We start from the raw sequence: 220,743 nt of genomic DNA, 5'->3' as shown, positions 1-220,743 counted from the left end.
CCGGCGAAGGGGTGCCCGCCGTCCCGGTGCCCGGCGCCGGGGCGCCGCTCGGCGCCGTGCCGGGCGCGGTCTCCGGCTCGCAGGTGACTTCGTTGCGCGGGGTGTAGTGCGTGGTGTGCTCCTCGCGCTTGACCTCCTGGCCGTTCTTCACGAACACCCGTCCGACGGTCACGTCGAAGCCCTCCAGGGGCGTCTGCACCTCGCACGCCGGCCCGCTGCCCTTGATCTTGGCGGGCGGCTCGACGTTGGTGCGGGGGCCCTTGGTCGCGCGGATCTCGTCGTACTTCTTCGTGCCGAGCAGGGTGATCGTCAGCGAGGTGTCCGTCGAGGTGGCCTTCACGTAGACCGGGTGGCCGGAGTCGTTGAGCCAGCGCAGGTCGAGGCTGCCCCAGGCGACGGTGGCCTCCCGGCCCTCGGGGTAGCGCTCGATGTAGAAGGAGTGCGCACCGTGTTCGAGGGGCTTGAGGCCGGCGAAGAACATGGCGTTGTACATCGTGGTGGCGACCGCGGACACGCCGCCGCCGGGCGACTTCACGTACCGGCCGTCGTTGATCATGATCCCGTCGACGAAGCCGTTCTCCTCGGTGCGCTCGCCGACCGTGCGGTTGAAGCTCCACTCCTTGCCGGGCATGACCACGGAGCCGTTGATCAGCTCCACGGCGCGCCCGATGTTCGTGGTCCGGTACGGGGCGGCCGGGAACTCGACCGTGAAGGAGGACATCCTCTCCTTGATGCCGAGGCGCTGCACCTCGCCATCGGTGAGCTCCGGCTCCACGGCGCTGGTGGCCACCTCGGCGCTCCGGCCGGCGCCCGAGCGGGTCAGCGCGGGCAGCACGGCCCGGCCGAGGGCCTCCCCGGTGACCTGCTGCCCGGCGCGGCTGCGCTCCGTGACCACCACGCGCCCGTCCGCGTCCACGTCGAGGGCGGCGTCGCGCGGCGTTCCGGCGGCCTCCGCGACGGGGCGGGCCACGGCGGGGTCGGCGAGCAGGCCCTCGGAGTCCAGGGCGGGCACCAGGCGGCCGCCGGCGTCGGGGTTCATCTTCAGGTGCTCGCCCAGGACCGCGGGGCTCACGGGTATCCGGGTGCCCGCCACGCTGAGGGTGACCGGCCCGGACACGGCGGGTCCGGCGAACTCGCGCAGGGCCCGGCCGGTCTCGTCCGCGTCCACGCGCGGCTCGGTGCGGGTGACGGGCAGGACGACGGGGGCGCCCGCCGGGCGCGGCCGCAGGTAGGCGTCCCGGAGGGTGTCGAGGGTCTGGTCCCGGACCAGGGTGACGCCGGTCTGCGCGGGGACGACCCGGGGCTTCCCGGCGTCGAAGGCTATGGACCCGTCGCGGACCGCCCGCGCGGTGCTCGTCGCGAGCCGGTCGACGCCGGCGCGGGCCGCCTGCTCGTCGGTGCGGATCACGGGCTCGACGTCGGGGTCGCCGGAGGCGAAGAGCCTGCCGATGACACCGACCGGCCCGTAGCCCGCACGGGAGGCGCGCTCGACGGTCGCGGCGGCGTCGAGGGACAGGCCGACGGAGGTGGGGGCGACCTGCTCGACGCGGTCCCCGATGCCCGCCGGGATCGGGGCGCCGGCCCGCGGGCCGAGCTCCCGGACCAGCGTGCTCTGCGCCGCCGCACGGCTCATGCCGCCGATCTCGACGCCCCGGACCCGGGTGCCGTCGGCGATGTCGTCGCCCACGGCGAGCCCGGCCGCGTAGAGGCCGCCGAGGCCCAGCACGAGGGCGCCTCCCGCCACCGGCAGCGCGATCCGCCAGTTCTTGCCCGTCCAGCTGCCCGCAGGTCGCACGGTTCTCCCTAGTCGCGCCGACCGGTCGCCGACGGCTCTGGGCCGTGGCAGGGGGCGCGTAGACGACAGTTCCGGTCAACCATGATGAACCCGGGAGTGCGCTATTCGGGTGAGAAGGTAACCGTTCTCACAAAACGGGCAAAGGCCTCGCGGTGCTGCGGGAGCGGCGCGCCCGCAGGGCGGCGAGGACGAGCCCGCCCGCCGCCGCGCCCACGGCGTACCAGAACAGATCGGGCGCGTTGAAGGTGGACCCCAGGACCAGCCGGGCCACCGTGCTGCGCCGGGAGAGCTCCGCCGGCACGGCGCTGAGCTGGAGGAACTCGACCGCCCAGCTGACGGCCAGCGCGGCGGCCGCCGCCCGCGGCGCCGTCAGCCGGGGCGCGGCCAGCACGACCAGGGCCAGCACCAGGACGGTGTACAGCGCGTCACCGCCGTACTTCGCCGCGCTCCCGCCGGCCACCGCCCGCAGTCCCAGCCCGGCCCCGACCACCACCACCGCGGCGGCCGCCGCGGTCAGCCGGGTTTGGATCAGCACGCGTCCCCGCCCGCGTCGGCGAAGAGGCCGGCGGGCGTCCCGTCCAGGACGAACCCGTTGTCGAAGCGGACGCGGACCGTCACGCTGGGCCCCAGCTCCTGGTGGGCCCTCCACTCCGGCTCCAGGGCCGCGATCTGCTCCTCCAGCTGCCGCCTGCTCCCCGCCGGCATGTCATGCCCGAAGGAATCGAAGAGCGATGTGAGGCGCAGGTACTCGCGGACCCCGTGGCTCTCCCGGGGCTCCTCCCGGTCCACCCGCTCGACCGTCCCCGCCGCGCCCGCCGCCAGAGCGAGGAACCCGGCCACGGGCACCGGCGGGGCGCCGGAGCCGTCCGTCACGGCCAGCGGATCGGCGAGCCCGATGTCGGCCGTCAGCGTCACCCGTCGGCCTTCCTTCAGCGTCATGGATCCTTCGTCTCCCGGTTCGGTGCGCATCGGCGCGGGTCAGCGCGCGGCGGTGTCATTATCCGATGCGGACCGGGCGGCACCGGCCCCGGGCCCGCCCGGTCGCGCGGGTACGCACGGGACGCGCCCACCCCCTCGCGCAAGGCGCCCAGGTCCACGTCCAGGACCTGGCCGTTCCACTCGCGCGGCTCGCCACCCACGAGCACCGCACGAGGGTCCCTGCCGGGTCGTTCAGCGGCATGTTGGCGAGGCCCTCGGCCCGGACGGCCATCGGGCCGGCATGTCGCCGGCCAGGGCGACTGCGACGTCCACGCTCAGACCGGGCCGGGCCCCGGCGGCCTGCGCCTCGTCCACCGCGGGAACCCGCCGGCCGGCTCAGCCCGCGGCGGGCCGGCCCAGGGGGAGCAGGTACTGGAGGGGGCGGTCCAGATCGTCCAGCCCGAACAGCTCGTGGGCCAGATCGTCGTGGAAGCCGCCCAGCGGCATCGCGCACAGCCCCAGCGCCGACGCCGTCAGCAGCAGGGACTGCGCCAGGTGCCCGGCCTCCAGCAGGCCCAGCCGCAGCGCCCGCAGGCCGTAGCGCTGCCGCATCCGGCCGAGGTCCACGTACAGGCCGAGCACCACCGGGACCTCGTCCACGACCACCGCCCGCGGATCCCCGGGCGGCGCCGTCAGGTACGCGGACACCGCCTTGAACTCGCCGAGCGCGGGCGCTTCACCGACCCGCAGCAGCGCGCGCCTGCCCGGCAGGCACTGGTACGCCCCCGGCGCCAGCCCCTCCACCCCGAACGCGAGCAGCCGGATCCCCGCCGCGTAGAGTCCGCCCGGACTCGGATAGGGGCGGTGCGCGAAGGGTGCGCCGGAGCCGGTCGTGTGGCTGACGGCGTGGGCGCCCCACAGCAGCGTGCCCAGCTCCCCGGCGTCCAGCGGACCGCCGAGCCCCGTGCGCACGCTGGTCCGGCCCGTGACGGCGGCCCACAGCGGGACCTCGGGCACCGGCCCGCCCGGCAGCGCCACCTCCTCCCCGTCCGCCTCCGTCTCGGCGGGAGCCGGCCGCAGCGCGCCCCCGGAGTCCCAGCCGGGCCGGACCTTGCTCCGCTCCAGGTACCGCCAGTCCGGGGCCAGGTGCCCCTCGGGGAAGTACGCGGCCGGTTCGCCGGTGTCGAGCAGCGCGTGCGCGGCCAGCCGGTACACGGCCCGCTCCTCGTCCGGGTCGACCCCGAGCCGGTTGCACAGCAGGCGCAGCTCGGAGCCCCACTCCACGGCCCCCTCCGCCACGGCCTCCGCCGCCCGCACCCCCGCCGCCCAGTCCGCCACCGGGCCCGTGGCCGTGCCCCGCGCCAGGGCCCCGCGCAAGGCCTCCGCCCGGCCGGCCAGGCCCGCCCGCTGCGCCGCGTACACGGCGGTCACGTGTGCGTGCAGCATGCTCGCGGGCAGCGCCCGCCCCGCGCCCGGCCCGAGCCGTCCGGCCACCGCCAGCCCGCGCAGCCAGCGCGCCGCCGCGAAGCGGTCCATCCCCAGGGCCCAGGCCGTGGCGTGCGCCAGGTCGGCGGCGACGGCCAGGCGCCGGCTGCCGCGCGCGGTCCCGGCGACGCAGTCCACCGCGGTCCGGGTGGACAGGGCCGCGAACCCCGCGCCGGCGGACGGCTCGCCCGGCACCTCACGGACCTCGGCCGCCCCGGACAGGGCCCCGGCCACGGCGGCGGGTCCGCCCCCGCCGGACGGGCGGCCGCCGTGCACCCGCACCCGCAGGTGCGCTCCGCCCTCCTCGTGCCGTACGAAGTCCCAGGCGGCGGCCCGGCCCGCGGCGACGAGACCGTCCAGCAGCGGCGCGAGCTCCTCCACGAGGAACCCGTCGACGGCCCCGGGCCCGGTCCGCGGGAAGCAGTGCAGGACCGGCCAGGAGCCTCGCGGAGCGGTGGTCACGTGCGGCTCCTCAGGGGAAGGGGTGCGGATGCAGCGGCAGTTCGTCGTGGATCAGCGGCCCGGCGGCCCGGCCCAGCCGGTGCGGGACCTCCAGCAGCCGGGGCAGTCCCCGGGTGCGCCGGTTGACGTGCCCGAAGGTCATCGGCAGGGCGCCCGGAACCACCGCCTTGGCCGTGTGGAGGCCGAGCCGCTCACGTATCCCCGCCTCGTCCTGCCCGACCACGAGCACCTCCAGCCCGGCCCCCGCCAGCCGCCGCACCGTCGCGTCCAGCAGCCCGGCCAGGTCCGCGACCGGCTCGGGCGTACCCGGCCAGACCTCCCGCCAGGGCGCCGGCCGGTCGTCGCCCCCGTACAGGAAGTCCAGCCTCGGCCGGGCCTCCGGCAGGCCGTACAAGGCGGTGTGGTCGGACAGGGTGACGACCAGCTCGGGCCGCTCCAGCATGGGCCGCAGCCTGCGCGGATCACAGCTGTCGGGCTCCGCCCTCAGCCGCTGGGCGGCGTTGAACACGTTCGTCACCGCCTCCACCACGGCGGAGCGGATCGCGGCACGCGGGTCGTGGTGGGCCCCGGCCGCCAGGAACACCTGGGGCGCCGCCGACCGCGGATCGGTGTGCCGCGCGACGGCGATGACGGACGGGACGCCGAAGTCGTTGGTCGCGTCGAACAGCGCGAGCCCGTAGCCCGCCGTCTCCGCCCGGTCGGCGAGGTGCAGCACCTCCGGGTCGTCCTGCGGCAGCGCGATCCGGCGCAGCGGGGTCCTCGCGTACCAGGCCATCAGGAACGCGTCCCGCTCCGCCACCTCGAACAGCCCGTACAGGGCGGCCTCCTCGGGGCTGTTGCCGAGACCGCATCCGCTGGAGCACTCGTAGACGACGCGCGGGCGGCCCGGAGCGGGATCCCAGTACGCCACGTGCTCGGGCACGGCGACCGGGCGCGCGCGGGTCAGCGACCAGCCGTGCACCCAGTCCAGCTCCAGGTCCGGCGCGTAGGGGACGGTCGGCGACGCGGGATGGCCGTGGTGGGCGGGATCGGGCAGTCCCAGCCGCTCCGGGTCCAGGGCCCGCTCCGGCCCCAACTCGGCGTAAGCGGCCCGCAGTACGGTCCGCCTGCCGTGCGGGCGCATCCCGGTGAGCCGCTCGACGCCCTCGAAGAGGGCCACCCGCTCGCTGCTGCCGTAGTCGCCGGACCGGCCGTACCCGCCGTCGGGCACGTCCCGGCCGAGGGTGACGTAGGCGCTGGTCAGGCTGTGTACGGAGTCTTCGGTACGGACCACCCGGTGGACCGGCCCGAACCGTTCGTCGTACAGCTCCGCACGCAGACCGGCCCGGTCCGTACGGTCGTTGGGCCCGCGCAGCACCCCCGGATCCGGCAGCGGGATCCCGCTCCGGCGGGGCCGCGCCGCGGACGCGTCGTCATCGGGCAGGGGCAGGCACACCGCACAGCCGCCGACCGGCCGGAAGGAGTGGCTCGACCAGCCGGCCCGGCCGCCGTGCACGACCCGCACCGGGGTGCCGGCGCCCGGCTCCGGGGCGGGTTCCGCCAGCAGGTCGGCGGCCAGTGCGGCGACGGCGTCCGCCAGGGCGGGGGAGGGGCGGCCGCCCAGCCGCAGCCCCGGGCTGCGCCACGGCACGCGGCCGCCGATGGTGGCGAGCCGGCGGTACTCCGTGCAGGAGAGGCAGCCCACCGCGCCGGGCCGCAGTACCGGGCCGACCACGGTCAGTGCGCCGTCGCCGCGTACCGGGACCAGCGTCACCGGATGGCGGAGCGCGTGCCGCGACAGTCCGGCGGCGGTGTCGAGGGTCCAGTCGTCCAGGACCACCACGGCCCGCCCCGCCGTGGTGGTGAGGGCGCTCCGCGCATCGAGGACGGTCAGCCCGAGTGCGGCGAGGGCCGCCCCGAGCGCAGTGCCGCCGGCGGGCGGCGCCGAGGCGTTCACCGCGGTTCCCCTTCCTGGACGGTGCCCTCGCGGTCCTGGCCGCCGAGCACGGTGAACCCGCAGCCGCGCAGCGCCGCGAGGACGGTGTGTGCCCCGGGGCCGACGGGCTCCCAGGGGCGGGTGCGCAGGCCGGTCAGCTCCCGCAGGGCGGCGTGCAGGCCGGCTTCGCGGCGGGCGACCCCGGCCCACCAGCCCGCGGCCCAGCTCTCGTCCTCCCACGGTGCCGGGACCGTCCCGGCGACCGCGAGCGGGCACGACTCCCCGCCCGGCGAGCTGATGTGACGAGCGGTCGGGTCCGCCGAGCGGGCCTGTACGCGGACCAGCGCGGCCAGCACCGCGAAGGCCGCCGCGTCCCCGGCCGTGGCCTCCACCGCCCGTCCGAGCAGCCGCCCGGGACGGCCGCCGGCGCGTACGGCGGCCCGGTAGGCGGTGCCGCCCGCGTCCAGCGGGGTCACGCGCAGCTCGGCCCGCACCCCCAGCCGCCGGGTCAGCACGCCCCACCAGTGGCGGGCCTGCGGATGTCCGCCCCCGTACGGGTCCCAGGGCGCGGCGGCCGCCCCCGGCGCGGCCAGCCGCAGCGCGGCACGCCGCAGCGCCCGCCCCAGCGCGTGCCCGGGCCCCGCCCCGACCACCACGCCCGCGCCGCCGCACCGCAGTTCGGCCGCACGGCACACCGCGTCGAGGCGGGCGAGGTCGGCCCGGGCGGCACCGGCCACCAGCCGCCCGCCGCCCGGCGCCGGGCAGCCGGCCAGCGCCACCGGCAGCTGCGGCAGGTCCCCGGTCAGCGGCGGCGCCACCACCCCGAGGCGCTCGTCGCCCAGCGCGGCCACCCCGGCCAGCGCCTCGGCGAGGGTGCCGGGCGGCGCGGCCGGCTCCGGGGAACCCTGGGGCCAGGGCCGGTACTCCGACCACGGCGGGCGCTCCCCGGCGACCAGCACCAGGGGGACCCGCGGCTGCCCCGGCCCGTCCCCGCCGCCGTCCTCGGAGCCCGGGTCCGGCAGCCCCGCCACCGCGCACAGCAGCCGCTGCACGGCCCCGCCCGCCACCAGGGCGGTGAGCGCCCGCCCCGGCAGCGGCGGGTGTCCGGCCTCCCGGCCGAGCCCGAGGCGGCCGGCCAGCGCCGCCGTGTCCGCCAGGGTCCGCGCCGGACCGCCGGCCGGGGTGACGAACGCCCCGCCGGGGTGGACGACCGCGCCGACCGCCCACTCGGCGCCGTCGGCACGCGTGGCGCGGAGCAGCACCCGTCCCCGGCCGCCGCCGGCGGCCCGGGCCCGGACCGCCGGGACCCCGGCGCGCGCCAGGGCCCGTACGGCCGCCGAGGCCAGGGGGCCGCCCGGATCGGCGGCCCGTACCTCCACCCGGGCCCCGGCGAGGGCGGCGGCCGCCTCGGCGGGCCGCTCGGCGACCGTGAGCAGCCACTCGCCCGCCGGGGCGCCGTCCGGCGGCGCCGGGTCCTCCACCAGCATCCCGTGCGCGTGGAGCCGCCCGATCAGGGCGCACAGCGCGGCACGCAGCGGCGTACCGGCCCCGGCGCGGGCGGCGAGTTCCGGGGCGGCGCCCGTCCGCAGCGCCTCCTCCAGCATCCGCCACAGCGCGGGCAGCGCCGGACTGCCCTCCAGGGTGACGCTGCCGTTCCAGCCGCGCAGGTGGAGCCCTCCGGCGAGGGTGCTCGCGATGACACCGGGCCGCAGCCGCCAACGCCCCAGGGAATCCAGCCCGTCGGGCTCCCGGGCCCCGGCGGGCACGGCGGACAGGTCGGGCGGCGCGGCGGTCATGACGCACCCCCGGGGCTTCCCGCACGGTAGGTCTCCACCACGACCTCGACGGCGCGCGCGGCGACGTCACGTGCGCCGGGCGCCGGCAGGGCCTCCTCCAGCACCAGCCCGTCGGGATGCCGGGCGAGCCACTTGCCGAGGCAGCGCAGGTGCAGCGCGTTGCCGAGGTCGACGAACTGCGGCTTGGGCAGCGCCTGCCGGTAGCGGGGATCCTCCGGCGTCGCGGCGGCCTCCGCGGCCGTCACCAGGGGCGGGTGCAGGAACAGCTGGTCGGGTACGCCCAGCAGGGCCCGCCAGTGCGCGGCGGCGGCGAAGGGCACCTCCCCGCCGGCCGTGTCGGCGGCCAGCGCGGCTCGCAGCGCGTCGACCGTGCCGGGCGCGAGCCTCCACCGCCGCCGCCGCAGCACGACGTGCCGGTGGCGCAGCCGGGGGGTGCGCACCAGCGGCCCGCCGGGGACCTCGGTGACCACCCGGGGCACCAGGGAGGCGAAGGAGACGACGCCTTCCGGATGGTCGTGGACCAGCGGGGCGTCCCGCGTGGGCAGCAGGCCGCTCACCAGCAGGCCCGGGTAGAAGACGTCCAGCGGCTCGCCGGTGTCCCGCAGCCGCAGGCGCACCTGGTCGGTGGCCTCGTCGTGGACCAGCTCCACGTCCGAGTCGCGCAGCGGAGCCCGGTCCCCGCCGCCGTCCTCCGCCCGTGGGGCGAACTCCTGCGAGACGATCTCCTCCGGCATGAACCGGGGCTGCAGGTTGGCGTTGAAGCCCTGGACGGGGCGGAACTGCACCGGCCGCGCGCCGGGTCCCGCCGCGTGCGCGACCTCCCGGGTGACCGCCTCGACGGCGTCCGGGCCGAGCAGGCCGAAGAAGCGGCTCCCGGTCCGCCCCCAGCCGCCGTAGAGGTGGTTGAGGGCCAGCAGCCCGCGCCGGGCGTCCCGTTGGAGGAAGTGCGCGTACGACAGCGGGCGCGCCGACGCCCAGGCGGGCAGCCGCGCCGCGTAGGACCCGACCAGCTCCGCGGGCAGCACCACATCGGCGTCCGGGTCCTCCCGGAGGGCGGCGTGCTCCCGCACCTCTTCCTCGAACGAGGCCCGCAGGCGGACGAGTTCGGCCGCGCGGCTCGGCAGGGGGCCCAGGCCGTCCCGGGGGCTCAGGAGCGCGTCCCGGACGGTGTCCTCCCAGGCCGCGACCGTCGAGGGCCCGAAGTCCCAGACGGGGTGGCAGACACCGCCCCGGCCGTGGCGGGCCACGAACCGGTCGCGCAGGGCCCGGCGCACCAGGTGCCCGAGGTCGTACAGCTCGGCGAGGGCCGCGACCTCGCGCAGCGCCTCGTGGTCCTCGGCGGTGAGGAGGCCGTCGGCGTCCACCGGCTGCCGGGCCACGACGTCCTCGGCCAGCACGGGCGGCACCGGGTCCTCCGCGGGCAGCGGTCGTCCCGCCGAGGCCAGCAGGTCCGTCCAGCGTTCGCGCAGCAGCGCGAGCAGTACGGTGCGCTCGCGCGGTCCGGCCGCGCCGAACTTCTCCGTGGCATCGGCCACTTCGTCGATCCTGGTGGCCAGGCCGGTCTCGCCGCCGGCCCGCAGCCAGCCGGCGAGCCGCCCGAGCGGGTCGGCCTCCTGCGGTCCGACGGGCGGTACGGGGACCAGCAGTCCGGCGTCCACGAGCTGGTCCAGGTACGCCACGGCGGCCGCCCGGTCTTCCGGAGCGGCCAGCGCCGCCGCCAGCCGCGCGGGCGTCGCGGGAGTGCGGCACAGCTCGGCCAGCCGCTCCAGGGGCGCGCTCGCCGCGACCTCGACCTCGTCCTGCCCGGGCACGGCGAAGCGGCCGACGGCGGCGAGGCCGCGGGCCCGGGCGAAGGTGGCGCGCCCCTCGGCCGTACGGGCCGCGCTCGTCATCCGGTGCGGGAGCCGGGCCCGCCGGGCGGGGTCGGTGAGGAGCGCCTCGCACAGGGCGGCGACCAGGCCCCGGCCGGCGCGCACGCGGTTGCCGACCGCGCCCGGCAGCCCGTCCTCGCCCCGGTCGGGGCCGCCCGGTTCCCGGGAGCCGGGCCGGGCGGGAAGCGGACCCCAGCCGACGGCGGTGTACCAGGACACGGGACTGGTGCGGGTGGCGGCGCGCACGGCGTGCCGCAGCACCCCGGGCTCCTCCTTGCGGGCGCGGCGTCCGGCCGCCCCGGCCCCGGTCCGTTCGACGGCGGCCAGCAGTTCGGCACTGGTCGCCGAGGCCGCGAGGGCGAGGGCCGGCTCGCGGCACTGCGCGGCGAGGGCGCGGCGCTCCGCCGCCAGTGCGGCCGTCGCCGGCCCGCGGAGCCGGGCCCGAAGGAGGGCGAGCCGGCCGCGCAGCTCCAGCCACTCCCGCAGCGCCGGTACCCGCTCGGGCAGGTCGCCGAGCGCGTCGAGGAGCGCGGGCCGGGGCTCCCGGCCGTTGTGCAGGGCCCGGCGCAACGGCAGCACCACGTCCCGGTGGAAGGTGTCGGGATGGCCGCCCCGGCTCGCGTACAGGGCGTCGGTCAGTGCGGGCGTGAGCCGGGCCAGCACGCCCTCCAGCCGCGTCAGTTCCCCGAACGCGGCACGGAAGGCGGCCGCGTCCGGCGACTGCGCGGGATGGGTGAGCGTCGTCGCGCGCACCAGCGCGTACGAGGAGGTGCGCACGGCGGGGGCTGGGGAGGTCATGGCGTCCCGGGTCCTTCCGGCTCGGCCTGGTCGGGGGCAGGAAGCGGATCGCCCGCTCCGGGCCCGGATGAGGGCTCCGGAACGGGCGTCCGTCCGGGCACTCTCAGATGACGCCGGGAACCGTCTGCGGCTGCTGGGTGACGCACTGGCAGGCGGTGGCGGTGGGGATGCCGCACGTGGAGGTGGACGAGCCGGCGGCGAAGGCCGAAACGCCCGCGGTGTCGCGCATCGCGGTGACGGTGATCCCGCCGAGGTCCAGGTCGTGGGCCTCGAAGGACGTGGCCGCGTCGAAATCTGCCATGAGAACTCCCAAGGGTGCGGGGCGACTTGTGATGGCTGGATCCATGGTGCGGACGAGCGGTCGCAACGCTAGCTCCCAGGGCGATCCGGGCGCAGCGGTCCCTTTTCGACATCACGGGGTAACTCCACGTGAAACCGGGGAGGTTGACCGAAAGGCAGCGCAAGGGGCCCCAGAACGGCCCCGGCCGGCCGGCGGCACACCCGCCACCGCCGAATTCGGGCCGTTCTGGCCGGATACCGCCGCCGACGGTGCCGGGCGCCCGGCGGCCCAGGGCAGGGCAGGTGCGGGGCAGCGGTTGCCGGCGTGCTGAAAGCCGTGCTGTGAAAAAGGGGGGCGCGCCTACGCGCGTACGAAGGCTGCGGCCGTGCCGTGGAGGCGGATCGTCCACGCGGACCGGCGGAAACAGCAAAGGCAAGGAGGTGAAACCACTCCTTGCCACTCTCAAGTTATAACGCACCGGGGGGCTTGCGGCAAGGCCCCGGTCGTACCGCAGAATCACCGGCCTGAGCCGAAAACACACCGCAACACACGGGTCGCGAACGACCTCGGAACGGAGCCGCATCAGTGAACCCGCTGACCACCAGCGTGTTTGACCTTCCCGACCACCTCTCCGCCAAGGCCGCCCCGAAGCTGGTAGCCGGGGACGAGCGGCACTTCGCCGCCATCGAGGAAAGCCTGGAGCAGACGATCGCAGACGTGTCCGAGCGGCTCGACGCCGCGCGCAGGGCACCCGGCGGTATCGGCCGGGAGGCCATGGACCGGGACGCGGAGATCCACCGGCTGACCGCCCGCCTGCGCCTGCTGCGCCGTTTCGGGCTGGACCTGTGCCTCGGCCGCATCGTCCTCGCCGACGACCCCGAGCCCCTGTACGTCGGCCGGTTCGGCCTCACGGACAGCACGGGCCGCCGGCTGCTCGTCGACTGGCGCTCCCCGGCCGCCGAACCCTTCTTCGCGGCCACCCACGCCAACCCGATGGGCCTGGCGAGCCGCCGCAGGTACCGCTGGAACCGCGGCCGGATCGGCGACTACTGGGACGAGGTGTTCACCGTCGACGGGCTGGAGGGGCACGCCGCGCTCGACGACCAGTCGGCCTTCATCGCGAGCCTCGCGGGCAACCGGTCCTCCCGGATGCGGGACGTCCTCGGCACCATCCAGGCCGACCAGGACGCCATCATCCGGGCGGGATCCCGCGGCGCGCTCGTCGTCGACGGCGGGCCGGGCACCGGGAAGACCGTGGTCGCCCTGCACCGCACCGCCCACCTCCTCTACTCGGACCCCCGCCTGGGCCACCGCCGGGGCGGCGTGCTCTTCGTCGGCCCGCACCGCCCCTACCTGTCCTACGTCGCCGACGTCCTCCCCAGCCTCGGCGAGGAGGGCGTACAGACCTGCACCGTCCGGGACCTCGTCGCCGAGGGCGCCACGGCGGTGCCCGAGAGCGACCCGGAGGTGGCCCGGCTGAAGTCCTCCGCGGCCCTGGTGAAGGCGATCGAGTCGGCCGTCAGGTTCTACGAGGAGCCGCCCGCCGAGGCGATGACGGTCAGCACCCACTGGGCCGACGTCCGGCTGACCGCCGACGACTGGGCCACGGCGTTCGAGGCGGTCGAACCCGGCACCCCGCACAACGAGGCGCGCGAGCAGATCTGGGACGAACTGGTCACGATCCTGCTGGACAAGCACCACGACGAAGGCGACGGGGACGAGGACGACCTCTCGCCCGAGCTGCTGAACAGGTCGCTGCGGCAGAACCGGGAGCTGGTCACCGCCCTCGACCGCGCGTGGCCGATGCTCGAAGCGGCCGACCTCGTCGCCGACCTGTGGACGGTCCCCGCCTACCTGCGCAAGTGCGCTCCCTGGCTCGGCCGCGAGGAGGTCCGCAGGCTCCAGCGCGAGGACGCCGAGCGCTGGACGGTCAGCGACCTGCCCCTGCTGGACGCGGCCCGCCAGCGGCTCGGCGACTCCGGGGCGTCCCTGCGCAAGCGCCGGCACGAGGCCTCGGTCGCCGCCGAACGCGAGCGGATGGCCGGCGTCATCGACAGCGTGCTCGCGGCCGACGCCGACGGCGAGGGCGCGGTGACGATGCTGCGCGGCAAGGACCTGCAGGACAGCCTGATCGACGGGGCGGCGCTGCCCTCCGTCGACCGGGACCTGCTCGCGGGCCCGTTCGCGCACATCGTCGTGGACGAGGCCCAGGAACTGACCGACGCCGAATGGCAGATGCTCCTGCTGCGCTGCCCCTCCCGCAGCTTCACCATCGTCGGGGACCGGGCCCAGGCCAGGGACGGGTTCACGGAGTCCTGGCGGGAACGGCTGGAGCGGATCGGGCTGGAGCGGATCACCATGGCCTCCCTGGGCGTCAACTACCGCACCCCGCAGGAGGTCATGGCCGAAGCCGAGCCGGTCATCCGGGCCGCCCTCCCGGACGCCAACGTGCCGGCCTCCGTGCGCAGCAGCGGCATCCCCGTCGTCCACGGGGCCTCCGCCGAACGGGACGCGGTGCTCGACGCCTGGCTCTCCGCGCACGCGGAAGGGGTCGCCTGCGTCATCGGCGATCCCACGTTCCGTGCGACGCCCCGTGTCCGGTCGTTGACGCCGGCGCTGTCGAAGGGGCTGGAGTTCGACCTGGTCGTCCTCGTCGACCCGCAGGAGTTCGGTACGGGCGTGGCGGGCGCGGTCGACCGCTACGTCGCGATGACCCGGGCGACCCAGCGCCTCGTGGTCCTCACCGGAGCCGGCGGGCGGTAGTGGACTTCCGGCGGTGTCGCGGGAGCGGCCCGGTTCCGTGGGGTCGCGTCCGTGAGAAGAACGGTCATCAAGTGGCGGACGGCGGCGGCGCGGGGACGGATACGGATGCCCGTCCCGGTGCTGTCCGCCGGCCTGTCCGCCGGGGCGGTCGCCGGTGTCGGCACGGGCGTCTCCACGAGCGGGCCGCCGCCGCGGGCCTGGACGTGGGGCTGCGCGTGGAGGGCGTACCGGACGGCACCGGAACGGCCGGCGGCGGCACGCCCCCCCGCCGTCGGGCGGGCCGTCCACCGGGTCGTCCAGGAGGCCCTGACGGACGCCGCCAAGCACGCGCCCGGGCACCGCGCGACCGTCCTCGTCCGCCACACCGGGGACCGGACCGAGGCCGGCGTGACCGACGAGCCGGTGCCCGGGGTCCCGGGCCCCGGGACCACACCGTCCGGCCCCCCCGGCTCACGTGCACCGGCGCGTTCGTACCCACTGGTCCGCCGGGGGCCGGCCACACCACGGCCGCCGCTCCCGCACCGGCCGCGGCGACCGCGAGGAGCAGGCGGCGCCCCAACCCCATTGCCTGATCGAATCCATGCCCCGACCGTAGGAAGGGCGCGGCCCGCGCACCCCTGCCGAACGGCCGGCCGCACCCCCGACGGTCGTCGGGGTCGACGGGACCGCGGAAGCCGGGTCGGGAGCACCGCCGGACGGGCCGGCCGCCGGTCAGGCCGTCCCGGTCAACGCCCGCACCAGGCGCTCGACCCGGGCCCGGACCAACGACTCCGGCCCGGCCTGGCCGGTCATCAGCAGGTGGTGCAGCGTCGCCACCAGCGCCAGCGCGGCCGACTCCACGTCCACGCCGGCCCCCACCCGCCCGAGCGCCTGCTCCGCGCGCAGGTAGCCGCCGACCGCCCGCTCGATGGCGTCGAACCCCGGGGCGCCGCCCGCCCAGGCCTCCCGGACCCGCCGCGCCGCGACCGGCCGGGTCACGGCCAGTCCCACGAGGCCCGGGTCCAGGGACAGCACAGCCGACGCCACGTCCGCGAGGTTGTCCGCCACCGCGCCCGTTCCGGCCCGGGCGGGGAGCCCTTCCGAGAGGGCGGCGGCGGTCCCGAAGCGGAAGAGGACCAGCTCGGCGACGAACTCGTCCAGCCCGGCGAAGTGCGTGTGCAGCACGCCCTTGGCGCAGCCCGCCTCCTCGGTGACCGCCCGGCTCGTCAGGGCGGCGGCCCCGTCCCGGGCCAGGACCCGGTCCGCCGCCTCGAACAGCCGCTCCCGCAGGCCTTCGATGGCCACTCCTCGCGGTGACATCAACATCCTCCCGGTGTAAGGGGATTGCCAGTATGGGCGGACGCCCATACTGTTTGGGCACTCGCCCATCCTAGGCGGGCAACGCTCCCGCAGGAGGTTTTCGCGCATGCACACCACCGACAGCGCCAACACGGCCCAGGCCGAGGCGTGGAACGGCTACGAAGGCGCCCACTGGGCCGCCCACCACGACCGCTGGAACGCCGTGAACGCGGGCTTCGACCGGCCCCTGCTCGCCGCCGCCTCGATCCGGCCCGACGGGCGCGTCCTCGACATCGGCTGCGGGGCCGGCGCCACCACCCGGCTGGCGGCCCGGACGGCCCACCGCGGTCACGCCCACGGCCTCGACCTCTCCGGCCCCATGCTCGACCGGGCGCGGACGGCGGCCGCGCGGGAGGGCATCGCCAACGTCTCCTTCACCCACGGCGACGCCCAGACCCACCCGCTGCCCGAAGCCGCCTACGACGTCGCGATCAGCCGGTTCGGCATCATGTTCTTCTCCGACCCCGCAGCCGCGTTCGCCAACATCGCCTCGGCCCTCAGGCCGGGCGGCCGCGTCGCCCTCCTGTGCGCGGCCGAGCCCGAGGGCAACGAATGGCTGACCGGGCTCACCGCACTCGCGGACCTCCTGCCCGTCGGAGGCTTCGGATCGCCCGGAGGGCCGGGCATGTTCTCCCTCTCCGACCCGAACACCGCGACCGGCCTGCTGCGTACGGCGGGCCTGCGCGACGTCCGTGCCGAACACGTCCGGGCGCCGGGCACCTGGGGCCGTACCGCCCGCGAGGCCGCGGACTTCCTCCTCGACTCCGGCCCCGGCCGCCACCTGCTGAGCGCGGTCGGCCCCGACGCGCGCACCCGGGCCCGGGACCGCCTGACCGACACGTTCCGGGCGTACGAGGCCGAAGGCGCGGTCAGGCTGCGCAGCACCGGCTGGCTCCTGACCGCGACCCGCGCCGCCTGACCCGTACCGGCCACGGCGGCGGCCCCGGGCGCACGTGGATCAGTAGCCCCAGACACTGAGGTCGACGATGGCCGCGAACAGGTGCTCCCACACCTCCCCGCCGGGCGTGGCGGGGTCCACGGCGAGCGGGTCCAGGGCGGCCGCCTCCCGCAGGAAGTCCCGCTTGCCGTTCTCGCCGGGGTACGGGCTCCAGCACGCGCCCATGAACCGGTACACGGCCTCCAGCAGCCGTACGAAGGTCTCCACGTCCCGGGCGAAGGGGAACGGCCCCTCCCCGTTGCGGACCATCCACACCGCGCCCGTCTCCGGGTGGACGCACACCCGGCCGGTGTCGCCGTACCTCAGGTCGAAGGTGCCGAGCGGCAGCAGCCCGTTCTCCTCGGGCTCCACCAGGTGCGCGCCCGCCTCGGTCCACCCCAGGGTGAACGAGGCCACCCCCGCCGCCCACCACCGCGGCAGCCCCGCCGCCGCGATCACCTGGCGGCTGGGGGAGTGGAGCAGCGCCGCGGGCTGCCGCTCCGGCGCCAGGCGCAGGATCCAGTCCGCCCCGAAGGCCTCCGCCAGCCGGCCGGCGTCGAGCGGGGTCCCGGCGGGCGCGGGACCGGCGAACCAGGGCCCGCCCGTCCCCCACCCGACGGCGTCGGCGGACGGGCCGGCCACCCGGTCACCGTTGCGCTCGACGACCGCGATCCCGCGCTCCTCGGCGAACGCGAACCGGCCCCCGCCGAGCGGTACGGGCTCCTCCCAGGTCCCCGGCCGGTGGAGGACCGGCTCCTCCTCGTCGAAGAAGACGTCCTCCTCTTCGGCCACGGCGTCGTACGGCCGCTCGGTGAACTCCCCCTCGGCCGGGGCGGGGACCTGCTCCCCGGTGGCCGGGTCGAACCAGCGCTCACCCGTCCACTGCGCGTCGACCTTCAACAGGACCCGGCCGTCCGGCGCTTCGTGGACCTCGACGTCCGCGCCGCCGCTCAGGTTCGGCTGGGGCCGGTAGGCGCCGACCGGACGCCACCAGGCCCAGACGGTCCGCCACGGCATGTCCGGCGCGGCCCCGGCGACCAGGCCGGCGTACGCCTCGTGGCCCAGCACCCGCGCGCCGAAGTGCAGCCACGAAGCGAACTCGGCCCGGGACACCTCGGCCCCGTCGAGCACCGCGACCGCCTGCCCGAAGGCCTCGCGCCCCACACCACCGCCCGTGGCGGGCAGTTCCCGGAGGGCGCCGGGTCCGGCCGCCAGCAGGGCGGCGGGGGAGGCGAACAGCTTGTCAAGATCGTCAGGAGCCATGGGCCCATGCTGCCATCCCCCACCGACAACCCCACCGCCCCGTACGGATGACCCCCGACCGGACGGAAGTACGAGTTCACCCCCGCTCCGCTGCCACCCCGCGGCCACCGCCGGCACCGGATCCGCGGCAGTGGCGTCAACACCCGGACAGGCCCCGCCCCGCCCCCGCATCATGTGGCTTTCACACCGGCCGCGAACGGCCGCGGGGGGAAGGAACACGCATGAGGACCGTCCGTGGGGAGCAGGCAGGCGACGTGATGGTGTGGGTGCGCCGGGGCGGGTTCCCCGGCGAGCTCCGGGAAGGCGACGCCGACATCGCACGCCGGCTCCTCGGCACCGCCCCCGCCGGCGTACGGGCCGTGGTCATCGCGCTCGGAGGCGAGGCGTTCCGCTGGGTGGACGCCGACGGGGACGAGGACGTGCTGCTGGAGGCCGGCGGCGGGGAGGACGACGAGGACTACGAGGACTACGGGGACTACGGGGAGGAGGACGGCGCGGCCGGCCCGGCCCCGGAGGACTCGGCGGGCGGGTTCGCGCTGGGCACCGGCGACGGTGCCACCCTCCCCGGACTGCCCGTGTCCTGGGCGCTGCTGGAGTTCCGCTGCCCGCACGGGGACGCGACCGTGCTGGTCGCGCGCCACCCGGGCGTCCCGCCGGCCTGCCCCGCGCACCACGTGCCGCTGGAACTGCACGAGACCGCCGGGCGGTGAGCACCCCCGCCCAGCTCGCGACGGGTGTGACCCGGCTGACCGCCTCACGGTTCACGCTCGTCGGCTATCTGCCCACGTACGCGGCCCTGTTGTACCTCGGGGCCCTTCTCGCCGCCCGCGCGCCCGGGGGCGGCATCGAGGTGTCCCGGGTGCTGTCCCGCCCGCCGGGCCTGTCCGGCGCCGCACTCGCCGGCCTGGCCCTGGGGGCACTCCTCGTCGCCGTCCTCCTGCACCCCCTCCAGGCCCCGCTCGTGCAACTGCTGGAGGGGTACTGGCCGCGCCCGGCCCGCGCCGCCGCCCGGAGCGCGGTCAAGCTGCAGGAACGCGCCCGGAACCGCCTGGCCCGGGCGGCCGAGGTCGCCACCGCCCACCCCACCGACGCCGAACGGCAGCGGATCCTCGCGGCCGCCTGGCAGCTGGCGCGGAGCTTCCCGCCGCCCTCGGTTCCCCTCCTGCCGACCGCACTCGGCAACACCCTGCGCGCCGGAGAAGTGGCGGCGGGCGCCGCGTACGGGGCGGACGCGGTGGTGTGGTGGCCCCGGCTCTACCCCCTGCTCGGTGAGCAGCTCCGGGCCGTCGTCGACGACCGGCGCGATCAGCTGGACCTGGCGTGCCGCCTGAGCGTGACGGCGGGCGCCACCGGGCTGCTGAGCGTCCCGCTCGTCCTCGGCGGCGACGGCTGGTGGCGGGCGAGCCCGGCCGCCTTCCTCCTGGCGGCCTGGGTGGCCTACCGCGCGGCCGTGGCGGCGGCCCGCGGCTACGCCGAGGCCCTGTCGGCCGCCTTCGACCTGCACCGCTTCGACCTCCTGACCGCCCTGCACCTGCCGCTGCCCGCGGACCCCGACGCCGAGCGGGTCCTGAGCCGCCGGCTCACCCGGTTCTGGGCGCAGGGGGTACCGCTCACCGCCCTTCCGTACGAGCACGAGCGCGAGCCCGCCCCGCCGCCCGCCGTACCGGACGAGGACGGCTCACGCTGAAAGGCCCGCCATGTCCCGCTCACGCGCCCACTCCCGCCCCGACTCCGCCGCGCGCGTCCTCGCCTTCAGCCGGGACTGGGCGGGGCTCTGCCGCAGCGGCCGCATCCTCGTCAGCATCGACCGGATCATCAACGGCGATCCGCTCCCGGAGATCCTCGCGCACGAATCCGCGCACGACGTCCTGCTCAGAACCACCCAACTGGGCTGGGCCCAGCTCGCCCTGAGCCCCTCCGCCATGGACCCCTGGGAACCCGGACCGCTGCGCGACCGGTGCGCGCGGCTGCTCGCGGCCACCGTCCAGGCGTCCCGCTTCACCCACGAGGCGGTGGCGACGTTCGTGCCCGGCCTCGGCGTCGAGCCCGCCGCCATGGAGGCCTACCGGGCCCGGCACCCCCAGCCCTACCTCGACGCCGCCGAGGCCCTGGAATGGCTGCGCACCCGCGACCTGCCCCCGGAAATCAGGCAGAAACTCGCCTTCGACCTGGGCGAACTCGCCCTCGCCGTCCCCGTCCTGGAGGCGTGGCAGCCGCAGCGGCTCCACCGGCCGAAGCGCGCCGAGCAGTGGTTCCGCATCCCGCGCAACCGGCCGGACCGCCGTTTCCCCGCCCTGTGCCGCGCGCTGGAGGAGCAGCCCGACGAGGCCCTGCGCCGCGCGGCGCACGGCGGACCCGACGAGACCGCCCGCCTGCTCGCACACGTACGCCTCGACGGAGAACCCCTCGCGTACGGTCGGCTCCCCGCCGACCTCCCGACCACCGAGTGGGTGGACGGACTCGTGGAGAACGTGATCGGACCGCTCATCTCCGACACCTCGCTGCCGGAGGACGACCGGGACCGGCTCGCCGGCGTGTGGGCCGTTCCGGCGCTCAACATGCCCGGTCTGCACCCGGCCCTGCTGTCGGTCCTCCTCACCCAGACCACCTCCACGAACGGCCGGATCGACCTCGACCCCCCGACCGACGAACTCCACGGCTACCCCCTGGTCGAGGTGCTGCACAACGCGATGCCCATCCGGGTGCCCGGCGTGGAGCCCGTCGGCCGGGAACCGATGTGGCTGGACGAGGGCGACACGGCCCTGTGGTTCATCTCGCCCTGGCAGGACCAGCGGGCCTGCCACCTGTCACCGACCTGGCTCCACGAGTGGCTCGGCGAACTCGACGAGGACACGACCCTGTGCGTGCGCGACGGCGGCGACCTCGCCGGAGTGCTGCTGGGCGACCGCGGGCTCGCCGCGCGGCGGCGCGTCATCCTCCTCCAGCACCGGACCCCGCACCGCGCCCTGCTCGTCGAACTGCCGGTCCTCGGCCTCGACGAGGAACGCGGACCGGTCACGATGACCCTGGCGACCTCCGAACTCGACGGCGTGGCCTACCTGATGCTGCGGCCCGAGGGCTCCTCGCCCGTGCTCATCGTCCCGACCGCCCTCGTCACCGCCGAACGCGCCGCGCGCGCACTGCTGGAGCTGAGCGGCAAGGTCCGCTTCCGCCTGGTGACCGCCGCCGAGGACTTCTACACCTCTCCCGAAATGCTCCGGGACGTCATGCGGGTGCTGCACAACTTCGAAGCCAGGCCGTGGCCCGACAACCTGAGGCCCGATCCGCCCGCCACCCCGCGCGAGCCCGCCCGCCGCCGCGCAGAAGCGGACCTGGACCCTTTCGTGGCACGGATGGAGAAGGCGCAACGGGCGTTCGTACAGCGCCCCACGGCGGAGCGGTTCGCCGAGCTGTCGGCAGCGGCCGAGGGCGTACTGGCCGCCCCGTCGTTCCCCCGCATCTCGCTGGGATGGCGGATCAGGCTGCGCCAGGACGTGGCCGGCGCGCTCTACGGCGGCGTCGAGGAACTCCACGACAACGCCGTCCTGCGGCGGGTGGTCGAGATCCAGACGGAACTCGTCGCCCTGCTCCCCGAGGACTCGCCCGAACGGCCCGCACAGCTGCGGACCCTGACCATCCTCTCGCTGTGCCTGCGCCGCGCGACCGGCGGGGCATCGCCGGAGGAGAGGCTGCTGGAGGCGCTGCTGGTGTCCTCGGCGACGCAGGCCCGGACACGGAAGCCCTTCGGCCTGGCCGACCTCCGCCATCTCCGCCAGGCCCCCCGGTTCCGCCCGCGGACCCGTCGGACACCCCCTAGGGCCTAGGCCGTCTCTTTCGGATCTTGCCGGGGCCCGCGGCGCCTGGCACCGCACCTGGCCGCGTTGTCGGAGCGCCCGAGTACGTCCAGTACACGGGCGCCCCTCCGCCTTGCCATGCACGGCACCAGCCACCGCGGGCAAGGCCGACAAGATCAGAAAGAGACGGCCTAGGGCACCGACCGGGAGCCGAGGACGCCGGGCTCCTTCGGGATCCACGACGGCACGGCCGCGGCCGCCGCGGGATCCGCCTCGTCCATGTACACGTACCAGTCGCGGTCCTCGCCGCCCATGCCCGTGCGGACGTCGAGCTGCTTGATCTGGCCGGTCGCGTGGAAGTACAGGACGACGCTCTGCCGCTTGGAGCCCTCGTCGTAGAACTCCGCGGTGACCTTCCCCCGGGCGCCCTTGCCGAAGGCGGAGATCCAGTTCCGCGCCGTCGCCGCGGGGGCGCCGTGCGCGGCGCCCGGCGCCGCGAGGGCGGCCAGTTCCTCCGTGTCCCCGTCGGCCGTACGCCAGACGACCTCCTGCGCGGTCCGCAGCGTGCCCGCCGACGGGTACCCGACCACGGCCAGCGGCTCGTGGCTGCCGTAGTCCCCGGCGTAGCGGACGTCCTCCTCGCCCGGCAGGGCCGAACAGCCCGCCAGTACGCCGATCAGCGCCGCGGTGGCGGCGGCCCCCCGTGCGGCCGTCGCCGAAACCGTCCATCCGGCCCGACGATACGGCTCCCACCTGCTGCGTCTGTGCATCCGGCCAAAGTAGCGGAGGGCCGGCGCCGGTCCGCGGGGCAGGTACCCGAGCCGGTTCGGCCGCCGGCGGACTCCCCGGCCCCCGGCGGCACCCGGCCCCAGGGAGCGCCTTTCGGGTCCGGCCTGCCCGGCCCAGCGCGCCCCGCCCCGGTCGGCCCGGCGGGACGTGTTTCCATGGCGGACGTGCCCGGCCCGGCACTCCCCGCCCCGCCCCGCCGACGGAAGGCGCCACCATGGCCGCGATCCTTTCCCCCGGGACACGCCACCCCGCGACGATCACGTCCTCCGACGTCGGCCTGCCCGTGCTGCGCGTGGTGCTCGGCGTGATCATGGCCGTCCACGGGACCCAGAAGCTGTTCGGCTGGTTCGACGGCCCCGGCCTCAAGGGCACCGGCGTGTTCTTCGCCAAGGCCGGCTACCCGGCGGGCGAGGCCATGGCGGCGGTCGCCGGCCTGACCGAGACCCTCGGCGGTCTCGGCCTGATCCTCGGCCTGTTCACCCCGCTGGCCGCCGCGGCCGTCGTCGGCATCATGATCAACGCCATCGCCGTCAAGTGGACCCGCTCCGTGTTCGGCCCGGAGGGCGTCGAGTTCGAGTCCCTGATCGTCGCCGCGGCCGTCACCCTGGCCCTGACCGGCCCGGGCCGCCTCGCCCTGGACCGCTTCCTGCCGGTCCTGCGCGCCCCCCGTCCGGGCCACGGCCTCGCCGCCCTCGCCCTGGCCGTCGTACTCGCGGCCGTGCCGCTCCTGCTGCGGGACTGAGCCGCCGGGCATCATGGCCGGGTGACGACACGATCCGGCGCCGACCCCGGCGACGGCCCCGGCCCCGGCCCGGGCGAGCGCCCCGTCCTGCTGCCCTACGCCGATCCGGCCTTCGTCGCCGACCCGTTCCCGCTCTACCGGCACCTGCGCGAAGAGGCCCCCGTCCACCGCGCGGTCATCGCGGGCGGCCTGGACGCCTGGCTCGTCACCCGCTACGAGGACGGCCTGGAGGCCCTGTCGGACCCCCGCCTCAGCAGCGACGTACGCGACGCCACCGACGCCCGCCTGCTGCGCCAGCTGCCCGACACCGAGCGCGAGGCGATGCTCGGCAACATGCTCCGCAGCGACCCGCCCGACCACACCCGGCTGCGCCGCCTGGTCTCCAAGGCGTTCACCGCCCACCGGGTGGCGGGGATGCGGCCCCGGATCCAGGCCGTCACCGACCGGCTGCTCGACGCGGTCACCCCCGCCGGCCGCGCCGACCTCGTCGCCGACTTCGCGCTGCCGCTCCCCGTCACCGTGATCAGCGAACTGCTCGGCGTCCCGGTGGACGACCGCCACGACTTCCAGCGCTGGACCGACCGCCTGATCACCCGCGGCGCGGAGCCGCCGGACCCCGCCGTCGTCAACGAGGCGTGGCAGCACATGCGCGGCTACGTCACCGGCCTCATCCGGGACAAGCGGACGCGCCCCGGAGACGACCTGCTCAGCGACCTGGTCGCCGCCCGCGACGAGGAGCGGCGGCTGAGCGAGGACGAGCTGATCGCCATGGTCTTCCTGCTGCTGGCCGCCGGTTACATCACCACGGTCAACCTGATCGGCGGCGGCCTCGCGATGCTGCTCGCCCACCCCGCCCAGCTCGACCTGCTGCGCTCCGACCCCGGGCTGCTGCCGGGGGCGATCGAGGAGTTCCTGCGCTACGACGGCCCGGTCAGCCCCGGCATCGCCCGGTTCGCCCGCGAGGACGTCGAGATCGCCGGAGTGCGGATCCCGCGCGGATCGACCGTACTGATCGCCTCCGCCATCGCCGACCGCGACCCGGTGCGCTTCCCGGACCCCGACCGCCTGGACATCACCCGGCGGGACAACGCCCACCTGGCCTTCGGGCACGGCATCCACTACTGCCTGGGCGCACCCCTGGCCCGGCTCGAAGGAGAGATCGCCATCGGCACGGCCCTGCGCAGGCTCCCCGGCCTCGCCCTCGCCGTCCGGCCGGACGAGATCCCCTGGCGCCCCGGCGGCCTGCGCGGCCCCCTGACCCTCCCGGTGGCCTTCACCCCGGCCCGCTAGTGCGGGCACGGCACTAGAAGCGCCCGGCCCGAGAATCGCCCACCACGGGCCCCCGTACGGGCGGGCCGGCCTCAGCCGAACCAGACGACGAGGCGGACGTTCCGGTCCCCGTGGACGGCCGCCAGCGCGCGCATCGCCGCCCACACCGGTCCCCAGCCGCCGTCCGGCGGTACGAACATCCGGGGCGTGAGGACCACCGGGCGGTACTCGGCGCCGTCCAGGCGGACAACCGCGCCCGGCGGCCACTCCGGCGGCATCAGGTCCTCGCCGAGAACCTCCTCCGCCGCGTCGAGGACCTCGTCCCGCGCCCAGACCACATCGCGCAGCACGGGCCGGCCATCCGGGCCCGGCCGCCACTCGCCGAGCCAGGACCAGGCGGGAGCGTCGCACATCGGTACGTCCCAGTCGACCGCCGAGACCTCCGCCCAGGTGGCGTACGAGTGGCTGTGGTGCAGTTCCCCGCACGTCCGCGGAACCGGGTCCGACACGTCGTCGGGTACTCCCCGACGGTCGAACAGCGGGCGGTCCACACCGAGGCCCCCGCCGAAGCCGAAGAGGCACTCCCACACGTAACGCTCGCGCCCGAGCCCGAAGTCCAGCAGATCGGCCGCCATCTCCCAGCGCCCGCCGGCCCCGCGCGCCTCGATCACCCCGTCGATGTCCGCCCCCATGCCCGGAGACTCTAGTGGCTCAACCTTCCTCCGCCCGCAGGGGTCGTCCCGTGCGAACGGACCCGGCAGCACAACGGCAAGGAGACGGGACGACATGACGTCACGGAAGACCGCACGGGCCGACGCGTCGGGCCTCGCGGCGGCCGCCGTCGCCGCCACCGCCCTGGCGGCCCCCGCCCACGCCGCACCGGACCCCGCCCCCGCGAAGGCCCGGCACGCGGCGACCCAGCGCGCGACGGACGCGGACGTGGAGGCCGGCACCCCCGGTCCGGCCCACCACCCCGGCCCCGGCCCGCTGAAAAAAATCCCGGGCGGGGATGTCGAGAAGCCGCAACCGGCTCCGTCTCCTGTATGAACGCGACCGGAAGGGGTCGCACCAGCACCATGGAGGAGAACCATCATGGCCAAGTACCTGCTGCTCAAGCACTACCGCGGAGCCCCGGCAGCGGTCAACGACGTGCCCATGGACCGGTGGACGCCCGAGGAGATCTCGGCCCACATCCAGTACATGAACGACTTCGCGGCCCGCCTGGAGAAGACCGGCGAGTTCGTCGACGGCCAGGCGCTCGCCCCCGAGGGGACCTTCGTCCGCTACGACGGCGAGGGGCGCCCGCCGGTCACCGACGGCCCGTTCGCCGAGACCAAGGACCTCATCGCCGGCTGGATGGTGATCGACGTCGACAGCTACGAACGCGCCGTCGAGCTGGCCGGTGAACTGTCCGCCGCCCCCGGGGCGGGCGGCGAGCCGATCCACGAGTGGCTCGAACTGCGCCCCTTCCTGACCGAGCCGCCCACCATCACGGAGTGACCTCCCGGATGCGCGACGTGCCCGAGGTGCCCGAGGTGCCAGGAATGGACGAGGCCCTGCTCAGGAGCCTCACACCGGGCGTGCTCGCCGTCCTCGTCCGCCGCGGAGCCGACTTCGCGGCGGCCGAGGACGCCGTGCAGGACGCCCTGGTCGAGGCGGTCCGCGTCTGGCCGTCCGAACCCCCGCGCGACCCGAAGGGCTGGCTGGTCACCGTGGCCTGGCGGCGGTTCCTCGACGCGACCCGCGCCGACACCGCCCGCCGCCGGCGCGAGGACCTCGTCGACCGGCAGCCGGCACCCGGCCCGGCCCCCACCTCGGACGACACGCTCCGGCTCTACTTCCTGTGCGCCCATCCGTCGCTGACGCCGTCGTCCGCCGTCGCGCTCACGCTGCGCGCCGTCGGCGGACTCACCACCCGTCAGATCGCCCGGGCCTACCTGGTGCCCGAGGCGACGATGGCGCAGCGCATCAGCCGGGCCAAGCGCACCGTCTCGGGCGTACGGCTGGACCGGCCCGGCGACGTCGCCACCGTGCTGCGCGTCCTGTACCTGGTCTTCAACGAGGGCTACTCCGGGGACGTCGACCTGGCCGCCGAGGCCATCCGGCTCACCCGGCAGCTCGCGGCGGCGATCGACCACCCGGAGGTGGCGGGGCTGCTCGCCCTCATACTGCTCCACCACGCCCGGCGCGCCGCCCGGACCGCGCCCGACGGCAGCCTGGTGCCGCTCGCCGAACAGGACCGCGGACTCTGGGACACGGGGGCGATCGCCGAGGGCGTCGGCATCCTGCAGGCGGCCCTCGCCCGGGACCGCCTCGGCGAGTTCCAGGCGCAGGCCGCCATCGCCGCCCTCCACGCGGACGCGCGCACCGCGCCGGAGACCGACTGGCCGCAGATCGTCGAGTGGTACGACGAGCTGGTACGTCTGACCGGCAGCCCGGTCGTCCGGCTCAACCGCGCGGTGGCCGTCGGCGAGGCCGACGGACCGCGCGCGGGCCTGGCGGCGCTCGCGGCGCTGGACGACACGCTGCCCCGCCACACGGCGGTGGCGGCGTACCTCCACGAACGCGACGGCGACCTCGCGACGGCGGCCCGCCTGTACGCCGAGGCCGCCCGGAAGGCCTCCAACCTCGCCGAACGGGACCACCTGACGCGCCAGGCCGCCCGGCTCAACGCCCGGCTCGGCGCCCGGGGACGCCGCTGACCGGACCCCGGCGTCCCGCGCACGGGTGCTTTCCCGGCCCGGACCGGGAGGGACGGCGCCCGCCGGGGAACCCTCCCCGGACGGCGGCGCACCCCCGAGCGCCCGCCGCCCGGCGTCAGGAGGCTCACCGGAATCCAAGCCGGTCGGCGCCCCGCACACGGCCACGGGCGCCGAGGGCTGACGGGCCCGACCGGGCGACGGCGAAGGAGCGCACAGCTCCGGATGTGTAAGCACCACCGACCGGCTGTCCAGGCGGCCCCGGGGGTGCGAACCTGGCCACGCCGCTCGAACCGAGCGGGAACGCCCACGAGCCCCCGATCGTGTGCGCCGCCTTTCGAGGACCCGTCCCGACGACCCGTCACAGAGGGAGCCCGCCGTATGCAGCCCCGTTCACCCGATGAGCCGCGCAAACGAGTGGTGTGGGGGATAACCCTCGTACTGACCGCGGTCACCGCCCTCCTCGGGGCCGCGCCCGGGGCCGCCACGGCGGCGTCCCCCGCCGCCCCGCCCGTCCCCGTCCTGTCCTGGGGTCCCTGCGACGGCGCCGCCCCCGGGGACGCCTTCGAGTGCGCCACCGCCCGCGTACCGCTGGACTACCGCGACCCGGCCGGGCGTACGATCCCGCTCGCCGTCACCCGGCGGCTCGCGTCCGACCGTGCCCACCGCACCGGCGTCCTGCTGCTCCACCCCGGCGGACCCGGCAACTCCGGTGTGGACTTCGCCCGCAACAGCTACGAGAACCTGCCCGCCTCCCTCCGCGACGCCTTCGACGTCGTCGGCTACGACATGCGCGGCGTGGGGCGCAGCGGCCAGGTGGAGTGCTGGAACGACAAGGAGTACTCCGCCGCCGTCGACGCCGCACGCGGCGTACCCGGCCCCGGAGCCCTGCGGGAAGCGGTCCGGCAGGGCCTCGACTTCGCCACCGCCTGCCGGCAGCGCGCCGCGGACCTCGCCCCGTACATCGGCACCGGTTCCAACGCCAAGGACATCGACCTGCTCCGCCAGGCCCTCGGCGAGGAGCAGCTCACCTTCTACGGCCGCTCCTTCGGCAGCTACGTCGGCACCGTCTACGCCGCGCAGTTCCCCCGCCGCGTCCGCGCCATGGTCCTGGACGGCGCCTACGACCCCCGCACCTACGCCGACCTGCCCTACGCCTACGACGCCGCGCAGTTCACCGCCCTGGACGGGGCCGTGGGCCGGTTCCTCGACTGGTGCGCGCAGGACCCCGCCGCGTGCGGCTTCGGCGACGGCCGGCCCCGCGAGGCCTTCGAGGAGCTCAAGCGGGCACTGGACGCCGACCCGGTCGTCACCGCGAGCGGACGCCCGGCGACCGGCTACACCCTCGCCTACCGCCTGATGTTCAACATCAACTCGGGCAAGGAGATCTGGCCCTACCTGGGACAGGCCCTGCGGGCGGCCCAGGCGCGCCAGAGCTCCTTCCTGCTCAACCCGCCCTCACCCGGGTCCTTCGACTTCCTCAACGTCAACCTGGCCGTGGAGTGCGCCGACCGCGTCTACCCGAAGAGCCCCCTGCTCCTGGGCGCCCTGGTCAGCGCCGAAGCGGCCTCCGCGCCGCTGCTGGGCCCCCCGATCGGCCTCGGTCCGCCCACCTACGACCACAACCACGCGACCACCTGCGCCCAGTGGCAGACGGAGCGCCCGAGCCGTCACCAGGGCTCCTACCGGGCGGCCGGCTCCGCCCCGATCCTGGTCCTCGGCACGACGGGGGACCCCGACACCCCGTACCAGGACGCCGTGGCCCTCGCCCGGACGCTCGACAACGGCCGCCTGCTGACGTTCGACGCCGAAGGGCACACCGCGTACAACCGCAGCGCGTGCGTCAGCGCCCTGGCCACGCAGTACCTCGCCACCCTGGCGCTGCCCGCCCGGGGCACCGTCTGCGCGGACGAGGCACCCCCGGAGGCGCCGGGCCGCCGTACCGCGGGCATCGAGGTCGACGAGACGCGCGATGTGATCCCCGCCCTGCGCTGAGCACCGTCCGCCGCGCGGGCCGCGGCCGGTCACCGGCCACGGTCCCGCGCGGTTAGGCTCACCCCATGACTGTGCTCGTTTACGAAGACTTCGGCACCGGCCGCCACCGCGAGGCCTCGCTGATCAGGCACGCCCTGGGCAGTGTCCACGACGAGGAGCTCGTGGCCGGCCTCGCCGGGGGCATCGGCTTCATGTACTTCGTCTTCGAGTACGAGGGACGCCTGCCCATCCTCACCATCGTGGCCCAGGCCCACCCCGAGCCCTGGGTGCAGGTCGCGCTCGGCCGCCTCGGGGTCCCGTACGAGGCCACCCGCGCGATGAACCCCCGCTGGGGCCGGGTGCGCGCCGCGCTCGACGGGGGGCAGCCCGCGTTCTGCGTGGTCGACCGCTCCTCCCTGCCCTGGCACGCGCCCGACCCGGACGCCGAGATGACCGGCACCGACCCGTACACCGTCGTCATCGCCGGGTACGACGGCGACGACCTGCTGATCGAGGACGGCGCGCAGACCCCGTACCGGATCGGCCGCGAGGAGTTCGGCGCCGCCTGGACCGCCCACCGCAAGGGCCGCCACCAGCTGATCGTCCCCACCGGGCCGGCCGAGGGGGAACCGGACGTGGCCGGGGCGATCGCCTCCACCGTCACGCACCTCACCGGGGCGGTCCTCGGCAACGCCTTCGACGTGAACTTCGGCTTCACCGGCATGGAGAAGCTCGCCGCCGAGCTGCGCGACGCCACCACCAAGACGGGCTGGGAGCGGCGGTTCGGCAGCTCGCCCGAGGCGCTCCGGGCCGGCACCGGGCGGCTCTACGCCTCCCTGGAGGAGGAGTGGACCGCCCCGGGCGCGACCCGGCCGCTGTACGCCGACTTCCTCGACCTCGTCGGCCGCCCGGAGGCCGCCGGACTCTTCCGGGAGTCCGCCGGCCACTGGGCGGAGCTGGCCCTGCTCGCCCGGGACGCCGACCCGGAGGCGGGCGCGCCGGAGCGGCGGGCGCTGTTCGACGCGTGCGCGGAGCGCGTGGACCGCTGCGTGGAACTGGAGCGCGAAGCGGTACGGGCGCTGGAGAAGTAGGGGCCCCGCACACCCTTGACGGACGGATGGTCTGGACCAACCCTACGTGGTGGCGCGCCACTTCCGGCGCGAACGGACGAAGGGAGCACCCCCATGATCCGTCGCACCATCCGCCTGCTCGGCCTCGGCCTCGGACTCGCCGCGTGCCTCACGCAGTTACCCGCGGCGGCCGCGGCCGAGCCCCCCGGGCCGCGCGCGCCCGACACCTGCGCGGTGCGGCCGAAGCCGGCCGGCAAGGTCCTCCAGGGGTACTGGGAGAACTGGGACGGCGCCGCGAACGGCGTCCACCCGCCCCTCGGCTGGATCCCCGTCACCGACGGCCGCATCCGAGCCCACGGCTACAACGTGGTCAACGCGGCCTTCCCCGTCATCCGCTCCGACGGCACCGTCCTGTGGGAGGACGGCATGGACAGCACCGTGAAGGTGCCCACCCCCGCCGAGATGTGCCAGGCCAAACAGGACGGCCTGACCGTCCTGATGTCCATCGGCGGCGCGGCGGCCGGCATCGACCTCAACTCGGCCGCCGTCGCCGACCGCTTCGTGGCGACGATCGTCCCCATCCTCGAGAAGTACAACTTCGACGGGATCGACATCGACATCGAGACCGGCCTCGTCGGTTCAGGCAGCATCACCCGGCTCTCCCCGTCCCAGGCCAATCTGATCCGCATCATCGACGGCGTGCTCGACCGGATGCCGGCCGGATTCGGCCTGACGATGGCCCCCGAGACCGCCTACGTCACCGGCGGCAGCGTGGCGTACGGCTCGATCTGGGGCGCGTACCTGCCCGTCGTCAAGAAGTACGCCGACAACGGCCGGCTGTGGTGGCTGAACATGCAGTACTACAACGGCAGCATGTACGGCTGCTCGGGAGACTCCTACTCCGCCGGGACCGTCGCCGGGTTCACGGCGCAGACCGACTGCCTCGACCGCGGTCTCGTGGTCCAGGGCACCACGGTCAGGGTGCCCTACGACAAGCAGGTCCCCGGGCTTCCGGCCCAGCCGGGCGCCGGCGGCGGATACATGGCGCCCGGGCCGGTCGCCCAGGCCTGGAACCCCTACGGCGGCCGGCTCAAGGGGCTGATGACCTGGTCCCTCAACTGGGACGGATCCCGGAACTGGACCTTCGGAGACAACGTCAGGGCGCTCCAGGGCCGTTGACGGCGCGGCCCCTCAGGCGCCCAGCTGCTTGCGGACCAGCTCGTACGAGCGGACCCGGTCGCGGAAGTCGTAGACGGGCGTGGTCAGCATCAGCTCGTCCGCACCGGTCTCGCCGGCCAGCTCGGCGAGCCGGCGTACGACGGTCTCGGGGGTGCCGACGGCCTGCCGGCCGCGGAAGCCGGCCAGCGCCTGCCGCTCCTGTTCCGTGAAGGGGTGGGCGGCGGCCTCCTCGGGCGTGGGGAAGGGCATGTCGCTGATCCCCTTGAGCAGCCCCGCCTTGACGACGTTCATCGGGCCGCCCAGCCGCTGGGCCTCCTCCTCCGTCTCCGCGCACACCGTTTCCACGCACAGCAGCACCCGGGGCCGCGCGCACCAGCGGGAAGGGGTGAACGCGGCCCGGTAGTGCTCCAGGACCGCGCCGGTGTTCTCCGGCCGGATGTGGTGGGCGACGGCGACCGGCAGTCCCAGTTCCGCGGCGAGCGCGGCCCCGGCGGGGCTGGAGGCGAGCAGCCATGGCTCCGGCAGGGGGCCGAGCGCGACCTCCTCCACGAGGAAGGACAGGACCGCGGCCACGTCCTCCCGGTACTCGGCGTCCGTCGTGGGTCCCGCTCCGCGGCGCAGGGCGCGGGCGATGCCCTCGTCGAAGGTGCCGGGGCCGCGGCCGACGCCCAGGTCGATGCGGTCCTCGTGCAGTGCGGCCAGCGTCCCGAACTGCTCGGCCAGGGTGATGGGCGCGTGGTTGGGGGCCAGCACGCCGCCCGAACCCAGCCGGATCACCGAGGTGGACGCCGCGGCGTGCGCGGTCAGCACGACCGGCGGGAACGCCCCGATCGCGGGGGAGTGGTGGTGCTCGGCGTACCAGACCCGGTGGTAGCCCAGCCGTTCCAGCTCCTGCGCGAAGGCCGCGGTGTCCCGCAGGGTGTCCACGGCCCGGGTGCCGGTCTGGACCATCGCGACTTCGAGTGCGGAGAGGGGTATGTCGATCATGCCGCCAGCATAGGGACCGGCCGCCCCGGCGAGGTCCGCGGCAATCCCTTTTGCGCCACCGGCGGAGGTTGACGGCGGTGGTACTCCCGCAGAGCGAACAGGCCCTGCGCCCGGGTCTGCTGGTACCCGGCGACAAGATGCCGGCCGCTCGGGTGATCGAGACCGCCCTCCTGCTCGTCCTGACCGCCGCCCCTGCGCGGCGTTCCGGGCGCTGCGCGCCCGGCGCGGCTGAGGCCCTACAGCCCGGCCCCACCGGTCGCGTCGACGACGCGGCCGGTGACCCAGCGCCCGGCGTCCGAGGCGAGGAAGGCCACGACGTCCGCGATGTCCCGCGGCTGTCCGACCCGGCCGAGCGCGGCGAGGGAGGCCGCGTGCGCCTCGGCCTCCGGGTTGCCGCGCAGCCAGCCGGCGTTGACGTCGGTGTCGACGATGCCGGGGGCGACCGAGTTCACGGTGACGCCCCGGGAGCCGAGGGCCTTGGCGAGGTTCAGGGTCAGCGTGTCGAGGGCGCCCTTCGTCGCCCCGTAGGCCAGGATCTCGGGCATCGCGAGCCGGGCGGCGCCGCTGGAGACGTTGATGACCCGGCCGCCGTCGCGCAGCCGGCCCAGGGCCTCCTGCACGACGAAGAACGGGGCCCGTACGTTGACCGCGAAGACCCGGTCGAAGCCCTCCTCGGTGACCTCGCCCAGCGGGGAGGGCAGTCCGATGCCCGCGTTGTTCACGATGATGTCGACGCCGTCCAGGCCGAGTCCGTCGTACGCGGCCCAGAGCGCGGCCGCGTCCCCGTGCCGGCCGAGCTCGGCCCGCAGCGCGAAGGCCCGGCCGCCCTCCTCGGCTATCCGCTCGACGGTCTCCCGCGCGGCGGCCTCGTCGTTGGCGTAGGTCAGCACGACGGTGACCCCGTCCGCCGCCAGCCGCTCGGCGATGGCCCGGCCGATTCCCCGACTGCCGCCGGTGACGAGCGCGTTCTTGCCCATGAGGAGCCCCTTTCTGTAGTGGTCGTTACATAAAAAACGTAACACAAGATCCAGAACACCCGCAACGCCCGCGGCGAACGCCGGGATCCGGCCATGCCGATCGCGCCGGTACGCGTCCTGCGGGCGGACGGAGCCACTGTGCGGACACCCCCCAGGGCCGGCCCGGCCCCCCGCGCCGTATTTGACGTGCGCGTCCCCGGCGGAGCTGCGACAGTCAGCGTCGTGACCTTGACGACCGTGCTCCTCGACTTCGCCGTGACCGGCAGGGTCGGCCCGCTCCACTGCGGAATGCCCCTCGCCGGAGCCGAGGAGATCCTCGGCCCGGGCCGCCCGCACCCCCAGATCCGGATGAAGGGCCCGGACTTCGACGGGTACCCGTACATCTGGGGCGGGCTGGAACTCGTCGTCACCCGGCGCCACGTCAGCGGCATCTCGATACGGCTCGACCCCGGTTCGACGGTCAGGCTGCCGCCCCGCGTACTGCCGGACGCGGGCGCGTACGCGGCGACCGTCCTGCGCGAGGACTTCATCGCCGCCCTCGACACCGCCGGCTGCCGGCACCGGACCAACCCGGTCCTGACCTTCGACGAACAGTCGGCCGTCACCACCCGGCCCGCCGGGGTCCACGCGGTCTTCGGCGTCCCGCCCGCGCGCGCGGAGGTTCCGGACCGCAGCCGCTTCTACCTCGAATTCCTCGACAAGCAGACCGCGTGACCCCCGTGGAGCACACGCGGATCCTGTCCTTCGCCGCCTGGCGGGAGGGCCCCCTCCACCCGGACGGCCCGGCCGGCCGGCGCTACGTCACCCTGGCCGAGCTCCTGGTCCGGCTGGGCAGCCGAGGACTCGCCCTGACCTGGAAGGCCCGCTTCCCCGACGGCCCGCCACACCCCTCGCTCGCCGGGATGGAGACGGCCGCGGCGACAGCGGGAATCCCCACCCTCGACCTGCTGGCCATGGACGGCGCCCACCTGCAGTCGGTCGACGCGGACTTCGAAGGCCACTCGGGGGGCCAACCGGTTCTGACCCTGCGCGAGTTCGACGGCACGAGCTGGGACGTGCGCACGGCCGAGGCGTGGGTGCTGCGCGAGATCCGACGGCACTACCCCGACGCCAGGGCGCTCACCCCGGAGGAATGGGCTGCGACGGACTGACCCCACGCTACCGCGAGGGCGCGGCCGCGCCGCACCGTCCGGAGGGGCCCCCGCCGCCGCGGCGTCAGTGGCCGACCTCGACGACGATCTTTCCGATCTGCGCGCCCGACTCCATGTAGCGGTGCGCCTCGGCGATCTCGCCCAGGGGGAAGACGCGGTCCACCGCCGGCCGGAAGGCCCCGGCCTCCAGGCCGGAGGTGACGAACGCCTCCGCCCGGCGCAGCCGACCGGGGTCCCTGGTCGTCTCGTGCATCGTGTACGTGCGCATGTTCAGCGCGGGCATGCCGAGTTCGAAACCGGGATACGGAGTCGGCAGCCCGCTCACCGCCCCGTACAGGAAGAGCGTGCCCCCGGGGGCGACCGCCCTGGCCAGGTCCACCACGCCGGGTCCCGCCACGGCGTCGAAGACGAACTCCGCGCCCCGGCCGGCCGTCAGGGCGAGCACCCGGTCGGCGACGCGCTCCTCGTCGGTGACGATCACCTCCGCCGCCCCCGCCGCGAGCAGGGCCTCCCTCTTCGCACGGCTGCGCGTCGTGGCGACCGGCACCGCGCCCACCCGCCGGGCGACCTGGATCGCGGCGAGGCCGACGCTGCTGGAGGCGGCGGTGAGCACCACCGTGTCACCGGCCCGCATCCCGCCGACCTCGACCAGCGCCCCGTACGCCGTGACGAAGGGCATCCACACCGCCGCCCCCTCGACCGCGCCGAGCCCGGCCGGACGGTGCACGACCGCGGCCGCCGGGACGATGGCGCGCTCCGCGTAGACGGCGTAGTCGTTCATGGAGAACGCCGGCACCACGCTGACCGGCTGACCGGCCTCGAACCCGGTCACCCCGGCACCGGCCGCCTCGACCACCCCCGCCGCCTCGGCACCGAGCCGGGCGGGGAACTCCTTGGCCGGCTCGATGTAGTGGCCGCCGCGGAACAGCACCTCGGCCCGGTTGACGCCGATCGCGTCGACCCGGACCAGCAGCTCGCCGGGGCCGGGTTCACCGACCGGCACGTCCTCGATCCGCAGTACCTCCGGGCCGCCGTACTCGTGGAACCGCACCGTCGCGGTCATGGCACCTCCCCCTCCGATCGACGCCGGCACGCGGGCCGCACCGCCGTGGCCCCACCCAATCTGAAAGTTCGACAGCTGTCAAAGTTCGATGACGGTGGTACTTTTGCGGCGGTCGAAGGCGGGACGAGTACGGGAGGTCGGCGGACGGATGGCGGCAGCACGACGGGGCGGCAGCCGGGGGGACCGCGTCCCGGAACACCCGGACATCCACACCATCGGCCTCCAGCAGGTGCTCGAAGCCCTGGTCGACCCGGTGCGGCGAAGGATCGTCGGCGAGCTGTACCACGCCCGGCAGGACCTGGCCTGCGGCACCATCGACCTGCCGGTCGGCAAGTCCACCGCCACCCACCACTTCCACGTGCTGCGCGACGCGGGCCTGATCCGCCAGTACTACGTGGGCACCTCCCGGATGAACGCCCTGCGCCGCGAAGAGGTGGACGAGGCCTTCCCCGGCCTGCTGCGGGCGCTGATCGGCGGCCCGGAGCGGCCCTGACGGCCGAGCTCCGCTTCGTCCGGTCGGGCGCCTGCGGGGCGCGCGCCCGGCGAGCTTCGCCGGCCCGGGCGCCCGACGGGTCCAGGCTCGGACGACGTCCCGTACGGCTCGGTGGGGAGGCAGCGCATGCCCGGTCCTCGGCCCGGCCCGCCCGGGCGCGCCCCGCAGGGGTATCGGGCCTACCTGATCGCGGTGCCGGCCGGCGCCCTGGTGGGGCTGGTCGGCGGCGCGTTCCGCCGGTGCCTGGAACGCGCCGCCGAGCTGCGCGGCAGTCTGCTGGAGGCAGCCGACGGACTCGACGGCCCGGGCTGGCTGATCCCGGTGGCGCTCGCCGCGGCAGGCGCCGCGGTGGCCTGCGCGATCGCCCGGCGGGTCCCGCACGCCGCGGGCAGCGGCATCCAGCACGTGGAGGCCGTATGGCGGGAGGAGGCCGAACCGGGACCCCGCTCGCTGTGGCTGCTGCCCGCGAAGTTCCTCGGCGGCCTCATCGCCATCGGCTCCGGCCTGGTGCTCGGCCGGGAGGGCCCGATCGTGCACATGGGGGCCTCGATCGGGTCCGGCGCGGGCCGCCTCACCCGGCTGGACGCCGACGACGCCCGGCAGCTGCACACCGCGCTCGGCGGCGCCGGCCTGGCCACCGCCTTCACCGCGCCCCTCGGCGGGCTGCTGTTCGTCTGCGAGGAAGTGACCCGCACGGTCCGGCCCCGCCTGGTGCTGCTCACCCTCATCGGCACCGCTTCGGCGCTCGCCTGTTCCCGGTTCCTGGTGGGCGACGCACCCGTGTTCCCGGTCGCGCCGACGCCGGTCCCACCGGTCTGGACGCTGCCCGTCTTCCTGCTGTTCGGCGCGGTGGCCGGGGTGCTGGGCGCGGCCTACAGCGGACTGGTCGTGGGGACGCTGGCGGTGTGCGACCGGCTCACCCGGGTGCCGCTCGTGGTCCGGGCCGCGGTCATCGGGGCCCTCGTCGGCCTGCTCATGGCGTACGATCCGCTGCTGGCCGGGGGCGGCGACCCGCTGAGCGAGGGCCTGCTGGCGGGCGAGGTGCCCGCCGTGGCGGCACTGGCGGGCTGGTTCGCCGTCCGGTTCGTGGCGGGCCCGCTCAGCTACGCGGCCGCGACCCCGGGCGGGCTGTTCGCCCCGCTGCTGGCCCTGGGAGCCTTGTGGGGGGCCATCGCGCACGCGGCCACCGCGCCGCTGCTGCCGGCCGGGGCGGCCGGCCCGGGGGCGTTCGCGGCGGTCGGGATGGCCGCCCTGTTCGCGGGCGTCGTACGGGCGCCCTTCACGGGCGTCGTGCTGGTCCTGGAGATGACCGGTGCCACCTCGCTCGTCCTGCCGCTGCTGGTCGCCTGTTTCGCCGCGACACTGGCCGCGGACATGCTGGAGAGCGACCCCGTCTACGACAGCCTGCGGCGCCGGATGCTGGAGCGGCCCTGAGCCGGCGGAGGGTGACCGTCGCCGGAAACCCCCTCGGGGAGGCGGCACTGTGCATGCGCGCCGCCCCGCGGGCGGGTGGGCGCCCGCCCGCCGAGCCGTCGGCGCGCGCCTGCTCAGCCGGCCGCGGGGGCTCCGAACCACTTCGTGAGCGCGTCCGGCAGCTCCCGCGGGTCCTCACCGGCCCACACGACATGGCCGTCCGGACGCAACAGGACGGCGGGCACCTCCAGTTCGCCGCTGACGTCCACGACGTGGTCGACCCGGTCCGCCCAGCCCGCGGCCGAGAGCCGGCCGGTCTGGTCGAGCAGCAGCCCGCGGCCGCCGTGCGTCAGCTCGTAGAGGCGGCGGCCCCGCTCCAGCCGGACGTCCCGCAGCCGCCTGCCGAGCAGTTCGTGGCCCTCGCCGAGGTCGTAGCGGACCCCGATCGCCGTGATCTTCTCGATCAGGCGGCGGTTCACCTCCTCGAACTCCATGAGTTCCGCCAGCAGCCGGCGCACCGCCCGGGGACCCGGTTCGGTGGACATCAGCTCCATCTGCGCGCGGGTGTTGTCCAGTACTTCGGCCGCCACCGGGTGCCGCTCGGCGTGATAGGTGTCCAGCAGCCCTTCCGGTGCCCAGCCGGCCACCTCGGCGGCGAGCTTCCAGCCGAGGTTGAACGCGTCCTGGAGGCCCAGGTTGAGCCCCTGCCCGCCGGTCGGCGGATGGACGTGCGCGGCGTCGCCGGCCAGCAGCACCCGGCCGGTCCGGTACCGCTCGGCCAACCGTGTCGCGTCGCCGAAGCGGGAGATCCAGCGCGGCGAGTGCACACCGAAGTCGGTGCCGGCGTACGCCGTCAGCTGCCGCCTGAGCTCATCGAGGGTCGGCGGGACCGTACGGTCCTCGGCCACCCCCTCGGCGGGCACGACGATCCGGTACACCCCGTCCCCCTCGGGGATGGCGCCGAACCGCGTCTGGGTCCTGCGGACTTCGGCGACGACGGCGGCCAGCGTCTGCGGTGACGCGGTCAGCTCCACATCGGCGAGCAGCGTCTCGACCCTGCTGGACTCACCGGGGAAGCCGACGCCCAGCAGCCCGCGTACCGTGCTGCGGCCGCCGTCGCAGCCGACGAGGTAGCGCGAGCGCAGCCGCGTACCGTCCGCCAGTCCGACGGTCACCCCCTCCTCGTCCTGGCTCAGCCCGACGAGCTCGCGGCCGCGCCGGATCTCGACGCCGAGTTCGGTGGCGTACCCGGTGAGCAGGCGCTCCGTGACCGCCTGGGGGATGGAGAGCACGTACGAATGCGTGGTGTCGAGCCCGTCCGGCCACGACGTGCCGATCCCGGCGAAGAAGCCGCCCACCGTGAACTTCTCGCCGTGGGCCAGGAACGGCTCCACCAGACCGCGCTGGTCCATCAGCTCGATGCTGCGCGCGTGGAGGCCGCGTGCACGGGACTGCCGGGGCTGCTCCGCCTCCTTCTCCAGCACGAGCACGCGCACTCCGTGCAACCGCAGTTCGCGGGCCAGCATCAGGCCGGTCGGTCCGCAGCCCGCAATGATCACGTCAATCATGAAAAACACCCGTTCAACGAGATTTCTCCGCAGGTTCTGGATTTCGGCCGCCCATTCTGCGACGGGCCCGGGGCCTTGCCGCAAGCCCCCCGGTGCGCTATAAGTTGAGAGTGGCGAGGAGCGGGTGACTCCTTGCCTTTCTTTTTTTGTCTCCGCCCTGCCGGTGCAGTGGCGTTTCGCCAGGTGAACGCGTTAGCCCACACGGGTGAGTTCCCCCTTCGGGCCCTGTCCCCGTACGGCCGCGGGTCGTTACAACCGGACCGTGATCAAGAACGGCCCCCGCGGGCACGACGGTCACCGCCGCCCGCCGGCGTTCCCCGGGCAGCGACAGAGCGACAGAAAGAAAGACGGCTTTTCCATGAACAACCGCCTGCGGTACCTTGCCGCGACCCTGGCAACCGGAGTCACCCTGGCGCTCACCGCCGGTACTCCCGCCGGCGCGCGTCCCAGCGGGGTCGACAGCCAATGCGGGAAGTACATCTGCGTGATGACCGCCCACCACAACCGCTTCGTCCAGGACATCACCGTCCAGACCAAGGACGGCCTGCCGGGCACGCTGCGCTCCTACTGGGGCGGCTTCCACGGCCCGAGGGTCAACGCTGCCTCGCACCGGTGGGAGGTGGGTTACGAGCAGGCGGGCGCGAAGCTCGTCTGCGGCGGCCTGGAGCGCGACGGCCGCACCATCGAGGACGGCATCTGCGTCACCATCTGACCCCGGCCCAGCCGCCCCCGGAGCCGCCGGCGGGCCCCCAGGCCCCCGGCGGCGCCCCCGCGCCACGCCCCGAGTGGCGAACGGCGGCGAGGAGCGCCCCCTGAGGCGTGCCGCGCCCCACGGCGTTCCTTCCGTCCCGCCGCGGGCGGCTTGTTCGCGCTCTGGCCGCCGGCCGGTGCTGCCGTCACCGTCGACAGTGCAGACGTCGACCGAAGGGACGCCCCTTGGCAGCACCGGCAACACCGCTCCCCACCCCTCGCAAGCAGCTCATCACCGCGTGGCAGGGCCGCCTCCTGACCCGGTTCGCCGGAGTCGTGCAGCACCGGTTCGCCCGCCACCGCTTCCGTCCGGACGTGGCCTTGCGGAACGCGGCCATGCGCGCGGCGAGCCGCCGCGGCGTCGGCCGCGACGAGCTGGTACGGGCCACCAGGCTCAGTACGGCGACCGTCGCCAAGGCCCTGGCCCGGAAACCCACCACCGAATAGCCGCCCCGGCACCGGGGTCCGCGCCGTCACTGCGGGCCCCGGACGACAGCCGGGCCTAGCGGGCGGACTCGGGGGCGTCGTCCGGGAGGCGGCGACGGACCTGGTCCTCCTGGGCGAGGCGGCGCAGCAGTTCGAAGACCGGGGCGCAGATCGCGAAGACGATGACGGCCCGCTCCGCGAGGGCCACCGGCTCGTCGAGGCAGGACGCCCGCTCCAGGTCCAGCCGGGCCACCGACTCGGCCAGCCGCGCATAGGCGGCCAGCTCGCCCGGGGCGTACTGGGCGTCCAGCCGGCGCAACTCCTTGAGCGCCGCCGTCAGCCCCTTCACGTGCGGTGACGTGCCGGGCGCCCGCCAGTCCAGGGAGGCGAGCAGCTCCGCTACCTCCGCCCCGGCGGCCTCGTCGGCGTCGGTCTCCTCCTCGTCGCCCTCAGGGCCCTGGGAGGCCACCGGCACCGGGAGCGCGTAGCTGATCGCACCGAGGGCGCCCTCGGTGCTCTGGGCCTGGTCCACGGCCCCGAGCACGTCGCGGGTGGCGGCGATGGACAGGCCGCCGAGCGTGGTCAGGGCCTTGATCAGCCGCAGCCGCTCCGCGTGTTCCTCCCCGTACTCCGCCAGGGTCGCGGCCGTCGCGCGTCCGGCCGGGAGCAGGCCCTGCCGCCGGAAGTACTTGATGCTGGCGACCGGCACGCCGGTGAGGCGGCTGAGCTCCGAGATCTTCATACGGCTTCCCTGCTGGTCATGCGGTCCGGTCCGGTGTCCGGCAGCGGCGATTGGACACCACAACAAGATACTGCCAGTATCCAGTCACTGGATACCAGAAGTATCCAACTCAGGAATCGCAGCCGCACCGGAGAATCGATGCCTCACCCCACGCCACCCTCCGTGCTCCGCCGACCCACGCTGTGGATCGGTACGGGACTCATCGCCGCAGTGGTCTCGATGTTGTTCGCCCTGCTCTACGTGGGCGGCAACGTCAACCCCAGAGGGAACCTGCGCGACCTGCCGGTGGCCCTGGTCAACGCCGACGCGGGCGCGGACTCGGGCGGCCGCCGCGTCAACCTCGGCGAGCAGGTCGTCTCGGGCATCGAGAAGGCCGCCGAGGGCGACAAGAGCATCGACTGGCAGCTCGTCAGCCGCGAGGAGGCCGACAAGCGGCTGGGCAGCGGCAAGGTCTTCGGCGCCCTCGTCATCCCGCGGGAGTTCTCCGCCACGGTGACCGCGCTCGCCGCCCCGCAGCCCCCGGCCCAGGGCAAGCCCGCCCCGCCGACGATCACGGTGCTGACCAACCAGTCCGCCGGCAGCATCGGCTCCTCCATGTCCTCCCAGGCCGCCCAGAAGGCGGCCCACGCGGCCTCCGCCCAGATGGGCCAGGAGCTCCTCAAGCAGGCCGCGGCCCAGAAGGCCCCGCTGCCGACGGCCGCCCAGCTCAAGCTGGCCGACCCGGTGACGGTGACCGTCGCCGACGGCCACCCCGTCGGCTCCCGCAGCGCCATGGGCCTGAGCGCCTTCTACTACGCCCTGGTCCTGGTCGTCTGCGGCATGCTCGGCGCCAACCTGGTCAACTCCCAGGTCGACACCGCGCTCGGCTACCTGCACACCGACTACGGCCCGGTCCGCAAGCGCGAACCCGTCCAGCACACCAGCCGCGTCCGCACCCTGGCCGTCGGCATGGCGCTCATGCTCGGCATATCGGTGATCATGGGGACCCTGGTCGAGGTCGCCACCGTCGGCATCCTCGACATGGACGCCTCCCACCTGGGCCTGCTGTGGCTGTACTCGGTCGCCACCATCGCGGTCGTCGGCATCGGCGGTCTCGCCCTGTTCGCCGCATTCGGCACCCCCGGCATGCTGCTGGCCACCATCGTCTTCATCGCCATGGCCGTCCCCTCCTCCGGCGCCACCGTGCCCCTCCAGGCGCTGCCCGGCTTCTTCCGCGGCCTCGCCGAGTTCGAGCCGCTGCGCCAGATCACCGAGGGACTGCGCTCCCTGCTCTTCTACGGGGCCCAGGCCGACGCGGGCCTGACCCGGGCATGGACCGCGATGGGGATCGCCCTCGTCGCCGCGCTGCTCTTCGGCTTCGCCGTCACCCGCCTCTACGACCGCCGGGGCCTGCACCGCATCCCCCGGCCCGCCGCCGACGAGACCCCGGAGCCGCCCGCGGCCGCCGAGGCCCCGGCGCCCGCCACGGCCTGAGGCGTCCGGCCGGCCGCCGAAGGGGCCCTTCAGGGCAACGGGCGGCCGGCCACAGCCCGGATCCTTGGAAAGGCGGGTTCCGCGCGGTACCCCTGACAGGGCGTACGCGCGGAACCCGCCTTTCCGCATCCTCCGGGCCAGGCCGGGCCAGGCCGGGCCAGGCCCGGCCGGACCGGTCGGCGGGCACGGCCCGCGCGCCCCGACCGACGGCAGGAGCGCCCCATGACCACAGGCTGGACCCCCCGCCCGCCGGACGCCGGCCACCCGCAGGGCGAACACCTGCCGGAGCTCGACGTTCCGCCGCCCGGCCGGCAGCGGCGCTGGACGGTCCTGCTGCGGCTGCTCCTGCTGCTGCCGCAGCTGATCGTCACGGCCCTCCTCGGCATCGCCGCCTTCTTCGTGACCATCGCCGGCTGGTTCGCCGCCCTGGTCCAGGGCCGCCTGCCCGACGGCATCGCCCGCTTCCTCGGCGGGTTCCTGGCGTACGAGACCCGGGTCACGGCCAGCGCGATGCTGCTGGTGGACCGGTACCCGCCGTTCTCCTTCGAGGCGCCCGGCCATCCGGTCCGGATCGAGCTGCGCCCCGGCCCGCTGAACCGGGCCGCCGTCCTGTTCCGCCTCGTCCTGATGATCCCCGCGATGATCGTGACCGGTCTGCTGCAGTACGGCTGGGGCGCCGTCTGCTGGGTGTTCTGGCTGATCACCCTCGTGCTGGGGCGCATGCCCGCCCCCGTCTTCGGCGCTGTCGCGGCGGTCGCGCGCTACCGGATGCGCTACCAGGCGTACACGATGATGCTGACCTCCGCGTACCCCAAGCGCCTGTTCGGCGACGCGGGGGCCGCCGCCGCCCCGGAATCCGGGCCCCGCCCGGGATCCGGCACCCGCCCGCTGCTCCTCGGCACGCCGGCGAAGGCGCTGATCGTGCTCCTCCTCGTACTCGGGATCCTCGTCGCGTGCGCCTCCCCGACGGTCCAGGTCCAGGTCAGGGACGACGACCGGTTCGAGGGCAGGGGAACCGCAGCGATCCGGACAAGCTGAATGGCCTCCAGGTGAACGCGGGCCGCTCGACACCAGGTCAGCGGCGCGCGTTCCACCGGAGAAGCCTCTCCTCACCCCCCGTTCCCGACCGGACACGGAGCGCCGCACCCCGCCTGAGCTGCCCGAACGACCATTCGTTATCCGATATTCGAACGAGCTGTCCGTAAATCGGCCGCCGACATGCAGTGCACCTTCACATCCGACAGACTCGGCCGCATCGGAGCCCGACAACGAAAGTAATTGTCGTGCTCAACCTTCACATCGAAAGTGAGTCTTGTCGTGCGCTACCGCTTCGCTGCCGTCCCCGCCGCCGCCCTCCTCTGCCTGGCAGGCGCCACCGGCATGGCGGAGGCCAAGCCCACCAGCCTGTACGCCCCGTCCGCGATGGTCTTCTCCGTCTCCCAGGGGGACGACGCCTCCGCCACGGTCCTGCGTGCCGCCACCCTCAGCTGCATGCCGACCGCACAGGGCACCCACCCCGACCCCAAGGCCGCCTGTACGGCCCTGAACTCCACCGGCGGCACCTTCGACCGGCTGCTCGCCGCACCCGACACCAACCGCGCCTGCCCGATGCACTACGCGCCCGTCACCGTCACAGCGGAGGGCGTCTGGCAGGGCAGCCGCGTCGCCTGGAAGCACACCTTCTCCAACACCTGCGCCATGAACGCCACCCTCAACGGCAACGCCGTCTTCGCGTTCTGACGCCCGCTCCGCCAGGAGGCGCCCCGGACGGGACCCCCGTCACGGCCTCGGGCCTCCCTGGAGCACCGCCTCGATCTCACCCGCGACATCGCCCCGGCCGAGCCGCGCGCGGCCGAAGTCGGCCGTGCGCGGCAGGTGCAGGACCAGTTCGTACCCCACGTCCACCCGCACCCGCCCGGAGCGCAGCACGAAGTCGTACGCGTGCCCGCCGCGCGTACGGCAGCGGGAGAGGAAGTGCAGGTGGTATCCGCTGGCGGCCACCCCCAGCATGTGCGCCGGGCTGCGGAATCCGACCACGGTTCCCCGCAGGCCGGTGTGGGTGGCGATGACCTGTCCCGCGACCGCGTCGATCAGCCGGGGGTAGGGCCGGTGCTGCTCGGGCAGCATCCGGGTGACCACGTGGTCGAAGTGCCCGTCGACGCGGACGGCGTAGAAGTGGTTGGGGCTCGGCAGCCGGTCGTCGATCAGCGCGCGCAGCCCGGCGGCGTCGAGCGGCTCCCGCGTCCGCCAGTCGTGCTCGCCGTGGAAGTAGGTCACCGCGGCGAGCGGCGTACGCGTGGACGGGTCGGCCTCACCGGCCGACCCGTCGGCGCGCAGACGGTAGCAGCGGCCGTCGAGGACGATCATCTCGCCGTCGAGCCGGTCGAAGGTGCCGATGCCGAAGTCCCCGTGCCGGCGGAGCTCGGCGATGGTGGTCGTGCCCTCGTAGACGCCCTCCAGCATGGCCGTCATGGTCGAGGTCTGGAAGATCCTCCCCCTCGGCCGGGGCGCGCCCGGCGGGATTCCTTCCGGTTCGGTCATGTGCCCCCCTGGTTCCCGTGCGTACGCCGGACCCGCGTCGAGCACGGTAGGGAACCACCACCCCGGTCACAACGGCGCGCACGCGGTCGCGCGTGGCTCCGCGAGGGCGTGCGCGCCCCTGCGGGGAGGCCCCGCGCCCCCCACGGGTGGTGAACCGCGGCCTGGCGGGGTAGACGCGGCCCATGACCGGACAACCCTTGACAAAAGGAAGTACCTCCCGCGCCTGGTCGCGGCCGCTCCTCACCGGTCTGGACCGGCTGGAGCACTGGTCCGCGCCCGACCGTCTCGCGTCCGCCGTCCGCGGGGCCGTGCGCGCCGTGCCGCTGGGCCGGGCCCGCGACGTACTGCACGGCCTTCCGCTCGGGCACCCGCTGCATCCCCTGCTGGTCCAGCTGCCCATCGGAGCCTGGCTCTCGGCCGCCGTACTGGACTGCCTCCCCGGGCGGCGGCGCGAGCAGCAGGTGCTGATCGGAGTGGGCCTGGCCTCGGCCGCACCGGCGGCGGTCGCCGGGTGGACCGACTGGGCGGAACTGCCGCCCGAACAGGCCCGGGTCGGACTCGTCCACGCCGCGGCGAACCTCACCGCCGTGTCGCTCTACGCCGCCTCCCTCACCGCGCGCCTGCGCGGCCGGAGCACCCCGGGCAGGCTCCTCGGAGCCGCCGGCCTCGCCGCGGTCGGCGTCGGCGGCGCACTGGGCGGACACCTCTCGTACCGCCAGGCGGCCGGGGCCAACCACGCGGAGGCTGTCCCGCACATCGTGCCGGAGGGCTGGAGCCGGCTCGGTGCCGTCGCGGACTTCCCCGTGGGGCGGCCCGTGCGGGCCGAGCTGGCCGGAGTGGACGTACTGGTGGTGCGGCAGTCCGGGGGCGAGATCCACGGGCTGGCCGGCCGGTGCTCCCACATGGCCGGCCCCCTCTTCGACGGTGAGATCGCCGACGGCTGCGTCCGCTGCCCCTGGCACGGCAGCGTCTTCCGCCTGTCGGACGGCTGGAACGTCAGCGGCCCCGCGACCGCGCCCCAGCCGGTCTTCGAATGCCGCACGGTCGACGGCCGCGTCGAGGCCCGCCTGCTCCGTCCGCACGCCGGGAGCTGACCGCCGGCGGACCGAAGCTCTGATGTTGCTCAACCCGGGGTTGGGGCCGCCCCCGCGCAGGGCATCGTGCCGGCACCGAACGAAGCGGGAACGAAGAGGGAACGGAGAGCACGATGGAATCGGTGCTGACCATGGCGGTCGTCATCCTCGTGGTGGGCATCCAGGTGCTGTGGGGGCGCAAGCGGCCGCGGCGGCGCAAGTCCCTGTGGGGCGGCGGTGACTCCTGCGGCGGCGGCTCGTCCTGCGGGGGCGGGGGCGGGGGCGGGGGCGGGGGCGGGGGCGAATGACCCGGGGCGAAGCGGCCGGGGCCCGCGGCTCGCCCGTCCGGCCCGCACCCGCGCACGCGACCGGCCGGCGGGCCGTCAGCCCGCCGGCGGGTGCGAGGCCAGCCAGTGGCGCGCGATGCGTTCGCGGGTGGTGATCCACGCCCCGCCGCGCCGCGCGACGTGCCGCAGGAAGCCGTCGAGCGCGCGGATGCGCCCGGGCCGGCCGATGATCCGGCAGTGCAGGCCGACGCTCATCATCCGCGGCCGTTCGGCGCCCTCCGCGTGGAGGGCGTCGAAGGTGTCGACGAGGTAGCCGAGCATGTCGTCGGCGGTCGTGAAGCCGTGGACGATCAGGAACTTGAAGTCGTTCGCGTCCAGGCTGTACGGCACCACGAGGTGCGGGCGCCCGGCCGCCTCGACGTAGAAGGGCAGGTCGTCGGAGTAGTCGTCGGAGTCGTAGAGGAAACCTCCCTCCTCGGCGACGAGGCGCCGTGTGGCGGGACTCGTCCGCCCGGTGTACCAGCCGACCGGACGACGGCCGACGAGCCGCTCGATCGTCGCGGTACAGCGCGCGATCTCGGCGCGCTCGGTGTCCTCGGGCACGTCGCGGTAGTCGGTCCAGCGCCAGCCGTGGCCCGCCACCTCCCAGCCGGCGCCGCCCATCGCCCGCGCCGCGTCCGGATTGCGTGAGAGCGCCTGCCCCACGGCGTGGACGGTCAGCGGCGCGCCGTGCTGCGCGAGCGTGCGGTGGATGCGCCAGAACCCGGCCCGCGCCCCGTAGGCGAACATCGACTCGGCGTTCAGGTCGCGCCCGCCCACCACCGGCGGCGCGCCGACGATCTCGTGGAGGTACCCCTCCGACGCCGGGTCGCCCTCCAGGACGTTGCGCTCGCCGCCCTCCTCGTAGTTGAGCACGAGGCTGACGGCGACGCGCGCCCCGCCGGGCCAGGCGGCGTGCGGCGGCACGGCGCCGTAGCCCACGAGATCGCGCTGGTGCTCCGACACGCGCCGCACCCTACCGCCCCGCCCGGCGGCAGCGCCGGACCGCTCCGGGCCGTGTCCCCGGATCAGGGCGCGGGGGCGGGCCAGGGGACGTCGGTGGCCACGGCGGCGGTGTAGTCGATGCCAGGGACCGAGAACCCGTACAGGCGCCGGACCTCGTCGCGGAACCAGTCGAGGTCGGCGAGGCCCGCGATGGTGCCGGTCGTGGCGGCCTCCCAGCGCTCGGCGACGGCCGTCTGTACCTCGTCGGTGAGCTCCCAGGTGTCCAGCCGGACCCGGCCCTCGTCGTCCTGGGCGAGCGGGGCCGCGCCGGTCAGCTGGTCCCACAGGGCGGCGAGCTGACGGATCGGCGGGACCAGGTCCGCTCCGAGCACCCCGCGCAGCAGGCCGGTGTACAGGGCGATGCCGGGGATGGCGGTGGAGGACTGGGTGACGGCCGCGCCGTTGACGGAGGTCACGGCCCGCCCGCCCACCGTCTTGCCGAGGCGCTCGTCCAGGGTGCGGGCGGTGGCCTCCAGGTGCGCCTTGGCCGCGCCGATCGTGCCCTGCCGGTAGATCGCCGCCGTCAGCGGCGAACCGATGTAGGACAGCGCGGCGGTGGCGAAGCCCTCGGCGAGCAGGCCCCGTCCGGCGAGGTGGTCGATCCAGCGCTCCCAGTCCGCGCCGCCCATCACGGCGACGGTCTGCTCGACGTCGTCGCCCTCGGCCGGCCCGGTCTCGACCTCCCGGACCTCGGGAGCGCCCTGGTCGTCGAAGACGAGGGTCTTGGTGCGGTTCGCCCCGCCGATCGGCTTGAGGACGGATGCGTACGCGGCACCGGTGTCCGGGTCGGTGCGGCGGGGCGCGGCCACCGAGTACACCAGGTAGTCCAGCCGGCCGCCGAAGCGCCGCTCGAGCAGCTCGGCGACCTGGTCCTTCATCGCGTCCGAGAACGCGTCGCCGTTGAGGAAGACCAGGTCCCGTCCGGCCGCGCGGGCGATGTCGGCGGTGGCGGCGGTGCGGTACCAGCCGGCGGTGGCGGTACGCCGATGCGTGGGGGCCTTCTCGAAGGAGACCGCGATCCCGCGGATCCCTGCCCGCTTGAGCCCGGCCAGGGTGGCGGCGAGGCCGTATCCGGCGGAGGAGCCGATGACCAGCGCCACCGGGCCGTCGCCCTCCGGGGCGCCGGCGGGAGCGGGGCACGCCTGCCACATGTCCTCCACCAGCCGCCGGCAGCCCGCCGGGTGGGAGTCGAGGAAGAGGAAACCCCGGTTGCGGGGGGTCAGAACGCGCTCGGTCACGGTGGCAGTCCTTGGGTCGGCCCGGACAAGGACGCGGCGGCCGACCGGCCACCGCGTCCCGCAAGTCTGCGACAGCAGGGCTACGGAACGGAGTCGTGGAGGGGGACAACGATCACGAGTCGATCTTGGAGTGTTCCCACCACCGCCGCGCTCCTCGTCCGGCTCGTCCGGCCCGGGCGCTCCGCCCGTCGCCCCGCGCGGGCCATCCGGGCGGGGCCGCGCCCCCGTACGGCAGGGCAGCCGGGACCACGGCGCGCCGTCCCGGATGCTGACTGCCCCTGTACGGGCTGGTGGTGGCGGTGCCGGTGGGGGCGGCCGTACGGTTCCGCGACCGGGCCCCGGCCCTCGCCCGCCAGGACACCGTACAGTTCTGCCCGGCAACGCTCTTGGAAACGGGGTGGGTTGGCGGAACCGCTGAGCCCCGGTGATCCGCTCGACATCGGGGGTTACCGCCCGCCAGCGCGGCGCGGCTCGGGGAGGGCGGACCCCCGACGGCCGCACCGCTCCCGCCGCCGGCGTCGCCACCCGCGGCCCCCGCCACCCCCGCCGCCCCATCGGGCCGGGAGATCCCCCTAAGGGGTCCGCGCCGGGGCGAGCTGCGTGAGGATCAGCAGGGTGTCGACGAGGTCCTCGGCCGGGGCGCCGGTGGCGAGGCGGCGCAGCTGCCGGCCGAAGACCAGGGCCACTGCGGCGCCCGCCAGCCGCTCGGGATCCGGCACACCGAGCTGGCTCAGTACCCGCGCGGCCAGCAGGTCGTAGGCGGCGAAGCACTCGGCGGCCGAGGCGCGCAGCCGTTCGTCGCGGCCGGCCTGGACGTACAGCTCGAACGGTGCGATGTGCCGGCTGTCGAACGCGTTGCCGCCCGCGACCCGCGCCACCGCCTCCGCCGCCTGTCCGATGTCGAAGGGCTCGTCGGCGCACGTGTCGGCGCACGCGTCGGCGAGCTCCGTGAAGTGCCGGGTCTCCTCCGCCACGAAGTGCAGCAGGCTCTCGCGCAGCAGCTCGTGCTGGGTGGCGAAGTGGTAGGTGACGGAGCCCAGGGAGACCCCTGCCTCCCTGGCGATCCGGCGGTTGGTGACGGCGGCGGTCCCGTCCTGCCCGATGATCCGCAGCACGGCGTCGATGATGCTCTGGCGGGTTTCGGAAGCAGGGGGCATGTCGGCATTCTGCCCCATCGGCCGCATCCGGCCACTGCCCGTACCGGGCAAGGCGGTTGGGCCCGTCCGAGGTGTGGACAAGGCAGGGGGCGGTCCCTACTGTTCGTTCGAACGAACAGTCCGAGGGAACGCGGTACCGCAGTTCGGGAGTCGTCGTGGAGATGTCCGGATCGAACGTCCTGCTCACCGGAGCCACCGGAGGCATCGGAGCCGCCCTGGCGGCGCGCCTGACCGCCCAGGGGGCCCGCCTCACGGTCACCGGGCGCCGGGAGGGAGCCCTCAAGGACACCGCCGATGCCTGCGGCGCCCGTACCGTGGTCGCCGATCTCGCCGTACGCCCGGACGTGGTCCGGCTCGCGCGGACCTGCGCCGGGACGGACGTCCTCGTCGCGAACGCGGCCCTGCCCGCCAGCGGCGACCTGCTGGACTACACCGAGGAGCAGCTCGACCGCGCCCTCGACGTCAACCTGCGCGCGCCCGTCCTGCTGTCCCGGCTGCTCGCGGCGCGCATGGCGGAGCGCGGCCGCGGCCACATCGTGCTGGTCGGCTCCATCTCCGGGAAGGCGGCGACCAAGTCGGCCTCCCTGTACAACGCGACGAAGTTCGGGCTGCGCGGCTTCGCCCTCGCCCTGCGCCAGGAACTCAGGGGCACGGGGGTGGGGGTGTCGCTCGTACAGCCGGGCTTCGTCCGCGACGCGGGCATGTTCGCCGCGACGGGTGCCGCCCCGCCGAGCGGCATCAGGACCGTGACGCCCGGACAGGTCGCCGAGGGCGTCGTACGGGCCGTCCGCCGCGACCTCTGCGAGGTCAACGTGGCTCCGCTGGAGCTGCGGCTGCTCAGTGCCGTGGCCGGCCAGTTCCCCGGCTTCGCCGAGCGGATCCAGGCCCGGGCCGGTCTCGACCGCTCGGTGCGGCAGATCGTCGAGGCGCAGCGCTCGCACCGGTAGGCCGTCGCCCGCGGTGCTGATCCGTTTCGCCCCGCTGCTCGTTCACTTCGTTCAATTGGCCCGACTGTAGCGGGCGGTGCCGGTCCAGATGCGTTCCAGCCGTACGCGGGTGCCGGGTTTGGGCGCGTGCCAGATCTTGTTGTGGCCGGCGTAGATGCCGACGTGGCCCATGGTTCCCCCTTTGGGGAAGAAGACCAGATCGCCGGGTGCGCGCTGCGCGTGCGGAATGTGGAGGGTGCTCTCGTACTGGGCTTCCGCGGTGCGGGGAAGGGCCCGGCCGGCCTTCCGGAAGGCGTAGAGGGTGAGGCCCGAGCAGTCGAACTCATTGGGCCCGGTGGCGCCGTAGACGTAAGGTGCGCCTTTCTTGGAAGCTGCGACGGCCACGGCCTTTATCCCGTAAAGGGAAGCGGCCTGGGCCGGGCGGGCGGGGACGAACAGGGCGGCGACCACGGAGACGGAGAGGAGCAGGGCGGGGCAGGTGTGCCTCTTCGGGCGTTTTTGTGTTTTCGGCAATCGTGATACCTCCGCATTCAGATACAGGAACAAACCGTGATGGTGACTGTTCTCGGTGACTGCGTAACGGCTCCCGACGACCGCCCATTTTGCACGAAGTGTCCGCTATTGCACGCTCGGACACGGCGCGATTTTTTCCGGGCCCGCCAATTCGGCCCGAGATGATATGCCTGGATGTCCTCCGCCCCGCAACGCAGGTGCCCGGCCGGGAGGTTCCGCCGGCGCCCGGCCCGGAACGGCCGGGGGGCGACCACGAGACGTCCGGCCGGGTGCGGGGCGTCGGCCCGGGCGGATTCGGGGTGGAGGGGGTCGGCGGCGGGCACCGGCCCGTGGATCTCCGGATCGGGAACGTCCCGGAGTACCACCGGGAGAGGCGCCTCGGCGACGCCGTCCACCACTGCGAACCGGCCGACTACCGCCGCTCCGGGGCGTTTTGGGGCCGTCCGCTGTGAACCTCCCTGCCGGGCAACGGAGATGACCGGGAACCGGCCCGCGCCACCGGCACGCGGGCCGGCCGGCCGCGCACGTCCGGTCAGCCGAGGAAGGACAGCCGTACGGTACGCCGGGGGTTGTCCTTGTTGGTGTCCACCAGCACGACCGACTGCCAGGTGCCCAGGGCGAGTTCGCCGCCGACGACCGGCAGCGTGGCGTGCGGCGGCACGAACGCCGGAAGCACGTGGTCGCGGCCGTGGCCGGGGGAGCCGTGGCGGTGGCGCCAGCGGTCGTCGGCGGGCAGCAGCTCGGCCAGCGCGTCGAGCAGGTCGTCGTCGCTGCCCGCACCCGTCTCGATGACCGCGAGCCCGGCCGTCGCGTGCGGCGTGAACACGTTGAGGAGCCCGTCGCGCCCCCGGGCCGCCTCGTGGAGGAAGCCGGTGCAGGCCGCGGTCAGGTCGTGGACGGACTCAGCGGAGCCGGTGGTGACGTCGATGGTCCGTGTCGTGAATGTCATCCCGCCATCCTCGGGCAGAAGCCCCGGCGGCCCGTCGGACGGGCCGTGGTCCGGACGGGCTACTTCCCGGCGGCTGATCAGTGCCCTCGATCAGCCGAGGGACGCCCGGAGCGGGGGGAAGGCTCCGTCGAGCTCGCGCTGTACGGGCGAGGGGTCCTCGCCGAGGACGCCCGAGCCGCCCCAGAGGGCGCCGGGTCCCACCGCCTCACGGCCGGCGCGGCCGCGGCCGCCTTCACCGGCCCGGACGGCTTCCCCGGGGAGAGCACCCGGGTGCGGCGGCCCGCCCGCCGCCCGCCCGCCCCGGCCTGCCGACAGGAACTCGCGGAACACCTGCGCGGAACGCGGGTTCTGCCCGCACTGCCACACACCGTGCGGGCAGTAGTCGGTGATGCTGTGGTACAGCGGCTTGTGGTCGGCGATCCACGCCAGCATGTCCCGCATGTACTCGGCGTTGTCGCCGTTGCGGAACAGCCCCCACTCCGGGTACGAGATCCGCTTGCCGTGCGCCCGCGCGAAGTCGACGTGCTGCTGCAGGCCGTACGGCTGGGTGACCTGCTCCTCGAAGCTCTCCCCGGGCGGCTGGTCGTAGGAGTCCATGCCGACGATGTCGACGACGTCGTCCCCGGGATAGCACTTCGTCCAGCCGATCGCGTCCGGCCCCCGGTTGGGGGCGAAGTCGAAACGGAACCGCTGGCCGTGCACCGAGCGCATCGAGGACACGATGTTCCGCCAGTACCGCTTCCAGCTCTCCGGATCGGGCTTGCACCGGTGGGTGTAGTTGAACCCGTTCATCTCCCAGCCCAGCACGATCACCGTGTCCGGCAGCCCGAGGGAGACCAGACGTCCGGCCAGCCGCCGGAAATGGTGGTCGTACTCGCCCTCCGCGCCGGCGCGCAGCAGCTCGGCGACCCGGCCGTCGGGGACGTCGGCCTCGTTCTGGTTCAGCATGGGCACGTTGAGGACGAACAGCCGGTCCGGGCGCTCCTTGCGCCACCGAGCCCAGGTGTGCAGGGAATCGGGTGCTCCCTCGATGTTCGTCCAGGTGTCGCCGGGCAGGTAGGTGTGCCCGGCGCGCAGGTCGGTCCCGCCGAGCCAGTGCGAGAGCCCCTGCATCCGGTCGACGCCGGGCGAGCCGTAGTGGAGGTAGGCCCCCACCGCGACCCCCTTCCCGGAGCCGCCCCCGAAGGCCCCGTGCGGCGCCGGGGCGGGTGCGCCCCCGGTGGCGAGCAGTACGACGGCGGCCGTACTGGCGCAGGCGCCGGCCATCCAGCGGCCTCTACGGGACATGGCGTCTCCACAAGGTCTGCGAAAGGGTCTGCGAAAAGGTCTGCGAACGGTGTGCCTTGTCAGCGACGTTAGGCATCCCACCCGGACAACGGCCTGTCCGGTGTCCCGATCCTGGACCATTCGCCGTAGCGGACCGCCGCCCCTTGGCCCGACCGGGTGACGGCCGGAGCGCCCGCAGATCCGTTCGCCCGGCCGGTCCGATAATCACTGGGGCCGCAGCCGCCGCATCGGGCACAATGCCCGCGATGACCTCCACTGCCGACGAGCTGCTCGCCGCCCTCGACCCCCTCCCGCACGCCGCCCGGCTCCGGTACACCGCGGTCACCGCCCGCCGGCTCGCCGCCCGGGACGCACTGCGGCCCCTGCTCACCGCCCTGGACGCGCGCGGCCCGTACGAGCGGCGGCTCGCCGCGCTGGCCGCCCTCACCGCCGGGGACCTCGGGCACCTGGAGGCCCGGCTGGCCGACGCCGACCCGGTGGTCCGCCGGTACGCCCTGCGCGGTGCCCGGCGGCTGCCCGTCCGGGACCGGGCCGTGGAGGCCGCGTACGACGACGCCCCCGCCGTGGTCCGCGCCGACCTGGCACGCCTCCTGCGCGACGGCCGCCGGCCCGCACTCGCCGAGCGGCTGGTGCTCCGGGTGCGCACCGAGTACGGGCACCGGGACGCGGCCCGCCTGCTGCCCGGCTGCTCGACGGAGTTCACCGCGCGGCTGCTGCCCGAACTCGCCGGGGCGCTCGCGTTCGAGGACTGGAGCACCCTGGCCCTGCGCCATCCCGTCGCCGTCGTCGAACACGCGGAACGGGAACTCCGGGACCTGCCCGAGCGGTTCCGCGACCGCTGGTGGCAGCAGCACGGCGCCGGGATCGCCGCCGCACTGCCCGCCGCGCCGGGCAGGGTGCTGGACCTGCTGGAGCAGTGCGGCCCGTACACCCTGCCCGGGCCGGTGCACGAGCGGCTGGGCGACCTCGTCGCGGTGGACGCGGAGCGCGTCGTGCGCTGGCTCGCCGCCCCCGCGGCGCACGTGCGGTGGGAGCGCACCCCCGGCCCGGCCGTGATGCGCCGCCTGGTCGCGGCGGACCCGCCGTCCCTGCCCCGGCTGGGGGCCAGGTGGCTGCACCGGAACGCCTTCCAGGTCATGCTGCGGTCCATGCCGCCCGCGCGGCGGACCGGCTTCGTGGACGACGTGGCCGCCGTCGCGGGTGAAGCCCGCCGTAACCCCCTGCCACCGCCCCCGAGTGCGCTGGCCCTACTGCCGGCCGCCGAGCGGCACGCCCGGGCCCGCGCCGCGATCGAGGAGCTCCGCGCCGACAGCGCCACGTACTGGGACCTGTGCGGGCAGCTCTCCCTGCTGCCGCCCGCCGAAGCCATGCCCGAGTTCCTCGGTGCCCTCGGCACCGGTGACCCCGACGGCCGCGGGTCGGTCTGGGAGGATCTGGCAGTCAACGTCGGCCGTACCCGCGACCCCCGGGAGGTCGCAGAGGTCCTCGCGCTGGCCGCCCGCCGACTGGCCGACGAGCGCGACCCCGTGCGCGGTGCTGCCCTGGCCGCGTTCGCCGAACTGCCGGTCACGCTCCTCGTGGCCGCCCTCGCGGCCGTCGCGGGCACCGGGTCCGCCGGGGCGCGCACCGGCGCGGAATCACTGGAACGGCTGTGCCAGGACGCCCTGCGCGCCCGCGACTGCTCGTCCCGGACCCGGGCCACGATCCGGACCCTCGCCGTGACCCTGCTCGCCGCCACCCCGGCTCCGGGCACGGGCCCGTCCGCCCTCCGGACCGCCGTACGCGTCGTCGAGGCGCTGGCCGCCCACACCGGCACGGTGGACCTGGGCCACCCGGCCGGCCCCCTGCCCGGCGTCGCGATACCCGCCGTCCTCGAAGCGCTCGGCCCCTGGCTGGACCGCGCCACCGCCCGCGGGGACGTGGCTCCCCTGCTCGCCCTGACCGCCTCCTGCGGCCGCCACGGACACCGGAACCCCGAACTCCAGGACCGCCTCGGGCAGGCCCTGCGCACCTGCCCGGACGCCGAGTTCGGCGAGGTCGCCGCGGCCTGGCTGGCCGACCCGGCGACCCGCGGCGACCGCGTCGCCGAACTGCTGGCGGGGGAGCCCTCCGCGGCCTTCCTGCCCCCGGTGCTCGCCGTACTCGCCACCGAGCGCACCGACCTGCTGGACCGCGCACTGCCCGAGGCGCCGCCCCCGGGCGGCCGCTTCCCGGCGGCCGGCACGCCCAGGCCGCTGCCCCCCTTCCGGTACGCCGACCGGTGGCTGCCCCGGCAGCAGCTGGCCGCGGCCCGCCTGGCGGCCGCCGCCGTCGCCGACCCCGGCCGGGGCCTCGACGAACGCGCCGCCCTGCTGCGCGCGGTGGCCCCGGTGCCGGAGCACGGCCGGGCCCTGCTCCAGCGGTACGCCGCCGGTCCGGCGGCCGGGGCCGAGCCCGTCCTGACGGCGGCGGCACTGGACGCGGCCGCCCACACGGACGACCCGGCCTCGGCCCTCGCCGCCCTCCTCGGCCACGCCGGAGACGACCGGGCCGCGGCCGCCTGGTCCGCGGCCGGCCGCGCCGCCGCCCACGCCCGCCCCAGCCGGGTCGCGGCCCTGGTCCGCGAGGCCCTGACCCGGGAGAGCGGAGTGAAGGTCACGGTCCGCAAGGAGGCAGCCCGGCTCGCCGTACGCCACCTGCCCCCGGCCGCCGCCGTCGATCTCCTGTCCGCCGTGGGCCGCACCCCGGGCCTCCATCCGGACGTGCGCGCCACCCTCGTCGGCGTCGCCCCGAACCTGCTGCCGGCCGAGGAGATGTGGGCCCTGCTGGAGTCGGCGGCCGCCGACGGGCCGGACACCGTGTGGCGTGCGCTCCTGGACGTGGAACCGGCGGACCTTGCCCCGGCCCACCGGTCCCGGTACGGGGAACTCGTGGCCCGGCTGCCCTTCGTGGCGGCGGAACAGGCGGCGGACCAGGCCCTGTTCGCACTCCGTGACTGGGGCCGGTACACGCCGGCGGCCGGTGCGGCACTGGCGGACGTCTACACCGACCTGGCCTCGCCCCTGAGCGCCTGGCGGGCGAGCGGCGGCCTTTCCGAGCTGGCCCAGTCCGGGCTGCCGCACCCGATCGGCGGCGTGGAGCCCGGCAGCCTGCTGCACGGCGTCGTGGAGCGGCTCCTGGCGCTGATCGCGGCTGGCGAACCGGAGGGCGGCGGGCCCGGCGGCGACCTGCCGGCCCGGCGGCGTCTGGAATCCCTCGCCGAGGCCTCCTTCCGTGACCAGCGGATGTGCGCGGCCCTCGCACGCCGGCTCGCGGACGAACCGGCGGTGACCGTCGCCCGCACGACCCTCCTCGTACGGGCGGTCGACCTGGAGGCGGCCGAGCCCGGACTGCTGCTCGCGCTCCGCGAGCTGACCGCGGCGGTGGAGGGCCGCCCCGTCCTCGCGGCCCGGGTGGCCGAGGACCTGGAGGACGCCCACCGGTACGGCGACCCGCTCGCCGACCTCGCGCCCGCCCTCACGGCGGTGGCCGCCCTGGGCAGCGGCGGCGGCCTCGTCGAGGGCCTCCTCGCCGTCGGCCTCGCCACGGCCCTCGGAGCCCGCCAGGGCTGGTCCGGCCCCTGCCGGGCTGCCGTCCTCGCCCTGCGCCGTCACCCGGAGCCGGAGGTCCGCGAGGCGGCGTACGCCACGGACCTGGGCGGGAACTGAGCCCGGACGGCGGGGGCCGCCCCCGCCGCAGGTGTCCGGCTGATCAGTCCCTGCCCGGCTCCGGCCCCGCCAGGCCGTGGAGCAGCAGGGCCGTGAGGGAGTCGACGAGCCCCTCGTCGGGGGCCACACTGATGCACACGCTCGGCACGGTCCCGGTGCGCCACGACGACCGCACCGTGCTGAACGGTGACCCGGCACACCCCGTCGGCGCGGACCGGGGCGCTTCGATGGCCCTGGAGGACGCGCTGGTCCTGGCCCGGTCACTGGCCGCCGAGCCCTCGGTGGCGGAGGGCCCTCGCGGCGTACGACGCCGCCCGGTCCGCGCGCGTCGCCAAGATGGTCAAGGCGGCCGGCGGCAACCGCGACGCCAAGACGGCGGGCCCGGTCGCGCGGCGGATGCGCGATCCGGTCATGCCGATGGGGATCCGCCTCTTCTACGAGAGGGCCACGGCCTGGCTCTACACCCACGACTGCGGTGAACTGCCGGCCGCCCACGTCCTGCGCTGCCGACGCGGGACGGGGACGGCCGTAGGCACCCGGTCAGGCCCGGCGGGAGCCCCGCAGCACGCGGCTGACGACGGACGCGGCAGCCTCCGGGTCCCGCGCGAGCCAGGCGGCCACCTCCTCCCGCACCGCCTCCGCGACGCCGCCGCGCACAGCGGCATCGCCGAGCGCGCCGTGCGACACGCCTTGGAACTCGGGCCGGTCGAGCTTGACCGAGACGACCGCGACCAGCCCCTCGCGGACGCCGTCGGTGCCGGATCCCGGATCCGGCACCGACGGCGCCCCCCGCTCGCGCGTGAACGCGCCGACGGCGACCGTGAGTCCGTCGAGCAGACCTTCGGCGTGCGTACCGCCGTACGGGGTGGGCCAGCTGTTGGCGAAGCCCAGGACCCGCCCGCCGGGGGAGTCGTGCCACCGCAGGGCCACCTCCACCGTCCCGCCCATCGCCGGGACCTCCCGCTCGAAGCCGAAGACCTCCCGATGGACGGGCGCCCCTGCCCCTGCACCGAGGAAGGCGACGAAGTCCCGGGCCCCGCCCGGGAACCGGAACCGCTCGGAGCGCGGCCCGTCCGCGGGCCGCAGGTCGGTCAGTGAGACGTCGAGGGCGCGGTTCAGGAAAGCCAGCTCCCGGAAGCGGTCCGCCAGTACGTCGAACGAGTACTCGGCCGTGCCGAAGATCTCGGTGTCGGGCCGGAACGTGATCACGGTGCCCGTCCCGGCCGCGGGCCCCGCCGGAGTCGGCGGGGCGACCTCCTCGCCGCGCTCGTACTCCCGCAGCAGGCGCACACCGCCGTGCCGCAGCTCCGTGGTCAGGCGGCTCGACAGCGCGTTGGTGACGCAGAGGCCGGTACCGCCCAGGCCCAGGGCCACCACGTGCCGGCCGGCGTGCCGGCGCCCGGCGGGCAAGCGGGTCAGCAGCGCGTCGGCGTCCTCGGCCGGCAGGCCCGGGCCGTCGTCCGCGACCCGTACCGAGCCGTCGGCGGTCAGGGTGATGTGCACGGCCCCGGCGCGGCCGGCCAGGACCTCGTTCACCGCCCGGTCGGCGACCTCGAAGACCAGCTGGTGCACACCGCGTTCGCCGCTCGACCCGATGTACATGCCGGGTCGCATCCGGATTGCTTCCAGCCCCTCCAGCACCTGGATGTGGGAGGCGTCGTACTCGATGCGGTCCTTGCTCATGAAGTCCCCCTCGATGGTGTCCAGCAGACCTCCACAGCCTAGGCTCGAACTCGTAAAACGCCAGGTCAGGGCCGGTTCCCCGGAACGCTGGACGGCCGGGTGGGCGCCCCGCGCGGACCCGGCCGGCGAACCGGTCCCGGCCCCGTGTGACGGGCGCCCGCGGCCCCCTCCGAAGGCCCCCAGGACCCCTTTCCGCGCGGCCCGCGGGTCCCCGGTTCCGGTCCGTCGCGCGGACCTCAGACCATGAGCAGCAGCCGCGTCTGCGGTACCAGCTTCCGGTTGACGCTGGTGCTCTGGATGAAGATCGTGAAGTCGTCGTTGTGGTCGGGCTTGACGCGGACCTCCGCGTCGGGCAGGCCGAGCAGGGCGCGGGCCTCCGGTCCCGTGTAGACCCGGTCCGTCTTCTTCTCCAGTACCGCTATCTGCTTTCGCGCCTGGACCTTTTCCGACTTGCTCAGCTGGTAGAAAGCGCAACCGGTGCGGTAGGAGTGCCCGCTCTCGATGACCCATTCCCGGATGGCCGCGTCACGGGCCACCGGAATGAGCTGGTACTGCGACGGATCCGCGGGAGTGAGCCCCGCCGCTTCGATGGCTTTCTTGTTGACGGCTTCCCCACCCGTGGAGAAGACCGCCCGGGATCCGCGGATTCCCTTGGTGCGGCCCACCATGAATTTCTCGGTGGCCTCCTGGATGACCTGCCCGGCGTCCTCCAGCCCCTGAGTGCTCGTGGCGTCCCAGATGGCGATGTTGTCCTTCGGGAAACCGCACTGCATGGCCTCGCGCTTGCCCATCTGGTCCGGCACCAGGACGGCCAGCGTCCAGTTGTCGTCCTGCGTCTCGATCATCGTGCCCACGGCCCGCACCAGGTCACCGGGGTTGCGGCCGGGGGCGCCCGGGCACCGGTGGCTGGCGTTCTCCTGACCGTCGGTCAGCACGAACGTCAGGAAGCTGTGGTCGCCGTAGAGCTGGGCGGTCTGCGCCAGCTCCCGCTGCGACTGCAGCGTCGCCGCCAGCAGCGCCGTCATCCCGCCGACCCGGTACAGCTGCTTCAGGGACGGCATGCGCAGCACGTCCTTGTCGTAGATGACGCACTCGACCTTGTTCGAGAAGACGTACACCGTGACCCGGGTTTCCTGGTCCAGTTCCTTGGAACGCCGGGCCAGATATTCGATCTGCTGATCGGCGACGTCCACGACCTTCTGGCTCAGGTGCGACATGGACGAACTCGCGTCCAGCACGAGAGCGACGTGATTGATGTAGTTCTGGATTGCGGACATGGCGGTTCCCCCTGATTCCGTTCCCGACTTGATGCTCCGATCCTCGCACCCGCCACTGACAATCGGCCTCGGAGCAGTGCGCCGGCGGCCCTTGAGGAGCGCGCAGGCGAAGTCCCTTTGGACGTCAGCGGGTGAAGCCGGCGACCGCGGTGTGGGCCGTCACGGTGCCGTCGCCGAGGAGGGCGGCCTTGGCGTGGAGGCGGTCCATGACCGAGGGGCCCGGGTCGCCGTACACGTCGATGGAGCGCATCCGGATCAGCGGGACGAAGGCCCGGAACTTGGGACCGCCGAGTTCCAGGTGGAGCTCCAGCGAGGCCGCGTCGGGGTGGACGGCCACCAGGGTCATGGTGGACCCGGCCCGGTCGACGTAGAAGTGGTAGGCCAGCAGCTGCGGTTCCACCGTCTCGACGAAGGCCGCCAGTTCCCGCATGGCGGCCTTCACGTCGTCGAGGCGGCCCGGGAGGATGTCCGAGTGGTCGACGTAGTAGATCGTGTCCGGCGGCGGCATGCCCAGACGCTAGCGGGACGGGCGGCCCGCGCCCCGTCGCGACGCGCTGAAGGGGCACTCCCTAGAGGACGGCGATGCCCAGGGGGCGGACTCCGGCCGGGAGGCGCCGGGTGGTGCCGTCGGTGAGGTCGACGACGGTCAGCCCGTTCCAGTGGCCGTCCCGCGTATATCCGCCGGTGACGTACGCCGTGCGGCCGTCGCGGGACACCGCTACGTCCTCGTGCGGGCCGTCCAGCGGGTACACGCGCTCGTCCCCGCCGGGCGACCGCACGGTCAGCGACGGGCCCTCGCCCTCCTCCACGGCGCCGGTGCCGACGACGAGGAGGCGGCCGTCCGCGGTGAGCGCGGTCCCGTGCTGGTGCGTGTCGGCCGTCATCGGCTCCACCGCGACCGCGCCGCTGCGCGGGTCCACCACGGCCAGCCGCTCCCCCTCGAACGGCAGCAGCAGCCGGCCGTCGCCGGGGCGTACGACCGCGTAGTGCGGCTTGAGCCAGGAGCCGAGCCCGCCCTCCGTGCCGTACGGGGCGACCTCGATGCGGCGCGCGGCGAGGGTGTCCGCCGCGACCACCGTGACGTCGAAGGAGTCGTGGCCGGTCACGTACACCTCGCCGCCGTCACGGGCGACGTCCACGTCGAACGGCCTGCGCCCCACCGGTACCGTCGCCGTGACCTTGCGCGCGGCGGTGTCGATCACCTCCAGGACGCCCCGGCCGCCGGGGACGTTGACCCCCACGTAGGCGCGCGATCCGTCCGGCGAGAGGGCGATGCCCATGCCGCCGCCCCGGTACTCGCCGGTGCCGACCGGACCCGTACCGGTCGTGTACGGGATCCGGGCCGCACGGGTGCGGGTACGGGTGTCGACCACCGCCACGCCTTCGGCGGTGGCCACCCAGGCGAGCCCGTCCGGGCCGACGGCCAGCCCGTACGGCGCCGTACCCACGGCGACGGACCCGACGGGGCCGCGCCGGGGGTCGACGAAGGTGACGGTGCCGGCCCCGAAGTCGGCGACGAGCAGGGTCCCTTCGGGGGTGGGGCGCCCGGCCGGCAGCGGGGCCCCGCCCGGGGCGGGCGGGGCGGCGGAACGGCCCGCGCCCCCGCCCTCCGCCCCGGCCGTGGTGCAGCCGCCCAGCAGCACGAGGACGGCGGGGACGGCCACGAGCAGCGCCCGGGCCCGGCGGCTCACGGCGTGCTCCGGCCGTCGCCGCCCGACCGGTCCTGCGCCGCGCGCAGGAGCCGGGCCAGGCCGTCGAAGCCGCGCCGCACCGCGTGCTCGTACGCGGTGACGCCCTTGGAATCGGCGAGCCACGGGTCCGCTCCGGCGGCGAGCAGCAGCCGGACGACCTCCTCGTGGCGGAAGTCGCCGTCACCGAGGATCACCGCCTCCAGCAGGGCGGTCCAGCCGAGCCGGTTGACGTGGTCGACGCGGATGTCCGTCTCCGCCAGCACGGCCCGTACGTATCCGACGTGCCCGCGCTCGGCGGCCGGGATGAGGGAGATCCCGCCGAACCGGTTGCGCTGCGTCAGATCGGGCCCGGCCGGGAGCAGGGCCCGCATCATGCGGACGCTGCCGGTGACGCCGGTGACCAGCCAGGGACTGTCCTCGCGGGAGTCGGGGGCGTTCGGGTCGGCGCCGGCGGCCACCAGGGCTTCGGCCACCTGGAGGTGGTCGCCGAGCACCGCGAGCAGCAGAGGTGTGCGGAGGTCCTCGTCGCGGGTCTCCGGGGCGGCGCCGGCGGCGAGCGCGGCGCGCACCGCGTCGGTGTCCCCGGCCTTGGCCGCGTCGAGCAGCAGTCGGTCGTGCGGGTTCATGCCCCCATCGTGGCCCCGCCCGCCACGGCGGGCGGTCCGCCCGCCGTCCCTCCCGTGCCGCCCGCCCGGCCGACCGGTCCGTCAGCCGATCGGCTGATCCGTCCCGCCCGGACATCAGCTAGAGGGGCCCGGCGGGCCGGCCGGACCCGACGTTATGGCCGGACCGCTGCGACGGCAGGAGCGGCGGCGGCCGGACCTCGCCTCAGCCGGTGCAGCCCGGGACCGCGCCGGACGGGGCGCAGTTGTTCGGCTCGTTGTCGCGGACGACGTCGCCGCTCAGGGTGAGCAGCCCGGACGCCTTGAAGATCCCGCCGCCGTCACCCGCCCGGTTGTGGGTGATGGTGTTCCGCTCCAGCGTGGTCGTCCCCTGCCCGGTCCCCCCTCCCGCGTGGTAGAGACCGCCGCCCTGCGCGGTGCCGTTCTTCGCGGTGACCGAGTTCCGGCGGATCTCGTTGCGCTTGGCCGTCAGGGTGCCGCCGTCGGGGTTGTCGATGCCGCCGCCCTGCGCGGTGCCGTCCGGTGCCTCGGCGGTGTTGCCGGTGACGTGGCTGTCCGTCAGGTCGAGCGTGCCGAACGGGCCCATGCGGACGCCGCCCCCGCGCGCGGTGCCGCCCTTGGCGACCGCCCGGTTGCCGCTGATCTTCACGCCGCTCACGGTCATCAGGGCGTTGTTCGCGATGCCGCCGCCCTGGGCCACACCCTGCGGGGCGTCCGAGACGTTGTCGCGGACGGCGCCGCCGGTGACGGTCAGCCTCCCGAATTCCTCCGGGATGCCGTTGGCCACGGCGGCCCGTGCGGTCCCCTTCTCGGCGAAGGCACGGTTCCCGCTGATGACGGTGGACTCGATGGTCGTCCCGAAGAAGCTGATGATGGCGGCGCCGAAGGCGGTGCTCCGGGTGTCAGGGGTGACGGTCGCGGTGTTCCCGGTGAGTCTGGAGCCGGTGACGGTCAGCGGGCCGTCGTTGGAGATGCCGCCGCCCGCGGCGGCCCCCTCGGGCTGCCGGCCGTCGTAGACGACGTGGTTCCCGCTCACCTCGGTCTCGCTGATGCTTCCGGCGCGGCCGGGGCTGTCGATGGCACCGCCCTGGGCGAAGACGGCGGACGCGGACGTGTTGCCGGTGAACTTGCTGCGGGTGATCCGCATCGATCCGTTGTTGGAGATGCCGCCGCCGCAGGCCAAGCCCACGGCTCCGGGGAAGGCGGGGCAGTCCGTGGCGTAGCCGCCGCTGATCGTCGTCCGGTTCAGCGTGAGGGTGCCCGTGTTCTCGACGTAGATGATCCGGAACTTCGGCACCTCCTTCCCGTGACCGTGCCCGTGCCCGTGCCCGTGCCCGTCGCGCTCGATCGTGGCCCCGCGTCCGTCGATGGTGATCTCACTGGTGATCACCGGCAGTCCGTTGCCCGGATGTACGGGGTCCGGTGCCCTCAGCTTGTACGTGCACCCGCGCGCGAGCTGGATCGTGTCCGGCCCCGGTGTGACGTTCGCGGCGTTGATCGCCTCGACGAGATCCGGGACCGAGCAGCGGACCTGCACGGTGGCGGCGTGCGCGGCCTGGGCCGGGACGGCCACCAGCGCGCCGGCGACGAGGCTGAGGACGGCGGGGACGTGCCGACGGACCATCGGGGTTCCTCCTTCTGCGACTGAGGGGTACGGCCGGGCCGCCCGGGAGCGTGACCGGCCGAGCCCAGCCGACCACGTACGGGGGCGGTCGGCTCCCCGGCGTGATCCGTACGGGCGCCCGGACAGCCCGTACGGATCAGCGGTCGCGCGAACGGGTGCGGCCCGCCCGCCCTGCTGACCCCCGGTCAGCGGAACCGGTGCAGGTTCTCGCGGAGGAAGGCCTCCAGGGTGCGCGGGGCGCGTCCGGTGAGCCGGAGGAAGGCGTCGTCCGGGGACTCCTCGCGGACCACCGCGAGCTGCTGGATCTCCACCACGTGGGAGGCCAGCCAGGGCGGCAGCCCGGCCCGGCCGACCAGGTGGGCGTGCAGCTCGGACGGGCTGAGGTCGAGGTAGCGGACCGGCCGTCCGAGCAGTTCGCCGAGCAGCGCGGTGAGTTCCGGGTGGCTGTAGGCCCGCCCGCCGGTGAGCGGGTACGCGCCGCCGGCCGGCTCCGGGCGGGTGAGGACCGTGGCCGCGGCGTCCCCGATGTCCCGGACGTCCACGTAGTTGCACCGCGCCGCGCCCATCGCGCCGTGGACCACTCCGGCGCCGGCGATGCCCGGTGCCAGGAGCAGCAGCTTCTGCATGAAGGCGTACGGCCGCAGGACGGTGGCGGTGATGCCGCAGGACCGCAGCCGCTCCTCGACCAGGTGGTGGCCGCGGGAGACGGCGACGGGGGAGTCGGGCTCGGCCGCGGGCGCGGACACCTTGACGATGTGCCGCACGCCGCAGTCCACGGCCGCCTCGATGGCGTTCAGCTCGTACCTGACCTGGTGCGGGCCGTTGGCCATGGTGAGGAGGAGGCCGTGGGCGCCCCGGAAGGCCGCCCGCAGGGATCCCGGGGCGCCCGCGTCGGCCGCGAGGACCGCGGTACGGGCGAGGGTGCGCCCGTCGAGCCCGGCGGCCAGGCGTGCGGGGTCGCGGCTCAGGGCCCGGCTGGGTACGCCGAGGGCGGCGAGGCTGCGCAGGGTGGCGCCGCCGGTGGCGCCGGAGGCGCCCATGATGACGATCACGGCGTCTTCCTTCCGGGTCGGGGTGCGGCGGGGAGCCCGCGCCAGGCGGTGATGGTGGCCGCGATCGCCGCGGAGACCGGCAGATCGACCGGAAGCCGGCGCGGCCAGGGGCTGTCGGAGAGGGCCGGTACCTGCGGCAGCCAGTGGGCGGCGGCGAGGCCGGCGGCCAGGCCGAGCGCCGCTCCGGCCAGACCCAGGCCGCAGGCCGCGAGCGCGCGCGGGGTCCGGGCGGGCCGGGTGCGAACGGGCCGGGTGCGAACGCGCCGGCGCCGCAGGGCCGCGCCGAGGACGGCGGCGACCAGGGCGGAGGTGCCCCCGATGGTGGTGAGTGCCGCGGCCACCAGCAGCGGCTGCCGGGTGACGGCCCCGCCGAGCCCGGCTGTCAGGGCGGGCATGGCGTAGGCGGCCAGGACCTCGGGCCACAGGGCGGGCGGCGGGGGAACGCCGGGAGCCTTCCTGCGCGTCATGGGTCGTCCTCTCATGGGTCGTCCTCTCAGGAGAGATGATCAGGCGGCTAAGGATGTGGATGTGCATGATTAGGTGGCTAACTATATGGGCGAAGGGGAGGCGGGCCGCCTCCTGGCGGCCCGCCCGGGACGGCGTCAGTCCCCGGTGAGGGAGTCGATGCCCGCGACCACTCGGGCCAGCAGGTCGAGGAAGGTGGCGCGCTCCTCGGGGGAGAGGCCGCCGACCAGGCCCTGCATCCGGCTGAAGTGCTCCGGTGCCAGGTCGCGCAGCTTGTCGGCGCCGCGCGCGGTGAGGATCACCACGTTGCCGCGTCCGTCCTCGGTGGACGGCCGGCGGGCCACCAGCCCCTCCCGTTCCAGGCCGTCCACCAGGCCCGTCACCGTCGCCCGGGAGACGCCGAGGCTCGCCGCGAGCTGGGAGGGCGACTTCTCGCCGCCGTGGTCCTCCAGGTCGGCCAGCAGTCGGTAGCGGCCGGTGGAGAGGCCGAAGCGGCCGAAGTGCACCTCGCCGGCCTGGCCGATCCGGGCGCCCGCCGCCATCAGCCGCGCCGCGACCAGGACCGCCTGCGGATCGGCCGTGAGGCCGTAGCGGGCGATCTGACGGCGGGCCTGGTCGAGGGTGGGTGCGACGGGGTCGCTGCCGGAATGCGGGATCACGGGAAAAGTATGGTGCCTAATCAGATTGCCGGTCAAGTGACGGCGCGTCCCCGGCGAAGTGGACGTCGTAGCCGTGCTGTTCGCCGAGCTGCTGTTCGCCGACCGGGATCTCGAAGGGCTGTCGCGGGCCCCGCCCCGACCGCCCGGCTCGCGGTTCCCGGGGCGCCGCCCTCCCCGGCGCCGCGCCGGCTGACGGCGGCTTTGGCGGCCCTGCCGGAGCAGGAGGGGCCCGAGCGGTCACGGTCCCGCCCCGGAACCGCGCCCGAGGCGCCCGGAATCAGCCCTACCGCTTCGGTCCGCCGCCGCGCCCGCCCCCGCCCCGCGGCCGCACCCGCGGAGCGTGACGGGGGTGCGGCCGCCCGCGCGGCCCCCGCCCGGGCGCCGGTCTTCGGCCACGCGCCCTCCTCCGCCGCGCACGCGGACGTTCCTACCCGGTGGTTGCTGGGCACCCGCTTGGTGCCCGTTGATCAGCACCCGAGGAGAGCCCCGATGACCAAGGTCCTCGTCCTGCACAGTGCCGGCATCGTGAGGTCGGCGCTCGCCGCCCTGCTGAGATCCGAGGGCGGGTTCGACGTCACGTGCGCCGGCTGGCGGTCCGCGGCACGCGAGGCGGAGTCCTTACGGCCGGACGTGACCGTCGTCGACCTCGACTGTCCGGGTGCTTCGGCCACCCTGGAGGCCCGGGCGGGCACTTCCCGCGCGCTCGACGGGCCGCCCGCCCCGCTGCTGGTGCTCGCCACGTCGGGGACGCCGGGCTCCCTGCAGCGCGGAGTGCGCGCCGCGGCGCGCGGCTACGTGGACAAGGACGGAACGCCCGGCCGGCTCGTGCGGGCCATCCGCAAGGTCGCCGCCGGCGAGCGGTTCGTCGACCCCTCGCTCGCCTCGGCCTTCCTGGAGGCCGACCCCATGCCGCTCAGCCCGCGCGAACTGACCGTGCTGGCCCGGGCCGCGGAGGGCGACTCCATCGCGGAGATAGCGCACGCCCTGCACCTGGCCAGCGGCACCGTCCGCAACTACATGGCCGCCGCCACCCGCAAGATCGGCGCCCGCAACCGGATAGACGCCATCCGGATCTCCCGGCGGGCCGGCTGGGTCTGATAACGGCCCGTTCACACCCGGGCGTTCCAGACCCCCACCAGCTCCCGGTACAGCGCCGACCTGGCCGGCAGGTCCGCGTGCGTGCCGCAGACCGCACGGCTCCCGTCGAGTACGAGGACCCGGTCGGCCCGCGCCGCGGAGGAGATGCGGTGGGCCACGACGACCAGGGTGCCGGGGCGGTCGGCGAGCGCCCGCTCGGCCCGCTCCTCGGCCGCCGGATCGAGGTGGCACGTGGCCTCGTCGAGCAGCAGCAGCGGAGCGGGTGAGAGGTGGGCGGCCACCAGGGCCAGCAGCTGCCGCTCGCCCTGCGAGAGCCCGGCGGGGTCCAACGGCGCGTCGGGCCCGCCCAGCCGCTCCACGAGGCCGTCCGCCCCGAGGGCCGCCGCGGCCCGTTCCAGCCGTGCCCCGGACACCGGGCCGGGGCACAGGTGCGTCAGGTTCTCGCGGACGGAGCCCGTGAACACGTACGCCTGCTGCGGCAGCAGGGTCCGCCGGGGATCGGGACCCCGCGCGGGCCCGCGCCGGGCCGGGGCGCCGGCCAGCAGTACGGTGCCCCGGCCGGGCGGGAGGAGCCCGGCCAGCAGGGCGGTGAGCGTGGACTTGCCGATGCCGCTCGGCCCGACGACGGCGAGGTGCTCCCCCTCGCGCAGCTCCAGGTCGAGCCCGTCGATCACCGGCAGGGCGTGGACCCCGTACGCGAAGCGCACCTGACGCAGCTCGGCGGCGAGAGCGCCTGCCGGGCGTCGCGCGGCAGGCAGGACTTCGCCGGCACCCCCCGGCCCCCCGCCGCCGCCCGGCCCCCCGCCGCCGCCCGGCACCGGCGCGGGCGCCGGCTCCGCAGCCGGGTCCCGCGCCCCCGCCACCGCCCCCGGCCGCGGGAGGCAGAAGCGGTCCAGGACCACCACGAGCCTGGTCCCCGCGGAGCCCAGGGCGCCCATGAGCGCGTCCAGCGCCGGCAGCAGGGACTGGACCAGGTACGTGAGCGCGGCGGCCAGGGCCCCCGCGCTCAGCCCGCGCCCGAGCAGCCAGGGCGCCCCCAGCAGCAGCGCGACCACCGGGAGCCGGCCCGCGACGCCGAGCGCCACGGTGCGCAGGGCGGCCCACCGGGCGAGCAGGCGCGTCAGCCGCTCCTGTTCGGCGATCAGCAGCCGCAGCCCGGCTCCCGCCTGCGCGCCGCCCCCGCAGGCGACCACGTCGCGCAGGCCCGCCGCCAGCTCGCCGGTCCGCGCGGCCAGGGCCTCGTCGGTGTCGAGCGCCCGCCGCTGCACCCGAGCCATCGGGCGCAGCGTGAGCAGGAACCCGGCCGTGCCCAGGAGCAGCGGCGGCAGCACGAACAGGAGCAGTACCGGCGCCAGCGCCGCCATCCCGGCCAGCGCGCCCGCCGCCGTGAAGACGAAGGACCGGGCGACGAGCACCAGTCCGGCGAACGAGTCCCGGGCCATCTCGGTCTGCTGGGTCAGCCGGGAGACGGAACCGTCGTGCGCGGCCCGCGCGGGATCGGCGACGGCGCGCTCCAGGGCCTGGCGCACGGCCCGGCGCACCAGGCCGTCGCGCAGCGGCTCGACGAGGTCGGCGAGCCCGCCGAAGACCCCCCGCAGGGCCAGCCCGCCGAGGAGGGCGCCGGCCCCGGCGGCGGCCAGCCAGGCGAGGCCGGTGCCGGTCCGGGCGGCGAGGAAGCCGTCGTCGAGGGCGCGGGCCACCGCGTACCCGCCGAGGAAGGTGTGGGCCGATTCCAGCAGGGACCACAGGGCGAGGCCGCGCAGCGTCCGGGTGCGGCCGCGCAGGAAGCGGCGTCCCTCGCCGCCGACCCGACGCCAGGTGCCGTACTCGCTCACCGTTCCGCCCCGCGGCCGGCCGGGTCCGCGCCGGCCCCGAACAGCGAGCGGTAGGCGGGGTCCCGCCACAGCCCGGCGTGCGTCCCGGTGGCCCGTATCCGGCCGTCCTCCAGCCATACGACGAGGTCGGCGCGGGCGGCCGTGGAGGCGCGGTGGGTCACCACCAGGCGGGTCCGGGCCCGTACGTCGTGGGCCAGGGCGCGCTCCACCTCGCGGGCGGTGACGGTGTCCAGGCCGGAGGTGGCGTCGTCGAGGACGAGCACCCGTCCCGCACCGCAGAACGCCCGCGCCAGGCCGAGGCGTTGCAGTTCGCCGCCGGACATCGGGGCGTCGGCGAGCGGGGTGCCGTAGCCCTCGGGCAGGCGGAGCACGAACGGGTCGGCCCCGGCGGCCCGCGCGGCGGAGCGCACGGCCTCCGCCCCGGGCTCCGGCCGGGCTCCGAAGGCGATGGCCCCGCCGACGGTCGCGCCGAACAGGGCCGGCCGCTCGAAGGCGTGGCCGACCTCACGGCGCAGCGCCCCGGCGGTGAGGTCCTCCAGCGGGGTGCCGTCCAGCAGTACCCGGCCCCCGTCGCAGGGGGTGAGGCGTCCGGCGGCGGCGGCCAGCAGGCTCTTGCCGGACCCCGAGCGGCCCACGACCGCGGTGGTGGTGCCGCCCGGGAGGCGCAGGTCGACCCCGCTCAGCACGGTGCTGCCGGCCCGCACCAGGCGGACCCCGCGCAGCTCCAGCGTGCCGGGGCCGCCGGCGGCGTACTCCAGGGCCCCCTGGGGGAGTTCGGGCAGACAGAGCAGGGCGGCCGTGCGGCGGGCCGCGGCGCGGCCGCGCACCACCGCCGCGAGCCGGCCTGTGACGGCCCCGGCGCCGGCCGCGAGCCCCGCGTAGCGGACGGCGGCGAGCAGCCCGCCGACGCCTAGCGCCCCGGCCGCGAGGCGCATGCCGCCCACGCCGAGGACCACGTAGAGCAGGAGCGGCATCAGGGCGCCGGTGCGGGCGGCGGTCCCCCCGTAGATCCGCCACATCTTCCGTCCCTCGCGGCCCAGTTCGGGCAGCGGGGCGAGGATCCGCGCCGCCTCGCTTTCGGCGGTGCCGGCCGCCGCGATGGTGCGGGCGCCCGCGAGGGCCTCGGCGAGGCGTCCGGCCAGGGCGAGCTGCACCTGCTGGTAGCGGCCCACGCTGGCTCCCGACGCGCGGGCGAAGGTCCTCAGCAGCAGCGCGAGGACGGGCACCCCGGCCAGGAAGGCGAGGCCGGTCCAGACGTCGACGAGGAACAGCGCGACGAGTCCCCCGGCCGGCGGCAGCAGGGCCGTGACGGCCGTCGCGACGGCCGCGGGAACGGTGCCGGCACCCGCGGCGTGCGCGGTGAGCCGGGCCGAGGTCTCGCCGGGGGAGTGCCGGGCGGCGTGGTGCGGTGCGGTACGCAGCAGCGCGGTGAGGCCGCGCCGGCGCAGCCAGGCGGTGGAGCGGGCGTCGACGCTGCCGGTGAGCCGTGCGGTCGCGGCGTCCAGCAGGACCTCGGCGGCGATCACCGCCGCGCAGCACAGGGCCCACGGGGTGCCCGAGGGGTCGCGGCGCAGGAGCAGGTCGAGCGTGTGGCCGAGGACGGCCGGTTCGGCGAGTGCCGCGCACGCGGCGGCCAGCGAGCAGCCGGACACGGCCGCCGTGCGGCCGGCGCTGTGCCGTGCGGCCGCCCTGAGCGCCCGGTCGGCGGCACCGGCGGCCGCCGCCTCACCGGCGGCGTCGGGCGGGGTCATCGGCGGCGGCTCCTCGTGTCGCGGGGCCCGGGACGCGGGCGGCCCCGGGATGAGGTGCGGGCCCGGGCGAGGTGCCGCCCGGGCCCGCAGGGACCTGATCAGTTACAGGTCGTGATGCTCAGGCTGCTGTCGCCGCACAGGAGCAGGCTGGCGCGGCTGCCGCCCCCGCCGCCGAGCTGCGCGGCCTCGGTGTTCTCTTCCTTCGGGGTCTCCATGGACTGCAGGTCGAGAAGGGTCATGGCTGGTTCCTTTCCTTCGCTGGTGTGTTCCGATGGGTCACGGCCCCCCGGTGGGGGACCGGCTCTGGGGCCGCCGCGGTGCGCGGCGGCGGGAGGAACGGCAGGTGCACGCGTCCGCCGGTGGCGGCGCTGCCGAGGGCCAGGAGGGCCCCGGCGGTGCCGGTGGACAGGTCCATGGACAGGCGCATCATCTGCTCGCCGGGGAAGGCGAGTCGTCCCTCGTACGGAAGCGCGTGGCGCGCCAGCGCCTCGATCTGCCGGCCGATGTCCCCGGGGCGGGTGCCGGGGCCGGGGGTGGTGGTCCGGGACAGGTGCAGGATCATGCCCGCGGCGCCGCGGAAGAGGCCGGGCTGGGCGTAGAAGGTGGCCTGGGCCGCCTGGACGATCTCGGGGCGGGCCTTCTCGAAGCGGTCGTCCGCCGCGTGCCGCGACCAGTCGTCCAGGACCACGCCGATGCCGACGCTGCCCGCGCCGAGATAGGGCATGGTGCGCCAGCCCTCGTCCACCTGGAGGGTGCCGAAGGCACTGGTCACGCAGTGGTCCAGGTCCCGGTGCAGGAACTGCCCGGCGCGCCGCAGCAGTTCGGGGTCCCCGGTGCGCTCGTACAGGCGCAGGTGCAGCAGGGCGATCCCGCTGTGCCCGTGGAGCAGCCCCGTCCGTTTGAGCCCGGGGGCGGCGGCGTGGGCCAGGTCCGCGCAGCGCAGGGCGGCGCTGTGCAGGGCGCCGTCGCCGGTGGCCGTGCCGAGGGAGTCGAGGGCGAGGCCGATGCCGGCGAGGCCGCCGTGCAGGTCGGGTCCGGCGGACTGCCACGGCTGGTCGAGCAGGCGCTCCACCAGGGCGAGCGCGCGGTCGTGGTGACCGAGCCGGTGGTGGGTCCAGGCCAGTCCGGCGAGGCCGTCGTAGAAGCCGAGCGGGGTGCCGGACGCGGGGTCCCGGGTCCGGGCGAGCAGCCACTCCTCGGCCTCCGGCCAGGGCGCGTCGCCCGTCTCGGCGAGTGCGTACAGGACCCCGGCGGCCCCGTGGCCGAAGGCCGTACCGCCGCCCGCGGTGGCGAACTGGGCCGGGTCCCCGGGGAAGAGGCGGTCCTCGCGGTCCGGGGTGGCGGTGGCGCGCAGGGCCGCCGTCAGGGAGGCGCGGGCGGCCGGCCAGTCCTCGGGGCGGGCCGGCAGGTACGGCCGGGCGGGGGCGGGTGTCCGCCCGCCGGGAGAGCCGTCCGCCGGACCGGCGAGGATCTCCCGTACCGCCTCGTCGAGGAAGGAGCGGGGTACGGGGAACTGCGCGGCGGCGATGTCCGCCAGGTGCGCGGCCTTGCCCCGGTCCATCACCAGCAGGCTGGTCAGCGGCAGGAACAGGGCCAGGCGCAGGCAGGCCAGGGCGTACCGGTCGACGGCGAAGCCGCGCCGGCCGGGGGGTGCGACGAAGGCCGGGTTCGCCACCGTCTGGCGCAGGCCTTCGCCGACGTGGGCGGCGGCCTCGAAGTCGAGGAGGGCGACGGAGGGTTCGCCGGTGTCCGGGTCCTCCGCGACCATGATGTTGAACAGGTGCAGGTCGTTGAAGACGACGCCGCGGGCGTGGACGGCGTCGACGGCCTCCGTCACCCGTGCGTGGATCTTCAGCGCCCAGTCCGTGTAGGCGGCGAGCTCCGAGGGACCGGGGTCGGCCTCGATCAGCGGATGGCGGCGGGCGAAGTAGGTGTTGAGGGGTTTGCCGTCGAGGTACTGGAGCGCCAGGAAGTGGTGGTCCCCGACGGTGAAGGCGCCGCGGACGGCGGGTACGCAGTCCAGTCCGGCCAGCCGCTCCAGCGCCCTGCGTTCTCGGTGCAGCCGGGCCACGGCGTCCGCCCCGTCGGCGGCGAGCCCGGCGAAGGGGCGGGCTTCCTTGAGGACGACCGGCTCTCCCGTGCGGGTGTCGCGGCCCGCGTACACCCCGCCGCCGTTGGAGAAGTGCAGGGCCCGCTCCACGGCGTAGGGCATGCCCTCCAGGGTGACGGCGGAGCGCCGCTCCAGGTGCGGCCGCAGGAAGCCGGGCAGCTCCACCCAGGCGGGCGGCCGGAACACCGGACCGCGCACCTCCGGCACCAGCCGTCCGCCGGGCTCCTCGATGGCGGGGACCAGCTCGCCCTGTTCGTCGTAGCAGTGCCGCAGCGTGAAGCTGCCGTAACGCAGGTGCACCGGGCCGTCGTTCCAGCGCAGGTCGCTGAGGATGTACGGGCCGGGCTCGCCCGCCAGCAGGGCGTCCAGGTCCTCGGCGACGTCCCGGCAGGCGTCCGCGTCCGCGGGGTAGACGGTGAGGAACTTGCCGCTCGCCGCGCGGTCCGCGTACTTGGCGTTGCGCAGGTGCAGCAGGTACCGGCTGGGCACGAACTTGAAGGCGATCCGCCGTTCCACGCAGTAGCCGTGGACCCGGTCGAGCACGGACTCCGCGTTGTCGAGGCAGGCCGACACGTGGATCTTCCAGCCCTGGGAGGGGAGTCGGAGGCCGACGGGCCGCAGGGCGAGCCAGTCGCTGCTGCGGTGCGAGCGCCAGCCTTCGGGTACGGGGGCGACGGCCGCCGGGAAGCTCTCGCCGGCGCGCCGGTACGGGGCGTCGTAGAACCATCGGTCGGCGTCGCAGAAGGCCGCGTGCCCGTTGTTCACTCCTGCTCCCTCGGTCGGTGACGGGAGCAAAGGTGGCACGCGGCGAGGAGCCCGCGACAGTCGCGTTTGTCACCAGCCCGACGTGCAGTACGCACGGGTCACTTGGCCCTCGCACGGCCCCCGCCCACCCCGGCGTCCACCTCGTCGTCCACCCGCCGCCGTACCGATCCGGTCACCCTGGGCGCCCCCGCGACGCACCGGTGGCCGCCGCCACCAGGGATCCGATATCCGAACGGCTCGTCCGTAAATCGATCCTCCGTATGCGGCGGCCCTTCGCATCTGGCAGTGTCACCCCCAACTGGCCGCTGGACAGAAGAGATAGGGCCAGTTTCAACCTTTGAATCGAAAGCGAGTCCTGTCGTGCGTCACCGCTTAGCAGCAGTCTCCGCCGCCACCCTCCTCTGCCTCGCCGGCGCCACGGGCGTGGCGGAGGCCGCGCCCGCGACCCCGCACGGTCCGTCCGCCATGGCCTTCAGCGTCATCCAGGGCCGCGACGCCGCCACGGGCACCGCCCTGCGGGCCGTCACCCTCAGCTGCGCCTACACCGCCGAGGGCACGCACCCCGACCCCAGGGCCGCGTGCGACGCCCTCAACGCCACCGGCGGCAAGCTCGACCGCCTGCTGGCCGCCCCCGCCCCGGACCGCCCCTGCCCCCGGCAGTACGCCCCCGTCACGGTCACGGCGGACGGGGTCTGGCGCGGCAGCCGCATCGCGTGGCAGCACACCTTCCCCAACCCCTGCGAGATGGCGGCGACCCTGAACGGCAATCCGCTCTACGCCTTCTGACGCCGCGGGATCAACGGCCGCCGCCCTCCGGGGCGAGGGCCGCGGCCGCCGCGAAGAGGCGGGCGCGACGCCGGGTCACGGCGTCCGGGGTCTGCTCCGGGTGCTCGACCCACCGGCGGACCAGGGTCGCGACCAGGTCCCGCCACACGTCCATGAGTACGTCGGCCTCCAGCGGGACGGAACCACCGGCCGGGCTACGACCTCCAGCGCCCCGAACCCTTCGCACTGGCCCTGCGGGCCGCGAAGGACTGCGTGACCGTTCGCCCGATCGGCGGATCTGTTCCCCTACGCGGGGCGTCGTCGCCCGGAATGGATACGGATGTTCCCGGCATCCGGCCCCGTCGTCCCAGGGAGACTTCGATGAGCTGCATCAACCGACGCGACCTCGCGCTGCTCGCCCTCCGGGCCGGGACCGGGGCCGTGCTCATGGCACACGGCACCCAGAAGCTGTTCGGCTGGTTCGGCGGCGGCGGTCTGGAGAAGACCGCCGCCGCGATGGAGCACATGGGCTTCACCCCCGGCCGGCAGAGCGCCCTGGCCGCCGGCCTCGGCGAGACCGGGGGCGGGGCCCTGCTGGTCCTGGGACTCGCGACCCCGGCCGCCGGCGCCGCGGCCGCGGGTGCCATGGCGGGCGCGGTGTCCGTCCACGCCCCGGCCGGCTTCTTCGCGCAGGCCGGCGGATACGAGTACCCGGCGTTCCTCGGGTTCACCGCGGCCGCCATCGGCCTCGCCGGCGCGGGCCGCTACTCCCTGGACCACGCCACCGGCCACACCTTCGACCAGCGGTGGATGCTCGCGCTGGCCTTCACCGCGAGCGCGGTCGCGGCGGCCGCGGTCGTCGCCAAACGGGCGCAGGGCCAGCAGGAAGCCGAGGAGAACACCGGCTGACGTGCCCCCTAGAGGGTCTCGAACGAGTCGCGGGCGGTGAAGTGGTACAGGCCGACCTTCGGGCGGGCGACGGTGCCGGGGGTGGCCAGCGGGAAGTGGACACCGTCGGCGTTCGGCATGTGGTCCGGGTCCGCCAGGATGTTGATCTCGTCGGCGACGGGTCCGCCGCCGCCCGACGGGTTGAGGTCCACCGCCGCGTACGCGGTGGCTCCCGGCCGGACCGGGTGGGCCGGAGCACCGCCGAGGCCGTCGGGAGGCGTCGCCTGGATGCCGAGGGCGGCGCCCTTGGCACTGAAGCCGACGGCGGGGTGGAAGGCGAGCCCGCACGTGGTGGAGCCGTTGTTGGTCACCGTGATGACGCGGACCGTGGCGGGGAAGCCCTCCGGCGAGGCCACCTTGACGGTGATGTTCCGTGCGGAGCACGGGTGGGTGTAGGCGTAGCTGTCTTCGGTGCCCGGCCCGCCGCTGCCGCCCGTGCCCTTGCCGTCCGGGCCCGCCCCGGCAGGGCTCGGCGTGGCCGCCGGCGTCTCGGTGCGGGACGGCGACGGCGTAGGCGTAGGCGTCGGAGCGGCCTCGGAGGCCGCCGTACTCGCGCTCGGGCTCGTCGCGGGGGCCTTGTCCGCCCCGCTCGCGGCGCCGCCGCCCTCACAGCCGGTCAGACCCAGGACGATCCCGGCAAGGGTGGCCAGGGCCGCGGAACGGCTTCGGTGGATGCGCATGATGGAACTCCCCGTGTGGTGCGTATGTTCGGGAACCGTAACGGGCTTCGGTTCCGGACCCGGGTCGCCCCGCGGGGCGACCCGCTCGACAACCACGGTGACGCTTGCCACAGTCGTCACCGTGCCCTCCGCAACACACCCCGCGCTGCGCCCCTACGCCACGGCCGACGCCGATGCGGTCCTGTCCCTGGTGAACGCCGACCGCCTCCCCGGACAGCCGGTGGCGACGCCGGAGATGCTCCACGAGGCGCTCGCGGGCCGGTCGCCCGTCGACGGGGGCTGGTGGGCGGAACTCGACCCGCCCGCCACCCACGTGGCGGCCGGCGCCGACGGCACCGTGGTGGGCGTCGCCTCCTGGGCCCTGCGGCCGAAGGACGGCACGGGCCTGATCCTGTGGCTGCACTGCCGGGAGGACCCGCGGGTCGCCGACGCCCTCGTCGGCGGGGCGCTCACCGCGCTCGGCCCGCGCCCCGTCGAGGCCTTCCAGCTGGCGACCGCGCTCACCCGGGGAGTGGAGGCGCTGCCACGGGCGCACCGGGAGGTCACCCACGCGGCCCTGGAACGGGCCGGGTTCCACGGCGAGGCGCAGTGGTGGTACCTCCTGATCGACCTGCCCGCGCCGGACCTGCCCCGCGCCGCACACGTACGCACCGTCCCGGAGCCCGGCGACAGCCACGCACGGCGTCTCGAAGTCCGGCACGGCCAAGCCGCCGCCGAGGCCGAGGCCGTGATCGGCCTGCCCGTCGAGGGCACCGGAGCGCTGTGGTGGATCGGCGTCCGGCCGCCGTCACGCCGTCGGGGTGTCGGCCGGTCGCTGCTGGGTTCGGCACTGGACGCCCTGAGTGCCCACGGCGCCCGCGAGGCCTTCCTCTACGTCGAGACGAACACCGGCCGGGGCGGCGAGGACGACCGGACCGCGGCCATCGCCCTCTACCGGTCGGCCGGGTTCAGGCAGGTCGACACCCTGTACTCCTACGCCCTCCCCGCGCCGCCCCCGACCGGCCGTCAGTTGCCCTTGCCGAGCCGGGCCGCCGCCTCCGTGGCCACCTCGTAGGCGCCCGCGTGGTTCGCGTCGATGTCGCCGTCGAGCGGTGCGTACCGGACCGCGACCACCACGTTGCCCTGGCGGAAGTAGACCTCGCTCGTCACCCGGCGCCCACCGGGATACCGGATGCGGGAGAACGCCTCGTCGCCGAAGTCCGACAGTTCCGCCGTCATCGGACCCGTCTTGCCCTCCGACTCCTCCTTGACGCGCCGGAAGCTCTCCCGAGCCTGCGGTGTCCCCAGCCGGGTCACCCGCACCTCCAGGACCGGCTGCGGGTCACGGCCGGGGCCCGCCCAGGTGCAGGCCGAACCGGCCTCCACCCCTTCCGCCGGCCCCGCCACCAGCCTGGCCGTCTGCGCCGACACGAGCGAGCAGGGACGCGGGTCCGAGGTGAAGTCGCCCTGACGCGCCCGGTCCTGGTACAGCCACACGCCGGCCACCGTGGCGGCCGCGGCGGCGGCCACCGCCGGCATGACGAGGCGGCGCGTACGGCCGGGGCGGGAGGAGGACACCATGTCCGCAGGGTAGCCGTGCCCTCAGGGTTCAGACAGGCGGACGGCGAGGGCGGCCACGTCGTCGTCGAGCCGGCCCCTGCTGTAGTGGAGGAGGTCGCGGTGGAGCGCCGCGAGCAGTTCGCGGGGCGGGGTCGGGGGCTGCCGGCGCATCCAGGCCGTCAGCGGGAAGAACTCGCCGTCGCGGGCGCGGGCCTCGGCGATCCCGTCGGTGTAGAGGAGCAGCAGGTCGCCGGGGGCGAACTCGAAGCTGTCGACGCTGTAGTGATCGCCGATCAGCTCCGCCAGACTGAGCAGCGGTGAGGGGGTGGCGGGGTCGAGGACACGGAGCTCCCCGCGGTTCAGGAGAAGCGGCGGGGGGTGTCCGCAGTTGAGGATGTCGATGTGCCTGCCCCCGTGCGGGATCTCCACGAGCAGGGCGGTGGCGAAGCGCTCCGTCGCTCCGTCGGCGGGGAAGGCCGCGTTGTAGCGGGTGCTGCTGGCGTCCATCCGGCGTGCGACGGCGACCATGTCGGTCTCGTCGTAGGCCGCCTCCCGGAAGGCGTTGACGATCGCCGCGGCCGCCCCCACCGCGGGCAGCCCCTTGCCCCGCACGTCACCGATGAGCAGCCGTACCCCGTACGGCGTGTCGGCCACCTCGTAGAAGTCCCCGCCGATGCGCGCCTCCGCCGCGGCCGCCAGGTACAGCGACTCGATCGCGACGTCGCCGAAGCGGCGGGGCATGGGGCTCAGCACCACCTGCTGCGCCGCGTCGGCGACGAGCCTCACCTGGAAGAGGGTGCGCTCGCGCTGGAGCCGCAGGTGGCTTCCGTACGCGGCGGCGACGGTGACCGCGATGATCCCCGCGGCCGTCCACCACGTCCCCAGATCGGGGAAGACGAGGCTGAGGCCGATCATCAGGATCAGGCAGACCGTACCGAGCAGGACGGTGGGGAGCACCGGCCACATGGCGGCGGCCAGGGCCGGGGCGGCGGGCAGGAGGCGGCTGAAGGCCATCTCCGGGGGAGTGGTGTACGCCAGGCTGGCGATGACGACGGTCAGGATGACCGGCGACAGCCGCACAAGCCTTCCCGGGCCGGGGCGCCGACGCAGCCGCGGCCGTCCGGACTCGATCACAGTTCACAGGATATCTACGTAATGGGGGCATAGCGCTCCGTGCGGCCCGGGATCGTCAGTCCCCGGGGCTCGTGAGTGCGTCGAGTTCGGCGGCGTACAGCAGGGCGGGGTCGACGCCCATCGGGGCGAAGTGACCGGCGAGCTCCAAGGACAGCACGCCGTGCAGGCGGGTCCAGAAGGCCAGGAAACGGTGGAGGACCTCGGGCGGGGCGGGATGGCCGCCGGCCCGGTCGCGGTGCTCCGCCAGGTGGGCGGTGAACGGGGCCGGGGGTGTGTCCGGGGGTGTGCCCGGGTCTGTGGCCGGAGCGGGTGCCGCGCAGGCGTCGAGCAGGGTGGCCATGATCTCGGCGGAGATGGCGGTGGTGTCCTCGGGCGCGTGGTAGCCGGGGACGGGCGTGCCGTAGAGCAGGAAGTACCGCTGGGGGTCCGCCAGGGCCCACTCGCGCAGGGCGTGTGCCAGTCCGCCCAGGTCGGCACCGGCCGCGGCGGCCGCCCGGAGGGTGTCGGCGAGGCTCCGGTGGGCGTCGCGCACGAGTTCGGTGATCAGATCGTCCCGACCGCCGAAGTAGCGGTAGAGGGCCGGTCCGCTCACGCCCATCCGCTTGGCGATCGCGTTGAGGGAGAGCGCGGAAGCCCCCGCCGTGGCGATCTGCTCCCAGGCGCGCTCCTTGATCTCCGCGCGGACCTGGGCCCGGTAGCGCTCCCGCGGGGTCGTCGTGCTCGTTCCCGCCATGGCCGGCCGCCTTTCCCGTCCCCGCCGTGCCGTCCGCTCGGCTGGTTAGTGGGTATCACGCAGCCTATTCCCCCTCACGTGAGTTATACCCTCTAGCGAACATGGGATCCTCTTCCGCTCGCCGTGCGCATCACCGCACGCCGAAGGAGAACGTCATGTCCGGAACCCGCGCGGCCCTGTCAGCCCTCCCGTTGGCCCTCGCCCTCCTCGGCACCACCGCGTCACCCGCCGCGGCAGCGGCCCCCCACGCCCCCCGGCCCGGCGCGTCTCGCCGCCGGCCGTGACGCCCGCCACCGGGCGCGGCCTCAGAAGGGGCGGGCCTCCACATGTACGCACGGCCGGCGGCAGCCGTTCCCCTAGGGGCCGCCCGCCGGCGGTTCGGGCATCCAGTCGCGCGCCGGGTCGTACTCCAGCCAACGGCTGCGCCCCGCTTCGGCGGCACAGGCCGCGGTCAGGCGGCCGAGCCCCGGGTGCCCGTTGCCCGTCCGCCACAGCAGCGACCAGGCGTACAGCGGCGTGGGGTCGACCAGCGGGACCGAGCACAGGCCGGGGACGTCCGGGAGCGGGACGTCGGCCGGCACGAGCGAGAACCGCCGCGGGTCCCCGGCCACCTCCGCGAGGAAGTGGCCGAGCCCGAGGTTGATGCCCGTGGCCCGGTCCGGAATGCCGAACCGCTCGGCGAACTGGTGGAGGAAATCGAGGCGGTCCAGCGTGCCGGGGGCCCACAGCACGCTGCCGCGCAGCTGCCCGGGCCGCAGCGCCGCCGCGGACGCGAGCGGATGGGCGGTGCTCAGTACGGCGTCCACGGGTTCGAGGCGGATGAGCCGGTGCGCCAGGCCGCCGGGCAGCGGAGGGTGGACCCGGCCGAAGGCCGCGTCGATGTCCCCGTCCAGCAGTGCCGCCGCGACCGAGGGCATATCGCGGCCGTGCCCCGGCACCAGCGCCCCGGCCTCCGGGGCGACCCGGGCCAGCGTCCGCATCGGCGCGTACAGGTGCCCCCAGACGTCCACGCGCAGCGGCCGGCCGGTCCCGGCGGCCGCCGCGACCGCGGCGTCGGCGGCGGCCACGGTGTGCCGGGCCGGTGCGAGGAAACGCAGCCCGGCACCGGTCAGGCGGACACCGGTGCCGCCGCGCTCGAACAGCCGGGTGCCGAGCAGGGATTCCAGCCGCGCGATCCGTTTGGACAGCGCCTGCTGGGAGATGGCGAGCATCCCGGCCGCCCGCCCGAAGTGCAGTTCCTCTGCGGCGCACACGAAGGCACGTACCTGCGCCACATCAAGATCCATGGCCCTCACCATAGGCGACAACCATCGGTTGTCGGCCTCGCGCGCCGGTTGTTGGATCAGCGGGCGGTCACCGGTGTTGCATCCTCGGCATGCAGAGACTGATTCCCACCGGGGACGCGACGCGGCCGGTCGCCTTCGCCGAGGCCCCCCAGCCCGTCCCGGAGCCGGACGAGGCACTCGTCAAGGTCGACGCCTTCGCACCGAACCGCGGCGAGACCTTCCTCCTCGAACACCCCGCGCCCGGCTGGCTGCCCGGCAAGGACATCGCGGGCCTGGTCGTCCAGGCCGCGGCCGACGGCTCCGGCCCCGGCATCGGCACCCGCGTGGTCGGGCATCCGGCCCAGGGCGGCTGGGCCGAGTACGCGGCCGTGCCCACCCACTCCCTCGCGGTGCTCCCGGACACCGTCGACAGCGCACGGGCGGCGGCCCTGCCGCTCGCCGGGATCACCGCCCTGCGCCTGCTGCGCACGACGGGTTCCCTGGCCGGGCGGCGGGTCCTGCTGACCGGCGCCTCGGGCGGCGTGGGCCACTACGTCACCGAGCTGGCCGTGGGGGCCGGAGCGGAGCTGACCGCCGTGACGGCCACGCCGCACCGTGGCGAGCGGCTCACCGCACTGGGTGCACGGGTGGTGCACGACGTCACCGAGGCCGAAGGCCCGTTCGATGTCGTACTGGAGTCCACCGGCGGCACCACCCTGCCGGCCGCACTGGCCAAGGTGCGCCCCGGCGGCACCCTCGTCTGGTTCGGCCAGGCCAGCCGCACTCCGGTCACCCTCGACTTCTTCGACCTGCTGAACGGACCCGAGCGCGTCACGATCCGGCACTTCCACTACGCGGGCGCCCCCTACGGCCCCGATCTCGCGACCCTGGTGCGCCTGGTGGAACGGGGCCGGCTGCACCCCGAGACCGGCCGGACCGCCGACTGGACGCGGACCGCCGACACGCTGGTCGACCTGCGAGAACGCCGCATCCGTGGCAAAGCCGTCCTGCTGACCGGAGGAACCGCACGATGAACGCCCACGAGTTCGCCGCCGCCCAGTGGACCCGCGCCACCGGCGCGGGAGTCGACCCCCACGAGTACCGGCGCGTCACCGACGCGTTCACGTCCCTCGACGACTGGGCCCCGGCCCTCGTCCGCACCGCGCACACCCACCTCACGCGCGCCGACCGGGCCGCCTCGTCCGTCTCCGCGGGCGAGCACCTGCTGATGGCGGCCCGGTGGTTCCACCTGGCCACGCTCGCGCCCCACGCGCAGGCGGGCCGTGCCGCCGCCGAAGCGGACGAAGCCCTCGGCCGGGCCCTGAGCCTGCTGGAGCCGGGCGCGCGACGGGTGAGCGGCGACGGCTTCACCGGCTGGCTGCGCGGCCCGGGCGACGCGCCCGCCACCGTGGTCGTCGTCCCCGGACTGGACTCGGCCAAGGAGGAGTTCCTCGACCTGGCGTCCGCGCTGCTGGCCAGGGGCCTGGCCGTGTTCGCGATGGACGGCCCGGGACAGGGCGTCCTCGCGGACGCGACGACCCTCCGGCCGGAGTACGAACGGGTCGTCAGCCGCGTCATCGACGCGCTCGGCGCCACACGGGTCGGCCTCGTCGGACTCAGCCTGGGCGGCTACTTCGCCGCCCGCGCTGCGGCCCTGGAGCCACGGGTGGCGGCGGTCGCCACCGTCAGCGGGCCCTTCCGCCTCGACTGGGCGGAACTGCCCCCGCCGGTACGGGACATCATGGCCCGCCGTACCGGGGGTGCCGACGCCGCCCGCGCCTTCGTACGCCACGTGGACCTGGCCGCCCTGGCACCGCGGATCACGGCCCCCCTGCTGGTCGTGGACGGAGAGGCGGACGTCATCCCCGGGGTCGTGAACGGCGAGCCCCTGGCCCGCCTCGCACCGCACGGCACCTACCTCTCCGTCCCGCACGGCGACCACCTCCTCGGCAACGCCCGCACCGACTGGCTCCCGCACCTCGCCGACCACGTCGCGCGCACCCTGACCACGCCCGGGACCTGAACCGCCCGGCCGGGCGGGGGCATTGGCCGGTGCGGAGCTCGTCGAACCGTTCCTCGAAGGCCTTCGTCCCCGCGATCAACCGCGCCCGTGCCTTCCGCTGTTCCTCGTCCCCTGTGCCTGTCGCGACGGCCGGCGACGGGCCCCGCGCGGCGCCCCGTCCTCGCCGCCGCACCCGGCGAAGGCGCCCCCGGCGAGGAGCAGCGCGCCTGCCAGGGCGGCGCGCCCCCTGTACGACCGACCGGCGGTGTCCGGCATCCCGGTCGGCTCCCGTCGCGTGTCCCCGCACGCATCCTCCGGCCGGCCGGATGCGCAGGCCCGCCGGTCGGCCCGTGCGGGGGACGGGCCGACGGGCCACGGGCCGTCACAGCGCCCGGCGCATGCAGGCCCGCGGCCAGCGGTCCAGGCCGTGGGCCGCTTCGAGCTCGCGGATCCTGCGCAGACCGGGAGTGAGGCCGTCGTCGTCCACGAGCCGGAATCCGCAGCGTGCGTAGTAGGGGGCGTTCCACGGCACCCGGGTGAACGTGGTGAGCGTCAGGGCGGGCGCCCCCTCACCCGCGGCGTGCTCCGCCAGACGGTCCAGCAGCAGCCGGCCGACACCGCGCCGCGAGCTGCGCGGATGCACCGAGACCTGCTCGACGTGCAGGTTGCCGTCGACGCGGTCGGCGATCAGGTAGGCGGCCGGCACGTCCGCGTCGTCGGCCGCGACCCAGGCCAGCCCGGCGCGCTGGTAGCGGGCGAGCTCACCGAGGGGGAGCGGTTCGTCGTCGGCGATCTCCGGCATGCCGATGTCCCGGAAGCACTGCCCGGCGGCCCTCTCGATGTCCTGGAGGAGCGGCAGCTCGTCCAGGCGCACGGCTCTGATGCGCATGTCCGCATTCTCCCCGGCATGCCGGACGGCGCCACCGATCAAGGACCCGGCAGTCAGCGCACTCGACCTTCGGGTTGGACGGGGTGCGGTCCGACGCGCTGACGTCGTGCTTCCACCGGCGGGTCCGGCCCGGTGCCGAAGGCGGGCCGCCCGCTGGTGGCGTAGGCGACGGTCAGCGCCCACGCGAACACGCCGGCCGGAGTTCCGGCCTGCCGGCGGAGCTGTTCCGGCGCCATGTAGCCCACGGTGCCGACCGCGACACCGGCGGGCCCTGCCCGGACAGCGGGACGTTGCCGGGCTTGAGGTCGCGGTGCACGACGCCGGCCCGGTGGATCGCCACGAGCGCCTCGGCCTCGACCGCCAGCACCCTTGCCGTGCACGCGCCCCGGACGCGCAGCAACGTCGCGGCCTCACGCCGGAAGCGCGCCCGGAACCCGGCGTCCGAGGCGAGTTCCTCGCGCAGCCGCTTGAGGGCGACGAGCCGCCCGCCAGGACCCTGGGCCAGGTAGACGACACCCATGCCGCCCGCGCCCAGCCGCCCGACGACCGTCAACTCGCCGATCCGCTGCGGGTCCCCCGCCCGCAGCCCGCTCAAACCCACCTGGTTCCTCCTGGCGCGCAGGGCCGCTGCGGACCGCGCGTGGGGCTGCGGCGGGCCCCCGATCCGCCTCAGGCCCAGGATGCCGCAGACTCGTCCACCACCTCTTCGGCTTCCCAGCGCAGCAGGTCGCCCGGCTGGCACGCGAGCACCTCGCAGAGCGCGGCGAGGGTCGAGAAGCGCACCGCCTTGGCACGGCCGTTCTTGAGCACGGCGAGGTTGGCGGGGGTGATCCCGACGCGGTCCGCGAGCTCGCCCACGGACATCTTCCGCCTGGCCAGCATCACATCGATGTCGACGACGATCGCCATCAGATCACCTCGTCCAGCTCCGCCTGCATGTGCGCTGCCTGGACGTCGCGCGCCACGGCCTGGGCGAGCAGCATCCGGAGCACCAGCACGATGAGCGCGACACCGATGATCCCGATGCCGGTCCCGCCGAGGAACAGGACCCCGGGCGGCTCCATCTGCCCGTGCGCCACCAGGAAGATGGAGAACACCAGCAGGTCGGCCGCCAGGAACGCGCCGATCACGGCGTCCACGTACCGGAACGCGGCATGGGAGAACACCGTGCCGCGCCGGACCATCGTCACCAGCCGCCAGACGCAGACGAGGACGACCTGGACCGTCACCGCTCCCAGGATCACGATCACGCGGAGCGGGGTCAGCGGGAGCGTCCCCTCCTCCGGGTCCGCGGCCAACGCCCACACCATCAACGCCTGCACGAACACCGTGCCGGCGAGCATCACCACGAGGACCGCGCGCAGAGCCTGCACCGTCAGTTGTCCCATGGCCCCTCCTTCTATCGAATCGCGATGTGAATCTATCGAATTTCAATAGGTGGGGCAAGATGGCCCGGAGGCCGTGCGGGTTGGCGTCGAGCCCGCGCAGGCACGGCGAGGGCGGCGAGGGCGGCGAGGGCGACATGAGTACGGCGCCCCCTGGTGGGGGCGCCGCCGTGTACGTGAGGGCCGGCCCGCGGCCGGGAATGCATGGACACCGCCGCGGCCCGGGCGGGCCGCAGGCCGGCGTCACTCCATGTCGAGGTAGTACAGCCCTGCCTTGGCGTCGGCGAAGAGGGTGAACTCGACCTGGGGCGTGCCCGGATCCTCGCCGTCGCCGGGGTCGACCTCCACGGGTTCGGCGCCCACGAGCACGAACTCGTCGTACTCGTCGAAGTCGCCGGGCGTACCTGCTACGCCGATGCTGATCGGGGCGTCGTCGGGAACATCGGCCAGGGCGGAGCGCAGCTGCCTCGCGGTCCAGACCGCGGGAGCGTGATCGAACGTGTCTGCCATGCGCCGAGGGTAGTGACGGCTCCTCCCACGTGGGAACGTGCCACGCCGGATGCCACGACCCCGGTCCCGCGTCCTGCGTACCGGCCCCGGCCGGACCGGTCAGACCCACTCGTAATTGGTGTCGTCCAAGGGGGGAAGCAGGGCCGGTCCCCTGTCGACGCCTTCGGCGAGCCCGACATCGGCGATGGGTACGGGCGGGAAGAGGACGAGGTCCCGCGTCCGGTCGACGGGCAGCCAGACGACTTCCCCGCGGCCGACCGCGTCGTCGTCCTCGAACGCCCGCAAGTGCGGACGGACTCCTGGATTCAGGCGGACGCGGTAGACGAGGTGGAGCTTGCGCGGCGGTGTGGAGCCGGGCCGGCTCACCATGGCGTCCAGCAGCCACATGAAGCACGGCGCCTCCGCGAGGTCCTCCGGAGCCAGGCCGAGCTCCTCCCGGAGCTCACGCCGCAGGGCGTCGGGCAGGGGCTCGGCCGGCTCCACGTTGCCGCCCGGCAGGGAGTAGTGGGTCAACCCCCGGCTGTTCGTCCGCCGGATCAGCGCCACGTCCCGGCCGTCCAGGACCAGTCCTGCGACGCGGATCTTGATCTGGTGGAACGCGGCCGGATCACCGTTCGTCATCTGTCATCCCCTCGTGGGTGCCGGCGTGCCCGGCGTCGGCCCATCCTGCAACGCGACGGGGCCGGGGGCGGCGGGGAGGGCGACGGCGGCCTCAGGGGCGGGCACGGCGACAGGGGCGGCGATCGCGGCGGCGGTGGCCGGGGCCGGGCTGACCGCCGGGCCGCCGGCGCTGTGGCTGCACGGCTGCTGGACGGGCTCGCTGCTGTCCCGCCGCGTCGCGCCGCCGGTGGTGGCCCACGGGGGAGCGGCGGGGCGAACGGAGCGGACCGCCTCGGCCAGTGGCTCTCCCGCTCGTCAGCGGCGCCCTGCCGCTGGCGCGGCTGGTCCACAAGACGCTCGCCGAGCGCCGGGTCGCCCCCGTCACCCTCTTCAGCCTGAGCATCATGGCCGGCGGCCCCCCGCCTCGGCACACCCCGACGCCGAGCCGCCGCAACGGCGTGCGGCAGAATGCGGACGCATGACCCTCTCAGCGCGCGTCGGCATGCCGGGCCAGGTCTGGGCCGTGGCCGCTTCCCGCCCGGTCCGAGGAGACCGAGGCCGGCGCACCTCTCCACCGGAGCCCCGCGTGGCCCGTTACGCCGTCGACGGCGAGTGCCTTCGGTCCACGCCGGTCACCCTCGGCGCGGTGTCGTTTCCGGGCGTGCGGGAGACGGGGGACCACACCAGGCGGGAGGTCCGGCCCCGCAGGCCTCGGCACCGAACCGACCCGGGGGCCGGTGCCGGGGTGGACGGCCTGGAGGAACCGGGGAGCAGGGGTCGGTGACCAGCCGGCCGTACGCGATCCGTCTGTCCCCGCATGCCGCGAAGGTGCTCACCACCCTGCCCGGGCACGCCGAGGAGACGGCCTGGGACATCCTGGACGCCGCGTCCGCCGGACCGTGGGGCTTCCACCAGTGGGACACCGGCGACCCCGAGGGCGAGGACGTACGCATCGCCTCCGCGGGCGCGCTGGCCGTCGTCTACTGGATCAACCGGCCACTGCGCCGCCTGTCGGTCCTGGACATCGTCTGGCTCGGATAGCGGCCGCCGATCGGCGCCCGGCGATCCGCCCGCCGCGGCGGCTCCGCTACGGCCGCTCCGACGGAACCGGCCGGAGCCCGGGCCAGCGAGCCAGCATGCTTCGGCGCATGGCCGTGCTGAGGTCGCCCAGGCCGCTGAGCGAGCTGTGGCCGGCGGCCATCCCGCCGACGACACCGAGCCGGTGAACGAGCCGCTGCCGGGCCGTCGCGGTGCCCCACTTCCAGTCCCGGTACGGAATCCGGGCCAGGTGATCGGTGCTGTCGCGGCGTGCCCGCTCGACCAGCCCGTCGCCCCGCAGCAGCCAGCCGGCGCACGCGTCGGTGAGGTCACCCGGGGCCTCGGAGCCGGTCGCGGCGCGCCATGCGCCGCGGTACGCGCTCTCGGCCCGTTGCAGCAGCGGCTCCGCGGCCGAAGTGACACACCAGCAGGTCGGGAAGCCGATGCGCAGGTAGGCGAGTTCCGTCAGGCCGTTGCCCAGTGACGCCTGCTCGAAGTCGATGAACCTGACCCCCGTGGCGGTGTGGAGGTCGTTGCCGGGACAGGGGTCCCCATGGAGCAGGGCATGCCCGCCCGCCCCGTCGAGCCGTTCCACGAGGTCGTGGAGCCCGCCGGCCACGCGAGGCGTGACGGGAACGTCCAGGGCCGCGGCCAGCCGCAGGAAGGCGTCGGCATCGGCCCGGCTCGGTCCTCTCCACCGGGGGAGCGCCCCGGCGTCCTCGGGGCGCGCGGTCGCGTGCAGCCGCGCCAACGCGCCCGCGTAGCCGACGATCCAGTCCCCGGCCGGACGCCGGTGTTCCAGGTGCTCCAGCACCAGCACCCGCTCGCCGGGATCGGTCGCCAGCAGCGCGGGCACCACGGGATCCTCACCTCGGGCGGCGAGCCGCAGGGCCGTCACCTCGCGGGTGTAGCGCTCATCGGCGTCAGGACCGTCGACGACCTGCTTCACCACCACCGTCGCGTCCGGCAGCACGACGCGCCACACGCGCGAGCGAGGGCTGCTGCCCAGCCTGCGGGAGCGTCCAGGAGCCCCCAGCTCGGCCCGTAGCCGGTTCCCGAACGGCAGTCGGGGCCACATCAGCTCATCCTTCCACCCGTCGGCGGACCGTCGGCCGGGCTCTCCGGCCTGCCCCCGCGAGGCACCGTCGGAGCCCGCGGCGGTGACCACGGCTGCTCCGTGACGGTCCGCCACGAGGGCGCACGATCTCCTCGTGGCGGACCGGCCCCGGAAACGGCGTCGCACCCGGCCGGGCGGGGTTACCGCTGCACCGGGTGCTGTGCGCCGCAGCGCGGGAGGATCATCCCCAGTCGGAGTCCGGCGGCTGGATCAGTGAACCCGCGGACACGACGTCGGCGTCGGCCTGCTGTTCCACCTCTCCCATGGCTGCGATTCCCCAATTGGTGCCGGCCGGCCCACTGGCCGCCGCGACACCACTGAGTCCTGTGACCGCGAGGATCGCGAGCAGCACGGCGGTGATGGTTGACCGGATGTTGATCGATATCAAGGCGTTCCTCCCTTGGCCGGCCCTGCCCCCGCGGACGATGCGGGCAGCGGGGCCTTCTCCGCGCCACGGGCCCTGTGGCACGGGATCAAGCCTCTACCGGGTCAGGGGCGCGATCAACCTTCGCGATACTGCGTCCACCCGCAGTTCAGGAAGAGGAAGAAAGATCTGATGACGGAACGGGAAATATCCGCCGCCCCCGACACCTCCCGGTTGACCGCGGTGGAACTGCGCACCTACCGCAGGGCCTTGCAGGGCGAGGTACTGCCCGACGAGGAGCCGGGACTCGCCTCGCTCCTCGCGCGGGACATCCTCTTCCCCAATACCCACGAACCCGGTACGTACGTCCCCGCCCCGTCCCGCTACCTGGAGACGCAGCTCAACGACGCCGTCCTCAAGGCGCTCACCGACGTCACCGCCGCCCTGGCCGCCGTCCCCGCCCACGTGCGCGAGCTCGAGGCCGAGCAGCAGCGCTACCACTACAGCCCCGGCCCGGTCGGGACCCTCCTGCTCCGCACCGTTCCGGAGGTCAACGCGGAGACGATACGCACCATCCAGTCCGCCGAGTCCGAGATCCTCACCGCACAGCCCGGCCACCGGAAACCGCAGGTCCTCAAGGGCGCGCTGCCACGGGACCTGCAGGCGGCCCGGCGCGGCGTGACCGTACGGACGATCTACCGGACCAACGGGCGGACCAACCCGACGCAGCGGGACTGGGTCGCCACCATGACGCGGGCCGGCGCCCAGGTCCGCACCCTCGGCGAAGACTTCCTGCGGTTAATCATCGTGGACCGCAAGCACGCGTTCTTCGAGGTCTACGGCGATGACGGCACCGTCCAGCCGGCGGCCGCCTGGTACACCCAGGACCGCGGCGTGTGCGCCGTGCTGGCCGCGCACTTCTGGCAGCAGTGGGAGCGGGCCGACCCGTGGCTGCCCGGCGAAGCGGACGCGAGCGCGGGGAAGGGCGACGACGACACCAAGACCTCGAAGATCCAGCGGACGATCGTACGCGGCATCGTGGCCGGCCGGAGCCACCGCCAGATCGGGGAGAACCTCGGGCTCAGCGAGCGCACCGTGACGGCCCAGGTCTCGAAGCTGCGCGAGGCACTGGGCCTGGAGACGGTGCCCCAGCTGACGTTCTGGTGGGCGACGTCCCCGGAGCGACTGCTCCCGTAAGGGGCCCGCCGGCCCGGCGGTGCCGGCGGCGGCGGCGTCAGGGGCGCCGGAACCCCGCGATAGGGCGAGTTCAAGCCAAAACCCTCCGGCGGGCCGGTACGGTCGGACGCGCGGCCCCGGCCCGTCAGCCGCGTACGTGCAGCCCGAAACCCGTGCGGCCCGCGGGCTCCAGACCCTCCTTCAGCTGTAGCGAGGGGATCTCGTAGTCACCGAAGTTCTGCCGCCGGAACGCGATCGGCTCGGTCGACTCCAGGGTCAGCAGGCGCTGCTCCCAGGCCTTGGCGACCTCCGCGTACTCCTCGTCGCCCATCCGGTCGGTGCCGTACAGCACGAACGGCGGCAGGACCTCGATGCCCGGGTAGTAGAGGATGCCGTGGTGGATCGGGAACAGCAGGTCCTCGACGGGGCCGTTGATGCCCCGGGCCGAGTAGTGCGACTCCGGGCCGCCGACGGTGACCGACAGCAGCGCCCTGCGGCCCGCCAGGGTGCCTTCACCGAAACGCTCCCCGTACTTGGTGTCGCTGTGCTCGCCGACCCCGTACGCGAAGCGGTACGTGAACACCCGGTCCACCCAGCCCTTGAGGATCGCGGGCATCGAGTACCACCACAGCGGGAACTGGAAGATGACCGTGTCCGCCCACAGCAGCTTCTCCTGCTCGGCGAGGACGTCCGGGGTGAGCGTCCCGGCCTCGAAGGCCCGGCCCGAGTCCAGGGCCACCCTCAATCGGCCGGAGGCACCGGGGCCGTAGTCGGAGGCGTCCACGACCGCCTTCCAGCCCATCGCGTACAGATCACTCACCCGCACCTCGTGCCCGGCGCCCTCCAACGTGGACACCGCGAGGTCCTTCAACGAGCTGTTGAGCGACTGCGGTTCGGGGTGGGCGTGGACGATCAGCGTCTTCACGGGAACTCCTTCGGATCGGATGCCCCCATCCTGGGCGCCGCGGCGCCCGGTGTTCAGGGACGCCCGTTCCGTCGGACCGGCCATCCTGGGAACGGCAGTACCACCCTCGCGCCCACGACCCGGGCCATACTGGAGGGCATGGACGATCTTGCGGGGTTCCTGCGGACCCGGCGTTCCCGCGTCGCCCCGGCCGCCGTCGGCATACCCACCGACAGCCGCCGCCGGGTCGAAGGGCTGCGCCGCGAAGAGGTGGCGCACCTGTCGGGGGTGAGCGTCGACTACTACGTACGCCTGGAGCAGGGCCGCGCGACCCAGCCCTCCGAGCAGGTCCTCGACGCGCTCGCCCGCGTCCTCGGCCTCGACGAGACCGAACGCGAGCACCTCCACCGGCTCGCCCGGCAGCGCCGGCGCCGCGCCCAGGCGCCGGGCGGGCGGGTCCGGCCGGAACTGCTGCGCGTCCTCGGCCTGGTCGCCGACGCACCCGCGCTGATCATGGACCACCGCCTGGACGCCCTCGCCGGGAACCGCCTCGCCGGGCTCCTCTTCGGCCGGCCCATGCCGGGCCTGAACATCGCCCGGCACCTCTTCCTGGAGGAGGCCGAGCACGGCCTCTACGCGGACTGGGAGCAGTGCACCCTCGACGTGGTCGGGCACCTGCGCCTGGCCGCCGGCCAACACCCCGAGGACCCCCGCCTGGCCTCCCTCATCGGCGAACTGGCCATGGGCAGCGACCGCTTCCGCCGCCTCTGGGCCCGCGCGGACGTACGCGCCCGCACCCACGGGCGCAAGGCCTACCGGCACCCGCTGGTCGGCCTGCTGGAACTGCACCAGGAGAACTTCGCACTGCCGCACGAACCGGGACTGGAGCTGCTGGTGCTCTCCGCGGCCCCGGGCACCCCGGCCGAAGACGGCCTGCGCCTGCTCGCCGGCCTGGACACGGCCGGCTAGCAGGAGCCGGACGCCCGGGAGCGGTACGCCGGGCCGCGTCGCTCGATGCCCTGGAAATGCGCGTGCGGCCGTGACGCGGCCCGGTTATCTTGCCTCGTCCTGATCAGACCCCCAGGAGGTCCCACACCATGAGCAGCACCACGTCGTCGTCCTTGCCCGAGCGGATCGAGCTGTCGGGGGAGGGGCTCGTGCTGCGCGACTGGACGGAGACGGACCTGGCCGCGATGCCGGAGCTGTTCGACCACCCCGACATCGCGTACTGGACGCCGATCGTGTCGCCCTTCGACGAGGCGGCCGCCCACGCACGGCTGGCCCGGGACCGGCAACTGCGGAAGGACGGCACGACCATCCTGCTCGCCATCACCGTCGACGGCGGCGCACCGCTCGGCGAGATCATGCTGCGGCGCGCCCCCGAGGGCATGGAGATCGGCTACGCGGTCGGCCCGGCGCACCGCGGCCGGGGACTGGCGGCACGGGCGGTGCGGGTGATGGCCGCGTACGCGTTCGAACACATGGGTGCGGAGCAGGTGATCCTGGAACTGGAGGCCGAGAACGCCGCCAGTGTCGCGGTGGCGCAGAAGGCGGGCTTCGCACTGCTTGACGTGCCGCTGATCACGGGCGAGGAGAAGGGCCGGCCGTTCGTCCTGCAGACCTGGGGCCTGAACCGCCCCTCGTGACGGGCGCCTCCGCCCCGTGAGCGCGGGCGGCGGGGCCCGGCAGGCCCTCCGCCCGCCCGAGGTGTGCCCCGGCGGGAAGCGCGCCACCATGGCTGAGAGCGGCGGAGCCGGGAGGTGGCGGACGTGGACGAATCGCGCAGGGCCTGGGCCATGATCGGCGGCGTGATCACCGTCGTGCTCCTGAACCTCGTCGCCATCATCCTGATGAACGCCCTCGGCCGCTGACCGGGGGAACGGCGACGGGCGGTACGGACGCGCGGCGTGACCTACTGAACGGCGATCAGACCGGAGCGCCTTCGGCGGGCGTGGGCACGGCGAACGGGCGGAGGACCATGTACGAGTCCTCCGACGCCGCCACCATGGCGAAGGGGAACCGGTCGAGTTCCAGGCAGAGCGCGACGTCATCGGGATGGGACCCCTGGCGTACGCCCTCCGCCAGCTCGGAGGCGGCGCGCGACCCGGCGGCGCGGCGGAGGTAGCCGGCCGCGTCCGCCCCGGACCCGGTGGCCCGCCGGGCGATGTACTGAGCGCACGCCAGATCCTCATCGGCGCGCCCGTCCTCGCCGGTGACCACGAAGGTGACGCTGCCGCACCCGCGCGCCCGCAGGAGCCGCGCCGTCGCCTCCGCCACCACGAAGCCGGCGCACAGCACCAGCGACGCGTCCTTGACCGCGAGGGCGCCGACCGTACCCGCCGTGGTCTTCTGCACGACGGTCCGCCCGCCCAGGTCGGCGGACCGCAGCAGCCCCGGCGAGTTGACGGCGTCGAACCCGGCCGCCGGCGGACCGTCCTTGAGCGCCACCCAGTCCGGGTGGCGGGCCTTGAGCGCCAGGGCCCCGTCCAGCGACTCGGCGAGGACGATCTTCTCCGCGCCCCGGGCGAATGCCCAGGCCGCCACGGTGAAGGCACGCATGACGTCGACCACGACCGCCGCGGACGGGGTTTCGGTCAGGTCGGGGATACCAAGGAAACGAGCTTCCATCCGACCATGATCACGCATGGCCGACCCGAACCCCCGGAACAGTGACGTGCCTCACACGGCGGGATGTCCGAAGGCGCGGCCCCACCGGGAACGGACCGCCGTCGTGGTGAACCTGTACGTCGGATGGCGGCGGAGGCGGGGGCAGGAGTGGCAGTCGGCCCGGGCGCACCGGAGGCTCGTCGCGGGAGACGGGTACGACGGAAGGAGAGCAGCCGATGCCGCGAGCCGAAGAGGAGGAGGAAGGCCTCACCGCGCGTCCCATCGGTACGCCGGATCGGAGCCGGAGCAGCCGGAGCATGGCCGGGCACCTGAAGGCCGCGATCACGCGGACCAACCTGCTTCCCGCGTTCCTGGTTCTCACGGTGATGATGGTGGCCCTGTGGCTCACGGGCATGCCGTTTCTGCAGGCCCTGACGATCGCCACCGGGGTGAAGATCGCGATGGCCCTCCTCGAACTCCGTCGGCTGCCCGATCCTTCCGGGAGCTGAGCACGGCCGCCACCGCCCGCCCGCCGGCAACCCCCTCCGCGTTGGCCGGCAACCGGAACGGCCTTAGATTGGCCCGGAGTTCTAGTGCGCGGGTCGCCGGACGGGAAGGCCGGCCGGCGGAAGAGGGGGAACGAGCACGTGCGACACGTAGTAGTCCTGGGCGGAAGCATCGCGGGGCTCGCAGCGACACGAGCCCTGCGCGGCCAGGGCGTGAGGGTCACCGTCGTCGAGCCCGACGGACTCGCCACGACGGGCGCACGGGGCGGTGTGCCGCAGGGCGGGCAGCTCCACGCGCTGCTCGACATGGGCCGGACACAGGCGGAACGCTGGTTTCCCGGTCTGTCCGAGGACCTGGTGGCAGACGGAGCGGTCCTCGGATCGGGCCATGAGATCCAGCTGTTCGAGAACGGAACCCGCAAGATCAGCGTTCCCGGCAACGAGCTGATCGGTGTGAGCCGCACCCTCCTCGAAGACCACATCCGCCGGCGGACCGTCCTGGACGACGGAGTCTCCGTCATGGCGGGCCGGGCGTGCGGCCTGGACATCCGGAACGGACGGGTGGCCGGCGTCCGCGTACGCCTCCGCGCCGCCGGCCCGGCCGACGTGACCGTGGTGCCCGCCGACGCGGTCGTCGACGCCACGGGCCGGTCGAGCAGACTGACGTCCTGGCTCGGCACGGAGGGGTGGCCGGAGCCCCCGGTCGACCGCATGCGGATCGATCTGGGCTACGCCACAGCCCGTTTCCGCCGGCGTGGGGAACTGCCCGGAGTGAGCGTGGCGCACCAGCTGCCCACCGCCGCCGCCAGCGCCGTGGAACAGCCGGATACGGGAGCCATGGCAGCGGTGGAGGGCGATCAGTGGATGGCGGTCATCGTCGCCTACGCCGAGAAGCGCCCCTCCCGTGAGCCCGCCGAGTTCCTGCGGCGGATGCGGGAGATGGAAGCCGGTCCGTTCGGGGTCGTGGCCGATCGCTGCGCGATGATCGGCGAGGTCGAGACGTACACCATGTCGCACTCGCTGCGCCGCAACTGGTGGGCGCTGGACCGCCTGCCGGGCGGCCTGTTCGTGGCGGGTGACGCCGTGGCCTCCTTCAACCCCGTGTACGGGCAGGGGATGACCAGCGCCTTCCTGCACGCGTCCTGCCTGGCGGCGTACCTGCGCAAGGGAGCTGACCTCCACGCGCCGGCCCATGCCTACTTCCACCACGTCAGGGTCGTCGTGGACGCTGCATGGGAGGTCTCGACCCTCTCCGACCTGGCGCAGCCGCACGTCACGGGCCCCTATCCGCGTGGATACCGGGTGGCCAGGAGGATGGCGGACTGGATGGCCCGGGCCTCCACCACGGACGCGTGGGTGAACGAGAGGTTCCTCGACGTCGTCAACATGCGGCGGCGGCCGGCGGAACTGCGGACCCCGGAGTTCTGGTGGCGCGTCGCGATGGCGCTGCGGGCACGGCGCGCAGCTCCGGGACGGTGAGGGGGGCGGCACCGCCGGGCGCCCCGTCGGGAACCCGACCCCTCTACTCGGGGATCAGCCGCCCGTCCGCGTCCACCCCCGCCGCGGTCAGGACGTCGGGGTGTTCGAGGTGACGGGCCATGCGGACCAGGTGGGCGCGCTGGGCGGCCGGCTCCAGGCCGGAGCCCGGCAGCGGGCGGCCCCTCTCGCTCACCGTGCCGGCTCCGCTCTCGGCGAGCGCCACCGCGCGCAGGAGGACCGCGGCGGCCGCGGCGGCGTGCTCTTCGTCCTGCGACCATCCGGCGCCCGGGGCGGCCTGGCGGATCCGGTCGACGGGGGTGTCGCTGAAGTACGGATACAGGCTGCGGATCCCGCTGAGGATGTCGGCCATGCGCGTCACCAGGTGCCAGTCCCGCACGTACACGAGGCCGAGCTGCGTGACCTGGTTGGGCTCGGTCAGCGCGATCCGGGGGTCGGGGCGGCGGGTCAGCTGCCACAGCGGGGCCAGGGCCAGGTAGTCGCGACGGTCGGTGCGCCAGGTGGCTATCGCGGCGCCCGAGAAGCCCCAGTTGATGATGATTGCTCCGATGGTGCCGGAGACCGGCCCCAGGCTGTGCAGGGGGTCCAGACCGCTCCAGCCGAAGGCGCCGGCCAGGGTGGCCGGTCCGACGCACGCCACGTACCCGGCGATGAACCAGGTGGCGACGGCGATGTGCTGCAGAGCCCGGCGCAGCCGCGGATCGTCCTGGGCGGAGAGGGCGTTGCGGCGGAACCGCAGGGCGGTGGAGACCGACGCGTAGCCGAGGCCCAGCTGGAACGCGGCCAGCATGACCAGGGCGCCGGGATCCCGGCCGTAGGCGATGTTGAAGTCCAGCGGGTGCGGCGCGTCGTCGAGTCCGCCGGCGAGGAACCCGGCGGTCATGGCCACGCCGACGAGGGCGTAGACGCCGAGCGGGAACGCCAGCACGTTCCGCTCGGAGGCGGGCTCGGCGAGGGGCCGCCATACCAGTGACATGACGTGCGTGTGGGCGAAGAAGCCGAGGATGCAGAAGAAGACCAGCAGCTCGGCGAGGTTCTGCGCACCGGTGAGCCCGGCGATGCCGCGGTAGACCACGGGTGTGGCGAACACGAACGCGCCCACCCCGACCGCGGAGCACACGGCGATCAGCCGCAGGGCGGGGGAGCGTTCCCGCTGCCACGCGACGAACTTCGCCAGGGTGGTGCACGAGGCGATCGCGGCGACGACGAGGTAGACGACGTCCGCAGTGTCTTCAGACACCGGTCCCCCTGTGGCGCAGGGCAGAGCTCGCCGATGTCGCCGAGTTGCCGCCGGTATTGGTGATCATGCTGACGATGAGCCGCCCCAGGGTCTCGGCCTCCCGCTCGGGCGGACTCTGGCCGTGGGAATGCGCGGGTCCGCCCTCGTCGAAGTACGTACGGGCCAGCATCATGCGGGCCACCTTGGGGTTGAGCGCGGGTGCCAGACTGGCGAGCAGCTCGTCGTGGAGGTCGTGCCCCGCCGTCTCCGGATCGTGCCCGAGGAAGGCGTGCGCCAGCTCGTGGGCGACCACGAAGTTCTGCAGGATGCTCGGCGAGTCCTTGTCGACCACGACGATCAGTTCGCCGGGGCCCTGCAAGAGGCCTCCCGTGAGGGGGTACTTCAGCGGCAGGTGGAGGATCCGGATCGGCATACCGCGGTGGTCGGACACGGCCGAGACGACTTCGTCGATGGTCGGATGCGCGGGCAGCCCCAGCTGCGAGCAGAAGGTGTTGCGCAACCTGCGAAGGGCGCGGATCTCCCGGACCGTCTCCGCGACGATCCCGACGGTTGCCCTGATTCCCGCCACGGCCGGCCTCTCCTCCTACAAGACCCGCGACAGGACGCGCACTTCGTCCGGTCCACAGGTCTGCCGCATCGCCCGTGGCCGGTCCCGCATCCACGGACCGCCCACTGTGACCTCATGGCAGCGTAAAGGAGCGAGCCCCGGATGGCTGCCGCCGCATCCGGCGTCGGGGGCACCCGGGTCCGGCCGGGCCGGCCGGACCGCCGGGTCAGGCCCCGGAGCGGGGCGTATCCGAGGGCAGGGTGCCGAGGTAGCGGCTGAGTACCGCCGGCGCGCCGACTTCCCGTAGCAGCGCGACCAGTTCCACCTGGCTCTTCGTCTCCTGCACCAGGTCGTCGTCATCGGGGAGTACGAAGAACCGCGCTCCCGCCTCGATGCCGAAATGCCGCGCCAGGGCCTCCAGGGGGCCGTCCGTGAAGAAGGACGGGTCCACCCCGAATATCTTGCAGAGCAGCTTGGTGGACTCCAGGCTCGGCTTGCTCTTGTCGTCCAGCAGGTTGTACAGCCAGGTCCGCGACTTTCCGCACGCCCTCGCCACGTCCGTGATCGTGTGCGGCTTGCCCTCGGAGGTCCTCCGGGTCTTCAGCAGGTGTTCGAGCCTGGCGATGAACGGGTCGTCGTCCACGCCCTCCGTGCAGGGACCGCCCGCCCGAAGACGCCGCAGGAGGGCGAGCGGCACACCTGTGGCGAGGCTGACGGCTTCCTCCGACTGGGGACCGCCGTCCCTGGGGAAGATGTGTGCGAACAGGAAGTCGAGACGTGCCGAGATCAGCGACGCCCGTTCGTCCCCCGTGCCGCTCATCGGTCTCTTTCCTGCTGGCTCGATCGGCTGCCGGCGCCGGCGCGCTGAGCGGCCGGGGCGGCGAGTGCCACGATCATCGCCGCTTTCGCCGTGACAGGGAAGGGTCCAAAGCCCTCCGCGTCGACAGCGGCTCCCCGGCAGTCGATTCCAGCGCGAGGCGATGGGCAAGAGCGCTGAACCGGCCCCGAGTTGAGGTATGTGCAAACTATTGTTGACAGTCGAGGGATGGTGGAGCAGGATCTTGCCCATGCCGCCAATGGGGCGGGCCCCTCGCACTCGCGACGGGCCTTCCGTATGGCTGTATGCGCCGCCCAAAGGCAGCGATCCCCACGGGGGAGGGTCGCAACTTTGGTCATGGGCAGCACGACTGCGGCCCGGCCAACGCCCGCGGGCGGCGCACGGCATGCCTCCCGCAGGACTACGCCCGACGGCCCGCGGTGGAGGCGAAGCCGAGCCAGGTGTGGCGATTGTTCCACCAACACCACCCGACCTTGGGTGCGTTGCGCCGCTCGAGGCCGTCCCGCCCGGTCCCGTTGCTGATCCAGATCGCCGGAGTGCGGGCGTCCGGCGTGCCGTTGGCCTTGAGCAGGCGCGACCCGATGGTCATGAAGCAGTGGTTGCGGTCGAGCGCGGCGGGCTGCTGGAGGACCCAGTGGATGCCTTCGGTGAGCAGGAGCGGGGTGCGGCCCTCCTCGCTGAGGGCGGGAAGCGCCTCGTCCGGGCTCCAGTTGGCCATGCGGTCGCCGCGGTCGAGGCCGCCGACGAGGTAGAGGGGCGAGTCGGGCAGCTCGATCTGGTGGGGCGCGAACCGGTCGACGTCGTGCATGTCGGCGACGACGAAACCGGACTTCCCCTCCCGCCGCAGCAGCGGTGCGAGGGCGGAGGCGGGGGCCCGGTCGGGGTGGACGGCGAGCAGGACTCCGTCGCCGCCCGCGCCCGCGAAGGCCCGCAGCTCGGCGGCGGAGGTCCCGGCGATCTCGGGCACCCCGAGCTCGATCAGGCGCTCGGCCTGGACGGAGAGCGGCGGAAGCGCGGTCGCGGCATCACCGGAAACGGTTTCGGGCAGGGGCACGGTTACTCCCTCGGTGTGTGATCGAAGCAGTGGGCGGTCGTGGCCGGAGGCCGGGCGGCTGGTGGCGCCTCCCCTGAATTGCTCAAACTTGACTACCGCAGAACCGTACGGCGCCCGGTGCAATTAGTCAAACTTGATTACGTGCCTCGCGCGACCGTCGGCCGCCTCGCGGAGCCATAAGCTAGTCAAAGTTGTCTTGAAGGGAGACGCCCATGTCAGCGATCCGCCTGCTGGTCCTCGGTGCGGTCCGCCAGCACGGACGGGCGCACGGCTACCAGGTACGCAACGACCTGGAATTCTGGGGCGCCCACGAATGGTCCAACGCCAAGCCGGGCTCGATCTACCACGCGCTCAAGCAGATGGCGAAGGAAGGCCTCCTGCTGGCCCACGAGGTCGCCCCGAGCACCGCCGGCGGCCCGCCCCGCGTCGAGTACGAGATGACGGACCGGGGCACCGAGGAATACCTCACCCTGCTGCGCCGGGCGCTGACCTCCTACGACCAGAAGACGGACGTACTGTCGGCGGGCATCGGATTCATCGTCGACCTGCCGCGGGACGAGGCCGTCGCGCTCCTCAAGGAGCGGACCGAGAGGCTCCGGCAGTGGCGTGCCTCGGTCACGGAGTACTACACGCCGGAGGGCGGCCCCGAACAGCTCGGGCACATCGGCGAGATCATGAACATGTGGGTGCACTCGGCCGACAGCGAAGAGGCATGGACCCGCGGCCTGATCGAGCGGATCGAGAGCGGCGCCTACACCTTCGCGGGGGAGGGCGAGCCCTTCGTGGGCGTACTCGCGGAAGGCCGGCCCAACCCGTACACCACGGGCCCGCACCCCGAGGACGCCCACTAGGGGGTCTTTCGGATCAGGCCGGTCCGACGCGTCCGGCTCACCGGCGCCCGGCTACAGCCCGGCGAACGCCAGCGCGGTGGCGGTGACGGAGCCGGCGATCGTGGCCGCGAATCCGGAGTCGTGGTCCTGGTCGAGGAGCGTGTCCCCCGGGGTGTGGTACTGCCGGGTGCCGGTGCCCGGCGCGCCCTCGGGAGTGGAGAAGAGGTCCTCGGACACCGCGACGGCCGCCCATCCCCGCTCATGGAAGCTCGCGTGGTCGCTACGGCCCACCGCCGGATCGCCGGGGCCCGTGAGGTGCTGGACCGTCACCGCCGGGTCGAAGGCCGCGATGGTGCGGGCGACGAGGTCGCCGAGCGCGTCGGAAGCCCCCACGACCGGACCCGGTACGGCGGACCCCGCGTGGATCTCGGCCTTCGGCACGCTGCCCCGCTGCAATCCCGCGATCATGTCCATCTGGAAGACCCCGGCGATGCGGTCGCCCTCCGCGGCGGCCGCCCGTGCGTAGAACTTGCTGCCCACGAGGCCCTGCTCCTCGGCGTTGAAGAGCACGAACCGCACACTGCGGGTCGGCCGCCCGCCGTCCGCGAGCAGGGAGGCCAGACATTCGGCCGCCGCCATGACCCCCGCCGTCCCGCTACCGTCGTCATCGGCCCCCGGCGCGGGGTCCACCGCCGGGTCGTAGGGCCGGGGTGCGCCGTCGTCGTCCACGAACTCACCGCCGGCCGCCGTCGAATCCAGGTGGGCCGTGATGAGCACGGCGGCATCCGCCCCGGCGACCCGGTGCTCCGCCTCCAGGTTGAACAGTTGCCGCCCCCGCCACCGGAACGGGTGCTTTCGGACCTGCAGCCCGAGCTCCCGGAACCGCCCGGCCAGTGCCTCGACCACCAGCGCGTTGTCCTCGGCGGCCGCGTCCCTGCTGCGGACCGTCAGCGACTCGCCCTCGACCAGCGGGTCGGCGCCGGAGATGCGCGCCACATGGCCGCGCAGGGCCTCGGAGGTCACCGCCGCCCGCACCGCGGCCATCACCTCGGGGGACGGGAGGCCGTCGCCGGACGACGCGGCCGCCAGGCCCGGGTGCGGGCCCACGGCCGCCTCGCCGGGCCGCGAGAGGAGCGCCGGGTCCGGCAGCAGGCATTCGGTGTCTCCCGGCCTGGCACCCGGCCGGTGCACCTCCTCGACCCGTGCACCGGCGGGCACGGCGAGGTACACACCACCCGGTGCGGGCCCGAGCGGGACGGCCGGCTCGGCGCCGCTCCCGGCCAGGGCGTCGGCGATGAAGCCGTACAGGGCCTCGGCGCGCCGTGCCGCCCCGGTCGCCGACCCCGCCGAGTCGCCGGAGCCCTCGTCGCGGACCAGGAAGGCCGACCTGTCGTCCACCGGTTCCCGCAGTTCCACCGTGAACCCGGCACCTTCGAGCACTTCCGCACCGAGTGCGCTCGCCATGCCGAGCACGAGCCGCTCCGAGGCCACGTGCACGGGGACGACCTCGGTCGTCTCCGCCACCGCGGCCAGCTCCGGCAGGCCCCGGCCCGGAGGCAGGCCGATCCGCGCGAAGAGCACCGGACGATTCTCCATCGCGGCGAGGGCGAACACCGGATGCGGAGCCGTCCGCATCCCCGCCTCCCGCGCGAACGCCCGCTCCTGGGCGTCCTCGCCGACGAACACGCAGTCGTCGGCCGGTACGCCGCCGGCGCCCGCGACCGCCAGATCGAAGATCCCGCGGCTGTCCTTCACGCCCCAGCGCACGAGACCCGCGTCCGTGAAGCGTCCGGGAAACGCCCCTTCGAGGGCCGCCGCCGCCCGTTCGGCCGCGCCGTCGCCCGGTCCGGGGTTGGAAATGATGCCCTTGCGCACGCCGGGGAGGGCATCGAGGACGGCGACCACCCGGGGCCGGGGCCTCAGTGTCAGCGAGCCGTCGGGCTCCATCCGGGCATCCGCCAGCGTGGCCCCGATGTCGAAGAAGAGCACGGACATGTGAAGCGCCTCCCAAGTGTGTGGGTTCCCTCACCGTCCTCTGCCCGCCACCCGCCCGCCCGCTGCGCGCGCCGCGCCGCCCCTACCCGATCGGCGTAAGGAACCGCCGCGGACGCCGGCGCCGGCTCGTTCCCCACGCTGTGGTCCCGCGGGGACGGCGCGGCCGATACCGTTGGGGGAGAACTCAGTTCCACGCGAGGGAGGCCACGATGAGCGACCAGCCGGTTCCCGGCGGCCCGGCGGCCCGGCAGCAGCTGGAGCCCGCGGCCGCCGACGCGGTACGCGCCTACGCGCAGAAGACCCGCGCCCAGGCCGACCAGTTCGCCGCCGCCCTGGAGGACATCGCCGCGAACGGCCTGCCCGACCCGGCGCAATGCCGTCCCTGGGAGGAGCTGCGCGAAGCCCAGCTGGCCCGTCTCGTCGCCCAGCGCCCGGCCGTCGCCTGATGGCGCCGCAGTACGACCGCCGCCGCGCGCGGATCGCCTTCTCCGACGCCGCCGCCAAGCAACTGGAGAACCTCACCAGCGAGGCCGGGCTCCACGCCCTGGACCGTGCCCTGGTCGTCGTCTCCGTCGACCCCGACGTCGGCGAGCCGATTCCCGGAGACACCCTCGGCCCCCGGCTGCGCCAGTACGCCGACGAGGTCGAAGCCGTGCGCGTCCTGTACTTCGTCACCGCCCTGCGCACCGTGGTGGTCGTGGCGTACTTCGAAGTCTGATCGGGACGGGAGGGCCGCCCGCGCTGTGGCGGACGGCCCTCCCCGAGCTCCTGGCGGTGCGTCAGTCGACCTTGTGCCAGTGGGTGACCTGCACGGCGCCGTCCTCCGCGCCGATGTTCGCGTACATGGCGAGGTGTTCGGGAGCGAGGAAGGTGTCCTTCTTCTCCTGGAAGAACTCCTCGTTGTACCAGGCCACATCGAAGATGACCTTGCCGCCGCCCTGGCCGTTGCGCTCAACCCAGGTCCGCTGCCAGTCGTACGGGCCGTCGGACTGCTCGGCGAGGCGCTCGTCGGAGGCCCGTAATGCCTGGACGCACCGCTCCAGCGACTCATCGGAGCCGAGGTCGATCTCGCAGTGGGACTGGGCGACGATGGTGCGCTCACCCCGGCGTCCGGGCGCGGAGTCGCCCAGGAGCACCAGTTCTCGGATGACGGGATTGCCGGGAAGTACCGTGATGGACATGGGTTTCCCCCTCTGGAGGGTGGCAGGGTCTGCCTGGCACCCTCTGAGATCAGAGACACGACGTACTCGACCGTTCCTGGTCGATTTTCGACGCTAGGGACGCCTCGGCGACCCGTCAACGCGCAGGAGCGTAAACCGGCCACCTGCTCCCGCGCCTACTCCTGCACGGGACCGGCCGGCTGATCGGGGATCCGGGACTCCTTCGGAACGTCCGCGTGGGCGCGGTTGCGCAGGAGCACCGGGCTGCCCGCCAGGGTGACGAGCAGCGTTCCCACCCCCGCCAGCTCCAGGGCCCCGGCCCCGCCGAGCAGTGTCGTGGCGGGCCCGCCGAGGGCGGTCCCCACCAGGTTGGCGCCGTTCAGCGTCGCCCCCGAGGTGGCGAAGGCCCGGCCCCGCACCTGCTCGGGGACCCGGGCGTGGATGAGGTTGCGGATCGCCAGCCCCTGGAGGGAGTTGGCGACGCCGGTCAGGACGAACGACACCAGCGAGAGGGCGAAGACCGGCACCGCGGCCCCGACGGCGAGCGAGGTCCCCATCAGCACCCCGGCCCCGACCAGGACCCGCGGCTGCCACTCCAACGGGACCCGCGGGGCGATCAGCGTGGAGGAGGCGAGCATCCCGACGGTGTGCGCGCTGACCAGAAAGCCGTACCCGGTGCCGGACACGTTCAGATCGTCCCGGATGAAGAAGACCCGGGCCACGCTCAGCACGGCGGTGAACACGATCGCCGACGCCAGCGCGAGGATCGCGGTACGCAGCAACCGGTCCCCGCCCAGTACCCGCACCCCCTCCCGGACCTGCGCCGGCCAGCTCCCTCGCGCCCCCTCCACGGGCTCGCGCCGCACCTTCAGGCAGGACAGCACCACGGCCATGCCGACGAAGGTGGCCGTGTTCGCCAGCAGGGCGACCCGTACGTCGAACACGGCGATCAGGACACCGGCCAGCGCCGGCCCGGCCACGTTGCCGGCGGACCGGAAAGCATCGAGCCGGGCGTAGCCGCGGGCGGTGTCGTCGGCACCGACGATCCGCGGGACCAGCAGCAGCAGCGCCGGGGACGCCAGGGCCAGTCCCGCCCCGAGCAGGACGAGCAGGACGAGCGTGACGACCAGGTCGGTCACGAACACGAGCCCCGCGCTGACCAGAGCCTGCAGAACCGTCACCGCGACGACCAGCCGGCTGCTCTCGACCCGGTCGACCAGCGGGGCGGCCAGCGGCCCGACCACGACCAGCGGCAGCACACCGGCGATGACCAGGGCCGAGATGGCGACGCCCGAGTGCCCCTGGTCGTGCAGGCGGAGGGTCAGGGAGAGGATCGCCATCTGGTCCCCCATGGAGGACATGCCGTACGCGGCCGCCACCACCGTCAGGACAACACCACGTTTTCCGAGCATCAGCAGATGCTGCCAGCCCCGCACCGCCCCCGGCAGCCGCAGGCACCGGATCCAGCCAGCCCCGGCCGCCGCGTTCGGGGCGTCCGAGCCGAACAGCGTCCGGTCCGGGATCTCGAGGTCCCGCGCCCGCTCGGGGTGCGTCCACTCGATTCCCGTTCCAGGAGTTCTCCTTTCCGCTCTGACAGCGTCAGGGCTCCACCGGGGACGAAAGGACAAGAGGAATGACCAAGTCAAGGCGCAGGTTCGGCATTGGCGCCGTGGTGGCCGCGGTCGTGGCCACGACGATCACCTTCACGGGACCGCAGGGAGCCAGCGCGCAGGACCAGGCACGCCGCGGCTGGGACCACTTCACCTTCGGCGTTCCGTGGGAGGAGTCCTACGGGTACTCGCAGGGCATCCGAGCCGGGGACGAGATCTACATCTCGGGGCAGGTGTCCCACGACGCGGCCGGGAACTTCGTGGGCGCCGGCGACTTCGAGAAGCAGGTGCGCACGTCGTTCGAGAACCTGGACAAGGTCCTCGCGCACTACAAGGTGCCGCGCAGCCAGATCATCAGCATCAAGATCTTCACCAAGGACCTGCGCCAGAACTTCGACGCGGCCGCCCGGCTGCACAAGGAGTACGTCGGCAAGCACCGCACGACCGACACCATCGTCGGCGTCTCCGAGCTGTCGGTCCCCGAGCAGCTCGTGGAGATCGAGGCCATCGTGAAGGTCTCGCCGCGCTCCTGACCGAGCGGGCCGCGCGGAACCCCCGCGCGGCCCGCCCGGCACCCCTTCGGCTCCTCCGCGGAGCGAGCCGGGAGACCGTCACCACTGACGCTTCACGGCGGCCTTCGTGCCGGTCACCAGGCTTGCCGGTGGAACGTCATCGGCCACGACCGCGCCGGCGGCGATCACGGCGTCACGGCCGATGCTGACGCCGGGCAGGATCGTTGCACCGGCGCCGATCCACACGTTCTCCGCGACGTCGATGGGCGCGCCGGTGAGGTACAGCCGCCGCTCCTCGGGATCGACCGGGTGCCCGCTGGTGATGAACGTGACCTTCGGACCGACCATCACGCGCTCGCCGAGCCGGATGCCGGCGTAGTCCAGGAACGTGCAGTTCTGGTTGATGAACACGCGCTCGGCGAGGTCGAGACGCAGACCGTGGTCCGTGTAGAAGGGCGGATAGATCGTGACCCTCGGCGGCAGCGGCTTGCCGAGGATCTGTTCCAGCAGTCCGGCCTTGCCCTCCTCGTCCTCGAAGGGCAGGACGTTCAGTCGGGAGGTCAGTTCGGTGACCCGCAGGACCCTCTCGGACATGGCCTGGAACTCGGCGCTGTGGATGCGCATGAGTCGGTTGGTGGGCATGCCGCGATTCTTCCGTGCGCGCGGGTGACCGGACAAGATCCGGTCGGTCCGGTCAGGAGAAGCGGCGGACGAAGACGTCCGACTTGCCGTTGGTGTCGCCGGCCACGATGTCGTCGGCCGTGGACTGGAAGACCACGTCGAGCCCTCCGGCGCTGACCGCGTCGGTCCCGGCCGAGGCGGGCTGGTCCGAGACGATCCGGTCGGTGCCGGTCTCCAGGTCGCGCAGGACCAGCGACGGTCCGCCCGTGTCGTGAGGTGCGTACAGCAGATGCCGGCCGGTGGGATCGATGGCCACGCCCCGCACGTTCGGTACCGGTCGGCTGGTGCCCGCTCGCAGGTCGTGGACGTAGGTGTCCGGGCCCGAGAGGTAGACGACCGTGCTGCCGTCGTCGCTGAGCTGGAGGAGCGACGCCGCTGCGGACGGGCCCTCGACCGGGCCGGAGCTGGTGCCGGTGGTCCGGTCCCACACGAAGACGTTCTGCGCCTTGCCGTCCTGGTAGGCGACGTAGCGCCCGTCGCCGCTGATGGACGGCCGGGACGCGTAGGTGTGGTCGAACGCGGCGACGGTCACCCTGGCGCCGGTGTTCCAGTCGTGGACCTCGACGCGCTGGCGGTTGGTGGGCGCCGGCTTCCTGATGAGGAGGGCGAGGGCGGTGTAGCGGCCGTCCGCACCCAGTGACGGCTGGTCGCAGCTGTAGGCCGAGCAGTTCGGGGAGGCCGTGCCTCCCGTGCTCACCTGGTACTGGCGGATGCGTACGTCGTTGAACCACTGCAGGGGATAGGCGACGTACCCCCCGTCGCCGCTGATCACCGGGGGCTGGAGCGGGGTGTAGTCCCCGAACCGCCTGGTCTGGCCCGTCTGCTGGTCGCGGACGAACACCCTGTCGCCGCCCGTCGTGCTGTCGGACGTGAGGTTCCTCGCCGACGACGAGAAGACGACGTGGCGGCCGTCGGGCGTGATCGAGGCGCTGCCGGAGCTGTCGTCGCCCTGGCTGCCGTCGGCCGCGACGCTGATCCGCTCGACGCCCGCCGTGGCCCCGCCCGCCCCGCCCGCGGGCTCGGCCCAGGCGGCTCCGGGCAGCACCGCCGTGACCGCGCAGACCGCGACCGCCGCGCTCAGGGCGGCCCGTACGCGTCTGGCGGTGACCGTGTTCGTGTTTCCCCTCATTTTCCCCCCAGTCAGGACAAACCCTGTCCTCCGATTCCCCGCCGGAGGACCAGAGCATGCAACCGCGACGGTGCTGTGGGGTCAATGAGGCACATGCCCGAGAGGTGCGGTTCCGGCCATGGGGGAGCGGGCCGGGGCCGGCCGGAGCGCGAACGCCCGCGAGGCCGGCGGACCGACGTCGCGGAGCGTTGCCGCGGCTACCGGCTACCGGCTACCGGCTACCGGCTGAGCGACCGGAGCGCCGCCACGTCGTACGCCTTCAGCTCGTCGAACCGGTTGCCGAGGACCTTCGCCGCCCACTGCGGGTCCTGGAGCAGTGCCCGGCCGACGGCGACCATGTCGAACTCGTCGCGCTCCATGCGCTCCAGCAGGTTGTCGATGTCGCCGAGCGCCGCGCCCTCGCCGGCGAAGGAGCGGATGAAGTCCCCGTCGAGGCCCACCGAGCCGACGGTGATGGCGGGCCGGCCGGTGAGCTTCTTGGTCCAGCCCGCGAGGTTCAGGTCCGAACCCTCGAACTCCGGGACCCAGTAGCGCCGGGTGGAGGCGTGGAAGACGTCGACGCCCGCCGCCGCCAGCGGGGCCAGGATCGCCTCCAGCTCCTCCGGGGTCTGCGCGAGCCGGCCGTCGTAGGCCTCCTGCTTCCACTGCGAGTAGCGGAAGATCACCGGGAACTCGGCCGAGACGCGCTCGCGGACGGCGGCCACGACCTCCGCGGCGAACTTCGTACGGGCCACCGCGTCGCCGCCGTAGGCATCGGTGCGGCGGTTGGTGCGCTCCCACAGGAACTGGTCGAGCAGGTAGCCGTGGGCGCCGTGCAGTTCGACGCCGTCGAAGCCGATCCGCTCGGCCTCCGCGGCGGCGTCGGCGAACGCGCCGATGACGTCGTCGAGGTCGGTGCGGGTCATCGCCCTGCCGGTCCCCTCGGTGCCGTCGACGCGGATGCCGGAGGGGCCGACGGCGGGCGCGTCGGGGTACGGAGCCTCGCCCTGCTTGCGCACCATGCCTATGTGCCACAGCTGGGGCACGATCGTGCCGCCCGCCTCGTGCACGGCCGCGGCGACCTTCGCCCACCCCGCCAGCTGCTCCTCGCCGTGGAACCGCGGCACCCGGTCGCTCTGCCCGGCGGACTCGTGGCCGACGTAGGTGCCCTCGGTGATGATCAGGCCCACCCCCGCGGCGGCCCGGCTGGCGTAGTACGCCTGCACGTCCTCGCCGGGCACGCCGCCGGGGGAGAACATCCGCGTCATCGGAGCCATCGCGATGCGGTTGGGGACGGTCAGGCCGTTCAGCGTGACGGGCCGGGAGAGGATCTCGGCCGCGCGGGAGGCGGTGGACGTGGTGACGGTCATGCGGGTCCTCCGGATTGAGGCTGTGGCTCGTCGGACGCCGACGAGAAGTGCATAGTACACACGCTATGTATCATGCATATTGCGGGGTCGGCCCGCCGGCCCGCGCGGGTCGGCGATAATGGAGCGCCGGAGGGAGCGGGAGGCGCAGTGCTGGAGAAACTGGAGCGGGAGCTGATGCTGCTCTCGCGGCACCAGGTGCTCGCCCGGCGCGAGCGCGACCCCGAGCGCCTGGAGCGTTCGGCGTACCTGCTCCTCAGCCGGATCGACACCCAGGGCCCCATGTCCATCGGCCAGCTGGCAGAGGCCTTCGGGCTCGACACCTCGACCGTGAACCGCCAGACGGCCGCGCTGCTGCGGTGCGGACTCGCCGAACGCGTGGCCGACCCGGACGGCGGCATGGCCCGCAAGCTGCGCATCACCGCCGAGGGCGGGCGCCGGCTCAGCGGAGACCGCGAGGTCAACCGGTCCTGCCTGGCCCGGGTCGTCGCGGACTGGTCCCCGGAGGAGGTGCGGGCGCTGGAGGACGTCCTGGTCCGGCTCAACCGCAGCGCGGAGGCCCTCGAAGGACGCTACTGGCCGCGCGCGGAGGACGACGACGCCCGCGCCGCCCGCCGCCCGCCGGCCCCTCGGGAACCGACGCCGCGAACCACGTAGGACCTCACGGGTACAGGCCGTCCTCGTGTACCCGCCGGGCCAGCTCGATCTTCGTGTGGGCGGGGCGGCCGGCCTGCCGGTACTTCTCCTTGACCTGGTCCAGGTAGTACTTCGCGGTGTGGTAGCTGATGCCCGCCCGCCGGGCGGCCGCCTTCAGCGTCAGCCCCGAGGCGTAGTCCCGCAGCACCTGCCGTTCCCGCGGCGCCAGGTGCGGCCGGGCCGGACCGGTGTCGTGCGCCCAGGCGAACGCGAGTTCGGGTGAGTGTGCCGTGCCGCCCGCGGCCACGGTTTCGACGGCGTCGACGAGGGTGTCCAGCGCGTGGTCCTTCGTCAGGTAGCCGTCCGCTCCGGCCGCGACGGCCGCCACGATCCGGGCGCGGTCGGTCACGGTACTGATCAGCAGGACCTTGCTCCCCGCCGCCCGCACCCGCCGTACGTTGGCCTCCGGATCCGACCCGTCGCGCAGGACGAGGTCCAGCAGTACGACCTCGGCCGCCACCGCCGGCCGTGCGAGCAGCTCATCCACCGTGGCCGCGGTACCGACGAGACGCAGCCGCTGCTGACGGGCGAGCCAGGAGCCCAGCCCGTCGAGGAGCATGCGGTCGTCGTCGACCACGGCGATGTCGATCACGCAGGCCACCGCAGTTCGACGACGGTGCCCTCACCGGGCCGGCTGTCCACCTCCGCCACCCCGCCGACGGCGGCCAGCCTGCCGCGTACGGAGCGGCGCAGCCCGGTACCGCCACCGGCACCGCGGCGGCCGGGCCCGGCGACGTCGAAACCGGTGCCGCGGTCGGCCACGGTCACCTCCACACCGCCACGGGCGCCTCCGACGACGGTGACGTAGGCGGTGTCGGTGCCCGAGTGCCTGCTCACGTTGTTCAGGGCCTCGGAAACCGCGGCAGCGAGGGCTGCGGCCACCTCCCGGGGCAGGTCCGGCACGGCATGGAACTGCGCCCTCAAGGTGAGCCCCAGACCCTCCGCCCGCCGCACGGCCTCCTCCAGCGCGGCCCGTGCGTCCGCCGCTCCGCCCGCGGACGGGCCGTCCGGCCGGTCATGCCCGTCCTCGGACTCGACGAGCCGCCGCACGTACGCGGCCTCGCGGGCACAGCGTTCGCGGACGGCCGGGGCATTGGCGTCCACCCGGCCCGCCCCGATCGTGGTGAGGGTGGCGAGCACGGTGTCGTGCAGGGCCGCGTGGTGCGCCGTCCGCTCGGCCTGCCGCGCGCGAGCCGCCTCGGTGGCCACCGCCCGGTCGTGTGCGGCGTCCAGCAGGACTCCCTGGCGCCGGGTGTACCACCAGGCGCCGCTGGTCAGGGCGACACACGTGGCGATCGCGCTGAAATGATCGAAGACATCCGCCGGGTCCGGTTCCGGCACCGCCCCGTGCACGGCCGGCGAGGTGGCCAGCAGCAGCACCACCGCGAGGGCCGCGCCACGCCACCCGAACGCCACCACCGCGGCCGCCGCGGCCGACAGGCTCTGCACCATCAGCCAGCCGTGCGGTGCCACGGCCGGCCCCTCGCCGATGACGGCGACGGCGATCCACGGAAGACCGCACCCGGTCACCAGCACGTCGGCCCAGACCCCCGGGCCCGAGAACCAGCCGCGAACGAGGGCGGGCACGTAGAGGACCACCGAGAGGGCGCAGACACAGGCCAGCAGGGCGATGCTCCGGCCGTCCACCCGGCCCTCGAGCACGACGCCCGCAGCGGCTACCAGGTGCGCCAGACGGAACAGCGCCGTGGCCTTCACCGCGAACCCCCGCGCACGCCGAAGCCCCACCCCTCGCCCCCCCATGCGACGAAACCCCACCGGTACCCGCCCATATCGGCGGGTGTCGTGCCTTCAGTGGATCTCGCTGGTTTCTCGGCGTCAAGACACTCCTCGGACACGCTGCGCCGGTCGCGATCCCGCCCCTGCGGCCGTCATCCCTTGAGCCGGCGGTTGACCTCCTCGCCGATCCGACGGTTGAGCTCGGCCAACTGCTCGGGGGTGTAGGCGGTGAGCCTGCTCGCTGCCGATCGTGGCGGTCCAGGTGGTGCCGCCCGTGGGGCACCTCGAACACCCGGTCGTCGTTGTAGCAACAGACGTCCCGGTACTCGGCCTTGATCAGCGCGATGACCGCCTTCGGGGAGGTCCCTGTCATGGCTGAACGGACGTTCCTCCGCATCACCGAGGTTCCCTGAAGAAAGCTGAGGTCCACATGCCCATGCCTCCCGCCCGTCGTACCGTGCTGGCCGCCCTCGGGGCCGGTACCGGCGCCGCACTCACCACGGGCTTCGCCCCCACCGCGGCGGCCTCGTCCGGCGCCGGTCCCCGGGTTGCCCAGGCCCTCGCCGAGCTCGAACGCGAGCACGGCGCACGGCTCGGCGTGTACGCCCTGGAGACGGATACCGGACGGGTTGTCACCCACCGGGCGGACGAGCTCTTCCCCATGTGTTCGGTGTTCAAGACCCTCGCCGCCGCGGCGGTACTGCGCGATCTCGATCACGACGGCTCGGTCCTCGCCCGCCGTGTCCACTACACCGAGGCGGACATCGCCCGGTCCGGCTACTCCGAGTGGACCAAGCGGCCGGCGAACCTCGCAGGCGGCCTGACGATCGGCGAGCTGTGCGAGGTGAGCATCACCTACAGCGACAACACCGCGGCCAACCTGCTGCTGCGCGAACTCGGCGGCCCCTCCGCCGTCACCCGCTTCGCCCGCTCCCTCGGTGACCCGGTGACGCGCCTGGACCGGTGGGAGCCCGAGCTGAACAGTGCCGAACCGGACCGTGTCACCGACGTCACCACCCCGCGGGCGATCGGTCGCACGTACGCCCGGCTGGTCCTCGGCAACGCGCTCGGCAGTGCGGACCGCGGGCTGCTGACCGACTGGCTGTGCGCGAACACGACGAGCGGCGCGCGCTTCCGGGAGGGGCTGCCCGCCGAGTGGCGGCTGGGCGACAAGACGGGCAGCGGCTCCTACGGCACGAACAACGACGTCGGCATCGCGTGGCGGCCGCACGGGGCGCCGCTGGTCCTGGCGGTTCTGACGACCAAACCCGCGCGGGACGCGGAGCCGGACAACGCGCTGGTGTCCCGTACGGCCAGGATCCTGGCGGCCCGTACGGGACGTTGACGTCGGCCTCCCCGACGCGCGCCGGCCGGAATCCGGTTACACCGGGCGGGCGGCGGCCGGCTCGGGGGCGAGGGCCAGGAAGTCGTCATGGGTGCGGACCCGGACCCCGGGCCGGTCCTCGGCCAGCGCGGCGATCATGGCCGCGGCGAGCCGGCCCGCGGGCACCGGCCGGTAGCGGCGGGCGGGCCCGGCCAGCAGTGGGGCCAGGACGGTCGCGGCGGAGCTGCCGAGCCCCTCGCCCCCGCGGTGAGAGGGGCGGCGGCCGAGGATGAAGGAGGGCCGGAAGAACTCGGTCTGGGCGTAGCCCAGGGCCGCGACCCCCGCCTCCATGTCCCCCTTGACCCGCAGGTAGAACGCCCGGCTACCGGATCCGGCGCCGACCGAGGAGACCACGGCGATCCGCTCGGCGCCCGCGCCCCGGGCCAGCTCGGCCACCCGCACGGTGTGGTGCTGGTCCACCTCGCGGAAGGCCTCCTGCGAGCCGGCATGCCCGATGGTGGTGCCCAGCGCACCGTACACGTCCGTCTCGCCCGCCCCGGGCGGCAGGTCGTCGGCCCCGAGCTTGGCGAAGTCCACCACCCGGGCGTCCAGCCGCGGGTGTTCGAGACCGAGCGGGCGGCGGGCCAGCACGGTGACGCGGTCGTAGCGCGGGTCGCGCAGCAGCCGCGCCAGCAGTTGTCCGCCGACCAGTCCGGTGGCTCCGGTCAGGAGCGCGCTGCGGGTCATCGGGGTCCTCTCCGCCGCCGGCGGCCGGCCCGCCGGAGTCCCCGCAGGATGTCACATCCGGGCGGCTGCCCGGGCGACCGCCAGGACCTCCGGGTCAGGGCCAGGCGCCTGCGAAGTCGATCCGCTCCGCCCACTCCGGGTGGTCTATCAGCGGATTCCGGTTGCCTTGCATCTCGGCTATCGCCGCGTTGCGGTGCTTCTCGTAGAGGCCCGCCGGATTGTCCCTGTGCCAGTTCAGCAGCAGCTCGAGGCCGGCCCGCTGGAGTTCGCGTGCCTCGTCGCCGATCTTCCCGGGGTAGCGGAGCAAGAAGTAGAGGGTCGCCCTGGCGACCGGCCCCTTGCCCTCCGAGGGCTCGAACCTACCCGCCTCCCGGCGTCCGCAGCTGTGCTGAACGGCCTCCTCGAAGTCCGGGAAGTCGAAGTAGGGGATGTTCCCGCGGAAGCTGTTGCACGTCGACTCACAGGCGAAGAGATGGTGCAGGTCACCGCGCATCGGCTCCTTCTTGGCGAACCAGGACTGGGGCACGACGTGTTCGCAGTTGAAGGGCAGCGACGCCTCCAGGAGGTCGAGTTCGGCTTCGAGGGCTTCCGGGCCGGGTGCGCTCTCGTGGAGCAGGAACTCCTGCCAGCGCCCGATCCGAGCCGCCTCCACCGCCGCGTCGGCCTTCATGAGCTCCTCCGGGGCGAAGCCGTTGTCCGAGTAGATTCCGTGGAGCGTCTTGTCGGGGTGCAGGTCCACCCACGGGTAGAGCAGACGTATCGGCTTGTACGCGGGCCGGCGCTCGTGCGTCGACTCCAGACGCTCCGTCAGCGCGAGGCGCAGAGCGACGGGGTCGTCGGCGCTGATGCCCGCGTAGTAGGCGTTGCGCGCCGTCAGGTCCGCGGCCTCGTCGTAGTAGGGGAGCGTGCTGGAGGCCGCGAGGTTGACCAGGGCGGCTGCCAGGTCCCGCTCGGCGGGCGACTGGCCGTCGATGTTTCCGATTCCGGCCGGCGAGCCGACGTACGACGAGGCGGCCGCGGGGGGCGCCGGCGCCGCACCAGGTGACACTGCCGCCTGCTGCAGGGCATCGGAGCCGAGGCCGACACTGATGTGCAGGGGGACGCTCCAGCGGACGGACCCCGTGGCCTGCTGCGTGTTCTGGGGCGCGCCGCCGTTCACCCGGTCGGACAGGACCGGGGGCGGCGGGACTTCCACGGCGTGCAGGGACGAGCCGGCCGCCAACAGTTCCGCCCGGAGCGTCGCGGCGGCGCCGGACAGGGCGAACTGTTGGACCACGGCGAGGATGCGGCTGATCCGCACGCCCTCATTGGCCTTCCAGTCCACCCGGTGCTCTCCCATGCTCGGATGCCAGCGGGTTCCGTCGACGGCCAGCACGTTGCCGTCGCGGTCCTTGCGGGGCACACCTGAGTGGTGCAGCGCCACGACCTCCCATTGGTCGTTGAACACCGGGGCGCCGGAGGAGCCGTGCGCCGTGTCGGCCGAGTAGTGCACGTAGTCGTCCAGCACGTCCACGATCTGGTTGTCCCGGAGGGCGAGCTGCTTCGGCTCGCCGTTCGGGTGCTGGATGATGTTGACGAGTTCACCGATGACGGCCTTGCCCTGAGCTTCCTTGAGTGGAAGTCTTCCGAAGGACGCGAGCGGCCGGCCGTCCCGGGAGCGTGGGGAAACCGCCACCACGGTGAAATCGAGGTCACGGTGGGTGACGAAGAAACTCTGCGGCTCGAGCTGGAACACGACCGGAAGCAGCGGTCGCCCGTCCGCGCTCGCCTGGAAGTTGAACTCGACGACCCCGGCGGCCGCCTCCTCGGCGGAGCCCAGCACGTGATTGTTCGTCATCAGCAGAGAGGGTGACACCAGGAAACCGGTTCCGTGGAGGGACGACCCGGGGCTCCGGACGGTTATTCGACCGACCGAGCGTGAGGCGAGGAAACCGCCTTCGAGGTAGTCGATTCCGATGAGGTCGTTGCGGCCCATGAACCGCTCGAGCGTCAGCAGGTCGGTACTGACGAGCTCGCGGTCCAGATCAAGGCTGGTACCGGTCGTGGCGGTCCCCGGCGTGCGCTCGACCGTTGTGGCCAGGGCCCAGTCGACACCCAGGCGGTTGAGTCTGCTGTTCACCCGCTCCCGGGTGTCGGCATAGAGGATGCCGTGCCGTTCGAGCGCCTCCCTATGGCTGTCGCGTTCAGCGGCACGGGCTGCGTAGCGCCGGCTGGCATCCTCCATTTGCTCCATGAAACCCTTGTCGACCTGTGACAACCGCTCCACTGTCATCTCGGCTCGCCTCCTCGGCCGCAGCCTTCCGCGCTCAGATGCCGGAGTTCCCCTATTTCAGTATGGGCACAGAGCCTGGGTACCCGCTCAGCCGAACACGGGGACGTCCCGCAGTGGTTGTAGCGTCAATCTTTGAACATTCTCTGAACCGGGGAGGCGATGGTGCTGAGCAGGGGCCTGCGGTGGGCCGCGGGCGTGGTGGCCGCGGTGTGCACGGTGCTGATCCTGGGCCCCAGCGCACCGAGCGGTGGTGCCACCCCCGCCGGGCCGCTGCCGCCCGACGCCGCCGCCGAGGTCGTACCGGACCGGGTCGGCACGTGGAACATCTGCAATCCGTGCGGCGGGAGCAGCCAGAACTTCGGCCGGGCGACGGAGATCGCCACGCACGCGCCGCAGGTCATCGGCTTGCAGGAGGCGTGCGTCCGTGACGTCGAGCAGATCCGCACATACCTGCGGGAGGTCTACGGGCTGGTCTACCGGGTCGAGTACGGGACGGTCCTGCGCAACTGGAACCGCTGCGGGGGGCTGCCGTGGCGGCCGGGCGGCTTCGGCCAGGCGATCCTCTCGGCGGCGCCGATGACGGACCGGGTGAGCGTCGAGTACCCCGACGGCGGCTCCGAGGACCGTGGGTACCTGGCCGTCACCACGCTGGTGGGCGGCCGGCCCGTACGCGTCTTCAACACCCACCTCGCCCAGCGCCGGCAGGGTGAGGTACGAGCGGGCCAGGTGGCGGTGCTCGCCGCGGAAGTCGCCCGCCACGACCGTGCGATCGTCCTCGGCGACTTCAACGCCGTGCCCGACGGGCCCGAACTCGGCCCGATGTGGGCGCTGGCCACGGACACGGACCCCGGCTGCCGCCCCTCGACCACCGGCGCCTGCACAGCGACCACCGATTGGAACAGCAAGTTCGACTACGTGTTCCTGCGCGGCATCACCCCGCGCACGCACCGCGTCCACCCCAGCCCCTACTCGGACCACCACGTGCTGCACACCGACCTGAACCTCGGCTAGGCCGCTTCTCGGTCCAGCGGTCCGCGTGGAGGAATCACATGCGAACAGCGGTGAGGTGGTAGGTCGTGTCGACCCAGAACCCGCCGGTCGTGCCGCCCTTGATCTCCAGGACGTACTGGCCCGGCATCAGCGGTGCCGTACCCGTCCAGATGCCCCATGCGAGATGCATGCGGAGACCCACGCGGAAGGGCGGGGCGGTGAACTCGCGCAGGTCGAGGGGGACGCCGTTGAGGAAGGCCTTCGCCTCCGCCACGTCGAGCTTCAGCGGCTTGCGGGAGTGGAGCTTGGTGTGCTGGATGTTGAGCACGGGGAAGAACAGGGGCCGGCCGGAGGGCACTTCGCAACGGCGGACCACGCGACCGCCGTAGGTGCCGGCGAGGAACCACAGGTCGTCGGGCTGTTGCCAGCCGGCGTGCTCGCCGGTCATGTCGGAAACCGGGCTCCGATCGTCGGGGGCGGAGAGGGCCCACTGCCACCACCGTGCGGCCAGGACACCGCCCTCCTGGTCACTGACCTGCCAGGACCCACCGTTCGCTGCCATGCGGTCCACGGCCCTCACCCTCCCCGGGAAAACTGCCTCGCTGTCCGACTGATCGGTCCGGTAAACCCTACGGGGTCATGTCCGGCGCGTAGCAGGCAGGGACGGTAGCGGTGGTCGGGGGCTGGTACCGATGAGGATTCCGGCCGCCATGCGCACCTCGACGCCGGCCGTCGCTCCAGACCGCCGGCCTTCATGCCCAGGAAGCCTTCGCCCCCTGGAACGCGCGGAGTTCGACACCGGGGGGCCGGGCTCGGACACCCATCAGACATCCCACGGGCCGCCTCAGATCGCTGGCATCGCCCGAAGAGCGTGTACACGGTCTCCCATGGCCCATATCTCTCGGGCACGTCCCGCCAGGGCGAACCTGTCCGGGCCCGCCACCAGATCCCGTCGAAAACCTGCCGCCGATCCCGCGGCTTGCGTCCCATCCGCGGCAGTGGCGGCAACACCGCTTCCAGCCGCTTCCACTGTGCATCCGTCAGATCACCACGAGACATTCGAAGATCGTTTCACAATCTTGATCACCCCTCGAACGTGCCTCAGCTCGGAACCTGGGACTCGACTTCTTGTTTTCGCGCCGACGACCTCCGGAAGATCACCTGCTTGCCCTCAACCGCACTTGAGGTCGTACGTTCTCTGCACGACCTGCACGGCGCGCAGGCTTCGCACCGAAACGCCAGGAGGGGACATCCCATGACGACCCAGCAGATCTCCGACGCCGAACTCGCCGGACAGCCCGCCGCGTACTGGACCGGCGTCGCCTACGAGGCGCTCGTCGCGTACACCCGGGCCCAGCAGGCCGAAAAGGGCTACACCCAGCCCCAGTTCTGGCTGCTGCGCCACCTGTCGGCGAACGACATCTCCCCCGACGGCGAGGGGATGACCCTGCCCGAGCTGCGGGAGGCCATGACCTCCTACATCCGCCCCGACGACGATCTCGCAGCGGAGGCCGAGGTGCTCCTGGAGCGCGGCTGGCTGACCCGGGACGCCGACCACCGGCTGTGGCTCACCGAGGAGGGCGAACAGGCCCGCGTCGACCTCGCGCGCAACGCCCCCGCGATCCGCGCCGCCCTGCACGAGGGCATCGACGACACGGACTACGTCACCACACTGAAAGTGCTCCAGCAGCTGATCCGCAACGCTGGCGGGACGGTCGCCTGATAGGCCACCGGTCCCCAACTTCCCCCATGCGGCAAACACTGTGACCACATCTCAAACACGCCCCAGCCGGCTGGATCCGGGCCTGAGAAAACCCGTTGGCCGCCCGCCGTAACGGCTGCGACGATGCTCCCTGATTCTTCCGCGGGGGACATTTGTTCTTTTTCGTGTGCGTTGGGTGCGGCGCAAGGCTGACCAACCCGCTTTCCCAAGTCGAGCTGCCGGTCCATGCCCACCAGAAGTACGGGAACGGGATTCAGCTCCCGGTGCTGATGGAGCCGGGCACATTCGCCGTGGAGCCGGAGCCCTGGGGGCCGCCCTGGCGGCGGTGGGAGGACCTCGATCCTGACGAGGCTGCGGCACGCGGCATTCACGCTCCGGTCTACGCCCTGTCCGACGGCGCACCCGGCAGCATCGCCATCGCACCCGGGGATACCCGCGGCACCGTGCTCGTCCCCGAGAAGGCCGGCGGCTACTGCTGCGGCCTCGACGGGGGCGAAGGCCCCAACATGGCCTGCGAGGCGTGCGGCCTGCCCGTGGCGAGCCGGATCGACGACTGCTCACTCTGGCAGGCGGTCTGGCTCGCGCCGGACGCCGTGCACCGACTCCCCGTCCACAACGCCGACACGGCGATTCTCTCCTGGGCGGAACTACTGGAGGAGGGGAAAGCCACTCCCCCGATCGAGCCGATCGCCAGCTGGGGATCACTGCTCGGGCTGAACCACTGGTGGTCATGGAGCCCGCAGTGGGAGGCGGCAGCCGGCCGGGCCCTGGCCCATCTGCTGGCAGCCTCGGACGGCCGACCGGTGACTGTCCCGCCCGGCCTGATCGCGGAGGTGTTCCAACGCGCCCTCGACGCCCTGCTACCCGCGGTCCGGCCCGCTCGGCGCGCCGTCCTGGCCGGACCGGGACTGTCCGCCCCCGAACCGGACGCCGACATGATCTTCGTGCCGACCCACCCGCAGACGGGGGAGCCCTGGAGCCCGGCCGGCCCGGCCGCATCGGCACACCCGGTACCGCTGCCGTTCGGGATATGGATGTGGATGGCCTTCCCCGAACCACACCTGCACCTCCCCGTGTCAGGGACCATGCCCGAGGGAGTTCTGCGCGACGACCCACCCGCACCGCGCCCCCATTGCCTGTTCCGGGCCGACCCGCGAACGTTCCAGCACATGCTGGTCCGGCTGCCGGCCGTCCGCAGCCCGTGGCTCCGCGAGATCCTCGAGAACCTCATGCAGCACACGCGCGCGGGCCTCTTCTAGCCGACGGAGAAGGGGAGCCGGTAGTCACCAGCACCGGCACCAGCGGCCGTTGGACCACGGAAGGTGAGCCAGAACCAACTCGGGCTCCGGCTCAACTCATGGCGGAGCGGCCGCAGTACACAGGTTCGGCCAGAACCCGTTCTCGTGGTCAACGCCACTACGGATCCTTGCTGCGGCCCGGTACGCCCGGCCCGGTGTCCAGGTGCCCGTGGGCGGAGTCGTCGGTGGGGAGTGGTCGGCGGGGTGGTCGGGTCCTGGGGCACGTCGAGGACGAAGTCGAAGGTGCCCGCCTTACCCGGCCCGGCCTGGCGCAGGTGAATGGACCACCCCACCGGGGCCCGGATGGGAGCGGCCGATCGCGGCCCGGCCGCCATCGGTGGCCGCGTGCGCCAGTGGCGCCGGGCCCGCTCGTATCCCTCGACGAACGCGTCCACCGCCTGCTCGACGGCAGCCAGCAGCACGGACGGCGAAGAAGGCGGCGGCGCGACCTGCTGGGCCGCGGCGGGCACAGGGGGTCAGGCGGGCATGGGCAGGAGCAGCAGCGGGGTGCTGGTGGGCCGGGGGGAGCCTCCGGCGGGTTCGACGGTCAGTCCGACGGCGCTCGCCCGTGCGGGATCACCGGTGAGGACGACGATTCCATCGCGTTGGATGAGTCCGGCGGGCCGCATGGCGCCGTCCTGGGCCAGCCATAGCTGGTAGGTCCTGCCCGCTCCCGGGTCGGGCAGGTCGGCGGCGCTGAAGACGGCCTTGTTGAGCCGGTCGGAGGCGACCACCGTGGCCAGGGCTCCGTGGGCGGTGCGGCCGTGCGCGGTGCGGGCGTCGGGTGCGGCGAGCACCGCGGTCACCTGGTTCAGGCGTTGATCGCTCTGTACGGCGCGGCGGTCCGCCTCCTGACTCTGCTGGTGCTGCCAGGCGGCGATGCCCGCGCTGGACACGGCGGCGAGCAGGCTCGCCGCGATCGCGAGGGGCCCGGCCTTCGTGCGCAGCGCTGTCCACCGCGTCCTGCGGGTCGGGGAGGCGGGGAGGCGCGGGGGGAGTTGCCGGGTGCGGTCGATGCCGGAGAGCACGGCCGGCTTCACCGACTCCGGGGGTGCCTGTGCCGTGGCGGCGGCCATCCGTGCGGCGGTGGCCTGGAACTCGGCGACCTCGGTGCGGCAGGCCGCGCAGTCGGCCAAGTGGGCGGTGAACGCCTGCTGCTCAGTGTCGTCGAGGGCGTTCAGGGCGTAGGCGGCGCTGAGGGCGTGCGGGTCGTCGCGGTGCTTGTTCATGCGGTCACCCCCATGCAGTCGCGAAGCCGGATCAGCCCGTCGCGCATGCGTGTCTTGACCGTCGGAAGGGGTGTTCTCAGCGCGGCGGCGACTTCACGGTAGGTCAGGCCCCCGTAGTAGGCCAGGGTCACCGCCTGCCGCTGCGGTTCGGTCAGCCCGCGCAGGCACCGGCGGACCTGCTCGCTCTCCAGGCGGGTCTCGACCTGCTCGGCCACCTCGTCGAACGGGCGCTGCTGCTCGCGTGCGGCGGTGGTGTGCTCGCGGTCGGCGGCTGCCTGCGCGGAACGTACCCGGTCCACCGCACGACGGTGGGCGATGGTCGCGGCCCAGGTGGTGACGCTTGCGGCGTCGGGGCGGTAGCGGGCGGCCTGCCGCCACAAGTCGATCATCACCTCTTGGGTGACCTCCTCGGACTGGGCCCTGTCCCGTACGACCTTCAGCACGATCCCGAACACCACGGGTGCCAGGGCGTCGTAGAGGGTGGAGAACGCCTGCTTGTCACCGCGGGCCACCTTCTCCATCACCACTGCGAGATCTGCGCCGGGTGTGGCGTGGCGCCCGAAGCGCACGGGCTGGCTCACCGCCCGGCCCGCCGGGCCGACCGACTGCAGCGGCCGGTGGCGTCCGGCCGGGGACGGGATGTCCATCGCATGGAAGTCCTTCGCTGTCGAAAGCGGCCGGACCGCCGTACGGGCCGGCCACGGGTTCGGTCTGCTGGTTCTTCGTAGCGGATGCCCGTATCGGATGGGTTCCTTCTCCGGCGTCTGGGGCCGCACGCCACCGTGGTGGCGGGGGACGCGGCCGGCAGGGCGGGGGTGCGGGTAGCGGCCGTCGGCGCCGCCACCCGCACCGGGTCAACACATCGAAGGGTGTTCATCTGATCGGATGAGGCGCCCATCCTTGCCGCCGGCGGTGCCGAATGGCGGGTGTGACCACACTCCGCGAACGCCTCACCCACCCGGCCGCCGGCATGCTCTGCGGGCTGCTGGCGGCTGTCACCGCGCTGGCGGTCGCGGAACTCGCGGCCGCGCTGACCAGGCCGCGGGCCGGGCCGGTCAACGCGGTCGGTGCGGCAGCGATCGACCTGAGCCCCGCCACGGTGAAGGACTTCGCGATCCGTGCCTTCGGCGAGAAGGACAAGCTGGTTCTGCAGCTCGGCATCCTTACCGTCCTCGTCCTGTTCGCGGCCCTGCTGGGCATGGCCGCCACGCGCCACCGGCACACCGCGGCCGCCGGGGTCGGGCTGTTCGGTGTGGTGGGCTCGCTCGCGGCGCTGAGCCGCCCCGATGCCGGCGGCCCGGTCGACGCGCTGCCGTCCCTGGCCGGCGCCGCGGCAGGCGCGGGAGTGCTCCACTGGCTGGCCGGGAAGGCCGCCCGGCTCGTGCCCGCCGCCGTCAGCGGTGACGGAGCCGGGTCGGGGCTGAGCCGGCGCGGGTTCCTCACCGCCGCGACGGCCACCGCGGCCGCCTCCGTCGCCGCGGGGGTACTCGGCCGGTACCTGACCGGGCGTCGCGGCCGGGGCGCCGCCGCCTCCCGGCAGTCGGTCCGCCTGCCCGCACCCGCGTCACCGGCCCCCGCCCTGCCCGGGGGGACACAGCTGCCGGTCGCGGGAATCAGCCCCTTCACCACCCCCACGGCGGACTTCTACCGTGTCGACACCGCTCTGGTCGTGCCCGAGGTCGACGCCTCCACCTGGCGGCTGAGCGTCCACGGCAAAGGCGTCCGCACCCGCCTCCACACCTTCGACGAGCTGCTCACCCGCCCTCTGATCGAACGCGACATCACTTTGACCTGCGTGTCCAACGAGGTCGGCGGCCCCTACCTCGGCACCGCCCGCTGGCTCGGCGTCCGACTCACCGACCTCCTCGACGAGGCAGGCGTGCGGCCGCCGTCGAGGGGCGGCAGGGCCGACCAGCTGGTCGCACGCTCCGTCGACGGCATGACCCTCGGCTCACCCCTGGAAGACGTCATGGACGGCCGCGACGCGATGCTCGCCCTCGGCATGAACGGCCGGCCGCTGTCGTTCGAACACGGCTTCCCCGTCCGCATGCTCGTCCCCGGCCTCTACGGCTACGTCTCCGCCTGCAAGTGGATCACCGACATCGAGCTGACCACCTTCGACTCCTACGACCCCTACTGGGTCAAACGCAAGTGGGCCCGGAAAGCCCCGGTCAAGACCCAGTCCCGCATCGACACCCCCAAGCCGTTCGCCCGCCCCACCCCCGGCGCCGTTCCCGTCGCCGGAGTCGCCTGGGCCCAGCACCGCGGCATCACCCGCGTCGAGGTCCGCATCGACGACGGCCCCTGGCAGGACGCGGACCTCGCCCCGCAGGCCTCCCTCGACACCTGGCGCCAGTGGTCCTACCCCTGGCAAGCCACCCCCGGCGGACACACGATCACCGTCCGCGCCACCGACGGCACCGGAACCGTACAGACCGAACAGCGCACCCGGACCGTCCCCGACGGCGCGAGCGGCTGGCACAGCGTGTTCACCTCAGTCACCTGACCCCGTCCCCCAAGCCCCCACCCCCCGATCCCCGAAACGCCGGCCCACCGGGGCAAGGCACACCACCAAGGAGAGAAACCCGTCATGAGCACCACCCTGAAGCTCCGCCGCACCGCGATCGCCCTGGCCACCGCGGCCGTCCTGCCGTTCTCCCTGGCCGCCTGCTCCTCCGACGACGGAAAGGACAGCGCGGCGCCGTCCGCCTCCGCGGACAGCGGCAACGGCTCGATGAACCAGGCACCCGCCCAGGGCGCCGACGCCACGCTGACAGGCACCCCGTTCGGCCCGGCCTGCGCCGGCGTTCCGAGGGAAGGCGCGGGTTCCTTCGACGGCATGGCCAAGGCCCCGGTCGCCACCGCGGCCTCCAACAACCCGGCCCTCTCCACCCTGGTCGCCGCCGTCAAGCGGGCCGGCCTGGTCGACACCCTGAACAACGCCAAGGACATCACCGTCTTCGCGCCCACCAACGACGCCTTCGCCAAGATCCCGAAGGCCGACCTCGACAAGGTCCTCGCCGACAAGGAACAGCTGACCAAGATCCTCACGTACCACGTGGTGGGCCAGAAGCTCACCCCCGAGCAGCTGCAGAACGGCAGCTTCGAGACCCTCCAGAAGGGCATGGTCACCACCAAGGGCTCCGGCGAGTCCTACAAGGTCAACGGCACCGCGTCGGTGGTCTGCGGCAACGTCGGCACCGCCAACGCCAACGTCCACATCATCGACACCGTCCTCATGCCGAAGTAACCCCGGCCGGCCAACGCGGGGCCGGACCAACCCCCGGCCCCGCCGCCGCACGTCCCGGCCGGATCGGCCAGTCGTCCTACGGCCCTCACGACAGCGGCCGCCGCCCGGCGAGGTTCTCGACGGTCAGGGAACGGAACGGAACGGGACCGGGGACGGCGCCGCGCCGACGGCGGTCGGTCGGGCCGCCCGGAACGGCTGGTCCGCGGTGACCGGTACGGCGACGGAGGGAACACCGGCGCGCAGTGCCGCGGCGGAGGTTCCCGCTCCGGAGTGGTGCACGACGGCGGCCGGACGCGGGAACAGCGGGGCGTGGGGCACGCCACCGATGGTCAGGACGTCGTCCCCGTCGGCGGCGAGTGCGGCGCTGCCGGACTGGAGCACCACACGCAGCCCGGCCTGACGCGCGGCCCGCACCGCGATGTCGCCGAGCCGTGAACGGCTCCAGCTATCGGCAGGGCTCCGACCCGGCGCTAGGGCCTGTTGCGAAAGAGAACGCTGAGGTAGCGCTAGCTGCGGAGCTGGATGAGCTGTCAGTTGCGCCCCTGCTGCCCGGAGGATCTCAGCAGCTTCGGGGTGAGGTCCGTTGTTCGCCCAGTCCAGCGGGGACTTGCCTGTGCCGTGATCTTCGCGAAGGTTGGGATCGGCGCCATGTGCCAACAACTGCCGGATCGTTTCCGTGTGCCCCCAGCAGGCGGCTGCGCACAGCGGTGTGCCTTCCGCGCCGAGGCCGCGGCTTTCGGCGTCGGGAGAAGCTCCGGCTTCCATGAGCAAACGAGCTATCTCCGCCTCGCCCTGCACCGAAGCCAGGTAGAGCGGAGTGGTGCCGTCACTGTTCCTTCTCTCTGGGCTTGCTCCGTTGCACAACAGGGCCTTCGTGTGCCTGGCGTCGCCTGCCAGGACTGCTTCGAAGAGGTGGCGGGAGAGCTTCTTCTGCTTGTGCTGCTTCATAGCTGGTGAAGCTAGCGATCATGAGTACGCCGGAGCTACTCATATCCACTCGTTGATCGCCGCGACCAGCACAGTGGCTTCGTAGCGGACGGCGAGCTTGTCGTATCGCGTGGCGACAGCGCGATGTCTCTTGAGGCGGTTGATCCCGCACTCGACCGCGTGGCGCTCGCGGTAATCGACCGGGTCGAAATGCGGCGGCCGGCCGCCGCGGGAACCGAGCTTCTGGCGGTTGCGCACCTGGTCGGCCTTGTCCGGGATGGTGCAGCGGATCCCGCGGCGGCGCAGGTAGGCGCGGTTCCTGCGGGAGGCGTACGCCTTGTCAGCCCGCACGCGATCAGGACGGACACGTGGCCGTCCCGGTCCGAGGCGGGGCACGCGTACCTTTTTCAGTACGGGTTCGAACTGCGGCGAGTCCCCGCGCTGTCCTGCCGTCACTACGATCGACAGAGGCTTTTGGCCTTGCTCGACGGCCAGGTGGAGCTTGGTGGTGAACCCGCCGCGCGACCGTCCCAGCCCGTGATCATCAGGCTCGGTGAAGATGCCGCCCGGTGGTTCCTTCTGCAGGTCGCCCTGCTTACGGGCCCCGGCCGCGTGCTGATGGGCGCGGCACACCGTGGAGTCGACGCTCAAGTCCCAAATGATCGCGCTTTTCGCGTCGGCCAGGGACTGAAGCCGGGTGAGGATCCGGTGCCAGGTGCCGTTCCGCTGCCATCGGCGGAACAGGTCGTAGACCCGGTTCCACGGTCCGTATTCAACCGGGATGTCTCGCCACGGAACTCCGGTTCGGACCCGGAACCGTATGCCGTCGATCAGCTGGCGTCGAGACCAGACAGGTGGCCGCCCCACCCTGGCGCCATTCGGCAACAGCGACCCCAGTACTGCCCACTGCTCGTCTGTGAGATCTCCCCGCCCCATGACCAGTGATCATTCACAACCTTAAGATCCACTTTCGATACACGCCCTAGCTGACATTGATGGTGAAGGTGGATACGCTGCCGTCCGCCTTCGTCAGGGTGACCGGCCCGAAGGTGATGATCACATATGAGGAGTTGGCTCCGGGGCCCTTGTAATACCCGGTCGCCCCGGTGACTCGGAATGCCAAGGCTGCGAGCGTCGAAGCCGTCTGCTCGTCGGCGTCGATCTTGGGCTGGGCCAACCCGGGGTGCCCGTTGGCCTCCGCCCAATCGCAGAAGCTGCGGGAGTCGCGGCTCATGTCGGGGAGGAGGCTCTGGTTGGCCCAGGCCCACATCCACGAGCCGGCCCGCGGAGCGAAGCTGCCCAGGACCTGCGCGGACGCAGTCGCGGTCTTGTCGGGGAAGGTCCAGGTGATGACGCCGGTCGTCTGGTCCAGGTCCCAGCGGTCCGCCGAGCCCAAGCCCCAGGACATGTGAGCCCGGCCCGCCTGCTCGATCATGTCTTCGCCCTGCAGCAGCAGCGCGCTCAGGTCGGTTCGCTCCGCAGTCTGACCTGCGCTGTCCGCCTTGTTGGCCCGCTTGAACATTTCCATGCCGCGGAGTCTGCCAGACCCCTCCGACCAGACAACGATGCCCCCGCACGGCTGCCGTCACAGAAGCGACATGGTGCGGGATTCTGCGACCAACCAGGCCGGGGAATCACGTGACCGTCCACAGCCGCATCGTGTGGCTCACATCACAGGACCTTCGGTGGCTGGCGCGCCACTGCTGCTGCCCGGAAGACGCATCACCCGAGGAGCAGGACCGGTGCGGCTGCCTTCGATTCCGAGCGAGCGCCGCCCTGCACAAGCACGGCCAGCCCGACTGATGCTGCGACGGCTTCTCGAACAGCCGCGACGGGACAAAAGACTCTTCAAGCCCTGTCACGAAAAGGGATTCGGCGCGAGGGGATGGCGAAGTGGGAATGAATCAGGAGCCGAAGGCCTGGTACAGCGCCAGAACCTTCTACAGGTGGCCGACCTCGGAAAGCAGGCCCTACGAGGAGCGTGTCGTGCTGTTCCGGGCACGGTCCCTCGACGAGGCCATCGAACTGGCCGAGCGGGAGTCGGCCGAGTACGCCGGGGAGAGCGGCTTCGAAGTCCTCGACATGGTGCAGGCACACCGGATCTCCGACGGAGACGAGGAGGTGGGCGCGGGTACGGAGGTGTTCTCCAAACTGCATGCGCTGGACCTTCCGGCGAACGAGTTCCTCGACCGCTACGACTCGGGACCGGCACACACTCAGATCAGTGAGCGTTTTCAGCTTCGCCACTCCAGGGTGACGCCGCGGCCCTCGCTTGAGCCTGGAAGCCCCTCGGCTGGGCCCGCCGGGCGCGGTGGGTTGTCTGTGAAAAGCCGCGGGCGGTCACTTCGCTGAGGGGCCGGTCCTGCGCTTCGGGGCGGAAGGTGATTGTGGGGGAGGGATGGAACGCATGCTCGAAGTACCATCCCTGCAAGGTTCTCCGGCCGGTACTTCCCAACCTCCGCAGTGGCGTAGTCGGACGGGGACATCCCTGTAGAGAGGACAGAGGGCAGAGGGCGATGAGTGTGACTGAGAGTTGGTCGCGTGTGATGAGCCTTCTTCGAGAGCACGCGCCGGCCGATCACGCGGATCTGCCGGGGCCCGCTACGGAGCAGATGCTCGCGGCAGCCGAGGAACGGATGGGGATCTCCCTTCATGGGGACCTGCGGACGTGGCTGTTGCAGAACAATCTGGATCTGCCGGAGGAAGACGTCGACGACGACGTGATGTGCTGCGGCTTCGACGGGTTCCCCGACGAGGGAAGCTTCTTTCTGGGCATCCGGGCGATGGAGAGGCTCTACGCGAATCACCCCTTGTCCGGTGGGAGCGAATGGCGCGAGGAGTGGATCCCGTTCCAGTCGGACCGGGACGGCTGGATGGGACAGTTCATCGACGCGAGGGACGGACGTATCGGCAGATGGTTCGTGGGTGCGCCCACGGTCACCGGCGAGTACGCGTCACTGGCTCACTACTTCGACTCCGTGGCGGAGATGCTGACGAGGATCGGCGCGGGGGACTATCCGGTCTGTTCCGTTGCCGAAGGGCGACTTGTCTGGTCGTGAGACGGTTCCCAACTGGATGACGGCCATTGCCAATCCGTCCTCACCCTGGAACGGCAATGAGATGCATCAGCGTTGACGTTCCAGGGTGAGGACGGCTGCGGCGATGACGGTCATCCGGTTGGGGCTGCAGCGGGCCCGGCGCAGGGTCTGCCAGGACTTGAGTCGCGCGATGCTTCGTTCGACCGGTGCTCGTGCCGCTGACAGGGCTCGGTTGATCGTCTGCTGGATTGTGGTGAGGTCCTGGCCGGGAAGCCGTCTGATGGGCGTGGTCACCCAGGGGCCGGCCCCGATGTAGGCGCGGTCGGCGAGGACGGGAACGCCCTGGCGTTCGCAGATCCGGATGATGCGGTGGGTGCGGGCGGCGGTCAGGTCGTGGGTGCGGCCGGGCAGCGCGGGCGAGATCCATAGCAGGTTGTCCGCGGGATCGGCCACGACCTGCACGTTCACGCCGTGGCGGCGGTGCTTCTGGGAGAAGTCGGCCCGGCTGTCGCCGACCCGGTCGCACTCGGCGAGCGTCCCGTCGAGCAGGACGTGATCAGGATCCGTCTCGCGCAGGACCCGCAGCAGACCGGGTGCCCGGCGGGACAGGTGGTTGACGACGGCCGTGACGTAGGCGTGGGCGGTCCCGACGGATATGCCGAAGCCGGCGGCGATCTGCGCGAGCGTCTCGTGCCGGCGCAGGTAGACCAGGCCGACGAGGGCGCGCTGGTGGGGCGGGAGCTTGCAGCGTCGGTCACCCTCACGGGTGACGATGAGCATCGATACCCACTCGACCAGAGCGTGCGGCAGGTCGAGTGCGGCAGGACGGGGGACCAACGAGGTTCCTGTGTTGATGAGTTGAGACGTCAAGCACTTATCTCAACGGCACGGGAGCCTCGTGCGTGCGGGACGCTGGCCCGTCACCCGATCAGTGGCCACTCTGAAAGAGCTCAGTGAGTGATGTCGTTCACGGCGCTCGGCCCGGCACCCCGTCGATGGGCCTGCCCGAGCAATTCGGCTCCTGGAGAGGCCCACGCGGCGGGCTACAGGACCCGAGCGGTGATCGCGCAGCCCGCCAGCCGGGCTGCCAACCCAACCGCAAGGCTCTAGTCGCCGGGCGCCATTTCCGCCCTCCAGGCCTCGGGGCTGCGGTAGTGATGGCGATGTCCCGCGGCGAGCACCCGCCGCAGCGGGGCCAGGTGCTCGGTTCCGGCGGGGAGGTCCAGCCGGTCCAGCAGGGCGAGCGCCGGCTCCGGTTCGAGCTGCCCGTACACGTCGTGGTAGCTCGCCAGCAGGGCCCGGAAGACGGCCGGGTGCAGCACGGGTACCCGGCCCGCCGCCTCGTAGGTGGCGGCCTTGGCCTTCCACGGCACTGGGCCGGAAGCCTCCAGGACGCGGCGCGCCCGGCGCAGCAGCGGCTCCGGGGCGCCGGGCAGCAGCCGGTCGCGGTCGTTGCCGAGCACCTCTGCGAAGGCCTCCTCGGCGGTCTGCCAGACCTCGAACCAGTCGAACCAGAGCGAGTCGGTGATCGCCGGGTACTCCCGGACGGCTTCGAGCCTACGGCGGTAGCCTCCCCAGAGCAGCTCCGCAGGCAGCGGTCCCTCGGGCCCGAGGTGCGCCGAATGGACCTGTCCGGTCACCAGGAAGTGACCGCCGAGCAGGTCCATCAGCCCGAGTGCCACCCGCAACCTGCCCGCCAGGCCGAGCCCTTCGTCGGTGAAGGCCATCGAACCGAGCCCGTTGCACAGGTCCTCGCCGGTGAGGTTCTCGGCGGGGGGCTCCGCGTCGTACCAGGCGTCCTGCCCGGTCTGCGTGATGCCGTCCTCGGCGAGCCAGCGCCGGGCGACCTCGCCGTCCGGTACGTCGGCGAGGAACGCGGTGACGGCACCGGTGAACTCCTCCGGGGCGGCGGCGTGCACCAGATGGCCGACCGGGATCGTGGTGAGCCGGGCGTCCGGGACCCGGCGGACGAGCTCGGCGAGGGCCTCCTGCGGGATGTGGCTGTCCGGGCCGCCCGCCACCACCAGGGTCGGGGCCGTGATCAGGGACAGGCCCTCCAGCCAGGACGGGTCGGGGCGGTCCAGCTGAGGCCGGACCGCGAGCACCATCGCCCAGTCGAAGGCCAACTCCCCCTCGGGCCGCACCGGAGCGACCGGCTCGCGGGGGAGTGGCGGCGGGGCGTCCTCCAGGATCAGCCGGACCACCCGCCACGGGCTGTGCTGCGCGACCAGATACGCGACCACGCCGCCCATCGAGTGGCCGACCAGGTCCACGCGGTCCAGGCCGACGGCGTCCAGGAAACCCAGCACGTCGTCGCGCATCAGCTCCAGCGAGTACGCGTCGGTCCGCTCGCTCCGGCCGTGCCCCCGCAGGTCCAGGGCGTACACCCGGCGGTCCTGGGCGAGTGCGTCCCGTACGAGGGCCCACTCGTCCGATGTCTCGCCCAGCGCCGGCAGCAGGAGCAGCGGGTCGCCGCCGGCCGGGCCGGCCACCTGGTACGCCAGTCGGACGCCGTTCACCGTGAGGGTGTGGTGCTCTGTCATCCGGCCGACAGTACGCGCAGCCGCCGCGCAACGGCGTGGACGGGTGGCCGCACGGGCGCCGCACGTTCCTGGAGCCCCCTGATGCGGCGTCCAGGCCCGGGCCGTGCCTCAGCCCGTGCTTCGCCTTGCGGCGGGAGGCTGTCGGTGGCGGTTCGTAGGCTGTCCGGGTGAACGTCGATGATCTTTCCTGGCAGGCGCGCACCCTGGGTGGCGTTCCCCCGCGTCTGGTCCGCAGTCGCTGATCCGGACGGCCCGCGAGCGCGGGGACTGGCACTGCGCGCAGGCCGCCGCGCGGGCGTTGTGCACGGCAGGCGAGTTCGAGCAGGCCCTGGAGCTCATGGACCCGTTCACGGACGTCGGCTGGAGGGCCGCCCGGTGGCTGACCGCCGAGATCATGATCCGGCAAGGCCGGGATGCCGAGGGGCTCGCGATGATGCGGCCACACGGAGCCGAACTGGGCGACGGTCACGTGTGCGCCCGCTACGCCGAGCTGACGGTGAAGGCCGGCCGGGTCGACGAGGCCATCGCTGTGCTCACGCCCCATCTCGGTGAGCCCTGGCTGCTGCAGCTCCTGGTCGATGTGACCGAGGGCCAGGACAAGGACGACCAGGTCCTGACCCTGCTCGCCCAGTCGGAGCAGAGGGCAGGCTACGAGTGGCTGAGCCGGCCGGACCGAGGGATGGTGCTGCTCTCGACCGCCCGGGTGCTGGAACGCGCTGGGCGTGCCGACGAGGCGGTCGAGGTCCTGCGCGCCGAGATGGCGTCAGGCCGCCGCCACTCCGTCGACTTCCCGCAGGAGTACGCGCAGCTCCTGGCCCGGCAAGGCCTGATCGAAGAGCTGGCGGCACTCGTCGCCGACCAGCCCCACCACACCGTCGCGGTGTACGCGAAGGCATGGGAGGACCTGGGACGGGCGGCCGAGGCCGAGACACTGCTCCGCGGACTGATCGAGGCCCACGGCCGGCCTGGCGACCGTGCGGTGCTGATGCATCTGCTGGTCCGCCAGGGACGGATCGACGAAGCCGTCACGACCGGCCGTCCGGCCTATGACTCCTACGACTGCCGGAACTCCATCCACTGGGCGCTGGAACTGCTCGTCGCTGACGGCCGGCCCGAGCGGGCACTGGAACTCCTGAACGGGCTCACCGGTGCGTGGGCCGAGGGCCACCCGGACGACGTCCGCCACCTGCGGCTGTGGCTGCTGGGCGAGGTGCGGCGGGCCCTTGGATCAAGGTTCCGACCAGCGGGCCCGTGCGCCGACTCCCATGCCTGCGCCGGCATGGTTCCCCCCAGGACCCTCAACACCACCTCTGCGCTTCCTTGACCCAACAGTGCTGGTTCAGCAGAAATGGCGGCACTCCGTCGAGGACAGTGCCGCCTCTGTCACGTCAGAACGACACAGCCCCGCCGCTCCAACTCGCTGACGAGCGGTAGTGCGGGATCGACCTCGTTCCAACGCAGATCCAGCTTTTCCAGCGATGGCATCAGGGCGAGCCAGTCGGGCAGCCGGCAGAGGCGGTTGCTCCGCAGGTCGATCTGGCGCAAGCGCGGGAGGCCGGCCAGTGACTCCGGTACTGCGTCCAGACAGTTCTCGCGCAGGTCCACGTGGCGTAGTTCGAGCAGGTCGGCTGCCGACGTCGGCAAGTGCTCGATGGCGTTCCCCCGGAGCCACAGCTCACGCAGGCTGCGGAGCTTGCCGACGGCCTCGGGCAGGGTGGTGAGCCGGTTGTGCTGTGCCCTGAACTCGATGAGGCCGCTCATCCCGCCGATGGTCTCCGGCAACGCGGTGAGGGAGTTCTCGCCGACGTTGAGGTATCGCAACCGGGTCAGGTTTCCCAGAGAGTCCGGAAGCTGCGTCAGCTGGTTGTCGTGCAGGTAGAGACATGCGCAGAGCCCGGTCAGCCTGCCGAGTTCCTCGGGCACTGCCGTGAGCGCGTTGTGACCGAGGTCCAGGGTGCTGAGCTGCTGGAGCTGCCCGATTTCTGGCGGGATGGCCGTAAGCCCATTGTCGGCGAGGATCAGCACGTGGAGATCGGTCTGCTGCCAGACCGAACCGGGCGCTTCTCCGAGCTGTTGACGCCACAAGTTCAGCGTGTTCCTCACGGTCATCCTCCCTCATCAACCCGCCGGGGCTCCAAGACGATCACACATCCACAGCTGAAGAGGCCACGATCCCGCTTCTCGATACGGTGCCGGTACCCCATCCCGTCGCATCGCCGGCTGGGCACTGGCCGCGGCGGACTCCGACAGCGGGGGCGTGAGGGCGATCACGATGAGGAGCCCGAAGGCAAGGGCGGCGGTGACCGTGCGGGCGGCCAGGCGGCGGGACGGCAGGCCCGTGGAGAGGGGTGCGAGACCCAGGAGTGGGCGGGAGCGCACGGCCGTCACCCTCTGGTGAAGCGGCCGGCAGCTTCGCCGCCGAGGCGGCCCGCAGGCAGACGGCGGCCGAAGGCGAGCAGGAGGAGGTCCTGGGCGGCTCCGTACACGGGCGCCGCCCCGGCCCCGTACGACCAGTCGATGTCCTGCGCGCACAGCCGCACACCGGTGAGGTCGACGCCGAAGAACTTCAGGCCGCGCGGCTTGAGGTCGTCGAGCAGGACGCGCAGCCGGTCCTCCGGGACGCGCCGGTCGAGCCCGAGGGCGGCCGTGACGTCCAGGCCGTGGACCACGTCGTGGCCGAGGGCGCCTCGGAGCCCGCCGACCGGCGGGGTCCACGGATGGTGGGCGTTGTCGCGGAGGAAGGCGCTGAGCGTGGTGGTGGAGTGGGCGGCGGCGTCCCGGCGGGCGACACGGTCGGTCATGCGGTGGAGGCCCCCGCGGGCTTTGAGCAGTTCGCTCAGGGTGCTGGGGAGGGAGAGCCGGAAGCCCATCGACATGTGGGCGACGACCTCCCGGACGGTCCAGCCCGCGCACAGGCTGGCGGCGTTCCAGTCCTCGGCCGGGAGGGCGTCGAACAGGTCGGCCAGCTCGCGGCGTTCGTCGGCTATGGCGGCCTTGATGTTCATGTGACCAAGCCTGCGGGTGGCAGATCCATATGGCCAATAGATGGTTCTGCTCTCACCTAGCATCATCGGTTATGGAACTCCGCCAGCTGCGCTACTTCGTCACCATCGTCGAGCAGGGCGGCTTCACGCGTGCGGCCGCGCGGCTGCATCTGGCCCAGCCCGGTCTGAGCGCTCAGATACGGCAGTTGGAGAAGGAACTGGGGCAGCCGCTGTTCGACCGTTCGCACCGGTCGGTGACCCTGACCGAGACCGGCCGGGCGGTCCTGCCGTACGCGCGGGCGGCACTGGCCGCCGCGGACGCGGTGCGGGAGACGGCGGACGCGTACACGGGGCTGCTGCGCGGCCGCGTGTCGCTGGGGCTGGTCTCGGGGGCCACGGGGCGTGCGTTCGACATCGCTTCCTTCCTTGCGGACTTCCACGACGCGCACCCGGCGCTGGAAATCGCCCTCACCGAGGACGCCTCGGAGCGGATGCAGGCCGCGCTGCTGGCCGGCGAGCTCGACATCGCGCTCCTCGGACCGACCGAGGAGGCGGCGCCGCCCGGGCTGACCTTCGAGACGGTGATCGACGTCCCGCTGACGGTCGTCGCGGTGGCGGGGGACCCGCTCTTCGAGCGGGCCGGTGGTGCGGACCGTACGGGGGTGCCTCTGGCGGACCTGCGCGACCGGGCGCTGATCTGCCTGCCGCGCGGCACGGGGGTGCGGGCGGCGCTGGAACGGGCCTGCGGGCGGGCGGGGTTCCGGCCGCGGGTCGCCTTCGAGGCGGCGGCGCCGCACGTGCTGGCCCAGTTGGCGGCCCGGGGACTGGGGGCGGCGGTGCTGCCGGCCGGTGAGGGTGGGGGCGGAAGCGGCCCGACCCTCACCGGGCCCCTGCGGGCCCTGCCCATCGTCCAGCCCGGCATCCGTGCCCGCATCGCCCTCGCCTGGCGCTCCACCGGCCCGGCGAGCCCAGCGGCCCGGGCCCTGCTGGACAGCCTGCGCGGGCGGCTGCGGGCCATGTCGGAGGGGGCCGAGGCGCCAACACCCTAAAGGCACACTAAAGGCAACCAACGCCTCCGCCCACTGCCCGCACTGGAGCGGACCCCGCGGCCGCTCGCAGACACGGACCGGCTGCGGACCGTGGACGGCACCCTCATCCCGGTCCGCGACCGCACCACCGCAACCGCTTCGCGGCGAACGTGCACCTCACCGACGCCGACCCCCGCCGGGAGACGGCCGGATGGGACGCCGTCCGTCAGCGCCACTCCTTCGGCGAGGACCTGTGGTCCCCGCGGGCCATCGGCAGTGAGCCCGGAAAGAGCCCGGCCCCCGGCACTCACCCACCCGCACGGTCCGGTGTGCGGACGTGCGGCGGCCAGGGCAGCACGCCGCCCCGGGTCGGGCACCACCGGTAATGCGCCAGCCGCATGCGCGTCCCGTAGGCCCGCCGTGACTGAAAGACCGTCAGCCGGTGGCCGCCGGCCGCGCGGATCTCGACACAGCGGACCGGCTTTTGGTCAGTGTCCGCCGTCTCCCCTTGCCCGCCGTCCGGGAACCTCAGACTCCGCCGGGCTGTTCAGGACGGCTCGAAGGCCGATTCCGCAGCCGCCACAACGGTACCTAGCATCCGGCACATGACACCGAATCGAGCACTCAAGGCAAAGATCGCCGGCGTGGCCGTCGGGTTCGCCGCGGCCTTCATGGCGATCGCCACCCCGGCTTCCGCAAGCGCGCTCGGCTACGCGGAGGTCTGGCACGGCGACGACTTCGCCGTGGCCAGCGGCAACTACGTCAAGGTGTACGACGGCGAGAGTGACGGCAACGGGGTCTATGCCGACTTCCGGCTGTCGAACGGCAAGCACCTGTCCCAGTGGGACGGCACCGGCCACGACACCTCGTACTCCGAGAACTGGTACGACGCGAACGTGACCTCGATCCGAGTGTGCGAAGACCACAAGGGCTGCTCCGACTGGAAGAACACCTGACCTCCCCGACTGCCTGACCCCGGCCCCGCCCGCCCTCCCGGGGCGGGGCCACCTGCCGGCGGGCCGGTCATTCCATGGGCCTGCCGGTGACGTAGACGGTGCGCGGGAGGATGGCGGCGAAGAGCCGTACGTTGACTCCGAGCCGCCCCCTCCAGCGCCCCGCCGACCCGGTCGAGGCGGCGCGGCAGCCGCCGCAGGACGGGCAGCACCGCGACCAGTTCGTCACGGGCCGTCTCCCGGGCACCCGCGGAAGTCCAGCTCCTCGCGCAGCGCGACGGCGAAACCCTGCGCCGGCTCGTTCGGCCCGAGGCCGCGGCCCCAGGCGGTGCGGTCGCTCAGAGCGGCGGCCAGGCGCCCGACGATGTCCAGCTCGCGCTCCACGAGCCCCGGTGTCCCGGGCCGCAGCACCTCGACGATGACCTCGGTGCCGTCGTGCAGGACGGCCCCGTGCACCTGCGCGATCGAGGCAGCCGCCAGCGGGATCCGTTCGAACGCGGCGAACAGGCACCGCACCGGCGCTCCCAGGCTCTCCTGGAGCTGTGCCTCGACCTCGCTCCAGGGCGCGGGCGGCACCTGGTCCTGCAGCAGACTGAGCTCCTCGACGTACACCTCGGGCAGCAGGTCCCGCCGGGTCGACATCAGCTGCCCCATCTTCACGAAGGTGGTCCCGCCGGCCTGCAAGGGCTGCCGCAGCTCCCGCGCCAGCAATTCGTGCCGCACCCCGGGCGCGCTGCGCCGCCCTCGCAGATACGGCCCGAGCCCGTGCCGGGTCGCGATGCGCACCACCGCGGAGTACAGCCGCCCGCGCGCGACCCGCCCCGGACACCGCGAGCCACGGGCCACCGGGTCAGGTGTGGAGGTGGCTGTTGGTGCCGTCGTGGCCGTCGGCGTGTTCGTCGTTGAACCAGTAGTCGCCGGCGGCGAGGTAGCGGAAGGCGTGGTGGGTGTGCTTCTGGAGGGTGACGGTGACGGCCCGGGTGCCGTCGCCTCGCGTCTGGAGGGGGTGCGCGACGGGGTTCCAGTGATTGAAGTCGCCGACCACGCTGACCGGCCCCTCGGGGGTCGCTTCGGGGAGGATGAAGGTGACCTGGGTACGGCCCTTGAGCTGCTTGCGTTCGAGCACGGCAGGAACTCCAGACACGAGAGGATGGGGCAGACGCCCCGGGCATCCTCGCGCCGGTGGCCCGCGTCGGGTGCTGTACACGCCTGTCGGCCGGGCCCGGTCACTCGGCCGGTGGCAGGACTCCGGCCCCGCCCTCACGGTGTCATGCCGTCCGCACCGTGCGGGGGCCTCTACGGTTGGGGCCGACCAGCGAGAGGAAGACGGGCATGGGCGGGGACCGCCGCGAGGGTGTGGAGATTGAGCACGGCGACGGGGTGACCGTGGTCCGGCCGTACGGCGAGATGGACATCACGCGCGCCGTGGCCTTCCGCCAGGCCCTGCACACTGCCCTGGCCACCGGGGAACGCCCGCACCGCGTGGTGGTCGATCTGCGGCACCTGGCCTTCTGCGACTCCTCCGGACTGAACGCGCTGCTGAGCGCCCGGATGGCCGCAGCCGAGACCGGCCAGGAGCTGTGCCTGGCGGGCCCCACCAGCCAGTTCGTGCGCCTGCTTCAGATGGTTGAGTGCGCGGGACTGTTCACGATCGAACCTGAGCCTCCGGCGCCGGGCTGAGCGGGAGCGCCGCGACGAGGAGCACCGGCCCGCCGTCCGGGTCCTGGACGGCGAACTGCTGGTCCGGGGCCCCGAGGCCGGTGCGCTGTCGTTCGAGACCGGCGATCCTGGCGTCGGCCGAACAGGTCGTTAGCGGAGCGCGTGCAGATCGTTAGCAGGGTTCGTGATCATGGGTCCGCTGCGATCGTCGGCCCATATCGGTGGCCATCGCGGCGGTGGCGTGGTCGCGAGGACGTCGTACGGCATACCCCCTGCGACTCCCCCAGATCCGCGCCGCAGAATGCCATATTCAGAGAGAGAACGATGCGAGCAAGAATCGCCAAAACCGCGGTGGCCGCGCTGCTGGCCGCCGCCCCTGCTGCCGTGATCACCGCCGCCTCTGCCTCTGCCTCGGAGGACACCGGCACGACCATCGCGGCGGCGAGCGCTTCAGACCAGCAGGGAGAGCTCGCCTCCACCGAGACCGAGCTGCCCCTGTCCGTTCGCGCTCCGGAGCCGGGCAGGACGACGGCAGCACCGCCGAAGCCGGAGCCGGGCAGGACGACGGCAGCACCGCCGAAGCCGAAGCCGGGGAAGACGACGGCAGCACCGCCGAAGCCGGAGCCGGGCAGGACGACGGCAGCACCGCCGAAGCCGAAGCCGGGGAAGACCACGGCAGCACCGCCGAAGCCGGAGCCGGGCAAGACCACGGCAGCACCGCCGAAGCCGAAGCCGGGGAAGACCACGGCAGCACCCCCGAAGCCGAAGCCCGGCAAGAGCTACGAGGGAACGGCGGACTTCTTCTCCAGCAATGGTGTGGACGGGGCGTGCGGCCGGAGCATCAACGAGAGCGACTTCGTTGCCGCGCTCGACCCGACCATGTTCGGAACCGGAAACCCGGCCCCTCACTGCGGCAAGAAGGTGATAGTCACGTACAAGGGAAAGTCCATCGTCGCGACGGTCCTTGACGCCAGCCCGACCGCGCAACGGCACGGCCTGGACCTGACGCCCGCCGCATTCAAGGCACTCGCCCCCCTCGACCAGGGGACGATCAACGTCACCTGGCGATTTGCAGAGTAACCGGATCGCCCGTCACAAGGGCGTCGCAGCCGGCCTGCGAATGCTGGGACAGTGAGACCTGCGCAGCGCGAAGTTGATGTCGGTGCGCTCGACGATGACCTCAGCGAGACCAGGCGGCCGCGCCGGCTGATGCCGACCGGAGCAGGGATCCGGGGGCGGCATACGTCGCGCAGTGCAACGCGCGCAACAACCTCGGCATGGCCCCCCGCCGGGCCTCTCACAGCGGGCGCGGCCGCCGGTCCCGGGCCGCGGCCGGTGAGACGCCCAGGGCGAGCGAGGCCATCGCCGCGAGCAGCTGTAAGACGTGTTTCAAAGTGGGGTCCCCTGTTCGGTGGCGTACGGGTCCGTGAGGGATGGAACCGGTCCGGTGCCCGTACGCGCCAGGGGCGGAATGGGCCCCTCTGTGATCATTTTTGGCCCGTTGCGGGCTCACACCCCCACCCCCGTGGCCGCTACGTTCACCCCCTGACCGAACACACACCAGGGGGAAAAAGCAGCGATGCGCCCTATAAAGCCCGTCAGTCACTTAGGCGCCACACTCATGGCCTGCGCCGCCTCGGCCGCGGTAGCTGCCGTCGGCCTTGCGGCCTCACCGGCCTCGGCCGCACCCGCGAAGTCCGCCACGGCCACGCAGGTCAAGCCCGGTGACGCCTGCACGGCGGCCGACCTCGGCACACGCCACCCGTATATCAAGACGACCGAAGTCACCCCGGAGGTCACCCACTTCAAGGGCTGGTCCGTCACCGAGGGCTCGACCGGCTCCCAGACCGTCACCACCAGCACCCAGACCACCATCTCGGTTTCCGTCGGCCTCAACGGCAATGTCCAGGGCAGCTTCGCCGTCGAGACCCTCGGCACCGTCGGCGCGAGCCTGGGCCTGAACGTTCAGGTCAACTACTCCTCCACCAGCAGCGAGCCGAACTCGGTCACCTGGAATTTCAGCCGGCCCGGCTACTACGGCGTCTACAAGGGAACCAAGAAGGTCACCGGTACGTACGCGAGCCTCAACTGCAACCGCTCCCAACAGAGCGACGGCAAATGGGTGTTGAAGTGGAACGAGGGGCCCGGCAGCGGCAGCTTCACCACCTACACCGCACTTGAAGAAGGCGCGGTGCGCTGCCAGGACGAGGTGCCCGCCAACAGCATCATGGCCAAGGCGCAAGTCCTCCTCGACTGCGGCTCGGCCGCCGCGAAGGCCGAACACCCGGCGGGTTCGGTGGCCCCGACCGCGAAGCAGACGCGGGACCGCCTCGTGCAGCGCCCGGCTCCCACCGGCGGCACGTCCGCCGAACAGCCCAAGGTCACCGGGCGTAGCGCGCAGGCCGCGCTCAACTGCGAGCCCGGCGCCTACAAGATCGACGTCCCCGGCAAGCCCCTGAACTGGAGCGCACCGCTCCTGGCCAACGACGGCATCCGCCTGCGTGAATCCACATTCTTCAGCGCCCACCTGGACAACTGGCGCCTGTGCAACGTGACGGAGAACAACGGAGTCCTCGAGGCGTCCCTGTGGAACTGGGGCAACGGCGGATGCGCGGCCATCCCGGCGAGCATCGCCAACCAGGAGCAGGCCTACCTTACGACGGCCACCTGCGGGGAGGACGACCTCCAGCGGTTCTACATCTACCGCGACGTACCCGGCAGCTCGAAGATCGGTGTGCAGAACAAGTACACCGGCTCCATGATGGGCCACGACCGGTACGCTGACGGGGAGTTGATCCGCCAGTACTCCAGCGGCAGGCAGGACGGTACGGGTACGTACACCCTGACCGGAGTCTGACGGCCCACGCCCCGTGATCGCCCCCGCACGTGACCCCCGGACCTCCCGGTTCCGTGCGGGGCCCCGCGTCCCTACTCCGGCCCGGTCGGCTCCTGTTCGCGGAGCCGGGCGAAGCCGACGTTCGGCTGCGGGCAGTGCGACAGCACCACCTGGGTCCGCGACAGCGGTCCTGGCCTGGCCAAGCCACCAGGAATCCTCGCCCTGTACGCCGTACGGTGCTCACGCCGCGTCCGCGCCGAACTCCACGACGAGCAGCCCCCGCACACGAACCCCAAGAACGCAGCAGGTCTGCTGATGGTGCCGGCCCCGACGACATTGGGACGGCGCCGGGCGGCCTTCGCGCTGGAAGCGGTACAGGGCGAGCTGTCCTCCATGGTGGGCCCGCCGATCGTGATCCTCCGCGCGGCACAACTGCCCTCCGGCGTGGTGGCCTGGGCCGCCGTCGCGGTGGCTGTGTACGGCGCGGCCTCCATCGCCGGCGGGCTTCTGTACGGCGCGCTCCCGCGACCGCTGCCCAGCCGGCTACTGCTCGGCCTGCGCGGGCTGGTCACCGTTCCGGCCGGACTGGCCCACGACTGGCGCTGGTTGCGTGTGGCAGGCTGCGGCGCGGGGCTGCTGGCCCATGGGCCGGGTGAGGGGGTTGGGGCCCGGGAGTCGGGGGGCGGCTGCCCGGGCCCCGTTGGGGTGCCGCGTACCGCGGGGGAGCGGTGTGCATGTCGCTGCGACATGTGAGTAAACGATTCGTCTGCCCTCCGGTAACGGCCGGCCTCCATCGGAACGGACGGGCTGCTCATCACGACCACCCTGCACCGTCAGGCGGCCCGGTACCGGCCCGAGGCCGCCGCCGACCTCGTCGGTTCGCCGGCGGACATGCTCGCCATCCTCGGCGAGGACGTCCGCCACCGTGACGTCCTCGACCGGACCGCGGCGATACCCACCGCCGGCTGACCGGCGGCCGCGCCCGGACGCAAGGGGAGCGGTCCTCGTCGGGGGCGGTTTCGAGACCGGGGCCGCGTCGCCTGCGGCGACTCGGTGCTGTTCCTGGACTGGCACGGTGACGGCCGCGGCTACGGACGCAGGCAGCCAGCCCGGGGGCGGCGGCGCGGGGCGCCGCTCGCTCTGGGCGGCGAGCAGCTGCTCCTCGGTGGCTACCCAGCCCCGGGTCCGCCGGAGGTCCCGGACCCGGACGCGTTCGAGGAAGCGCAGCATGTCCAGGCGGGACTGCCGGGAGGTTGTGGCGGGACCATGATCAGTTTCCGGCCCGCCGGTGTCGATCTGTCACGGGCCCCGAGGCGGCAGGCTGGCTCACCGGGCCGCTACTCGCCAGGAGCCCGATATCGGACTTGCCCAGCTCTGCGCAGGGCATCGAGCGTTTCGTCGATGCTCAGGAGAACGGTCGTCTCGAAGGAACTGAGCGCGCCACCGCCACTGATCGCCAACGCGACCGAGGCCATGGACACGTTGTCCGGAGCTTCCCAGAGGTTATAGCCGTCGTGCGTGCCGAAGGCGTACCAGAAGCCGTGGAGCTTCCCGCCGACGGACTCGATGTACGACTGAGCGGCCTTTGCGCGGTCCTCGGGGTGGCCGATCAGCCTCGCCCACGTCTCCGGCGTGTAGCTGAACCTTGATAGATAGAGCGGCATCGTGTCTCTCTTTCTTTTCAGCAATGGATGCCCGCGCTGGACGGGAGGAGGGCCGGGTGGCCCGCAGTTCCCCCGAACAGCCGGGGACGGTGACCGCTACGGCCGCAGTCAACGGGTGAGCGGGCGCCCGGTAGAAAGGTCGTTCACCTGGACCTGTCATACCGGGGCGGCAACCACACGGGGGTGCCTGGGCCTGTTGATCGTCCGCTCAGCGAATGCGCCTGCGCCGCCCCCGCCACCCGGCGCAGTCATCACGGAAGCGCGGTCAGAACCAGGTATCGCCCAGTCACAGGCAGGGGGCCCGTGTCATCGAGCGGGGACTCAGACTGTGCGGCGCCGCCGGGCCAGAGGGTCGGCGCGGCCGAGCACGTCGCGCAACCGCACCTCCCGGACCCGCGACAGGGGCGGCACGGGCGTGAAGGGGTCCTCGACCGGGGCCGGGGTGGCGTACGAGCAGAAGTTCGACGGGCATTGGGAGCTGCTGTTCCCTCCGGCTGGCCCGCGTGGGCGGGTGCTGATCCGGACCCTGCGCGGGGCCCTGGTGCAGGACCGGTGGCCGGACCTGGTGGCGGCCGCCGAGCGGCTGCCCGCCCGTCTGGTCCTGGACGGCGAGCTGCTGGTCTGGGACACGGAGGCGCGGCACCCGTCCCGATCAGTCGTGACGGGCGAGCTTGGCGGCTGAGACGAGCAGGATCACGGCAAGCGTGGGGATGAGCACCAGGTCGGGGAAGGCTCTCAGGAGCAGTCCGCCCAGCACGGCCCCGGCGACCGAGCCGGCGGCCATGACGGCCGTGAAGCGGAGGTTCGCGCCGAGGACGGCGAAGCTGCCGTCACGGCTGTAGCGGGCGAACGCGACCAGCATGGTCGGCAGGGAGACCGCCAGGGAGAGACTTCCGGCGGTCTTGATGTCCTCACCGAAGACCAGCACGATCGTCGGGATCAGCAGCTCGCCGCCGGCCACGCCCATGAGCGCGGCGACGACACCGATGCCGAACCCGGCTACGACTCCGGCGGGGATCCGGGCCCAGAGCGGCAGCCCGAGCGTGTCCAGGCTGGTGGTGTGGGTGACCACGAGCGCGGCGGCCATGAGGACCATCAGGGCCGCCAGCACCTTGTAGAGGGTGGTGCTGCGCATGCGGACCGCCCAGGACGCGCCCGCCCAGGCGCCGAGGAGACTGCCGGCCAGCAGGTTGACCGCCACGGGCCAGCGGGCGGCGACCTCGGCGGCCGGGACCGCGGCCAGCCGGGCGGGCAGCGCGACCAGAACCACGACCAGGCTCATCGCCTTGTTCAGGATGACGGCCGAGAGGGCGGCGAACCCGAAGAGCCCGATCAGCAGCGGCAGACGGAACTCGGCACCGCCCAGCCCGATCATCCCGCCCAGAACGCCGATGGCCGCTCCCGCACCGAACACCGCGGGTGCCGAGTGCATCGGCCGGAGAGGATGAAGGGTCTGGTCCGTGCTCATGACCGGCATCCTCGCTGGTGGCGCGCCTCCGCTGCTACGGCGAGCCCCCACCTTCGGGGCAAGGCACTGGGCGTCCGCTCCCGATTCGCTGGGACCTCCGAGAACCGGCTGCCGCCCCCCTGTTTCCGCGGCGCTCGGCGACACCCGGTGCTGTCGAAAGTCGTAGAGCGGATGTCGGTGATTCCTGGCGTCGCTCCGACTCCAGAGGCTCAGGAATGCTGATGAGAAGTAGCAGCGCCCTTCCCCCGTCCGGGGGAGGGAGTCGGTACGAGCGGAGGAGGTGACCCGGCCGCCGCTCACTGCAGGATGAGCCCATGACCCGATCCCACAAGAAGCCCCTTGCCGCAGCCCTGACGGCATGTCTCGGGGCCCTCGCCTACACCGTCAGCAAGGTGGACCTGGCGAGGAAGGGCGAGCTGGGCATGCCGGGCTTCCCCGCGCCGACCGGGGCCTACGCTGCCGTCGCCGACGTCGAGACCGCCCAGCTGGCCAACGCGGCCCTCGGCCTGCTGATGGCCATCGTGGCGCTGCTCCTCCTCCGCCTGCCCCGGACCCCGTTCGTCCGCTGGCCGGCGCTCGTCGTCTCCTGGGCGGGCATCGCGATGGTGGGAGCGGGCGTCCTCGGTTTCGGCGCCCGCGCGGCGGGTCTGGCACCGAGCCTGGGTGAAACCCCTCCCCACATGCTCACCGCGCTCGCGGCATTGCTCGTCGGCGGCGTGTGGGTGACAGCCTGGACCATCGCCACGGTCTCCGCCACGCGCAGCAGCCGCAGGCGGTGCGCTACCAGCGCGAACCAGTGAAGTCCGGTGTTCACCAGGGCTGACGGCATCCCGAGACAGTCCCCGGCAGATCTCCTGCTCATGCGCCGCTCCGGCCCTGCGCAGCTGGGCGAACAGCTCAAGCCCCTCGTCGGTCAGGTGCAGGGCGTACAGGCAGCCCGCGCCGACCCGCGCCCGGTGCGGCTGACCAGCGCTGCGAGCTCATCTTCCATGGCCGACCTCGCGCATCGCGGACCGGCAGCCCATACGGCGCCAGGGTCAGCGGTCGCGGCGCGCTCCTGACGCCAGCCGGGGCGGGGCCTGGCCCCGGGTCTCCTGGGGGTGGACGTCCGCGCCGGTGACGGTGAACGCGATGTCCAGACTGCGGCACATCCGCTGTGTGCGCGCCATGGCGCTGAGCGTTGCGGGGCCCGGTTCGCCGACGGGCAGTTCGAGGAGGACCTGGTCCGGGCGGTGGGTCGCGACGAGCGCTTCGATCTGCAAGGCCACCGCCGCCCGGTTGCTGATGTCCAGGCCGTGGTGGACCTTCACTGTGAGTGTGCCGCGGTCGAGAGTATGGGTGATCAACATCCGCAAGCCTCCAAAGAGCCCGGGCGGGGCGCCACGCGGAACCGCCACGCCTGCTCCAGCATGCAGGCCTGCGGGCCGGCGCGGGACAGGACCCGGCCGGGTGACGGTGACTACGATTGCGGCCGGGTCCTGCGTATGTGGAAGGAAAGCGTGCGGGGTGGTCAGAGCTCCTCGTCGCGCAGCTCGTCCTCGTCGCGCTCGCGCCGCATGTCGCCCTGACCGCGCCGCTTGATTTCTTCGGGCGTCTTGCCGCGGCCGCTTTCCTGGCCGCCGCCGGGGTGGGCGGGGTCCTGGTTGGGTCGGCTCACGCGCTCCTGCTCCTCGCGGCCCTTGCCCGGCTTCTGACGCTTGTCCTGCATTCCGCCCATGACGGCGACTCCCTCTTGTGACGCGTGGCTGGGGAATTCCCCGTGCCACGATGCCACCCAAAGTTACATATCGCATCATTTGTGTCACGGTCCAAGGTCCACCGGTCCACCGGTCCACGGTCCCGCATCGCCGGCCGGAGTGAGGCCGCCACCGGACCGGCGCACCCTCGCGGCTGGTGGCGGCCCAGGCGTGGCGCCGTAGAGCCGACGCAGCAGCACGGCGTTGTCCTGCGTCGGTGTCCCTCGGAGCCGGCGTACGCCGTCGGCGGCCGCCAAGCAAGCGCGCGGGGGCCGGTTGCGGCGACACGCCCGCCGTCCGTGTTCCACAGGGTGGTGTGCGCTGGCTCGGCAGGGGCAGGCGCGCCGGCGGGGAAGGCATCACAAGCCTTCTCCGCCGTCTGCCCGGCCCGGGCGGACGAGCACCGTCAACTCACGGAGGTTCGGTCATGTCGCAGGTCAGGGAATCCATCGAGGTCAACGTCCCCGTCGCCACCGCCTACAACCAGTGGACTCAGTTCGAGTCGTTCCCGCAGTTCATGGATGGTGTCGAGCGGATCGAGCAGCGCACGGACACGCTCACCCACTGGGTGACGAAGATCGGCGGGGTGCAGCGCGAGTTCGATGCGGAGATCACCGAGCAGGTTCCCGACGACAAGGTCGCCTGGGTCACCGTCGGAGGGGAGACGGAGCAGTCGGGTCTGGTCACCTTCCGCCCGATCGACCCCTCCCATACCGAGGTCACCTTGATGATGGACTTCGACCCCGAAGGGATGGCCGAGAACATCGGCGACAAGTTCGGCTTCGTCGACCGTCAGGTCAAGGGTGACCTGAAGCGTTTCAAGCACTTCATCGAGGACCACGGCCACGCCACCGGCGCCTGGCGCGGCAGCGTCTGACCCCACCGCTCCATCCCCCTTCCCGCATCCGGGCTGGACTGCGTTGCCGCGGGCGGGGTTTGGGGACCTGGATCGGGGACACATGCGCCAGTGACGGCGGCACGTCACACCGGCCCGGCGAACCCCTTCGCGGCTGGTGACCGCAGGCGGCCCCTTCCCCCTGGGGCCGCCTGCGGGCCGTCGGCACGGCACCGCTCCGTCATCCCGTCGCAGGCACAACCCAGGCCGCGTCCCTGCCTCCCGCACCGTCGGCCGGGCCGAGCCCCCCCGGGGCTCGCTGACCAGACAGCCGCTCCCGGGCCGACGGCGGGACGAAGACCGCCGTCCCACCTCCACAGGAGGTTGTCCTCCAGCAGGAGGCGGCTTTGCAGTTCCACCTCCTCAGCGGTCCGTACGGTCTTCTCACTTGCTGGCTGCGCTCGGCACCGCGAGCGGGTCACGCGGGGCGTTGTCCTTCTCGGCTTCGAGCCGGGTGCCGAGTTCGGTGAGCCGGTTGCGGCCCATGGCCTTGCGCACGTCGGGGAACCAGTCCTGCTCTTCTTCCTCGACGTGGTGGCGGACCTGTTCCATCAGGACGGTCATCTTGGCCTTGAAGCGCTCGTCGGCCGGGTCCATGTCCTTGAGCTCGGAGAGCATCCACACCACCGCGTGGTGTTCCTCGATGCTCTCCAGGATGTGGTCGGTGGTGTCCGGGGCGGCCTCGCGGGCGGCGGGGTAGAAGATCCGCTCCTCGATCCAGGCGTGGACGGTGAGCTCTTCGATCACTTGGTCGGCGATCCGGCGGCGTTCCGAGGCGGCGTCGTCGCCGGTCTTCTCGAACTGCTTGAAGAGCTTCTCCACCGTCTTGTGGTCCTCACGCAGCAGCACGATCGCGTCCATATGTTTTGCCCATCTCGCCGTAGGGACCGGTCGGCAACTCCCTTCCCGACGCTGCCGGCTGATCGACGCTCCCGGAGGGGAAACCACCCGTCCGCCGAACACGGTCACGGTGTGGCCGTCAGCCCTGTTCCCGTGAGCGGGCCCGGCCTGGAGGTGCCCCCGGGACGGAGGCTGGCGGCGGCCGGTCGGGATCCGGGTCCAGGTACGGCTGCTACCGGGGCCGCCCTGTCGAGGAGGCCCGTACCCGGGGTGGCCCCGAAGGCGGGGACGCGGCAGCGCGGGGAAGGTTTGAGACCCCGTGACCTGCGACATTCGTTCCACCCCGGGCTCCGGTCTCTACCTGCCCGGGCCCGGGAAGTACCCCGGGGGCGGCACCGGCGTCGCCGGCCCGCATCGGTGAACTGCGCAGCGTGATGCCGCAGCCCCGCTGTTCGCCGGTTGCGTTGCTGCCGGCGTGGTGCGCGGTTCAGGTGTGGAGGTGGCTGTTGGTGCCGTCGTGGTGGTCGGCGTGTTCGTCGTTGAACCAGTGGTCGCCGGCGGCGAGGTAGCGGAAGGCGTGGTGGGTGTGCTTGGGGAGGGTGACCGTGGCGGCGCGGGTGCCGTCTCCTCGGGACTGGAGGGGATGGGCGGCGGGGTTCCAGTGGTTGAAGTCGCCGACGACGCTGACCGGCCCGGCGGGGCTCTCCTCGGGGAGGATGAAGGTGACCTGGGTACGGCCCTTGAGCTGCTTGCGTTCGAGCACGACGAGAAACTCCAGACGCGTCGGGGAGGGGCGGACGCCCCCGGTATCCTCGCTCCGGCGCCGCGGGGCGGGCGTCGTACACGCCCGCCGACAGGATCCGGTCACCCACCCGGTGGCAGTGGTTCCACCACCGGGAGCCAACAAGGTTCGTCGGTCACCCGTGGAAACGGTCCGTCAGCTTCAAGCGAATGGCCACCTCCTGCGCTTGTCGGCTTGGAACGGTGATCATGGCCCCGGACTCCTGTCCCGGCCCCAGCCGTCCCGCGGCCGGGGCCGGGGCACTCCACCGGGGGTCGTCCTCGCCGAACCAGCGGCGGGCGGCCGATCGCCAGGGGAGGTGCGGGGGTTCCGCGCGCAGAACCCCCGCCGCGCGAACCTCCTCGCTGTCCGCGATCTTCACCATCGAAACCGACCACCCGAAAGGAACCAACACCTGATGTCCATATGGCCTTCGATCGTGGCCGTACTCGGTACCCTCGCCGGTGCCCTGACCGCCGGGCTCCTCCAGCACCGTTCGGCACGCACCGCACGCATCGAGCAGCGCGCTGACGGCCACCGCCAGGACCAGCTCAGTGCCGTCACCGAGTTCGCGGCGGCCCTGGACGCGCACCGCTCGGCGATGTTCCACCGGGAACGTCTGGCCCTGGCGGAGGTGGGCACCGAGCACCAGCTGGAGGCCCAGACGAGGTCCCACGACACTCGGGCGGCGATCACCGTGCCCCACATCCGCCTTCAGGTCCTCGTACCCGAGCTGGCCGGCCCCGCCCAGCGGGCCGCAGATGCCACGTACGCGCTGCGCAAGGCGACCAGTCGCACCGAGCTGGATGCCGGGCGGCACGCGGCCAAGGAAGCAACCGTCGCCTTCGTCACCGCAGCTGCCGCGCTGCTGAGCCCCAGCAGCCGCTGACTGACGGTGACTACTGCCGGTGTCCCGGCCGTCCGGTCGTGCCGGTCCCGTCCGCCCTGCAGCACTCGTACGCTCCCGTGACGGGTGCTCCATCTCTCGCCGATATTCCGGACGTCGTGGATCGTGAAACGTTTTGGGAAGCCGCAGACGAACGTTCGTGGAGATGACCTACGCAGCCAGTGGCAGGGGCCGGTCGCGAGGGCAGGCGGGCGGCATGGAAGCCAACGACACCACTCCGCTGCGCGCTGTCGCTCTTGTGTGCACCCTGTCCCCGTCCCCGAAGCCGTCCAGCTCCCAGCTGGTGGCCGAGCAGACCATGGAAGCCCTCGCCGGCCACGGCGTGAGCGGCAAGGTCATCCGTATCGCCGACCATGACGTCCGGCAGGGCGTGGCGGTCGACATGGGGGAGGGGGACTTCTGGCCGGAGATCCGCGAGACGATCCTCGGCACCGACATCCTGATCCTCGCCACCCCGATCTGGCTCGGGCACCCCTCCAGCGCCGCCCAGCGCGTCATGGAGCGCCTCAACGCGGAGATCGGCGAGAGCGACGAGGAAGGCAGGATGCTCACCTACGGGAAGGTCGCCGGAGTCTGCGTGGTCGGCAACGAGGACGGTGCCCACCACGTGAGCGCCGAGCTGTTCCAGGGATAGTGGGGTGCGTCGTAAGTCCTTCGGGGGTTGACTTCGAGGCTGGGCGTCGGCGGGCTGGCCAGGTGACGGGGTGGATCTGGCATGCGATGCCGAGGGCATTCTCGGGGTGCCGATGGGAGTGCCGGCGTACAGGAGGCGTCTGATCGGGGCAGGCCGGCTCGCCCGGGCCCGTCTTGTCCCGGTCGCGCCTGGGGCGAGGCGGCGGAGGGATGTGGCGTCAGGGGTCAGGCCTCGGGCTGTGCTTCGAGGAATGCGAGGGCTCTGGCCACGAACTCGTTGTGGAACTGGAAGATCCCGCCGTGTCCGGCGTCCGGGTAGAGGGGGACGAGTTCGCTCCGGGGCAGGCGTGCGGCGAGGTCGAGGGTGTTCTCGCTCGGCACCATCCGGTCGCTCTCGCCGTTGGCCACCAGGACTGGCTGGTGGATGCGCGACAGGTCCGCGGGCGACTGCAGGCCCCATCGGTGGATGGCCTTGAGCTGGGCGCGGAACGACGTCAGCGAGATGGCCCTGTCGCGGTCGCTGGTGCGTTCCTGCAGCCGTTCGATGAAGGCGCGTGCTTCGCGTCGGCCGTGTTCGGTGTCGGTGAAGAAGAGGAACTGCTTGGGGTCCTTGCGGGTCAGGAAGCCCTTCAGGATGTCCCGGAGGGTGAGTGCGGTGACCTTGTCGATGCCGGGGCCTCCGGCGGGGCCGGTGCCCGCGAGGATGACCCTGCGCACCAGCTGCGGTTCCTCGGCTGCGATGACCTGGGCGATGAAGCCGCCCATCGACAGGCCGAGCAGGTCGACCTGCTCGAAGCCCAGGGCTCGGATGAACAGCACCGCGTCGCGGGCCATCGCTTCGATGGTGTCGGGGGTGGAGCCGCCCGACGCGCCGACTCCGCGGTTGTCGAAGGCGATCACCTGGCGCCGGGCGGCGAGTCCGTCGACGACGCGGGGGTCCCAGTTGTCCAGGACAGCGGTCAGGTGGTGGAGCAGGATCAGTGGTACGCCGCCTCTTTCCGGGCCGAGCTGGCGGTAGACGAAGTCGACGCCGCGCACGGACACCGAACGGGTCGGTGCATCTTTGTACGACGACGGCGACGGGGCGGGCGTGGGGGTGGGGGAACTGCGCGGTGCGCTCATGATCGGTTCCTGGGGGTGTGGAGAGTAGGGGTGGTGGGGGGCGGGATCCTCTCGCTGCCCGGGGCCTGGCGGTGGTGCGGCGGGGGCTGGTGCTCACACCCTTGCGATGACGACCTTGCCGGCCTTGGCGCGTCCCTTCTCGGCGTACTCCATGGCTTCGCGGGTCTGCTCGAAGGGGAAGACACGGTCGACGACGGGGCGGATCTTCCCGGCGTCGACGAGCCGGGTGACCTCGCGCAGCTGCTCGCCGTCGGCCTTCATGAACAGGAAGGAGTACGTCACGCCCCGGCGCTTGGCGTGGCGCCGGGTCGTGAAGCTCAGCGCGTTCATCGCCTGGCGCAGGACCGGGTTCGCGCCCAGCTCGCGGGCGAAGTCCGCGTCGGGGGGCCCGGCGATGCTGATGACCTTCCCGCCGGGCTTGAGGATGCGCAGGGACTTCTCCAGGGTCTTGCCGCCGAGGGTGTCCAGGACGACGTCGTAGCCGTCCAGGACCTCCTCGAAGTCCTGTGCCCGGTAGTCGATGACGACGTCCGCGCCGAGTTCCTTGACCAGGGCGGTATTGGCCGCGCTCGCGGTGGTGGCCACGTGTGCGCCCAGGTGCCTGGCCAGTTGGAGCGCGATGGTGCCCACTCCGCCGGAGCCCGCGTGGATCAGGACCTTCTGGCCCGGCCGGACCCGTGCCTTCTCGACCAGCGCCTGCCATGAGGTGAGGGCGACCAGGGGAAGGGAGGCGGCCTCCGCCATGGTGAGGGTGGCCGGCTTGTGGGCCAGGTCGTCCTGGTGGACGGCGATGAGTTCGGCAAAGGTGCCGATGCGGTCCTTGTCGGGCCGCGCGTAGACCTCGTCGCCCACCGCGAAGCGGGTGACGGCCGAGCCGACCTTGACCACCACTCCGGCCAGATCGTTGCCCAGGGTGAGAGGCAGGCGGTACGGGAGGATCCGCTTGAAGGCACCGTCGCGGATCTTGAAGTCCAGCGGGTTGACGCTCGCCGCGTGGATCTCGACCAGCACGTCGTCGGCGCCCGGCTCCGGATCGGGCAGCTCGGCGGCGCGCACCGCGGACCGGTCACCGTACTTCTCGATCAGATACGCCTTCATCGTCATCTCCGTTTTCCGCCCCCAGGGGGACGGGGTCTCCGCTCGCTCCAGGCTTGCCCCGGTACGAGATACTTTCTCCTCTGCACTGCTGTTCAGAGGGCTCCGAGCCGATGCGGCGGGGGCCTCACCCCGCTTTCGGCGCGGCGGCCAGGTTCTGCTTCACGTGCCGGGTGACGTCGTCGGCGAGGATCTCGGGCAGGCCCGTCTCGATGCCCGACAGGGCCTGGGCGGCGACCTCGGCCGGGTCGGCCTTCTGCTCGGCGGGAACGCCGGCGGCCATGTCGGTGTCCATGTATCCGACGTGCAGCGCCGTCACGGCGATGCCGCGGGGCGCCAGCTCCTCCCGGACCGCACCGGTCAGCGCCCAGGCGGCGGCCTTCGCAGCGGCGTAGGAGCCGAGGCCGGCCGGGTGCAGCCAGGACAGGACGGACAGCACGTTGAGCACGGCGCCGCCGTCGTTGGACTCGATGACCGGGGCGAAGGCCCGGGTCACGGCGAGCGGGCCGAAGAAGTTCACCTCCATCTCCAGGCGCACCGCGTCCGAGCCGCCCGCGATCAGCGGCGTGCCGGTGGAGATGCCGGCGTTGTTCACCAGCAGCGTCGCGTCGGAGGCGGTGCGGGCCGCCTCCCGGATCGACTCCGCGTCTGTCAGGTCGAGCCGCAGCGGGACGGCCCCGGGCAGGTCCACCGTCTCGGGGCGGCGGGCCGCCGCGTACACCTTGGCCCCGCGCTCCATGAGCTGGGCGGCCAGATGCCGCCCGAGCCCCCGATTGGCGCCGGTGACCACCGCGACCGCGTCCTTCAGTTCCATGAGCACTCCCAGCGTTGAGGGCGGCGAGCGCACAATAGATTACGCTCGTCATCTAAATCTCAGTCTAGAATAGATTTCACTCGACATCCAACTGGGAGGGGTGACCGATGGGCCGCGTATCGCAGGCACAGGCACAGGAGAACCGCCGACGGGTCGTGGAGACCGCCTCCCGACTGCTCCGGGAACAGGGCACCCACCTGAGCGTCGCCGACCTCATGAAGTCGGCCGGCCTGACCCACGGCGGCTTCTACAAGCAGTTCGCCTCCAAGGAGGCCCTCATCGACGAAGCCACCGCCCACGCGTTCGCCGAACTCGCCCAGCACCACAAGGACGGGCTCGATCAGTACGCCGGGCAGCACGACGCCGCCCAGCGGGCGCTGATCGACGCCTACCTCTCCGTCGAGCACCGCGACAGCCCGGCTGACGGCTGCCCCGCCGCCGCACTCGCCACCGACATGGCCCGCGACGGAGGAGAGACCGAGGCCCGCCGCGTCTATACCCAGGGGGTGGGCGACTTCGCCGACTTCCTCGCCACCAAGGACCAGGACGGCATCACCCGGCTGTGCACCATGCTCGGCGCACTCGTCCTGTCCCGAGCCACCAACGGCACCCCGCTCTCCGACGAGATCCTCACCGCCGCACGCACGGCCCTGATCGGCACCAACTGACCTCAGAGACGGTGCAGGGCGGCACGCCGCAGGAAGGGCGCGCTTCTTTGCGCCCTGTCGCCAACCACTTCTCGTGAACGGCTCTCCCGCGTTGCATCGCACCGCCGCACGCCCGATCTTCCTGACGGCCTCCGAGCGTGAGCGGCTGAAGAAGATGGCCTACGGCCACAAGGCAGAGCACCGGCTGCGCCAGCGCGCCCAGGTCGTCTTGTACGCGGCTCGGGGCCGCTCCAACGCGCGCATCGCCCGCGACACCGGGCTGCACCTGGACACCGTCCGCACCTGGCGCGACCGTTTCGCCGGGAACCGGCTGCCCGCCCTGTCCGACTAGTTGTTCTGGGGGTGCGGGGTGGCGCGGCCGAAGCCGTGGGAAGTGGATGACGAGTTGTGGGCGGTGGTCGAGCCGCTGGCCCGAGGGTCGAGCGTCGGTACCGACATCCGGGACGCAAACGGCATCCGGACCGATTGGTGTTCCAGGGCATCCTGTTCGTGCTGCACACCGGGATCGCCTGGGAGTACCTGCCGCAGGAACTCGGCTTCGGGTCGGGCATGACCTGCTGGCGTCGTCTGGCGGAGTGGACCGAGGCCGGGGTATGGCATCGTCTGCATGAAGTACTGCTCGCCAAGCTGCGCAGCGCGAACGCCCTGGACTTCTCCCGAGCGGTGGTCGACGGCTCCCGCAGCAGGGCGTTGAAGGGGGAGCCAAGACCGGACGAAGCCCTGTTGACCGGGGCAGAACCGGCAGCAAACACCACCCGATCACCGATGCCACCGGCATCCCGCTCGCCGCTACCCTCACCGGTGGTAACCGCAACGACGTTACCCAGCTGGTCCCACTGCTCCAAGCGGTGCCTCCCGTGCGCGGGAGGCACGGCCGGCCCCGGCGCCGTCCGGACGCGGTGCTAGGCGACCGCGGTTACGACCACGACAAGTACCGTCGGCTGGTCTGGGGCCTCGGAGTGAAGCCACTGATCGCCCGCCGCGGCACTGAGCACGGCTCCGGCCTGGGCACCCAGCGCTGGGTCGTAGAGCGCGCGTTCGCCCACCTGCACTGGTTCCGCCGCCTGCGGATCCGTTGGGAGATCCGCGACGACATCCACGAAGCCTTCCTCGCCCTCGGATGCGCACTCATCTGCTGGCGGCGCCTGAACTCCTCCCGTTGGGAGTCCTTACTACGTCACGACGGGGGGCAGCGGTTCACACGCCGCGTGCCATGTGGGAGGGAGGGCGGCAACGCCGGTGCGGGCGGCGATGACCCCGCCCGCGATGGCGCAGGTGGTATCGATGTCGCCACGCCCGGCGACCGTGACCCACAGGCCCTCGTGAAGGTCGTCGAGATGCCCCGCCGCACACCACAGCGCGTACGGGACGGTGTCGGGCCCTGACATCCGGTAGCCGGAGCCCAGGACCTCCGCGGCATGCCGAACAGAGGTGTGTTCCGGCATCCGGGCCGCGATCCGCACTCCCGACCGGACGTCGCTGTCGGTGAGTCGTTCGGCGACTGCCTGAAGGAAGTCCGATCTGGCCGGGGCGGCCCCGCCCCGGCTTCGGGTCGCCAGCGCCGTGGCCAGGGCAACTGCCACCGCTCCGGCGACCGCCTCCGGGTGGTGGTGCGAGACCGCACTCTGACGGGCGGCCTGCTCAGCGGCCACATCGAGATCGGCGCTGTGCCAGGCGCCGAGTGGGGCGGCTCGCATGGCCGCGCCGTTGCCCCAGGAGCCCTGGCCGCCGAACTGTCCGGCGACCACTTCCCGCCAGGGCTCGCCCGCGTCGATCCGGCGCAGCACGTCATGCATCGAGGCTCCATAGCCGCGGTGAGTGTCCTCGGTGTAGGCCGCCGCGAGACGCAGGGCCAAGCGGTCCTGGTCGACGATGCCCCCGCCCTCGACGAGCTCCCGGACGAGAACCAGCGCTTGAGCGGTGTCGTCACTCCACTGCCACAGCGGTTCCGGGGGCAGCGTCCGCGCCTCCAGGGCTGCCGGACCATGCCTGCGCAGGATGCCGAACCAGCGGTCGCCGAAGGCGTCGCCGAACGCGAGGCCGTGCAACGAGTCCAGTACAGCGGTAGGCATGTTGATCATCGGCGCAGTATCGCAGCGCGGTGGCTCTCCCGCACTCCGATTCCGGAGCCGCCAGGCTTCTGCCTGCGGATCTGTCTGAGATCCACGAATTCTTCCTCGCCCTCCGCGGCGCACTCATCTGCTGGTCTTTCCGTTAGGAGTTCTTAATGACTGCGGCTTCACCCTGCCGGCCAGCGCGGTCACCTACTGGGTGGGCGAGGCCATGCAGGGGACCGACTACCAGGACCTCGACAAGACCCCGGCGAAAACGGCCGCCACCACCGCCACCCTCGCCGCACCGATCAGCGCGGTACACGCGTCAACCACCTTTCGGCCATCCTCGCGGAGCGCATCACGGAAGTGTCGGCGGACCAGACGCAATAGCGCTGCCTGCTGCCTGCTGCCTGCTGCCTGCTGCCTGCTGCCTGCTGCCTGCTGCCTGCTGCCTGCTGCCTGCTGCCTGCCAGCGGCCCGGCCAGAGCTCTTGGGGCCTTCACGGACCGCATGTGCCCCTCTCGGCGTGACCTGCGGCCGCAGGCGGTGCTGCCGGGGCTATGGGCGGGCTGTGAGGTGGGTGTGGATGGTTTTGCCGCCGTCCGGGGCGGGCCGGATGCCCACCTCCGTGGCCAGCCGCTGGACGGCCGGCCACCCGTATCCGCCGCCGCCGGCCAGGTCGGCGGGGCGCGGCATGGGCGGGTCGGGGCTGGTGTCGCTGACGTCGATGTCGATGCCGTCGTCGACCCAGGCGAGGTGGAGGGTGCAGGGGCCGGGGGTGTGGCGCAGGGCGTTGGACACGAGCTCGGTGGCGACCAGCAGCGCCGCGTCCTGCACCGGCTGCGGTACCGGGTGTCCGCAGGCCGTGGCTTCGTCCATGAAGCCGCGGAGTTCGTCACGGGCGCGGGCGGCCGCCCCGGTGTCCTGATACCGGTGGTGACGCGGCTGGGGGTCGGTCATCGTCCCTCCGGGGCCTGTGCGCGCTTGTGGCTGGACACCGCGCCTTCCCGGCACGGGGCCCGTCATGCCCGGCCTGCCCTGGAGAAGCCGCCAGGGGACCCGATCCATCGCCCTGCGTGTGCGTCTGGTGGCGATCTGCTACTGGCCTGGTCGGGGTGGGGGTGGCGGTGCCAGTCTTAAGGCAGCGACGACTCTGGTTCGGTTCGGTGGTCCCCTGGCCCGCCCGCCGACCGGGCCCCGCCGTACTCCAGCCGAAGGGCTCGCCTGCCATGGTGGACCGTCACGAGATTGCGGACGGCGTTCCGGCCGACCAGCCGGGGACCGTGTCCTGCCGGACCGCGTCCGGCGGGACCGCGGTGGTCACCCTGACAGGGGAGTTCGACGCCGACGGCGCCAAGGAGCTCTGGCGGGTCTTCGAGGAGGCCGCGCTCCTTGCGCCCCGGACAGTGGTGGACTGCACCGGTGTCACCTTCGCCGACGTGGCCATGGTGCACGTGATGGTCGAGGCCGCGGCCGGCCGGGAGCTGGTGCTGGCCGGCCCGCTGCCCTCCTGCCTGACCGTCCTCCTGGACGCCACCGAAACGAGGGACACCTTCGCCGCCGCTCCCACCCTCCAGGCCGCCATCGGCGTCTGACCCTGCTGTGGCGGGACGAGCGGCGGTGTACGTCCCGGCGACCGACCACCACGGGGGCACCCGCACGATGATGGGGCAAGGCCGCGTCAGCGTCGCCGAGCGCACGGTACGCCGGTCCGTGTGGCGGGGCGACGTCCCGGGGGGCGACCTTCGGCATCGTCCCGCTGTCGGAGGGGGTCATCGGTAGAGCTGTGGGCGGAGTCGGTCTGGTGTGCGGGGTGATGGGGGGCGTAGGCGAAGTTGAGAACGGTGCGGCGCACTCCCGGGCGGGTCAGGGGGTAACGCGGTGGGCGGTGGTGTCGCTGCGGAGCAGGCAGGCGTTGCCGGCGTGGTGGTGGGTGGTCACGGCCGCGGGGGTTCCGAGGGTGTCCAGGCGCGGGCTGCCTGGGGTGTACTCGAGCAGACCGCCGTCTTCGGGCCTGCTGGGTGCCTCCAGGAAGAGGACGAGGGCGTAGGGGTAGTCGTCGGTGTGGCCGCCGTGGGTGTCACCCTCCTGGTGGAGGATGCTGAGGACGTGGCGTTCCACCGGTTCCGGCACGGGAGCCACGGCCTGGCCGGTGAGTCGTCCCAACAGCGAGACCAGCCGGCGAGCCGGTGCGAGGCAATGACCCCTGCCACAGGGAACACACGCTCTGCGCCCATGTCGACTCCGCTGCTACGAGCGCCCCCTGCGGCCACGCCTTGACCCCGCGCACCGCCTGATAGCGACCGTCGGGGCCTGCTGACGGTCGTGCGGTCCCGTTCACCGTTCCCGTGTGCGCGGAGTGCGAGGCCGTACCGGAACATGAGGGTCGTCGTCCGTCCGCCGCCGCGAACACGCCACGCCGGACGCTCCGTTCACGCCCGCTGCCCGGTCTCGTCTGCCCGGGCGTCGCCGGTCTCCTCGGCGGGCGGGATCACGCTGCCGGGTCGTGGCGGGATGTCGCCTGGCGGGCGCACGAGATGAGTCGGCCGGCCGACGGTGGGGAATCGAGGGACCATGACCGATGATGCCGCGGCCGGCGGAACCACGCTGAACCCCGACGATTCCACGCGCCGCTACTACGAGACCGGTGACGTCGACGTCTTCTACGACAGGGTGTGGGGCGGAGAGGACATCCACATCGGCATCTACGAACAGACGCAGGAGGCCATCGCGAAGGCCTCCCACCGCACGGTGCAGCACGCCGCCGACCGGGTCCAGGACCTGCTCGGCCCCCACGCGAGTGTCCTCGACCTCGGCGCCGGGTACGGCGGCTCCTCCCGCGCGCTCGCCGAGCGTTTCGGCTGCCACGTGTCCGCCATCGACCTCAGCGAGGAACACAACCGCCGCCACCGCGCCACCAACACCCGACGGAAACTGGACCACCTCATCGAGGTGGAAACCGGCACGCTCACCCACCTGCCCCGCAAGGCGGAGCGCTACGACGTGATCTGGTCGCTGGAGGTCCTGTGCCACGTGAGTGACCGGGAAGGCGCCCTGCGCGAGGCGGTGCGCGTCCTCAAGCCGGGCGGAGCCCTCGTCTTCTCCGACATCATGGCGGCCGAAACGACCCCGGCCGAGGCCGTGCGCCCCGCACTGTCCCGCCTTGGCGTCCAGCAGCTCGCCACCCCCTCCTTCTACCTGAGGCGCCTTACCGAACTCGGCCTCGAAGCCGACTTCGAGGACCTCACCGAACACTTGGTCACCCACTACGCACGCCTCCACCAGGAGCTGCGCCTGCGCACCGCGGAGCTGAGCGGGGTGATCAGCCAGGCGTACCTGGATGACCTGCAGGCCAATCTGCCCATGTGGGTGGACGTCACCCGCCGCCGGCTGCTGCGGTGGGGCATCTTCCACGCCCGCCGTCCTGCGGATCGTTGACGCCGGCGCAGCGCCATGGTTCACCACCTACCCCGACCTCTCCTGGAGCGTCCTGCGCCGTGTCCTGGCCAACACCGAACTGCACTGACACCTCGCGGCCGCCACCCCCAGGCCCTTACGCCCCGCCATGAGCGGGGCGGCCGCGCGAAGCGGAGTGCCCTTGCACGCCGATGCCGGGGCCCGCGCCCCGGGCGGGCTGGGGGTCGGCCGAATGGCTCGCAGCGCCGGCTCTCTGTGCCGGGAATGGATCAAGGTCCTGGATGATCACGGTCCGTGGGACGTGGTGATCTGACGCACGGCCAGTGGGAGCGGCTGAAGCCGTTGTTGCCGGCGGGTAAGAAGCCGGGCCGCCCGCGGACCTGGACCCGTCGGCAGGTCACCAAGACCTCCACCATCACCGGCGTCCTCCAGCTCGTCGACGACGGGAAGGTACGGCTCGAAGCGCCGATCTCGACGTACCTCGACGGGTGCCCGGCGGCGACCACATCACCGTCCGGCAGCTCGCCGAGATGCGCAGCGGCCTCTACGACTACACCGAGGAGCCGCGCTGGCTGGCCGCCTTCAAGGCGGACCGCACCGCGCCTGGGCCCCGCAGCAGCTGCTGGACATCGCCTTCCGGCGCCCGGCGAAAATCCCGCCCGGGGCACGCTGGGAGTACTCCAACACCAACACCGCCCTGCTCGGCCTGCTCGTCGAGAAGATCAGCGGGCAACCCCTGCACACCTACCTGCAGCAGCACGTCTTCGCACCGGCCGACAGCGACGCGACCCCGCTGCCGACCGGCGCCGAGATCACCAGCCCGTACGTGCACGGCTACCCGAACTTCACCCCGGACGACGCGACCGTCGACGCCTCCGCCTGGAACCCGTCCTGGGGCTGGGCGGCCGGCGCGATGATCTCCACCATCGACGACCTGCACACCTGGATTGGGGCCATGGTCAGCGGGCGGCTGCCGGACGCCCGGCTGCTGGAACCGGCCACCCAGGCCCAGCGGCTGCGCATGCTGCCCACCGCGCACCCAGGCTCAGCCCAATGCGCTCGCGGAGCCGTCCGCACCGCCCGCGTCGCCGCAGCTGTAGGACCTTCAGTGACCTTCGGGCCGTAGGGCCAGTTGGCCGCTGCCCTTCGGCCACAGCCGCCCTCACGTGCCGTCGAGGGCTCGCAGTGCTTCATTGACGGTCCTGCTCCGGTGTCATGGAAGGCCGAGGAAGTCACGACCAGTAGGTGTGAAGTCGCACCTGGCCCAGGGACCGCGAAGAGTGCTGGCAGAGCTGCGCCCGTCGCACGGCGGCCCCCCTCACGTCCCGGACGGCCGCGGCTGCTCCGGCGGAACCGAGCTCTCGGCGACCGCCATCCACTGGTCCAGGTCGGCCTGGGTGAACTCTGTCCACGGTGGGATCCCGGGGAGCTGTCGGAGCAGGTCGTAGGCCTCGGGGATCTGGACACCACGGAGGACGGGGCAGTGGCAGCCGGCGATGACCTCGGCGTTCAGGTGTTGGAAGTCGGAGACGACCGTCCCGAACTTTTGGGCGTCCAGCAAGGCGACCCAGGGGGAGACCAGCCTACCGCCGAAGAACTGGCCGTCGCGGAATTCGTCCGGCGACAGCGCTGCCGTCTCGGGCATGGGGGTCGGCACGTTCGTGGCGAAGGTGTCGACGGCCCACAGGACGCTGGTCTTCCGGTCGAAGAGAGCGCGGGTTGTGGGGTTGTCGTACAGGGGCGGTCGTTTGGCAACCAACGTGCGATCGCCCACGTCTATGGTGTCGCCGTCCGTCATGAAGCGGCACCGGTTGACGGGAGTCTCCCACTCCTCGGCCATGCGGCCGATGGAGAACCACGTCGTCAGCAGGGTCGCGTTCGGGCACTCGGCGAGGACCGCCAGGAGGTTGCCGGCGTGGTCGCGGTCGTCGTGGGTGAGGAAGATCCACCGTACGTCCAGAGGATCTACGACGGACCAGGCTGCCTCCAGCCATTGGGCGCGCACTGCGGGCGCCCCGGTGTCCACGAGGATCGGTTCGGCTCCTCGGATCACCATCGAGTTCATCGGAAAGTGGCCGACCGGCGGGGCCTCAAGGGCCCACGGGATGACGAACGTCTCCTCGGCGATCTTGTACGGCTGCAAAAGGTTGAACGTATCCATGGTTGTCATTGCTGCTCTCCCTAGGGCGGAGTCGCCGCAGCATCCATAAACCAGTGCAGCCCCATGGGGGGCTGTCGTCAACCGCAGAACTCGTGTGGTCGGCTCCGGTGAGGAACCATGCCCCGAGCACTCTGGGCATCCGGGCCTCGCCAGGGCACGCAATATCGGCGGGCCCGCCCCGCCCCACCATGCCGACGACCGACGCCTACGCGCAGTCGTCGACGAGTCGGGCGCGACGCAGGAGCTGAGGGACCATCCAGGTCCCGGCCCGGAGGGCGCGCAGTTCGTCGTGTCCGTCTCCGGGACAGGCCTCTCCCCGCAGCCGGGCAGTACCTGCCTGAGCAGCCGACGGGCAGCTCCCGCACCGTCGCGGACGACGGCTTCGTCGAGGTCGAGCCGACGGGCCTCGTTCGGCCGGGTCGCGGCCTCGCCGACGGTGGTGCGGCCGGCGAGCTCGTCGGCCATGCCGGTCATCAGCGCGGCCATGCGGGCGGCGAGGTCGTCGATGGCCCGGCCGGCGGGCTCGACCCAGACGGGCGGGGCGAACAGCCGGTTGAAGGCGAGGCCGACCACCGCGCCGATCAGGCTCTCCAGCACCCGAGTCTGAAGTCGTCCCCCAGATAACACCCCGATATCTGAGGTGGCTTGATCCGTCACCTGCGGTGACGGACCTCGAGCCGTTACGTGAAGCGGCCCTGCTATCTGCGGCAAAGGGAAGCGGTGTCCACCGTCGTGCAGCGTTGACCGTCGAACTACGAGGCGCTCACCCGCGCCCGCCTCGTCCACGTCGACCAGTACTGTCTGCGGGCCGACACCATCGCCGCGGCGAACGCCGCCCTGATCGCCGCCCAGGCCGGGGTGCCGATCGTGCAGCAATGGGGCAAGGGCCTGCTCGCCTCCGTAGACGGCCTGCGCGTCGTCGTCCCCGTCCGCACCATCAACGCCGCACCCAGGCTTCACAGCCTCCCAGCCTGCGGGCGGCACACTGCGGCGTTGCGCGACCCGGGTGCGGCCGACCTCGACGATGAGACGACGGCCAAGAGGGGTACGCCGGGCCTGGACGGCCATCGGCCCCAGCGCGCCCACAGGGAGGGCGGTGCCGGGGCCGAGTGCGGACACCCTGACGCGGAGCCGGTCAGTCGGCCGCCGGGGGTTGTCCAATCGACGGCGCGGACGCGCGGGGTCACGGCCGTCATGCAGAGGTGGCGGAGGGCCTCTGCGGTGGCTACTGCACGGTGAGGGTGAACGCCGTGTCCGCGTAGGCGTTGGCCGTGTTGATGCTGAGTACGGAGACGGTGTTCGGGTCGTTGCCGCAGCGGGTGGTCGGCGGGGCCTGGACGATGAACGTGGCCCAGTTGCTGTTGCTTGTGACGTGGACCGCCGCGTCCTTCAGATCGTCGATGTCGGGATCCGACACCTTGACGCAGTACTGCCCGGTGGCGACCTTCCGGGACTCGGCGATGTTCTTCTGCGCCAGGAGCGTTCCGTTCGCCGCCACCTTGGCGGCGGCGCGGGCGTAGGGGGCGTACATGTCGATGGGTGCCGCCACTGACGTACCGGCCAGGACGGGGACCGACACCAGGGCGGCGACGGTCAGGGCGATGGCGCGAGCGCGCCCGGCGATGCTGTGAGACATGGGGGGTATTCCTTCTTCTCGGCCGCGTCACCCGTGTACGGGGCGGCCGGGTCATGCCGGCGAGCGGGTGGTCCCGCCTCCCGGCTTCGAGGCGGGAAGGTCAGGGGACGAGCAGCATGAAGGGCGCGTCGGCCATCTTGAGGCGTTCGCCGGTGTAGACGGTCAACGTGTCTGCCGCGTTCCCGCATTCTGCCGACGGGGCGGTGTTCAGGTTGATCGCGTACTCCGGGCCGCCGGTCGTGATGAGGGTGGCGACCGGGGTGCTGCGGCTCACGTCGATCCTGGTGGCGTCGTCGAAGGTCACGCAGTAGATGCCCGTGGAGGGCCTGGTGGACGACTTGATTCCCTTGGACTGTGCGCGGGTTCCGTCCGCGTTGATCTGGGCGGACGCCATCGCGTACGGGGCCTTGGCCGCCACGGCCGAGTCATCCGCGATGGCGGCACCCGCGACCGCTCCTGCGGCCAGGAGGCTCAGCGCGGTAGCCGTCCCGATGATTCCCCGGCGCGCCTTGATCGTCTTGAACATGGTTTCCTTCCCTGTGCATGACCGCCGAACTGGCTTGATCACTATGGGTATGCAATCGGATGCGTAAAGTGCTGAGCAGCCGCAAGTGGATCACTCACTCGAACGCGCCAGAAACGACCCTTTCCGGGAGCAAGATCGGAAACGGCTGCGGGAGTCGGCCCGGGTGCCCGATCGGTTCTCGGAACCCGTTCTCACGCAAGTGCCGCACGACCCTGTTCTGGGAATGGTTTGTGAGAGAATTTCGGGCGTGACGGACCCTCAGGACACGAGCGAGAGCGACGCCGACGACATCGAGCGACACCCCTGCCCCCGATGCCAGGTCCAGCCCGGCTCACCCTGCCGCTCGCGCTCGGGCACGGTCGCCCGGATCTACCACACCGGCCGCTTCAAGAAGGTGGCCCGGCTCGCCAAGCTGCTGCGGGTGCCGACCCCGGCCGACCGCGGCCCCGGGCAGCCCTGGCGCCCCGGCACCTCGCCGCCGGCCGCGCCCGAGACGGACGCCCCGGGTGCGGACATCCGCATCGGGTACGCGAGGTGCAGCCACCTCACCCAGGAGCTGCAGTCGCAGCTGGACGCCCTCAGCGCGCACGGCATCCCGCGCGACAAGGTCTTCTCGGAGAAGATCAGCACCCGCATCCGGGTCCGCCCGCAGTTCGAGGCCGCCCTTGCCCTCGCGCGCGAGATCAAGGCTCACGCCCCGCACTGCCGCGTGCTGTTCACCGTCTACGAGATGAAGCGGCTCGGCCGCGACGCCGCCGAGCTCAACGCGCTGGCCGACCACCTGACCGCCCACGGCCTGGTCCTGGAGATGCTGGCCGGCCCGCTCCCCGGCATCTACGACCCCTCCGGCCCCGGCCGCATGCTCTTCGGGTTCTTCGCCGCGATGGCCGAGACCGAACGCGAGAGCATCCGCGAAGCCACCCTCGAAGGGCTCGACGCCGCCGCCCGAAAGGGCAAACACGGCGGCCGACCACCCGTCATCACCGACGACATGCTGCACACCGTGCTGCGGCGCCGGGCGGCGGGCGAGTCCGTCGAGAAGATCCGCCCGGACCTGATCATCCCCACCGGCAAGCGCAAAGGCCAGAACCCCGGCCTGGCCAGCATTTACCGGGCACTGGCCGAGCACGAGAAGGCCCAGGCGTACCCCGAAGCCGTCGCCCAGGCCCACAGCGACTTCGCCGACCTCCAGCTACCGGGGGACCTCAGTACCCACCCATGATCCATCTCACCGATAACCACGGTCCCGTTGCTCCCCGAAGCCGTGCTGGGCAACCAAGACCAAGCGCTTAGCGCTACGGCTGTACCGATGGTCCTCAGACCCCACGTACGAGAGGACCACGGCGCCGGTGGACCGTACGCTCTGCACCACCACGGGGTCCCGCCGTCCGGCGGCCAGGCGGCGCGGGACGTGGCGGAGGGGACGGAAGGGCCGTGCGAGGTCGGGCATACCCTCGCCTTCCCCGGGATCCCGAGACCCTCAAGCAGCTCATCACCCGCGAGGTGGTCCTGCTGCACTCGAAGCCTGCCTGCTCGGCCCGGGCGAACCAGTCCCGGCCGAGGACGACTTCCCGGGGTGCCGGAGTGGGAGACGCACGGCATCGATGACGCCTGCGAGCACGAACCCGCCGCCACACCCGTGACGACGGCAGCCTGAGACTCCGGGCCGGGCGGTGGTCGCAGCCGTGGCACCGCCCAGTCCGGCCCTTCCCGAAATGGCCGCTTTCCGTGGTGTACGGGCAGCGCCGTCACCCTGGTCCCCAACGGCCGGCCATCGGGCGCGGGCCAGCTCTTCCCCTCGGCTGCGTGTCGCTCGACGGGATCGATGCCGGACCCAGGCGGGTCAGCCGTCCGTGGGCGGCGCGTCGTGGTAGGGGTTGCGCGGTTGGCCGACGGGCTTCAGGGCAACGACGTCCATGGTCGGGACGGGGTTCTCGACCGGGACGTGCCCAGACCGCAGGACGCCCGTGACCTCGACCCAGGTGTCGTTGCCGGGCGCCTCCGCGCCGTGCATCTCCACGTGCAGGGTCCGCGCGTCGGCCGCGCAGCAGCTGAGCTTCAGACGGTTGAGGTACCAGGTGTCCGGGCCCTTGCCGGCGGAGACGAACCCCAGCAGCCGGACCTCCCGGCCGCGCAGGGTCTCCGGCGCGTGCACCGAGCGTCCGATGAACTCCTCCAGCGCCATGGGCGTGGTCTGCACGTCCGCCAGTTGTCCATAGGCGCTCTGCTCGACACCCGACGCGGCCCCGTCCCGCGAGGCCGTGTACGCGCCGAGCGCCGGCGGGGCGGCGAACAACAGGGTGAGGGCGGGTACGGCGAGGAGCCAGGCGACGTGCGTGCCACCGCCGTGGCCGTGACCGTCGTGCCCATGACCGCCGTGTCCGTGACCGCCGTGTCCGTGACCGCCGTGCCCGTGGCCGTCGTGCCCCTCCTCGGGGTCGCTCACGGGCTCCCGCACGCGGCGTACCAGCTCGACTCCGAGCCCCGCGAAGCCCAGGACGGCCAGCACGACTCCGGACGCGACGAGGTACGGCTGCAGTCCTTCCTTCACGTACCGGAGGTACACGTCGCTGCCCACGGTGACCTGGAGCAAGGCCTTGCCGATCAGCACCAGCAGGAGGGGCGAACCCAGTCCGCTCAGCAGCCGGGCGCGTTCCGCACGGGCGGGGGGCCGTCCGGTCACAGGAGTACGCCTCCGACGAGCACGGAGCACAGGATCGCCACGACGAACGTACCGGCACAGAAGCGCACCGCGAACGCCCGCCCGAAGGCCCCCGACTGCAAGGCGATCAGCTTCATGTCGACCATCGGGCCCACCACCATGAAAGCGAGGCGGGCGGTGGGCGAGAAGCCGGTGAACGAGGACGCGACGAACGCGTCCGCCTCCGAGCACACCGACAGGAGCACCGCGAGCGCCGCCGCCACGAGGACGCCCAGCCACGGAGAGCCGGAGAAGGTCTCCAGGACGGACGGTGGCACGAAGACGTTGAAGGTCGCCGCCGCCATCGCGCCGACCACCAGGAAGCCGCCCGCTTGCAGGAAGTCGTGCTGCAGCCCGCGCCTGAAGGCCTCCGCCCCGCTCGTTCCGTGTGGCTGCTCCGCACGCCCCGTCGGGAGCCGCAGCCACTCCTCGCGTCCCCACCGGATCCACAGCCAGCCCATGACGACCGCGGTGAGGAGCGAGGCGCCGAACCGCGCGGCCACCATCTCCGGCCGGCCGGGGAACGCGATCGCCGTCGAGACCAGCACCACCGGGTTGACGGCGGGCGCGGCGAGCAGGAACGTCAGGGCCGCCGCGGGAGCCACGCCCCGGCGCATCAGACTCCCCGCGACCGGCACTGAGGCGCACTCGCATCCCGGCAGCACCACCCCGGCCGCACCGGCCACCGGAACAGCCAGGACGGGGTTGCGGGGCAGGGCCCTGGAGAAGACCCGGGCGGGGACGAACGCACCGATGGCGGCCGAGACGACGGTGCCGAGAAGCAGGAACGGAACGCCCTGCAGGACGATGGCCACCAGGAGCGTGCGCCACGCCTCGAACGCCGCCAGCCCGAACGTGCGCTCCAGCCACGGTCCGGCGAGCACCGCGGCCCCCACGGCCCCGACCAGGGCCGAGCCGACCGTACGGGTCGCCGCCCGGCGCCTTCGCCCCGAGCCGTCCTCGACGCCGCGCGGGGCGCCAGGACGGGGTGGCGCCGTCGCCACGCTCGCCGAGTCCTCAACCACGCCGGCCCCTCGCTCCTCGTCCGCCTGGGCACGGCGGACCGCGCCCAGCCCAGCCGGAGGCGGCCCGGCACGGGCTGGCACACACTAGCCGACGACAATCATATTCATCTACCCGGGCAGGAGGGGGGTGCGTCGAGTGTCCCGGCCCCGCCGGGGGTGGGCCGGGACAGCGACGGGTGGGTCGCGGGGGCACGACTCCCGGGGCGATGATCATCTGCTGCCGGTGGGGAGCGGCATTCCGGACCCCCACGGCGATGCCTCGGGCACGCACGATGCGGAAGCCGCGCAGTTTGACCTGGCTGTCGATCCTGCCCAGGTGCTCCAGGCGGCCGTCGGGCAGGAGCCGGCCCTTGTCGCCGCTGCGGTAGTTCCGTTCCCGACCCCTGCGCCCCCGACCCGGATCTCGCCGGCGGCACCCACCGGCAGTAGCTGCCCCCGGTCGTCGCGCACGGTCACCGACCAGCCCGGCAGTGGCTGGCCGACGCGGCGAGAGCCGCGCAGGGCCGACTCCGGAGTGATCGTCTCGGCGGTCACGTGCACGGTGGTCTCGGTGATTCCGAACATGTTGACCAGATGGCAGAAGGCGGGCGGGTACCGGGTGAACCAGGGCAGGAGTATGCGGGTGTCGAGTGGTTCGCCGCCGAAGACGATCAGCCGCACGGCGAGCCGGAGATCCGAGTTCCGGTCGGCGGCCACGACCTGCCCGAACGCCGACGGCGTCTGACTGAGCACGGTCACCTGCTGTTCGGCAAGGAGTTCGTGGAAGCGCTCGGTGTCACGCGTGATCCAGTACGGGACCGCGACGAGCCGTCCGCCCGTGAGGAGACGACCCCAGATTTCCCAGACCGAGAAGTCGAAGGCACTGGAGTGGAACATCGTCCCCACGTCCCCGTCCTCCGCTTCGAGGGCGTCGCAGAACGCGGTCACGTCCGGCATCCCCACGAGGCGGGGGAAGGCGGTCACGCCGCCGAGAGGGGTCGGCAGGTCGATCCGACCGGGATGCCGTGCGGCCCAGTCGAGGAGCAATGCGCGGTTCTCGAAGGCGAGTTCTCGGTGCGGGGTCAGCACCTTGTCGGCCTGCTCCAGGGTCACCGCCGCCAGGTGCTCGGCCACCGGTGACGTGCTGATGGTGAGGTAGTCGCGAAGCCGCACCATCTCGGGTATCAGCTGGCGCGGGGGCGATGGCGCGGGTGCGCGGCGTGATTGCCGCCCGCAGTAGCCCTAGATCCGGAACGATTCGTCCTGGGCGCGCAGTTCCCACGTCCGCCAGCGGGCGCCGAGTGCTTCGGCGATGGAGGAGAGGGACTGGTAGACCGGGCGCAGGCTGACGATCTCGTCCCCGGGCTTCACCAGGGCGGCGATGGCGAGGAAGAGGCTCTCAGTCGCTCACTGCCCGTCGAGGGGCTGTCCCGGAACGGAATGGCGTTCAGCTCCGCACTGCCGATGCCCGGGCTCCGACGCAACTCGCCGAGCGTGCAGGGGGTCAGACCCGAACTGGAGATGTCGTAGCGGGCGGAGAGGGCGGGCCGCTACGAGGCTGCCCCGGAGCCGCCCTGTCCGCCTCCTTCCTCGCGGACGCGTCGGCGTCGCGCAGCCTCCTGCAACGCGCTCTCGTGGATCTGGACGGTCTCCGCCGGGCTGCCAGGGCGTGCCCTCATGTCTGCGGCGAGGAGCTGGCTGAACGGGTTGCGGCTGCTCTCGCTGTACTCCAGAAGGTGCAGGAGGGCATCGAGCTCACCTTGGCGGAGGGGCATATGGACGGGGAACATGGATCCAGACTGGGTCAGGGCCGTGAGTACACGTTCGTGGCAGGCGTCTTCACGCGCCCTGCCGATTCGGCCCGATGGGTTGGCGGAGAACGCGGCAGGGAGGTAGATACGCAGTCGCTCGAGGAGATCAGAGAACGCCTCCCCGCCCTTCCGGTCGTAGGGCCGCTCCACGCCGCCCGCCTCGTCGGGGTCGAGGCGGACGGTGTCCAGGAACCGGCGACGCGCCGTGGCTCGGGCAAGAGGCCGGCCCCAAGCCACCTGGCCCCCTTCAGATACTCACGCGCGTCGGTCACCCGGTAGAAGCACCAGCCGGGTGATCCGGCCCAGTGCAGTCCGCAGTCACCGCCGCACTGGGCCTGAAGCGACTGCGTGAAGTCGACTCCAGCCTGGACGTCGAGGTACGGGCGGACAGCTGAGGGGCGATCTCGAACCCAACGAGGGATCCTTCCTGAGCTTGTTCTCCATGGTCTTGCGTGGCCGCGTTCGGCGATGGCCTCGGGACGCCCGCGAGACCAGGGTTCCTGTTCGTCGCTTGGACACCCCGAACAGCGGCGTCAGTTGGAGCAGGAGCCGACAGGGGGTTTGGTCAACTCTCGACCAGCCGTGGACGAGTCGCCTCGCCCGTGGATTTCGCGTCGGCGTCGTCGGCGGCGTCGATGCCGACCGGACCTCGGGGGAGCAGCCGGTCCAGCCACGTGGGCAGCCACCAGTTGGCCCGGCCGAGGAGTGTCATGGTCGCCGGTACCAGCACCATACGTACGACCGTGGCGTCGATGAAGATCGCGCTGGCCAGGCCGAGCCCGAACATTTTGGCGGAGGGGTCCTCGGCGACGGCGAAGGACAGGAAGACCGCCACCATGATGAGGGCGGCCGACGTGATGATCCGGGCGGTGCCGGAGACGCCCTCCACGATCGCCGTGCTGTTGTCGCCGGTGCGCACGTACTCCTCACGGACGCGCGCGAGGAGGAACACCTCGTAGTCCATCGACAGGCCGAACAGGATGGCGAAGAGGAACGTCGGGATGAACGACACGACCGGAACCGTCGCTTCCAGTCCGATGAGCGCGCCTCCCCAGCCCCACTGGAAGACCACGACCATGATCCCGTAGGCCGCGCCGATGCTCAGCAGGTTCAGCAGCACCGCCTTGAGCGGTACGACGACCGAGCGGAAGACCGGCATCAGGAGAAGGAACGAGAGCGCCAGCACGGCGGCGATGAACACCGGCAAGCGCTGGCTGGTGCGTTGGCCCACGTCGGACAGGCTCGCGGCGGCGCCGCCGACGTGGGCCCTGGCCGGGCCCTCCCCGATCGCCGTGGGCAGCACCTCGGTGCGCAGCCGGGCGATGGTGTCGGCCGTGGCCTTGTCCTGAGGGCTGGTGGTCGGGAACACCACGAGGGTCGCGATGCCGGTGGCCGGATCGATGTGTGTCGGCGCGACGGATGCGATGCCCGGATCCGCCGCGACCGTGGTGACGAGACGGTCCACCACTCCCCGATCGCCGGAGGGGTCCGCGGCGATGACGAGGGGACCGTTGGTGCCCGGGCCGAACCCCTCGGCGACGAGGTCGTAGGCGCGGCGTTCAGTACGGCTCTGCGGCAGTGAGCCGTCGTCGGGCAGGCCGACGCGCAGGCCGAGTACGGGCAGCGCCGCCGTCAGCAGCAGCCCCGCCGCGCCGACCGCGTACAGCACCGGGTGCCGGCTGACATGGCCGATCCAGCGACCCCACCCGGCGGCGGAGGCGGCGCGCGCCGCCGTGTCCCGCCGTCGGTCGATTCGGCCCGACCGCCTGGCCCGAAGAGCCCGGACGATCCGGCCGGCCTGGCCCAGCCGCGGGCCGGCCGCGCCGAGGAAGGCCGGCAGTAGCGTCACCGACGCGAACACCATGGTCAGGACGACGATCGAGACGGCCAGGCCGCCCACCGTCATGAACGGCACGTTGGCGACTGCCATGCCGAGGATCGATACGACGACGGTGCCTCCGGCGAAGACCACGGGCCGCCCCGCCGTGGCCACCGCCCGTCCGGCTGCCTCGTGTGGATCGAGCCCGCGCGTGAGGTACTCCCGGTGTCTGGCGAGCACGAACAGCGCGTAGTCGATGCCCACTCCGAGCCCGACCATGCTGCCCAGGATCGGTGCGAAGGTGGGGACGTCCGTCACCCCCGCCAGTACCGTCATCGTGGCAACGCCGACGGTCAGCCCGAAGACCGCCATGCCGATCGGGAGCGCGGCGGCGACGAGCGAGCCGAACGCCAGGAACAGGATCGCGCCGGCGGCAAGGAGCCCGATCAACTCGCTTGCGCCGCCGTCGGGGTCGGAGAAGGCGTAGAAGAGGCTCCCGCCCATCTCGATCCGCAGGGGCAGCTCGGCGCGCAGCCGGTCGCCGAGGTCGACGAGGGCGTCGAGGTCCTCGCCCGACAGCCGGCTCTGGTCGGGGTACTGCACCCGGACGACCGCGATCCGTCCGTCGGCCGAGACAAGTCCGCCGCGCACGGCGGTGTCCCGGCCTGCGTCGAGTGCCCGCGCCGGGTCGCTCGTGCCGAGCACGTGCGGCAGCCGTTTCACCTCGGTCTGCAGCCGCGCGAGAGCGATGCGCGCGCTGCCGCTGCCGCTGCCGCTGTCGCTGTCGAAGAAGGTCGCACCGCCGTCGCGGGGGGTGACGACGATCTGGGCGGTCATCCCCTCCTGACCCGTGCCGGCCCGCTCGATCAGTTCAGCGGCCCGTTGGGAGTCCAGTCCCGGAGCGGTCATCGAGTCCGCGGTCCGCCCGCCGAAGGCAAGGGCGGCGAGGACGGCAAGCACGGCGGCGAGCAGCCATGCCGCGATCACCCGCCAGGGATGGCGGGCGGCGCTTGTGCCCAGGCGCAACAGGGCTTTCGAGAGCATCGGGTCCTCCAACCACCTCGGCGGCCGTCCTTGTACGGCCGCCGATGCCGAGGCTCCTCGCCACGGCGCTCTGCGGCATCGGCTCGCGGGCCGCGGATCCGTCGGCCTCAAGTCGGAGTGATGTCCCGTCCTTTCGGCCGATGCGCGGCCCTGCGCGGTCCCTAGGCTGGGAAGCGTGCTGCGAGACGACCTGCGAACCCTGTGGACCGAGCCCCGGCCGCCCGACACACCCGCCCGGGTGCGGAGGGACTGGGTGCTGCTCGCCGCGGGCCTGGGCGCCGTGGTGCTGGAGGCCACCTTGCGCGAGGACGTCGTGTGGCGGCCGGTGGCGGTGGTGTTGGCCGTATGGCTGTGCCTGCTGTCCCTGTGGCGCCGGACCCGCCCGCTGGCGATGGTCACGCTGGGGTTCGGCTCGGTGATCCTGCTTCCGGTGGCTTCGCTCGTCGCCACGCCGCGCGAGCCCGTCGGCCTGTACACCGGCGCCGTCGTGCTCGTGCTGGTGTACGCGCTGCCCCGGTGGGGATCGGGACGGGAGATCGTACTGGGCAGCGCGGTGATCCTCGCGGCCTTCGCGCTGTGCGCCGTCACGGACGAGACCCCGGCCGTAGAACAGTTCGCGGGCCTTGTCTTCCTGCTGCTGCCCGGCTTGATCGGGGCTGCCGTGCGGTTCCGGGTGGCCGCTCGCGAGCGGGAGTGGGAGCAGGTACGCTCCCGCGAGCGTGAGCAGCTCGCCCGGGAACTGCACGACACGGTGGCCCACCACGTCTCGGCCATAGTGATCCGCGCCCAGGCGGGCCGGGTACTCGCGGGCACCGACCCGTCCGCCGCCGTCGAGGCGCTGGAGGGGGTCGAGGAGGAAGGGGCGCGCACGCTCGAGGAAATGCGGGCCATGGTCGCCGCGCTGCGCGACCGCGGGGTCGGCGCCGAGCTGGCGCCACCTGCCGGCGTGGCGGACCTGGAGCGCCTGGTGCGCGCGCCGGACGGCCGTCTCAGGGTCGACCTGGGGCTCGACGGCGAGCTGGACGCGCTGCCCCCGGCCGTGGACGCGGCCGTCTACCGCATCGTGCAGGAGTCGGTGACCAACGCGATGCGCCATGCGGTCAGCGCGACCGAGGTCGTCGTCCGGGTGACCGCGGAACGGCGTACGGTACGGGTGAGTGTGCGCGACAACGGCCAACGCACCGGCCGAGGTCGCGACGGATACGGACTTGCCGGACTGCGCGAGCGCGCGGCTCTGCTCGGCGGCACACTACGAGCCGGCCCAGCCGCCGACGAGGGCTGGCATGTCGAAGCCGAGCTGCCGAGAGCGAGGAGGGAGAGCGATGGCCATTCGCGTCCTCGTCGCTGACGACCAGACCATCATCCGCACCGGGCTGCGCATCATTCTGAACGCCCAGCCCGGCATCGAGGTGGTCGGCGAGGCCGCCGACGGACAGCAGGCGGTACGCCTGGCCCGCGAACTCCGCCCCGACGTCTGCCTGTTCGACATCCGCATGCCCGTACTCGACGGGCTCGAGGCCACCCGGCTGATCGCCGGCCCGGGCGTCGCCGACCCGCTGGCCGTGGTCGTCATCACCACGTTCGACCTCGACGAGTACGTCTACGGCTCACTGCGTGCCGGCGCCCGAGGATTCCTCCTCAAGGACACGGGACCGGACCTTCTGGCGCAGGCCGTACGGTCGGCATCCGACGGTGAGGCGCTCATCGCGCCCAGCGTCACCGTCCGTCTGCTCCAGGCTTTCTCGGACCTGCCCGCCGGCAGGCCCGCGGCCCAGCCGGTCTCCCCCGTCACCGCCCGCGAGGAGCAGGTGCTCCTCGCCGTCGCTCGCGGGCTGACGAACACCGAGATCGCCGATGCGCTGCACATCAGCCTCAGCACGGTGAAGACGCATCTGGCCAGCCTGATGGCGAAACTCGGCGCCCGCAATCGGGTCGAGATCGCGATGTGGGCCTACGAGACGCGCCGCATCCTCCCCGGAACCTGAGCCGGGGCGCCGGGCCATGAGCCCCCGCCCGGTGCCCGGTGCCCGGTGCCCGGTGCCCGGCGCCCGGCGCCCGACGGTCACGCGGCTGTCACCGGCCTCCGCTGCACCGAGATCGCGGGTCCAGCCGACCGCCGATGCCGAGGGTGAGCATGCCGGCGTCGACGAGTTCCACGAGCGCCCGCAGGTCCGCGACGTCGTTGCGGGCGACCATGTGCGTCGCGCTCACCCCGGCGTCGCGGGGCGGCTCGATCGGGGTGGCGATCGACACGATCCGCCCGCCCGGCCGCACCAGGGGCACCAGGGTGCGATCTCTCGGGTTTGGGATGGTGGTGTGAGAGACAGCGGGGTGTGGTGTGCTGGTGCTGGTCGGGCCCTGTTTCGAGATCGCGGGGGGTTCGGACGGGCCGTTGCCCGTGGCGTCGGTGCGGGCGTTGCGGGGGCCGGCGGTGCGCCGGTTGTTGGCTTTGCGCCGGGAGGGGAAGCTGACCACCCGGCATGTGCGGACGGTGGGTGAGGCGTTCGAGGTGCGGGAGCGGGCAGTGTGGCGGTGGTTGGCTGCCGCGGAGGGTGGGGCCGCGGTGCCGGGGGAGAGCGGCCGGTACTACGGGCGATTCATGGTCACCCCGGAGGTCCGGGCTCTGCTCGGCCTGTGGAGGGGCAATGTTGCCGCTCTCCATCGTGAGCTGACGGCTCGCGCGGCCCGTGGCGAGGGGGGATCCGCCGCCGTCGGTTCAGACTCTGCATCGTGCGATCTGGCGGGATCTGAGTGTTGGGGGAGCGGGCGGGGCTTGCTGGTGGTGAGCGTGAGGCCTTTCCCGCACGGCCGCCCGCCGCTGTGGGAGGCGGCCTCGGCGTGGACGACGGCCCTGGCTATGACCCGCCTGACCGTCCTGCGCGCCCACTTGCTTGACGACCGCCGCCTCCAGCGCATCCTGGCCCTGTGGCGGCAGACCGGCATCCATATCACCCTCTCGTCCACCGCCCCCGCCTGACCGCCGCCCTTCCCGCGCTCTCGCCGCTGTCCCCCACACCCCCACCGCCACCCTGGCCGCAGCCCGCGCCCTCTACTTCGACGGGAGCCCCTCTGGGGCCGGCGCGTCGGCACCGGCGGCGGCATCTGCTGCCTGCGGGGCGGGCCGGTGGCTTACCCTGCCGTCCCTGGACCGGCTCGTCTCCTACGACAGCCCGGGCCCGTGTACTGACCCTTGCCTGCCTGGCCTGATCGATTTGAGGCAACGATCCGCCCCCGAGCCTCTCCCCGCTGCCCAAGCCGCCCAGGCCGTCCGCCGGATCCACGCCGCGACCGCCCACCCGCGACTGGCCGCGGCCCTGTTCACCGGCGCCTCCTTCGAACAGCTGGCCACTGACTTCCACGAGGCCCCGCCCTCCTCGGCCTCCACGACCGGATCCGCTTCACCGACGGCTGCGCCACCCACCCCGTCCCCGCATGGGCAGCCGTCTTCCTGCGCGCGGCCACCTGCTGCGCCTGGCCGAGACCGCCAGGCTCCGGCCACCCCAGCCGCCCGGCACCCAAAGTGGCGGCAGGCCCGGCACGGTGGTGTGGGACTGGCGGGAGGTAGTGAAAGCACGCGGGTAGCGGCCAGCGCCTGCCGCCTGCTGAGCGGCCACGGACCGCGCCCTCGGCCTACTGGAGGGCGAACTCGATGAAGTCGATGTCCCGGAGGGTGACGTGGAGACCGTGGGCGCGCATGCCGGCGTCGCGGAAGTAGAGGTGCCCCAGAGCCCGGCCGATCACCAGCTCGTGCTGCTCCTCACTCGCGCCCGCGTCCAGGGCGGCGAAGATCTGCCGCGTCACCGGGGGGTCCAGGCACCCCGTGACGCGCCGCATGCGCGGGTCGTCGGAGCCGCTGGGACCGGCCTTGAACCCGAACCGGGCGCGGGTGTGGACGACCACACCGCCTACCTCGGCCCCGGCACGCCGGCGGGCACGGAATCAGCGGCCAGCGGGCCCGTACGAGTTCCACGATCTTCTGCTCGTGGCGGGGGCTCGGACGCCCATGGCTGCCCGGTTTACGGGTCACCCACCGCTGGACGGTCCGCTGGGACACACCCAGGACGACGGCGACCCGCCGGGTGGACCCCCGCTCCCACCGCAGCAGAGCCTTCAGCTGATCAGCCGTCGCCGCAGGCACCGGCCGGGTGTACAGGAGCCGCTCCAGCCCCTCACCTACCGCCCGCACCATCCCACCAGCCCCCTCGACACCGAACCCCACACCCCAGCAGGTCCACCAGACCACCACACGGTGACGGCGGGCGGCATCGGGCATACGCCAGCTCGGCGGGTGCGGGGCGGGCTCATGATCGAGACAATGTGTTGACTATCTGCAATCTCTCTGGCCGTGATTCTTGCACATGGCCCGTGTTGTACGGGGCGTAAGGGTCAGGTGTGCAATTGAGCCATACTCGAATGCCTGCCGCGGAATGAGGTGTTCTGCGGATATGTTTCAAGGCGCCTTGGGGGGAGGCGCTTGTGCGAATGTTTCCTCCCTCTGCCATTCCCTCACACAGGGGCAACGAGAAGGGAAGGAAATCCGATGAGTGCTCGGCGAAAGAAGGCAGCCGGTCTGATGGCTGGTGTTGCGTTCCTGGGGATCGGCGGTATCACGCCGGCGAACGCGGGCGTCACCGAGGGCCAGTTCGAGTCCTACATCTCATGGTGGACGCCCCCGACGGAATCGCCGCTGGTATGACAGCAACAGCAGCTCGGACTACACCGGCATCTAATTCCAGGGGTGTCAGTCGGACGACTTCAGGGGCTACGACTACGCGTCGCTGCGCCTGTGGAAGGACGTTCCCGGCGCCCCGGACCGCAGCAAGGGCACCAGGAGCAACTACTGCGGGTGGGTCGACTACGGCGATCCCGACGATGCGGGCAACTACTACTTCGCGCTGACGGACGTGTCCAGCGGCACGTACCTCTCCGTCCGCTACGTGAAGGTCGGCTGGTAGTGCCGGCGTTGAGCACGTAGTACGAGGGTCCCGGGTGGATTCAGCACCGGGAACCCTCTGGTCTCCACTCTCCCATGAGCAAGGCCTTCCCGCTGGCAGCGGGAAGGCGGATTGCGCGTTCCTCCATGTCTCTGATTTTTGATCACGTTTCCTTCCGTTACAGCCGAAATGCGCCCGTTTTCAGTGAATTCAGTCTCCGGATTGACACACGGGCAACGGTCCTCCTTGGCCCGAACGGCGTCGGCAAGTCCACGCTGCTGGCCATAGCCGCGTCCCACCTGTCGCCCTCGACCGGGTCGGTCACCTTCGAGGGAAGCGCCGCAAAGGGCCGCCATCTGGCCGCCTACCGTGAACGCGTGGCGTGGATCCCCCAACAGATCACCCCCATGCCCGGGCTGACCGTACGCGAACAGGTCGCCTATGCGGGATGGCTCAAAGGCATGCCGAAGGACTTGGCTTGGAAAGCGTCAGAGGACGCGCTGCGCCGGGTCGACCTCACCCGCCTCGCGGGGCGCAAGAGCCACCAGGTGTCCGGTGGTCAGCTCCGCCGCATGGGAATCGCCGGGGCGCTGACCCACCGCAGTAGGCTGATCCTGATGGACGAGCCGACCGCCGGCCTCGACCCCACGCAGCGCCTGGTGTTCCGTGAACTCGTCGAGGACTTGGCCGACAGTGTGCAGGTGGTCGTCTCCACGCACCAGACCGAAGACCTTGCCGACCTGTATACACAGGTGGCAGTCCTCGCCCACGGAAAGATCTGCTTCCAGGGGGGCCCCGCCGACTTTCACGCCCTGGCGCCGACTGCCGCACGCGGACGCGACCAGGCGGAAGCTGCCTACATGATGCTCGTCGGACGGGAGATCTGACCGATGCGCATCACCACTCTCCTGCGGTCCTCCTCCGCCGGACCCATGCTGGTCCTCCTTGCCGGCTACATCCTGCTGCTCCTGTCGGCCCCGATCACCGCAGGCACTGTCCCCGGGTACGGGCCGTCGGTGCTCGGCAACGCCTCGTATGCCATCCCGTTCGCCACTGCCGCGTGCGCGGCGAGCGGAGCGTGGGAAGGCGCACGCCTACGGCGGGGCAACGTCTTCGGGCAAGCCCCTTCCCGCAGCCGGCTCGCCATCGTGCTGCCGTTGCTGGCCCCGGTTTGGGTGATGGGCGTTGCCGGAATGCTCATCGCGGTCGGTGTCGCGGTCTCGGCCGCAGCAACCCTTCCGTCTCTCTCCCACCTGGGCATGTTCGCGGTGTACGTGCTGCTGATGGCCGCCGCCACCCTAGCCGGACACCTCTTGGGCGGCCGCCTTCCGCACCTTGCGGCCGCACCCTTGGCGATGGTCGCCGGCTTCTGCCTGACCGCGTTCCCCGGATCCTGGGACACCCCATGGCCCCGGCACCTGGTGGCGGGCGCCTATGACAGCTGCTGCTCGGTCGGATCGGTGATCGACCCTGTGGCCGTGTGGGCGCCGCTCCTGTTCAGCGGCGGGATCATCACCGCATGCCTCCTTGTGATCGCCCAGACCGATAGGTGGAAGCCTCTGGCCGCCCTCGTCGCCGGGTCTGCGGCCTCGGTGCTCATGGTCGTGAGTATGGGCTACAACCCGGTCGCAGACCGGAACCCCCACGCGCTGGTCTGCGATACCGCCGGCATTCCGGAAGTGTGCCTGTGGCCCGAGACCCCGGGGCGCACGCGGATAGTGGCGACCACTCGCGCCTACAGCAGCCGGCTGAAAGGCGCCGGGCTTCCCGTGGTCTCCTCCCTCACCCAAAGCCGTGATCTCAGGCCCGGACAGGCCGGTTTCGGAGTCAAGGGCCAGGCTCGCGAGCAGGACATCACCGCCAGCCTCGCCAACTCTCTGCTGCCCGCCATACCCGAATGCGCCCGAACCAGCCACACTTACCCTGCGTTCCCTGCCCGGGGACCGCTCACCGCATGGCTGACGGCCATCGCCACTCAAGCACCCCCGGCGCCTGTCCAAGGGCGTGTCTCCCCCGATGACGCGAAACTCGCCCAGCAGGTCCTCACGCTGTCCTCCGACCGTCAGCGCGCCTGGTACGAAGCGAACCGGGCCGCGCTCACCGGATGCGACAAGAAGCCGGCCCTGAACCCTGAAGGAGCGGGCCGGTGAACTGGTGGGCAGCATCCCGCAACGTGACCGCCCTCGCCGCCGTCACCACTGTGACGGCCGGCGCCGGCCTGGCGTTCGGACAGAGCCGCATCCCCATCCCTGCGATGGTCGGCGGGGCCGGAAACTTCCTTCTCGCCGCGCTGATCACCGTCATCCCCGCCGTGATCTGGCTCGCCTTCACCGGCCGCGCCCGGAACGCCACGGAAACCGTGGCTGTGCGGGCAGTCCACCGCTGGGATACCTTCCTTGCCGGCGGATGTGCAGTCCTTACCCTGGCCATGGCCGTCCTCGGTCATTTCGCGGGAGCCGCCCCCGTGGCCCTGGCCATCGGCCGGAACACCGCCTTTTACCTCGGACTTGCGCTGCTCCTCGTCCCCCTTGCCGGCGCCCGGATTACATCACCAGTCCTGACCGCTATCCCCCTGGTTCTTGCCGTGGGGGGATGGAAGAGCGGCGGTCGTGGAGCGCAGCCGTGGGCCGTCGTCCTGCACCCTGCGGCCAGTATGCCCGCCTTCCTGGCGGGCGTGGCCGTCCTCATCGCCGGGGCGACATTCAGCAGCCTCAAGCCCCCGCGCGTCACCCTGTGACCGATCGTTTCAGAACGACGTCCGGAGTCGCCGCAAGCAGATGATGCTGCAGGCGAAGCGGAGCAGTCCGAGGTGGAGGTCGGCTCGGATCTCGTAGCAGACCTGGAGGACTGACTGTGAATTGGTTGAGCCCAACGAAGGTTCGCTCGAGGACCATCTGGTCTTGCCGAGGCCTGAGCAGTGGGCGGTGCCCTTGCGGACGATCTTCGGCATGATGCCGCAGGTGCGAAACACTGCGTGAGGGCCGCGAGGCCCCGCTGAAACGCCTGCTGCGCCTTGCTCGGCCCCGTCGCCGTACGACCGACTGCCGGGGCGGGAGACGGTGCCTGGGCGGGTTCTACGCCGATCGCGGTGAGCCGGTTCTGCTGTTCGGGCAGGAGCCGGGCCCAGGTGGCCGGCTGCTTCTGTTGTTGAAGCCACCGGCCGATGTCGTCGCCGTCCATGAGTACGCCGGGTGCGATGTCGGGTAGCTGGCCGTCGGCGTCGACCAGGTCCGCGAGGACCCGCTGGTGGCGTTGCCAGTCGAGTGGCCAGGGGCAGTTCCAGTCCTTGTCGATCGTGGCGAGCTGCGTGGCCCGGGTGGTCGCGGTGTCTTCGTTCTTGCCGAGGCCGTTCTTGGCGCCTGTGCGGCGGAGGTTGGCTCTGTACTGCCCGGTGGGCATCATCTCGTCGTCCTCGCCCCACATCGCGTCCTGCCGGGGCGCGAAGTGGCCGGTGGCCTTCCGGTAGGACCGGAGCACTGCGAGCTTGGCCTCCCACGCCTCCTCGCCCGGCGCCCACACCATCCCGGCCTCTGGGGCGTCCAGCAGGGTCTTGCGCCGCTCCTCGAGCTCCCCGGCCCGCAGCGCCTTGCGCTGCTGGTGCACCCACCGCCCCAGCGGGAACGCCTTCGTGACGCCGACCTCGACCTCGACGTCGTACGGGACGGCGTGCAGGCCGGTGAGCCCGTTCTCGGCCCGCCACCGCTGCAGGGCCTGGTAGCCGTCCAGCCACACCAGGGGTTCGGGCCGGTAGACGCGGGTGCGCAGGAACGCGGCGATGGTGGCGGCGTCGCGGGGGCTGGAGAAGTGCAGCAGCGCGGACTCCGCGGCGGCATTTGTGTCGTCCTCCTGCCTCTCGCCTTCGCCGCCGGCCCCGACGATTCGTCCGTCCTCGTCGCGCTGGACATGAACCTTGCGCTTGCCGCTCGTCAGGGCCCCAGATGCGAGCTGCTCGACCAGGCGCTCATCGTCACTGCGGAGGCCCTGGAGGACTGCCGGCCAAACCCCGCGCCACCAGCCCAGGCACACGAATGAAGGCCCCGGGGGTCATGACGCCCCGGGGCCCTCCACTTCGCTGACCTCCCGGCTCAACGACGGGCGAGGTGGCCTGTCACGCCCAGTCACCGTTTGCGGCCTCGGAGATGTGATGACGGGTATCTGTCCGTGGGCCGGCTCTCGCGCGGCTCACCCCGGGGCGCCCGGGGGTGAGCCCCTCCTTGTCCAGGTTGTAGCGCAGCTGGGCGAAGCCGCCGACGTTGGCGGTGGAGTCCAGGCGGACCGGGATGTCCTTGGTCAGCTCGCCGAAGAGCCGGTGGCCGGCTCCGATCAGGACCGGGGCGACGCTGATGATGAGCGCATCGACGCGACCTGCGCGGATGAAGCTCTGGATGAGGCGTCCGCCGTCGGGGTAGACGTGCTTGATCCCGCGCTGGTCGAGGTCGGCGAGGAGGCTGTCGATGTCCCGGTAGACGGTGGTGCGGGGGTCGGCGTCCTCGGGCAGCATGGTGCTCAGGACGCCCACGTGGCGGTTGCCGTAGTGCCAGTTCTCCTTGCCGAAGCCCATGACCTTGTCGTAGGTGTTTGCGGCCCATGATCACGGCGTTGACCGAGTCGAGGAACTCGAAGAAACCGAGGTCGCCGGCCTTCTCGCCGCGCGAGGTCAGCCATTCGATGTCATCGTCGGGGCGGGCGATGTGGCCGTCGGGGCTGGCGCCGATGAAGACGGTGGCGCTGAGGGGTCATGAGGTCCTCCCGAACAGGTGGTCAAGGTCGGCGCGGAGCAGGGCGGCGGGATTGCCGTCGCTGGTGAGGGGCCACCGCAGCAGGGAGCCGTCAGTGGTGATCTTGATGGCGCGGCGAGGCGCGGTACGTCGGTGCCGGGCGGGAGCCCGACCTTCGCCAGGGCATCGGTGAGCAGCTCTTGCAGTGCGGCGTCCACCGCGCGGGTGTGCACGGCGGATGGACGCGGAACTCGGGTTCGGTCAGGTCGAGTTGGAGCATGCTGCGGTGATTGGCCATCTCCTCGGAGGTGGACGTGTGGCCGGCGAATTCCTCGGCGACAGCGTGCAGCGCCGCCAGGGGCGAGCCGTACTCGGCCCGCGCACTCCGGTAGGGCGCGGCAGCGTCCGCTGCGAACGCCAGCAGCAGGCCCCGCTTAGACCCGAAACACTGGGACAGGGGCGCCGACGAGACTTCCGCCTCGGCGCCAACATGCGCCAGCGTGAGCCTGCCGGGACCATGCGCAGCAATGGCGCTGGAGCTGCCGTTCGCCTTCGTGCTGAGCTCCGCCGCCTGACTTTGGTCCGATCGGCTGGATGTGCCGGTGGTTCGTGCGGGGGTGCTCCGCGGCGCGGCGGAGTGGAGGTTATGAAGGGAGTCAAACGAAATCGGATGGAAGTTCGCCATCCGGTGATTCCCGAACATCAACCTCAGGAGTCGCATGATGCGCCCCATCAGAGCGGCCGGCCTCGGCACGGCCACGCTGGTCACCCTCCTCGCCTGCACCCCCGTCGCGGCCGCCGCGACGGACACCGGTTCCGCCCAGGCCAGGGATAAGGCCCGGATCATCACACTCCTGGCCGAGGTGCAGCAGCTGAACCGCTTCCCCGTCACCCCTGGCAGCGTCTCGCAGGGCGATCAAGTCGTCGTCCGCTCGGACCTCTTCGACGAGGAGCACAACAAGGTCGGCGAGACCCACGGCACCTGCACCACCACCCGGGGCGGCGCCGATGAAGCGGAGCAGTGCGTCGTGACCTACACCCTCCCTGGCGGCCAGCTCACCGTGCAGGGAATGTACTTCAACTACCTCGACCAGGGTCCCTTCGACAACGCGATCACTGGCGGCACCGGGGAGTACAAGAAGGCTCGCGGCTGGGTCCACTCCGACACGATCGCCACGAACCCCAAGGTCGTGCGGCGCTTCACGATCCACCTCGTCTGACGGACCCGGACGTCACATAACCCCGGAATCCGGTCTTCTCCCCTGGCGTCGCACCATGGGAGACGGTCGTACGAAGGGAAGTGCGGGTCAAGGGGACGTCCAGGGCGGCTCACCCTTCAGATCGTCAAACGCACCGACGACATGAGCGGGTTCGTGGTGCTTCCACGCAGGTGGGTGGTGGAGAGGACGCTGAGCTGGCTGATGCGCTCGCGGCGCCTTGCCCGGGACTACGAGACCCGGCCCGAAAGCAGCGAAGCCGCCGTCCTGTGGTCGATGACCATGCTCATGGGACGCCGCCTCGCCCGCCACCGGAGCCGAAACGTCACCCGGCAGCCCGCCTCGGCGTGAACACCCCGGGCCGCTCCTCGGCCAGCCAGCCCCGCTCCACCAGCCGCTTCCCCTTCGACCGCACCCCCTCGACCTTCGCCGGCACCGCTTCCAGGCCCAGCCGCCCGGCCAACTCCCGCGCCCGCAGCCCGGACCCCGCCCGCCTCCGCCTCCAGCACGCCCCCCAGCCGCTGGTAGTCCGGCGCGAGCACCTCCAACGTCAGGCCCACCCGCCAGTGCGGAACCACCGCCCCGCCACCGGGGCCTCGGCAACGGCCGTTGCCGACTCCGGCGGGTGGTCGGCCTCCGGCTCAGGCCCGGACAGGGCCTCGGCCAGCTCCACGCGGGCGATGGCCCGCCGCTCCAGCACCGCCTCCGCCTTCGCAAGCTCGGCCAGCACCCGCTCCGCCTCCTCGCGGAGCTCTTCGACCCGAACTTGCGCGCCGTCTCGCGCGCTTCCAATAACGACTTGGTCCGCGATTGAGGTTTGGACGTGCTGGCCTGGGGGGTCGGCTGGTGGTTGATCAGCAGGCGGCCTGCCGGGCGAGCACGAGCTCGGTGCTCGGCCTGCGGCGGGTCGGTCGGCGAGCCGAACGGTCCGAAACCAATGAAGCGATCGCCTGGTGGTCGCGGCGTACTCCTCGCGTGGGCCGACGTAGCGCCGGAGCGGGCACCACTGCCGCAACTCGGCGTTGGCGTGCTCGACGCAATCCGCTGCGAGGACTGCCGTCGGCGCATCTCCCGCCAGGCATACTGCTCGCCGAGCGGCGCGTCGCCCTTCGGCTTCTTCGGGATGGGTCAAGGCCGCACGGGCCCACTGCTTGGCCACACTGGAAGAACCCGTGCAGCCACTGCCACGTCACGGCTGCCCGCCGGTGATCAATGGGTGTGGCTCTTCAGCTGGAATCGTCCGAGCTGGGAACTTCCCTGCAGAAGGGCAAACGCAGCCAGCGAAGCATCGGCCCGAGCATCAGGGCCTCAGCAGTCCGCCCACCCACCAGTCGTGTGGCTTGCCATCGTTGGCGATGCTGCGATTGCGCAGTGTCCCTTCGACGGTGAAGCCGAGTTTCTCGGCGACGGCACGCGAGCGGGTGTTCCCGGCCATGGCCCACCACTCGATGCGGTGCACGTCGAGCGTGGCCCATCCCCAGTCGCACAGGGCCCGAGCGGCCTCAACCGAGTACCCGCGTCCGCGCTGATCTCTGACCGCCCAGTAACCGAGCTCCCAGACGCCGCGGCTGATGAGGGTCAGGCAGTACGAGCCGACCAGGGCGCCGGTGTCCTTGCGGAACGCGCCGAGGGTGTAGTCCTTGTCCTCGGACCACTGGGCGGGCAGCTCCTCGCCGACGAGCTTCTCCGCGTCCGCACGACGGTACGGCACCGGCACCGGGGTGTAGAACTGGATGTCTTCGTCCTGGCAGGCTTCGTACACCGCATCCACGTCGGCAGGTGTGAAGGCCCGCAGCAGCAGACGGTCGGTCTCGAGAGTCACTGGATCCATCGCGGCAGTATGACCACCATCAACAAGCGGCGACCAGCGAATATCCCGACCGAGCACCGCCACCACAACACCCCGGGCTGGTCAACGCTCGTCGCAACACCCCAGATCAGCTGCCCCCGAGACGGAGCTACACCCACCATCAATCGCGGACCGAGCCGTTAGGAGTCCCGGCTGTCGGCGGAACCGTGCTGGGCCTGGGCCCAGACATCGCCGGCGCTGGCCGCCGCGTCCAGGTCGCCGCCTTCCTTCCCGAGAACGGCCAGCTCGACCTGCGCCCGACTCGCCCGCCTACGGCACCCAGCTTCGTCTGATCAGCAGGCGTCGGCCGAACGGCCACCAGATGCGGCGCGTGCGAGCTGGCGGCGGGCTCGTGGGTTGGGACGGAACCGTGGCTCTCGAACGCGCGGGTCGCATCCGTGGGCGACCAGAGCGTCGGCGTAGCCGTGGCTCTGGTTTTGCTCTGAGGTGACGGGGAGAGGGTTGGGCGCTGTGCTGTCAGGTGACACTGCTGGCAGATGCAGCGAGTCGAACGGGGGGCTGATATGCGGTGGGTGTTCCGGCGGTTCGCAAGGGGCTCGGACGAGATGCGGGATCTGGATGTGTACGACATCGCGTTCCTGGCGGGCGGGGCGATGCGGGTGGCGGACAGCGCGATCGTCGCGCTGAACAGGCGCGGCCTGCTCGTGGTGCATGCCCTGCAGGTGCGCACGGTGGAGGGAGAGTTACCCGGGCATCCGGTCGAGCGTCGTGTGCTCGCGTTCTGCGGGCGCACCAGGAGCGTCGACCAGGTACGCGCCGACCTGCACCGCTCCATAGAGATCTACGAGATCGGCCGTCGGCTGGCCGCGTGGGGCCTGGTGGAGGGCGCGAACCGCCGGGTGACAAGAAGCGGCAGACGCCACCTGGAGGCAGCCGGGCGCGACGCGAGCATCCCGGAGTACGTCCTGCGCGGGGCCGCCAGCCTCCTGGACGCGCCCCCGCAACGCCCGGCCGGCCACACACCAGCGGCTGCGCCTCGTCCTCGCCCGACGCCGCCAAGGCGCAGGGGTCAGAGCTCGACGACGGGGCGCAAGTTCCCGCGTCTGGATGTCGACTCCGGCGATTGAGGTCGCACGGGCCAGGCGTCTGCGCGCAGACCACCACCGTGCCCGAAATCCTGGAAGCCGCCCGCTACAGGTGGGTCAGGTCCTTCATGCGCAGCTCGTACCTCACGGTCGTAAGCGCATTCGAGCTGGTGCCGCCCGGAGAGGTGGCCCGGCGGCGCCGACGCCCGCGCAGTCCTCGCGGGGAGCGCTCCGGTCACAGCTGGCATTCCGGCGCGTGGTCATCGAGGGCGGAGGCTGAATGCATCCGTGTGGCCGTTGTCCAGGTACGCGGGGTGCCGTTCTCGTGGGCCTGGACTGGCGGCGGCGAGCCGGGTCTCTATCCGGCTGGGCAGGAGCGTGGGGCCCTGTCGATGGGTACAAAGGCAATGCTGTCGAGCTCGTTGTCGTGCGGGCGGAGCGCGGCGGCGTGCGTGTCGTCGAGGGTGCCGGCGTCGAAGACGAAGGCGATCTGGTCGTCCCAGGGGCCGTGGGGCGGTACCCAGTCGACGACGAGGAGCCCGTGAGGGTTGCGTCCAGGCCAGTTCCTCGCGTAGTTCGCGGGTAAGGGCGGCCTCGGGAGCCTCATTGGCCTCGGCCATTCCGCCGGGCAGGTCCCAGCCGGGTTTGTAGGTGGGCTTGACCAGGAGGACGTGGCCGGCCCGGCTGCGGATCAGTGCGTCCGCCGTCGCCGTTCAGCCGCACGGGCAGGGGCGATGCCGAGCGGACCAGGAGTGACCATCAGGAACTGCCTCGGCCGGCCGGCCAGCCTGCACATAGTCCTGGTACGCGTCGCCGGCCATGCCCTGGTTCGCCCATCGCTCGCGTGTGGCTCGGCTGCCTGACCTCACGTCCCTCACACCGCCACACCTCCATGACCTGGGCAGACACGAAGCAGGTGTGGCTCCAGACGAGCCCGCGCTGCCCGCTGGTTTGCTCGACTACCGGGTCAGTCCAGCTTTCGCAAGGACTTCATCGAGAGTCAGCGTCCTGGCCAGGTCGTGGATCCAGGCCTCAGGCGGTGCTGCGAAGACGTCGCCCAAAGCGGCCATGAGCGCCTCGAATTCATTCCGGAAGTGCCTGTATACGGCGTCGAGGCTGGCCCACTGCTCGATGATCACGAAGGTATTCGGCGCTTCGAGATCTTCGGCGACCTGATAGCCCTCGCAGCCCTCCTCAGCACGGGTCCGAGCCGCGTTGCCGCGAATCACCTCGAGCCAGTGCTCACGCTGCTCCGGCTTGATCGATGCTCTGACAACTTGGAGAACCACGCACTGCTCCTTACCTCGCCCGGCGCCGCGTCTTCCGGGGTCGCTCAGTTTTGGTGGCCTGCCCAGTAGACCGCCCCGGGTAACCGACCACCTCTCGTTGTACGCCGCTCGTGTCAGGCGCTGTGGCAGTCGGCCCCTTTCGACTACGGCCCGGCCCCCAACCAACCTCACAGGGCAGTACACCTAGACATCGCGAAGACAGGACACAGACCGCTCCATGCAGACCAGCGCTGCGAAGTGCCAACTATCGCGAGCAGCCAGAGAGCAGCCTCGGGCCGACGCTCGGACAGCCGGGAGGGTTGTACCGCAGGGTGGCTGGACAGTTGTCTGGACGGTTGCATTAGGCGGGGGACCGGAGGTGGGACCCCCCGAATCCGGTGATCTTCTGTTCGTGCAGGTCAGTGGCCGTGGGCAAGACCCTTTCGGAAAACGACACCTCTAATTCGTTAGTCATCAGAGGTTGTGGATCTCTGAGGGGCTCGGGGTGGGGTTGTCCAGCCCAGGGCAGGACGTGTGTGGCCCGGTCGGTGCCGTGGTGACCCCTACGACACCTCCGACCGTGCGAGGTCTTTGTAAAGACTGGTGGCGCTGGGCGTCGGCCGGTCCTCGCACGTTCTGTCCCCGCGGGCCCGTCTGGTTCGGGATCCTCGATGGATGAGCTGCCGCACGGTGACGCGTTTCTCCTCACGAGCTCCGAGCTCTGGACACGTCGCTGCGGTGCAGCGTGAGCTGGCCGAGCGCGCTGCCCGGCAGTCTCCTTCGGGAACCGCCCCGTCGTTGACGACGTTGCATCGTGCGATCCGGCGTGATCTGAGTGTGGGGGAGCGTGCGGGGCTTGCTGGTGGTGAGCGTCGGGCCTGTGCGTCTGGTGTTTGCGGACGTGTGCTGGTTGCGGGGGTACCAGACGCTCGGCGCAGGAGGTGTGCGCGGCTTGTCGGCGCCGGGCTGCGGGCAGGTCTGCGGTGGGCCCGTGTGAGCGATGCGGGCGCCGGCGCACCCTCGATGCTTCGACCCGGCGGTGCCGTCCGTGTTCCGATCCGGCGAGGACGGAGCCGCCTGTGGCCTGTGCGGGATGCGGTGTGCTGTCGCAGTGGGCGCGGGGTATGTGTAAGCGCTGTTATGAGCGCTCGCCTCACACAGTGGCTCTGTTCACGAAAAGGGGCTCTGGTCCACTTCCTGTGGTCGCGTACGTAGCGTGACCGTTGATCGTCGTGTGACGGCGCTGAAGGTCGCCCGAAATCGCCCCGACTGAGTTTGGGTGCGTCGACAGTGCTGCCTCGTGAACGAGGTACTGCCGCAGCTGGAAGAGCTGCTGTTCTGGTCTGTGGAGAACGTATCGGTGGAGTCGGTCGAGGTGGCTGACACGGTTGTCCGGGTGGCGGCCCGGACCACGGCCAGGCGGGCGGCCTGTCCGGGCTGCGGGTGCTGGTCCGGGCGAATACACGGCTCTTACCTGCGTTTTCCCCGTGACCTGCCGACAGCAGGCAAGATCGTCGTGGTGTCATTACGGGTGGCCGGTTCGTCTGCGGGGAGGACTCCTGCCCACGCAAGACGTTTGCCGAGCAGGTGGCTGGCCTCACGCGTCGGTTCGGTCGGCGGACGGAGCGGCTCCGATCGACGCTGGTCTCGGTCGGTCTCGCGCTCGCAGGACGGGTCGGCGCCCGAATGGCAGATGTCTTCGGTGCTCCGGTCAGCCGGAACGCATTGCTGAGGCTGATCACCTCGCTGCCCGATCCGCCCACCCCCACCCCCACGCCCCGCTCGTCGTCGGCGTGGACGAATACGCTCAGCGCAAGGGCCGGATCTACGGAACGGTGTTGGTCGACGTCGAGACACGGCCGGTGGACCTGCTGCCGAACCGTGAGGCGGACACCCCCGCGGCCTGGCTGCCCGAGCGGCCCGGGATCGAGATCATCTGCCGGGACCGTGCCGTCTTCTACGCCGAAGGCGCCACCCGCGGCGCCCCGCAAGCTCTTCAGGTCGCCGACAGGTGGCACCTCTGGCACAACCTCGGCGAAGCGGCCGCGAAGTGCGTCTACCGGCACCGCGCCTGCCTGCGACCGGCACTGGCGTCGCTGGCGGAACCACAGCCAGCGCCGGAGCCACCCACCTCGTCGCCGTGGCCGACAGGGCACCGATTCGCTGAGCGGACCCGCGCCAAGCACGCCGCCGTCCACGCGCTCCTGGCCGCCGGCCACAGCAAGCGGTGCATCGCCCGGCAGCTCGGCATGGGCCTCAACACCGTCCTCCGCTTCTCCCGCGCCACCGAGCCGGAGCAGCTGTTCACCGGCCAGTGGCAAAGCCGCCCCACCAAGCTCGATGCCTTCAAGCCCTACCTCGACCAGCGATGGCAGGAAGGCTGCACCAACGCCTGGAAACTGTGGGAGGAGATCAAGGCACAGGGCTACGCGGACGGCTACGGCAACGTGCGCGCCAACGCCAGCCGGAACCTACGCGGCAAACCCCAGCCGGTCGGCCCCCGGACGCCATCCGCCCGCGCCGTCACCCGCTGGATCCTCACGCACCCCGACGCCCTGGCCGAGAGCGACCGGCTCCAGCTCAAGAACGTACTGTCGGGCTGCCCCGAACTGGACGCGCTCGCCGAGCACGTCCGCTCCTTCGCCCACATGCTCACCCAGCTGCAAGGCCACCAACTGCCGGCATGGATCGAAGCCGCGACCACCGCCGACCTGCCCAGCCTCCAGCGATTCGCCCGGCACCTGGAACGTGACCTCGACGCCGTCACCGCCGGACTCACACAGCCGTGGAACTCCGGAGTCGTCGAAGGCCACGTCAACCGCATCAAGATGCTCAAGCGCCAGATGTTCGGCCGCGCAGGCTTCGAACTACTCCGCAAGCGCGTCCTGCTCTACACGTGACACCCCGGCACAAATCTGGCTCGTCAACGCAATAGCCTCAGCCTGTGACCCGCACCTGCAGACAGACTGAGCAGCCTCGCCCCGCCGAGCTCCCTCCCTTTCAGACACTGCTGGACAGCACAGACTGGGCGTCGCTCGCCACAGCCTGCGGCACGGGTGAATCCCTGCCGGCGGCGCTGACACTCCTGACCAGCTCGGACCCAGCCATCAGGGAGTCCGCTCTCCAGGATGCGCTGGGACCCGTAACTCACCAGAACAGCATCTACGAGGCCACCGTGCCCGTGGCGCTCTTCGTCGCGGCAATCCTCAACCACCCGGCCATCACGGCAGGCGACTACAGCCACGACGCCACGACACCCCCGACCCGCCCGACCCTCGTGCAGCTCCTCGACTGGCTCGGCGACACCGCCTACGACGCCGACGACGAGTGCGTTGCCATAGACGAACGTCTCTACGGTGAGGGATGTCTCGATGAGTACGCGGAGATGCAGGCGTTTAGGGACGCACGGCCGGCGATCTTCTCCGCTGTTCAAGCCCTCCTCGGCCATGACAACGCGGACGTGCGCCACGCCGCTCTGATCGCTGCCATTCCGCTCATAGAGCACCCCCTCCTCACCCAGCACCAGGCAGATCTGGCCGGCCACGCCCGACGTCTACTGGCCACCAGCACTGACCGGCACCATCGCGACCGCGTCCTGGACGCGCTGAAGGCATGGGGTCACGACACCAGCGGATTGGAGAACGCGTCCGACATCGCAGCCCGCGAGCACTATGCCCGCCTCAGAGCTGCACGCGCTTCTTGGGACGGCAACTGGTTGGGCGGCGGCTACAGCGAAGACCCGCCGTTCTGACGCAAGGCCAAAACGCTCCGAATCATCCACTGCTCACCCCGAGTGGCCGCACCACAAGAAGTGGACCAGAGCCGAGATCGGACAGTAGTTGTTCAGCACTTCCGACAGCATCCTGGCGGGCCACTGATTCGAACGTCCGGCTTCGCGCTATCGGGGAATGATCGTGGTGAGAGGCCCGCGCGCACGATGTAGTTGGTGTCGAGGGAGCGGGACGCCGCCGGGTTCGGGTCAGCCCAACGGCTGGGCCGTGAGCGCCGTGCCTGTCCGGGTGCGCAGGTGAACAGCCGTACGGCCCGTGCGGGAGGTCGTCACCAGCCCGGCGCCGCGCAGCGCGCCGAGGTGCTGGGAGACTGCGCCGGGCGTGACGCCCAGGCGGGCGGCGAGGTCGGGGGTGCTCAGCGGTTCACCGAGTTCGGCGAGCAGGGCGGCGCGGGTGCGGCCGAGGACGGCGGCGAGGCCGGCGGAGCTCGGCCGGGGCTGCTCCCAGAGCAGCCCGACACCGGAGGCCGGGTAGCGGATGGAGGCGGCAGCGCGGGGAGAGAAGTCGACGATGACGTCGGGCCAGCCGAAGACGGACGGCATCAGCACCAGCCCGTGCCCGCCTGCCTCGACCGTCCACACCGCGCCCGGGCGGCGACGCCCGTGCACGACCAACTCGCCCTCCCGCCACACCACATCGGCGTGCAGCTGCGCGAAGAGCCCCTCCACCCCAGCGTCCACCAGCGCCACCGCCCGCCGAGCCAGGTCCGCCTCCAGCACCGCCCGCATCCGCCCCCAGTGAGGGGCCACCAGCCGGACGTGGCAGCGCGTCAGCGCATCGGCAACTCGTTCCAACAGCACTGCCGGCCCCGGCAGTTTCCCGGCCCGGGCACCCAGCGCGGCAGCGCACTCCGCCGTGACGTACGCCGGGTTCGCCGCCCGCAGGTCCGCCAGCTCGGTGTCGAACGCCGGCAGGCGCTCCTGCGGCACCGGGAACAGGAACGACGGCAGGCAGCCTTCGAGTAGCGTCCGCAGCAACGGCAACTCCGACTCCGCTGCCAGCACCGGCTGCGCCTCGCGTACCCACGGCCGGTGCACCTCGTGCCCGCCGACGCCGAGCGCTGCCCGTACCCCGAGCACCGTCTCGGCCAGCGGCGACACCGCGAGCCGCACCCGCGCCACCTCGGCCGCCGAGAGCCGGATCTCCACCGCCACGCCCGCCCACCCTCTGATCGTTTAGCTGTGGCTGAACGATAGCCGGACCCGGCCACCACCCCACAGGCTGTCCGCCATGGAGTTCATGACCTCGTACGACGGAACCACACTCGCCTTCCGCACCCTCGGCGACGGCCCGCCGCTGCTCTGCCTCCCCGGCGGCCCCGGCCGCGCCGCCGAATACCTCGGCGACCTCGGCGGCCTGTCCGCCCACCGCACCCTGATCCTGCCCGACACCCGCGGCACCGGCGCCTCCGCGACGCCCGCCGACCTGGCCACCTACCGGGTCGACCGTCTGGTGGCCGACGTCGAGGCGCTGCGCCGCCACCTCGGCATGGACCGCGTCGACCTGCTCGGCCACTCCGCCGGCGGCAGCCTGGCCATGCTCTACGCCGCCGCCCACCCCGACCGAATGGCCAGCCTGACTCTGATCGCCCCCTCCTACGCCGCCGTCGGGCTGCCCTCCGACACGGGCGTGGAGAAGGTGATCGCCTCCCGCGCGGCGGAGCCCTGGCACACCGAGGCCGTGACGGCGCACCGGCACATGATGACCGCGAACACCTTTGCCGAGGCCGCGCCGTACCGCTTCGCCTTCGAGCCGCTGATGTACGGACGCTGGGACGACGCCGCCCGCGCCCACGCCGCCGCCGACCCCGCCCAGCGGGCGCTCCCCGTCAGCGAGCACTACTACAAGGACTACACGCCCGACACCGAGGAACTCCGGCGTCGCCTCGGCGCCCTGCCCTGCCCGGTGCTGCTCCTCGTGGGCGAGGTGGACCTGTGGCCCACCGCCGAGTCCGCCGCCGACGCCGCGTCACTCTTCCCCGAGGTGAGGCTCGCCGTCCAACCGGGCGCCGGCCACTACCCGTGGCTGGACGACCCACAGGCGTTCACGGCAGCGGTAGAGGGTTTCCTCTCCAGGGTCAGCTGACAGCACGCTCCGAGCAGCGTGCCGCCACCCGCCACCACCGCCCTTCGAACAGCGACAGTCTGGGGTGCTGTCGGAAGTGCTGAACAACTGCTGTCCGATCTCGGCTCTGGCACACATTCCGTAAGGGCAGTGGTCAGGAGAGCGAGGGATCGGTGTCGTCCCATTTCCATCCGGTTTGAGGGAACTGATCCAGCAGTGCGGAGAGGGACGCTGACTGGTGGATGGCCGATGACCAGTCTTCAGCGGAGACGTCGAGTGTCACCAGAGGCGGGGTGTCCTGGCGGAAGTCGTAGGCGAGCAGCTCGCGGCTTCCGTCTCCGCCGATGACGACGGCGCCGGGGAAGCGCTTCTGGAATTCACCGGCCTCGTTGATGCCGATGAGTTCGTCCAGTGCGTCGATCACCAGCAAGTCGTCAGCGGGAGGAACGAACTGAGCTCTTTCAGCGTTGCCGCTCCAGGGTGAGGACGGCCGCGGAGATTGACGACATTCGATGCCGCTCTCGACCGGTGCCCGTGCTGTGGACAGTGCTCGGTTGACGGTCTGCTGGGTCGGCGTGAGGTCACGGTTCGGCGGGCGTCTGAGGGGTGTCGTCACCCACGGGCCGGCTCCCATTTGGGCGCGGTCGGCGAGGATGGGAACGCCCTGGCGTTCGCAGATCCGGTGATCCGCTGGGCGCGGCCGGCGGTCAGGTCGTGCGCGCGGCCCGGCAGTACTGGCGAGATCCACAACAATCGTCCGGCTGGGTCGGCCCCGACGGCGCCGAGTGGAGCAAGAACACGCTCGGCCCCGGCAAGATCACCGTCATCGCGGGCGGAACCAACCCCGCGGACATCACCGAGTTCCAGTGGTCCCTCAACCACCCGGTCTACGACAAGAAGGCCGTCCCCGCCGCCGGGTCGGACACGGTGACCGTCGACGTCAATCCGGACAACGCCGGACCCAACCTCTTCTACGTCCGCGTCGTCAACAAAGCCGGCAACCCCTCCAACCCCGTCACCTACACCTTCTACGTCCGCCCCCCGCCCCGGCCTCGACGGCCCCGGCGACACCACCGGCGACGGCAAGGCCGACCTCCTCGCCATCGACGGGGCCGGTGACCTCCGCGTCTACCCAGCCGACGCGATCGGCGACGTGGACGCCTGGATGCCGGCGGCCACCGACAACGGCAAGCCCGTACCGGCTGGCTACTGGAAGGACGCCAGCGGCAAGTCCGCCCTGATCGCGCACTCCCACGACTGGTACCCCGGCGACGGCGTCACCGACCTGATCGCCCGCATGCCCGACGGCAAGCTCTACGTCTACCAGGGCGACGGCAACGGCCGCTTCGACATCAGCCGCCGCACCGAGGTCCTGCTTCCGGCGGGCGCGCGCCTGACCCGGCCACGTTCTCCCAGATCGTCGTCGTCCCCGACATGAACGGGGACAGGATGGAGGACATCTTCGCCACCGCCGGGGACACCTTCTGGATCCTCACCGGCTACAGCGGCGCCACCATCACCGAGGCCCGCCAGCTCTCCGCCACCAGCTGGACCAAGCGCGACATCATCGACGTCCGCGACATCACCGGCGACGGAGTACCCGACCTCCTCTTCCGCGACGACACCACCCCCGACCGCGGCCTCGCCCTGCGCCGAGGCAAGCCCGGCACAGGCGGCGGCGCCGACTTCAACTCCCTCGCCCTCGCCGTCAACTCCGCCGACGGCAAGGACCTCACCTACGCCACCACCGGCTGGGACAGCGCCACCTGGCCCCTCCTGCGCGGCACACCCGACGTCAACAACGACCAGATCCCCGACTTCTACGCCACCCGCAACGACGGCACCCTCCACCTCATCAACGGAGGCAGGACCACCGCCACCACCAGCTGGCGCGTCGAGGAAGACGACTGGGGCACAGCCCGCGCCATCGGCTGATCCAGCCCCCGCTCCACCAACGAGTGCCCGGCCGGAACGTCCGGCCGGGCACTTATCGCCCGTCCAAAACTCCGTACGATCACCCACATCGCCCAAGAGGTGCAGCATGAGTTTGGCCTTCTTCCTCCTGACCCTCGGTACTGTCAGCCTCGTCGCGGGCACCGCACTTGCTCTCAACATCCGCGATATCGCCGCCGCGGCGGCACGCTACGCGGAGGCCAACGCCGAGCGGGCCATGCACGCCCGGGGAGACCTCGGCCCGCCCAAGCGAGTCATATCGAAGCAGGTCTACCGGTACCTGGGAGCCGTGATGGCCCTCGCAGGGCTGGTCCTCACACTCGGCGGCCTGCTGGAACTCGCCTTCTGATGCCCCACTCGGTACCTCCGCCGGACCCGGCCCGCTCCGGGGCAGGCTTGCCCTGGGGCAGGCCGGATCGGCGGAGGAGGGCTTCGAGATGGTGCTGCGGCCGCCGGTGGAGCCGATGCTGGCGCAGGCAGGTGGAGTTCACCCTGCTCCCGAGGCGGGGGGAGTCGGGCCTGACTGCGAGGTCACCGCACCCTGCTGCTGTCCACCGGCCCGTTCGCGAGCGCTTTGACTTCCGGTCCACGGCCGCGGGCAGGCCGGCCCTGTTGCCGCCGGCCGCGGCGCGCCTGGGCCGCCTGAACGCCTGCGGACTGCGCTGGCTGGTCGCCGATACCGAACGCCTCGCGCGCTGCCGGCCGCTGCCCGTGGCGGCCGAACTTTTGGCGGCCAAGCGTTGCGGCGTGTTCGGGATCGGTTGGGGCCGGTAGTCGCGGGTAAGCCCAAGGGGAACCTGGGCAGGCCGTGCTCGGACGGCGGCTTGCCGCCACCTGCGACGCGCGCTGGGGTGGGTATGCCGGGCTGGACGTTGCGGCCGGGACCTGTGAGGGAGGCGTGATGCGCAGTTTCGAGACGGGCCGGACGGTCGTGCGGCGCGATGTGCACCGGACGGGCCGGGTGTGGAGTGAGCACGCGCTGCGGGTCATTGCCGACACGAGCGAGGCCCTGGTGGCCGCGTGCGTGCCGGGAGCGGAGACCCGCTGGCCGGCCCTGTACGTCAAGGCCCGTACCGAGGGCGACCGGTCGGTGCGGACGGAGGCGTTCGAGGCGATGGGGACCGGCGTGTGGGGGCTCGCGGCCGCGGTGAACGCAGACGCCGGGCGGGCTGGGGATCATCGGTAGCGCGGGCTGCAAGGATGCGGCGCAGTGCCGCGCACGCCGTGCTCGTCGAGGCGAGTGCTGGGGAGTCCGCGCGGTTCCTCGGGGCGACGGGGCACCGGCAGCTGTTCCATGTCTGTCTGCCGCTGGCCCGGCTGGTGCTGCTGCTGGTCCGCCTTGATGCTGGTGGTGTGGACGGCCTCGGGTGCGGAGGCGGCTGCTGGACCGTCGTGGTGGTCCGCGTGGTCGTCGTTGAACGAGTAGTCACCGGCGGCTAGGTAGCGGAAGGCGTGGTAACCGTGCTTGGCCAGGGTCCCGCCCGGACCGGCATCAGCCCGGCCGTCGCCCGCTAGGACACCGGCGCCGCCTACTCCCGGCCACCGACTCGCCGGCGTGTGTGTACGGGCGGGCGGGCACGGACCGGTCGGGTCAGTCGAACCCCTCGGCGACCAGCTCGGTCGACCGGACGGTGATGCGGTGACGTCGGCCCGAGCCGCCGACGACGCGGCTGGAACTCTCGGTGACGAGGCTGTCGCCGTCCAGCCGGTAGCGGAAGCCGCCGTACATGCCGGGAACGGGGAAGTACATCTGAGGATCGGCGAGTTCGGTCAGGACGGCCAGCGTCGGCAGCCTCAGGCGGTGCTGGTCCGCGAGGCCGTGACTGTCCGCACGGATCAGCGCGTGCAGCCGGCCTTCCAGCGCGTTCAGCGTCGGGGACGGCACGGGGTGGTGCACCACGGGCTGGAGCAGGCCCGACACCTCCTTGTGACCGCGGGCCTGGGCGATGTCCAGGGCTCGCTCCCCCGCCGCGGTCGGCAGGGTACGCCAGGCCCCGCAGCCGACGAGCACGGCGGCAGCGGCCTCTGCCCCGTGCCAGGCCGCCTGGTGCAGCGGGGTGAACCTGCTGGGGCCGCCCACCCTGGTCGCGTTGACCCAGTCGGGGTTCTGCGCCAGCTGCTCGAACACCTGCGGCCAGTCGCCGCCGCGGGCCGCGTCGGCCAGCAGGTCCCGCCGGGCCAGGACGTCCTCGGGGTACAAGTCGCGGCTGGTGACGCCGTCCCACCGCATGCGCTCTGTATTCGACATACCCCGATCCTAAGGAGGGCTGCACAACTGCGCGATGTCCACCTACGCCGCCCCTGCGGGCTCCCCATGCCGGACCGGCAAGGGCGCGGGTGACGGCGGCAGGGTGGTTGGCTGTCTGCAGGTGACCTACATCCCGGGGCTGGGCAAGGGCGGGGCCGAGCGAGCCCTGATCGAGGCGGTGCGGGTCCGTGCGGACCGTCGAGGCGACGGGCTCGGACGGATCTTGATGGAGCGCACGATCGAGCGGGCCCGCACGCCTGGCTGCGCGCTTGTCCAGCTGACGAGCAACAAGCGGCGCGAGGATGCGCACCGCTTTTATGGCGGGCTGGGCTTCGCGCGCAGTCACGATGGGTTCAAGCTCGCTCTTTAGCGCCCGGCGCCTCTTCGGCTACCTCCACCTCAGCGGGAACCCGAGTTCCCCGACGTCCACCCGGACCGGGTGGCTGCCCTTGCGCGCCGCCGGGATCTGCCGGTCCTCCTCGACCGGCACGTGCCCCTCGGCCCGGACCAGGCCGCGCGCCGGCTCGGTGTCCGCCACGTCGACTTCGACCAGGTCGTGCGCCTGGGCTGGGTCGCCCCGGTGGGTTCGGTGGAGATCGGCTACAAGCGGCAGGGCGGCGTCACCATGGTCCCGCTGTACTCCGCCGAGTCCGTCGCGCTGCTCCCGTTGGTGCGGCCCTTGGTGGATTGGCGGGCGGTGTACGCCGCCCCTGCGGGCGCCCGCTCTCCGCTTGCCGCGCTGGATGCGAGTCCGGTGTGGGAGCGGGTGCTGTTGGCCGAGGTCGCATGTGGCTTTGTTCATGAGAACGGGGTTCTGGCACAGATCTTGGGGAGCGATCGCGGAGAGTCATCGCGGTGTTCGAGGATGCGGGTGTCCTGTCTCATCCAATCGAGGCGTCTACTCAGCGAACCCAGTCGCTTGGCTGGCGCGGCCCATCATCTAGCCGTCCGGATGTTCGCGGCGCAGGTGCTCAGAGCGCGACAGGAAGATGTCCAGAGCCTCGTGGATCGAGCAGCCGAGGTGGTCTCGGAACAGCTTGATGCCCTTGATGGTCATGCCACTGAGGATCTCCTCGTCCGCGAAGGAGAGCGTGCCGGCCGTCCAGGGGGCGGACGCGGGATCTCCACCGGGCCGGTCGACGTCGGTCAGGGTGATGAGCAGGCGGCCGTCCGCGAGCGCCACCGCCACGTCCATGCCGCGGGCCGCCTTCTCCGCGAAGGCGACGGGTGCAGTGTGGTCCAGGAGGAAGACGAAGTGCTGGGCTATACGCTGCCGCCACTCATCGAGCTCGCCGTCGCCGTCCAGGCGCAGGTTGGAGTTCCAGGCTGCCTGGGCGAGAACCGATACGAACAGGCCTAGGAAGTCCGACTTCAGCAGGTCGTCCGCGTGCTCGATCAGAATCGCGAGGTTCTGGTTCCCGTGGCCGGGACCGTGCCAGTCGTGGAGGCGGTCCACGAGGGCGTCCCAGTTGTGGCCGAAGTAGCCGAGGAACGACAGCTCCCGGGCAAAGGTGCGGAAGACGGACGCCGGATCCCGCATTTCCCGGCCGTCCAGCCGCAGGACCAGACCGTTTCGCTGCACGAGCGCGGCCGTTTCCGACGCCAGCCATGGGTCGGCCGGGGAGGTGAACACGACCCATGGGGAGCGGTGTTCCGTCAGGGTGGGCTTGGCCATCATGGGTGAGATCCTTGCACGGCATTTGTTCGGAGCCCGAGCGATTAATGGAGGGGAGATCGTGCTCAACGAGCGCCGTCCGCCCAGGTCAGGAGGCAGTCGATGACCATCTTCAATGAAAACGGCCAGCGGGAGGGTTGAGCTTCGGCGCCGTCCTTGTAATGCGGGGTTACTGCAGCAGGATCATCTTGCGGAGCAGGTGGAAGCCGGCTCGGCCGTAGAGCTGCCTTTTGATCTTCTTGATGCGGTTGACGGCGCCCTCGATGCTGCCGGAGTTCCAGTGGAGGGTGAGTCCGGCTGTCACGGCGTCGAGGTCCCGGAGCAGGTGAAGTGCGAAGCTGGTGAGCCCGGGCAACTGGCTGCCATCGACTGCGTCGATCCAGGCAGGGAGCGTGCTACCGAGACGGCCGCTGACTATCTCGCCGAAATCCCGGCCGTGTCCGGCGGCCGTGTCCCGTTTAGGGCAGCGGGCCAGGACATGCTTCAGGTCGGCCCGGTCTTCCTCGGTCAGGGCGGTGGGGTGGCGGGTGAGCCAGCCGGTCACCTGCCGCACCGTCGGCGGCCGCGGCGGCGCGCCAGCCGGAGCCCCGCGGAGGGTGGCGATGTAGGGGCGGACCATCTGGTAGGTGACGGGCGCGTTGCCGGCAACGAGTTCACTGTGGAGGTGGGTGACGCTGGTGCATCCCTCGGCGAAGCGGCGCTCCAGGTAGGGCTTGTAGGGGTCCAGTCTGCTGGGCCGGGTTCGGTTCTCGCGGAAGGTGTCCTGCCAGCGTGCGGTGGTTCGCATACCTGAGCACGGTATTGAAGCCCCAGCCAGGTGGCGGGCAGTCGCCCGGCGTGAGTGACCCTGGGCAAGAAGCTCGTGGACCAGGGCATGTGCTGCCTTCTTCCGATCGGCCCGCCGGCCGACGGGCTCCACATCATCCTGCGGCCGACCGGAACCCAGGACGGCCTCCGGCAGCATGCTGCTGGTCGAAGGATTGCGCAGGCAGTCGCGATGGGCGGCGACGCAGGTCTCCACGGCCCGGCCGAGGCCCTGCCACAGATGGAACCGGTCAGCAACCTGCAGAGCGTCGAGGGCACCGCGGCGTGCACCCTCGGCGTAAGCGCCCGCCCGGTCCCGGCAGATGACCTCCACGCCGGGGTGGCGGATCAGCCAGGCGGCCAGCGGCCCGGCTTCACGCGTGGGAAGCACGTCGACCACGCGATGGTCTTCGACGCTGGTCAAAACAGTGGAGTAGGTCTGGCCGCGACGGATCGCGAAGTCGTCCACGCCAAGCACCCGCGGAGTACTGAACCGTGGATCGGGCAATGCCATGACCCTGCGAAACAAGGTCATCCGTCCCGCTCCGAACCCCAGCTGGGCAGCCAGCCGAGCGCCGGCCCGCCCGGCCAGCGCAAGCCCCACTCGCTCCAGGGCGTGGTTGAGTCGAGCTGTGAACCGTGCGTGTGGAGCGGCCAGTTGGGAGAACGGCTCGGCGAACGTCCGGCGCGGGCAATCCACCGACCCGCAGATGAAGCGCCGGACAGTCAGCCGGATGACAAAGCCCTGCTCAGCGAGCGGAAGGTCCTTCAGCCTGCGCAGGTACCGGTCGTGGACTCGGTCCGAGAAGCGGCCGCAGTCCGGACATGCAGAGCCAGCCGCGCGGCCTCTCGCCACCACCTCGACTGTGCCGAACGCAGCCGTAACCGCCTCAACACCCACATCGTCGATCCCGGCGAACACCAGTGAGCCCCAGAACGGTGCATCGGTCTGCACGACCAGCACCATCACTGTCCACGGCCGACCACGGCATCGACCCGTGGGGACCTGAGGGAACGTTACTTGCGACGGTCAGACGACAAGTCGTACGCGGTCTCACGCGAACCGTCCCCTCGCAATCGAACATCGAGGTGACTCTCCGCGACGACTCCGCAAGATCTGTGCCAGAACCGAGAACGGACGGCAGATGTTCACGGCTTCGGGAGGCACCTCTGTCCGGTGCTGTTCGATTACGGCAGCAGCAATCGAGCTTCAACCTCCACGGGGCGCCGCGCCGGCCGCTGCCCTCCCTCCGTGCCCTCGAACGCGGTTGCGGAAGCCAGGTGAGATCCTGCACGTGTGAACCATCTCGGCGACGAACGCCTGCGCAGCTGGACAATGCGCTTTATGACCCTCCTGGCAGCCGACACCCAGGATCAACTTGCCTGGCTGGGCAAGCGTGAGGAGGACACGGAGGGCTTCGTTGAAGAGGTAGAGCTACTCTGCCGCGTCTCAGAAGGACTCGCGGAGCGCGGAGTCTTCGGGCCCGAGGATCTGCACAACCTTCGGGCCATCGGCCGTCGCCTCGGCGAGATCGATGCCGGCGGCCGCGTCGGCCTCTGGGACAACGCCCTGGCCACAGATCCCGTGTGGGACGACATACGTTCTCTCGCCCGCCAGTTTCTCCTCACGAGACTGGGCGACTGGCGCCAGCCACTGCCACCTCCCGTCCGCCCGCACACGGGTGACCGCTGAGCCGCCCAGGCCGCCTGCGCGACTCTGAAGCAGTCGGCGCCGCACACACGGGATCGCGGGACGTCGCGGCTACGCTCGGATGGGTGTCGGCAGGTAGGCCGCCGCACACTGCCTGCCATGCCTAGGCAGTCGACTCTCGGGTCGAAACTCAAGCATCATTCGAATCCTCAGTGTGCTTCGGTGCCTCCCGAAGTCGTGAACATCCGTCGTCCGTTCTCGGCTCTGGCCCAACTTCTGTGGACCTGGCGTGATGCAGCAGGTCCTGCGCTGGACGACGTGCAGGTCGGCTGCGGTGCCGACGGGATTTGAACCCGCGGACAGATGGGAGCAGGTCCGCCCCGTCTCCGTCAGTCGCCGTGGGAGGGACCTCGCCCACGTCGATCGCAATGGGCCGCTCTGCCACGGCACCGCAACCTGCGGAAATGCGCGCACTCCCGCTCCGACTGAGGGTAGAGACATCGTTCTCTGAGGACGAATCCTTATCTGGGACGCCGAAAACCGCCGCCACGGGTCCACAGAAGTTGTGCCAGAGCCCCGTTCTCATGAACAAAGCCACGCATGCATGGCCCGGGTGGGCCGGGCCGCGGTGCAGAACTGGCGCTGCAGGTACGCCGACTTCCCCGCCCCGGCCGGGGGCGCGGAGGTGCACCCGCTGTTCGAGCGGGCGGCGGTGGTGGTGGCGTGGCTGCTTGCCCACGACAAGATCGGGGTGCCCATCGGGATGCCGTCGGCGTCGCTGACCGTGGTCGGTGCCGGGCGCCGTACGGCCCGGCTCCGGCTCGACGGCCCGCACCTGGTTCTGTCCGAGGACGCCGAGGGAGAGGACGAGCTGTCCGGCTGGTCCACTGACGAGGACGCCGACGAGCCGGCCGCCCTGACGGCGGGCGAGTTCGGGGCGACGGTGCGCCGGCTGACCGTGCCGGGGACGGTGCCGTTGGTGCTGGGACGGGTGCGGGTGGTTGAGCGGTTCCGGTCGGGGTCGGGTGGCCTGCGGGGCACGGCCGCGCGGCAGGGTGGAGTGGCCCACCACGCGGTCCTGCTCGCGGGTGCGGGGGAGGGCTGCGAGTGCGTACGCCATGCCTGTGGGGGCGTCACCGCCGGTGCCCGGACCATGGCCCGGCCGACGGTCGGGCGAGCGAGGACCACATTGAGGGCGGGATCCACTGCACGGGCCGCGCCCGCCGCATGCGCGCCCCTGCACGTTTCTGAGCTCAGGCTCGGGGTCCCTGAAGCGTGCTGGGTTCCGGGCCGCTACTGGGCCCGCCTTCGGGGCGTTGTGCGGGGTATGGGACGGATGAAGCCGGGTACGCGTCGGGCGAGGCTGGGGTGCGGGCGGTGCGGTGCGCGGGCGCCGAGGGATTGGACGTCGGCGGAGGCTGTGGACTGGAGCGGGCGTTACGAGGGCGGTCGCCTGGTGCTCATCGTGTGTCCGCCGTGCCACCCCGTGGTGGAGACCGGCGAGGCGGAACTCAGTGCGGCCGAGGTGACGGTCGGGAAGGCGGCCGGCGGGCGGTTCGCCGCCGACCCTGTCGTCTGCCTGACCGGTACGCGGGCCGCACCCGGCATGGTGCTGTACGGGCGTGACCACCTTCACCGCGTCCTGCTCGGCGGGCCGGTCGACGGCCTCGGCGTCGTGGAGCAGCTGCCTGTGGGCACGCGATGCGTGCCCACGGTCGGCGACGTGATGATCTACCCGCCCAAGGCCTGCGCCTAGTCCGCAACCGGCCTCCGACGGGCCGGGCAGATCTTGACGCTCGCATTGCGCGAGCGCAGCGAGAGTTTCCGGTAAGCGCGGACAGACGTGATCTCAAACTCCTGCGAGGGATAGCGCCCGACCTCTTGGCTCGACTTTCCACGGCTGCGCGGACCTGTGAGGGGCGCGGTACTCCCGTTTTGATCCCGTCAGGCCCGCACGGCCGACGGGGACGGCGTTGGCGCGACGCCGTCCCCGGAGCCCCGTGGTGCGGAAGGTTTCGTTCGGGCCGCCGGCCGGGGCCGGGTTCGCTTCGTGCACGCAGATTGCCCGCAACCGGGACCGTACACAGCATCTGGGCTCTCGCCTCGTCCCCGGCGGTCGGTTCGGTGTCGAGGACCTGGTAGGCCCGATCAGTTCTTTTTGGGTCCAGTCTCACTTACGGGGGTGCCTCTGAAGATGATGAACTGGCCGTTATTCCGGATCGTCGCGACGCACGTGTCGTTTCCTGACGGTGCCGCTGTGTTTGTGTGTCATGCGGCGGTGCCATCCTTGGTATACAGCACACAGTTTCCGTCACCCTGCATGATCAGGCCCTTGACGTCGTACCGCTGCTCTTTCGTGTTCTGCCACCGGCATTCTCCGCCCCAGTAGATGGCAACTTTCCCGTCAGTTTGGCACTTGAACTCGACGCTCTCCTTCGGAGAAGAGGGAGTTGCCGACCATCAGCCATTCCCTATTTCCGAGCGTATTGCTGGTGGTGTTTGTCATGATCGGTCCTCATTTCTTCGGTGGGTGGGTCGTCCGTCTAGGAGTCCCGCCGACTGTGGGAGTCGGCTGGCTCAGGTTCCTCGCTCGCACAGAGGTTCCGTTTGCATGAGTCGTAGCTGCCTGGGGGGATCCCTGGTTCGCCGCCGCTCAGGCGTTCACCCAGGAGGGTGTGGAAGTTCACCGCAAAAACGATCACTCGTCCCTGGGATTGACGGTTACAGCTCGTATCCGGGAGGTGAAGGGCGCGCGCCAGGGGTGCGATCTCTCGGTTTGGTGACAGCGGTGTGAGAGACAGTGGGCTCTGGTGTGTTGACGCTGGTCGGGGGCTATTTCGGGGTGTGTGGTTGCTGTCATGGACGCGAGAGATCGGGGTCTATCCACTGTCGTTGAGTGAGAGACGCCCAGGCCGCGTACTGACGTGAAAGCGAGAGATCGCACCGGGGTCGGGGGCGGGCAGGGGGAGGTGGAGGGGGTCGCGCATGCCGGTGACGTGCAGGGCGAGGCCGCCTGGGTCGGGCTCCACGGCCACGAGCCGGTCGGCTCGGATCCGCGCCGCCGGCGCATCGCTGCCCTGCTCAAGGTGACCGTCGTACCGGCCGCAGGTCGGCCGAGGCGGGGACAGTCAGATCCGGCATTCCGCCCGGATGCGGGACCTCACCCCGCCCGGCTGGCTCTCCGCTTCCGGATCACGGCCCCGACCTGCCCGGACACGGAACCGGCGCGGCCGCCCTTTCGGCCTGTAGGAGGCGGTGGCGCGGGTCGGCCGTGCCGCGGAGGAAACCGCTCGCCACCGGCCGGCGTCCCCCAGTGGCCGGCCTTCCTCGGGCGGGTACGCCGCCCTCGCCAAACGGCGCCGCACATCCAGCCGATGCCGCCGTCCTCGTCCAGGGGGCGACCGCCCGGCCCGCCCGGTCCATCGGCCGGATCTGCGGTGGCGGAGCCGAGCCGCCCGCCGTCACACCGCCGGGGCCCCGTACACGCCCGCCCGCCCCGCCGCCGCGGCACCGGCGGCGGCCCGGCGGGGGAGGGCCGGGTCCGGGGCCCCCCGCAGGAGCAGCAGCTCGTGGTAGAGCGGGGCGGTCGCCGCGACGAGCAGCGCGCGGGCGTCGGCCGGGCCCGGCAGTTCGCCCCGCCCGGTGGCGCGCGTGACGACCACCGCGCAGCGTGCGTAGCGGTCCTCCCAGAAACGGGCGAGGGCGCCGGCCGCCTCGCCCGAACGGAAGCCCGCGGCGATCAGCGCCGTCGTCAGGCTGGGCCCGCCGCCTGCCAGGGCCTCGTAGACCTCCTGGTTGAGCGCGGTGAGGTCGCCTTCCAGTGATCCGGTGTCGGGCGGGCTCCACGTGTCGTCGGCCGCGGCGTCGAGTACGTCGGCCAGCAGTCCGCCGACGTCGCGCCAGCGCCGGTAGATGGTGGTGCGGTGTACGCCGGCCCGCTCGGCGACCGCGTCGATCGTCAGCCCGTCGTACCCGGCAGCCATCAGCAACTCGCCCACGGCCGCCAGTACCTGGGCCCGGACCCGGGCGCTGCGGCCTCCCGTCCGGCGCCGCGGTGTGGCCGAATCTGGATGGTCTTCATGGCCGGAACTCTCGCTTGTGTGCTCAGCAGGATCCATGGAACGATCTTAAAGCAACATTCGTCGCTATAAGGAGTCTCCGATGATCCTCACCCGCCCCTCCCGCCACCACGCCGTCCTCCTTCCCGCCCCCGAACCCCTGGAGCCGCTCCATGACCGCCCAGCTCACCGCGACTGACCTCGGCAAGTCCTACGCCGGCCGCACCGTGCTCGCCTCCGTCGACTGCTCCGTCACCGACGGAACCCGCCTCGGTATCGTCGGCGAGAACGGATCCGGCAAGTCGACGCTCCTCCGGCTGCTCGCCGGCGCCGAACGCCCCGACTCCGGCACGGTCACCGTCCGCGCCGACGGCGGCATCGGATACCTCGCCCAGGAGGAACACCTCCCCGCCCACCTCACCGTGCAGCAGGTCCTCGACCGCTCCCTCGCAGGACTCCGCGCCACCGAGGACGGCATGCGGCGCCTGGAGGCACGCATGGCCGACGGCGACACCACCGACGAGACCCTCACCGCCTACGCCGACCTCCTCACCGCCTTCGAACTGCGCGGCGGCTACGACGCCGACGCCCGCACCGAACGCGCCCTGCACGGCCTCGGACTGCTCGGACTGCCCCGCGACCGCACCGTCGGCGACCTCTCCGGCGGCGAACAGGTCCGCCTGCGCCTGGCCGCACTGCTGGCCTGCGCCCCCGAGGTCCTCCTCCTCGACGAACCCACGAACCACCTCGACCACACGGCCCTGACCTGGCTGGAGGACCACCTCCGCGCCCGCCACGGCATCACCGTCGCTGTCTCCCACGACCGGCAGTTCCTCGAACGCGTCACCACCGCCCTCCTGGAGGTAGACGGCGACCTGCACCGCACGGTCCGCTACGGCAACGGCTACGCCGGCTACCTTGCAGGCCACGCCGCTGAACGCCGGCGCCGCTCCCAGGCCCACACCGCATGGCGCGAGGAGACGGAGCGGCTGCGGGCGTCCGTGGCCGTCACCGCCCGCAAGGTCGCCCCCGGCCGGGCCATCAAGGACGGCAACAAGATGGCCTACGACCGCGCGGCCGGCCGGGTCCAGCAGTCCCTGGCGAGCAGGGTCCGCAACGCCGAGGAACGCCTCGCCCGTCTGCTGGCCAACCCGGTCCCCGCCGCACCCGACCCGCTCCGTTTCACCGCCGTGCCCCGCACGCCGTCCACCGTCACTGCGCCCGGACCGTCCCTCACGGCGCACGACGTGTCCCTGACGGGCCGCCTCGCGCCGGTGGACCTCACCCTGCCGCCCGGCGGCCGGCTCCTGATCACCGGCCCGAACGGCGCGGGCAAGAGCACGCTGCTCGGCGTCCTCGCCGGCACCGTGACCCCCGACCGGGGCCACGTCGTCCGCCCCGGCCGGACCGGGCTGCTGACTCAGCACACCCACCCCAGACCGGCCCACCGCCCACTCCTCGCGGCCTTCGCCGCGGGCCGCCCCGGCGCACCCGAGGAGCACACCGAACAGCTGCTGTCGCTCGGCCTGTTCGCCCCCGGACAGCTCACCACCCCCGTCGGCGCACTTTCCGTGGGCCAGCGCCGGCGGCTCGCCCTGGCCCGGCTGGTCACTGAACCGGCCGACGTCCTGCTCCTGGACGAGCCCACCAACCACCTCTCACCCGCCCTGGCTGAGGAACTCGACGAGGCCCTCGCCTCCTTCCCGGGCGCCGTGGTCGTCGTCAGCCACGACCGTCGCCTGTGCACCGGCTGGCAGGGCGACCGCCTCTCCCTCCGAGCCGCAGCCTGACCCCCTCACCCCCTCACCCCCTCTCTGAAAGGCCCCCTCTTGACCCTGACCCGCCTGATCCACACGTACGCCCTCCCCACACCGGGCGCCGGCCCCTACGCCCTCACCGCCGGTCCCGACGGCAACGTCTGGTGCACCCTGGTCCACGCGGGCCGCATCGCCCGCCTCACACCCGACGGCCGGATCGACGAGTTCCCCCTCGACTCTCCCGACTGCGGCCCGACCCTGATCACCGCGGGCCCCGACGGCGCCCTGTGGTTCACCCGCAACCGCGACCACCGCATCGGCCGCATCACCCCCGACGGCGAAGCCCGTTCCTACGCCGTCCCCGGCTCCGAGCCGGGCCCGTACGGCATCACCGCCGGCCCGGACGGCGCCGTCTGGTTCACCACCGTGCACACCACGACCGTCACCCGCGTCACCCCGGCCGGCGAGTTCACTGAGCACGCCCTTCCCGACGGCTCCTTTCCGTCCTTCCTCACCACCGCCCCCGACGGCGCCCTGTGGTGCACCCTCAACCAGGGCAACGCCCTCGCCCGGATCATGATCACCGGCGAGACCACCCTCCACCCCCTGCCCACCCCCGGCGCCGCCCCCGTCGGCCTCACCGCGGCCCCGGACGGCACCCTCTGGTTCGCCCAGATCGGCAGCGGCCACATCGGCCGCCTGACCCCCGGGGGCATCACCGAACACCCGTTGCCGGATCCTCGGTGCCGCCCGCACGCCGTGGCGGTGGCCCCGGACGGCTCCTGCTGGTACACGGCATGGGCCACGGGCCGCATCGGCCGCGTCACCCCGTCCGGCACCGTCACCGAGTTCGCCCTCCCCACCCCGGCGTGTGAACCCCACGGCCTCGCCTTCGCCCCCGACGGCACCCTCTACGTCGCCCAGGAGAGCGGCGAGGTCACCCGCTGGAACCTCACCTGACACCCCTGGCGGTGACGAGATCTCAATTCACCCTCGAAACTGCCTGGCGGACTCCCCGGCCCGGTTTTCCGACCACGCAAGCGCGTTCCGGGAGCTCCCCGGCATGCAGATGTGCACTGTGTGCAACCCGTGGGGGAGCCTCGGCGTCCCGAAGACGGTCCCAGGCCGCCGGGTCGTGGTGCGGACTGCGATGTGCCGGTTTGGTGTCAGTGTGGGTTGGCAGTGACGGGTCGTCAGTGAGGTGTATTCGTGCTGGTCGTATGACTAATAGGACTCCGTTAGGTTGTTCTTGATCTTGGGGTGGTGTGTGCCGTGTCGGGGAGGGGCCGCTGGCAGGTGATGCAGACCCCCGTCCAGCACCTCAGGATGTCTTGGAGGGCATCGAGGGTCTGGTGGAGGGTGAGGCCGGTCCTGGGACTTTTGGGATCAGTCGCTGTTCGGTGAGGAAGGCCTGGGCCGCAGTCACGAGGGTGACGTGGTGGTGCCAGCCGGGCCAGGACCGTCCCTCGAAGTGGTCCAGGCCCAGACCGTGCTTGAGCTCTCGGTAGTCATGCTCGATGCGCCAGCGGACCTTGGCCAGACGGACCAGCTCGGTGATCGGGGTGCCGGCAGGGAGGCTGGAGAGCCAGTAGTCGGTGGGGGCTTCAGCACCGTCCGGCCACTCGACCAGCAGCCAGCAGTCAGGCAGGACCCCGTCCCACCAGCCCTGCTCGGACGAGGCAGCAGCTTTGATCGGCCGCTCAACGGCCTTGCCGGCCGGCCGGACGCGCACGGCGGCGAAGCGCGACTTCAGCCTGCCTCGAGTGCCCTGCCGCCAGGTGACGGTGGTGAATGCCCTGGTCCCGAGGCTGGCGGCCAGGGTTGCCACCGACGGTGCGGGGTGTCGGTAGCGGGGCTGAGGCCAGCAGCCGACCGGCCCGTTGCGGGGCGGGGCTTCGGGCTCAGCGTCAAGCGGATGGGCGCTTACGTCCGCTCGGACGGCCAGGACGTGGTGGATTCCGCGGTCGGTGAGCGCGGCCCGGAAGTGTGCGTTAGTGCCGTAGGCGGCGTCCGCCACCACGACCGGAGGCCTCATGTCCCACTCGGCCAGTGTGTCGAGCATGTCCAGGTCCAACCGCCATTTCTCACGGTGTGTGACCTCGGTCGGGACGCGTGTGGACGTTCTTCGATCGTTGTCCGCTTCCCATGACCGAGGCAGGAACAGCCTCCACTGCAGCGGGCAGGAGGCAGTGTCCGTCGCGGCATGGACGCTGACCGCGACCTGGCAGTTGGCTCGTTTGCCCAGGGCCCGCAGTACTGCGGGGCCACCCCGACCGACATTCTTCCGTCCTTGGGCAGCGACACATCGTCGATCACCCAGGCCGTCGCAGCGATAAGCGGCAGCATGCGCTCGCAGATCCGGCGCTGGACCGGCACCGGATCCCAGGTGGACTGGTTCACGAACTGCTGCAGGTTCTGCTCGTTGCCGTCCGGCAGCCGGGCCGCCATGGCCTGGATCGACTTACGCCGGCCGTCCAGCATCAGTCCCCGCAGGTAGCAGTCGCTCTTGGCCCGCTGGTCCTTGCGCCTCAGAGAGGCGAACACGTCAGCCACATACGACGCCAACTCAGCCCGCGCCCGCACACGGTCCACTTCGCGTGTATCCACACATTCGGAATGCCCGCCCACGAGCAGCCAGAACCGCAAGACCTAACGGAGTCCTACTAAGGGTTGTCCCGTAAATGATCTGCCGATCCCCTTGGGCAGGGGTGGCCGCCGTACGAGCCGCTGATTTATCCGGCGAGGGCGAGGTTGTGCATCCGGGCGATGCCGAGCATGGCGTGGTGCACGCCGTCACCTTTGAGGCGGCAGTCGCGGAGGATCTTCCAGGTCTTCATGCGGGCGAAGACGTGCTCGACGCGGGCCCGGACCTGCTTGTGGGACCTGTTGTGGTCCTCTTTCCAGTCCGGGAGCTCGGTCTGACCGCGCTCCCGGCGGTGCGGGATGACGAGTCCAGTGCCCGGATAGCCGCCGTCGGCGGTCGTGAGGGTCTTGCCGACGGCGGCCTTGGCGCCGGATTCCTCCCAGGCCTTGCAGTCGTTGCGGTTCCCGGCGAGCGGCCGGCCGACTACGACGACCAGGCGGGTGTCGGCGTCGATGACGACCTGGTGGTTCGTGGAGTATCGGTAGTTCTTCGACCGCTCGGCGAAGGTGTGGTCGCGGGTGGGGACCAGGGTGCCGTCGACGATGAGCACGGTGTCCTTGGCGAACCGCTTGCGGGGCTGGAGCGCGAGCAGCGGCCCAAGGTGGTCGATGATGCGGTCCGCTGCCGACTTGGACACCCCGAACAGCGGAGCGAGCTGTCGCATGGTCAGGTTCGTCCGCCAGTAGGCCGCGACCAGCAGTGCGCGGTCCTCCAGCGGAAGGCTCCACGGCCGGCCTTTCCGAATGCCGTCCGCACCCTGGCGCCGCAGAACGGTTACCAGCTTCCCGAAGGTGCGAGGACTCAGCCCGGAGAAGGGCTATCCAGGAAGATTCCGACGCCGTGATCACACCAGCCATACCAAGATCTTCCATGGTGTGATCAGCGGTTTTGGTCCACCTCTCAGCTGCCGCTCAACGGAGACGCCCATGCAGGGTCATGTCGGGATCTCCTCGTAAGGTGCGCCAGCAGGTGCTCCGCCGTGAGGGAGGCTGTGTCTTGCGGCGCGCCGACTGCGGTCAGGGCCGCGATAAGCCTTGCCGATGCTGTTTCCGGCACGTCCGGGTCGGTGAGGAGGGGAAGCAGTAGCAGGAAGCGGGTGGCCGTGTCCTGGACGCCTTCGTCCGCAAGGAACGGGCTGTCAGCGATCCGGATCAGTTCGTGCCACGTCAGCCCAGTGCCCGAGAAGTCTCCGTCCCAGCTGGCGATCTGCTCGGCGTAGCTTCTGTCCGGATGGGTGAGTAGGTAGTCGGTGCCGTAGTCACCGTCCAGGTTGCGGTAGATCACCGCGGCTCCGGGTCCGTCGTCAGCCGGCACCCTGAACACGGGCCAGTGGTCAGGATCGAAGAGGACCTCGGACAGGGCATCGGCATCGGCGCCGTCCTCACCGAACCACTCTGGAACCGGGCGCTCGGCGCATCCCCCGGCGCTGCACATCGCCAAGAGGTAGTTCGACCAGAAGCCCGAGTGGAGCAGCAGTGACTCGCCCGGTACCAACGGGCCGACGTCGTATCCCTTGATCAGCACCCCTCGATCCTGTCACCAGCCACTGACACGGTCCGATCCGGGTCGGAAAGGGGACGCCGTCCAGTTACGGGACAGCTCTTAGAACGCCTAACACAATGAGGTGGTGTCACCAGCAGGCGACGCACTGGGCGAGGTCTTCCGACAGGAAGATCGTGAAACGTCTCTGTGATCCGGTGACCGTCGCCATGTAGACCCGGGCTGCTCCTGCGGCTTGGAGTCCGGCGATGGCCTCGGCAAGTCCGGGCCGGGGTGTGACGCCCGTGTCGAGCATGACTTGGTGCCGCCAGGACCAGATGTCCCAGAGCTGTCGTGCAGAAGCCGTTTGGTTCAGGAAGACCTGGAAGTCCGCGCCTGCCTCCAGCTCGGCCAGGGCTGCGCGTGCTGAGATGCTGTCGTCCTGTGACAGTGCGGATTGCAGGGCGTCTGGGTTCATGCGATCAGTTTGCCGGGCCGGCCGATCGGCATGGGGGCGAGTGCCGGTCAGGTCAAGGACAGCACCTGGCGGTGGGTGATCAGGCCGCAGGCGAGCTTGAGGAAGGCTTCGTGGATGTCGACCCGTCGTTCCCAGCGGACACGGAGTCGTTTGAAGCCGTGGAGCCAGGCGAAGGTGCGCTCGACCACCCACCGGTAGGTGCCCAGACCGCTGCCGTGGGGCGTGCCGCGCCAGGCGATGGCGGGGAGGATTCGGCGGGCCCGGACCTGATCGCGGTAGACGTCGTGGTCGTAGCCGCGGTCTGCGAAGACTGACTGGGGCTTGCGACGGGGCCGCCCGGGTCTGCCTCGGACTGGTGGGATGGCGTCGAGCAGGGGCAGGAGCTGGGTGACGTCGTTGCGGTTGCCGCCGGTGAGGATGACCGCGAGCGGGGTGCCGTGTCCGTCGGTGATCAGGTGGTGCTTGGAGCCGGCCCTTCCCCGGTCGACTGGTGACGGGCCTGTCTGGAGCCCCCTTTTAGCGCCCTGACGTGGCTGGAGTCGACGACCGCTCTCGACCAGTCGAGGCGGGCGGCGGCGTTCAGTTCGGCCAGCAGCACCTCGTGCAGCCGCTGCCAGACCCCGGCCTCGTTCCAGTCCCGCAGCCGGCGCCAGCACGTCATGCCGGAACCGAAGCCGAGCTCTTGGGGCAGGTGTTCCCACTGAATGCCGGTGTGCAGCACGAACAGGATCCCGCACAGCACCTGTCGGTCCGGGACCGGCTTGCGGCCCGGATACCTGAACCGTCTCTCCCGCTTCGGTAGAAGCGGCTCAATCCGCTGCCACAGGTCATCCGACACGATCCACGGCGAAGCCCCCATGACACGGACAACGCCGAACCCGCAGACCGGACACGGCCACCAGGGCCGATCCATCTCATTGTGTTAGGCGCTCTAAGGAAAGGCCAACCACTCTCGTCCGATCAGCGCAGGCGCGAAATCCGCCGCTCGGCCTCGCTTCGAACTCAGGGGTCACTCGGGAGTCCTGAGGTCCAGCAGGAGTCGGCGCTACGACACCAACGACGCTCTGGATCCGAGGCACTGCCGTCGGCCGTCGTCCTGCGGCGGCTCTTGCCGGCCAGGCCCGCTGGCTGCATAGGTCACAAGCAGGAACGGTTGTTGGCGGATCCGGGGAACGGGTTCGTTCGCCCGTGAGAGGGTTGCTGTCATGACTGTTGGCGCGCCGGGCAGCGAGGTTCTACTCGAGACGAGTCGGCTGCTGCTCAGACCCTGGCGGGTGGACGAGGCTGCCGTCCAGCGTGAACTGTGGACCGAACGTGATCCGCGAGTGCCGCCGCACCGCCGAATCGACTCGGACGGACACCCCACGGTCGCGGAGCTCGAGGATTCGATCCGCACCAACAAGGTGTGGTCGACCGGGTTGCTGGCGGTCGAACGGAAGGCGTCTCGTGACGTCATCGGCTATTGCGGGCTGGTGGACAGCGGGCGAGGCGCGGTAGGGGAACCGGAACTGGCATTCGAGCTGCTACGCCGAACTTGGCGTCAGGGATACGCGACCGAGGCCTCGTCGGCGGTTCTGGAATGGGCGCGATCGTCTGGGTACGAACGTCTGTGGGCCACCGTCTGGGACTGGAACACCGCTTCTCGCAGAGTGCTGGCCAAGGTCGGGTTCACCGAGACCGATCGGAAGGAAGTGGACGCGGTACACGGGACCACCTTGTTCACCACGACACGGCTCTGACACACCCGACGTCCGACCTCGCGGACCGATCCGTGCAGTGCCGCCTGGCGACAGGTGTCCCCATCGCCCGGTCGGCGATGTCGGAGAACTCGTTGCGGATCGACGGCAGCCGAAGCAAGCGGCAGGCGGAGCCGATCGCGGCGTCGGCGGCCTGCTCGGTCAACCCTCGCTGTCGGGGCATGACCACTGCGCTTCTCCCTCATGGTGGCCGCTGGTGCGGCGGCGTCGGAGCAACTGGTCGTAGTACGACCCCGAAGGCAGCGGCCTGGTGTCTGGCGGAAGATGCGCGAGCCGCCACTCGTGCAGGGACGAACGCCTCAAGCGGGGCCTTGCCCGACTCGACCAAGACCTCGGCCTTCCGGGCCCGCGACGCTGGTAGCGGACCATCCCGCAGGAGACACCGTCGCCGTGTTCCTCGACCAGCCGATGGAAGATCCGGGTGACCGTGTGCCGCCGCTTGCGCGGGGCGCCCAGGTCCGCCCGCAGGATCTCGTCGATCACCGGCTTGTAGCGGTCCACTCCGGCCGCCCGTGGCGGCAGCCGCTTGCGCGGCCCCGGCCAGGACGAGTCCAACGCCTTCCGCACAGTCCGCCACGCACGCCGTGCTTGCGCTCAAGCTCCCGCTGCGTGGGACTACCGCGCACCGGTAGTCCATGACCCGATCCCCGCCCCGTCTCCCGGCCCCTTCCGCCGCGTTGGGTACGTCCGGCTTGCTTTGTGGGTTCACTCCACCCTAATATCGTCATCGTGACGATAACCGCTCGGCGGCCCCCGCTCCCTGCAGGCGTTGACTCCACGGGCCGCGAGCCCCTCCACGGATTCAACGCGCACAAGTACGCGGCCCGCAGTCCCGTCATTCCCCTCAATGTGCTGCCCGCGGCTTTTCCGGGTGGTTGGGTCCACGGCCACGGTGGTGTCGACGATGACCTCAGGACGGAGAAGTGAGCATGTTCGAAATGCCGGTAAATCCCTTCGAGCTCTCCGAAGAAGCGCTGAGCCGAATATCTGCCGATGATTCATGGGCCCCGATCGAGTCGGAGATCCCAAACGTCGATGCCAGGCTGATTCGCCATTTCCTCACTCCGGCCGAAGTGGAGGTATTCGCGGCCGAACTGGCTGTCCAGCGTTTTGTGCCGGTGGGTCACGACGGCATTGCCGCCAACTATGCAGAGGGAGATCCGGTCGGCCACCTCCGTGCCACGGCTGAATCCAGAACTTTGGCGGCAGAGTTCTACCGCAGGCTGCGGACGTTTCTGTCGTTCGACGTGGGACCGGATGACCCGACGGATTCAGACGGAATGCCCTGGAAGCCGGCGGCCGTCAATCCGCGTATGCGCTTCATCACGTACGAACACGGCGGACTCCTTGTCCCGCACTACGATTCGCCCTATTTCGCTCCCGACGGAAGGCGAACTCTCCTGACGGTCGTCGTCTACATGTCGTATGAGGCGGTGGGCGGAGAAACGCGGTTCATCGCCGACAAGCAGAACGATCTTCCCTTTGCGCAACGCAACTTCTCGGACTGGACCCGGCCGGCAAAGCCTGAGGAGATATTGAGCACCCACCGCCCCGAACCGGGCGATGCGCTCCTCTTCTGGCATCGGACGCTTCACGACTCGGCCCCGATTCTTGAGGGCACGAAAACAATCCTCAGAACGGATGTGCTCTACGAGCCCGTAGACGTGCCGTGAGCAACAGCAAGGCGACCGTCGCGCAGGAGGGCCCACATAGTGTTTGCCGCGAATGGTACGACGGTGATCGATCGCCGCGTTTTCGGAGCCCGGTTCCGGCATGTGGAGCGTACTGCGGAGGGTCCGGCGTACCTTTCCTGATTCGTCGGGCATGGCTACTGTGACGTCTACCGGCCCGAGCACATCAACGAGGGTGCCGGCGATCGTCTGCGACGCCTCAACGCAGTGTCCGAGGGCCGCCACGTCTTCCTCCCGGACGCTGCCGTGCACCTCAAGCAGCACCTGATGGAACGCGGGTTCGAGCTGATCGGAGTGGCCACGACCGAACTCCTCAAGGCGGGCGGCAGCGTCAGATGCTGCACCCTATGACCGTTGCGCCCGACCTGCGCCGGACGGCCGTGCACCGGAGCCCGGGCAGGCACGGACCGTTGACCGCCGCGGCGATGCCGCCGCACGGCCGGCCACCGGGCCGTTGAGATACTCCTGCCGTGGACACGAGTACGAGTACGGACGGGATACGGCCGGGCGGGGTTCCGGCGCCCGGAGCCGGGGCGGGCCCTCCCGTGGCATGGGCGTTGCGCTCCGCCGGTCCCGCCGACCTCGAGGCGATTGCGGAGCTGCGGGCAGCGGTGATGCGTCCGGACCTGGAGCGGCTGGCACGATACGACGAGCACCACGTCCGGCAGCGACTGCGGGACTCCTTCTCGCCCCGGCACACTTCGGTCATCACGGCCGACGGCAACTTCGCGGGCTGCGTCACTGTGCGCCCGGCCGAGGAGGGGTGGTGGCTGGAGCACTTCTACCTCGCCCCGGCAGTCCAGGGGCAGGGGCTCGGATCGGCCGTGCTGCGGCAGCTGCTGGAACAGACCGACGCCGATGCCGTGCCCGTCCGTCTCAACGTCCTTCGGGGCAGCGCCGCCCTGCGGCTGTACCAGCGTCACGGGTTCACCGTAGAGGCCCAGGACCCGGTCGACGTCTTCATGGTGCGACGGCCGGGTGCGGCGCCGCGGGATGTGGGCGGGCCCCTCGCCGCGTCCCCGTGAGAGGGGCGGACGAGGGGCCCTGCATGCGGTGCGGTCGGGTGGTTACGGGGTCACTTTCAGGAGCTTGTTGGGGGTGCCCGTGGAGGGGTTCTTGATCGCCCCTGCCGTCGCCTTCCCGGTCAGTGCGGTGGCCGTTTCGGCGGGGGTCGCCGAGGGGTGGCTGGCGAGGTGGAGGGCTGCGGCGCCGGCGACGTGCGGGGTGGCCATCGAGGTGCCGGAGATGGTCTTGGTGCCGGTGTCGCTGTCGTTCCAGGCGGAGGTGATCTGCGAGCCGGGGGCGTAGAGGTCGACCACCGAGCCGAAGTTCGAGAAGTCCGACTGCTGGTCGCCGTCGGTGCTGGAAGCCACCGTGATGGCCTCGGGGACCCGGGCGGGTGAGCCCTGTCCGGCGTCCCGGGACTCGTTGCCGGCGGCCACCGCGAAGGTGATGCCCGAGGTGATGGCCCGCTTGACCGCCGCGTCCAGTGCCTGGTCCGCGCCTCCGCCGAGGCTCATGTTCGCCACGGACGGGCCGGAGTGGTGCTCCGTCACCCAGTCGATGCCCGCCACGACCTGCTCGGTGGTGCCGGATCCGTTGTCGTCCAGCACCCGCACGGCCACGATCTTGGCTTTCTTGGCGACCCCGTGCGCCGTGCCGGCGATGGTGCCCGCCACGTGGGTTCCGTGTCCGTTGCCGTCGTCGGCGGTGTCGTCCTTGTCCACGGCGTCGAAGCCGTGGGCCGCCCGGCCTCCGAAGTCCTTGTGCGAGATCCTGACGCCGGTGTCGATGACGTAGGCGGTCACTCCCTCGCCGCCGTTGTCCGGGTAGGTGTACTTCTTGTCCCCGGCCGTCTCGGTCTGGTCGATCCGGTCGAGCCCCCAGGACGGGGGGTTCGGCTGGGTCTCGTTGATGGTGAAGCGCTTGTTCTGCGCGACCGTGCCGACGGCGGGGTCGGCGGCGAGGCGCTTGGCCTCCTTCTCGGTGAGTCCGGAGGCGGAGAAGCCGTTGACGGAGGAGCCGTACGAGCGCTCCAGCTTGCCTCCGTACTTCTTTGCCAGGTCCTCCTTGTTCGCGGATGTGTCGAGTATGACGACGAAGCTGCCGTCCACGGCGCCCTCTGCGCCGAGCCCGTACACGGTGCCCTCGGCGGGGGTCGCCGCCCCGGCGAGCGGGACCGCTAACAGGGTCGTGACTGCTGCGGCCGCTGCGCCCGTGGCGATCGATGCGTAGCGAAGTCGGCTGGAGCGCTTGTGAGTTGACATGAAGGGAGTTCTCCTCCGGTTGACGTGTGGGGCGTCAGACGTTCGGAGTAACCCTGTTCCGGTTGACAGGAGCAAATCAAGAACGAACCCCCGGTACGGGCCGGTTCGACAAGGTTTCTTGCGGAAGCCCCCGCACCGCCTTCACCCCGCATACCGCGCCTCCCGAACTCCTGCACGACACCGTCACGTTCGAGGACCGGCAGGTAGGTTCCGGAATCCGGACGCCGGCCGAGTGGCGTCCGGAGCTGCCGGCTGCCCGGGGCGGAGGGTCCGGGGGATCATCGGTAGGGCCCGCCGCGAAGTTCCGGGGCAGCGGATGCCGATGGCGCGCCGTGAGCCCTGTCCCCGGGACGAGGCGGCTGCGACCTGCCACATGAGGAAAGGAAGTGCCCACCACGGCGATCCAGAGGATGGACGAGGATGGACAACGTCGGCATCGCCGTCGACGACCTCGAGGACACCCTGGCCCGCCTGCGCCCGCACGGCGCCGAACTCGTCGGCGAGATCGCCCGGTTCGAGGACAGCTACCTGCTCTGCTACGTCCACGGCCCCGAGGGCGTCATCGTCGGACTGGCCGAGCAACTGCGCTGAGCGAGCCGGGACCGGACCGGACGGCCGAACACGGATCCGCTTCCCGGCGATCCGCCCACAAGGTCCCGAGGCCACCGCCAGGGGTTCCGTGCCCGCGGGGTCGTCACCACCTGGTTCGGCCATGCCCGCCGGACCCGGCCGAGCTGCTCGGCAACGCAGAAGACCCCTGGACACCCACCGCACACGAGACATCCTCCCAGTGCGGGCACGACCTCTGGGCGCGCTCGCTGCCCGACGGGCGCGAAGGCACCCGCGAACCGGCCTTCGAGCACGCCCGCCTCACCCCACCCGCTCGGGCTGCCCGGCGCCCTCGCCGCCGCAGGCCTCACCGCACGGGAGCGGCCCCCGTCCCCTTGGGCCCCGGACTCTTCGCCTGACAGGGACGGCCCGGCCGACGCGTCACACCATCAGCGAAAGGACGGCCCCGGCGGTCTCGACCGGGCGGGGTTACAGGCCGACGCCGCTGTCGCGTGAGGGGCCGGGTCCGGGCGGCGGGGGCGCGGCCGAGGTGGCCGCGCTTCGCGCGGGCGGGACCAGGGTGGGCCGGAGGTTCACACCGGCCAGGAACTCGGCACCCCTGCGGACCCGCACCGTGGTGTCGCCCTGCTGGACGGTCAGGGCCGCGGCCGGAACGGCGAGCGCCGCGTCAGGCTGTGGCTGCGGACCGAAGTCGCCCCTGTCGGTGGTGATCAGCCCGGTGGCCAGGCCCTGCTCCGCAAGCTTTTCGGCGTTCTCCCGGCCGATGGAGTAGCCGCGGCCCGTGGTGCTGTCCGCGTACAGGCTCTTGATGAAGCCCTCGGGCGCCATGCGTCCGCCGTACCAGTCACGCCCGGCGTCGAACTCGCGGCGACCGGCCAGCCAGCGGTCGGCGTTCTGCTCCAGGCACTGCCGTTCGGGGACCTGGACCGACAGCAGCACGCGCTTGTCGTAGCCCTCGCGTAGAAGGTCCGCCAGGAGGTTCGAGGTCCACCCCATGGCCCGCAGAGACTGGTCGTACAGCAGGTTGTAGCCCTCGGTGCGGGCCCACCTCTCGATCACGTTCTGGATGTGGCCGGACTCCCGGTGGACCAGCGAGGCCTTCTCCGACGGGGACAGCGGCCGGCCGTCGGACAGGCGGTCGAGGGCCGCGGGAAGCCCGGGTGCGCCGCCGTGCTCGAAGAGCGCGATCTTGAATTCGTCCGGATCGAGGACGACGTAGTCGTCGAGGTCCACGCCGTGCACGCGACGCAGCTCGTCACCGAGTGCGGAGTCCTGCGCCTGCCACTGCGGCAGATCGCGCTGCGCCCTGCCCTTGCCCGACCCGGGCGCCCCGCCCGTGAACAGCACGGCATGTCCGTCGCGCGGTTTCCCCTGGCACTGGCTCTTGAACCGGTCGATCAGAGCGTCGTGCAGCAGCGCGCGCTCGGGTGTCCACAGCCCCCCGGCCTGATGGCGGTTCGTGGTGTCGAACTCCCCGGCCACCGCCAGGTCCCCGCCGGGGCCCATCCGTTGCTGGAGCTCCTGGTAGAGCGGCTCGTACTCCCCCGTCACGGGCACACGCGGTTCCTCTCCTGCTCGACTTCGACGTTCTGGGCTCAGAACCCGCGGCGCTTGAGGCGCTCCCGGATCACCTCGATGTCCTCGGGCGAGAGCTTTCCGAGCCCCCGAGCCTGGTCGACAACCGCCAGGGTGTTGTCCTGATGCGTCGGCGCCGTGTGGGCCGGGTCGAACCACTCCTCTTCGAAGTCCCAGGCCGCGATGGTCACCAGGGCCTCGTCGCGGGGGATCTCACCGGCTGCGTAGCGGTCGATGTACTCGCGCAGCGATGGCTTGCCGTTCATGACTGCCACCCTCTCTTCTCCGTCGTCACCTCAGGTGATCATGCCAAGCCCTGGCGCATGCCCGACAGCCACCCCCCTGTTGGGGGTGTGGTGGCGGGTGTTGGGCGTCAGCGGGGGATGACGGTTCCTTGTCCTGGCCAAGGCACGGTTCCTGGCTCTGCGATGGCTGTCATGGGGTGACCGGCAGGCTGCCATGAGCCGGTAGCACGACCAGGGCCGGGCGGCGGCGTCGCTGGGTGCGGTGACGGCGCGTTCGAACCGGCACAAGGCGGACCGTGACCCCTCCGAGTGGCTGCCGCCGTCGCTGGGGGCACTGTGCCGGTAGGGCGCGGAGCGGACCGCGACGAAGCGCCGCTGGGGCCTGGCGGCCGACGAGGCCGAACAGCGGCGGCTGTGGGACACCGTGGCCGGCTGCGGGCACAGCGCCCGGCAGGGTGGTGGTGAGGGTCAGCGGCGGCTTCCTGCCGGGACTCCAACCGGGCTGGCTGCCTAGACCCATCCCTCGTCGAGAAGCGACGGGGGACCGCCGTTGAACCACGCCGGGCGGGAGAGCGAGAAGGTGAGCAGCGCGCCGCCGCCGCGCGGGTCAGGCCGGATCCGAAAGAGACGGCGTGGTGGCCGGCGCACCCGCGGTCCGCCGCTCCCGGGACGCCCGCTCATCGGCATCCGCCAGCCAGAACCAGACGGGCGGGAAGATCAGCTCGATCACGGTCAGCGCCACCTGGAACGGGTGCGGCCACCCCTCTACCGCCAGGGACAGCAGTCGCCCCGCGCCGCCCAGCAGGAACAGCACCGCGAGCCACCGCACCACCCGCGCCGGGACGGGGTCCTGCCGGGCCGCCCACAGCCAGGCCAGCCCGTACCCGGCGAAGATGGCGCCGAAGAACCGGCCCAGGCTGTCCATCGTGGGACCCGCGTCGGCCTCGCCTGGAATCGCGGCATTGCCGCCGACCACATGGAACAGCCCGATCGCCGTGCAGGCGAGGCCCATCACCCACGCGAACACCCGGAGTGCCTTGGCCATGACTCCCCCTAATTGACGTGCGTCTAGTCAGCTTCAATCTAGACTCCCTTAGTAGACGCCTGTCAAGTAGTGTGGGTGCGTGCCTCCTCGCCGACGTATGAACCCTGCCGACCGCCGCGCCCAGCTGCTCGCCGTCGGCGCCCGGCTCTTCTCCGCCGCCCCCTACGACGACGTGATGATGGAGGACGTCGCTCGGCAGGCCGGCGTGTCCCGCGCCCTGCTCTACCAGCACTTCCCGAGCAAGCACGCCCTCTTCGCGGCGGTGTACCAGCAGGCGTCCGACCGACTGCTGGAGGCGACAGCGTTCGACCCCGGCGCCACGCTCGTCGAGCAGCTCACCCAGGGCCTGGACGCTCACCTCGACTACTTCATCCCCAACCGCCACGCCGTCCTGGCCGCGAACCGCGTACTGGCGGGCGACCCCGTCATCCAGACGATCATGACGAACGAACTGGACGCCCTGCGCGCACGCCTGCTCGGGGTGCTCCCGCTCGCCGACGAACACATGCGCGCCGCCGTCTCCGCGGCACTGAAGGCATGGCTCGTGTTCGTCCAAGTGCTGTGCGTGGACTGGCTCACGCACGAGACCTGCACCCGCACCGAGCTGCGGGACACCGCTGTCGGCGCGGCTGTCGGCGCCCTGCGCCCCTTGCTCCCCGAGGACCCTGCCCCGGACTGGCCGCCCACCCTGCCCGCCTGATCCAGAACCCGCGTTAGCCGTCGCCGACACTCCGGCATGCCGAAGCCTGTTGGCGGTCCCCGCGAAGTTCACACGTATCGCGAAGGCGCGGTGAGGTCCGCAGCGCTGTTGGCGTGCCAGCCTGGGAGCAGTCGTGTGGTGTAGCGCCGCCAGGGAGTCCGCTTCGACCGGCTCGCTGCTGTGGTCGGCGGTGATCGGTGGAATCGGCGGTGTGATCGGAAGCGCGACGACGTCGCTCATCTCGTGGCGCGCCCTGGCCGACACGAGGAAGGCGCGAAAGCGGTCCGAGGAGCGGGAGGCGATGGAGACGATCACGTCGGCGGTCCTGCCGGTTTGGCAGGTCTACCGGAACCGCGATGTGCTGACGGAGCCGGCGCCCGACGGATACGAGGCGTGGCCTGACTACTTCCATTCGGCTCTAGGCGCAGCCGAAGCGGCCGTGATGGCTTTTCGCAGCAGGGAGCTGCGCGATCGTCTCAACGACTCCATGGATCTGCTGATCTGGGGTGCCACAGGTGCGCAGCTCCTATACGAGACCGGGACGCGCCCGCGGTTCGTCGCGTTCCTTGCCCAGAACGACGTACTGGAGTGCCTGGGCGCCAATCTGCGGGGTGATCCACTCCCTGCGGCGGCTGAGCCATGGACGGAGGTCACCTCGCATCGGCGGTGGCAGTTGGAACAGGAGCGACGTGCCGAACAAGGCGAGTAGGGGGCGGCGTCCATCGTGGTGCCAACACCAACCAGGGCCCGGCCACGCTCTGAGAACCCGCCCGCCCATCCGCTCCCTCCGCCGTCAGGTGCGCGGTTCCAGGGTGCCCAGGCCCAGGACCCGGAGCGTGTGCTCGGCCATCCGGAGGTGGCCGACGGCGTTGGGGTGGGCCGGGTCGTCGAGCCAGGCGATCGGGTCGGCGCCGTCGAAGTGCTCGTTCCAGTACGCCTCGTGGTCGACCAGCAGTACGCCGGTCTCCTTCGCGAGGTCCCGTACGGCCTGGGCGTATGCCGGGAGCGTGCCGCGGGCGTCGCGCCCGGCGATGCTGACCAGGACCGGGGTGTGGAGGACGATCTGCGTGTCCTCGCCCGTACGGTCGATGAG

General features: G+C 72.5%; 214 protein-coding genes, 1 tRNA gene and 23 pseudogenes (1 of these 238 only partly in view). 104 read left to right on the top strand and 134 right to left on the bottom strand.

Annotated features, from left to right (window positions below; genetic code table 11):
• From ACZ518_RS06575 to ACZ518_RS06540, 8 genes are all read right to left on the bottom strand, one after another.
• A protein-coding gene (locus ACZ518_RS06575) for a VanW family protein (protein WP_469111888.1) crosses the window boundary here: on the bottom strand, positions 1 to 1,795 show its 5' portion. Its footprint begins 32 nt before the window's first position; only the first 1,795 of its 1,827 coding nucleotides appear in the window; its start codon is at positions 1,793 to 1,795; the stop codon falls past the left edge of the window.
• A gap of 127 nt (positions 1,796 to 1,922) precedes the next feature.
• On the bottom strand, positions 1,923 to 2,330 hold the full coding sequence (locus ACZ518_RS06570) for a DUF2809 domain-containing protein (protein ID WP_469111887.1): 408 nt from the start codon (positions 2,328 to 2,330) through the stop codon (positions 1,923 to 1,925).
• Complete coding sequence (locus ACZ518_RS06565) at positions 2,324 to 2,734, bottom strand: hypothetical protein (protein ID WP_469111886.1); 411 nt, start codon at positions 2,732 to 2,734, stop codon at positions 2,324 to 2,326. The genes ACZ518_RS06570 and ACZ518_RS06565 overlap by 7 nt, the downstream gene beginning before the upstream one ends.
• 375 nt (positions 2,735 to 3,109) lie before the next feature.
• Positions 3,110 to 4,660: a lantibiotic dehydratase C-terminal domain-containing protein gene (locus ACZ518_RS06560; RefSeq protein WP_469111885.1), complete on the bottom strand. Its 1,551-nt coding sequence runs from the start codon at positions 4,658 to 4,660 to the stop codon at positions 3,110 to 3,112.
• A 10-nt stretch (positions 4,661 to 4,670) separates the two neighbouring features.
• On the bottom strand, positions 4,671 to 6,596 hold the full coding sequence (locus ACZ518_RS06555) for a TOMM precursor leader peptide-binding protein (protein ID WP_469111884.1): 1,926 nt from the start codon (positions 6,594 to 6,596) through the stop codon (positions 4,671 to 4,673).
• Positions 6,593 to 8,371, bottom strand: a complete 1,779-nt coding sequence (locus ACZ518_RS06550; RefSeq protein ID WP_469111883.1) for a hypothetical protein — start codon at positions 8,369 to 8,371, stop codon at positions 6,593 to 6,595. The genes ACZ518_RS06555 and ACZ518_RS06550 overlap by 4 nt, the downstream gene beginning before the upstream one ends.
• A complete protein-coding gene (locus ACZ518_RS06545) occupies positions 8,368 to 11,040 on the bottom strand; it encodes a lantibiotic dehydratase (RefSeq protein WP_469111882.1) in 2,673 nt (890 codons plus the stop codon). Before ACZ518_RS06545 ends, ACZ518_RS06550 begins: the two co-directional genes overlap by 4 nt.
• A gap of 103 nt (positions 11,041 to 11,143) precedes the next feature.
• Positions 11,144 to 11,341, bottom strand: a complete 198-nt coding sequence (locus ACZ518_RS06540; RefSeq protein WP_007268133.1) for a thiopeptide-type bacteriocin — start codon at positions 11,339 to 11,341, stop codon at positions 11,144 to 11,146.
• 564 nt (positions 11,342 to 11,905) lie between these two features.
• On the opposite strand from ACZ518_RS06540, the gene helR reads away from it, so the two are divergent.
• Positions 11,906 to 14,083, top strand: coding sequence for an RNA polymerase recycling motor ATPase HelR (gene helR / locus ACZ518_RS06535; RefSeq protein ID WP_469111881.1), 2,178 nt, complete (start codon positions 11,906 to 11,908; stop codon positions 14,081 to 14,083).
• Between the two features lie 711 nt (positions 14,084 to 14,794).
• On the opposite strand, the gene ACZ518_RS06530 is transcribed toward helR, so the two are convergent.
• Positions 14,795 to 15,382, bottom strand: a complete 588-nt coding sequence (locus ACZ518_RS06530; RefSeq protein WP_469111880.1) for a TetR family transcriptional regulator — start codon at positions 15,380 to 15,382, stop codon at positions 14,795 to 14,797.
• Between the two features lie 106 nt (positions 15,383 to 15,488).
• Between ACZ518_RS06530 and ACZ518_RS06525 the strand changes: the two genes are divergently transcribed.
• Complete coding sequence (locus ACZ518_RS06525) at positions 15,489 to 16,340, top strand: class I SAM-dependent methyltransferase (RefSeq protein WP_469111879.1); 852 nt, start codon at positions 15,489 to 15,491, stop codon at positions 16,338 to 16,340.
• A 39-nt stretch (positions 16,341 to 16,379) separates the two neighbouring features.
• On the opposite strand, the gene ACZ518_RS06520 is transcribed toward ACZ518_RS06525, so the two are convergent.
• On the bottom strand, positions 16,380 to 17,621 hold the full coding sequence (locus ACZ518_RS06520) for an SUKH-4 family immunity protein (protein ID WP_469111878.1): 1,242 nt from the start codon (positions 17,619 to 17,621) through the stop codon (positions 16,380 to 16,382).
• A gap of 221 nt (positions 17,622 to 17,842) precedes the next feature.
• Here ACZ518_RS06520 and ACZ518_RS06515 point away from each other — a divergent pair, with 221 nt between their 5' ends.
• Genes ACZ518_RS06515 through ACZ518_RS06505 form a run of 3 tightly spaced genes read left to right on the top strand, consistent with a single transcriptional unit; the run spans position 17,843 to position 21,445 of the window.
• Positions 17,843 to 18,331 (top strand): hypothetical protein, encoded by a 489-nt coding sequence (locus ACZ518_RS06515; RefSeq protein WP_469111877.1) that lies wholly within the window; start codon positions 17,843 to 17,845, stop codon positions 18,329 to 18,331.
• Positions 18,328 to 19,308 (top strand): hypothetical protein, encoded by a 981-nt coding sequence (locus ACZ518_RS06510; RefSeq protein WP_469111876.1) that lies wholly within the window; start codon positions 18,328 to 18,330, stop codon positions 19,306 to 19,308. The genes ACZ518_RS06515 and ACZ518_RS06510 overlap by 4 nt, the downstream gene beginning before the upstream one ends.
• A gap of 10 nt (positions 19,309 to 19,318) precedes the next feature.
• On the top strand, positions 19,319 to 21,445 hold the full coding sequence (locus ACZ518_RS06505; protein ID WP_469111875.1) for a hypothetical protein: 2,127 nt from the start codon (positions 19,319 to 19,321) through the stop codon (positions 21,443 to 21,445).
• A gap of 161 nt (positions 21,446 to 21,606) precedes the next feature.
• On the opposite strand, the gene ACZ518_RS06500 is transcribed toward ACZ518_RS06505, so the two are convergent.
• On the bottom strand, positions 21,607 to 22,185 hold the full coding sequence (locus ACZ518_RS06500; protein WP_469111874.1) for a hypothetical protein: 579 nt from the start codon (positions 22,183 to 22,185) through the stop codon (positions 21,607 to 21,609).
• Positions 22,186 to 22,418: 233 nt separating this feature from the next.
• Between ACZ518_RS06500 and ACZ518_RS06495 the strand changes: the two genes are divergently transcribed.
• A complete protein-coding gene (locus tag ACZ518_RS06495; RefSeq protein ID WP_469111873.1) occupies positions 22,419 to 22,946 on the top strand; it encodes a DoxX family protein in 528 nt (175 codons plus the stop codon).
• A gap of 21 nt (positions 22,947 to 22,967) precedes the next feature.
• Positions 22,968 to 24,236 carry a cytochrome P450 family protein gene (locus ACZ518_RS06490; protein WP_469111872.1) on the top strand — a complete coding sequence of 423 codons (1,269 nt, stop codon included), beginning with the start codon at positions 22,968 to 22,970 and terminating at the stop codon, positions 24,234 to 24,236.
• A 71-nt stretch (positions 24,237 to 24,307) separates the two neighbouring features.
• Here ACZ518_RS06490 and ACZ518_RS06485 read toward each other — a convergent pair whose 3' ends face one another.
• A complete protein-coding gene (locus tag ACZ518_RS06485) occupies positions 24,308 to 24,907 on the bottom strand; it encodes a hypothetical protein (RefSeq protein ID WP_469111871.1) in 600 nt (199 codons plus the stop codon).
• A 94-nt stretch (positions 24,908 to 25,001) separates the two neighbouring features.
• Between ACZ518_RS06485 and ACZ518_RS06480 the strand changes: the two genes are divergently transcribed.
• The 6 genes from ACZ518_RS06480 (at position 25,002) to ACZ518_RS06455 (ending at position 31,137) form a co-directional block, all read left to right on the top strand.
• On the top strand, positions 25,002 to 25,262 hold the full coding sequence (locus ACZ518_RS06480) for a hypothetical protein (protein ID WP_469111870.1): 261 nt from the start codon (positions 25,002 to 25,004) through the stop codon (positions 25,260 to 25,262).
• Between the two features lie 45 nt (positions 25,263 to 25,307).
• Positions 25,308 to 25,715, top strand: a complete 408-nt coding sequence (locus ACZ518_RS06475) for a YciI family protein (protein ID WP_362471447.1) — start codon at positions 25,308 to 25,310, stop codon at positions 25,713 to 25,715.
• A 44-nt stretch (positions 25,716 to 25,759) separates the two neighbouring features.
• Positions 25,760 to 26,917, top strand: a complete 1,158-nt coding sequence (locus ACZ518_RS06470; protein WP_469112333.1) for an RNA polymerase sigma factor — start codon at positions 25,760 to 25,762, stop codon at positions 26,915 to 26,917.
• A 378-nt stretch (positions 26,918 to 27,295) separates the two neighbouring features.
• Complete coding sequence (locus tag ACZ518_RS06465; protein ID WP_469111869.1) at positions 27,296 to 28,909, top strand: alpha/beta hydrolase; 1,614 nt, start codon at positions 27,296 to 27,298, stop codon at positions 28,907 to 28,909.
• A gap of 65 nt (positions 28,910 to 28,974) precedes the next feature.
• Positions 28,975 to 29,979, top strand: a complete 1,005-nt coding sequence (locus ACZ518_RS06460; protein ID WP_469111868.1) for a BtrH N-terminal domain-containing protein — start codon at positions 28,975 to 28,977, stop codon at positions 29,977 to 29,979.
• Between the two features lie 93 nt (positions 29,980 to 30,072).
• On the top strand, positions 30,073 to 31,137 hold the full coding sequence (locus ACZ518_RS06455) for a chitinase (protein ID WP_469111867.1): 1,065 nt from the start codon (positions 30,073 to 30,075) through the stop codon (positions 31,135 to 31,137).
• A 12-nt stretch (positions 31,138 to 31,149) separates the two neighbouring features.
• Here ACZ518_RS06455 and ACZ518_RS06450 read toward each other — a convergent pair whose 3' ends face one another.
• Complete coding sequence (locus ACZ518_RS06450) at positions 31,150 to 32,124, bottom strand: LLM class flavin-dependent oxidoreductase (protein WP_469111866.1); 975 nt, start codon at positions 32,122 to 32,124, stop codon at positions 31,150 to 31,152.
• A gap of 236 nt (positions 32,125 to 32,360) precedes the next feature.
• Positions 32,361 to 33,101, bottom strand: coding sequence for an SDR family oxidoreductase (locus ACZ518_RS06445; RefSeq protein WP_469111865.1), 741 nt, complete (start codon positions 33,099 to 33,101; stop codon positions 32,361 to 32,363).
• A 222-nt stretch (positions 33,102 to 33,323) separates the two neighbouring features.
• Here ACZ518_RS06445 and ACZ518_RS06440 point away from each other — a divergent pair, with 222 nt between their 5' ends.
• Together ACZ518_RS06440 and ACZ518_RS06435 are read left to right on the top strand one after the other, a co-directional pair.
• The gene (locus ACZ518_RS06440) at positions 33,324 to 33,815 is read left to right on the top strand and encodes a hypothetical protein (RefSeq protein WP_469111864.1); all 492 of its coding nucleotides are present in this window, start codon (positions 33,324 to 33,326) and stop codon (positions 33,813 to 33,815) included.
• Positions 33,812 to 34,252 (top strand): hypothetical protein, encoded by a 441-nt coding sequence (locus tag ACZ518_RS06435; RefSeq protein WP_469111863.1) that lies wholly within the window; start codon positions 33,812 to 33,814, stop codon positions 34,250 to 34,252. Before ACZ518_RS06440 ends, ACZ518_RS06435 begins: the two co-directional genes overlap by 4 nt.
• Before the next feature lie 64 nt (positions 34,253 to 34,316).
• Here ACZ518_RS06435 and ACZ518_RS06430 read toward each other — a convergent pair whose 3' ends face one another.
• Positions 34,317 to 35,315 carry a zinc-dependent alcohol dehydrogenase family protein gene (locus ACZ518_RS06430; RefSeq protein ID WP_469111862.1) on the bottom strand — a complete coding sequence of 333 codons (999 nt, stop codon included), beginning with the start codon at positions 35,313 to 35,315 and terminating at the stop codon, positions 34,317 to 34,319.
• Between the two features lie 148 nt (positions 35,316 to 35,463).
• Between ACZ518_RS06430 and ACZ518_RS06425 the strand changes: the two genes are divergently transcribed.
• Positions 35,464 to 35,808, top strand: coding sequence for an ArsR/SmtB family transcription factor (locus ACZ518_RS06425; RefSeq protein WP_469111861.1), 345 nt, complete (start codon positions 35,464 to 35,466; stop codon positions 35,806 to 35,808).
• 126 nt (positions 35,809 to 35,934) lie between these two features.
• Complete coding sequence (locus tag ACZ518_RS06420) at positions 35,935 to 37,242, top strand: ClC family H(+)/Cl(-) exchange transporter (RefSeq protein WP_469111860.1); 1,308 nt, start codon at positions 35,935 to 35,937, stop codon at positions 37,240 to 37,242.
• Between the two features lie 113 nt (positions 37,243 to 37,355).
• Here ACZ518_RS06420 and rox read toward each other — a convergent pair whose 3' ends face one another.
• Complete coding sequence (gene rox / locus ACZ518_RS06415; RefSeq protein ID WP_469111859.1) at positions 37,356 to 38,789, bottom strand: rifampin monooxygenase; 1,434 nt, start codon at positions 38,787 to 38,789, stop codon at positions 37,356 to 37,358.
• A gap of 358 nt (positions 38,790 to 39,147) precedes the next feature.
• Here rox and ACZ518_RS06410 point away from each other — a divergent pair, with 358 nt between their 5' ends.
• Positions 39,148 to 39,501, top strand: coding sequence for a hypothetical protein (locus ACZ518_RS06410; RefSeq protein WP_469111858.1), 354 nt, complete (start codon positions 39,148 to 39,150; stop codon positions 39,499 to 39,501).
• 224 nt (positions 39,502 to 39,725) lie between these two features.
• A complete protein-coding gene (locus ACZ518_RS06405; RefSeq protein ID WP_469111857.1) occupies positions 39,726 to 39,986 on the top strand; it encodes a hypothetical protein in 261 nt (86 codons plus the stop codon).
• Positions 39,987 to 40,041: 55 nt separating this feature from the next.
• On the opposite strand, the gene ACZ518_RS06400 is transcribed toward ACZ518_RS06405, so the two are convergent.
• The gene (locus ACZ518_RS06400) at positions 40,042 to 40,707 is read right to left on the bottom strand and encodes a MerR family transcriptional regulator (protein ID WP_469111856.1); all 666 of its coding nucleotides are present in this window, start codon (positions 40,705 to 40,707) and stop codon (positions 40,042 to 40,044) included.
• Between the two features lie 138 nt (positions 40,708 to 40,845).
• Here ACZ518_RS06400 and ACZ518_RS06395 point away from each other — a divergent pair, with 138 nt between their 5' ends.
• The 3 genes from ACZ518_RS06395 to ACZ518_RS06385 all read left to right on the top strand — a co-directional run bounded on the left by ACZ518_RS06395 (position 40,846) and on the right by ACZ518_RS06385 (position 43,920).
• Complete coding sequence (locus ACZ518_RS06395; protein ID WP_469111855.1) at positions 40,846 to 42,180, top strand: YhgE/Pip domain-containing protein; 1,335 nt, start codon at positions 40,846 to 40,848, stop codon at positions 42,178 to 42,180.
• A gap of 222 nt (positions 42,181 to 42,402) precedes the next feature.
• Positions 42,403 to 43,218 carry a DUF4389 domain-containing protein gene (locus tag ACZ518_RS06390; RefSeq protein ID WP_469111854.1) on the top strand — a complete coding sequence of 272 codons (816 nt, stop codon included), beginning with the start codon at positions 42,403 to 42,405 and terminating at the stop codon, positions 43,216 to 43,218.
• Positions 43,219 to 43,560: 342 nt separating this feature from the next.
• The gene (locus ACZ518_RS06385) at positions 43,561 to 43,920 is read left to right on the top strand and encodes a subtilase-type protease inhibitor (protein WP_469112332.1); all 360 of its coding nucleotides are present in this window, start codon (positions 43,561 to 43,563) and stop codon (positions 43,918 to 43,920) included.
• 39 nt (positions 43,921 to 43,959) lie between these two features.
• Here the strand turns inward: ACZ518_RS06385 and budA are convergent, their stop codons facing one another.
• Positions 43,960 to 44,721 (bottom strand): acetolactate decarboxylase, encoded by a 762-nt coding sequence (gene budA / locus ACZ518_RS06380; RefSeq protein ID WP_469111853.1) that lies wholly within the window; start codon positions 44,719 to 44,721, stop codon positions 43,960 to 43,962.
• A 182-nt stretch (positions 44,722 to 44,903) separates the two neighbouring features.
• Between budA and ACZ518_RS06375 the strand changes: the two genes are divergently transcribed.
• Complete coding sequence (locus ACZ518_RS06375) at positions 44,904 to 45,815, top strand: Rieske (2Fe-2S) protein (RefSeq protein WP_469111852.1); 912 nt, start codon at positions 44,904 to 44,906, stop codon at positions 45,813 to 45,815.
• 113 nt (positions 45,816 to 45,928) lie between these two features.
• The gene (locus tag ACZ518_RS06370; RefSeq protein ID WP_469111851.1) at positions 45,929 to 46,102 is read left to right on the top strand and encodes a hypothetical protein; all 174 of its coding nucleotides are present in this window, start codon (positions 45,929 to 45,931) and stop codon (positions 46,100 to 46,102) included.
• A gap of 75 nt (positions 46,103 to 46,177) precedes the next feature.
• Here ACZ518_RS06370 and puuE read toward each other — a convergent pair whose 3' ends face one another.
• From puuE to ACZ518_RS06355, 3 genes are all read right to left on the bottom strand, one after another.
• Positions 46,178 to 47,086, bottom strand: coding sequence for an allantoinase PuuE (puuE, locus tag ACZ518_RS06365; protein WP_469111850.1), 909 nt, complete (start codon positions 47,084 to 47,086; stop codon positions 46,178 to 46,180).
• 62 nt (positions 47,087 to 47,148) lie between these two features.
• The gene (gene fabV / locus ACZ518_RS06360; protein ID WP_469111849.1) at positions 47,149 to 48,363 is read right to left on the bottom strand and encodes an enoyl-[acyl-carrier-protein] reductase FabV; all 1,215 of its coding nucleotides are present in this window, start codon (positions 48,361 to 48,363) and stop codon (positions 47,149 to 47,151) included.
• A gap of 572 nt (positions 48,364 to 48,935) precedes the next feature.
• A complete protein-coding gene (locus ACZ518_RS06355; RefSeq protein ID WP_469111848.1) occupies positions 48,936 to 49,520 on the bottom strand; it encodes a TetR/AcrR family transcriptional regulator in 585 nt (194 codons plus the stop codon).
• 161 nt (positions 49,521 to 49,681) lie between these two features.
• Here ACZ518_RS06355 and ACZ518_RS06350 point away from each other — a divergent pair, with 161 nt between their 5' ends.
• Positions 49,682 to 50,467, top strand: coding sequence for an SDR family NAD(P)-dependent oxidoreductase (locus ACZ518_RS06350; protein WP_469112331.1), 786 nt, complete (start codon positions 49,682 to 49,684; stop codon positions 50,465 to 50,467).
• A 51-nt stretch (positions 50,468 to 50,518) separates the two neighbouring features.
• Here ACZ518_RS06350 and ACZ518_RS06345 read toward each other — a convergent pair whose 3' ends face one another.
• The 3 genes from ACZ518_RS06345 to ACZ518_RS06335 all read right to left on the bottom strand — a co-directional run bounded on the left by ACZ518_RS06345 (position 50,519) and on the right by ACZ518_RS06335 (position 53,216).
• Complete coding sequence (locus ACZ518_RS06345; RefSeq protein WP_469111847.1) at positions 50,519 to 51,013, bottom strand: C40 family peptidase; 495 nt, start codon at positions 51,011 to 51,013, stop codon at positions 50,519 to 50,521.
• A 499-nt stretch (positions 51,014 to 51,512) separates the two neighbouring features.
• On the bottom strand, positions 51,513 to 51,929 hold the full coding sequence (locus ACZ518_RS06340; protein WP_469111846.1) for a YjbQ family protein: 417 nt from the start codon (positions 51,927 to 51,929) through the stop codon (positions 51,513 to 51,515).
• 90 nt (positions 51,930 to 52,019) lie between these two features.
• Entirely contained in the window at positions 52,020 to 53,216 is a 1,197-nt protein-coding gene (locus tag ACZ518_RS06335) for a glycoside hydrolase family 26 protein (protein WP_469111845.1), read from the bottom strand.
• Positions 53,217 to 53,461: 245 nt separating this feature from the next.
• Here ACZ518_RS06335 and ACZ518_RS06330 point away from each other — a divergent pair, with 245 nt between their 5' ends.
• Entirely contained in the window at positions 53,462 to 56,902 is a 3,441-nt protein-coding gene (locus ACZ518_RS06330) for a hypothetical protein (protein ID WP_469111844.1), read from the top strand.
• 540 nt (positions 56,903 to 57,442) lie between these two features.
• On the opposite strand, the gene ACZ518_RS06325 is transcribed toward ACZ518_RS06330, so the two are convergent.
• From ACZ518_RS06325 to ACZ518_RS06285, 9 genes are all read right to left on the bottom strand, one after another.
• On the bottom strand, positions 57,443 to 58,585 hold the full coding sequence (locus ACZ518_RS06325; protein WP_469111843.1) for an ATP-binding protein: 1,143 nt from the start codon (positions 58,583 to 58,585) through the stop codon (positions 57,443 to 57,445).
• Positions 58,586 to 58,821: 236 nt separating this feature from the next.
• Positions 58,822 to 59,862, bottom strand: a complete 1,041-nt coding sequence (locus ACZ518_RS06320; protein WP_469111842.1) for a vWA domain-containing protein — start codon at positions 59,860 to 59,862, stop codon at positions 58,822 to 58,824.
• 124 nt (positions 59,863 to 59,986) lie between these two features.
• Positions 59,987 to 60,370 (bottom strand): hypothetical protein, encoded by a 384-nt coding sequence (locus tag ACZ518_RS06315; RefSeq protein WP_469111841.1) that lies wholly within the window; start codon positions 60,368 to 60,370, stop codon positions 59,987 to 59,989.
• 61 nt (positions 60,371 to 60,431) lie between these two features.
• The gene (locus ACZ518_RS06310; protein ID WP_469111840.1) at positions 60,432 to 61,553 is read right to left on the bottom strand and encodes a YncE family protein; all 1,122 of its coding nucleotides are present in this window, start codon (positions 61,551 to 61,553) and stop codon (positions 60,432 to 60,434) included.
• Positions 61,550 to 62,179, bottom strand: coding sequence for an ankyrin repeat domain-containing protein (locus tag ACZ518_RS06305; RefSeq protein WP_469111839.1), 630 nt, complete (start codon positions 62,177 to 62,179; stop codon positions 61,550 to 61,552). Before ACZ518_RS06305 ends, ACZ518_RS06310 begins: the two co-directional genes overlap by 4 nt.
• A 202-nt stretch (positions 62,180 to 62,381) precedes the next feature.
• Entirely contained in the window at positions 62,382 to 63,800 is a 1,419-nt protein-coding gene (locus tag ACZ518_RS06300) for a hypothetical protein (protein WP_469111838.1), read from the bottom strand.
• Positions 63,801 to 63,985: 185 nt separating this feature from the next.
• Positions 63,986 to 64,852 (bottom strand): NmrA family NAD(P)-binding protein, encoded by an 867-nt coding sequence (locus tag ACZ518_RS06295; RefSeq protein WP_469111837.1) that lies wholly within the window; start codon positions 64,850 to 64,852, stop codon positions 63,986 to 63,988.
• Positions 64,849 to 65,319 carry a hypothetical protein gene (locus tag ACZ518_RS06290; protein WP_469111836.1) on the bottom strand — a complete coding sequence of 157 codons (471 nt, stop codon included), beginning with the start codon at positions 65,317 to 65,319 and terminating at the stop codon, positions 64,849 to 64,851. The genes ACZ518_RS06295 and ACZ518_RS06290 overlap by 4 nt, the downstream gene beginning before the upstream one ends.
• A gap of 135 nt (positions 65,320 to 65,454) precedes the next feature.
• On the bottom strand, positions 65,455 to 65,976 hold the full coding sequence (locus ACZ518_RS06285) for a MarR family winged helix-turn-helix transcriptional regulator (protein WP_469111835.1): 522 nt from the start codon (positions 65,974 to 65,976) through the stop codon (positions 65,455 to 65,457).
• Between the two features lie 489 nt (positions 65,977 to 66,465).
• Here ACZ518_RS06285 and ACZ518_RS06280 point away from each other — a divergent pair, with 489 nt between their 5' ends.
• A complete protein-coding gene (locus tag ACZ518_RS06280; RefSeq protein ID WP_469111834.1) occupies positions 66,466 to 67,074 on the top strand; it encodes a response regulator transcription factor in 609 nt (202 codons plus the stop codon).
• 11 nt (positions 67,075 to 67,085) lie between these two features.
• Here the strand turns inward: ACZ518_RS06280 and ACZ518_RS06275 are convergent, their stop codons facing one another.
• From ACZ518_RS06275 to lanKC, 4 genes are all read right to left on the bottom strand, one after another.
• Entirely contained in the window at positions 67,086 to 68,909 is a 1,824-nt protein-coding gene (locus ACZ518_RS06275; protein ID WP_469111833.1) for an ATP-binding cassette domain-containing protein, read from the bottom strand.
• Positions 68,906 to 70,660: an ABC transporter ATP-binding protein gene (locus ACZ518_RS06270; RefSeq protein ID WP_469111832.1), complete on the bottom strand. Its 1,755-nt coding sequence runs from the start codon at positions 70,658 to 70,660 to the stop codon at positions 68,906 to 68,908. Before ACZ518_RS06270 ends, ACZ518_RS06275 begins: the two co-directional genes overlap by 4 nt.
• A gap of 98 nt (positions 70,661 to 70,758) precedes the next feature.
• On the bottom strand, positions 70,759 to 70,899 hold the full coding sequence (locus ACZ518_RS06265; protein ID WP_385770357.1) for a SapB/AmfS family lanthipeptide: 141 nt from the start codon (positions 70,897 to 70,899) through the stop codon (positions 70,759 to 70,761).
• Entirely contained in the window at positions 70,896 to 73,535 is a 2,640-nt protein-coding gene (gene lanKC / locus ACZ518_RS06260) for a class III lanthionine synthetase LanKC (RefSeq protein WP_469111831.1), read from the bottom strand. Before lanKC ends, ACZ518_RS06265 begins: the two co-directional genes overlap by 4 nt.
• 360 nt (positions 73,536 to 73,895) lie before the next feature.
• On the opposite strand from lanKC, the gene ACZ518_RS06255 reads away from it, so the two are divergent.
• A complete protein-coding gene (locus tag ACZ518_RS06255; RefSeq protein WP_469111830.1) occupies positions 73,896 to 74,321 on the top strand; it encodes a subtilase-type protease inhibitor in 426 nt (141 codons plus the stop codon).
• Positions 74,322 to 74,331: 10 nt separating this feature from the next.
• Here ACZ518_RS06255 and ACZ518_RS06250 read toward each other — a convergent pair whose 3' ends face one another.
• Complete coding sequence (locus ACZ518_RS06250; protein ID WP_469111829.1) at positions 74,332 to 74,475, bottom strand: hypothetical protein; 144 nt, start codon at positions 74,473 to 74,475, stop codon at positions 74,332 to 74,334.
• 206 nt (positions 74,476 to 74,681) lie between these two features.
• On the opposite strand from ACZ518_RS06250, the gene ACZ518_RS06245 reads away from it, so the two are divergent.
• Positions 74,682 to 75,209, top strand: coding sequence for a DoxX family protein (locus tag ACZ518_RS06245; protein ID WP_469111828.1), 528 nt, complete (start codon positions 74,682 to 74,684; stop codon positions 75,207 to 75,209).
• Positions 75,210 to 75,217: 8 nt separating this feature from the next.
• Here the strand turns inward: ACZ518_RS06245 and ACZ518_RS06240 are convergent, their stop codons facing one another.
• On the bottom strand, positions 75,218 to 75,928 hold the full coding sequence (locus ACZ518_RS06240) for a DUF4232 domain-containing protein (RefSeq protein ID WP_469111827.1): 711 nt from the start codon (positions 75,926 to 75,928) through the stop codon (positions 75,218 to 75,220).
• A gap of 121 nt (positions 75,929 to 76,049) precedes the next feature.
• Between ACZ518_RS06240 and ACZ518_RS06235 the strand changes: the two genes are divergently transcribed.
• Complete coding sequence (locus ACZ518_RS06235) at positions 76,050 to 76,982, top strand: GNAT family N-acetyltransferase (protein ID WP_469111826.1); 933 nt, start codon at positions 76,050 to 76,052, stop codon at positions 76,980 to 76,982.
• Here the strand turns inward: ACZ518_RS06235 and ACZ518_RS06230 are convergent.
• The 4 genes from ACZ518_RS06230 to ACZ518_RS06215 all read right to left on the bottom strand — a co-directional run bounded on the left by ACZ518_RS06230 (position 76,934) and on the right by ACZ518_RS06215 (position 80,620).
• Positions 76,934 to 77,488: a hypothetical protein gene (locus ACZ518_RS06230; RefSeq protein WP_469111825.1), complete on the bottom strand. Its 555-nt coding sequence runs from the start codon at positions 77,486 to 77,488 to the stop codon at positions 76,934 to 76,936. The two genes, ACZ518_RS06235 and ACZ518_RS06230, sit on opposite strands and share 49 nt — an antisense overlap.
• 21 nt (positions 77,489 to 77,509) lie before the next feature.
• Complete coding sequence (locus tag ACZ518_RS06225) at positions 77,510 to 78,547, bottom strand: PP2C family protein-serine/threonine phosphatase (RefSeq protein WP_469111824.1); 1,038 nt, start codon at positions 78,545 to 78,547, stop codon at positions 77,510 to 77,512.
• A 109-nt stretch (positions 78,548 to 78,656) separates the two neighbouring features.
• Complete coding sequence (locus tag ACZ518_RS06220; protein WP_469111823.1) at positions 78,657 to 79,334, bottom strand: TetR/AcrR family transcriptional regulator; 678 nt, start codon at positions 79,332 to 79,334, stop codon at positions 78,657 to 78,659.
• 356 nt (positions 79,335 to 79,690) lie between these two features.
• Positions 79,691 to 80,620 (bottom strand): LysR family transcriptional regulator, encoded by a 930-nt coding sequence (locus ACZ518_RS06215; RefSeq protein ID WP_469111822.1) that lies wholly within the window; start codon positions 80,618 to 80,620, stop codon positions 79,691 to 79,693.
• Positions 80,621 to 80,709: 89 nt separating this feature from the next.
• Here ACZ518_RS06215 and ACZ518_RS06210 point away from each other — a divergent pair, with 89 nt between their 5' ends.
• Together ACZ518_RS06210 and ACZ518_RS06205 are read left to right on the top strand one after the other, a co-directional pair.
• Positions 80,710 to 81,633, top strand: coding sequence for a zinc-binding dehydrogenase (locus ACZ518_RS06210; RefSeq protein WP_469111821.1), 924 nt, complete (start codon positions 80,710 to 80,712; stop codon positions 81,631 to 81,633).
• Positions 81,630 to 82,622, top strand: a complete 993-nt coding sequence (locus ACZ518_RS06205; protein ID WP_469111820.1) for an alpha/beta hydrolase family protein — start codon at positions 81,630 to 81,632, stop codon at positions 82,620 to 82,622. The genes ACZ518_RS06210 and ACZ518_RS06205 overlap by 4 nt, the downstream gene beginning before the upstream one ends.
• A gap of 361 nt (positions 82,623 to 82,983) precedes the next feature.
• Here the strand turns inward: ACZ518_RS06205 and ACZ518_RS06200 are convergent, their stop codons facing one another.
• The 6 genes from ACZ518_RS06200 to ACZ518_RS06175 all read right to left on the bottom strand — a co-directional run bounded on the left by ACZ518_RS06200 (position 82,984) and on the right by ACZ518_RS06175 (position 86,006).
• A complete protein-coding gene (locus ACZ518_RS06200; RefSeq protein ID WP_469111819.1) occupies positions 82,984 to 83,490 on the bottom strand; it encodes a GNAT family N-acetyltransferase in 507 nt (168 codons plus the stop codon).
• A 172-nt stretch (positions 83,491 to 83,662) separates the two neighbouring features.
• Positions 83,663 to 84,091 (bottom strand): protein kinase family protein, encoded by a 429-nt coding sequence (locus tag ACZ518_RS06195; protein ID WP_469111818.1) that lies wholly within the window; start codon positions 84,089 to 84,091, stop codon positions 83,663 to 83,665.
• Positions 84,092 to 84,159: 68 nt separating this feature from the next.
• The gene (locus ACZ518_RS06190) at positions 84,160 to 84,399 is read right to left on the bottom strand and encodes a helix-turn-helix domain-containing protein (protein ID WP_469111817.1); all 240 of its coding nucleotides are present in this window, start codon (positions 84,397 to 84,399) and stop codon (positions 84,160 to 84,162) included.
• Complete coding sequence (locus ACZ518_RS06185; RefSeq protein ID WP_469111816.1) at positions 84,399 to 84,878, bottom strand: DUF2975 domain-containing protein; 480 nt, start codon at positions 84,876 to 84,878, stop codon at positions 84,399 to 84,401. Before ACZ518_RS06185 ends, ACZ518_RS06190 begins: the two co-directional genes overlap by 1 nt.
• A 240-nt stretch (positions 84,879 to 85,118) precedes the next feature.
• The gene (locus ACZ518_RS06180) at positions 85,119 to 85,385 is read right to left on the bottom strand and encodes a DUF6225 family protein (protein WP_125817431.1); all 267 of its coding nucleotides are present in this window, start codon (positions 85,383 to 85,385) and stop codon (positions 85,119 to 85,121) included.
• A 99-nt stretch (positions 85,386 to 85,484) separates the two neighbouring features.
• On the bottom strand, positions 85,485 to 86,006 hold the full coding sequence (locus ACZ518_RS06175; RefSeq protein WP_469111815.1) for an NUDIX hydrolase: 522 nt from the start codon (positions 86,004 to 86,006) through the stop codon (positions 85,485 to 85,487).
• Between the two features lie 278 nt (positions 86,007 to 86,284).
• On the opposite strand from ACZ518_RS06175, the gene ACZ518_RS06170 reads away from it, so the two are divergent.
• Together ACZ518_RS06170 and ACZ518_RS06165 are read left to right on the top strand one after the other, a co-directional pair.
• Positions 86,285 to 86,467 carry a hypothetical protein gene (locus tag ACZ518_RS06170; RefSeq protein ID WP_469111814.1) on the top strand — a complete coding sequence of 61 codons (183 nt, stop codon included), beginning with the start codon at positions 86,285 to 86,287 and terminating at the stop codon, positions 86,465 to 86,467.
• Between the two features lie 298 nt (positions 86,468 to 86,765).
• The gene (locus ACZ518_RS06165) at positions 86,766 to 87,026 is read left to right on the top strand and encodes a hypothetical protein (RefSeq protein ID WP_469111813.1); all 261 of its coding nucleotides are present in this window, start codon (positions 86,766 to 86,768) and stop codon (positions 87,024 to 87,026) included.
• A gap of 46 nt (positions 87,027 to 87,072) precedes the next feature.
• Here ACZ518_RS06165 and ACZ518_RS06160 read toward each other — a convergent pair whose 3' ends face one another.
• Together ACZ518_RS06160 and ACZ518_RS06155 are read right to left on the bottom strand one after the other, a co-directional pair.
• Positions 87,073 to 88,101, bottom strand: coding sequence for a phosphotransferase family protein (locus tag ACZ518_RS06160; protein ID WP_469111812.1), 1,029 nt, complete (start codon positions 88,099 to 88,101; stop codon positions 87,073 to 87,075).
• Positions 88,102 to 88,321: 220 nt separating this feature from the next.
• A complete protein-coding gene (locus ACZ518_RS06155) occupies positions 88,322 to 88,528 on the bottom strand; it encodes a hypothetical protein (protein ID WP_469111811.1) in 207 nt (68 codons plus the stop codon).
• Positions 88,529 to 88,696: 168 nt separating this feature from the next.
• On the opposite strand from ACZ518_RS06155, the gene ACZ518_RS06150 reads away from it, so the two are divergent.
• Positions 88,697 to 89,701, top strand: a complete 1,005-nt coding sequence (locus ACZ518_RS06150; RefSeq protein ID WP_469111810.1) for a LuxR C-terminal-related transcriptional regulator — start codon at positions 88,697 to 88,699, stop codon at positions 89,699 to 89,701.
• A 124-nt stretch (positions 89,702 to 89,825) separates the two neighbouring features.
• Here the strand turns inward: ACZ518_RS06150 and ACZ518_RS06145 are convergent, their stop codons facing one another.
• Positions 89,826 to 90,605, bottom strand: a complete 780-nt coding sequence (locus ACZ518_RS06145) for an NAD(P)H-dependent oxidoreductase (protein WP_469111809.1) — start codon at positions 90,603 to 90,605, stop codon at positions 89,826 to 89,828.
• A gap of 138 nt (positions 90,606 to 90,743) precedes the next feature.
• Here ACZ518_RS06145 and ACZ518_RS06140 point away from each other — a divergent pair, with 138 nt between their 5' ends.
• Positions 90,744 to 91,553: a helix-turn-helix transcriptional regulator gene (locus ACZ518_RS06140; protein ID WP_469111808.1), complete on the top strand. Its 810-nt coding sequence runs from the start codon at positions 90,744 to 90,746 to the stop codon at positions 91,551 to 91,553.
• A 128-nt stretch (positions 91,554 to 91,681) separates the two neighbouring features.
• Positions 91,682 to 92,230 carry a GNAT family N-acetyltransferase gene (locus ACZ518_RS06135; RefSeq protein ID WP_469111807.1) on the top strand — a complete coding sequence of 183 codons (549 nt, stop codon included), beginning with the start codon at positions 91,682 to 91,684 and terminating at the stop codon, positions 92,228 to 92,230.
• 280 nt (positions 92,231 to 92,510) lie between these two features.
• On the opposite strand, the gene ACZ518_RS06130 is transcribed toward ACZ518_RS06135, so the two are convergent.
• The gene (locus ACZ518_RS06130; RefSeq protein WP_469111806.1) at positions 92,511 to 93,212 is read right to left on the bottom strand and encodes a 2-phosphosulfolactate phosphatase; all 702 of its coding nucleotides are present in this window, start codon (positions 93,210 to 93,212) and stop codon (positions 92,511 to 92,513) included.
• Positions 93,213 to 93,427: 215 nt separating this feature from the next.
• Here ACZ518_RS06130 and ACZ518_RS06125 point away from each other — a divergent pair, with 215 nt between their 5' ends.
• Positions 93,428 to 93,700: a hypothetical protein gene (locus ACZ518_RS06125; protein ID WP_469111805.1), complete on the top strand. Its 273-nt coding sequence runs from the start codon at positions 93,428 to 93,430 to the stop codon at positions 93,698 to 93,700.
• 138 nt (positions 93,701 to 93,838) lie between these two features.
• Positions 93,839 to 95,176: an FAD-dependent oxidoreductase gene (locus ACZ518_RS06120; protein ID WP_469111804.1), complete on the top strand. Its 1,338-nt coding sequence runs from the start codon at positions 93,839 to 93,841 to the stop codon at positions 95,174 to 95,176.
• Positions 95,177 to 95,219: 43 nt separating this feature from the next.
• Here ACZ518_RS06120 and ACZ518_RS06115 read toward each other — a convergent pair whose 3' ends face one another.
• The 4 genes from ACZ518_RS06115 to ACZ518_RS06100 form a co-directional block, all read right to left on the bottom strand.
• A complete protein-coding gene (locus ACZ518_RS06115; protein WP_469111803.1) occupies positions 95,220 to 96,434 on the bottom strand; it encodes a DUF6545 domain-containing protein in 1,215 nt (404 codons plus the stop codon).
• Positions 96,427 to 97,002, bottom strand: a complete 576-nt coding sequence (locus ACZ518_RS06110) for an ImmA/IrrE family metallo-endopeptidase (RefSeq protein ID WP_469111802.1) — start codon at positions 97,000 to 97,002, stop codon at positions 96,427 to 96,429. Before ACZ518_RS06110 ends, ACZ518_RS06115 begins: the two co-directional genes overlap by 8 nt.
• A gap of 205 nt (positions 97,003 to 97,207) precedes the next feature.
• On the bottom strand, positions 97,208 to 97,801 hold the full coding sequence (locus ACZ518_RS06105; protein WP_469111801.1) for a helix-turn-helix domain-containing protein: 594 nt from the start codon (positions 97,799 to 97,801) through the stop codon (positions 97,208 to 97,210).
• A 418-nt stretch (positions 97,802 to 98,219) separates the two neighbouring features.
• The gene (locus ACZ518_RS06100) at positions 98,220 to 98,867 is read right to left on the bottom strand and encodes a DUF5701 family protein (RefSeq protein WP_469112330.1); all 648 of its coding nucleotides are present in this window, start codon (positions 98,865 to 98,867) and stop codon (positions 98,220 to 98,222) included.
• Positions 98,868 to 99,085: 218 nt separating this feature from the next.
• Between ACZ518_RS06100 and ACZ518_RS06095 the strand changes: the two genes are divergently transcribed.
• Positions 99,086 to 99,724: a PadR family transcriptional regulator gene (locus tag ACZ518_RS06095; protein ID WP_469111800.1), complete on the top strand. Its 639-nt coding sequence runs from the start codon at positions 99,086 to 99,088 to the stop codon at positions 99,722 to 99,724.
• A 51-nt stretch (positions 99,725 to 99,775) separates the two neighbouring features.
• Here ACZ518_RS06095 and ACZ518_RS06090 read toward each other — a convergent pair whose 3' ends face one another.
• Positions 99,776 to 101,698, bottom strand: a complete 1,923-nt coding sequence (locus ACZ518_RS06090; protein WP_469111799.1) for a M20/M25/M40 family metallo-hydrolase — start codon at positions 101,696 to 101,698, stop codon at positions 99,776 to 99,778.
• A 209-nt stretch (positions 101,699 to 101,907) separates the two neighbouring features.
• Between ACZ518_RS06090 and ACZ518_RS06085 the strand changes: the two genes are divergently transcribed.
• Both ACZ518_RS06085 and ACZ518_RS06080 read left to right on the top strand, forming a co-directional pair.
• Complete coding sequence (locus ACZ518_RS06085; protein ID WP_469111798.1) at positions 101,908 to 102,144, top strand: hypothetical protein; 237 nt, start codon at positions 101,908 to 101,910, stop codon at positions 102,142 to 102,144.
• Positions 102,144 to 102,416, top strand: a complete 273-nt coding sequence (locus ACZ518_RS06080; protein ID WP_469111797.1) for a hypothetical protein — start codon at positions 102,144 to 102,146, stop codon at positions 102,414 to 102,416. The genes ACZ518_RS06085 and ACZ518_RS06080 overlap by 1 nt, the downstream gene beginning before the upstream one ends.
• A gap of 61 nt (positions 102,417 to 102,477) precedes the next feature.
• On the opposite strand, the gene ACZ518_RS06075 is transcribed toward ACZ518_RS06080, so the two are convergent.
• Together ACZ518_RS06075 and ACZ518_RS06070 are read right to left on the bottom strand one after the other, a co-directional pair.
• Complete coding sequence (locus ACZ518_RS06075; RefSeq protein ID WP_469111796.1) at positions 102,478 to 102,879, bottom strand: hypothetical protein; 402 nt, start codon at positions 102,877 to 102,879, stop codon at positions 102,478 to 102,480.
• Positions 102,880 to 103,034: 155 nt separating this feature from the next.
• Entirely contained in the window at positions 103,035 to 104,270 is a 1,236-nt protein-coding gene (locus ACZ518_RS06070) for an MFS transporter (RefSeq protein WP_469111795.1), read from the bottom strand.
• 221 nt (positions 104,271 to 104,491) lie between these two features.
• Between ACZ518_RS06070 and ACZ518_RS06065 the strand changes: the two genes are divergently transcribed.
• Entirely contained in the window at positions 104,492 to 105,001 is a 510-nt protein-coding gene (locus ACZ518_RS06065; protein WP_469111794.1) for a RidA family protein, read from the top strand.
• Positions 105,002 to 105,079: 78 nt separating this feature from the next.
• Here the strand turns inward: ACZ518_RS06065 and ACZ518_RS06060 are convergent, their stop codons facing one another.
• The 3 genes from ACZ518_RS06060 to ACZ518_RS06050 form a co-directional block, all read right to left on the bottom strand.
• A complete protein-coding gene (locus ACZ518_RS06060; RefSeq protein WP_469111793.1) occupies positions 105,080 to 105,622 on the bottom strand; it encodes a DapH/DapD/GlmU-related protein in 543 nt (180 codons plus the stop codon).
• A gap of 52 nt (positions 105,623 to 105,674) precedes the next feature.
• On the bottom strand, positions 105,675 to 106,790 hold the full coding sequence (locus ACZ518_RS06055; RefSeq protein ID WP_469111792.1) for a hypothetical protein: 1,116 nt from the start codon (positions 106,788 to 106,790) through the stop codon (positions 105,675 to 105,677).
• A 218-nt stretch (positions 106,791 to 107,008) separates the two neighbouring features.
• Positions 107,009 to 108,139 (bottom strand): NADH:flavin oxidoreductase, encoded by a 1,131-nt coding sequence (locus tag ACZ518_RS06050; RefSeq protein ID WP_469111791.1) that lies wholly within the window; start codon positions 108,137 to 108,139, stop codon positions 107,009 to 107,011.
• A gap of 174 nt (positions 108,140 to 108,313) precedes the next feature.
• On the opposite strand from ACZ518_RS06050, the gene ACZ518_RS06045 reads away from it, so the two are divergent.
• Positions 108,314 to 108,793: a MarR family winged helix-turn-helix transcriptional regulator gene (locus ACZ518_RS06045; RefSeq protein WP_469112329.1), complete on the top strand. Its 480-nt coding sequence runs from the start codon at positions 108,314 to 108,316 to the stop codon at positions 108,791 to 108,793.
• A gap of 4 nt (positions 108,794 to 108,797) precedes the next feature.
• Here ACZ518_RS06045 and ACZ518_RS06040 read toward each other — a convergent pair whose 3' ends face one another.
• Together ACZ518_RS06040 and ACZ518_RS06035 are read right to left on the bottom strand one after the other, a co-directional pair.
• Positions 108,798 to 109,424, bottom strand: coding sequence for a response regulator transcription factor (locus ACZ518_RS06040; protein ID WP_469111790.1), 627 nt, complete (start codon positions 109,422 to 109,424; stop codon positions 108,798 to 108,800).
• Positions 109,421 to 110,548, bottom strand: a complete 1,128-nt coding sequence (locus ACZ518_RS06035; RefSeq protein ID WP_469111789.1) for a sensor histidine kinase — start codon at positions 110,546 to 110,548, stop codon at positions 109,421 to 109,423. The genes ACZ518_RS06040 and ACZ518_RS06035 overlap by 4 nt, the downstream gene beginning before the upstream one ends.
• Positions 110,549 to 110,999: 451 nt before the next feature.
• On the opposite strand from ACZ518_RS06035, the gene bla reads away from it, so the two are divergent.
• Positions 111,000 to 111,914, top strand: a complete 915-nt coding sequence (gene bla, locus ACZ518_RS06030; RefSeq protein ID WP_469111788.1) for a class A beta-lactamase — start codon at positions 111,000 to 111,002, stop codon at positions 111,912 to 111,914.
• 36 nt (positions 111,915 to 111,950) lie between these two features.
• On the opposite strand, the gene ACZ518_RS06025 is transcribed toward bla, so the two are convergent.
• Together ACZ518_RS06025 and ACZ518_RS06020 are read right to left on the bottom strand one after the other, a co-directional pair.
• Entirely contained in the window at positions 111,951 to 112,640 is a 690-nt protein-coding gene (locus ACZ518_RS06025) for an NAD(P)H-binding protein (RefSeq protein WP_469111787.1), read from the bottom strand.
• 94 nt (positions 112,641 to 112,734) lie between these two features.
• Entirely contained in the window at positions 112,735 to 114,864 is a 2,130-nt protein-coding gene (locus tag ACZ518_RS06020; protein WP_469111786.1) for an endonuclease, read from the bottom strand.
• Positions 114,865 to 115,071: 207 nt separating this feature from the next.
• On the opposite strand from ACZ518_RS06020, the gene ACZ518_RS06015 reads away from it, so the two are divergent.
• Entirely contained in the window at positions 115,072 to 115,923 is an 852-nt protein-coding gene (locus ACZ518_RS06015) for an endonuclease/exonuclease/phosphatase family protein (RefSeq protein WP_469111785.1), read from the top strand.
• Between the two features lie 34 nt (positions 115,924 to 115,957).
• Here the strand turns inward: ACZ518_RS06015 and ACZ518_RS06010 are convergent, their stop codons facing one another.
• Both ACZ518_RS06010 and ACZ518_RS06005 read right to left on the bottom strand, forming a co-directional pair.
• Positions 115,958 to 116,464 (bottom strand): hypothetical protein, encoded by a 507-nt coding sequence (locus tag ACZ518_RS06010; protein ID WP_469111784.1) that lies wholly within the window; start codon positions 116,462 to 116,464, stop codon positions 115,958 to 115,960.
• A 287-nt stretch (positions 116,465 to 116,751) separates the two neighbouring features.
• Positions 116,752 to 116,961: pseudogene (locus ACZ518_RS06005) on the bottom strand (transposase); the annotation flags it as partial.
• 196 nt (positions 116,962 to 117,157) lie between these two features.
• Here ACZ518_RS06005 and ACZ518_RS06000 point away from each other — a divergent pair.
• Together ACZ518_RS06000 and ACZ518_RS05995 are read left to right on the top strand one after the other, a co-directional pair.
• The gene (locus tag ACZ518_RS06000) at positions 117,158 to 117,625 is read left to right on the top strand and encodes a MarR family transcriptional regulator (protein WP_469111783.1); all 468 of its coding nucleotides are present in this window, start codon (positions 117,158 to 117,160) and stop codon (positions 117,623 to 117,625) included.
• A gap of 152 nt (positions 117,626 to 117,777) precedes the next feature.
• A complete protein-coding gene (locus ACZ518_RS05995; RefSeq protein WP_469111782.1) occupies positions 117,778 to 118,884 on the top strand; it encodes a hypothetical protein in 1,107 nt (368 codons plus the stop codon).
• A 315-nt stretch (positions 118,885 to 119,199) separates the two neighbouring features.
• On the opposite strand, the pseudogene ACZ518_RS05990 reads toward ACZ518_RS05995, so the two are convergent.
• From ACZ518_RS05990 to sigK, 3 genes and pseudogenes are all read right to left on the bottom strand, one after another.
• Positions 119,200 to 119,283: pseudogene (locus ACZ518_RS05990) on the bottom strand (PucR family transcriptional regulator); the annotation flags it as partial.
• 116 nt (positions 119,284 to 119,399) lie between these two features.
• Positions 119,400 to 120,152, bottom strand: coding sequence for an anti-sigma factor (locus ACZ518_RS05985; protein ID WP_469111781.1), 753 nt, complete (start codon positions 120,150 to 120,152; stop codon positions 119,400 to 119,402).
• Entirely contained in the window at positions 120,149 to 120,799 is a 651-nt protein-coding gene (gene sigK / locus ACZ518_RS05980; protein WP_469111780.1) for an ECF RNA polymerase sigma factor SigK, read from the bottom strand. Before sigK ends, ACZ518_RS05985 begins: the two co-directional genes overlap by 4 nt.
• 272 nt (positions 120,800 to 121,071) lie before the next feature.
• On the opposite strand from sigK, the gene ACZ518_RS05975 reads away from it, so the two are divergent.
• Positions 121,072 to 122,658 (top strand): molybdopterin-dependent oxidoreductase, encoded by a 1,587-nt coding sequence (locus tag ACZ518_RS05975; protein WP_469111779.1) that lies wholly within the window; start codon positions 121,072 to 121,074, stop codon positions 122,656 to 122,658.
• A gap of 84 nt (positions 122,659 to 122,742) precedes the next feature.
• Positions 122,743 to 123,402, top strand: a complete 660-nt coding sequence (locus tag ACZ518_RS05970) for a fasciclin domain-containing protein (protein WP_469111778.1) — start codon at positions 122,743 to 122,745, stop codon at positions 123,400 to 123,402.
• Between the two features lie 129 nt (positions 123,403 to 123,531).
• On the opposite strand, the pseudogene ACZ518_RS05965 reads toward ACZ518_RS05970, so the two are convergent.
• The 4 genes and pseudogenes from ACZ518_RS05965 to ACZ518_RS05950 all read right to left on the bottom strand — a co-directional run.
• Positions 123,532 to 124,167 (bottom strand): annotated as a pseudogene (locus ACZ518_RS05965) (nucleotide disphospho-sugar-binding domain-containing protein); the annotation flags it as partial.
• Positions 124,150 to 124,350, bottom strand: a pseudogene (locus tag ACZ518_RS05960) (ankyrin repeat domain-containing protein); the annotation flags it as partial. The pseudogenes ACZ518_RS05965 and ACZ518_RS05960, both read right to left, overlap by 18 nt.
• A gap of 39 nt (positions 124,351 to 124,389) precedes the next feature.
• Positions 124,390 to 125,265, bottom strand: coding sequence for an IS5 family transposase (locus ACZ518_RS05955; RefSeq protein ID WP_469111777.1), 876 nt, complete (start codon positions 125,263 to 125,265; stop codon positions 124,390 to 124,392).
• A gap of 46 nt (positions 125,266 to 125,311) precedes the next feature.
• Positions 125,312 to 125,857, bottom strand: a complete 546-nt coding sequence (locus ACZ518_RS05950; RefSeq protein ID WP_469111776.1) for a DUF6882 domain-containing protein — start codon at positions 125,855 to 125,857, stop codon at positions 125,312 to 125,314.
• 365 nt (positions 125,858 to 126,222) lie between these two features.
• Between ACZ518_RS05950 and ACZ518_RS05945 the strand changes: the two genes are divergently transcribed.
• A complete protein-coding gene (locus ACZ518_RS05945; protein WP_469111775.1) occupies positions 126,223 to 126,681 on the top strand; it encodes a hypothetical protein in 459 nt (152 codons plus the stop codon).
• A 164-nt stretch (positions 126,682 to 126,845) separates the two neighbouring features.
• Positions 126,846 to 127,388, top strand: coding sequence for an SMI1/KNR4 family protein (locus ACZ518_RS05940; protein ID WP_469111774.1), 543 nt, complete (start codon positions 126,846 to 126,848; stop codon positions 127,386 to 127,388).
• A gap of 66 nt (positions 127,389 to 127,454) precedes the next feature.
• Here ACZ518_RS05940 and ACZ518_RS05935 read toward each other — a convergent pair whose 3' ends face one another.
• Together ACZ518_RS05935 and ACZ518_RS05930 are read right to left on the bottom strand one after the other, a co-directional pair.
• The gene (locus tag ACZ518_RS05935; protein WP_469111773.1) at positions 127,455 to 128,204 is read right to left on the bottom strand and encodes a transposase; all 750 of its coding nucleotides are present in this window, start codon (positions 128,202 to 128,204) and stop codon (positions 127,455 to 127,457) included.
• A 269-nt stretch (positions 128,205 to 128,473) separates the two neighbouring features.
• A complete protein-coding gene (locus ACZ518_RS05930) occupies positions 128,474 to 129,910 on the bottom strand; it encodes an alpha/beta fold hydrolase (protein ID WP_469111772.1) in 1,437 nt (478 codons plus the stop codon).
• A gap of 337 nt (positions 129,911 to 130,247) precedes the next feature.
• On the opposite strand from ACZ518_RS05930, the gene ACZ518_RS05925 reads away from it, so the two are divergent.
• Positions 130,248 to 131,234, top strand: a complete 987-nt coding sequence (locus ACZ518_RS05925) for a tetratricopeptide repeat protein (protein ID WP_469111771.1) — start codon at positions 130,248 to 130,250, stop codon at positions 131,232 to 131,234.
• A 59-nt stretch (positions 131,235 to 131,293) separates the two neighbouring features.
• On the opposite strand, the gene ACZ518_RS05920 is transcribed toward ACZ518_RS05925, so the two are convergent.
• Both ACZ518_RS05920 and ACZ518_RS05915 read right to left on the bottom strand, forming a co-directional pair.
• Positions 131,294 to 132,019: a leucine-rich repeat domain-containing protein gene (locus ACZ518_RS05920; protein ID WP_469111770.1), complete on the bottom strand. Its 726-nt coding sequence runs from the start codon at positions 132,017 to 132,019 to the stop codon at positions 131,294 to 131,296.
• A 275-nt stretch (positions 132,020 to 132,294) separates the two neighbouring features.
• A complete protein-coding gene (locus tag ACZ518_RS05915; RefSeq protein WP_469111769.1) occupies positions 132,295 to 132,915 on the bottom strand; it encodes a maleylpyruvate isomerase family mycothiol-dependent enzyme in 621 nt (206 codons plus the stop codon).
• A 71-nt stretch (positions 132,916 to 132,986) separates the two neighbouring features.
• On the opposite strand from ACZ518_RS05915, the gene ACZ518_RS05910 reads away from it, so the two are divergent.
• The 3 genes and pseudogenes from ACZ518_RS05910 (at position 132,987) to ACZ518_RS05900 (ending at position 134,878) form a co-directional block, all read left to right on the top strand.
• Complete coding sequence (locus tag ACZ518_RS05910; protein ID WP_469111768.1) at positions 132,987 to 133,943, top strand: LysR family transcriptional regulator; 957 nt, start codon at positions 132,987 to 132,989, stop codon at positions 133,941 to 133,943.
• A 21-nt stretch (positions 133,944 to 133,964) separates the two neighbouring features.
• Positions 133,965 to 134,087 (top strand): annotated as a pseudogene (locus ACZ518_RS05905) (IS5/IS1182 family transposase); the annotation flags it as partial.
• A gap of 440 nt (positions 134,088 to 134,527) precedes the next feature.
• Positions 134,528 to 134,878, top strand: a complete 351-nt coding sequence (locus ACZ518_RS05900; RefSeq protein ID WP_469111767.1) for a hypothetical protein — start codon at positions 134,528 to 134,530, stop codon at positions 134,876 to 134,878.
• 67 nt (positions 134,879 to 134,945) lie between these two features.
• Here ACZ518_RS05900 and ACZ518_RS05895 read toward each other — a convergent pair whose 3' ends face one another.
• The 3 genes from ACZ518_RS05895 to ACZ518_RS05885 all read right to left on the bottom strand — a co-directional run bounded on the left by ACZ518_RS05895 (position 134,946) and on the right by ACZ518_RS05885 (position 136,001).
• The gene (locus ACZ518_RS05895; RefSeq protein WP_469111766.1) at positions 134,946 to 135,104 is read right to left on the bottom strand and encodes a hypothetical protein; all 159 of its coding nucleotides are present in this window, start codon (positions 135,102 to 135,104) and stop codon (positions 134,946 to 134,948) included.
• The gene (locus ACZ518_RS05890) at positions 135,101 to 135,661 is read right to left on the bottom strand and encodes an AarF/UbiB family protein (RefSeq protein ID WP_469111765.1); all 561 of its coding nucleotides are present in this window, start codon (positions 135,659 to 135,661) and stop codon (positions 135,101 to 135,103) included. The genes ACZ518_RS05895 and ACZ518_RS05890 overlap by 4 nt, the downstream gene beginning before the upstream one ends.
• A 64-nt stretch (positions 135,662 to 135,725) precedes the next feature.
• Positions 135,726 to 136,001: an isoamylase early set domain-containing protein gene (locus ACZ518_RS05885; RefSeq protein WP_469111764.1), complete on the bottom strand. Its 276-nt coding sequence runs from the start codon at positions 135,999 to 136,001 to the stop codon at positions 135,726 to 135,728.
• A gap of 206 nt (positions 136,002 to 136,207) precedes the next feature.
• Between ACZ518_RS05885 and ACZ518_RS05880 the strand changes: the two genes are divergently transcribed.
• From ACZ518_RS05880 to ACZ518_RS05870, 3 genes are all read left to right on the top strand, one after another.
• The gene (locus tag ACZ518_RS05880) at positions 136,208 to 136,555 is read left to right on the top strand and encodes an STAS domain-containing protein (protein ID WP_469111763.1); all 348 of its coding nucleotides are present in this window, start codon (positions 136,208 to 136,210) and stop codon (positions 136,553 to 136,555) included.
• Positions 136,556 to 136,885: 330 nt separating this feature from the next.
• Positions 136,886 to 137,614 carry an RlpA-like double-psi beta-barrel domain-containing protein gene (locus ACZ518_RS05875; protein WP_469111762.1) on the top strand — a complete coding sequence of 243 codons (729 nt, stop codon included), beginning with the start codon at positions 136,886 to 136,888 and terminating at the stop codon, positions 137,612 to 137,614.
• A 541-nt stretch (positions 137,615 to 138,155) separates the two neighbouring features.
• Positions 138,156 to 139,391, top strand: a complete 1,236-nt coding sequence (locus tag ACZ518_RS05870) for a hypothetical protein (protein WP_469111761.1) — start codon at positions 138,156 to 138,158, stop codon at positions 139,389 to 139,391.
• A 1,316-nt stretch (positions 139,392 to 140,707) separates the two neighbouring features.
• Here ACZ518_RS05870 and ACZ518_RS05865 read toward each other — a convergent pair.
• Complete coding sequence (locus tag ACZ518_RS05865; protein WP_469111760.1) at positions 140,708 to 141,034, bottom strand: GYD domain-containing protein; 327 nt, start codon at positions 141,032 to 141,034, stop codon at positions 140,708 to 140,710.
• A gap of 415 nt (positions 141,035 to 141,449) precedes the next feature.
• Here ACZ518_RS05865 and ACZ518_RS05860 point away from each other — a divergent pair, with 415 nt between their 5' ends.
• A complete protein-coding gene (locus ACZ518_RS05860) occupies positions 141,450 to 141,716 on the top strand; it encodes a hypothetical protein (RefSeq protein ID WP_469111759.1) in 267 nt (88 codons plus the stop codon).
• On the opposite strand, the gene ACZ518_RS05855 is transcribed toward ACZ518_RS05860, so the two are convergent.
• Positions 141,687 to 142,502, bottom strand: a complete 816-nt coding sequence (locus tag ACZ518_RS05855; protein ID WP_469111758.1) for a sulfite exporter TauE/SafE family protein — start codon at positions 142,500 to 142,502, stop codon at positions 141,687 to 141,689. The genes ACZ518_RS05860 and ACZ518_RS05855 overlap by 30 nt on opposite strands.
• Positions 142,503 to 142,816: 314 nt before the next feature.
• Here ACZ518_RS05855 and ACZ518_RS05850 point away from each other — a divergent pair, with 314 nt between their 5' ends.
• Positions 142,817 to 143,302: a hypothetical protein gene (locus tag ACZ518_RS05850; RefSeq protein WP_469111757.1), complete on the top strand. Its 486-nt coding sequence runs from the start codon at positions 142,817 to 142,819 to the stop codon at positions 143,300 to 143,302.
• 237 nt (positions 143,303 to 143,539) lie between these two features.
• On the opposite strand, the gene ACZ518_RS05845 is transcribed toward ACZ518_RS05850, so the two are convergent.
• Positions 143,540 to 143,851 (bottom strand): hypothetical protein, encoded by a 312-nt coding sequence (locus ACZ518_RS05845; RefSeq protein ID WP_469111756.1) that lies wholly within the window; start codon positions 143,849 to 143,851, stop codon positions 143,540 to 143,542.
• Positions 143,852 to 144,012: 161 nt separating this feature from the next.
• The gene (locus ACZ518_RS05840) at positions 144,013 to 144,219 is read right to left on the bottom strand and encodes a hypothetical protein (RefSeq protein ID WP_469111755.1); all 207 of its coding nucleotides are present in this window, start codon (positions 144,217 to 144,219) and stop codon (positions 144,013 to 144,015) included.
• Positions 144,220 to 144,665: 446 nt separating this feature from the next.
• Here ACZ518_RS05840 and ACZ518_RS05835 point away from each other — a divergent pair, with 446 nt between their 5' ends.
• The gene (locus ACZ518_RS05835; RefSeq protein WP_469111754.1) at positions 144,666 to 145,115 is read left to right on the top strand and encodes an SRPBCC family protein; all 450 of its coding nucleotides are present in this window, start codon (positions 144,666 to 144,668) and stop codon (positions 145,113 to 145,115) included.
• Positions 145,116 to 145,517: 402 nt separating this feature from the next.
• On the opposite strand, the gene ACZ518_RS05830 is transcribed toward ACZ518_RS05835, so the two are convergent.
• Positions 145,518 to 145,994 (bottom strand): hemerythrin domain-containing protein, encoded by a 477-nt coding sequence (locus ACZ518_RS05830; RefSeq protein ID WP_469111753.1) that lies wholly within the window; start codon positions 145,992 to 145,994, stop codon positions 145,518 to 145,520.
• 466 nt (positions 145,995 to 146,460) lie between these two features.
• Positions 146,461 to 146,736 carry an isoamylase early set domain-containing protein gene (locus tag ACZ518_RS05825; protein ID WP_469111752.1) on the bottom strand — a complete coding sequence of 92 codons (276 nt, stop codon included), beginning with the start codon at positions 146,734 to 146,736 and terminating at the stop codon, positions 146,461 to 146,463.
• A 436-nt stretch (positions 146,737 to 147,172) separates the two neighbouring features.
• Between ACZ518_RS05825 and ACZ518_RS05820 the strand changes: the two genes are divergently transcribed.
• On the top strand, positions 147,173 to 147,643 hold the full coding sequence (locus tag ACZ518_RS05820) for a hypothetical protein (RefSeq protein WP_469111751.1): 471 nt from the start codon (positions 147,173 to 147,175) through the stop codon (positions 147,641 to 147,643).
• Positions 147,644 to 147,857: 214 nt separating this feature from the next.
• Positions 147,858 to 148,292: pseudogene (locus ACZ518_RS05815) on the top strand (flavodoxin family protein); the annotation flags it as partial.
• A 227-nt stretch (positions 148,293 to 148,519) separates the two neighbouring features.
• On the opposite strand, the gene ACZ518_RS05810 reads toward ACZ518_RS05815, so the two are convergent.
• The 3 genes from ACZ518_RS05810 to ACZ518_RS05800 form a co-directional block, all read right to left on the bottom strand.
• Positions 148,520 to 149,416 carry an alpha/beta fold hydrolase gene (locus tag ACZ518_RS05810; protein WP_469111750.1) on the bottom strand — a complete coding sequence of 299 codons (897 nt, stop codon included), beginning with the start codon at positions 149,414 to 149,416 and terminating at the stop codon, positions 148,520 to 148,522.
• A gap of 93 nt (positions 149,417 to 149,509) precedes the next feature.
• On the bottom strand, positions 149,510 to 150,514 hold the full coding sequence (locus tag ACZ518_RS05805) for an NADP-dependent oxidoreductase (protein WP_469111749.1): 1,005 nt from the start codon (positions 150,512 to 150,514) through the stop codon (positions 149,510 to 149,512).
• 124 nt (positions 150,515 to 150,638) lie between these two features.
• Positions 150,639 to 151,325 carry an SDR family oxidoreductase gene (locus ACZ518_RS05800; protein ID WP_469111748.1) on the bottom strand — a complete coding sequence of 229 codons (687 nt, stop codon included), beginning with the start codon at positions 151,323 to 151,325 and terminating at the stop codon, positions 150,639 to 150,641.
• A 107-nt stretch (positions 151,326 to 151,432) separates the two neighbouring features.
• Here ACZ518_RS05800 and ACZ518_RS05795 point away from each other — a divergent pair, with 107 nt between their 5' ends.
• The 3 genes and pseudogenes from ACZ518_RS05795 to ACZ518_RS05785 form a co-directional block, all read left to right on the top strand.
• A complete protein-coding gene (locus tag ACZ518_RS05795; RefSeq protein ID WP_469111747.1) occupies positions 151,433 to 151,993 on the top strand; it encodes a TetR/AcrR family transcriptional regulator in 561 nt (186 codons plus the stop codon).
• Positions 151,994 to 152,066: 73 nt separating this feature from the next.
• The gene (locus tag ACZ518_RS05790) at positions 152,067 to 152,324 is read left to right on the top strand and encodes a helix-turn-helix domain-containing protein (protein ID WP_469111746.1); all 258 of its coding nucleotides are present in this window, start codon (positions 152,067 to 152,069) and stop codon (positions 152,322 to 152,324) included.
• Between the two features lie 42 nt (positions 152,325 to 152,366).
• Positions 152,367 to 153,141: pseudogene (locus tag ACZ518_RS05785) on the top strand (IS5 family transposase); the annotation flags it as partial.
• 24 nt (positions 153,142 to 153,165) lie between these two features.
• Here the strand turns inward: ACZ518_RS05785 and ACZ518_RS05780 are convergent.
• Positions 153,166 to 154,074: an ADP-ribosylglycohydrolase family protein gene (locus ACZ518_RS05780; RefSeq protein WP_469111745.1), complete on the bottom strand. Its 909-nt coding sequence runs from the start codon at positions 154,072 to 154,074 to the stop codon at positions 153,166 to 153,168.
• A 142-nt stretch (positions 154,075 to 154,216) separates the two neighbouring features.
• Between ACZ518_RS05780 and ACZ518_RS05775 the strand changes: the two are divergent.
• Positions 154,217 to 154,393, top strand: a pseudogene (locus tag ACZ518_RS05775) (NADPH-dependent oxidoreductase); the annotation flags it as partial.
• A 212-nt stretch (positions 154,394 to 154,605) separates the two neighbouring features.
• Here ACZ518_RS05775 and ACZ518_RS05770 read toward each other — a convergent pair.
• Positions 154,606 to 155,007 (bottom strand): ATP-binding protein, encoded by a 402-nt coding sequence (locus ACZ518_RS05770; RefSeq protein ID WP_469111744.1) that lies wholly within the window; start codon positions 155,005 to 155,007, stop codon positions 154,606 to 154,608.
• A gap of 269 nt (positions 155,008 to 155,276) precedes the next feature.
• On the opposite strand from ACZ518_RS05770, the gene ACZ518_RS05765 reads away from it, so the two are divergent.
• Positions 155,277 to 155,642, top strand: coding sequence for an STAS domain-containing protein (locus ACZ518_RS05765; RefSeq protein WP_469111743.1), 366 nt, complete (start codon positions 155,277 to 155,279; stop codon positions 155,640 to 155,642).
• Positions 155,643 to 155,913: 271 nt separating this feature from the next.
• On the opposite strand, the gene ACZ518_RS05760 is transcribed toward ACZ518_RS05765, so the two are convergent.
• Positions 155,914 to 156,225, bottom strand: coding sequence for a HalD/BesD family halogenase (locus tag ACZ518_RS05760; protein ID WP_469112328.1), 312 nt, complete (start codon positions 156,223 to 156,225; stop codon positions 155,914 to 155,916).
• Between the two features lie 396 nt (positions 156,226 to 156,621).
• On the opposite strand from ACZ518_RS05760, the gene ACZ518_RS05755 reads away from it, so the two are divergent.
• Positions 156,622 to 157,485, top strand: coding sequence for an SAM-dependent methyltransferase (locus ACZ518_RS05755; protein ID WP_469111742.1), 864 nt, complete (start codon positions 156,622 to 156,624; stop codon positions 157,483 to 157,485).
• Positions 157,486 to 158,032: 547 nt separating this feature from the next.
• Complete coding sequence (locus tag ACZ518_RS05750) at positions 158,033 to 158,590, top strand: serine hydrolase domain-containing protein (RefSeq protein WP_469112327.1); 558 nt, start codon at positions 158,033 to 158,035, stop codon at positions 158,588 to 158,590.
• A gap of 192 nt (positions 158,591 to 158,782) precedes the next feature.
• Here the strand turns inward: ACZ518_RS05750 and ACZ518_RS05745 are convergent, their stop codons facing one another.
• Positions 158,783 to 159,634 carry an MBL fold metallo-hydrolase gene (locus tag ACZ518_RS05745; RefSeq protein WP_469111741.1) on the bottom strand — a complete coding sequence of 284 codons (852 nt, stop codon included), beginning with the start codon at positions 159,632 to 159,634 and terminating at the stop codon, positions 158,783 to 158,785.
• A gap of 744 nt (positions 159,635 to 160,378) precedes the next feature.
• Here ACZ518_RS05745 and ACZ518_RS05740 point away from each other — a divergent pair.
• Positions 160,379 to 160,576, top strand: a pseudogene (locus ACZ518_RS05740) (Tn3 family transposase); the annotation flags it as partial.
• Between the two features lie 274 nt (positions 160,577 to 160,850).
• Here ACZ518_RS05740 and ACZ518_RS05735 read toward each other — a convergent pair.
• Positions 160,851 to 161,261, bottom strand: a complete 411-nt coding sequence (locus tag ACZ518_RS05735; RefSeq protein WP_469111740.1) for a hypothetical protein — start codon at positions 161,259 to 161,261, stop codon at positions 160,851 to 160,853.
• A gap of 100 nt (positions 161,262 to 161,361) precedes the next feature.
• Positions 161,362 to 161,787: a hypothetical protein gene (locus ACZ518_RS05730; RefSeq protein WP_469111739.1), complete on the bottom strand. Its 426-nt coding sequence runs from the start codon at positions 161,785 to 161,787 to the stop codon at positions 161,362 to 161,364.
• A 247-nt stretch (positions 161,788 to 162,034) separates the two neighbouring features.
• Here ACZ518_RS05730 and ACZ518_RS05725 point away from each other — a divergent pair, with 247 nt between their 5' ends.
• The gene (locus ACZ518_RS05725; protein WP_469111738.1) at positions 162,035 to 163,009 is read left to right on the top strand and encodes a recombinase family protein; all 975 of its coding nucleotides are present in this window, start codon (positions 162,035 to 162,037) and stop codon (positions 163,007 to 163,009) included.
• 621 nt (positions 163,010 to 163,630) lie between these two features.
• Here the strand turns inward: ACZ518_RS05725 and ACZ518_RS05720 are convergent.
• The 5 genes and pseudogenes from ACZ518_RS05720 to ACZ518_RS05700 all read right to left on the bottom strand — a co-directional run bounded on the left by ACZ518_RS05720 (position 163,631) and on the right by ACZ518_RS05700 (position 170,166).
• Entirely contained in the window at positions 163,631 to 164,470 is an 840-nt protein-coding gene (locus tag ACZ518_RS05720; RefSeq protein ID WP_469111737.1) for a TIGR03943 family putative permease subunit, read from the bottom strand.
• Positions 164,467 to 165,513 (bottom strand): permease, encoded by a 1,047-nt coding sequence (locus tag ACZ518_RS05715; RefSeq protein WP_469111736.1) that lies wholly within the window; start codon positions 165,511 to 165,513, stop codon positions 164,467 to 164,469. The genes ACZ518_RS05720 and ACZ518_RS05715 overlap by 4 nt, the downstream gene beginning before the upstream one ends.
• Positions 165,514 to 165,784: 271 nt before the next feature.
• Positions 165,785 to 166,479: pseudogene (locus tag ACZ518_RS05710) on the bottom strand (AMP-binding protein); the annotation flags it as partial.
• A gap of 255 nt (positions 166,480 to 166,734) precedes the next feature.
• A pseudogene (locus ACZ518_RS05705) lies at positions 166,735 to 166,884 on the bottom strand (aminotransferase class I/II-fold pyridoxal phosphate-dependent enzyme); the annotation flags it as partial.
• Between the two features lie 984 nt (positions 166,885 to 167,868).
• Entirely contained in the window at positions 167,869 to 170,166 is a 2,298-nt protein-coding gene (locus ACZ518_RS05700) for an MMPL family transporter (protein ID WP_469111735.1), read from the bottom strand.
• A 175-nt stretch (positions 170,167 to 170,341) separates the two neighbouring features.
• Between ACZ518_RS05700 and ACZ518_RS05695 the strand changes: the two genes are divergently transcribed.
• Together ACZ518_RS05695 and ACZ518_RS05690 are read left to right on the top strand one after the other, a co-directional pair.
• Positions 170,342 to 171,514: a sensor histidine kinase gene (locus ACZ518_RS05695; RefSeq protein ID WP_469111734.1), complete on the top strand. Its 1,173-nt coding sequence runs from the start codon at positions 170,342 to 170,344 to the stop codon at positions 171,512 to 171,514.
• Complete coding sequence (locus tag ACZ518_RS05690; RefSeq protein WP_469111733.1) at positions 171,489 to 172,151, top strand: response regulator; 663 nt, start codon at positions 171,489 to 171,491, stop codon at positions 172,149 to 172,151. Before ACZ518_RS05695 ends, ACZ518_RS05690 begins: the two co-directional genes overlap by 26 nt.
• 88 nt (positions 172,152 to 172,239) lie before the next feature.
• Here the strand turns inward: ACZ518_RS05690 and ACZ518_RS05685 are convergent, their stop codons facing one another.
• Positions 172,240 to 172,449: a hypothetical protein gene (locus ACZ518_RS05685; RefSeq protein ID WP_469111732.1), complete on the bottom strand. Its 210-nt coding sequence runs from the start codon at positions 172,447 to 172,449 to the stop codon at positions 172,240 to 172,242.
• 505 nt (positions 172,450 to 172,954) lie between these two features.
• Between ACZ518_RS05685 and ACZ518_RS05680 the strand changes: the two genes are divergently transcribed.
• The gene (locus ACZ518_RS05680; protein ID WP_469111731.1) at positions 172,955 to 173,143 is read left to right on the top strand and encodes a hypothetical protein; all 189 of its coding nucleotides are present in this window, start codon (positions 172,955 to 172,957) and stop codon (positions 173,141 to 173,143) included.
• Between the two features lie 653 nt (positions 173,144 to 173,796).
• On the opposite strand, the pseudogene tpg reads toward ACZ518_RS05680, so the two are convergent.
• Both tpg and ACZ518_RS05670 read right to left on the bottom strand, forming a co-directional pair.
• Positions 173,797 to 174,084: pseudogene (tpg, locus tag ACZ518_RS05675) on the bottom strand (telomere-protecting terminal protein Tpg); the annotation flags it as partial.
• 112 nt (positions 174,085 to 174,196) lie between these two features.
• A pseudogene (locus tag ACZ518_RS05670) lies at positions 174,197 to 174,355 on the bottom strand (telomere-protecting terminal protein Tpg); the annotation flags it as partial.
• Between the two features lie 840 nt (positions 174,356 to 175,195).
• On the opposite strand from ACZ518_RS05670, the gene ACZ518_RS05665 reads away from it, so the two are divergent.
• The 3 genes from ACZ518_RS05665 to ACZ518_RS05655 are packed head-to-tail and all read left to right on the top strand — an operon-like array spanning position 175,196 to position 177,837.
• A complete protein-coding gene (locus ACZ518_RS05665; protein WP_469111730.1) occupies positions 175,196 to 175,987 on the top strand; it encodes an ATP-binding cassette domain-containing protein in 792 nt (263 codons plus the stop codon).
• A gap of 3 nt (positions 175,988 to 175,990) precedes the next feature.
• The gene (locus ACZ518_RS05660; protein WP_469111729.1) at positions 175,991 to 177,250 is read left to right on the top strand and encodes a DUF7224 domain-containing protein; all 1,260 of its coding nucleotides are present in this window, start codon (positions 175,991 to 175,993) and stop codon (positions 177,248 to 177,250) included.
• Positions 177,247 to 177,837 (top strand): hypothetical protein, encoded by a 591-nt coding sequence (locus ACZ518_RS05655; protein ID WP_469112359.1) that lies wholly within the window; start codon positions 177,247 to 177,249, stop codon positions 177,835 to 177,837. Before ACZ518_RS05660 ends, ACZ518_RS05655 begins: the two co-directional genes overlap by 4 nt.
• A gap of 233 nt (positions 177,838 to 178,070) precedes the next feature.
• On the opposite strand, the pseudogene ACZ518_RS05650 reads toward ACZ518_RS05655, so the two are convergent.
• The 3 genes and pseudogenes from ACZ518_RS05650 to ACZ518_RS05640 form a co-directional block, all read right to left on the bottom strand.
• Positions 178,071 to 179,093: pseudogene (locus tag ACZ518_RS05650) on the bottom strand (helicase associated domain-containing protein); the annotation flags it as partial.
• A 115-nt stretch (positions 179,094 to 179,208) separates the two neighbouring features.
• On the bottom strand, positions 179,209 to 179,661 hold the full coding sequence (locus tag ACZ518_RS05645) for a dihydrofolate reductase family protein (RefSeq protein ID WP_469111728.1): 453 nt from the start codon (positions 179,659 to 179,661) through the stop codon (positions 179,209 to 179,211).
• Between the two features lie 269 nt (positions 179,662 to 179,930).
• Positions 179,931 to 180,539, bottom strand: a complete 609-nt coding sequence (locus ACZ518_RS05640) for a hypothetical protein (RefSeq protein WP_469111727.1) — start codon at positions 180,537 to 180,539, stop codon at positions 179,931 to 179,933.
• A 1-nt stretch (position 180,540) separates the two neighbouring features.
• Here ACZ518_RS05640 and ACZ518_RS05635 point away from each other — a divergent pair, with 1 nt between their 5' ends.
• Positions 180,541 to 181,038 carry an allene oxide cyclase barrel-like domain-containing protein gene (locus tag ACZ518_RS05635; RefSeq protein ID WP_469111726.1) on the top strand — a complete coding sequence of 166 codons (498 nt, stop codon included), beginning with the start codon at positions 180,541 to 180,543 and terminating at the stop codon, positions 181,036 to 181,038.
• Positions 181,039 to 181,065: 27 nt separating this feature from the next.
• The gene (locus ACZ518_RS05630; protein ID WP_469112326.1) at positions 181,066 to 181,386 is read left to right on the top strand and encodes a transposase; all 321 of its coding nucleotides are present in this window, start codon (positions 181,066 to 181,068) and stop codon (positions 181,384 to 181,386) included.
• A gap of 199 nt (positions 181,387 to 181,585) precedes the next feature.
• Here ACZ518_RS05630 and ACZ518_RS05625 read toward each other — a convergent pair whose 3' ends face one another.
• Both ACZ518_RS05625 and ACZ518_RS05620 read right to left on the bottom strand, forming a co-directional pair.
• Entirely contained in the window at positions 181,586 to 181,765 is a 180-nt protein-coding gene (locus ACZ518_RS05625; RefSeq protein WP_469111725.1) for a hypothetical protein, read from the bottom strand.
• Between the two features lie 570 nt (positions 181,766 to 182,335).
• Positions 182,336 to 182,866 (bottom strand): GNAT family N-acetyltransferase, encoded by a 531-nt coding sequence (locus ACZ518_RS05620; RefSeq protein WP_469111724.1) that lies wholly within the window; start codon positions 182,864 to 182,866, stop codon positions 182,336 to 182,338.
• A gap of 515 nt (positions 182,867 to 183,381) precedes the next feature.
• Here ACZ518_RS05620 and ACZ518_RS05615 point away from each other — a divergent pair.
• Positions 183,382 to 183,972, top strand: coding sequence for a TIGR04222 domain-containing membrane protein (locus ACZ518_RS05615; protein ID WP_469111723.1), 591 nt, complete (start codon positions 183,382 to 183,384; stop codon positions 183,970 to 183,972).
• Positions 183,973 to 184,288: 316 nt separating this feature from the next.
• Here ACZ518_RS05615 and ACZ518_RS05610 read toward each other — a convergent pair whose 3' ends face one another.
• The 3 genes and pseudogenes from ACZ518_RS05610 to ACZ518_RS05600 form a co-directional block, all read right to left on the bottom strand.
• On the bottom strand, positions 184,289 to 184,537 hold the full coding sequence (locus ACZ518_RS05610) for an NUDIX hydrolase (protein ID WP_469111722.1): 249 nt from the start codon (positions 184,535 to 184,537) through the stop codon (positions 184,289 to 184,291).
• 4 nt (positions 184,538 to 184,541) lie between these two features.
• Positions 184,542 to 184,595: pseudogene (locus ACZ518_RS05605) on the bottom strand (NUDIX domain-containing protein); the annotation flags it as partial.
• Positions 184,596 to 184,889: 294 nt separating this feature from the next.
• Complete coding sequence (locus ACZ518_RS05600) at positions 184,890 to 185,219, bottom strand: putative quinol monooxygenase (protein ID WP_469111721.1); 330 nt, start codon at positions 185,217 to 185,219, stop codon at positions 184,890 to 184,892.
• 1,258 nt (positions 185,220 to 186,477) lie between these two features.
• Here ACZ518_RS05600 and ACZ518_RS05595 point away from each other — a divergent pair.
• From ACZ518_RS05595 to ACZ518_RS05585, 3 genes are all read left to right on the top strand, one after another.
• Positions 186,478 to 186,930: a transposase family protein gene (locus ACZ518_RS05595; RefSeq protein ID WP_469111720.1), complete on the top strand. Its 453-nt coding sequence runs from the start codon at positions 186,478 to 186,480 to the stop codon at positions 186,928 to 186,930.
• A 61-nt stretch (positions 186,931 to 186,991) separates the two neighbouring features.
• Positions 186,992 to 188,098: an ISL3 family transposase gene (locus tag ACZ518_RS05590; protein WP_469111719.1), complete on the top strand. Its 1,107-nt coding sequence runs from the start codon at positions 186,992 to 186,994 to the stop codon at positions 188,096 to 188,098.
• 44 nt (positions 188,099 to 188,142) lie between these two features.
• The gene (locus ACZ518_RS05585) at positions 188,143 to 188,949 is read left to right on the top strand and encodes a hypothetical protein (RefSeq protein ID WP_469111718.1); all 807 of its coding nucleotides are present in this window, start codon (positions 188,143 to 188,145) and stop codon (positions 188,947 to 188,949) included.
• A gap of 228 nt (positions 188,950 to 189,177) precedes the next feature.
• Here the strand turns inward: ACZ518_RS05585 and ACZ518_RS05580 are convergent, their stop codons facing one another.
• Positions 189,178 to 190,143 carry a DUF5937 family protein gene (locus ACZ518_RS05580; protein ID WP_469111717.1) on the bottom strand — a complete coding sequence of 322 codons (966 nt, stop codon included), beginning with the start codon at positions 190,141 to 190,143 and terminating at the stop codon, positions 189,178 to 189,180.
• Positions 190,144 to 190,219: 76 nt separating this feature from the next.
• Between ACZ518_RS05580 and ACZ518_RS05575 the strand changes: the two genes are divergently transcribed.
• Positions 190,220 to 191,074 carry an alpha/beta fold hydrolase gene (locus ACZ518_RS05575; RefSeq protein ID WP_469111716.1) on the top strand — a complete coding sequence of 285 codons (855 nt, stop codon included), beginning with the start codon at positions 190,220 to 190,222 and terminating at the stop codon, positions 191,072 to 191,074.
• Positions 191,075 to 191,207: 133 nt separating this feature from the next.
• Here ACZ518_RS05575 and ACZ518_RS05570 read toward each other — a convergent pair whose 3' ends face one another.
• Both ACZ518_RS05570 and ACZ518_RS05565 read right to left on the bottom strand, forming a co-directional pair.
• A complete protein-coding gene (locus ACZ518_RS05570; RefSeq protein WP_469111715.1) occupies positions 191,208 to 191,477 on the bottom strand; it encodes a hypothetical protein in 270 nt (89 codons plus the stop codon).
• Between the two features lie 37 nt (positions 191,478 to 191,514).
• Positions 191,515 to 191,830 (bottom strand): annotated as a pseudogene (locus ACZ518_RS05565) (transposase family protein); the annotation flags it as partial.
• Between ACZ518_RS05565 and ACZ518_RS05560 the strand changes: the two are divergent.
• The 6 genes from ACZ518_RS05560 (at position 191,768) to ACZ518_RS05535 (ending at position 194,446) form a co-directional block, all read left to right on the top strand.
• Positions 191,768 to 192,172: a hypothetical protein gene (locus ACZ518_RS05560; RefSeq protein ID WP_469112358.1), complete on the top strand. Its 405-nt coding sequence runs from the start codon at positions 191,768 to 191,770 to the stop codon at positions 192,170 to 192,172. The pseudogene ACZ518_RS05565 and the gene ACZ518_RS05560 sit on opposite strands and share 63 nt — an antisense overlap.
• Positions 192,173 to 192,206: 34 nt before the next feature.
• A complete protein-coding gene (locus ACZ518_RS05555; RefSeq protein ID WP_469111714.1) occupies positions 192,207 to 192,491 on the top strand; it encodes a hypothetical protein in 285 nt (94 codons plus the stop codon).
• A complete protein-coding gene (locus ACZ518_RS05550; RefSeq protein ID WP_469111713.1) occupies positions 192,488 to 192,988 on the top strand; it encodes a hypothetical protein in 501 nt (166 codons plus the stop codon). Before ACZ518_RS05555 ends, ACZ518_RS05550 begins: the two co-directional genes overlap by 4 nt.
• 106 nt (positions 192,989 to 193,094) lie before the next feature.
• A complete protein-coding gene (locus ACZ518_RS05545; protein ID WP_469111712.1) occupies positions 193,095 to 193,355 on the top strand; it encodes a hypothetical protein in 261 nt (86 codons plus the stop codon).
• 552 nt (positions 193,356 to 193,907) lie between these two features.
• Positions 193,908 to 194,192, top strand: a complete 285-nt coding sequence (locus ACZ518_RS05540) for a hypothetical protein (protein WP_469111711.1) — start codon at positions 193,908 to 193,910, stop codon at positions 194,190 to 194,192.
• Positions 194,193 to 194,206: 14 nt separating this feature from the next.
• Positions 194,207 to 194,446 carry a hypothetical protein gene (locus tag ACZ518_RS05535; RefSeq protein ID WP_469111710.1) on the top strand — a complete coding sequence of 80 codons (240 nt, stop codon included), beginning with the start codon at positions 194,207 to 194,209 and terminating at the stop codon, positions 194,444 to 194,446.
• 151 nt (positions 194,447 to 194,597) lie between these two features.
• Here the strand turns inward: ACZ518_RS05535 and ACZ518_RS05530 are convergent, their stop codons facing one another.
• The gene (locus tag ACZ518_RS05530) at positions 194,598 to 195,254 is read right to left on the bottom strand and encodes an ankyrin repeat domain-containing protein (RefSeq protein ID WP_469111709.1); all 657 of its coding nucleotides are present in this window, start codon (positions 195,252 to 195,254) and stop codon (positions 194,598 to 194,600) included.
• Positions 195,255 to 195,348: 94 nt separating this feature from the next.
• Between ACZ518_RS05530 and ACZ518_RS05525 the strand changes: the two are divergent.
• Positions 195,349 to 195,624 (top strand): annotated as a pseudogene (locus ACZ518_RS05525) (GNAT family N-acetyltransferase); the annotation flags it as partial.
• Positions 195,625 to 195,642: 18 nt separating this feature from the next.
• On the opposite strand, the gene ACZ518_RS05520 reads toward ACZ518_RS05525, so the two are convergent.
• The 3 genes from ACZ518_RS05520 to ACZ518_RS05510 form a co-directional block, all read right to left on the bottom strand.
• Positions 195,643 to 195,792 (bottom strand): hypothetical protein, encoded by a 150-nt coding sequence (locus ACZ518_RS05520; RefSeq protein WP_469111708.1) that lies wholly within the window; start codon positions 195,790 to 195,792, stop codon positions 195,643 to 195,645.
• Positions 195,793 to 196,194: 402 nt separating this feature from the next.
• On the bottom strand, positions 196,195 to 196,932 hold the full coding sequence (locus ACZ518_RS05515; RefSeq protein WP_469111707.1) for a barstar family protein: 738 nt from the start codon (positions 196,930 to 196,932) through the stop codon (positions 196,195 to 196,197).
• A gap of 166 nt (positions 196,933 to 197,098) precedes the next feature.
• Complete coding sequence (locus tag ACZ518_RS05510; RefSeq protein WP_469111706.1) at positions 197,099 to 198,700, bottom strand: ISL3 family transposase; 1,602 nt, start codon at positions 198,698 to 198,700, stop codon at positions 197,099 to 197,101.
• 330 nt (positions 198,701 to 199,030) lie between these two features.
• On the opposite strand from ACZ518_RS05510, the gene ACZ518_RS05505 reads away from it, so the two are divergent.
• Positions 199,031 to 199,426: a hypothetical protein gene (locus ACZ518_RS05505; protein ID WP_469111705.1), complete on the top strand. Its 396-nt coding sequence runs from the start codon at positions 199,031 to 199,033 to the stop codon at positions 199,424 to 199,426.
• A gap of 290 nt (positions 199,427 to 199,716) precedes the next feature.
• Here ACZ518_RS05505 and ACZ518_RS05500 read toward each other — a convergent pair.
• Positions 199,717 to 199,835: transfer RNA gene (locus ACZ518_RS05500), tRNA-Gly, on the bottom strand.
• A gap of 153 nt (positions 199,836 to 199,988) precedes the next feature.
• Here ACZ518_RS05500 and ACZ518_RS05495 point away from each other — a divergent pair.
• Positions 199,989 to 201,140: a hypothetical protein gene (locus tag ACZ518_RS05495; protein WP_469111704.1), complete on the top strand. Its 1,152-nt coding sequence runs from the start codon at positions 199,989 to 199,991 to the stop codon at positions 201,138 to 201,140.
• Positions 201,141 to 202,845: 1,705 nt separating this feature from the next.
• Here the strand turns inward: ACZ518_RS05495 and ACZ518_RS05490 are convergent.
• On the bottom strand, positions 202,846 to 203,502 hold the full coding sequence (locus ACZ518_RS05490) for a TetR/AcrR family transcriptional regulator (RefSeq protein WP_469111703.1): 657 nt from the start codon (positions 203,500 to 203,502) through the stop codon (positions 202,846 to 202,848).
• Positions 203,503 to 203,615: 113 nt separating this feature from the next.
• Between ACZ518_RS05490 and ACZ518_RS05485 the strand changes: the two genes are divergently transcribed.
• A complete protein-coding gene (locus tag ACZ518_RS05485) occupies positions 203,616 to 205,232 on the top strand; it encodes an ABC-F family ATP-binding cassette domain-containing protein (protein ID WP_469111702.1) in 1,617 nt (538 codons plus the stop codon).
• 39 nt (positions 205,233 to 205,271) lie between these two features.
• Entirely contained in the window at positions 205,272 to 206,159 is an 888-nt protein-coding gene (locus tag ACZ518_RS05480; RefSeq protein WP_469111701.1) for a Vgb family protein, read from the top strand.
• A 361-nt stretch (positions 206,160 to 206,520) separates the two neighbouring features.
• Here the strand turns inward: ACZ518_RS05480 and ACZ518_RS05475 are convergent.
• From ACZ518_RS05475 to ACZ518_RS05455, 5 genes and pseudogenes are all read right to left on the bottom strand, one after another.
• Positions 206,521 to 207,806: pseudogene (locus ACZ518_RS05475) on the bottom strand (IS701 family transposase).
• 125 nt (positions 207,807 to 207,931) lie between these two features.
• Positions 207,932 to 208,700 (bottom strand): annotated as a pseudogene (locus tag ACZ518_RS05470) (transposase).
• A gap of 43 nt (positions 208,701 to 208,743) precedes the next feature.
• Complete coding sequence (locus tag ACZ518_RS05465; protein ID WP_469111700.1) at positions 208,744 to 209,367, bottom strand: hypothetical protein; 624 nt, start codon at positions 209,365 to 209,367, stop codon at positions 208,744 to 208,746.
• Positions 209,368 to 209,473: 106 nt separating this feature from the next.
• Positions 209,474 to 209,800: a hypothetical protein gene (locus ACZ518_RS05460; RefSeq protein WP_469111699.1), complete on the bottom strand. Its 327-nt coding sequence runs from the start codon at positions 209,798 to 209,800 to the stop codon at positions 209,474 to 209,476.
• A 47-nt stretch (positions 209,801 to 209,847) separates the two neighbouring features.
• Positions 209,848 to 210,659, bottom strand: a pseudogene (locus ACZ518_RS05455) (IS5 family transposase).
• Positions 210,660 to 211,005: 346 nt separating this feature from the next.
• Here ACZ518_RS05455 and ACZ518_RS05450 point away from each other — a divergent pair.
• Positions 211,006 to 211,539, top strand: coding sequence for a GNAT family N-acetyltransferase (locus ACZ518_RS05450; RefSeq protein WP_469111698.1), 534 nt, complete (start codon positions 211,006 to 211,008; stop codon positions 211,537 to 211,539).
• A gap of 60 nt (positions 211,540 to 211,599) precedes the next feature.
• Here ACZ518_RS05450 and ACZ518_RS05445 read toward each other — a convergent pair.
• Positions 211,600 to 211,726, bottom strand: a pseudogene (locus ACZ518_RS05445) (IS21-like element helper ATPase IstB); the annotation flags it as partial.
• Between the two features lie 760 nt (positions 211,727 to 212,486).
• Here ACZ518_RS05445 and ACZ518_RS05440 point away from each other — a divergent pair.
• The 3 genes and pseudogenes from ACZ518_RS05440 (at position 212,487) to ACZ518_RS05430 (ending at position 214,273) form a co-directional block, all read left to right on the top strand.
• Complete coding sequence (locus ACZ518_RS05440; RefSeq protein ID WP_469112325.1) at positions 212,487 to 213,230, top strand: 2OG-Fe(II) oxygenase; 744 nt, start codon at positions 212,487 to 212,489, stop codon at positions 213,228 to 213,230.
• A 36-nt stretch (positions 213,231 to 213,266) separates the two neighbouring features.
• A pseudogene (locus ACZ518_RS05435) lies at positions 213,267 to 213,599 on the top strand (amidinotransferase); the annotation flags it as partial.
• 119 nt (positions 213,600 to 213,718) lie between these two features.
• The gene (locus ACZ518_RS05430; RefSeq protein ID WP_469111697.1) at positions 213,719 to 214,273 is read left to right on the top strand and encodes a GNAT family N-acetyltransferase; all 555 of its coding nucleotides are present in this window, start codon (positions 213,719 to 213,721) and stop codon (positions 214,271 to 214,273) included.
• Between the two features lie 42 nt (positions 214,274 to 214,315).
• Here ACZ518_RS05430 and ACZ518_RS05425 read toward each other — a convergent pair whose 3' ends face one another.
• A complete protein-coding gene (locus ACZ518_RS05425; RefSeq protein ID WP_469111696.1) occupies positions 214,316 to 215,515 on the bottom strand; it encodes a S8 family peptidase in 1,200 nt (399 codons plus the stop codon).
• 429 nt (positions 215,516 to 215,944) lie between these two features.
• On the opposite strand from ACZ518_RS05425, the pseudogene ACZ518_RS05420 reads away from it, so the two are divergent.
• A pseudogene (locus ACZ518_RS05420) lies at positions 215,945 to 216,106 on the top strand (VOC family protein); the annotation flags it as partial.
• Between the two features lie 447 nt (positions 216,107 to 216,553).
• Here the strand turns inward: ACZ518_RS05420 and ACZ518_RS05415 are convergent.
• From ACZ518_RS05415 to ACZ518_RS05405, 3 genes are all read right to left on the bottom strand, one after another.
• Positions 216,554 to 217,642 (bottom strand): zeta toxin family protein, encoded by a 1,089-nt coding sequence (locus ACZ518_RS05415; protein ID WP_469111695.1) that lies wholly within the window; start codon positions 217,640 to 217,642, stop codon positions 216,554 to 216,556.
• Positions 217,643 to 217,680: 38 nt separating this feature from the next.
• Positions 217,681 to 217,926 carry a hypothetical protein gene (locus ACZ518_RS05410; protein WP_469111694.1) on the bottom strand — a complete coding sequence of 82 codons (246 nt, stop codon included), beginning with the start codon at positions 217,924 to 217,926 and terminating at the stop codon, positions 217,681 to 217,683.
• A 586-nt stretch (positions 217,927 to 218,512) separates the two neighbouring features.
• Positions 218,513 to 218,950, bottom strand: a complete 438-nt coding sequence (locus tag ACZ518_RS05405) for a DUF4345 domain-containing protein (protein WP_469111693.1) — start codon at positions 218,948 to 218,950, stop codon at positions 218,513 to 218,515.
• 79 nt (positions 218,951 to 219,029) lie between these two features.
• Between ACZ518_RS05405 and ACZ518_RS05400 the strand changes: the two genes are divergently transcribed.
• Both ACZ518_RS05400 and ACZ518_RS05395 read left to right on the top strand, forming a co-directional pair.
• Positions 219,030 to 219,650, top strand: a complete 621-nt coding sequence (locus tag ACZ518_RS05400; protein ID WP_469111692.1) for a TetR/AcrR family transcriptional regulator — start codon at positions 219,030 to 219,032, stop codon at positions 219,648 to 219,650.
• A gap of 133 nt (positions 219,651 to 219,783) precedes the next feature.
• Positions 219,784 to 220,359 carry a hypothetical protein gene (locus tag ACZ518_RS05395; RefSeq protein ID WP_469111691.1) on the top strand — a complete coding sequence of 192 codons (576 nt, stop codon included), beginning with the start codon at positions 219,784 to 219,786 and terminating at the stop codon, positions 220,357 to 220,359.
• Positions 220,360 to 220,443: 84 nt separating this feature from the next.
• Here ACZ518_RS05395 and ACZ518_RS05390 read toward each other — a convergent pair.
• Positions 220,444 to 220,743 (bottom strand): SGNH/GDSL hydrolase family protein (locus ACZ518_RS05390; RefSeq protein WP_469111690.1); only part of this gene is annotated, 300 nt, incomplete at its 5' end.

Source organism: Streptomyces sp. NPDC033966, assembly GCF_055575955.1.
The sequence above is the reverse complement of the archived record's forward strand: the minus strand, read 5'-3'. Positions and strand labels throughout refer to the sequence as shown.

Coding starts and splice junctions, on each gene's coding strand:
- ACZ518_RS06565 (WP_469111886.1), bottom strand. CDS start 2,734: ATGACGCTGAAGGAAGGCCGACGGGTGACGCTGACGGCCGACATCGGG.
- ACZ518_RS06550 (WP_469111883.1), bottom strand. CDS start 8,371: ATGACCGCCGCGCCGCCCGACCTGTCCGCCGTGCCCGCCGGGGCCCGG.
- ACZ518_RS06545 (WP_469111882.1), bottom strand. CDS start 11,040: ATGACCTCCCCAGCCCCCGCCGTGCGCACCTCCTCGTACGCGCTGGTG.
- ACZ518_RS06540 (WP_007268133.1), bottom strand. CDS start 11,341: ATGGCAGATTTCGACGCGGCCACGTCCTTCGAGGCCCACGACCTGGAC.
- ACZ518_RS06530 (WP_469111880.1), bottom strand. CDS start 15,382: ATGTCACCGCGAGGAGTGGCCATCGAAGGCCTGCGGGAGCGGCTGTTC.
- ACZ518_RS06525 (WP_469111879.1), top strand. CDS start 15,489: ATGCACACCACCGACAGCGCCAACACGGCCCAGGCCGAGGCGTGGAAC.
- ACZ518_RS06520 (WP_469111878.1), bottom strand. CDS start 17,621: ATGGCTCCTGACGATCTTGACAAGCTGTTCGCCTCCCCCGCCGCCCTG.
- ACZ518_RS06515 (WP_469111877.1), top strand. CDS start 17,843: ATGAGGACCGTCCGTGGGGAGCAGGCAGGCGACGTGATGGTGTGGGTG.
- ACZ518_RS06505 (WP_469111875.1), top strand. CDS start 19,319: ATGTCCCGCTCACGCGCCCACTCCCGCCCCGACTCCGCCGCGCGCGTC.
- ACZ518_RS06500 (WP_469111874.1), bottom strand. CDS start 22,185: ATGCACAGACGCAGCAGGTGGGAGCCGTATCGTCGGGCCGGATGGACG.
- ACZ518_RS06495 (WP_469111873.1), top strand. CDS start 22,419: ATGGCCGCGATCCTTTCCCCCGGGACACGCCACCCCGCGACGATCACG.
- ACZ518_RS06485 (WP_469111871.1), bottom strand. CDS start 24,907: ATGGGGGCGGACATCGACGGGGTGATCGAGGCGCGCGGGGCCGGCGGG.
- ACZ518_RS06480 (WP_469111870.1), top strand. CDS start 25,002: ATGACGTCACGGAAGACCGCACGGGCCGACGCGTCGGGCCTCGCGGCG.
- ACZ518_RS06475 (WP_362471447.1), top strand. CDS start 25,308: ATGGCCAAGTACCTGCTGCTCAAGCACTACCGCGGAGCCCCGGCAGCG.
- ACZ518_RS06470 (WP_469112333.1), top strand. CDS start 25,760: ATGGACGAGGCCCTGCTCAGGAGCCTCACACCGGGCGTGCTCGCCGTC.
- ACZ518_RS06465 (WP_469111869.1), top strand. CDS start 27,296: ATGCAGCCCCGTTCACCCGATGAGCCGCGCAAACGAGTGGTGTGGGGG.
- ACZ518_RS06460 (WP_469111868.1), top strand. CDS start 28,975: ATGACTGTGCTCGTTTACGAAGACTTCGGCACCGGCCGCCACCGCGAG.
- ACZ518_RS06455 (WP_469111867.1), top strand. CDS start 30,073: ATGATCCGTCGCACCATCCGCCTGCTCGGCCTCGGCCTCGGACTCGCC.
- ACZ518_RS06450 (WP_469111866.1), bottom strand. CDS start 32,124: ATGATCGACATACCCCTCTCCGCACTCGAAGTCGCGATGGTCCAGACC.
- ACZ518_RS06445 (WP_469111865.1), bottom strand. CDS start 33,101: ATGGGCAAGAACGCGCTCGTCACCGGCGGCAGTCGGGGAATCGGCCGG.
- ACZ518_RS06430 (WP_469111862.1), bottom strand. CDS start 35,315: ATGACCGCGACGGTGCGGTTCCACGAGTACGGCGGCCCGGAGGTACTG.
- ACZ518_RS06425 (WP_469111861.1), top strand. CDS start 35,464: ATGGCGGCAGCACGACGGGGCGGCAGCCGGGGGGACCGCGTCCCGGAA.
- ACZ518_RS06420 (WP_469111860.1), top strand. CDS start 35,935: ATGCCCGGTCCTCGGCCCGGCCCGCCCGGGCGCGCCCCGCAGGGGTAT.
- rox (WP_469111859.1), bottom strand. CDS start 38,789: ATGATTGACGTGATCATTGCGGGCTGCGGACCGACCGGCCTGATGCTG.
- ACZ518_RS06410 (WP_469111858.1), top strand. CDS start 39,148: ATGAACAACCGCCTGCGGTACCTTGCCGCGACCCTGGCAACCGGAGTC.
- ACZ518_RS06400 (WP_469111856.1), bottom strand. CDS start 40,707: ATGAAGATCTCGGAGCTCAGCCGCCTCACCGGCGTGCCGGTCGCCAGC.
- ACZ518_RS06395 (WP_469111855.1), top strand. CDS start 40,846: ATGCCTCACCCCACGCCACCCTCCGTGCTCCGCCGACCCACGCTGTGG.
- ACZ518_RS06390 (WP_469111854.1), top strand. CDS start 42,403: ATGACCACAGGCTGGACCCCCCGCCCGCCGGACGCCGGCCACCCGCAG.
- ACZ518_RS06385 (WP_469112332.1), top strand. CDS start 43,561: ATGGCGGAGGCCAAGCCCACCAGCCTGTACGCCCCGTCCGCGATGGTC.
- budA (WP_469111853.1), bottom strand. CDS start 44,721: ATGACCGAACCGGAAGGAATCCCGCCGGGCGCGCCCCGGCCGAGGGGG.
- ACZ518_RS06375 (WP_469111852.1), top strand. CDS start 44,904: ATGACCGGACAACCCTTGACAAAAGGAAGTACCTCCCGCGCCTGGTCG.
- ACZ518_RS06370 (WP_469111851.1), top strand. CDS start 45,929: ATGGAATCGGTGCTGACCATGGCGGTCGTCATCCTCGTGGTGGGCATC.
- ACZ518_RS06355 (WP_469111848.1), bottom strand. CDS start 49,520: ATGCCCCCTGCTTCCGAAACCCGCCAGAGCATCATCGACGCCGTGCTG.
- ACZ518_RS06350 (WP_469112331.1), top strand. CDS start 49,682: ATGTCCGGATCGAACGTCCTGCTCACCGGAGCCACCGGAGGCATCGGA.
- ACZ518_RS06340 (WP_469111846.1), bottom strand. CDS start 51,929: ATGACATTCACGACACGGACCATCGACGTCACCACCGGCTCCGCTGAG.
- ACZ518_RS06335 (WP_469111845.1), bottom strand. CDS start 53,216: ATGTCCCGTAGAGGCCGCTGGATGGCCGGCGCCTGCGCCAGTACGGCC.
- ACZ518_RS06330 (WP_469111844.1), top strand. CDS start 53,462: ATGACCTCCACTGCCGACGAGCTGCTCGCCGCCCTCGACCCCCTCCCG.
- ACZ518_RS06325 (WP_469111843.1), bottom strand. CDS start 58,585: ATGAGCAAGGACCGCATCGAGTACGACGCCTCCCACATCCAGGTGCTG.
- ACZ518_RS06320 (WP_469111842.1), bottom strand. CDS start 59,862: ATGTCCGCAATCCAGAACTACATCAATCACGTCGCTCTCGTGCTGGAC.
- ACZ518_RS06315 (WP_469111841.1), bottom strand. CDS start 60,370: ATGCCGCCGCCGGACACGATCTACTACGTCGACCACTCGGACATCCTC.
- ACZ518_RS06305 (WP_469111839.1), bottom strand. CDS start 62,179: ATGAACCCGCACGACCGACTGCTGCTCGACGCGGCCAAGGCCGGGGAC.
- ACZ518_RS06300 (WP_469111838.1), bottom strand. CDS start 63,800: ATGGTCCGTCGGCACGTCCCCGCCGTCCTCAGCCTCGTCGCCGGCGCG.
- ACZ518_RS06290 (WP_469111836.1), bottom strand. CDS start 65,319: ATGACGCGCAGGAAGGCTCCCGGCGTTCCCCCGCCGCCCGCCCTGTGG.
- ACZ518_RS06280 (WP_469111834.1), top strand. CDS start 66,466: ATGACCAAGGTCCTCGTCCTGCACAGTGCCGGCATCGTGAGGTCGGCG.
- ACZ518_RS06270 (WP_469111832.1), bottom strand. CDS start 70,660: ATGACCCCGCCCGACGCCGCCGGTGAGGCGGCGGCCGCCGGTGCCGCC.
- ACZ518_RS06265 (WP_385770357.1), bottom strand. CDS start 70,899: ATGACCCTTCTCGACCTGCAGTCCATGGAGACCCCGAAGGAAGAGAAC.
- ACZ518_RS06250 (WP_469111829.1), bottom strand. CDS start 74,475: ATGGACGTGTGGCGGGACCTGGTCGCGACCCTGGTCCGCCGGTGGGTC.
- ACZ518_RS06245 (WP_469111828.1), top strand. CDS start 74,682: ATGAGCTGCATCAACCGACGCGACCTCGCGCTGCTCGCCCTCCGGGCC.
- ACZ518_RS06240 (WP_469111827.1), bottom strand. CDS start 75,928: ATGCGCATCCACCGAAGCCGTTCCGCGGCCCTGGCCACCCTTGCCGGG.
- ACZ518_RS06230 (WP_469111825.1), bottom strand. CDS start 77,488: ATGGTGTCCTCCTCCCGCCCCGGCCGTACGCGCCGCCTCGTCATGCCG.
- ACZ518_RS06220 (WP_469111823.1), bottom strand. CDS start 79,334: ATGGCGGGAACGAGCACGACGACCCCGCGGGAGCGCTACCGGGCCCAG.
- ACZ518_RS06215 (WP_469111822.1), bottom strand. CDS start 80,620: ATGGATCTTGATGTGGCGCAGGTACGTGCCTTCGTGTGCGCCGCAGAG.
- ACZ518_RS06210 (WP_469111821.1), top strand. CDS start 80,710: ATGCAGAGACTGATTCCCACCGGGGACGCGACGCGGCCGGTCGCCTTC.
- ACZ518_RS06205 (WP_469111820.1), top strand. CDS start 81,630: ATGAACGCCCACGAGTTCGCCGCCGCCCAGTGGACCCGCGCCACCGGC.
- ACZ518_RS06200 (WP_469111819.1), bottom strand. CDS start 83,490: ATGCGCATCAGAGCCGTGCGCCTGGACGAGCTGCCGCTCCTCCAGGAC.
- ACZ518_RS06190 (WP_469111817.1), bottom strand. CDS start 84,399: ATGGCGATCGTCGTCGACATCGATGTGATGCTGGCCAGGCGGAAGATG.
- ACZ518_RS06185 (WP_469111816.1), bottom strand. CDS start 84,878: ATGGGACAACTGACGGTGCAGGCTCTGCGCGCGGTCCTCGTGGTGATG.
- ACZ518_RS06180 (WP_125817431.1), bottom strand. CDS start 85,385: ATGGCAGACACGTTCGATCACGCTCCCGCGGTCTGGACCGCGAGGCAG.
- ACZ518_RS06175 (WP_469111815.1), bottom strand. CDS start 86,006: ATGACGAACGGTGATCCGGCCGCGTTCCACCAGATCAAGATCCGCGTC.
- ACZ518_RS06160 (WP_469111812.1), bottom strand. CDS start 88,101: ATGTGGCCCCGACTGCCGTTCGGGAACCGGCTACGGGCCGAGCTGGGG.
- ACZ518_RS06150 (WP_469111810.1), top strand. CDS start 88,697: ATGACGGAACGGGAAATATCCGCCGCCCCCGACACCTCCCGGTTGACC.
- ACZ518_RS06140 (WP_469111808.1), top strand. CDS start 90,744: ATGGACGATCTTGCGGGGTTCCTGCGGACCCGGCGTTCCCGCGTCGCC.
- ACZ518_RS06135 (WP_469111807.1), top strand. CDS start 91,682: ATGAGCAGCACCACGTCGTCGTCCTTGCCCGAGCGGATCGAGCTGTCG.
- ACZ518_RS06130 (WP_469111806.1), bottom strand. CDS start 93,212: ATGGAAGCTCGTTTCCTTGGTATCCCCGACCTGACCGAAACCCCGTCC.
- ACZ518_RS06125 (WP_469111805.1), top strand. CDS start 93,428: ATGCCGCGAGCCGAAGAGGAGGAGGAAGGCCTCACCGCGCGTCCCATC.
- ACZ518_RS06105 (WP_469111801.1), bottom strand. CDS start 97,801: ATGAGCGGCACGGGGGACGAACGGGCGTCGCTGATCTCGGCACGTCTC.
- ACZ518_RS06095 (WP_469111800.1), top strand. CDS start 99,086: ATGTCAGCGATCCGCCTGCTGGTCCTCGGTGCGGTCCGCCAGCACGGA.
- ACZ518_RS06090 (WP_469111799.1), bottom strand. CDS start 101,698: ATGTCCGTGCTCTTCTTCGACATCGGGGCCACGCTGGCGGATGCCCGG.
- ACZ518_RS06085 (WP_469111798.1), top strand. CDS start 101,908: ATGAGCGACCAGCCGGTTCCCGGCGGCCCGGCGGCCCGGCAGCAGCTG.
- ACZ518_RS06080 (WP_469111797.1), top strand. CDS start 102,144: ATGGCGCCGCAGTACGACCGCCGCCGCGCGCGGATCGCCTTCTCCGAC.
- ACZ518_RS06075 (WP_469111796.1), bottom strand. CDS start 102,879: ATGTCCATCACGGTACTTCCCGGCAATCCCGTCATCCGAGAACTGGTG.
- ACZ518_RS06070 (WP_469111795.1), bottom strand. CDS start 104,270: ATGCTCGGAAAACGTGGTGTTGTCCTGACGGTGGTGGCGGCCGCGTAC.
- ACZ518_RS06065 (WP_469111794.1), top strand. CDS start 104,492: ATGACCAAGTCAAGGCGCAGGTTCGGCATTGGCGCCGTGGTGGCCGCG.
- ACZ518_RS06060 (WP_469111793.1), bottom strand. CDS start 105,622: ATGCCCACCAACCGACTCATGCGCATCCACAGCGCCGAGTTCCAGGCC.
- ACZ518_RS06055 (WP_469111792.1), bottom strand. CDS start 106,790: ATGAGGGGAAACACGAACACGGTCACCGCCAGACGCGTACGGGCCGCC.
- ACZ518_RS06050 (WP_469111791.1), bottom strand. CDS start 108,139: ATGACCGTCACCACGTCCACCGCCTCCCGCGCGGCCGAGATCCTCTCC.
- ACZ518_RS06045 (WP_469112329.1), top strand. CDS start 108,314: ATGCTGCTCTCGCGGCACCAGGTGCTCGCCCGGCGCGAGCGCGACCCC.
- bla (WP_469111788.1), top strand. CDS start 111,000: ATGCCCATGCCTCCCGCCCGTCGTACCGTGCTGGCCGCCCTCGGGGCC.
- ACZ518_RS06025 (WP_469111787.1), bottom strand. CDS start 112,640: ATGACCCGCAGCGCGCTCCTGACCGGAGCCACCGGACTGGTCGGCGGA.
- ACZ518_RS06020 (WP_469111786.1), bottom strand. CDS start 114,864: ATGGAGGATGCCAGCCGGCGCTACGCAGCCCGTGCCGCTGAACGCGAC.
- ACZ518_RS06015 (WP_469111785.1), top strand. CDS start 115,072: ATGGTGCTGAGCAGGGGCCTGCGGTGGGCCGCGGGCGTGGTGGCCGCG.
- ACZ518_RS06010 (WP_469111784.1), bottom strand. CDS start 116,464: ATGGCAGCGAACGGTGGGTCCTGGCAGGTCAGTGACCAGGAGGGCGGT.
- ACZ518_RS06000 (WP_469111783.1), top strand. CDS start 117,158: ATGACGACCCAGCAGATCTCCGACGCCGAACTCGCCGGACAGCCCGCC.
- ACZ518_RS05985 (WP_469111781.1), bottom strand. CDS start 120,152: ATGAACAAGCACCGCGACGACCCGCACGCCCTCAGCGCCGCCTACGCC.
- sigK (WP_469111780.1), bottom strand. CDS start 120,799: ATGGACATCCCGTCCCCGGCCGGACGCCACCGGCCGCTGCAGTCGGTC.
- ACZ518_RS05975 (WP_469111779.1), top strand. CDS start 121,072: ATGGCGGGTGTGACCACACTCCGCGAACGCCTCACCCACCCGGCCGCC.
- ACZ518_RS05970 (WP_469111778.1), top strand. CDS start 122,743: ATGAGCACCACCCTGAAGCTCCGCCGCACCGCGATCGCCCTGGCCACC.
- ACZ518_RS05955 (WP_469111777.1), bottom strand. CDS start 125,265: ATGGGGCGGGGAGATCTCACAGACGAGCAGTGGGCAGTACTGGGGTCG.
- ACZ518_RS05950 (WP_469111776.1), bottom strand. CDS start 125,857: ATGGAAATGTTCAAGCGGGCCAACAAGGCGGACAGCGCAGGTCAGACT.
- ACZ518_RS05940 (WP_469111774.1), top strand. CDS start 126,846: ATGAGTGTGACTGAGAGTTGGTCGCGTGTGATGAGCCTTCTTCGAGAG.
- ACZ518_RS05930 (WP_469111772.1), bottom strand. CDS start 129,910: ATGACAGAGCACCACACCCTCACGGTGAACGGCGTCCGACTGGCGTAC.
- ACZ518_RS05925 (WP_469111771.1), top strand. CDS start 130,248: ATGGACCCGTTCACGGACGTCGGCTGGAGGGCCGCCCGGTGGCTGACC.
- ACZ518_RS05920 (WP_469111770.1), bottom strand. CDS start 132,019: ATGACCGTGAGGAACACGCTGAACTTGTGGCGTCAACAGCTCGGAGAA.
- ACZ518_RS05915 (WP_469111769.1), bottom strand. CDS start 132,915: ATGAACATCAAGGCCGCCATAGCCGACGAACGCCGCGAGCTGGCCGAC.
- ACZ518_RS05910 (WP_469111768.1), top strand. CDS start 132,987: ATGGAACTCCGCCAGCTGCGCTACTTCGTCACCATCGTCGAGCAGGGC.
- ACZ518_RS05900 (WP_469111767.1), top strand. CDS start 134,528: ATGACACCGAATCGAGCACTCAAGGCAAAGATCGCCGGCGTGGCCGTC.
- ACZ518_RS05880 (WP_469111763.1), top strand. CDS start 136,208: ATGGGCGGGGACCGCCGCGAGGGTGTGGAGATTGAGCACGGCGACGGG.
- ACZ518_RS05870 (WP_469111761.1), top strand. CDS start 138,156: ATGGCCTGCGCCGCCTCGGCCGCGGTAGCTGCCGTCGGCCTTGCGGCC.
- ACZ518_RS05865 (WP_469111760.1), bottom strand. CDS start 141,034: ATGCCGCTCTATCTATCAAGGTTCAGCTACACGCCGGAGACGTGGGCG.
- ACZ518_RS05855 (WP_469111758.1), bottom strand. CDS start 142,502: ATGAGCACGGACCAGACCCTTCATCCTCTCCGGCCGATGCACTCGGCA.
- ACZ518_RS05850 (WP_469111757.1), top strand. CDS start 142,817: ATGACCCGATCCCACAAGAAGCCCCTTGCCGCAGCCCTGACGGCATGT.
- ACZ518_RS05845 (WP_469111756.1), bottom strand. CDS start 143,851: ATGTTGATCACCCATACTCTCGACCGCGGCACACTCACAGTGAAGGTC.
- ACZ518_RS05840 (WP_469111755.1), bottom strand. CDS start 144,219: ATGGGCGGAATGCAGGACAAGCGTCAGAAGCCGGGCAAGGGCCGCGAG.
- ACZ518_RS05835 (WP_469111754.1), top strand. CDS start 144,666: ATGTCGCAGGTCAGGGAATCCATCGAGGTCAACGTCCCCGTCGCCACC.
- ACZ518_RS05830 (WP_469111753.1), bottom strand. CDS start 145,994: ATGGACGCGATCGTGCTGCTGCGTGAGGACCACAAGACGGTGGAGAAG.
- ACZ518_RS05820 (WP_469111751.1), top strand. CDS start 147,173: ATGTCCATATGGCCTTCGATCGTGGCCGTACTCGGTACCCTCGCCGGT.
- ACZ518_RS05810 (WP_469111750.1), bottom strand. CDS start 149,416: ATGAGCGCACCGCGCAGTTCCCCCACCCCCACGCCCGCCCCGTCGCCG.
- ACZ518_RS05805 (WP_469111749.1), bottom strand. CDS start 150,514: ATGAAGGCGTATCTGATCGAGAAGTACGGTGACCGGTCCGCGGTGCGC.
- ACZ518_RS05800 (WP_469111748.1), bottom strand. CDS start 151,325: ATGGAACTGAAGGACGCGGTCGCGGTGGTCACCGGCGCCAATCGGGGG.
- ACZ518_RS05795 (WP_469111747.1), top strand. CDS start 151,433: ATGGGCCGCGTATCGCAGGCACAGGCACAGGAGAACCGCCGACGGGTC.
- ACZ518_RS05780 (WP_469111745.1), bottom strand. CDS start 154,074: ATGATCAACATGCCTACCGCTGTACTGGACTCGTTGCACGGCCTCGCG.
- ACZ518_RS05770 (WP_469111744.1), bottom strand. CDS start 155,007: ATGACCGACCCCCAGCCGCGTCACCACCGGTATCAGGACACCGGGGCG.
- ACZ518_RS05765 (WP_469111743.1), top strand. CDS start 155,277: ATGGTGGACCGTCACGAGATTGCGGACGGCGTTCCGGCCGACCAGCCG.
- ACZ518_RS05755 (WP_469111742.1), top strand. CDS start 156,622: ATGACCGATGATGCCGCGGCCGGCGGAACCACGCTGAACCCCGACGAT.
- ACZ518_RS05745 (WP_469111741.1), bottom strand. CDS start 159,634: ATGACAACCATGGATACGTTCAACCTTTTGCAGCCGTACAAGATCGCC.
- ACZ518_RS05735 (WP_469111740.1), bottom strand. CDS start 161,261: ATGTCTCACAGCATCGCCGGGCGCGCTCGCGCCATCGCCCTGACCGTC.
- ACZ518_RS05730 (WP_469111739.1), bottom strand. CDS start 161,787: ATGTTCAAGACGATCAAGGCGCGCCGGGGAATCATCGGGACGGCTACC.
- ACZ518_RS05700 (WP_469111735.1), bottom strand. CDS start 170,166: ATGCTCTCGAAAGCCCTGTTGCGCCTGGGCACAAGCGCCGCCCGCCAT.
- ACZ518_RS05690 (WP_469111733.1), top strand. CDS start 171,489: ATGGCCATTCGCGTCCTCGTCGCTGACGACCAGACCATCATCCGCACC.
- ACZ518_RS05665 (WP_469111730.1), top strand. CDS start 175,196: ATGAGCAAGGCCTTCCCGCTGGCAGCGGGAAGGCGGATTGCGCGTTCC.
- ACZ518_RS05660 (WP_469111729.1), top strand. CDS start 175,991: ATGCGCATCACCACTCTCCTGCGGTCCTCCTCCGCCGGACCCATGCTG.
- ACZ518_RS05645 (WP_469111728.1), bottom strand. CDS start 179,661: ATGGGCTTCGGCAAGGAGAACTGGCACTACGGCAACCGCCACGTGGGC.
- ACZ518_RS05640 (WP_469111727.1), bottom strand. CDS start 180,539: ATGCGACTCCTGAGGTTGATGTTCGGGAATCACCGGATGGCGAACTTC.
- ACZ518_RS05635 (WP_469111726.1), top strand. CDS start 180,541: ATGCGCCCCATCAGAGCGGCCGGCCTCGGCACGGCCACGCTGGTCACC.
- ACZ518_RS05620 (WP_469111724.1), bottom strand. CDS start 182,866: ATGGATCCAGTGACTCTCGAGACCGACCGTCTGCTGCTGCGGGCCTTC.
- ACZ518_RS05615 (WP_469111723.1), top strand. CDS start 183,382: ATGCAGCGAGTCGAACGGGGGGCTGATATGCGGTGGGTGTTCCGGCGG.
- ACZ518_RS05610 (WP_469111722.1), bottom strand. CDS start 184,537: ATGAGGCTCCCGAGGCCGCCCTTACCCGCGAACTACGCGAGGAACTGG.
- ACZ518_RS05575 (WP_469111716.1), top strand. CDS start 190,220: ATGGAGTTCATGACCTCGTACGACGGAACCACACTCGCCTTCCGCACC.
- ACZ518_RS05550 (WP_469111713.1), top strand. CDS start 192,488: ATGAACGGGGACAGGATGGAGGACATCTTCGCCACCGCCGGGGACACC.
- ACZ518_RS05545 (WP_469111712.1), top strand. CDS start 193,095: ATGAGTTTGGCCTTCTTCCTCCTGACCCTCGGTACTGTCAGCCTCGTC.
- ACZ518_RS05540 (WP_469111711.1), top strand. CDS start 193,908: ATGCGCAGTTTCGAGACGGGCCGGACGGTCGTGCGGCGCGATGTGCAC.
- ACZ518_RS05535 (WP_469111710.1), top strand. CDS start 194,207: ATGCGGCGCAGTGCCGCGCACGCCGTGCTCGTCGAGGCGAGTGCTGGG.
- ACZ518_RS05530 (WP_469111709.1), bottom strand. CDS start 195,254: ATGTCGAATACAGAGCGCATGCGGTGGGACGGCGTCACCAGCCGCGAC.
- ACZ518_RS05515 (WP_469111707.1), bottom strand. CDS start 196,932: ATGATGGCCAAGCCCACCCTGACGGAACACCGCTCCCCATGGGTCGTG.
- ACZ518_RS05510 (WP_469111706.1), bottom strand. CDS start 198,700: ATGGTGCTGGTCGTGCAGACCGATGCACCGTTCTGGGGCTCACTGGTG.
- ACZ518_RS05495 (WP_469111704.1), top strand. CDS start 199,989: ATGGCCCGGGTGGGCCGGGCCGCGGTGCAGAACTGGCGCTGCAGGTAC.
- ACZ518_RS05490 (WP_469111703.1), bottom strand. CDS start 203,502: ATGGATCCTGCTGAGCACACAAGCGAGAGTTCCGGCCATGAAGACCAT.
- ACZ518_RS05485 (WP_469111702.1), top strand. CDS start 203,616: ATGACCGCCCAGCTCACCGCGACTGACCTCGGCAAGTCCTACGCCGGC.
- ACZ518_RS05460 (WP_469111699.1), bottom strand. CDS start 209,800: ATGAACCCAGACGCCCTGCAATCCGCACTGTCACAGGACGACAGCATC.
- ACZ518_RS05450 (WP_469111698.1), top strand. CDS start 211,006: ATGACTGTTGGCGCGCCGGGCAGCGAGGTTCTACTCGAGACGAGTCGG.
- ACZ518_RS05440 (WP_469112325.1), top strand. CDS start 212,487: ATGTTCGAAATGCCGGTAAATCCCTTCGAGCTCTCCGAAGAAGCGCTG.
- ACZ518_RS05425 (WP_469111696.1), bottom strand. CDS start 215,515: ATGTCAACTCACAAGCGCTCCAGCCGACTTCGCTACGCATCGATCGCC.
- ACZ518_RS05410 (WP_469111694.1), bottom strand. CDS start 217,926: ATGAACGGCAAGCCATCGCTGCGCGAGTACATCGACCGCTACGCAGCC.
- ACZ518_RS05405 (WP_469111693.1), bottom strand. CDS start 218,950: ATGGCCAAGGCACTCCGGGTGTTCGCGTGGGTGATGGGCCTCGCCTGC.